This window comes from Kitasatospora sp. NPDC042419, from assembly GCF_056437345.1.
The window spans coordinates 57,314-285,971 of record NZ_JBWKAW010000005.1 but is presented as its reverse complement, the minus strand read 5'-3'; the positions used below and the strand labels follow the sequence as shown (position 1 = coordinate 285,971).

The following is a 228,658-nucleotide window of genomic DNA, read 5'->3' as shown; positions in this document are numbered from 1 at the left end:
AGGCCCGCTACACCGTGTACGACAGCCTGCTGTCCGAGTACGCGGCCATGGGCTTCGAGTACGGCTACTCGCTGACCCGCCCGAACTCGCTGGTCATGTGGGAGGCGCAGTTCGGCGACTTCGTCAACGGCGCGCAGACCATGGTGGACGAGTACATCGCCTCCGCCGAGCAGAAGTGGGGCCAGCACTCGGGCGTCACCCTGCTGCTGCCGCACGGCTACGAGGGCCAGGGCCCGGACCACTCGTCCGCCCGCCCGGAGCGCTTCCTCCAGCTGTGCGCGCAGAACAACATGACGGTCGCCATGCCGACCCTGCCGTCGAACTACTTCCACCTGCTCCGCTGGCAGGCGCACAACCCGCACCACAAGCCGCTGGTCGTCTTCACCCCGAAGTCGATGCTGCGTCTGAAGGCCGCGGCGAGCGCCACCGAGGAGTTCCTGTCCGGCTCGTTCCGCCCGGTCATCGGTGACACCACCGTCGACCCGGCGAACGTCCGCAAGGTGGTCATCACCGCCGGCAAGTTCTACTACGACGTCGAGGCGGCCCGCACCGAGCGCGGCGTCACCGACACGGCGATCGTCCGGGTCGAGCGGCTCTACCCGCTGCCGGTGGCCGAGCTCCAGGAGGAGCTGGCCAAGTACGGCGAGGACGTCCAGTTCGTCTGGGCCCAGGAGGAGCCGGCAAACCAGGGTGCCTGGCCGTTCATCGCGATGAACCTGGTCGACCACCTCCAGGTCGTCGTCGGCCGCAGCGCCAACGGCGCCCGCCTGCGCCGCGTCGCCCGCACGGCCTCCTCGGCCCCCGCGGTCGGCTCGGCCAAGCGCCACGCCGCCGAGCAGCAGGCGCTGCTGGAGGAGATCTTCACCATCTGACCCCCGCGGTCGGGCTCCGGCGGTTCACCGGCCCCCCGCGCACCCCTGGTCCCCAGGGGTGCGCGGGGGGCCGGCGCCGTATCACGGAGGCGTGTGCGAAGGTCCCAGCTCTGCAACCAAAGCGGTACCGACCTGCGGGGAAGTCTGACGGGTCGGTAGGTTAGGCCTCGCCAGACCGCCGTCGGGGCACCCTTCAACGTGCCCGGGGCGCGGTCGGACGACCTCACCGCTCTCCCAGGGGGATCTACCGCATGACCGCCGACACGCCAAGGGACGCCGCCGACACGCCGCTCCCGCCGGTCTTCCAGCCGCTGCACCCGGACGACCCGAGGGAGGTCGGCGGCTACCGGCTGTTCGCCCGGCTCGGGGCCGGCGGCATGGGCCGGGTCTACCTCTCGTACACGCCCGGCGGCCGGCCGGTGGCGCTCAAGGTGGTCCGCCCGGAGTTCGCCGAGGACGGCGAATTCCGCCGCCGCTTCGCGCAGGAGGTCTCCAACGCCCAGCGGATCCACGGGCTCTACACCGCGCAGGTGATCGACTCCGGCGGCCTGGACAGCGACGCCCCCTGGCTGGTCACCGCGTACGTCCCCGGCCCCTCGCTCCAGCAGGTCGTGCGCGAGAACGGCGCGCTGCCGGTCCGCACCGTGCTGCTGCTGATGGGCGGCATCGCCGAGGCCCTCCAGGCGATCCACAGCGTCGAGGTGGTCCACCGCGACCTCAAGCCGGCCAACGTGCTGGTGGCCGGCGACGGCCCGCGGGTGATCGACTTCGGCATCGCCCGGGCCGCCGACGCCACCGCGCTCACCGGCACCGGCTACCGGATCGGCTCGCCCGCCTTCATGTCCCCCGAGCAGGCCCAGGGCCGCCCGGTCACCCCGGCCACCGACGTGTTCGCGCTCGGCGCGCTGGCCGCGTACGTGGCCGCCGGGACGGCCCCCTTCGGCGACGGCCCGGACACCGCCGTGCTCTACCGGGTGGTGCACGAGCAGCCCGACCTGGACGCCGTCCCGGCCGGCCTGCGCGAGCTGATCCTGCGCTGCCTGGCCAAGTCCCCCGAGGACCGGCCCCGGCCCGCCGAGATCATCGACATCGCCCGCAACCACCCGGCGGTCGGCGGCCAGCTGCGGTTCTCCGACGACTGGCTGCCCCGGCAGGTCAACACCGAGATCACCCGCCGCTCCGACCTCCCGAAGACGCCGCCCACCCCGCTGCCGGCCGCCCCCACCCTCCCGCCGTCCCCGGCCGGGCCGCCGACCGCCCCGCCGCAGCCGGCCACCGGACCGACCCAGCCGGCCTTCGGCCCGCCCTCCGGCTACGGCCCGACCCAGCCGGCCACCCCGCCGCCCGCGTTCGGCCCGACCCAGCCCGCCCCCGGCTACGGCCCCACCCAGCCGGGCACCCCGCCGCCCGGCTTCGTCCCGCCCGCGCTCGGCGCGTACGGCGCCGCTCAGCCGCCCACCGAGGCGCCCACCGGCCCGGTGCTCTCCGCCCCGCCGACCGTGCAGCTGCGCCAGGAGCCGCCGTCCTACGACACCCCGCCGCCCGGCCCGGTGGTGACCGACACCGCGGTGGCCGCGCCCGAGCCGAAGCGCAAGGGCGGCGTCTCCTGGAAGGTCCTGCTGACCGTCGCCCTGGTGATGGCGATCGGCGGCACCGCGGGCGGCGTCGTGCTGATGGACAAGATGAAGAAGGACGACGACAAGGCGACCACCGCGCAGAGCGGCCCGGGGGCGGCCCAGCCCGCCGCCGCGCCGCCGTCCACCCCGGCGGACACGACGCCGTCCGCCGCGGCCGGCGGCACGTCCCCGAAGGCCACGCCGAGCCCGTCCGCGTCCTCCTCGCCGGTCAGCGCCGCACCCCTGCCCGCCTCCTCCAGCGCCGCCGGGGTCACCGCACCGGCCCGGCCGACCGGCTACCAGGCGGTGATCGAGAAGAAGCCGCTCTCGATCCCGGCCGCCGAGTACTCCAGCGACGCCTACCGGATCGACCTGACCACGGGCAACGTGGTGCCGCGCGGCTCCGACCTGAAGTGGGGGCTCGGCCTGACCCGGGAGTCCACCTCCAGCGGCAGCCGGGCCGACTCCTTCACCAGCGCCGGCGACAGCAAGTCGGACTTCGCGGTGATCACCGAGGCGACCGTCACCCCCGAGCAGTGCGCCGTGGCGATCGACTCCCGCCCGGACACCGACCTGACCTTCAACCGGGTCACCCCGGGCCGGCTGCTCTGCATCCGCGACCGCGTCACCCGCAACATCGCCATCGCCGCGGTCGAGGTCGCGGACGCCACCACCGGTGCGGCCAAGGTGAACCTGTCCACCTGGCGCGCCAGCTGACCGGACTATCCTGACCAGGTCGAACCCCCATCGGACCGGAGCGAACCGTGTACTTCACCGACCGCGGCATCGAGGAGCTGGAGAGCCGGCGCGGCGACGAGGAGGTCACCTTCGAGTGGCTGGCCGAGCGCCTGCGCGAGTTCGTCGACCTCAACCCGGACTTCGAGATCCCGGTCGAGCGGCTGGCCACCTGGCTGGCCAGGCTCGACGACGAGGACGACGACTGACCCGGTAGGCCGCCGCCGCGGGCCACGGCACGGAGGGCCCGGAGAGCACCCGCTCTCCGGGCCCTCCGCGTCGTCCGGCGGCGGTCCCGTAGGGGACGGCTCGGGGTGGGCTCCGGGTCCGCTCCGGGTCGGGGGCGGGGCGGATTCCCTTGACTTCGCCGTCACGCGACATATCGTCTTCGAGTAGGGAACGCGATACATCGCGACTCATCAACGGGAGGCGGCAGACATGAGCCAGTGGACGATCGAGGGACCCGAGACGATCACCGTCGAGGAAGCGGTCCGGACCCTCCAGGTGCGGACCGTCGACGGCACGGTCAACGTGGTCGCCGCCGACGGCCCGGCCCGCCTGGAGGTCACCGAGCTGAAGGGCGAGCCGCTGCACGTCACCCTGGTGGACGGCGTGCTCACCGTCACCTACAAGGACCTCAGCAGCTGGAACGAGTTCGGCGACGTCCTCAAGTCGGTCGACTCGGTGAAGGGCTTCTTCTCCTCGTTCAAGCACAAGCGGACCGCCGCGGTCACCGTGACCGTGCCCGCCGGCACCGAGGTCAAGGTCGGCACCGTGTCGGCCGCGACGACGGTCTCCGGCTTCACCGAGCACGTCTCGGCGCAGACCGCCAGCGCCGACGTCACCCTGGTCGGCCTGGCCGGCCGCACCGAGGTCAACACCGTCACCGGCGACGTCGACGCCCAGTCGGTGTCCGGCCAGCTCAAGCTGAAGACCGTCTCCGGCCAGCTCACCGTGGTCGCCGGCACCGCCGAGAAGGTCTCGGTCAACGCCGTGACCGGCGCGGTCACCCTGGACCTCGCCGCCGCCACCCCGACCGAGATCAGGGTCGCCACGGTCAGCGGCCCGGTCGGCGTCCGGCTGCCGTCGCTCGCCGACACCAAGGTCGAGGCCGGCACCACCAGCGGCGACCTCTCCTCCACCTTCGAGCAGCTCAAGGTCGGCGGCTCCTGGGGCACCAAGCGGCTCTCCGGCCAGCTCGGCGACGGCAAGGGCAGCCTCTCGGTCACCACCGTCTCCGGCTCCGTGACCGTGCTGCACCGGCCCGACGCCGAGGAGGACGCCCAGGTGGTGGTCCGGGAGCTGCCGGCCGCCGACCTCACCAAGGGCCCCGACCTCGGCAAGGAGGCCTGAGATGACCCCCGTCTTCGGCCACGGCCGGCTCCGCCTCTACCTGCTGAAGCTACTGGACGAGGCCCCGCGGCACGGCTACGAGGTGATCCGCCTGCTGGAGGAGCGGTTCCAGGGCCTGTACGCGCCCTCGGCCGGCACCGTCTACCCGCGGCTGGCCAAGCTGGAGCAGGAGGGCCTGGTCGCCCACAGCACCGAGGGCGGCCGCAAGGTCTACCGGCTCACCGACGCCGGCCGGGCCGAGCTGGAGGCCCGGCAGGGCGAGCTGGACGACCTGGAGCTGGAGATCCACGACTCGGTCACCCAGCTCGCCGGGGCGATCCGCGAGGACGTCCGGGACAGCGCCAAGGACCTGCGCGAGGAGCTGTGGGGCGCGGCGAAGCAGGCCCGGCGGCCCGCCTCCGGCGCGCCGGACGCGGACGGGAACGGGGGCACCACCGGGGACGGCAGCCCGTGGTCCGGGCCCTGGAGCGACAAGGAGGCCTGGCAGCGCGCCAAGGACGAGTTCACCGAGTTCAAGCGGCAGGCCCGCGAGCAGGCCAAGCGGGCCAAGGAGCAGGAGAAGGCCGCCAAGGCCAAGGCCAAGGCCGCCGAGGAGGAGGCCCGCCGGCTGCGCGAGCAGTCCCGGGCCGCCCGCACGGCCGCGCAGCAGGAGGCGCTGCGGATCAAGCGCCGGATCGAGGAGCAGGTCCGCGACCACGCCGCGCACGGCGACTGGCAGACCGGGCTGACCGAGGGGCTGGCCGAGCTGACCAAGGGCCTGGCCGGGCTCGCCGAGGCCACCGGCTGGGGCTTCCCCACCGAGGACCGGGGCGACGAGCGGACCGGGAGCGCCTCCGACCGCCCGGCCGAGAAGGCCACCGTCACCCGGATCGACCTCGACGAGGACGAGCCGGCCGGTGCGGCCCCGGCCGACCTGCCCGGGTGGGCGGACACCGACCCGGCGGGCGACCCGGCCCGGGAGCTGGAGCGGCTGCTCGACCGGTTCCGCGACCAGGTCCGTGACGCGGCCCGGGACGGCGGCGTGAGCCCCGAGCGGCTGGCCGAGGCCCGTACGGTGCTGGGCGCCGCCGGCGAGCGGCTGAAGCGCCTGCTGGGCTGAGCCCCGGCGATACCGGGTCCGGCACTCCCCCGGGAGTGCCGGACCGGCGCGTTCACGGGGTCAGGACGATCTTCCCGAAGACGTCGCCCTCGGCGAGCCGGGCGAAGCCGTCGCGGGCCCCGGCCAGCGGCAGCACGGTGTCGATCACCGGACGGACGCCGGTGGTGGCGCAGAACGAGAGCAGACCGGCCAGCTCGTCCTTGTCGCCCATGGTGGAGCCCACCACCTTCAGCTCCAGGAAGAAGATCCGGTTCAGCTCGGCGGCGGCCGGGTTGGGGCCGGAGGTGGCACCGGAGATGACGATCGTGCCGCCGGGGCGGAGCGACTTCACCGAGTGCGACCACGTCGCCGCGCCGACCGTCTCCATCACCGCGTCCACCCGCTCGGGCAGCCGGGCCCCGCTGGGGAACGCCGCGTCGGCGCCGAGCTCCACGACCCGGGCGAGCTTGGCCTCGTCCCGGCCGGTGACCCAGACCCGCAGCCCGGCGGCCTTGCCGAGGACCACCAGCGCGGTGGACACACCGCCGCCGGCGCCCTGCACCAGGACGGTGTCGCCCGGCCGCACCCCGGCGTTGGTGAACAGCATCCGGTAGGCCGTCAGCCAGGCGGTGGGCAGGCAGGCGGCCTGCTCGAAGGAGAGCCCGGCGGGCTTGGGCAGCAGGTTCCAGGTGGGCACGGCCACCTGCCGGGCGAAGGTGCCCTGGTAGCGCTCGGTCAGGATCGAGCGCGGCTCGTCCGGCCCGACACCGTGACCGGACTGGCCGATGACGGAGTGGACGACCACCTCGTTGCCGTGCTCGTCGATCCCGGCGGCGTCGCAGCCGAGGATCATCGGCAGCTTCCCGGCGGGCAGGCCGACCCCGCGCAACGACCAGAGGTCGTGGTGGTTGAGGCTGGCGGCCTTGACCGTGACCACGCTCCACCCGGGACGGGCCTGCGGTTCGGGGCGCTCGCCCAGCTCCAGCCCGCCGAGCGGGTCGTCTGCGTCGATTCGTGCGGCGTAGGCAGCAAACATGATCCGGACGATAGCGGCGGGCGCCCGGGGCCGGAACCGCGCGTACGTGTGACGCGCGTCCCGGGAGGGGGAGCGCCGCCGGCGAAGGGCGGCGCTCCCCCGGCGCGCGTCAGCGGCGGGCGACGCCCTCCGCACGGGCGGCCTCGGCCACGGCCTTGCTGACCGCCGGGGCGACCCGCTCGTCGAACGGCGAGGGGATCACCTTCTGCGGCGTCAGCTCGTCGGCCACCACACCGGCCAGCGCCTTGGCGGCGGCCAGCTTCATGCCCTCGGTGATCCGGGTCGCCCGGACCTGCAGGGCGCCGGCGAAGATGCCGGGGAAGGCCAGCACGTTGTTGATCTGGTTCGGGAAGTCGCTGCGCCCGGTGGCCACCACGGCCGCGTACTTGTGCGCGACCTCGGGGTGGATCTCGGGGTTCGGGTTGGCCATGGCGAAGACGAACGCGCCCTCGGCCATCGTCGCGACGACCTCCTCCGGCACGGTGCCGCCGGAGACGCCGATGAAGACGTCGGCGCCGTCCAGGGCGTCGGCCAGCGAGCCCTTGAGGCCGGCCCGGTTGCTCAGCGCGGCGATCTCCGCCTTGACGTCGGTGAGGTCCCCGCGGCCCTCGTACACCACGCCCTTGCGGTCGCAGACCGCCACGTCGCCGATGCCGGCGGCCAGCAGCATCTTGGCGATGGCGATGCCCGCCGCACCGGCGCCGGAGATGACGGCCCGCAGCGAGCCGATCTCCCGGCCCGTCACCTTGGCCGCGTTCCAGAGCGCGGCGGTGGTGACGATGGCGGTGCCGTGCTGGTCGTCGTGGAAGACCGGGATGTCCAGGGCCTCCTGGAGCCGGCGCTCGATCTCGAAGCAGCGCGGGGCGGAGATGTCCTCCAGGTTGACCCCGCCGAAGGACGGCGCCAGCCGGACCACGGTCTCGACGATCTCGTCCACGTCGGTGCAGGCGAGCGCGATCGGGACGGCGTCCACGCCGCCGAACTGCTTGAAGAGGATCGCCTTGCCCTCCATGACCGGCAGGGAGGCCTCGGGGCCGATGTCGCCGAGGCCGAGCACGGCGGTGCCGTCGGTGACCACGGCCACCGTGTTGGCCTTCCAGGTGTAGTCGTTCACCAGCTCGGGCTGCTCGGCGATGGCCGTGCAGACGCGGGCGACACCGGGGGTGTAGGCGAGGGACAGATCGTCCGCGTCGCGCACCGGGACGGTCGCCCGGACCTCCATCTTGCCGCCGCGGTGGAGCGCGAACACGGCGTCGACCGGATCGTCGGTGTCCTGGGTAGTGCTGTGGATGATCTCCGCTGCCACGATGACCTCTTCGTCATTGATCGAGCGAGGGCACGCGACCGACGGAGCGGACGGCCCGGCCGGGCTCGACGTCCGGTCAGCGGTGACCGGTAACCGGTGTCCGGGGACGCCGGGACGCCCCCGGGGAAGGCCGGGTCGGGGCGCCGCCGTCGGACGAGCGCCCTCGGATGAGGGTTTTATTCGAGTTGTCTGCGTTGGGTCTGCGTTGTGTTTCCGGGCCGAGCGTAGGTCGGACGACGGCATCGCACCCATGCCTTTTCGTCCAAGTCACATGCTTGTCATACGCCTCACGGCCACCTGGGGCACCAGGCGTCGCGAGCACCGGGCCCCGGCGGCGGCAATGGCGAACGAGCACGCACACCCGCAGGAGTGAACGCAGACACGGAGGGGAGGCCGGTGCCTCGGATACGGAGTCGACGTCATGGACTTCCGTTCCTGCGCACCCCGAGCCGGTTGCGGCTCGGCGGTCTGGTTCGAGCGTCGGGGGTCACCCGGTACCGAATTCTGACACACCCGCCCACGGGCCCGGCAGAGCGGGATGGGAGGATCCCTCATCCCGCCATCTCGCGTACACCTCCGCGACGCTGCGGTGCCACTCCACCCCTCCCACAGGAGCACCTCCATGCATCACCGCCCCCACCCCCGACGACGGGCCGCCGCCGCACTCGCGCTGGCCACCGCCGGAGCCCTGCTGCTGAGCGGCTGCGGCGGCGGCGGCGAGCAGGCCTCCGGGGACCCGCTCCAGGAGATCCGCGGGAAGATCCCGAAGGCCCAGCAGACGGCCAAGGTGCTCCGGATCGGCATGGACGTGAACTACCCGCCGGTGCAGTTCCGCGGCACCGACGGCAAGCCGGACGGCCTCGACCCGGACATCGCCGCGGCCCTCGGCCGGATCCTCGACCTGCGGATCGAGTACGTCGACACCCCGTTCGACAAGCTGATACCGGACCTGCACAAGAAGCAGTTCGACGTGGTGATGTCCGCGCTGAGCGACATCCGCCAGCGCCGGGAGGGCGTGGACGACGCCGGCAAGCCGTCCGGGCCGGGCGTGGACTTCGTGGACTACTTCATCGCCGGCACCTCGCTGGTCGTACCGAAGGGCAACCCGAAGGGCGTCCACACCCTGGACGACCTGTGCGGCCGGACGGTCGCGGTGCAGCAGGGCACCACCCAGGACGAGATCGTCACCCGGCAGGTGACCGCCTGCACCCGGGCCGGCAAGCCGCTCACCGTGCACAAGTTCGACACCGACGCCAAGGCGCTGGCCGAGGTCGCCTCGGGCGCCGCGCAGGCCGGCCTGAACGACTTCCCGGTGGCCGCCTACGCGGCGAAGACCACCGACGGCGGCAACCGCTTCGAGGTGACCGGTTCGCAGTCCCGGTCCAACCCGTACGGGATCGCGCTGCGCAAGGAGGACACCGAGCTGCGGGACGTCCTGGCCAAGGCGGTCGACCAGCTGATCCGCAGCGGCGAGTACGACAAGATCCTCGCCAAGTGGAACGTCTCCGCGGGCGCGGCCCAGAACGCGGTGGTCAACGGCGGCATCTGAGCGGGGACGGGGAGCACGGGGCCCCGCGTCCGGGCGGGCGCGGGGCAGGCACGGGGCGCGGGGCAGGCGCGGGGCGGGCACGGGGCGGGCGCAATTCGGGCGAGCGCGCGGGCGGGCCTCCGGGCGGACCGCAGGGTGGTCTGCATACTTATACGCAGGGTGACAGGGACACGGTATCCGTCCGAATAGCGGACAGCGCGCCCCCTCGTTATCCGATTTTGATCTGAATAAGGACCACCCGACCGTCATCAGATGGCAGGATTCCCCCCATCTCGGATCGAGCCGGCCACTGGTCGAGGCGGTTCGGTCAAACGCCCACCTCGGCGGACGGTGGCGGAGAGCAGTACCTCGTACCACCCTGCGCAGTCACACTGCCCCACCCGTACAGCGCCGTACGGCCTGCTGCACCGGTGTGCCGCTCCCCCGCGGCGCGCTCCGCCCGACCTCTCCCTCAGGAGGAGATCTCCCCCATGATCGTCCGTACCCAGCGCACCCGTCTCCTCGCCGGCGCGGCCGTGCTCGCGTCCGCGTCGCTCGTGCTGACCGCCTGCGGCAGCAGCAAGGAGGAGAGCAGCGGCGCGCCGAATGCCTCCGCAACCGTCAACGAGGTGAAGGCCGACGAGAAGCTGGCGGCGCTCGTGCCCGCCGACCTCAAGTCGTCCGGCAAGATCGTGGTCGGTACGGACGCCTCCTACGCGCCGAACGAGTTCAAGGACGACAGCGGCAAGATCGTCGGCCTGGACGTCGACCTGGCCAACGCCGTCGCCGCCAGGCTCGGCCTCAAGGCGGACGTCCAGGACTCGCAGTTCACCGCGATCATCCCCGGCATCCAGTCGAACAAGTTCCAGCTCGGCATGTCGTCCCTCACGGACAACAAGGAGCGCGAGCAGACCGTCGACCTGGTCACCTACTTCAACGCCGGCAGCGCGATCGCGGTGAAGAAGGGCAACCCGGACAAGATCAACGCCGACGACCTCTGCGGCAAGAAGATCGCCGTCCAGACCGGCACCACCCAGGCGCAGGAGATCACCGACACCCGCACCCCCGCCTGCGTCAAGGCCGGCAAGCCGGGCGTCGTCAACGACGGCGACAAGTTCGACCTGCAGACCGACGTCACCAACGCGGTGGTCTCCGGCCGCGACCAGGCGATGATGGCCGACTCCCCGGTCGTCGACTACGCGATCAAGCAGTCCGGCGGCCAGCTGGAGAAGCTCGGCGCCACCTACGACGCGGCCCCCTACGGCATCGCCCTCGCCAAGGGCTCCGCGCTCGCCCCGGCGGTCCAGGGCGCCGTCCAGTCGCTGATCGACGACGGCACCTACAAGCAGATCCTCTCCAAGTGGGGCGTCGAGGCCGGTGCCATCGACAAGTCCACGCTCAACGGCGCCGTCAGCTGACCCTCCGCCGGATTCCTCTCTCCCCCGAGGCCACACCGTGAACTCTCTGGACAAGGGGCACGCGGAGAAGGGACGGCCTGAGACCATCAAGGCCGTCCCGGTCCGCCACCCCGGACGCTGGGCGGGCGCCGTCGTCATCGCCGTCCTCGGCGCGATGCTGCTGAGCGCCCTCTTCACCAACCCCGCTTTCAAGTGGGACATCGTCGGGAAGTACCTCTTCCACGACAGCATCGTGCACGGCATGCTCGTCACGCTGGAGCTGACCGCGCTCGCCATGATCATGGGTGTGGTCGGCGGCATCATCCTCGCGGTGATGCGGCTCTCCCGGAACCCGCTGCTCTCCGGCACCGCCTGGATCTACATCTGGGTCTTCCGCGGCACCCCGGTGCTGGTGCAGCTGGTGTTCTGGAACTTCCTCGGCCTGATCTGGGCCAAGCTCTCGATCGGCGTGCCGTGGGGACCGGAGTTCTGGTCCGAGTCCACCAACGTGCTGATCCCGACCTTCGTCGCCGCGCTGCTGGGCCTCGGCCTGAACGAGGCCGCCTACATGGCGGAGATCGTCCGCGGCGGCATCCAGTCGGTGGACGAGGGCCAGGCCGAGGCGTCGCACGCGCTCGGCATGAGCCAGTTCAAGACCATGCGGCGGGTCATCCTGCCGCAGGCCATGCGGGTGATCATCCCGCCGACCGGCAACGAGACCATCTCGATGCTGAAGACCACCTCGCTGGTCTCCGTGATCTCCCTGGAGGAGATCTTCCGCGCCGGTCAGATCATCTACTCTCGGAATTACCAGAACATTCCGATCCTGATCGTGGTCAGCCTCTGGTACCTCGCTTTCACCTCGGTGCTGACCATCGGCCAGTACTACATCGAGCGGCACTACGCCCGCGGCTCCAACCGGACCCTCCCGCCCACCCCGCTGCAGCGACTGCGGGGCCTGTTCGCCGGGAAGCGCACCCCGAAGACCCAGCACGACGTGGTCCCGGGGATCGAGGGAGGTGGTCACGTATGACCGATCTGACCAAGCCGACCGTCGACGCCCCCCAGGGCGGCCCGATGGTCCGCGCCGAGAACGTCCACAAGTCCTACGGCGCCGTGCACGTCCTCAAGGGCATCGACCTGGAGGTCAAGCAGGGCGAGGTGTTCTGCCTGATCGGCCCCTCCGGCTCCGGCAAGTCGACCTTCCTGCGGTGCATCAACCACCTGGAGAAGATCAACGGCGGCCGGCTCTGGGTGGACGGCGACCTCGTCGGCTACCGCCAGAAGGGCGACAAGCTCTACGAGCTCAAGGACAGCGAGGTCGCGCTGAAGCGGCGCGACATCGGCATGGTCTTCCAGCGCTTCAACCTGTTCCCGCACATGACCGCCATAGAGAACATCATCGAGGCGCCGGTGCAGGTCAAGGGCGAGAGCAAGAGCTCCGCCCGGGAGCGCGGGATGGCCCTGCTGGAGCGGGTCGGCCTGGCCGACAAGGCGAAGAACTACCCGTCCCAGCTCTCCGGCGGCCAGCAGCAGCGGGTGGCGATCGCCCGGGCCCTGGCCATGAAGCCGAAGCTGATGCTCTTCGACGAGCCGACCTCGGCGCTCGACCCCGAGCTGGTCGGCGACGTCCTCGACGTCATGCGCGGCCTCGCCGAGGAGGGGATGACCATGGTGGTCGTCACCCACGAGATGGGCTTCGCCCGCGAGGTCGGCGACGCGCTGGTGTTCATGGACGGCGGCGTCGTCGTCGAGTCCGGCAACCCCCGCGAGGTCCTCACCGACCCGCAGCACGAGCGCACCCGCGCGTTCCTCTCCAAGGTGCTCTGACCCGAGCCCAGGTGCTCCGGTCCGAGGCGCGCTGAGCGCGCCCACCTCGGCGCCCGGCAGGCCGGTCCTGCCGGGCGCCGACGTTTTCCCCGATCGGGTAATAGGCTGGAAGCAGTCAGCCCGTTACCAACCCCTGGAAGGACCCCCGTGGAGCTCGCCTCGTACGCCGATCTGGCCGTCCGGCTGGTGAACACCGAGGAGCCCGAGCGCGGCACCGACGCGCTGACCTCGGTGGACGCGGTGCGCGGACTGTTCTCGGACTCCTCCCGGGCCCGCGACCTGGCCGACGAATCCGACCTGCCCCGGCTGCGGGCCGTCCGCACCCGGCTGCGCGGGGTCTTCGAGGCCGCCGCCGAGGGCGACGAGTTCCGCAGCGTCGACCTGCTGAACAGCCTGCTGATGGAGTTCCCGGTCAGCCCGCTGGTCTCCGGCCACGACTACCTCGACGCCGCCGGCCGGCCCCGCTGGCACCTGCACCTCGCCGACAACTCCCCGACCGCCACCGCGCACTTCAGCGCCGTCGCCTGCATGGGCCTGGCGGTCCACCTGACCGAGCTGGGCGCCGACCGGCTGGGCATCTGCCAGGCCGCGCCCTGCCGCAACGCCTACCTGGACACCTCGACCAACCGGTCCCGGCGGTACTGCTCGGACCGCTGCGCGACCCGCGCCAACGTCGCCGCCTACCGGGCCCGCAAGCGGCTGGAGGCCCAGGAGGCCGCCGCCACGGCAGCCGGACAGGGCTAGCCCGACACGCCCTAGGCGCGGGTCCCGCGGATCTCCTCCGGGCGGACCCAGACACCGCAGCGCCGGGCCAGGCCGGGGATCCGGGCCAGCGGGGCGGAGAGCAGCAGGCGCTCCAGCCGGCGGCCGGGGGCCAGCCAGGCCGGGCGCGGGCGCAGCCTCAGCAGCACCCGGCCGAGCACCAGCTCGTCCGGGACCGCGCCGTAGCTGCGGCTGTCGCTGTCGACCGGCCGGTTGTCCGAGAGCAGCCACCAGCCCTTGGGGCGCCGACCGTCGGCGCGCTTGACCACCAGCAGGTCCTGCTGGAACGGGTGGCGGAACACCACCACCGCCCCCGGCCGGATCCGCGCACCGTACCGGACCAGCAGCTGGTCCCCGTCGCGCAGCGTCGGCACCATCGAGTCGCCCGCCACGTCGATCAGTCCGAACGGGGCGCCACCCCCCGGGGTGCCGCCCTCCGGTTCCGCGCTCCGCGCCACGACTCCTCCTCCCGGCTCCCACCCGCGTCCTCGGCCCCCCAGTCTGCCGTACGGACCGTCACCCGCCGGTGTCCGGATTGGCACGGTTCCGGCTCCGCCTTTTGCCCTAGGCCCGCCGCCCGACCGCGAAACCCCGCGGGCGGCGGGGTAATCTCGGCCGCGGGAAGACGATCTAAGGAAGGACTCCCATGTTCTCTCGTCTGTTTGCACCGCGCGCCACCGCCCACGCCCACTGCGACCTGCCCTGCGGCGTGTACGACCCCGCCCAGGCCCGGATCGAGGCCGAGTCGGTGAAGGCCACCCAGGAGAAGTACCAGGCCAACGAGGACGCGCACTTCCGGGCCCGCGCCGTCATCATCAAGGAGCAGCGCGCCGAGGCCGTCAAGCACCACATCTCGGTGCTGTGGAGCGACTACTTCAAGGCCCCGCACTTCGAGAAGTACCCGCAGCTGCACCAGCTGATCAACGACACCCTGAAGGCCGCCTCGGCCGCCAAGGCGTCGACCGACCCGGCCACCGGCCAGGCGCTGCTCGACCTGATCGCCGAGGTCGACAAGATCTTCTGGGAGACCAAGCAGGGCTGATCCCCGCTCACTCCTCCTCGGCCGCCCCCGTCCGCACCGCCGGACGGGGGCGGCCGTGCGTTCTCCCGACGATCGCACCGGGTAAGGGTTGCCTGCCCTGAGCGCTTGTTATGCTGCCAGGGCGTCCCGAGGGGAAGCCGGTGCGAATCCGGCGCTGACCCGCAACGGTAAACGGCACCCCGCGCCGTGAGCCCGATCGCCCCGGGACGCCGACCTCCCAACAACTCGCCGTGGACTGCGAGGGGATGGCGCCCCGGCACACCCCCGCCCGGGCGTGCCGCCCCCGCGCCGCACCGGCCCGAGGCGAAGGCGCGCCCCTCTTGAGCACCACCGCCACCGCACCACCGGCGCCGGCCGGCGCCCCGCCCGGACCGCGCCGGATACCCACCGTGCCGCTGGCCGCCGGCCTGGCCGCGGCCCTGCTGTTCTCGCTGGTCTGCGCGGTCGCGCTGGGCTCCGCCGGACTCGACTGGTCCCGGGTGCTGCGGCTGCTCGGCGCCGGCCTGACCGGCGGTCGGCTGGAGGCCGACGAGGCCTCCGCCTACGCGATCGTCTGGGAGATCCGGCTGCCGCGCGCCGTCCTGGCCGCCGTCGTCGGCGCCGGACTGTCCGTCACCGGCGTCGCGGTGCAGGCGATGGTCCGCAACGCGCTGGCCGACCCCTTCGTGCTCGGCATCTCCTCCGGCGCCTCGGTCGGCGCCAACGCCGTGCTGATGCTGGGCGCCTTCGCCTCGCTCGGCGTCTGGGCGCTCTCCGTCTCCGCGTTCGGCGCGGCCCTGGTCGCCATGGTGCTGGTCTACCTGACGGCCCGTACCGCCTACGGGCTCACCCCGCTGCGGCTGGTGCTGACCGGCACCGCGATGTCCTACGGCTTCTCCGCCGTCACCGCGCTGATGGTGTTCGCCGCCGCCCGCGGCGAGGCCGCCCGCTCCGCCATGATGTGGCTGCTCGGCAGCCTCGGCGGGGCCACCTGGGGCTCGGTGCCGATCGCCGCCGTCACCGTCCTGGCCGGCCTGGCGTACCTGGTCTGCTCCGCCGGCCGGCTGGACGCGCTCGCCATGGGCGACGAGACGGCCGCCTCGCTCGGGGTCGACCCGGACCGGCTGCGGCGCGAACTGTTCGTGGTGACGGCCGCCGTCACCGGCACGGTGGTCGCGGTCAGCGGCGCGATCGGCTTCGTCGGGCTGATGGTCCCGCACGTGGTGCGGATGCTGGTCGGCGCCGGGCACCGCCGGGTGCTGCTGATCGCCCCGCTCACCGGGGCCCTGCTGCTGGTCTGGGTGGACGTCGTCTCCCGCACCCTGCTGGCGCCGGCCGAACTGCCGGTCGGGGTGGTCACCGCCGCCCTCGGGGTGCCCTGCTTCCTGCTGCTGATGCGCCGCCGCGGCTACTCCTTCGGAGGTGGCCGGTGAACACGGCCCGCACGACCGTCCCCGGCCTCACCGCGGCCCCCGCCCTGGACCTCGCCGTCGACGGCGTCTCGGTCGAACTGGCCGGCCTCCGGCTGGTCCACGACGTCACCCTGGACGCCGCCGCCGGGCAGGTGGTCGGCCTGGTCGGGCCGAACGGCAGCGGCAAGTCCACCCTGCTGCGCTGCGTCTACCGGGCGCTGCGGCCCGCCGCCGGGGCCGTCCGGCTGGGCGGCGAGGAGCTGCACGCGCTCACCGCCCGCGAGGCCGCCCGGCGGGTCGCCGCGCTGCCGCAGGAGCACTCCGCCGAGTTCGACTTCACCGTCGCCGAGGTGGTCGGCATGGGCCGGCTGCCGCACCGGCGCGGGCTCGCCGCCGGCCCCTCCGCCGGCGACGGCGAGCGGTGCGCCGCGGCGCTGCACCGGGTGGGCGCCGCGCACCTGGCCGAACGCGGCTTCCTGAGTCTGTCCGGCGGCGAGAAGCAGCGGGTGCTGATCGCCCGGGCGCTGGTCCAGGAGCCGAAGGTGCTGGTGCTCGACGAGCCCACCAACCACCTGGACATCGCCCACCAGCTGGAGGTGCTGGCGCTGGTCCGGGAGGCCGGGCCGACGGTGCTCACCGCGCTGCACGACCTCAACCTCGCGGCCGGCCACTGCGACCTGCTGTACGTGGTCGCGGCCGGGCGGATCGTCGCCTCCGGGCCGCCCGGCGAGGTGCTCGAACCCGGCCTGCTCGCCGAGGTGTTCGGGGTCCGCGCGACGCCCGTCCGGCACCCGGTGACCGGCGCCGTCCAGCTGCTCTTCGACCGACTCGCCAAGTGACCCCCGTTGATCCAGCAAGGAACCCCCATGCGCACCAAGGCCGTTGCCGCCGCCGCCCTGCTCGCCCTCGCGCTCACCGGCTGCGGGGCCGAGATCGCCCCGAGCGGTGACGGCGCCACCGCCTCCGCCCACTACCCGGTGACCGTCAGGAACTGCGGCACCGAGCTCACCTTCAAGCAGAAGCCGGCCCGGACGGTGACCAACGACGTCGGCATCACCGAGCTGATGCTGGCGCTCGGCCTGGAGGACCGGATGGCCGGCTACGTGATGCCCGACGACAAGGGCGACGTCGAGAAGGTCGCCTGGAAGGACGGCTACCAGCGGACCGCCTGGCTCTCCAAGAAGCAGATCACCAAGGAGATCGCGCTGGAGGCCAAGGCCGACCTGGTCTTCGCCGGCTGGCACTACGGCTTCGACGACGCGAGCGGCGTCACCCCGCAGGCGCTGGGCGACCTGGGCATCGCCTCGTACGTGCTCAGCGAGTCCTGCCGCAGCGGCAAGGGCCCGGAGCGCGGTGTGATGTCCCCGCTGGACGCGCTCTACACCGACCTCGCCAACCTGGGCGAGATCTTCGACGTCCGGGACCGGGCCGACAAGCTGATCGCCGACTTCAAGGGGCAGGTCGCCGCCGTACCGGAGCCGGCGTACCGGCCGGGCGTCTTCCTGTACGACAGCGGCGAGGACAAGCCGTACACCTCGGGGAAGTTCGCGGCGCCGGAGGAGATCATCGCCAAGGCCGGCGGACGGAACGTGACGGGCGACGTCGCCGACTCCTGGACCACGGTCGGCTGGGAGAGCGTGGTCCAGCGCGACCCCGAGGTGATCGTGATCAACAACTACGGCACCCCGGACGCCGAGAGCAAGCGGAAGTTCCTGAAGTCCTTCCCGCCGCTGGCCGGCGTCTCCGCGGTCCGCAACGACCGGATCTTCGTACTGGACTACGTCGACCTGGTCGAGAGCCCGCGCAACCCGGCCGCGATCACCGCCCTGGCGGCCTACCTGCGCACCGTGCCGGCCCGCTGAACCACCGCCCCGCCGGGCGGTTCCGCCGGGCGTACGCTCGAAACGTACGAGCCGACGGAACCGACCGGAGGAGCGAGGACATGACCGCCATGGCCGCACCGTCCGCCTTCGACACCGGGGCCCTGCGCGAGGGCATCGAGCACGCCGACCCGGCGGCCCTGCTGGCGCTCTACGCGGACGACGCCGAACTGCGCGTGGTCGACCGCAAGACCCAGCCCAGCCACCCCCTGGTGATGCACGGCCGGGACGAGATCGGCGCGCTGCTGGACGACCTCTACGGGCGGGAGACCACCCACCGGCTGGAACAGGTGGTGCTCCAGGACGACCGGCTCGCCTTCCTGGAGTCCTGCCGCTACCCGGACGGGGTCCGGGTGCTGGTCAGCTCGGTCGCGGGCCTGCGCGACGGGCGGATCGTCGACCAGACCTCGGTCCAGGCCTGGGACGAGGACGAACCGGCCCAGTAGGCTCGTGCCATGATCCGCACCGCCGTCGCCACCGACGTCCCGCTCATCCGCACCCTGGTCCGCGAGCTCGCCGAGTACGAGAAGGCCCCGGAGGAGGCCGTGGCCACCGAGGAGCAGCTGCACGACGCGCTGTTCGGCCCCGAGCCGGCGGTGTTCGGCCTGATCGCCGAGGACGACACCACCGGCGAGCCGGTCGGCTTCGCGGTCTGGTTCCTCAACTTCTCGACCTGGCGCGGCACCCACGGGATCTACCTGGAGGACCTCTACGTCCGCCCGGAGGCCCGCGGCGGCGGCCACGGCAAGGCGCTGCTGCTGGAGCTGGCGCGGACCGCCGTCGAGCGCGGCTACTCGCGGGTCGAGTGGTCCGTCCTGGACTGGAACCAGCCGTCGATCGACTTCTACAAGGCGCTCGGCGCGGTGCCGATGGACGACTGGACCGTCTACCGGCTCACCGGCGACGCGCTCGCCGCCGCCGGAACCCGCTGAAACCGGTCGGAACCCGGCGCTCGGAGTCGATCGCGGACGGCGCACAAGGCCGCCGTCCGACCACTGACACCCTGCGTCGCGATGCCTTACCATGAGTGACTCCCGCACCGGGTCAGGAAAGCGGTAACGTCTCGGGCGGACGCGCGGCGTCCGGCCACTCTTCGAGGGGTATGACCGGTACGTACCGCACCACCCCTCTGGACAGTTGGGGCGAAGCAGTTGAGCCAAGCAACAGACAGTGCCGCGGCCACCGGCCCGGAAGCACAGCGCGTCACCCAGGAGGTGAGGGTGTCCCAGATCGACGGCGAGCCCGGAGTGCAGGACTTCGTGGAGGTCCGGCTGCCCGCGGCGGGTGCCTACCTCTCGGTCCTGCGAACAGCCACGGCGGGCCTGGCGGCCCGGCTGGACTTCACGCTGGACGAGATCGAGGACCTGCGCATCGCGGTCGACGAGGCGTGCGCCATCCTGCTCCAGCAGGCCGTTCCCGGATCGGTCCTGTCCTGCGAGTTCCGGCTGGTCGGCGACTCCCTGAAGGTCATCGTCTCGGCGCCGACCACCGACGGCCGGGCCCCCGAGCGGGACACCTTCGCCTGGACGGTGCTCTCGGCACTGGCCGGCGAGGTGGAGTCCTCGGTCGCCGAGGACAACACCGTGTCGATCAGCCTGCACAAGAAGCGCGGCGGCCCCGCCGCCCACTAGAGCGGCCCCGAGCGATCGTGGCAGCAACCGAGCAAGGGCCGTCCGCCCGGCACCCCACCCGGGCCGGCGGACGGCTCCCGGTACCGCCCCCACCGGGCGGTACGACCATCGAGACGAACCGGGGCCGGTGGCCCCGGTGCTCCCGGAACGGAACGGGGGAATGGCCGTGAGTGATCTGGACCGTACCGGCCTCGCGACGGCGGGCCCTGCCGTACCGACCCAGGCGAGCGTGCCCGGCCTCGCCGCCAACGACGAAGCGCACCCGAAGGACGCCCACCGGATGAGCCAGCCGACCGAGCCGACGCCCGATCCGTCGCCCACGCCCGAGCCGCCGGCCGCGGACCTCCCGGACGAGGCGGCCGAGGCGGCCGACACGGCCGAGCAGGCCGCCGAGGCGCTGCGCGCCGCGGTGCCCGCCCAGGGCCCGCACCGCAGCGGCGCACCGGACCGCGAGGCGGCCCGGGCCCTGTTCGTCCGGCTGTCCGCGCTGCCCGACGGCTCCCCGGAGCGCGTCGAGCTGCGCAATCAGCTGGTGCGCATGCACATCCCGCTGGTCGAGCACCTCGCCCGGCGGTTCCGCAACCGCGGCGAGCCGCTGGACGACCTGACCCAGGTCGCCACCATCGGCCTGATCAAGTCGGTGGACCGCTTCGACCACGAGCGCGGGGTCGAGTTCTCCACCTACGCGACACCGACCATCGTCGGCGAGATCAAGCGGCACTTCCGCGACAAGGGCTGGGCGGTCCGGGTACCGCGCCGGCTCCAGGAGCTGCGGCTCTCGCTGACCACGGCGACCAGCGAACTCTCCCAGCGGCACGGCCGCTCCCCCACGGTGCACGAGCTCGCCGAGCACCTGGGGATCTCCGAGGAGGACGTGCTGGAGGGCCTGGAGTCCGCCAACGCGTACTCCACGCTCTCGCTGGACGTGCCGGACAGCGACGACGAGTCGCCGGCCGTCGCGGACACCCTGGGCGCCACCGACGAGGCACTGGAGGGCGTCGAGTACCGCGAGTCGCTCAAGCCGCTGCTGGCCCAACTGCCGCCCCGGGAGCAGAAGATCCTGGTGCTGCGGTTCTTCCGGAACATGACGCAGTCGCAGATCGCCGCCGAGGTGGGCATCTCCCAGATGCACGTCTCGCGGCTGCTCGCCCGGACGCTCGCCCAGCTGCGGGAGAAGCTGCTGGTCGAGGAGTAGGACCCGGGGTCCGGAAGAGCGGACCCAGGCGGCCGCCCCGGGGCGGCCGCGGACCGGCGGCCCCTGCGCTCAGCCCTCGTGCGGAGCGTAGAGGGCCGCCGTCGCCTTCGGGCTGAGCAGCGCGCCGATGCCGACCAGGCCCAGCGCGCCGACGGCCACCGCGACGGCGGCCATCGGGCCGCCGCTCTGCCACATGTAGTACGCCACCGGCAGGCAGATGGAGTTGGTCAGCACGGCCGGGCTGCGGCCCCAGCGGCGGCCCTTGAGCAGCGCCCGGGCGGCCAGCAGCGGCAGCACGCCGAGCAGCACGATCACCAGGCCGCCGAACTCGTTCAGGGCGAGCTGCTTCGACTCGCCGGACAGCGCGGCGACCATGTCCCAGACGCCGACGACGGCCAGCGCGGCGCCCTCCAGGGCGGTGATGGCGGCGCCCACGGTGAGGGCCGCCGGCCGGTCGGCGCCGGGCACGGGTACGGGTGCGGAGGATTCTGCGGTCACTCCAGCAGGGTAGCCGCCGACCGGTCCGTACCGACCCGTAGGCTGAGCACATGCGCGCTCTCCTGGTCGTCAATCCGAAAGCGACCACCACCAGTGGCCGCACCAGGGATGTCCTGATCCACGCCCTGCGCAGCGACCTCAAGCTGGAGGTGGCGCAGACCGAGTACCGCGGCCACGCGCGCGACCTGGCCCGCGGGGCGGTCGACGACGGCGCGGTCGACCTGGTGGTGGCGCTCGGCGGGGACGGCACCGTCAACGAGGTGGTCAACGGGCTGCTCGCGCACGGCCCGGGCGAGAAGGTCCCCCGGCTGGCCGTGGTGCCCGGTGGCTCGACCAACGTGTTCGCCCGCGCCCTGGGCCTGCCCAACGACCCGGTGGAGGCCACCGGCGCGCTGCTGAACGCCCTGGAGCACCGGCGGGAGCGCCCGATCGGGCTGGGCAAGGCGATGACCGAGGGCCTGCCCGACCGCTGGTTCACCTTCACCGCCGGACTCGGCTTCGACGCCGGTGTGGTCGGCCGGGTGGAGGAGCAGCGCCGGGCGGGGCGCAAGTCCACGCACGCGCTCTACGTCACCCAGGCGCTCCGGCACTTCGTCACCCAGCGTGAGCAGCGCAGATCGGGCCCGGTCACGCTGGAACTGGCGGGCCGCGCACCGGATCCGGGTCTGGCACTGGCGATAGTCAGCAACACCTCGCCGTGGACGTTCCTGGGCAACCGCCCGGTCTACCCCTCGCCGCTCGCCTCCTTCGACGCGGATCTCGACGTCTTCGGCATCACCCGGATGACGGCGTTCGGTACGGCTCGAACGGTCCGTCAGATCCTGCGGTCGCACGGGCCTTCGAGTGCCGACACCCCGCCACCCGGCCCTTCCGGGAAGCACGTCGTCTCCTATCACGACGTCCGGCACTTCACCTTGGTTTCAGAGGAACCGGCCCCATTCCAGGTGGACGGGGACCACCTTGGATCCAGGAGTCGCGTCAGTTTCACAGGCGTACGGCGGGCACTGCGTGTGATTGTGTGACCGGAAGGGGCCTTCGCCCTTCTTCTCGAACGCACAAGCCCCCTTCACTCCATAGAAGTACTGGCTGTGAGCTAGGCGACACCGAAGAATCAAAAATTCCTTCCTGAAGGGGGTTGTATCCGGGCCCGAGGTTTGCGAACCTCTACATGGCGATCGGGACACATCGCAGCGACGGCAACCGCAGAACCTGTTGGACGCCGACCGCGGAGTGTCCCTCGAACCGCCGAATCCCTCCCCAGCACAGACCACCCGGGCCCGGTGGGCCTTTGGTCTCTTTTGCTGTTGCGGGATTCGTGAAAGCGTTCACATTCACAAACACCATCGATGACGCCGACCGGGCAACCCCCGCCGGCAGGAGGAGTTGGACGACCATGGACTGGCGCCACCGCGCTGTCTGCCGCGAAGAGGACCCGGAGCTGTTCTTCCCGATCGGGAACACCGGTCCCGCTCTGCTGCAGATCGAGGAAGCCAAGGCCGTGTGCCGCCGCTGTCCGGTCATGGAGCAGTGCCTCCAGTGGGCCCTCGAGACCGGCCAGGACGCCGGCGTCTGGGGCGGTATGAGTGAGGACGAGCGCCGCGCGATGAAGCGCCGTGCCGCCCGCAACCGCGCCCGCACCGCCTGATCACACGCCGTAGTACCAGCAGTGACAGCAGGACCGATCAACACATGATCAAAGGCTTCCCTGCACCTCCTGGCGAAGCCTTCCGTACAAAGGACCTTGTTCGACGAGGTCCCGCGACACCGGCTCGCCCAGCCACTTGATACTGTTCACTTAGAGCAATATTGTGGAGCTGTGGCGCTCACCGTGTGCAACGCACCGGTGTGGTGTCGCACCACTCAGAGCCCCCGTTCCGGCCGACTCCCCCCGACGGCCGGAACGGGTTGAGAGGCCCTGTCGACCCACCCCCCCCGGTCGACAGGGCCTCGTTTCTGTTTCCCGGCAGTGTGAGGAAGCGTGCACCCGGCGCATTCGCCGACCGCACGCCCCTTTCACACCTCGGTGCGCCTTCTCAGCGGACCGGGATCTCCAGGACCACCTTGGTGCCCCCGTTCGGGCCGGCCACCATGTCGAAGGTGCCGCCCAGCTCACCGGTGGCCAGGGTCCGGACGATCTGCAGCCCGAGATTGCCCGCCTTCTGCGGGTCGAACCCCTCCGGCATGCCCCGGCCGTCGTCCTGCACGGTGATCAGCAGGTACTCCTCGGGGCGGGCCCCGCCGTTCCAGCTGTCCGACCAGCCCATGCCGGTGGCCGGCGCCCGCCCGCGCAGCGCGCTGACCTCCAGGTTGCCGGAGGCCGACGGGCCGAAGGCGTGCTCCAGCGCGTTCTGCAGCAGCTCGGTCAGCACCATCGCCAGCGGGGTCGCCACCTCGGCGGAGAGGATCCCGAAGCTGCCGCTGCGGCGGGTCGCCACCCGGCCGTCCTGGGAGAGCTCCATGACCATGGCCAGCACCCGGTCGGCGATCTCGTCGAAGGCCACCTGCTCGTCCAGCGCCTGGGAGAGCGTCTCGTGCACGATCGCGATCGAGCCGACCCGGCGGACCGCCTCGTCCAGCGCGGCGCGGCCGGCCTCCGACTCCATCCGGCGGGACTGCAGGCGCAGCAGCGCGGCGACGGTCTGCAGGTTGTTCTTCACCCGGTGGTGGATCTCCCGGATGGTCGCGTCCTTGGTCATCAGTTCGCGGTCGCGGCGGCGCAGTTCGGTGACGTCCCGGCAGAGCACCAGCGAGCCGGTCAGGGTGCCCTTGGGCTTGAGCGGGATCGCCCGCAGGGTCACCACCCCGCCCTGCACCTCCACCTCGGTCTGCCGGGGCGCCCAACCGCTCGCCAGCTTGACCAGCGCCTCGTGCACGGCGGCCCGGGAGGGCGGCACCAGCTCGGCGGTGGCGCGGCCCAGGTGGCTGCCGACCAGGTCGGTGGTGAGACCGAGCCGGTGGTAGGCGGAGAGCGCGTTGGGGCTGGCGTAGGTGACGATGCCGTCCGCGTCGAGGCGGATCAGGCCGTCGCCGACCCGCGGCGCGGCGTCCATGTCGGTCTGCTCGACCCCCGGGTAGGGGAAGGTGCCGGCCGCGATCATCTGGGCCAGATCGGAGGCGCTCTGCAGGTAGGTGAGCTCCAGCCGGCTGGGGGTGCGGACGGTCAGCAGGTTGGTGTTGCGGGCGATCACGCCGAGCACCTTGCCCTCGCGGCGCACCGGGATGGACTCGACCCGGACCGGCACCTCCTCGCGCCACTCCGGGTCGCCCTCGCGCACGATCCGGCCCTCGTCGAAGGCGGCGTCCAGCAGCGGGCGGCGGCCGCGCGGGACGAGGTGGCCGACCATGTCGTCCTGGTACGAGGTGGGGCCGGTGTTCGGCCGCATCTGGGCCACCGAGACGTACCGGATGCCGTCCCAGGTGGGGATCCACAGCACGAGGTCGGCGAAGGAGAGGTCGGAGAGCAGCTGCCACTCCGAGACCAGCATGTGGAGCCACTCCACATCGGCACCGGTCAGGGTGGTGTGGCGGCGGACGAGTTCGTTCAGCGAGGGCACATGGCGAGCGTAGCTCCAGGGGGCGCGGGCGGGCCCGGCGCACCCGCCCGGGCGCGCGCCCCCGCAGGTTGTCCAGACCAATTTTCGGGGAGCCCTGGACAACCCAGATTGGTCTAGTCCACAATGAAAGGGCACCAAGGAGAGGCCCACCGCGCAACTGCCCTGACCGCGCGAGGCCCCTCCTCGGTCGGACGCCGCCGAGCGAGGACCCCGCACAGTTCTCGACCGTCCACGGCGCCCGACGACAGCTCCGGGCTGCGGTGCCGCATGGGTTGAGGGTCCCGTGTCGGCGCCGTGGCCCGTAGTGCTTTCCGGGCCCGGGCGCCCGGCCCCGTCCCCTCCGCCGCGCCCCGTACGAAACGCCGAGCCCCCGTCCACAGGCTGTGGACGGGGGCTCGGCGTTTCGTACGGGTGCGGGCCGTCAGTGGGTCTCGGTGACCTTGGCGAGCGCGCGCGGGGCGTCCGGGTCCTGGCCGCGGGCGATGGTGACCTCGTAGGCCAGCAGCTGCAGCGGCAGGATCTCCAGGATCGGCTGGACCTCCTCGGGGACGCCGGCCGGCAGCGCGAAGCCGCCGGAGGCGGCCTCCACCTGCGCCTGCTGGCCGACCACGACCAGGTCCGCGCCGCGGCCGCGCAGGCGGTCCAGGACCGGCTGCAGGGCCTCGCCGCCCTTGCCGTCCGGCACGATCGCGATGACCGGCGAGACGTTGTCCACCATGGCCAGCGGGCCGTGCAGCAGGTCGGCGCCGGAGAACGGGGAGGCCGGGATGTAGGTGGTCTCCATGAGCTTCAGGGCCGCCTCGCGGGCGGTCGGGTAGCCGTAGCCGCGCGAGGTGATGACCAGGCGCTGGGCGAAGCGGTAGCGCTCCGCCAGGGCCTTGACCTCGCCCTGGCGGGCGAGCACGCCGGCGGCCAGCGACGGCAGCTCCTTGGCGGCCGCGCCGTCGCCGCCGCGCAGGCCCTCGATGAGCAGGTAGAGGGCCAGCAGCTCGGCGGTGTACGTCTTGGTCGCGGGCAGCGCCTTCTCCGGCCCGGCCAGCACGTCGATGTGGAACTCGGAGACCTCGGCCAGCGGCGAGCCGGCGTTGTTGGTGACCGCCAGGGTGATGGCGCCGGCCTCGCGGGCCGCCTTGGTGGAGGCGACCAGGTCCGGCGAGCCGCCCGACTGGCTGACGGTGATCACCAGCACGTCGGTCAGGTCGGGCTTGGCCCCGTACGCGGTGGTGGTCGACATGGAGGTCAGACCGGCCGGCTTGCCCAGCAGGATCTCGATCAGGTACTTCGCGTAGAGCGCCGCATTGTCCGAGGTCCCGCGCGCGGTGAGCAGGACGAAGCGCGGGTTGCGGGCGGCGATCTGGGACGCGATCTCGAAGATCTTGGGAGCGCCCTCGTCGAGGATGCGCTGCAGGACGGCCGGCTGCTCGGCCATCTCCGCCGCCATGATCCGGCCAGGGACGGTCTGCGTGTCGGACATCGTGGGTGTGCCTCCGATGAGTGGTTCAACCCCGCTGGGCGGGAATGCCCGGCGGGGACCTCTACGGCGGCGAGTCCGCACACTCGCTGCGGTGAATCTGCGGCAATCCTACGGGGGGCGTCCCCGCGGAGCACATTCGAGGACCGGCTCGGGCAGGTCCGCACCCCCCGGAGCGCCGGAGCCCCTCCCGGCGGTGCGGGGAGGGGCTCCGGCGGCCCGGGGGCGCGTCCTGGCTCCGGGGACGGCCGGGCGGGCGGTCCCGCCGGCTCAGCCGGCCTTGTTGATCAGCTGGTCGATGGCGGCGTCGGCCTCCTTGGCGGCCTGGTCCACCGACTTGCCCTTGAGGATGGCGGTCAGCATGTCCGGCAGGATCTTCTGCTTCTCGACCGCGCCCCAGCCGGGGGCCAGCGGGGTGAACCAGGCGTCCGGCACGGCGTTGGCCGCGGCGGCGGTGGCCGGCTTGTTCTTCAGCGGGTTCAGCTGGGTGAGGTTGTTCGGCAGGATGTCCTTGTCGGCGAGCGCCTGCTGGGACTTGGTGCTGGTGAACATCCGGACCCAGTCGGCGGCCAGCGCCGCCGTGGGCGACTTGGCGGTGACGGCGAGGGCCGAGCCGCCGATGAAGGTCGGCAGCGGCTTGCCGCCCGGGCCGGGCATGGTGGCCACCTTGACGGCGTCCTTGAGGCTCGGGTCGCCGGTGACCGGCGCGGTGACGCTGGAGGCCTCGTAGCCGTTGCCGTAGAAGGCCGCCGCGTGGCCGCGGGCCATCGACTCGAACTGGTTCTGCTCGTTCACCGCCAGGTCGCCCTTGTTGTACTTGCGCACCAGCTCGACGAAGTGGTTGATGCCCTGCTGGGACTTGGGGTCGCTCAGGGTGCCGTGCCAGTTGCCGGCGCTGTCGAAGCGGGCGATGGCGCCGCCGTACGCGGAGACGTAGCTCATCGCGGCGTACCAGTACGGGCCGGGCAGGTAGAGCGACGAGTAGGTGCGGTCGGCCTTGTTCTTGTCGGCGACCTTGTCCAGTGCCGCGCGCAGCTCGTCCTCGGTCTTCGGGAACTCGGCGTTGCCGGTGGCCTGCTGGAAGGCGGCCGAGTTGTAGATGGCGACCCGGGCGCCCGCGTAGTAGGGCACGCACCACAGCTTGTCCTGGTAGGTGCAGGTGTTGGCGAGCGCCTTGATCCAGGAGTCGGCGTTGTCGAAGGTGTTCCGCTCGACCGGGGCCAGCGCGCCGGAGAGCACGTACTTCATGGTCTCGGTGTTGCCGAGCTCCACGACGTCCGGTGCGGTGCCGTCGGCGAGCGCCTTGTCCAGCTTGGTGACCTTGTCGGCCCAACCCTGGTAGGCGAGCTTCAGGGTGACGTTGGGGTACTTGGCGGCGAAGTCGTCGTTGACCCGCTGGACGAGGTCCGGCCAGCTCTTCTGGGCGTCGTCCATCAGCCAGACGGTGACGGTGCCGGTCGCGGTCTTCGGGTCCGTCGAGGCGTTCTTGGCGTCGCTCGACGCCGAGCCGCCCGAGGAACACGCCGTCAGTCCGGCGGCGAGCGCCATGATTCCGGCCGTGGCCATGAGCCGACGCATCTTCACGCCATCCTCCGAGGGTGTTAGAGCCTGTGGCCGCCGGCAGCGTGGTGGCGCCCGCCGGGACGGTGTCCGGGATGGGGCGGCGAAGAGCTTCGGGGTGGGCCAATACCACATCCGGTGAAATTGAAATTCGAACCGGATGAACTGGAGCCTGGCCTAGACCACTGGCGGTGTCAACGCCAAATGGCCTGGCAGCCACCGCCGTTGCAGACCTGTTGTACCGCGTGGCGATCAGTTGCCCCTCCGTCACCCTAAGTAGAACTTAAGGGTGCCTTAAGGAGGATTTGAGGGAACACCGTCAGGTCGCGACTCCGCAGGTCAGCGACATGAAACGACAACGGGCCCGCCATGCGACATGCGCATGACGGGCCCGTTGGGCGAGTGCCTCCCGGCACCCTGTGTCACGGCCCGGCAGAGGGGTCCCCCCGGCCGGGGATCCGGCGGTTTCAGCCGACTGCCCCCGGCTGCCCGGTGAGCACCTCCACGGCCGCCAGGCCGCAGACGCGGGCGGCGCCGTGGGTGGCGATGTGCAGCGCGCCGACCGGCTCGGACTGCGGCAGGCCCATCTCGACCACCGCGGCGTCCGGCCGGGCCGCCACCAGGCGGGCCAGCGCGGCCGACATCCACTCGTGGCGGTGGACGTCCCGGACCACCAGCACCAGGCGGCGGCCCTCGGCGCCGGACAGCACCTCGGCCACCACCGCGTCCAGCGCCGCCGGCTCGGCGGCCTCCGGGCCGACCTCACGGGTCCGGGTGCCGGGGAAGCGGTCGGCCAGCATGCCGGCCACGCCCCACGGGGTGACGTCGCCGACCGCGATGTTCGGCTCGGCGGAGAACGAGGCCACGAACGGGCGCTCGGTCACCGGCAGCACCTCCCGGCCCGGCGCGCGGACCACGCGCAGCGCCCGGCGGGCCGCCCGCAGGCCGACCGCGAGGTCCGCCTCCGGCCGCTCGGCCTGGCCCGCGATCCGGCCCCAGCTGCCGAGCGCCCGCACCCGGGCGGCCGCGTCGGCGAGCCGCTCCTCGGCGAGCCGGCCGGACTGCACGCCCGCCACGATGGCGTCGCGCAGCATCAGCACGGTGGCCTCGTCGGCCAGCCCGCCGCCCACGCAGATCGCGTCCGCGCCGGCCGCCAGGGCCAGCACGGTGCCCTCGCCCATGCCGAAGGTGTCGGCGATGGCGCCCATCTCGATCGCGTCGCTGACGATCAGGCCCTGGTATCCCAGGCCGCCGTCCTCCGGGGCCGCGCGCAGCAGGTCGCGCAGCACCAGCGGGCTGAGCGTGGCGGGCAGCTTCGGGTCGAGCGCGGGGATCATGATGTGGGCCGTCATCACGGCCTTGGTCCCGGCGGCGATCGCGGCCTGGAACGGGATCAGGTCGCGGGCGCGCAGCACGTCCAGGTCGACGTCGATGACGGGCAGGCCGTGGTGCGAGTCGACGGCGGTGTCGCCGTGCCCCGGGAAGTGCTTGGAGCAGGCCGCGACACCGGCCGACTGCAGGCCCTCCACCCAGGCGGCGGTGTGCCGGGCGCACAGCTCCGGGTCGGCGCCGAACGAGCGGACGCCGATCACCGGGTTGCGCGGGTTGGAGTTGACGTCGGCGGTGGGCGCCCAGTTGTAGTTGACGCCGGCGGCGGCCAGGGCCCGGCCCAGCTCGCGGGCGACGTCCCGGGTCAGCGCCGGGTCGTCGATCGCGCCGAGCGCGAGGTTGCCCGGCCAGGACGAGCCGGAGCCCGCCTCCAGCCGGGTGACGTCGCCGGACTCCTCGTCGATGGCGATCAGCAGGTCGGGGTTCTCGGCCCGCAGCGCCCCGGTGAGGGCGGCGAGCTGGTCGAGGTCGGCCACGTTGCGGTCGAACAGCGCGACCGAGCCCAGGCCGGCCGCCAGGTGGCGGCGCAGCCACTCCGGCGGCTCGGTGCCGACGAAGCCGGGCTGGAGGACGGTCAGCGCGTCGCGGTGCAGCTGGTCGGAGGCCGGGAGGGTGGGAACGAGGATGCTCATGGCGGGATCAGCCCTTCACGGCGCCGTCGGTGAGGCCACCGACCGCCTTGCGCTGCAGGAAGACGAACAGGATCAGCACCGGCAGGGCGAACAGCGTCGAGGCGGCCATGGTGGCGCCCCAGTCGGTGCCGAAGTTGGTCTGGAACGAGGACAGCCACAGCGGCAGGGTCTGGCCCTCGGTCTTGTTGATGATCAGGACGAGGGGGAACTCGTTCCAGGCCGTGATGAAGCCGAACAGCGAGGTCGACATCAGGCCCGGCGCCAGCAGCGGGAAGATCACCTTGATGAAGGCCTGGGTGCGGGTGCAGCCGTCCACCATCGCCGACTCCTCCAGCTCCTTCGGCACCGCGGCGATGAAGCCGCGGAGCGTGAAGATGGTGAAGGGCAGCACCATCATCATGTAGAAGGCGGTGAGCGGGACGAGGCTGTTCAGCATCTCGTTGTCGCGGGAGATCAGGTAGACCGCGATGGTCATGACCTCCCAGGGCGCCATCTGGGCCGCCATCACGACCAGCACGAAGGCCTTGCGGCCGCGGAACTTCATCCGGGCGATGGCGAAGGACGCCAGGGTCGCGATCACCAGCGAGAGCACCACCGCGAGGATGGTGACGATGAAGCTGTTGGCCGTGTACGTCCAGAACTTCGGCGCGTTGACGGCGGTCTTGAAGTGTTCGAAGGTCGCGTCCAGCGGCAGGAACACCGGCGTCTTGCTGATGATGTCCTTCTCCGGCTTGAAGGCCGTGACGATCATCCAGTAGACGGGGAACACGAAGAAGACGAAGAGGGCGACCGCGATGACGTTCGGCCAGGTGCGTCCGATGAGCGAGCGCCTCACAGCTCGTCCTCCTGCTTGAGAATGATGCGGAAGTAGTAGGCCATCAGCACGCCCAGCATCAGGATGGTGAGCACGGCGATCGCGGAACCGGTGCCGTAGTGCTGGCGGCCGGAACCCTCCAGGAACGCGTGGATCGGCAGGGTGCGGGTGAGCCCGTCGGGACCGCCGGCCTTGATCGCGTAGATCTGGGTGAAGGCCTTGAAGATCCAGATGACCTCAAGGAAGGTCGTGGCCAGGAAGAACGGCTTGAGGTTGGGGAACATCACCGCGGTGAAGATCTTGACCGAGCCCGCGCCGTCCATCCGGGCGGCCTCGTAGAGCTCCTTCGGGATGGTCGTCAGCGCCGCGTACATGTTGAACGCCACGAACGGGATCGAGCCCCAGACCAGCAGGAGCAGGATCACGAAGAACGTCGAGTACTGGCTGCCGGTCCAGTTGTAGGTGGCCATCGAGTGCCAGCCCAGGGTGTCCAGGAGCCAGTTGACGACGCCGAACCGGGTGTCGAACAGCCAGGTGTAGACCGTGGTCGCGGCGACCACCGGCATGGCCCAGGCCAGCAGCAGGCCTATCGACAGCAGCAGCCGCATCTTCTTGCCGAGCCGGTTGAGCAGCAGGCCGACCAGCGAGCCGCCCACCATGATCAGGAAGACGTTCAGCGCGGTGAAGGCGACGCTACGGCCGGCGACCGCCCAGAACTGCGGGTCGGTCAGCTGCTCGGTGTAGTTCTCGAAGCCGTTCCACTCGGTCAGGTGCTGGACGAGCTGGCGCGCGTTCAGATTCTGGAACGAGACCAGGATGGTCTTCAGCAGCGGCCAGCCCAGTAGGGCCAGGGTGGCCACGGTGGCGGGCAGGAGCAACAGGTACGGCGCGAACCGGGAGCCGAGGCTCGGGCCGCCTGCCGGTCTGGCGCTCTTCTTCGGGGTGCCCTTGGCGCCGCCGCCCGCGGCGCTCGTCTCGATACCGGCCACAGCAGCCTTCCCTGTTTCCGGGGACTGTGTCTGCACCCGCTCCGAATGCACAGCCATCGTTCTCTCTTCCTGACAACCTGACCCACGACGGACAGGCGCCGCCCACCGGCCCCCCGCCGGGAGCCGGTGAGCGACGCCGCTCGACTGTTACTGCTTGGCGTTGAGACGCTTGGCGATCTCTTCGTCGGCCTTCTTGGCCGCCGCGGCGTAGTCGCCGGTCAGGGCGCCGGTCAGGAAGTCCTTGATCGGGTTCGGCTCGTTCTCGACGCTCGCCCAGTTCGGCGTGGTCGGGGTGATGCCACCGACGACGGCCGCGCTCTTCGCGGCGGTGGCGAAGTCACCGACCACCTTGTCGTTGAGCGAGTTCTTGTTCGGGATGAGGCCGGAAGCGGCGACCAGGCCCTCGTTCTTGTCGTTCAGCGCGACCTTGAGGAAGTCCTTGGCCATGTCGGAGTTCTTGCTGGCCTGCGCGATGGCCAGGTTCGAGCCGCCGAGGAACACGCCGGAGGGCTTGTCGGCGGTCTTGCCCGGGAGCGGGAAGAAGCCGATCTTGTCCTTCGGGATGGCCTTCTCGTCCGGGAGCTCCCAGCCGAGACCGATGATCGAGCCGACGTCACCCTTGCCGAAGACGTCCTTCTGCTGCGGCTTGGCCTCGTCCTTGTCCTTGGCGCCCGTGACGGACTTGCTCTGGATCGCCTTGTAGGTCTCGAAGGCCTTCTGCGCCTCGGGGGACGACAGGCCGCCGACCCACTTGTCGCCCTCCTTCTTCGCCAGCTTGCCACCCTCGGTGGTGAGCAGACCGAAGTAGACGTACCACTCCTGGCCCGGCATGTAGAGCGGGTCGGCGACGCCCGGGGTGGCCTTGAGCTTGTCCAGGGCGGCGTAGAACTCGTCCAGGGTCTTCGGGGTGGCGGTCAGGCCGGCCTTCGCCCAGAGGTCCTTGTTGTAGGCGACGACGCGGTTGGTGACGTACCACGGGGCGGCGTACTGCTTGCCGTCCAGGATCGCGGACTCGCTCTGGTTGGCGGCCCAGTCGGCACCGCCGATGGCGGCCTTGTCCTTGGTGATGTCCAGCAGGCCACCGGTGGCGGCGTAGCCGGCCGTCTGGGTGTTGCCGACCTCAAGGACGTCGACGGAGCCCTCGGAGAGGGCGGCGGTGACCTTGGGGCCGATGCCGGTCCACTCCTGGATCTGGAACTCGACCTTGGAGCCCGGGTAGGTGGTCTCGAACTCGGTCTTCACCGAGTCCTCCCAGCCCTTGGGGGCCGAGCCGGACATCAGCCACACCTTCAGCGTCTTGCCGCTGTAGTTCTTGCCGGCGGCGGAGGTCGCGGAACCGGTGCCGTTGTCCTTCGACTCGTCCTTCTTGCCGTCCGAGCCACAGGCCGCGAGACCGACGACCATGGCCGCGACGCCGACCGCCGCAATGAGCTGACGCTTCACGCCATCCTCCTGAGGGATGCCTGGGTTACCCCCGTCGGGTGGCTGCGGCGTACCCACACAATGCGGGAGGATTGGTGCCGCGGACCCCAGCGAACGGGTGGGGGGATTCATAGTGACCGGCCTAGTGGTGTAGACCAGATGCCTGGAGCTTGGCCTAGACCAATGGGCCTGTCAACGGCTGTTCGACCGATCAGGACCACCCGTTATCAAGCCGACACCGCACATCGTTCATCGCGTGATGAGGTATTCGTTCCGTAGCCATACATGCAACGATGTGAGTTGTTAATGATGCGGCGGGGCCCCCAAAAGCCCCGCGAGAAGCGGGAGACAGGTCCGATGAGCAGCGACGGGGGCAGCACGGCCCAGGTCAACGACCCCCAGGTGAAGAACCTCCCCGCGCAGGCCGGCGCCGACCCGACCGCCCGGGTGCCCAAGTACTACGGCCTCAAGCGCCACCTGCTGCAGCTCACCGAGACCCAGCCCGCCGGCACCCCGGTACCGCCGGAGCGGGCCCTGGCGGCGCAGTTCGACACCTCGCGGACCACCGTCCGGCAGGCGCTCCAGGAGCTGGTCGTCGAGGGGCGGCTGGAGCGCATCCAGGGCAAGGGCACCTTCGTGGCCAAGCCCAAGGTCGCCCAGGCCCTCCAGCTCACCTCCTACACGGAGGACATGCGCGCCCAGGGGCTGGAGCCCACCTCCCGGCTGATCGAGATCGGCTACATCACCGCCGACGACCGGCTGGCCCCGCTGCTGGACATCAAGCCCGGCGGCCGGGTGCTGCGGATCGAGCGCCTCCGGCTGGCCAACGGCGACCCGATGGCCATCGAGGTCGCCCACCTCTCCGCCAAGCGCTTCCCCGCGCTGCGGCGCAACCTGGCCAAGCACAACTCGCTGTACACGGCCCTGCGCGAGGTCTACGGCGTCACCGTGGCCGAGGCCGAGGAGACCATCGAGACCACCCTCGCCGACCCGCGCGAGGCCGGCCTGCTCGGCTCCGACCTCGGCCTGCCGATGCTCCAGCTCTCCCGGCACTCCTTCGACGCCGAGGGCGACCCGGTGGAGTGGGTCCGCTCGATCTACCGCGGCGACCGCTACAAGTTCATCACCCGCCTGAAGCGGCCGGAGCAGCCCGAGTAGCCGCACCACTCCCCCGTGCTTCCGGGCACCGGCGTGCACTCCCCGCACACGCCGGTGCCCGTTCCGTTTCCCGGCGCGCGGTGCGCCCGCCCGGCGCGCGCACCGCCGGGCGGGCGCGCGCGCCGTCCGGATGGCGGGAATCTGTGGTGAATCCGGTGACACGGATCACTCGATGCTCTAGATTCCGCATCCGTACTGACTGTCGATCACCACTGGTGCTGCTCGGCGGACTCACGGGGGGTGTGCGGCCCCTCGGGGTTGCGGCGCCGACGAGGTGAAACCCTCCGAAGCGGAGCCGAACCATGTCGCCAGACCTCGATACCGACCAACCTGTCATGCCCGAGCCAGACGGTCCCGCGGCCGTCCCGGCGGTCACCCCGGAACGGGTGCTGGCCGGACTCGCCCTGCTGGTGCCGATCGTCGCGATGCTCTGGGTGGGCTCGTACGACAAGCTCGACCCCGAGGCCGGCGGGGTGCCATTCTTCTACTGGTACCAGCTGCTCTGGGTGCCGGTCTCGGCCGTCTTCACGGTCGCGGCCTACCTGCTGATCAACCGGGACGAGAAGGCCCGCCGGGTCGCCCGGAAGGCGGGTGGCGCCCGATGAACGGGGTCAACGTTCCCGCGCTGACGGTCTTCGTCCTCTTCTTCGCGCTGGTCACCGTGATGGGCTTCCTCGCCTCCCGGTGGCGGCGCGCCGACGACGCGCTCCACCTCGACGAGTGGGGCCTCGGCGGGCGCAGCTTCGGGACCTGGATCACCTGGTTCCTGCTCGGCGGCGACCTCTACACCGCGTACACCTTCGTCGCCGTCCCGGCGGCCGTCTACGCCACCGGCGCGGCCGGCTTCTTCGCGGTGCCGTACACGATCATCGCCTACCCGCTGGTCTTCCTCTTCCTGCCCCGGCTCTGGTCGGTCTCCCGGGTCCACGGGTACGTCACCCCGGCCGACTTCGTGCGCGGGCGGTACGGCTCGAAGCCGCTGTCCCTGGTGGTCGCGCTCACCGGCATCCTGGCCACCATGCCGTACATCGCGCTCCAGCTGGTCGGCATCCAGGCGGTGCTGGACGTGCTGGGCGTCGGCGGCGGCGAGAACGCCAACTGGTTCGTCAAGGACCTGCCGCTGTTCATCGCCTTCGGCGTGCTGGCCGCGTACACCTACTCCTCCGGGCTGCGGGCCCCGGCGCTGATCGCCTTCGTCAAGGACACCCTGATCTACATCGTGATCATCGTCGCGGTGATCTACATCCCGATCCGGCTGGGCGGCTACGGGCACATCTTCGACGCCGTGGGCGAGAAGTTCAGCGCCCCCAAGGCGACCGGCTCGCTCACCGTGCCGGAGAACAAGCAGTGGACCTACGCCACGCTGGCGATCGGCTCGGCGATGGCGCTGTTCATGTACCCGCACTCGGTCACCGGCGTGCTGGCCTCCAAGTCGCGCAACACCGTCCGCCGGAACATGGCGATCATGCCCGCCTACTCGCTGATGCTGGGACTGCTCGCGCTGCTCGGGTTCATGGCGGTCGCGGCCGGGGTCGGCAAGGGCGACAAGAAGTTCAACACCCAGCTGTCGGTGCCGCAGCTGTTCGAGAACATGTTCCCGGACTGGTTCACCGGGGTCGCCTTCGCGGCGATCGGGATCGGCGCGCTCGTCCCGGCGGCCATCATGTCGATCGCGGCGGCCAACCTGTTCACCCGCAACGTCTACAAGGAGTACCTGAAGCCCGCCGCCACCCCCGCCGACGAGACCCGGGTGGCCAAGTTCGTCTCGCTGCTGGTGAAGGTCGGCGCCCTGGTCTTCGTGCTCGGCATGGACAAGCAGGCCGCGATCAACCTGCAGCTGCTCGGCGGCCTCTGGATCCTGCAGACCTTCGTCGCCATCGTCGGCGGCCTGTTCACCCGCTGGTTCCACCACTGGGCGCTGCTGGCCGGCTGGGCCGCCGGCATGGCCTACGGAACCTGGAAGGCGTACACCATCGCCAGCCCGGCCACCAAGCACTTCGGCGGGAACTCGGCGGAGATCCCCGGCATCGGCGAGATCGGCTACATCGGGCTCACCGCCTTCGTGCTCAACCTGGTGGTCTCGGTGGTCCTCACGCTGGCGCTGCGGGCCGCCAAGGCACCGGAGAGCCCGGACGAGACCCGGCCGGGCGACTACAGCGCCGAGAGCGGCGACGGCGAGCCGGAGAACGCGCCGGAGCCCGTGGCGGCGCACTGATACGCCCCGCGCGCGCCCTGTGATCGCGCCGTCTCCTCCGTCAACACTGGAGGGGCGGCGCGATCATATGTATGAACAGCCGTACCGGCAGGGCACCAACAGGGCAGCAACCAGACCGGACCGACACCCGGCCGGCAACTGATCGACCCACGGGGAGCAGCGGCGATGGCAGAACTCGGCACCACGCTCAACGGTCAACACGCCTCCACCCACACGCCCGACGCGACGGCCACCCGGCTGCCGTCCGTCCTGATCGCCACCCGCCACGGCGAGTCCACCGCCAACGTCGAGTTCCAGCTGGCCGAGGCCGCCGGCGCGCTCAGCGTGCCGATCGGCTGCCGGGACGCGGACATCCCGCTCTCCCTGCACGGCCAGCAGCAGGCCCACGCCCTCGGCCGCTGGTGGGCCGGCCTGCCCAGCGCCGACCGCCCGCGCAGCGTCTGGTGCTCGCCGTACGTGCGCACCGCCGAGACCGCCCGGATCGCGCTCGCCCAGGCCGCCGGGCTCGGCGCCGTCCCGGTCTCGCTCGCCGTCCGCTACGACGAGCGGCTGCGCGACCGCGAACTCGGCATCCTGGAGATGCTGCCCAAGGCCGCCATCGAGGCCAAGCACCCCGAGGAGGCGGCCCGGCGGCGGAAGATGGGCGAGCTGTACTACCGCCCGCCCGGCGGCGAGTCCTGGGCGGACGTGGCGCTGCGGGTGCGCAGCGTGCTGCGCGACGTCTGCGCGGAGGAGGCCGGCCGGCCCGTCCTGCTGGTCGCCCACGACTGCACCGTGCTGATGCTGCGGTACGCGCTGGACCGGCTCACCGAGGCGCAGCTGACCGCGCTGGAGCCGGTGCGGAACTGCTCCACCAGCCTCTGGCGGGCGGAGGGCGGGCGGCTGCGGCCCGGGCAGTGGAACGACACCGGGCACCTCGCCGACGGCCGGTGAGGCGGGCGGCACGGGCGGCACGGGCGGCACGGGCGGCGACACGGTGACCCGGCCGGTTCGGGCGGCCAGGCCGGTTCAGACGGCGGCGGGCTCGGGCTCGGCGAAGCAGCGGCGGTAGGCCAGCGGGGTGGTGCCCAGTCGGCGGCCGAAGTGGTGCCGCAGGGTGGCCGCGTTGCCGAAGCCGCAGCGGGCGGCGATCGCGTCCACCGGCTCGCTGGTCGACTCCAGCAGGCGCTGGGCGAGCAGCAGCCGCTGGCCGGTCAGCCAGCGGTGCGGGGTGGTGCCGGTCTCCTGCTGGAAGCGGCGGGCGAAGGTGCGCGGCGACATGTGGACCCGGGCCGCCAGCTGCTCCACGGTCGACTCCCGGTCCAGGTGGTGGCGCATCCAGTCGAGCAGCGGTGCGAGCGAGTCCCCGTCGTGCACCGGCATCGGCCGGTTCACGAACTGCGCCTGGCCGCCCTCCCGGTGCGGGGCCACCACCATCCGGCGGGCGATCCCGCGGGCCACCTCGGCGCCCTGCAGCCGGCGCACCAGGTGCAGGCAGGCGTCGATGCCGGCCGCCGTCCCGGCGGAGGTGATCACCGGGTCGTCGTCCACGTAGAGGACGTCCGGCTCGACCGTGGTCCGCGGGAAGCGCGCGGCCAGCTCCTCCGTGTACCGCCAGTGCGTGGTGGAGCGGCGGCCGTCCAGCAGGCCGGCGGCGCCGAGCACGAAGGCGCCGCTGCAGATCGAGAGCACCCGGGCGCCGCCGTCGAGGGACGCCCGGATCGCCTCCAGCAGCGGCTCCGGGTACTCGTGGCCGAGGGTGGTCGCGGTGACCACCACGAGGTCCGCCTCGGCGAGCCGCTCGGGGCCGTGCGGGACGTCGACGGTGAAGCCGGCGTGCGTGCGGTGCGGGCCCGGGCGGGCGCCGGCGATCGCGAAGTCGTACCGGGGCAGGCCCTCCTCGCTGCGGTCGAGCCCGAACACCTCGCAGGCGACACCGAGCTCGAAGGGGTGGACCTCTTCGAGGACCACGGCGACCACGTTCTTGAGCATGCCCCCAGGATAGGACGCCACTGGCAGTTTTTCGATGCATTAAGGCATTCCTGCCACTCGTGGGCGTTCGGCCGTGCGAGCAGAGTGGAGCCATGGATTCCGACACGATCGCCAGCGCACTCGCCCTGGTCGGGGCCGTCGGCGGATTCGGCCTGCTCGGTGCCCTGATCGGACGCGAGGTGGCGCAGCAGGATGCCACCGGACGCGACAACTGGCACCGCTCCGGCGGCTATCCCGTCGACCCCGCCCTGCCCGACCGGCTCTACGGCACCATGCCGGCCGCCTCCCTCCGCCCCTCCGCCGACCCCGCGACCGCACCCGCCGCCGCCGCTTCCGCCGCCACCACCACCGTCTCCGCCTCCTCCTCCGCCTCCGTCCCGGCGGAAGCCGCCGGTCCGTCCACGGCCGACCCCGCGACCCGGCGGCTCGCCCCGACAGCAGGTCCGGCACACTGACCGGATGGACATCGCCATCCGCCCGGCCCGCGCCGAGGACCTCGACGACGCCGGCCGCATCACCGTCGAGGCCTTCGTCGGCGACGGCCACACCTCGCCCGGGAGCGACTACGTCCACCTCCTGCGCGACGCCGCCCGCCGGGCCCGGGAGGCCGAACTCCTCGTCGCGGTCGACACGGCCGGAGGACGGGTCCTCGGCTGCGTGACCTTCGCGGTCGGCGGCACCGAGTGGGCCGACATCGCCACCCCCGAGGAGGGCGAGATCCGGATGCTCGCCACCTCGGCGGCCGCCCGCGGACGGGGCGTCGGCGAGGCCCTGGTCCGCGCCGCGCTCACCCGCAGCCGCGAGCTCGGCCTGGCCGGGATGGCGTTCTCCACCCGCCCGGAGATGACCACCGCCCACCGCATCTACCAGCGGGTCGGCTTCCGCCGCTCGCCCGAACGCGACTGGTCGCCCTACCCGGGCATCGACCTGATGGTGTACAGCCTGGCCTTCTGACGCCCGCTCCGCTCCCCCGGCCCGGTGGTCGACCGACGATCAACCGGGGTCTTTTGATATAAACCTCTGATCGAGACACGTCGTGGTAGCCCATCAATCGGGGGAGCAGCACCCATGAACGACGGGCCCAGCCTCGGCGCGCCCTCGGCGGCGAGCGGACCCACGCTCCAGGACATGCGCGAGGCCCGCGGCTTCCCCGCCCCCCGCAGCAGCCGGTACGCCGTACCGGCACCCCCGCCGGAGCCGCCCCGCCCCGTCCCCCCGTCCGTGCGCTTCCAGGCGGTGGACGGCCTGCGCGGCCTCGCCATCGCCTCCGTGCTGCTGTACCACACCAACTGGTTCCAGAACGGCCTGTTCGGCGTGGACGCGTTCTTCGTCCTCTCCGGCTTCCTGGTCACCCTGGTGCTGATCCGCGAGCTGGACCGCACCGACCGGATCGCCCTCGGCGTCTTCTACCGCCGCCGCGCCAAGCGGCTGCTCCCCGGCCTGCTCGCCACCGTCTTCCTGGTGGTCGCGCTCTCCGCCCTGGTCAGCCCGCTCAAGGACGTCAGGGAACTGCGCCCGCAGGCGCTGGCCGCGCTCGCCCAGGTCGCCAACTGGGCCCAGCTGGAGCGCGGTGACGCCTACTGGCAGCACTACGCCGGGATCGACCCGCTGGCCGCCATGTGGTCGCTCAGCATCACCGAGCAGTTCTACGTGGTCTGGCCGCTGCTCCTGCTGCTCATCCACGCGCTCTGCCGCCGCTCGCTCACCGCGACCGGGATCGCCACCGGCGTACTGTTCGCCGCCGCGGCCGCCGTGGCCCCGCTGATGTGGAACGGCGACAACGCCGACCGCCTCTACCTGGGCACCGAGACCCGCGCGGTCGGCTTCGCCGCCGGTGCCGCCGCCGCCTTCGTGGTGTACCTGCGGCTGCGCCGCAAGGCCGTGGACGGCGCCGAGGCCGGGCCGCGCACCCTGCGCCGGTTCCAGGCCCGGTCCGGGCCGGCCGGGACGGTGGTCCTCACCCTGATCGGCACCGCGACGCTCGGCGCCCTGGTCGCGGCCAGCCTCACCGTCCACGACTACAAGCAGCCGTGGCTCTACCAGGGCGGCCTGGCCGCGGTGGCCGCCCTCTCGGCCCTCCTGGTCGCCTCGCTCTGCCACGACCGGGGCCCGCTGGTCCGGCTGCTCTCCCTGCCGCCGCTCCGGCTCACCGGCACCATCTCGTACAGCCTCTACCTGCTGCACCTGCCGGTCTACTGGATGCTCCAGCGGTTCGTCGACGACATCTCGCCGCCGATGCTGCTGGCGGTCGGCGCGCCGCTCTCCTGGGGGTTGGCCTGGCTGCTGCACACCGCCACCGAGCGGGTCCGGGTGCTGCGCTGGCGGCCGTTCCCGACCATCCCGGTGCTGGCCGCCACCACGGCGGTCGCCACCGTCGGCGCCTGGTACCTGCCCTCCTGGGTCTCGTACGACATGCGCTCCGGCCCGGCGGACCGGCCGCTGGTGCTCGCGCTGGGCGACTCCTTCTCGCAGGACCTGGCCACCGGCCTGTACCGGCACGGCGACCGGTTCCGGGTGGTCGACGGCGGGATCAGCGGCTGCGGGGTGTTCGGCGCGGAGAAGGTGCGCGGGACCTCGCAGGAGGAGTTCGACACCACCGACGAGTGCCGCGACCGGGCCGGGCGCTGGGAGAAGGAGCTGGACCGGTCCAAGGCGCAGGCGGTCGTGCTGCACCTCGGCTGGGACGCCGCCGAGCAGTACCTGGACGGCACCTGGCTCAACCCGTGCGACGAGTACTACCGCACCCGGTACGGCACCCAGCTCGCCGAGGCGGTCGCCCTGATCCGGCAGCGGTCGGGCGACGCCCGGGTGCTGCTGATGAACGAGCGGGTCGAGAACGGCGCGATCAACAAGACCTGGGGCACCTGCTACAACCAGCAGGTCGCCGAGTTCGTACGGGGCTCGGCCGGCACCGTCCAGCTGCTCGACCTGAACGCCTTCTACTGCCCGGACGGCACCTGCCTCTGGAAGGACCGCGACGGCCACCTGGTCTCCCCCGCCGCCGACGGCGTGCACCTGACGCCGGCCGGCATGCGGGTGGTCACGCCGTGGCTGGAGCGGCAGATCGCGGACGCGCTGGCCGGGGTGCGGCCCGACGGGCCCGCGCCCGCGGCGCCCTCGGCCACCCCGGGCGGACAGCCGAGCCCGCCCGCCCAGGCGCCCGCCCAGACGCCGGCGGCCGCGGCGTCCACGCAGCCGGCCGCCACCGGCCAGCCCGCGCCGTCCGGCCGGGCCACCACCGGGAGCTCCCAGTCGCCGGCCGGGAAGCCGTCGACGGCGGCCGTCCCGTCGGCCAAGCCCCAGCCGTAGGGCGGGCCCGGGGGCGTTCCCCGGCCGTGGGGCGTTCCCCGGCCGTGGGGCGCCCCGTCGAGGCGTCCCGGGTCCGGACGGGAGCCCCGTCCGGGCGCCCTAGCGGGACGGGCTGCGGGTGGGCTGTGCGCCGCCGGACGCCGTCGGGACGCCCGGCGCCCGCGTGCCGCTCGCGGGCGGACCGGTCGGGGTGCTCTGGCCCGCCGGGGTGCTCGGCGCGGCCGTGGTGCTCGGCGCGGGGGTCTCCGGGGCCTGCTGGGCCTCCGGGACGGCCGCCGGCACCTCGTAGGTCTGCGCGAAGCAGTCCCGGATCGCCTTCTCCGAGGCGGGTCGCCCGGCGAAGTCCATCCGCGGGGTGTCCTCGGTGGTCGGCAGGGTCGGGTCGATGCCGAAGTACAGCGACCAGAAGTAGACCCCGGCCACCTTCCGCTCCCGGGCGACCTGGCACACCGCGGTGAACCAGGTCGCCTGCACGGCCTCGTTCACCTCGTGCTTGGTGTAGAAGTCCCCGGGCGTCTTGTACGCGCCCTTCTGCGCCGGGATGCCGACCTCGGTCAGCTTGGTGGTCGGCTGCACGCCCTTGCCGCGCTTGTCGAGCCAGGTGTGCCAGCTGGCCACCAGCTCCGCCGCGGAGGCGTCGTCCCCCGCCGACTTGGCGGGGAAGTAGGCGTCGACGCCGGTCTGGTCCACCGGCACCGGGACCGGGCCCTTGGACCAGTTGTCCCAGTTGGCGTCGTAGGCCAGCTTGCCGCGGAAGGTCTTCCTGGCCTGCTCGGCCAGGCCGGCCCAGTGCGGGTCGTTCTCCAGCGAGTTGAACTCGGTGCCGATGGTGAACTCGGCCGCCCCGTGGTCCTGGGCCGCCTTCAGGTACGGCGTCAGGAAGGCGGAGTAGCTGGCGAACCAGGCGTCCCGGTCGGTGGGGGCGATGTTGCCGCGCCAGTTCCCGGTGGTGGTGTACTTCAGCGCCTCCTCGTCCAGGAGCGGCCGGACGGTGGTGCGCAGGCCCGCCCGGTGCGCGGCGTCCAGCAGCAGGCCGAGCCGGTCCGGGCTGGGCGTGGTCGGCCGGGCCGCGACGGCGTTGGCCTTGGCACCCACCGTGTAGTACGGGAACGTCACCGAGAGCGCGTTGGCGTTGAGCCCGACCACGTAGTCCACGATGCGGTCGACCTTGCCCTGGACGAAGCTCTCCGGGTCGTTCGGGTCGTCCAGCCAGTACACCTGGACGCCCCACTCGGGGCTGCCCTCGGCCCACGGCCGGGCCACCCTGGGGCCGGTGTCGGCGGGCTCCTGCGGCGTGTCCTTGCCGAAGCCCCAGACCCGGCCCTGCTCCTCGGCGGCGCCGGCGAAGTGCACCTCGGTCGGCCGCCGGTGGTCGAACTTGACCGGGTGGTCGCCGAACAGGATCGGGACGCCCACGGTGATGCCGAGCACGGCGGTCGGCAGGATGAAGATGACGAAGCGTTTCATGGTTCTGGCAGCAGTCCCGTGTGATCCGTCAGGCCGGCTTGGCGATGACGACGAACTTGTTCTCCTCGCGGCGCAGGAACTTGATCAGCCCGCGCAGCCCGCCCCAGCCCTCCAGGAAGGAGAACAGCGGGATGGCCGCGACCACCGCGATCGGCTCCCACCACTTGCGCCGGTGGTTGGCCGAGGCGACCACGTTCAGCCGCAGGCCCTCCCAGTACGTCCAGATCACGTAGGCGAAGTTGATCGACCAGACCAGCACCACCGACTGGGTCACCGGCGAGGTGTTCATCGTCCCGGTGAACCAGGCGACCAGCAGCACCAGGCCGACGTGCTGCAGCGGGCCGAGCACCCAGCTCACCATGCCCATCCCGATGAACAGCCGGAACCGCAGCGGGATGGACTTGTTGAAGCAGAGCGCCACCAGGCCCCAGGCCCACCGCTCGCGCTGCTTGAGGAAGTCCTTGACCCCGGCCGGCGAGGCCCCGTAGCAGCGGCCGTTGAACCAGTCGCTGCGGCCCGGGTAGCGCAGGCAGAAGTTGAGCGCCATCTGGGCGTCCTCGACGATGGTCTTCGGGCCGAAGTCCCAGCCGATGGTGGCCTCCACCGAGGAGCGCACCAGCAGCAGCTCGCCGTGCACGCCGGCGATCGGGGTGCCGGTGCCGGTCATCGCGCGGAACCGGGCGATGTCGTCGGCCGGGCGGATCGCGTCGGCGAGCCAGGTGAAGGTGGAGACGGCGTTCTCCCGCGGGTACGTCAGGATGCCCTGCGCCATGTGCTTGGCGTCGTCCCCGGCCCGGCGCTGCCGGTTGATGAACTGGGCGACCGCGGCGGCGGTGTCCGGCCCGACGCCGGTGTCGTCGTCCATGTGCAGCACCCAGACGTCGTCCTCGGCCTCGCCCTCGTCGATCCGCAGCTCGTGCGAGTAGTGGTTGGCGCGGGCCTTGAACTTGGTGCCGTTCGGCGTCTCGTACCCCTTCGGGACGGTCACCACCCGGATCAGCGGGTGCCGGGCGGCCAGGTCGTCGATCTTCTCGGCGGCCGCGCAGCCCTCCTCGGTGAGGATGTCCACCCGCATCCACGGAAAGTAGACCGGCAGGTGCTCGACGTACGAGAGGACCGAGCGCTCCAGCGCCGGGTAGGTGTCGTGCCGGCCGATGGTCGGCACCAGCACGATCAGGTAGTCGTCGTCGACCGGCGCCGGCGGGGTCATCCGCCCGGCCTTGCGGATCCGGCGGCGCACCATCAGCACGCCCTGGAAACCGATCAGCACGCCGAACACCGGCATGCCCCAGAGGATCGTGATCACCCAGCCGAGCGGGGTCGGGTTGGGCACGTACGCCCAGATCGAGAAGCCGAAGATGACCAGGAAGGAGAGGTAGAACGGGACGACCCGGGGCTTCCACGACATCTGCCGGTCGGCGAGCCGAGCGGCCTCGCGGGACGTGGTCAGGACCGTCCGCACGGGTGCTGCTGAGGTCATGGTGAAAGGGATCCCTCGTCGTCTTCGGCTGTGCGTTCATCCGTCCGGCCCAACGGCCGGAGGCATCGAGCAGGCTACCCCGGGTAGGGCGGGGTGTCCTGGGGAGGCCGGACCTGACCGGGCGCCACCGGGCCGGGTGACACCGGGCCCGGCGTCACCGGCGGGGCCGGCCAGGGCTGCTGGGGGTACGGCTGGGGCTGCTGGGGCTGCGGCCAGCCGGTCTGGGTCGGCTGGTCGTGCGGGCCGGGCTGGGCCGGGGGCTGCGGCTGGGTCTGCGGGTGGGGCGCCTGCTGCGGGTGGGGCGCCTGCTGCGGTGCCCAGGCGGCCGGCGGCTGGGCGTACGGCGGCTGGGCCGGTCCGCCGAACGGTGCCTGCCCCGGGTACGCCTGCGCGGGGAACGGCGACTGCGCCGCCGCGGCCGCCCACGGAGCGGGCGCCGGCTCCCAGCGCGTCTCCGGCCGCCGCAGCGAGCGGACCAGCAGCAGCACCAGCGCCGCCGCCACCAGCACGCCGAGCCCGAAGGTCACCAGCTTCAGCCAGCCCTCGGTGGTCCCGGTGAACCAGCGGCGCTGCGGCTCGTCCAGCAGCGCGCCGCTCAGGCTGCGCACCCGGTTGTAGCCCTCGACCAGCGCCACACCGACCGCCACCCCGCGCGCCCAGAGCTGCCCGCGCAGCAGCAGGATGCCCGAGACCAGGTACAGCAGGCCGTAGTTGAGGCTGCCGGTCTCGGCGGCCACGGCGTCGCTGCCGTAGTAGAAGATGCCCTTGACGAAGGTGGCGGGGCCGGCCTGCCAGAAGCAGTTGTACGCCGCCCAGCCGAGCAGGACGGCGCCCCAGGCCACGGCTATGCCGCCGGCCGGGCGGTCCGGACGCGCCTGTGTCATCTCCCGTACCCCCGCCCGCCGGGTGTCCCCCGGCATCAGCCCGCTCGATTCCGGGCCACAGGATGCCACACGGGCAGACGGGCCGGAATTCCGGGCGTCCGGGGGCCTCCGACTTGTTACCGAACCCGGCGGCCGCCGCCCCGGCCCGGCGCCCGGCCGCGGCCCCGGAGCGCGGCTCCGGCCGGCGCCCGCCGCCGGCGTCACCGCACGTGCAGGCCGCCCCAGTCCACGTTCGCCCCGAACGCGGCCGAACCTCCGGTGAGCGCGAGGGCGTTGTCGTAGGTGGCCTTGACGTCGGCGTTGGAGTTGCGCGGCTGGTCCGGGGTCAGGTTGTCCGCCGTCAGCGACTGGCCCCAGACCGTCCAGATCGTCCACGGGGTCCGGCGCAGGGTGTCCGGCTGGCGGGCGTTGACCGGGACGGCGAAGGACTCGGCCAGGATCCGCGGCTTGCCGTACCCGGCCAGGCCGTCGTAGTAGCGCTTGGTCCACACCTCTCCGGTGCCGATCGGGCGCGCCGGGCTGCCGCTGTAGTCGTCCACCCCGACCACGTCCACGAACTGCGCGCCCGGGTAGTAGTCCCACGGGTCGACGCCGGGGGCGCCGTCCCAGGACACCGGGGTCCAGGCGAACAGCAGGTTGTGCAGGCCCCTGGTCTCCACCAGGTAGTGGTAGGTGATCCGCCAGAGCGCCTGGTAGTCGGCCGGCTTCCGGCCGGACCACCAGAAGCCGCGGGCGCAGTCGGCGGCGTTCATCTCGTGGTACGGGCGCAGCAGCACCGGCACGTCGTGCGCGGCGAGGTACTCCAGGTGGTCGGCGAGGAAGGACAGGTCGGTCAGCAGCGCCCGGTACTCGGGGGTGTCGCCGGTGCTGTCCACGACCCGGCCGAACCAGCCCGGGTCCCGGGCCGCGGGCGAGGACGAGCAGAGCACCCGGTCGAAGGACTTCACGTCCGAGCCCGGGTAGGGCTGGTGGAAGGACATCCCGACCAGGCCGGCCGGGGCGCCGCCGTTGTCGGGCAGCTCGGTGGTGGTGCCGTCGCAGTTGCGCTGGACGCCGGACGCGCCGTACGTGCCGTCCGCGGCGCGCGGGTGGCCGGACCATACGGCGGCCATCAGGTCCACCGCGTCGTCCGCGTACTGCCAGCCGACCGCGCAGGCCGGCCAGCGGCCCTCGGAGTAGGAGCGCGGGTTGCCGACGCCCCAGCCGCTCAGGCCGTAGCCGGGGCCGAGGTCGGTCTCGACGAAGCCGGGCAGCTTGCCGGTGATGTCGGCGGCCTTCTTGTAGTAGTAGCCGACCGGCTTGGTGCCGCGGTAGTCGCCGTACTCGGGGTTGTAGCGCTCGTTGTGCCCCTCGATGTGCTGGCCGATCACCGTGCCGCCGGATCCGCCGGACCGGGCCGCGCCCTCCAGGTCGGCGAGCAGCTGCTGGACGGCCCGGGCGTTCGGCGAGGCCTTCGGGTCCCGGGCCAGCAGGCCGCGGCCGACCTCCGGGGGCAGGGCGCGGCCCGCCCCGTTGAGGGTGAGCACGCTGCGCTCGGTCGGACCCGCGGGGCCGGGCGGCGGGGCGGAGCGGTCGTCCCGGCCGCCGAGGACCAGCACGCCGGTGGCGAGCACCGCGGCGGACGCGGCCAGCACGACCGGTTTGCCGCGCAGCGGGCGGGGCAGGGCCACGGGGCGCTCCTCCGGATGCCTGGGCCGGCCGGCCGCCCGGCAGCGGCGACCGGGCCGCCACGACCGGACACGCGTGCGACTGACAGCCCGCGAGCCTGCCACACTCCCCCGCGTCCCGGCGAACGGGCGCGCGGGGGACAGCCGGCCGGGCCGGCGGCGGGCGGGTCAGCCCGCCGGGACCGCCGGCGGGGCGGCGGGCGCCTTGGCCCGCTGCAGCAGCTGGTTCTTCACGTGCTCGCCGAAGCCGGCGGCGGCCGCGGTGGCGGCGGCGTCCGCGGTGTTGCCGCCCTTGGCGGAACCCTCGACGGTGAAGTAGGCGTAGCGGCCCAGGGTCGCCTTGCTGTTGGTGCAGCCCGGGGTGGCGCAGAAGACCGGCGCGCCCGGGGCGGCGGCGCCCTTGAGGTGGCCGACGTAGCTCTTCATCGCGGTCTCGGCCTGGATCTTGTGGTCGAAGACCGCGACGCCGACCGTCACCGCGCTGTCGCCGGCGACGTAGGTGGCCCGGAGCACCTGGCGGCAGCCCTGGTCACCGAGCACCCGGCCGAGCCCGCCGACCGTGGAGTTGCCGTCCCAGCAGGGCGAGTCGAGCGAGACCACGGTCCGGTTCCAGGTGACGCCGTTGACGCTCACGGTGAGCGCCGAGAACAGCGCCGCCGCGTCCTGCGGGGCAGGGTCGGTGGCGGCGTCCCAGAGCGGCTTCGACGGGTCCTCGGGGGTGGCGCTCGCGGTCGGAGTGGGCGTCGGGGTGGCGGTGGCCGTGGGGGACGGCTTGGCGGAGCCCGTCAGCGTCGGCGCCGGCTGCTGGGTGGCCCCGGTCGCGGTCGCGGTGGGCCCGGCGATCGGCTTCCCGTCCTCGTCCTTGCCCAGGAGGAGCAGGCCGCCGGCGACGGCGCCGCCGACCAGCAGGACGGCGACGGCCGCGCCGATGATCTTCAGTCGGGTCTTGCGCCGGCCGTCGGCCGCGTTGCGCTCGGCGAGGGCGGCCCAGTCCGGCTCGGTCGACTGCGGCTGCGGCGGGTGCTGCCAGTGGTGCGAGGGCACCGGCATCGGCTGCTGCTGGACGGGCTGGGGCTGGACGGGCTGGGGCTGCACCGGCTGGGGCTGCACCGGCTGGGGCTGCACCGGAGGCTGCGGCGCGGGCGGCTGCACCGGCGGCGGCACCTGGACCGACTGCGGCGGCTGCGGCAGCACGGGCACCGGCGGAACCACCGGCCGGACCGGCTGCGGCGCCGGCGGCCCGTACGAGGGCGGCGGCGGCCCGAACCCGCCCGGGGCCGGCGGCACGGCCTGGCCGCCGACGGGCGGCTGCCCCGGCGGCACCGGTCCGGGTCCACCCGGCTGCTGGTTCTGTACGCCCCCCGACCCGGCGGGAGGGGCCGGCTGTTCCCCCTGCGAAGCGGGCTGTCCAGACCACTCCCCGGGCACGCCCGTTCCGTCGCTCATGAGCCGAGATCGTAGGGCATGCCCCTGACCGGCGGCCGCCCCGGTAACCATTCCGTTTCCTAATCCGGACACGCCCGAGGGCCTCCGGAACCTCGGCCCGCGCCCCTTCCGGCCTCCCGCCCCGGTACCAGCCGTCATCGGGCCAACACGCCGCGCTGCACAACATGTGGTGTCGCATCGAGAGAGCACCACTAGATGTATGCTCGACCCTGCTGTCGACGCAGGGGAACCCGGTGCAAGTCCGGGACTGCCCCGCAGCGGTGAGCGGCCGTTCCCCAACGGGGGCCCGCGAGTCCGAGTACCTGCCGACGGTGTGCGAGCGCCTCCCCGCAGAGGCCCCAGCACGAGCACCACCTTCCGGGCCTCGCGGGCGGGCCGGGGACGACACGCCGCGCGACGCCACGGGCGTACCGCGCCGTCCTCCCCTGCCCCGAACGGCCCGGTACCCCGATCCACCGCCGCCGATCGCCGCCAGGAGAGAGCGCCTTGACCACCGCTGCCTCAGTCACCCTGCCCGCCCAGGGTTCCAGCTCCGCCCCCACCGACCCGACGGTCTCCGACCCGGGCGGCGCGCTCCTCCGACTGCTGACCGATCGCAGCGCCGACCTCCCCCAGGTGGACCCCGGCCACGTCGCCGCCGCCGCCCTGCGCGGCCGCCACGCCGGCTCGGACTTCGCCGAGCTGCGCGGGCTGGCCGTGGACGCCGCCGCGTCGATGATCGCCGAGGACCCGCAGTACTCGAAGCTGGCGGCCCGGCTGCTCGCTCTGGAGATCGTCGACGAGGCGGCGAGCCAGGGCGTGGTCTCCTTCGCCACCTCGATCACGGTCGGCCACGCCGAGGGCCTGATCGGCGACACCACCGCGGCCTTCGTCGCCAAGCACACCGACGCCCTGAACGCCCTGATCGACCCGGCCGGCGACGACCGCTTCGAGTACTTCGGCCTGCGCACCGTGCAGTCCCGCTACCTGCTGCGCCACCCGATCACCCGCAAGGTCGTCGAGACCCCGCAGCACTTCCTGCTCCGCGTCGCCTGTGGCCTGGCGGTCGGCGACAACGAGCAGTCGGTGCGCGAGGTGGCCGAGCTGTACCGCCTGATGAGCCGGCTGGAGTACCTGACCTCCTCGCCGACCCTCTTCAACTCCGGCACCCGGCACCCGCAGATGTCCAGCTGCTACCTGCTGGACTCCCCGCTGGACAACCTGGACTCGATCTACTCGCGGTACGCGCAGATCGCCCGGCTCTCCAAGCACGCCGGCGGCATCGGCCTCTCCTACTCGCGGATCCGCTCGCGCGGCTCGCTGATCCGGGGCACCAACGGCAAGTCGAACGGCATCGTCCCGTTCCTGCGCACCCTGGACTCCTCGGTCGCCGCCGTCAACCAGGGCGGCCGCCGCAAGGGCGCGGCCTGCGTCTACCTGGAGACCTGGCACGCGGACATCGAGGAGTTCCTGGAGCTGCGCGACAACACCGGTGAGGAGGCGCGCCGCACCCACAACCTGAACCTGGCGCACTGGATCCCGGACGAGTTCATGCGCCGGGTCAACGCCAACGCCGACTGGTCGCTGTTCTCCCCGGCCGACGTCCCCGAGCTGGTCGACCTGTGGGGCGCCGACTTCGACGAGGCCTACCTGAAGGCCGAGCTGGCCGGCAAGGCCGTCCGCACCATCCCCGCGCAGACCCTGTACGCCCGGATGATGCGCACCCTGGCGCAGACCGGCAACGGCTGGATGACCTTCAAGGACGCCTCCAACCGCGCCGCCAACCAGACCGCGCTGCCCGGCCGCACCGTCCACTCCTCCAACCTCTGCACCGAGATCCTGGAGGTCACGGACGACTCCGAGACCGCCGTCTGCAACCTCGGCTCGGTCAACCTCGGCGCCCACGTCGCCGCCGGCGCCACCGCCGCGGACCTGCTGAACGCGATGGACTGGGAGCGGCTGGACGCCACCGTCCGCACCGCCGTCACCTTCCTCGACCGCGTGGTGGACATCAACTTCTACCCGACCCCCGAGGCCGGCGCCTCCAACTCCCGCTGGCGCCCGGTCGGCCTCGGCGTGATGGGCCTGCAGGACGTCTTCTTCCAGCTGCGCCTGGACTTCGACTCCGCCGAGGCCAAGCAGCTCTCCACGCTGATCGCCGAGCGCATCATGCTCACCGCGTACGAGCGCTCCGCCGACCTGGCCGAGCAGCTCGGCCGCCACGAGGCGTACGCCGAGACCCGCGCCGCCCGCGGCGAGCTGCACATCGACCACTTCCCGAGCGCCGCGCCCGAGTGGGCCGCCCGCTGGGAGGCGCTGCGCTCCCGCATCGCCACCACCGGCCTGCGCAACTCGCTGCTGCTGGCGATCGCCCCGACCGCGACGATCGCCTCGATCGCCGGCGTGTACGAGTGCATCGAGCCGCAGGTCTCCAACCTCTTCAAGCGCGAGACCCTCTCCGGCGAGTTCCTCCAGGTCAACCCGTACCTGGTGCGCGAGCTCAAGGAGCTGGGCGTCTGGGACCAGCAGACCCGCGACGCGCTGCGCGACGCCAACGGCTCGGTCCAGGAGCTCGGCTGGCTGCCCGCCGAGGTCCGCTCGCTGTACCGCACCGCCTGGGAGCTGCCGCAGCGCGCGCTGATCGACCTGGCCGCGGCCCGCATGCCGTACATCGACCAGAGCCAGTCGCTGAACCTGTTCATGGCCGCGCCGACCATCGGCAAGCTCAGCTCGATGTACGCGTACGCCTGGAAGGTCGGTCTGAAGACCACCTACTACCTGCGTTCGCGCCCGGCGACCCGGATCGCGCAGGCCGCCTCGGGCACCGCCCGCGCCGCCGCCCCGGTGCCGGTGAACGCCCCGACCCTCACCCCGGAGGAAGAGGCCGCGCTGGCCTGCTCCCTGGAGAACCCCGAGTCCTGCGAGGCCTGCCAGTAATGTCCGACGACCAGAAGATGCTGCTCGACCCCGGCTTCGAGCTGACGCTGCGCCCGATGCGCTACCCGTCGTTCTACGACCGGTACCGGGACGCGATCAAGAACACCTGGACCGTCGAGGAGGTGGACCTCCACTCGGACGTCGCCGACCTGGCGAAGCTGAGCGAGGGCGAGCGCCACATGATCGGCCGCCTGGTCGCGTTCTTCGCGACCGGTGACTCGATCGTCGCCAACAACGTGGTGCTGAGCCTCTACAAGCACATCAACTCCCCGGAGGCGCGGCTCTACCTGAGCCGGCAGCTGTTCGAGGAGGCCGTGCACGTCCAGTTCTACCTGACGCTGCTCGACACCTACCTTCCGGACCCGGAGGACCGCAACGCGGCCTTCGCCGCGGTGGAGAACATCCCCTCCATCCACCAGAAGGCCCAGTTCTGCTTCAAGTACATGAACGCGGTCGACCACATCGACTCGCTGCAGACGAAGGAGGACAGGCGGGCGTTCCTGCTCAACCTGATCTGCTTCGCCGCGTGCGTCGAGGGCCTGTTCTTCTACGGCGCCTTCGCCTACGTGTACTGGTTCCGCAGCCGCGGCCTGCTGCACGGCCTGGCCACCGGCACCAACTGGGTGTTCCGCGACGAGTCCATGCACATGGACTTCGCGTTCTCGGTGGTGGACACCGTGCGCGAGGAGGAGCCCGACCTCTTCGACGAGGAGATGGCGAAGCAGGTGACGGAGATGCTGGAGGAGGCCGTCGAGGCCGAGCTCCAGTTCGCCCAGGACCTGTGCGGTGACGGCCTGCCCGGCATGAACACCGCCTCGATGCGCGAGTACCTCCAGGCCGTGGCCGACCAGCGGCTCGCCCGCCTCGGCATGCCGATCCGGTACGGCTCGACCAACCCGTTCGGGTTCATGGAGCTGCAGAACGTCCAGGAGCTGACCAACTTCTTCGAGCGGCGCGTATCGGCCTACCAGGTCGCCGTCGAGGGCTCGGTCGCCTTCGACGACGACTTCTAGGAGCAGGACGAACGGAGGTGCCCCGCACGGCTGTGGCCGTGCGGGGCACCTCCGTCTGTTCAGGCGCCCGGGAACTCCCCGCCCTTGACCCCGGCGAGGAACGAGGACCAGGCATCCGCCGCGAACAGCAGCGCCGGCCCGTCCGGGTCCTTCGAGTCGCGGACTGCCATTCCACCCAGCACCAACTGGCCGGTCTCCACGCACTCGTTCGCCTGAGCGCTGTAGCTGCTCTTGTGCCAACCAGCTCCGGCGATCACGGCGGGAACGACCTCCGCTACCTCAACGCAGTCGCTCTGAGCACCCGAGTAAGACGACTTGTGCCACCCGAGTCCAGCTGCGGAGGCAGACAACAGGAACATACTCGCCATTTCTAGACCTTGTCCTTTGCGCGCTCAATGAGTGCGACCGATTCGGTGCGCGGCAGCGATTCCGCCAAGGCACGGCGGAACAGGTTGGTGTACTTGAACACTTCCTCCGGCTCCTCGATGTAGAGCGTGCTGAGGAGACTGTCGACGTAGACCACGTCCGTCTCCGTCGCTTCGGGAAAGCTCAGGATCGCGACAGGCCCGAAGAGTGCGGCATGAACATCAGATTCCTCCGGTAGGACCTGGATGTTGATGTTCGGCTGATCGGCACTCGCCACCAGGAAGTCAAGCTGTTCCCGCATGACCGACTGGCCTCCGATCCGGTGCTTCAGCACGGATTCCGAGAGGACGACCCACATCCGGAGCGGAGCCTCTCGTGCCAGCACCGCGCGCCGCTCCTGACGAACCTTCGTGAGCCGCTCGACCTGCTCCGGAGTCGCGTCCTCTATCTGGGCACGGACCACCGCGCGCGTGTAGTCCTCCGTCTGCAGCAGCCCCGGCACCAGAAACGTCTGGATGCTGTACATGTCCGACGCATCGGATTCCAGCGCGATGAAGTCCGCATAGAGCGGCGACAGGGTGTCCGAGTACCGATCCCACCATCCGCGCAGACGCCCCTCGCGCGACAGGGCCTCCAACCGACTTCGAGTGGCCGGCTCCGCCACCCCGTAGAGGTCGAGCAGCAGCCGAAGATCCACCAGTCGAATGCCTGACTGCGCAGCCTCGATTCGACTGATCTTGCTCTCGGCGCAAGCAAGATGCCGCGCTGACTGGGCGATCGTCAGATCCGCTTCTGCTCGCATCTCCTTGAGCGTTCGGGCCAGCCGCCGCTGCCGAACTGTCGGATTCCGGTTCACGGGCATCGTCGCGACCTCCCCACTTCTGTGATCTGCCAGTCTGCCCTCCCTCGCCACTCGACAACAATCTTTGATCACTTCCAAAGTGGGGACTTGCACTTTGGAAGTTCCCAGGAGCATGCTACTCAACGTAGTCCGCTGATTGACACGTTGTGATCACGGCGGGCTGTTCACCGGGCATCCCCATGCCTGCTTCAGCTGCTGTCACCCAGACCGACCAGAGGTGGCCCCGCCATGCCTGAAACCGTCTCCCCCAGCCCCACCGAGCGGACCTGCTGGCTGCCCCGGCACCGCACGTCCCCCCGGACCGCCCGCCAGGAGCTCCGTTCCTTCCTCCTCCCCCTCCCCTCCGGCGAACTCCTCCTCACCACCGGGGAGTTGCTGGTCAGCGAGCTCGTCACCAATGCCGTCCAGCACGCCCGCACCCCGCGCGACCGGCTGATCCTCGTCCGCTTCCGCCTCTCCCCGGACAACACCCTCCGGATCGAGGTGCACGACGCCGACAGTGAGAAGCCCGCCCTCCGTACCGCCTCGGACCGCGACGAGGCGGGCCGAGGAATGCTCCTCGTCCACGAGTTGGCCACTCAGTGGGGCTGCTGCCCCCGCGTCGGCGGCGTCGGCAAGTTCGTCTGGTGCCACGTCTCTCCCGACGCGGCCGCCGCGTGAGCGCCGTCCGGGCCGGGATCTCGGGAGTCATGCTGCCCGTCGACTTCCCGAGCCTCGACCACGCACTGCCCGTCCTCTGGGAGCGCGTCCGCGCACTCCCCGTCCGCGAGGCCCACCGGGACTTCATCCGCCCCTGCATCGGCCCCGGCAACGGCGGCGGCGTCGCCCGCTGCCTCGCCCGGGGTGGCCACTGGAGCACGACCCTCTACGTCGGCGACATGGCCGCCTGGACCGCCCACCCCACCACCATCACCACCCACCGGCCCTGAACTCCCCCGCCCCGCCCGGCGCCCCCGCCGGGCGGGGCAGCCGGGCGGGGGCCGCACGCCACCCGTCCGGATGAACTCCCGGGCCACACCACGACCAGACGTACACCCACGACCACCGCCCCGAGTACGGTCCGGCCACGACCGACCGAAAGGGGACGCACCATGACCGGGGTCCTGGACTACGAGAGCGCCGACATCGTCCGGCTGATGAGCATGGCCGAGGACGACTGGACCGAACAGGAGCTCAAGGACGCGCTCCAGCGGGCCATCATGCTGGAACTCTCCACCATCCCGCCCTACGCCACCGCGCTCTGGTCGATCACGAACCGGGACGACGGCGAGCCGGTGTTCCACGGCGTCAAGGAGATCATCTTCGACGAGATGTCCCACTTCGGGCTGGTCTGCAACATGCTCACCAGCATCGGCGGCACCGTCGTCCTGACCGACCCGCTCACCGTCCCCAAGTACCCCGGTGAGCTGCCCGGCGGCGTCAACCCCGGGCTGGAGGTCTTCCTCAGCGGGCTGAGCCGCGAGTCGGCCGCCCTGTTCGCCGAGATCGAGAAGCCCGAGAAGCCGCTCGCCTTCGCCCTCGACGGCAACACCATCGGCGCCTTCTACACGCGGATCGCCAACGTCTTCCCCAAGTTCGCCGGCCTGATCGGGAACCGCAACCAGGTCACCTTCCCGCTCACGAGCCACGGCAGCGGCAACAACGTCGTCCCGATGACCAGCCTCGACGCGATCCTCAAGGCCATCGAGATCATCAAGGCCCAGGGCGAGGGCACCGAGGCCTCCCCCGAGAACCCCTTCCCCGGCAAGCCCGGCGAGCTCGCCCACTACTACGTCTTCATGGAGATCGCCAAGGGCCGCAAGTTCGTCCGCGACCCGAACACGGGGAAGTTCGACTTCACCGGCCCCGAGGTGCCGCTGCCCGACACCGCCCCGGTCGGCCGGGTCCCCCGCGGCGGCTGGGCCGACGACCCCGGCAACGCGCCCGACCAGGCCACCGCCGTTCTCCTGCACGAGTTCAACCAGCGCTACAGCGACATGCTGCGCGCCCTCGAACACGCCTGGAGCGTCCCCAGCGGCCAGGGCAGCAGCTCGATCGGCACGGCGATCGGCCGGATGAGCGCCATGCGCGAGTCCGCGATCGGGATCAGCGCGATCAAGCTCCCCGCCGACCCCCGCTTCACCTACGGCCCGGAGTGGCTCTTCGTCACCGACTGACCCGGCGGGCCACCGGGCAAGCCGAGCCCGCCGCGAACGCCGCCGCCCCGTACGGAACTCCCGTACGGGGCGGCGGCGTTCCGCCGGGCGCCGGGCGGCTCAGCCCTTGACCGCGCCGGCGGTCAGGCCCTGGGCGAGGTAGCGCTGAAGGAACTGGTAGACCACGATCACCGGCAGCGAGGTGACCAGGGCCCCGGCCGCGAAGAGGCCGTAGTTCTGGTCCTGCTGGCCGGAGATGATCCCGTAGAGGCCGACCGCCACCGTCTTGGACTCGTTGGAGGTCAGGAAGATGCCGGCCAGGATGACGTCGTTGAGCGCGGTGGTCAGCGACAGGATCGCGATCACCACCAGCATCGGCGCGGCCAGCGGCAGGATCAGCCGGAAGAAGATCTGCGCGTGCCCGGCGCCGTCCACCTTGGCCGCCTCGTCGATCTCCCGCGGGATGGTGTCCAGGTAGCCCTTCATCAGCCAGGTGTTCACGCCCATCGCCCCGCCGAGGTAGACCAGGACCAGCCCCCAGGGGGTGTCCAGGCCGATCGCCGGCAGCACGTCGCCGATCTCGGCGAACAGCAGGTAGAGCGAGACGACCGCGAGGAACTGCGGGAACATCTGCGCCAGCAGGACGGTGATCAGCCCCACCCGCCGCCCCCGGAAGCGGAACCGGGAGAAGGCGTACGCCGAGCAGACCCCGAGCAGCACGTTGAGCACCGCGAAGCCTCCGCAGACCAGCGCCGTGTTGGCCAGCCAGCGGGCGAACGGGTACTGCTCGTCGGTGAACAGCGCGGTGAAGTTGGCGAACGAGGCGTGCTCGGGCACCAGCGTGGAGGACTGCAGGGTGCCCAGCGGGTTGAGCGCGGCGGAGAGCACGAACAGCAGCGGGAAGAGCGCGAAGCAGACGGCGAGGACGGCGACCAGGTGCCGCCAGCCGAACCGGCGCAGCCATCGGGCGGTGGTGGTCATGCGTTCAGCTCCTCAAGGGCCCGGGTGCGGCGGAAGCCGACCAGGGTGATCAGCCCGACCAGCAGGAAGATGAAGATCGACAGGGCGGCGGCGAAGCCGTACTGGGCGCCCTGGCCGCCGAAGGCCACCCGGTAGGTGTAGCTGATCAGGATGTCGGTGGCGCCGGCCGTACCGCCCGCGCCGTCGAACGGCCCTCCTCCGGTGAGCAGTTGGACGGCGTTGAAGTTGTTGAAGTTGAAGGCGAAGGAGGAGATCAGCACCGGCGCGGCGGCCACCAGCAGCAGCGGGAAGGTGACCGCACGGAACGCCGTCCACGGCCCGGCGCCGTCGATCCGGGCGGACTCGTTCAGCTCGGCCGGCATGGACTGCAGTACCCCGGTGCAGATCAGCAGCATGTTGGGGAAGCCCAGCCAGAGACTGGTCAGGACGACGGCGAAGCGCGCGCTCCAGGTGTCGCCGAGCCAGTCGATCCGGGTGTGCAGCAGCTGGTTGAGCAGCCCGAAGTCCCGGTTGTACATGCTCTGCCAGATCAGGATGCCGATGAAGGCGGGCATCGCGTACGGCAGGAGCAGCAGCGAGCGGTAGACCCGCTGCCCGCGCAGCCGGGGGTGGTGCAGGGTGAAGGCGAGGCCCAGGCCGAGCGCGAAGGAGGCGCCGGTGGAGAGCGCGGCGAAGCCGAAGGTCCAGGCGAGCACTCCGAGGAAGGGGCCGCGGATGGCCGGGCTGGTCAGGACGGCGGTGAAGTTGGCGAAGCCGATGGTCCGGTGCCAGCCGGTGGGCAGGGTCCGGCCCGAGCCGTCGGTGGCGGTGAACCGGCCGTCCGCGGGCCGGTAGACGGTGCCGGTGCGGGTGTCGGTCAGGGTGTCGGCCCTGCCGTCGTACGTCAGCACGGGCCGGGCGGTGGTGGCCGAGGAGAGGCCCTGGCTGACCACGAAGCCGCCGTCCACCGGGACCCGCAGCTCCTTCAGCTCCCGGGCGCGGCCGTTGACCTGGCCGAAGGTGAGGATCCGCAGGCCCGGCGCGGCGCTCACCCGGCCGTCGGGCGCGGTCACCGTCCCGGCCGGGGCGGGGGCCAGGCCGCGGGCGGTGCCGGCCTCGGTCCGGCCGGTCGCCGGATCGGTGAGCAGCAGGACGAGCGGGCCGCCGTCCGGGCCGGCCGCCGGGTCGGCGGCGACGGTCAGCGTGTACGAGGCACCGCCGGGGACGGGCTCGGCGGAGCTGTCGACCAGGGTGCGGACGGCCTGCTCCTTGCTGAGCAGGTGTCCGTCGCCGTAGTCGGTGAAGGAGACCGCGACGATGTGGAGCACGGGGTAGACCACGAAGGCCAGGAAGAGCACGGTGGCCGGCAGCAGGTACTTGGCGGCGAGCCGGCGCGGCGACAGGTAGATCCAGAAGGTCGCGCCGGTCGCCGCGGCGAGGACGCCGAGCGCCGCCCAGTGCCCGGCCTGGTGGAGCTTGGGCGCGGCGAAGAGGGCGAGCGCCGCGACGCCGGACAGCAGGGCGATCTTCACCAGCTGCGCGGTCAGGGCGCCGGCCCGGCGGGGCGGGCGCCCCGGGGCCCCGGCGGGGGCGGGGGCGGCCGGGCGCCGGCTGTCCTGAAGGGTGGGGGTGTTCATGGGTGGGTCCCTGGTCCGGAGGGCGCCCGTCGGGTGGTGACCGTCCGGGTGCGGAGGCGTGGTACCGGCTGGGGTGTCCGGGTGTCAGTGCGCGGTGCCGAGGGCGGTGCGGATGGCCTCGCCGGCCCGGCGCATCGTCTCGGCGGGGTCGGCGCCGGCCACGATGTTGGCCTCGGCCTGGCCGAGCGGTCCCCAGATCGCGTTCATCGCGGGGATGGTCGGCAGTGGCTGCCCGGCCGCGCCGGCGGCCGCGAAGGCGCCGATGTCCGGGTCGCTCGCGGAGACCTTGGCCAGCGCCGAGGCGAGCGCGGGCGGTTCCGGGGAGGCCTGGTAGAGCGCCAGCTGCCCCTCCTCCGAGCCGACCGCGCGCAGCAGGAACTCCTGGGCCAGCGGCTGGTTCTTCGCCTTGGCGGAGAGGTAGAAGGCCTGCACCCCGATGAACGGGCGGGCCTGCCCCTTGCCCGCCCAGCCGGGCACCGGGGAGATCGCGTACGGCAGGCCGGCCTGCTTGACCTGCCCGAGCGCCCACGGCCCGGCCACCAGGAACGGCGTCCTGCGGCCGGTGAACAGCGAGATGGCGTTGGTGTCCACCGAGCGGTTGAACAGGCCGGCGCCCTTCTCCCCGTACTGCTTGAGCAGTTCGCCGGCCGCGATCGAGCCGGGGCCGCCGACGCCGAGGTCGGCGGTGTCGGGGCTGCCGTCCGGCTTGCTGCCGAACAGGTAGCCGCCGGCCGAGGTGAACAGCGGGTGCAGGGCGTACGCGTTGCCCTGCTGGCCGATCGGCAGCGCCAGCGGCACCTCGGCCTTCCCGGCCCGGACGGCGCCCTGGGCGGTGCCGGCCAGTTCCTCGAAGGTCGCGGGCGCGGCCGGGGACAGCTCGGTGTTGCGGAACAGCACCAGGTTCTCGGTCGCGTACGGCACCCCGTACTGCTGGCCGTCGTGGGCGACGGCGCCCAGCGCGGCCGGCTGGAACAGCGCCTTCTGCTGCGCGGTCAGCGGCACGGGGGCGACCACGCCGTTCTGCACCAGGTTGCCGAGCCAGTCGGAGGCGCCGACCACCAGGTCCGGCCCCTTGCCGGCGTTGGTCGCCGACACGTACGCCTGCTGGGTGTTGACGGACTGCGGGGCGACGGTGACCTTGACGCCGTGCTCCCGGCCGAAGCTGTCGGCGAGCGGCTGGAGGGCGGCGGCCTGCTGGGTCTGCGCCCAGATCACCAGGTCGCCCCCGTCGGCGGGGATCGGCGGGGCGGTCATCGGGCCGTCCGCGGCGGCGGTGCCGGCGGCGGGCGCGGGGCCGGCACCGGGGGAGGTGCCGCCGCAGGCCGTGACCAGCAGGGCGAGCAGGCCGAGGGCGGCGGTTCTGCGGTGGCGGATGATCCGGTGGCGCATGGTCCGAGACTCCTTCGTCCGGGAGGGGTGCGGGCGGGTGCTGCGGGTGCGGGCGGGCGGTGCGGGTGCTGCGGGCGGTGCGGGTGCTGGGGGGGGGACGGGTGCTGCGGGCGGGCGGGGTGCTGGGGGGCTTCGCCCGAGGCGGGACGGGGCGGGGGACGGGTCAGATGCCGTCCGCCGGCCGGTGCCAGCGGTCGACGGTGAGGTCGAGCCGGGTGTCCCGGTCGACCCGCAGCGGGTGGAGCACCCGCCGGCCGTCGGCGTCGACGGCGTCCAGGCCCCAGCCGCGCGAGACGCCGCCGTCGAAGCCGGTGCCGCGCGGGACGGCGATCCGGCCGCGGAACCGGCCGGGCCCGGCCGGGGCGCAGGGCAGCGGGCCGTACATCACCGGGGCGTCGTCGGGGGTGCCGGGCGGGACGGTCACGGTCACCTCCAGGACCGGTCGGGCCGGCAGCTCCGGGACGACCGCGACCTCGGTGTGCGCGGCCAGCCCGTGGGCCCGGACGGTGACCGCCGTCCGCCCGGCGGCCAGCGGGTGCAGCCCGCCGTGCGGCGACACCGCCGCCACCCCGGGGTCCTCGACCCGGTAGCCGGCCTCCAGCGCGGTGTACCGGACGCCGTCGGCGCGGACCGCGACCGGGTTGACGGCGCTCCAGGTCTCACCGGGCGCGAGCAGGATCTCCGGCTCGACGGTGAGCGAGCGCACCGGCGAGGGCGCGCCGAACAGGTGCAGCAGCGCGTGCCGGGCGCGCGGGCGCCAGGCGTTCTCGTGGTGCGGCGCCGCCGGGTCCTCGTAGTAGAGCAGGTCGGCGCCCGAGGTGTAGCCGGCCTCGTCGAGCAGCGCGGCGGCCAGCTCGCGGGCGGGCCGGGCCATGATCAGCCCCTCCCGGCCGCCGATGTCCAGCCAGAGCCGCCGCGGCCCGCGCCGCCGGTAGCGCTCGTGCACCACCCGCTCGCCGAGGTCGGCCGGGTCGACGTGGGTGAGGAACGGGGAGAGGACGGCGGCCAGGCCGAAGACCTCGGGCCGGCGGAAGGCGATGTGGTACGTGACCAGGCCGCCCATCGAGGAGCCCATCAGCGCGGTGTGCTCCGGCCCGGTCCTGGTCCGGTAGCGGGCGTCGACGAACGGCTTGACCTCGTCGGCCAGGAAGGCCTCGTAGCGGTGGCCGCGGAGCGGGGTGCCGGGGGTGCGCCAGTACTCGGCGACGTGCGAGTACTCGGTGCCGCGGTCGGCGCCCGCGTTGGGCACCGCGACCGCGATCAGCTCGGGGACCAGCCCCTCCGCGTACAGCGCCTCCAGCGTCCGGTCCACCGCCCAGGTGGGCTGCTGTCCCCGGTCGAAGACCTGCTGGCCGTCGTGCAGGTAGAGCACCGGGTAGTCGGCGTCCGGGTGGTCGTCGTAACCGGGCGGCAGGTGGACCAGCAGGTCCCGTTCGTTGCCGAGCGATTCGGAGCGGAAGCCGGGTATCCGCTCGATCCGGCCCCGGCGCACGGCGGTCGCGCTCACCGGGCCACCGACCAGACGTGCACGGCCGGGCCCTCGGCGGGCAGGTCGCGGCCGGGGACCAGCTGCGGCCCGCCGAGCAGGTGGGTGGCGTGCCACTCGCCGGCCACCGGCGGGTGGTCGGCACGGCTGATCTGCACCAGGATCCGCTCCCGCTCGTCCTCCCGCTCGAACAGCAGGACGTCGCGCTCGGCGAGCAGCCAGCGCAGCCCGCCGCCGGTGAGCGCGCTGTGGCTGCGGCGCAGCCGGACCAGCTCGCGGTAGGTGCGGTAGGTGTGCTGGTCCCACGCGGACTCGTCCCAGGGGAAGGGCTTGCGGCCCTCCTCCAGGCCCTCGCCCAGGACGCCGACCTCGTCGCCGGAGAACACCATCGGAATGCCGGGCAGGGTGAACAGCAGGGCCGCACCGAGCAGTTGGCGCTCCGGTCCGGCGAAGCTGCGGAACCGGGCGGTGTCGTGCGAGTCCAGCAGGGTCAGGTTGTGGACGCGGCTGCGCCAGGGCAGCGCGGCGCCGAACGCCGTCATGGTGGCCCGCAGCCGGGCGCCGTCGTAGTCGGGGATCGGGCCGGGGACGGCCCAGAAGTCCTTCTGGTCGTGCCGCTCGGCGAGCCAGGACCAGACCGGCCGGGTGAAGCCCGCGTAGCTCATGGTGCCCTGCCAGCCGTCGCCCGACAGGGCGAGCGAGGCGTCGTGCTGGTGCTCGGCGAGCAGGACGGCGTCCGGAGCGGCGGCCCGGACGGTGGCCGCGGTGGTGGTGGCGACCAGCCGGTTGAGTTCGACGTCGCCGCGGCGGCCCGCCATCTGCGCCACGTCGACCCGCCAGCCGTCCAGGTCGAACGGTGCGCCGAGGTACTTGGCGATCACCGAGTCGGGCCCCTCGTAGAGGCGGCGGCGCAGTTCGGCCGAGCGGTGGTCGAAGGTCGGCAGGGTGCGGACGCCGAGGAAGGTCGCGTAGTCGTCCGGCCCGCCGTCGCCGAAGAAGTAGAAGCCCGCCTCCGGGCTCGCCGGGTCGGCCTGCGCGGTGCGGAACCACTCGTGCTCGCTGCCGGAGTGGTTGAGGGTGATGTCGCCGATCACCTTCATGCCGCGCCGGTGCGCCTCGGTGGTGAGGGCGATCAGCGCCTCGTCGCCGCCGAGCGCCGGGTCGACCCGGTCGAAGGAGACGGCGTCGTAGCGGTGGTTGGAGCGGCCCTCGAAGAACGGGGTCAGGTAGATCGCGGTGGCGCCGAGCCGCTGGATGTGGTCGATCTTCCGCACCACGCCCCAGAGGTCGCCGCCGTACATCTGCTGGAGGGCCTCGGCGTCGCCGGTGCGCAGCGGGGTGTCCCAGTCGGCCGGGCGGGCCCAGGCGGCGAGCGGGGAGTCGCCGGAGCGGTGGTAGCGGTCCGGGAAGACCTGGTACACCACGGCGCCGGCGGCCCAGGCGGGCGGGGCGGGGTGGGTGGTGAGGCGGAAGTCGGTGGCGTCGGGCAGGTCGTGGTCGTGCAGGCCGGCGGCGGTGAGCCAGCGTCCGCCGTCCGGGGTGTGCAGCCAGAACCGGTAGTTCATCTCCGGGTTGACCATCTCCAGCGCGGCCCGCCACCAGGTGGCGTCGGCGTCGGCGCGGTCGATCACGGCGGCCGTGAAGTGCGGCTCGCCGTCCGGGACGGAGCGCAGGAAGACCCGCTCGACGTCGTGCCCGGCCGGCACCCGGACCAGCAGGTCGACGCTCTGCCCGAGGTGCGGGGCGAGGTCGCCGACGTACCGCGCGGACCCGTCGTGGTGCGGCTGGTGGCGGGCGGCGAGGCGGTGGCTGGCCGTGTCCATGGGGCTCCTCGGGGCGGGTGGACAGGTTAACGGATGCCGGCATTCCGCTTTCCGGGGCCGACGAGGGAACCGTAACGGGCGTGAAACTGTTGCGCAATACGTTGCTAAGATCGTTTCATGCAGTTCCAGGGCCTGCCGCGCCAGGCTTTGTAAGATGCAGGCCAGACCAGACCGGAGGACCAATTGAGCGGCCCGTCACTGCGCGACATCGCCGCCCGGGCGGGCGTCAGCGCCGCCTCGGTGAGCAGGGTGATCAACGACCGGCCGGGCGTCTCCGACGACACCAAGCTGAAGGTCGCCGAGGCCATGCGGGAGCTCGGCTGGCAGCCCGACCAGGGCTACGACCCGCACCAGGGCGCACTGATCGGCATCGTCGTCCCCGAACTCGACAACCCGGTCTTCCCGCTGCTCGCCTCCGCGATCGAGGTGCAGCTCGCCAAGCACGGCCTGACCGCCGTGGTCGGCACCTCCACCCGCCAGGGCACCGCCGAACTCGGCTACATCGACGTCCTGCTCCGCAAGGGCGTCTCGGGGCTGGTCCTGGTCTCCGGCCGGCACGCCAACCCGCACGCCGACCACGGCTTCTACCGGCTGCTGCACGAACGCGGCATCCCGATGGTGCTAGTCAGCGGCCGGGTCGAAGGCCTCGCCGTCCCCACCGTCGCCACCGACGAGGCGCTCGGCGCCCGGACCGCCGTCGCCCACCTGCGCGAACTCGGCCACCGCCGGATCGGCCTGGCCGGCGGCCAGGGCTACCTGCGCCCCTCGCTCAACCGCCTGGACGGCTACCGGCGCGCGATGCGCGAGCTGCTCGGCGAGGAACCCCCCGCCGACTGGTACGCCGAGTCCGCCTACTCGATCGCCGGCGGCGCGGCCGCCGCCCGCCAGCTCCTCGACGCGGACGTCACCGCGGTGATCGCCGGCAGCGACCTGATGGCCCTCGGCGTGGTCCAGGCCGCCCGCGAGGCCGGCCTCACCGTCCCCGGCGACCTCTCGGTGATCGGCTACGACGACTGCTACCTCGCCGCCCACAGCAACCCGCCGCTCACCACCGTCCGCCAGCCGATCGAGGAGATGGGCGCGGCCGTCGCCGACGCCCTCTGGCGCCAGCTGGAGGGCCACGGCGGCCGGGCCCGGGACTACCTGTTCACCCCCGTCCTGGTCGCCCGCGACTCCACCGCCCGACTGCGCGGCTGACGCCCCGGCCCCGGCGCCGACCCGCGCGGGCGCACCCGGACACGACGAGGGGCCGGGGAGCACCCGCTCCCCGGCCCCTCGTCAACTCCCGGACGGCGTCAGCCGTTCGACACCGTCGCGTACCGCGGCGTGCCCTCGGCCATCTGCCGCAGCGCGTCCTTGCGGTCCCGCTTGGACAGCTTGTCGATGTACAGGAAGCCGTACAGGTGGTCGGTCTCGTGCTGGAGGCAGCGGGCGAAGAACCCGGTGCCCTCGACCCGGACCGGGTTGCCGTCCTTGTCCTGGCCGGTCACCGCCGCGTAGTCCGGGCGGGGCAGCTCGGCGTAGGCCGTCGGCACCGACAGGCAGCCCTCGTTGCCGTCGTCCAGCACCCGCCGGCGGTCCGCCGGGTACTCCTCCAGCACCGGGTTCACCACGTGGCCGATGTGCCGCACGCCCTCGTCGTCCGGGCAGTCGTAGACGAAGACCTTGAGGTCGACGCCGATCTGGTTGGCGGCCAGGCCCACGCCCTCCGCCGCGTACATCGACTGGAACATGTCGTCGATCAGACCGGACAGCTCGCCGTCGAAGGCGGTCACGTCCTTCACCTCGCGGTGCAGCACCGGGTTGCCGAAGACGGTGATCGGACGCGCGGTGCCCTTGGAGAGGTCCGGCTCCTCGCCGACCACCTTCACCGGCTGGTCCCCGCCCTGCTCGGGCTCGTGGTCGTGGTCGTGCTGGTGGTCGTGCTGCTCCGCCATCGCTGCTTTCCGCTTCCGCTTCCGTCGACTGCCGTGCCCCTGGACTGTCAGGCCGTACCGGTCAAGGGTAAGCGGCCCGGTCAGCAGACTTCTTCGAGATCCCGATATGCCCGGCTCGCCGGGGCCGCAGCCGCCCAGCGGTCCAGCAGAGTCCGCACCAGATGGGCCGGTGCCGCGATCCCGCACTCGCGCTCGACCAGCCAGGACATCCCGCCCGCGCCCTGGCTGAGATGGCTCAGGTGGCCCGGGTGCGCGGCGTCCCCGTCGTCGTGCGGATCGTGGTGGGCGGTGTGCCCGTCGTCCGAGGCCATCCGGCTCTCCGAACACGCACGACAGAGCAGCCGCACCGAGGACGTCCAGTCCTCCGCCGCGTAACCGGCGTCCGCGACCAGCCGCTCCAGGGCGTCCCGGTCCGCCGCCGTCGCCGCCTGCAGCAGCACCACGTACGTCGGCACCGGGGACGGCGCCCACAGCTCGATCTCGTCGAACACCGGGAAGGCGACCCCGTCGGTGACCCGCTCCCCGTGCGGCGCACCGTCGTGCAGCACCACCTCGCCCCAGCGCCGGCCGGAGGACGGCAGCGGGATCGACAGCACCTCGATCCGGGCCGGGTCCAGCCGCCGGCCCCACACCACCTCGGACTCGCCGTCCGGGGAGAGCCGCACCGGTGTCGTCCCCAGGTCCAGGCTGACCGGCCCGTCCGGCTGCCCGCCCGGGCCGCCGGGCAGCCGCAGCCCGTACGCCTGCCAGGCCCGCCGGGCCAGCGGCCAGTCCTGCAGCGCGGTCGCCGTGATCCCCAGGTTCCACCAGTCGGGGGCGCCCTGCTCGCGGTCGAGCAGCGCCACGGCCCGCAGGCCGGCCGACCGCGCCTGCTCCCAGTCGCGGCGGAACTTGTGCAGCAGTGCGAGGTTGAACCACGAGTCCGACAGCCACGGCTCCAGGTCGGCCGCCATCACCAGCAGCGCGCCGGCGTCCTCGTAGCGGCCGTCACCGATCAGCGTGAAAGCCCGGTCGGTCGTCTGCCGCCAGGTGGCGGACGGCCGGTGTCGTGCCCGGTGGAAGATCCTCACGTTCGTCCCTGCCGTCGTCGTCCGCTCAAGTCCCGTGTCCGCTCCCGCGTCCCGGGCCCGGTGCCCCGGGTCGGTGTTCCACGCTACGACCGCATCCAACCACGCCCACCGCCGCCCGCGCTTCCCACCGCCGCGGTTGCCCGTCTCCGGCCCCCACCCCCCAGCCTGCCCGCCCCACCCCGCCGACTCAACCCCGGACGGCACGGGAGCACCGCGACCGCGGCTACCCGCGCACCCGGACCAGCGCGTCGACCACCCGGGCGTCGTACACCCGCCCGCGCCCCAGCCGGAGCACCTCCAGCACCTCCAGCCGGCCCACCGCCTCGCCCACCCCGCGCCCCCGCGCCGCCGTCAGCAGGTCGTCGTGCGCGTTCGCCACCCGGATGATCCGCGCCGCCAGCGGCACCGTCCGGCCGCCGCCGTCCGGCCCGGGCCACGGGTCGGCCAGCCGGGCGACCTGCTCGGCGACCTGCCGGGGCACCCCGGTCCGCCGGATCACCTCGCTGCCGAGCCGGGCGATCCGCTGCTGCTCCTCGTCCGGCAGCAGCGCCGTCGCCCCGCCGGGCACGGGCTCGACCAGCGACAACTGGCCGACGTCGTGCATCAGCGCCGCGTACTCCAGCAGCGCCAGCTCCCGGGTGCCCAGGCCCAGCTCACGGCCGAGCGCGCAGGCGGTGTCGGCGACCCGGCGGGCGTGCCCGGGCGGGGTGTAGCCGGCCACCTCGGTGGCCTTCGCCAGGCTGGCGATGGTCTGCCCGGTGGTGGCCCGGACGGCCGCCGCCCGCCGGAACGACACCTGCGCGAGCAGCAGCGGCGCGCAGAACAGCGGCAGCGCCCAGAGCCCCACCTCACCCGCGGCGAGGCTGACCAGCATGCCGGTGGCGACGATCGCCGAGCCGATCCCGAACAGCGAGCGCAGCTCGTCCTCCAGCGCGGCCGGGAACCGCAGCCCGGTCCGGGCCCGGCGCAGCAGCGCCGCCAGGGTGGCGTCGCAGAGCGCGGCGAGCGCGGCGACGGCCGTGAGGAACGCCCCGTAGGCCGGGCCGTCCGCGGAGTACCGGTCGACCACGCCGCTGTTGTAGAGCGGCTGGAAGACCACGGCCGCGAAGGCGGCGCCGAGCAGTCGCCGCGCCGCGCCGTCCCACCGGGCCCGGTCCCCCCAGGGCGGGCGCCGGTGCCGGTGCCGCCGGGCGCCGCGCGGGCCCGGCGCCACCGCCCGCAGTGCGGCGGGCAGCAGGGCGAGCAGCAGGCCGGTCCCCGTCACCGCCACCACCTGGAGCGCCCCGTGCGCGGTCGGCAGCCCGCGCAGCGGCCCGAGCAGCGCGTAGGCGAGCGCCCCGGCGGCCCCGATCGGCGCCTGCTCGCGGTCGCCCGGAAGGGTGATCCGGACGCACTCGCCGAGCGCGATCAGCGCGGTGAAGGCCAGGGCCACCCCGGGCTCCGCCACCCCGCGGACCGCCACCGCGCCGAATGCGGCGGCCAGCAGTGCGAGCGCCCCGGCGTGCACCACGCGCACCAGGCCCGCGCTCCGCGTCCGCGCGCCCGGAGCCTTCCCCCGGTCGGCCCCCGCGGTCACGACGGCCCGGCCGTCGGCACGGTGCCGCCCTGGGCGGGGACCCCGCGCGGGGCCGCCCGGGCCGGCTCGGGAACGCCGAGCGGGATGTCCGGCACCGCGCGGATGCAGTCGGCGGGCGGCGGCAGCACCGGCTGCCAGTCGTGCACGGCCAGCGCGGAGACCAGCGCCCGCACCATCACCGGGTCGAACTGGCTGCCCGAGCAGCGCTCCAGCTCCGCCACCGCCTCGGTGACCGGCCGCCCGCGCCGGTAGGAGCGGGTGGAGGTCATCGAGTCGAAGGCGTCCGCGACCGAGATGATCCGGGCGAACTCCGGGATCTGCTCGCCGGCCAGCCCGCTCGGGTAGCCCCGCCCGTCCATCCGCTCGTGGTGGTGCAGGATCCCGGAGTGCGCCTCGCCGAGGAAGGCGATCCCGCGCACCAGCTCGTACCCGTGCACCGGGTGCACCTCGACGGCCCGCCGCTCGGCGTCGCTGAGGGGACCGTTTCTGCGCAGCAGCTCGGTGGCGACGCCCAGCTTGCCGACGTCGTGCAGGATGCCCGCGTACCGCAGGGTGCGCAGCCGCTCGGACTCCATGCCGAGCTGACCGGCGATCAGGACCGCGGCCTTGCCGACCCGTTCGCTGTGCCCCCGGGTGTAGGCGTCCTTGATCTCCACCGCCTGCACCAGCGCCCGGACGGTGGCCTGGTGGGCGTCGCGCTCCCGGTGCCCCTGGGCGAACACCCAGGCGGAGATGGTCAGCGGCAGCAGGGCCAGCAGCGCCGCGAACGCGCCGTACGGGCCCTGCCAGAGCACGGCGACCATCAGCCCGCCGGCCGCGTGCACCACCACCGGGAGCCCGACCGCGGCGGCCGGCCCGCGCAGCAGCACGGTCGGCCGGCGGCCCTCCGCCAGCATCAGCATGCCGCCCACCAGCACCCCGTTGACCAGGCAGAACGCGCCGAGCGCGGCGAACCCGGGGAGCAGCGCGGCCGGGAAGCGGGAGCCGAGCAGCAGCTGCGGGCCGGCCAGCAGGTGGAAGGCCGCCGAGGCGGCGAAGGCCGACAGCGCGAGCTGGGAGCCGTTCCACAGCTGCCGCCGCCGGCAGACCGGTTCGGCGGCCCCGACCAGTGCGGCCGGCGCCGCCACCAGCGCGGCGGCGGCCGGCGGCAGCATCAGCACCCCGGCGAACAGCACCGGGAAGAAGGCGTTGACGCTGGGGCGGGCCGGCGCCCGGACCGGCAGCGGGGGGCGGCGCAGCACCAGCCGGACCAGCCGCAGGCACGGCGTGGGCAGCCCCTGCGCGAGCGACTCCCAGCACCCGTGCAGGAAGGCCAGCAGCCCGACCTTGGGCCAGTCCACCGGCGCGCCGAGCCAGTGCGGCGGACGCAGCGGGCCCGGCACGGGCAGCAGCGGCAGCAGACAGCAGAGCGCCGCCACCGGAACGGCCACGAGGTAGCGCGTGGCGCCCTCCGGCAGGTCCGCGTCTCCACTGTCGGTAGCGATCTCGACCTCCCCGCCGTCCTGGCCCGCTCGGCGCCCAGCACGCCGGGCCAACCGGCGGTGAGTGCCCGTCAGGAGGATAGGGCGCCGTTCCGCTGTGGGGACGCATGATCGCGGAATGCCGCAGCTGGCACACCACCAACTCACTCGAACGAGTGACGGCGCAAACGAGCAGAAAGGGAGCGGCCCCGGAAGCACACGCTTCCGGGGCCGCTCCGCGCACGCCGTTCGGCGCACAGGTCACTCCGTGCCCGCCGGTACCGGCGGGTCTCCGCTCACTCCGCCGGGGCCCCCGCCTCGACCGGGGCGCCGGAACGGGCCGACGGCTCGTCCGCCGCCGCCTCCCCGGCCGGTCCGGCCGTCTCGGCGTGCACCTCGATCGTGGTCTCGACGGCGACCACCACCGTCTCGCCCGAGCGCTGCCCGGCCCGGATCGAGTCGATCCTGGCCAGCACCTTGCCGCGCAGATCGGCCGGGGTGTCGTCGCAGCCGCAGGATCGCTTGATCAGCGCCTTGATCGCCTGCTCAAGCCCGTACTGCTTCAGGCACGGCGAGCACTCGTCGAAGTGCTCGCGCAGCTTGGCGCAGTCGCCCTCGGCCATCTCGTTGTCGAGGAATTCGTAGAGGTGGTCGAGGACCTCGCCACACTCGGTGTCGTGCGGATCTCCGCAGCTCATGAACCCGAGCCCTTCGCTTCCTGCCCTGCCCCGCTGCCGGCCGGGACCAGCCCGCGCTCACGGGCGTAGTCCTCCAGCATGCCGCGCAGCTGGCGGCGGCCGCGGTGCAGCCGGGACATCACCGTACCGATGGGAGTACCCATGATGTCCGCGATCTCCTTGTACGCAAAGCCCTCTACGTCCGCGAGATAGACGGCGATGCGGAACTCCTCCGGGATGGCCTGGAGGGCGTCCTTGACGTCACTGTCCGGGAGGTGGTCCAGGGCCTGGGTCTCCGCCGACCGCAGACCGGTCGACATGTGCGACTCCGCCCGGGCCAGCTGCCAGTCCTCGATCTCCTCGGCGGCGGTGCGCTGGGGCTCCCGCTGCTTCTTGCGGTACGAGTTGATGAACGTGTTGGTGAGGATGCGGTACAGCCAGGCCTTGAGGTTGGTGCCCTCACGGAACTGGTGGAAGGACGCGTACGCCTTGGCGAACGCCTCCTGGAGCAGGTCCTCCGCGTCGGCCGGGTTGCGGGTCATCCGCAGCGCCGCCGAGTACATCGGATCCAGGTAGCCCAGGGCGTCGCGCTCGAAGCGCTGCCGCCGGGCCTCCTCGCTCTCCTCCGCCGACACCCGGAAGGTGTCCTCGCCGATCGCCTCGGCCAGCTCCTCACCGGTGAGCGCCGCACCCGTGGGCAGGCCCTCCTCCGGGCCCCCGCCCGGCTCGGCCTCGTGCTCGGTCCCGACGACCGGACCCACCTCCTCGGCATGACGGACACGGCCCACGGCGGGCCGCCCCGAAATGGAGGATATCGGGCTGACGGGCTTCTCGCCCGCGGCAATCCAGTCCGACCACGAGGGTGCGAACGCCGCCGCGGCCTCGCGCTCGTCCGGCCGCTCGGGGCACGCGATCGAACCCATCTGCCCTGCCTTCCATCGGGACTCAAGCTGACGAGGGTGTCAACCACTGGAATCACTCCCGCATTCCCGCCCCCCGCCCGCAGTTCGCTCGAACGGGTGAACAGACAGCGACAGCCCGCACACGGAGCCCCGGGAACGCCCCTCAGAGCAGCCGCAGCACCCAGTCCCCGACCGCCGACGTGATCAGCTCCAGCACCTCCTCCTGGCCCACCGGCGCCCGCTTCGGCACCTCGAACCCGTGGTTGCCGTACTCCAGCGCCACCAGCTCGTGCGTCCCCGGCAGCTCCGGGAACTCCGCCGGCCCGCCGAACGGATCCGCCCCGCCCTGCACCACCAGCGTCGGCAGGCCGGACCCCAGCAGCTCCTCCGCCCGGCTCTTCTCCGGCCGGCCCGGAGGGTGCAGCGGGAACGCCAGCGCCACCACCCCGGCCGCCCCGGCCGCCGCGCCCGTCCGGCACGCCACCCGGGCCCCGGCGCTGCGCCCGCCCACCACCAGCGGCAGCCCCGCCCCGGCCAGCCGCTCCGCCACCGGCGTCCACCCCGCGTCCAGCGTCCGCGGCGCGGGGGCGAGCCGCTTCCCGGCCACCCGCCAGGGCTGCTCGACCAGCGCCACCGAGATCCCCCGCGCCGGCAGCGCCCCGGCCAGCGCCACCAGGTCCCGCGCCTCGATCCCGCCGCCGGCGCCGTGCCCCAGCGCCAGCACCGCCCGGGGCGCGGCCGCCGGGTGCAGGGTGATCCGGGCGTCCCCGGCGGTGGTGGGGACGAGTTCCGTCGTCACGGCTTCCTGGGTCACGGCGGCTCCGGTGCGGTGGGCGGGAGAAGAACGGGAGAGAACGGGAGGAGGGGAAGGGGAGGAGGGGAAGGGGAGGAGGGGAACAGGGAGGGGTCAGAAGAGCGTGGTCTCGTACTCGACCTCGGTGTACGGCTCGGTCAGCCCGGGCTCGTCGTTGCGGATGCTGCCGACCGCCGGCGACACCGGGGTGGCCCGCAGCGCCCCCGGCGGCGGGGGTATCAGCAGCCGCCGCAGCTCGTCCGGGTCGCTCAGCCCCGGGTCCAGCCACTCGTCGAACGACCCCGGGTCGAGGAAGAGCGGCATCCGCTCGTGGATCGGCGCCAGCAGCTCCTCCGCCTCGGTGGTCACGATGGTGAAGGTCACCAGCCAGCCCTCCGGGTGGTCCGACGGCACCGCCCGGTTGCGCCAGAACTCGTACAGCCCGGCCAGCGCCAGCGGCGCACCGTCCACCCGGGAGACGAAGAACGGCTTCTTCCTCGCCTTGCCCCGCTCGGCCGGCACCGTCTGCCACTCGTAGTAGCCGTCCACCGGCAGGATGCACCGGCGCGAGGCGAAGGCCTGCCGGTACGACGGCTTCTCGTGCACCGTGTCCGACCGGGCGTTGATCATCTTCACCGCCGTCTCCGGCGACTTCGCCCACTGCGGCACCAGCCCCCAGCGCAGCACCCGCAGCTGCCGCACCGGCGCCGCCGCCCCCTTCGGCACCCGCTCCAGCACCACGAAGGCGCTCTGGGTGGGCGCGACGTTCCAGCTCGGGGCCAGCGTCTCCGCCGGATCCCACTGCCGGACGCCGAACAGCTCGACGATGTCCTCGGGCCTGGTGCTCGAAGCGAAGCGACCGCACATGGCGTCAGCTTGCCACGACCGCGACCGCCGCCGGGATTCTCACCCCCTCCTCACCCCCGCCGGAGAACCACCCGCCCCTGCCCCGCCGTCCCCCCGCATGGCAGGCTGCCACCCCGGGACGGCCGAACCGAGGCGGAGGAGACCCATGGACACCAGGACCATCGAGGAGCTGTGGACCGCCGTCACCGGCACCCAGCCCGCCCCGCCCGGCTGGCTCGCCCTCGCCACCGGCGCCGCCGCCCTGCTCGCCGTCCTCGCCCGCCCGGTCTGGCGGATAGCCCGCAACGCGGTCACCATCGCGCACGAGGGCGGCCACGGCCTCGCCGCCGTCGCCACCGACCGCAGGCTGGCCGGCATCCGGCTGCACTCCGACACCTCCGGCCTCACCCTGTCCTACGGACGCCCCACCGGCCCCGGCATGGTCCTCACCGCCGCCGCCGGCTACACCGCCCCCGCCCTGCTCGGCCTCGGCTGCGCCGCCCTGCTCGCCGCCGACCGGATCACCCTGCTGCTCTGGCTCGCCATCGCCCTGCTGCTCGCCCTGCTGGTGCGCATCCGCAACGCCTTCGGCTTCCTGAGCGTCCTGCTCACCGGCGGCGCGGTCTTCCTGGTCTCCTGGTTCGGCTCCCCCGAGGTCCAGGCCGGCTTCGCCTACCTCGCCAGCTGGTTCCTGCTGTTCGGCGCCGTCCGCCCGGTCCTCGAACTCCAGCACCAGCGCCGCCGCGGCCAGGCCCTGGACTCCGACGCCGACCAGCTGGCCCGCCTCACCGGCATCCCCGGCCTCGCCTGGATCGCGCTCTTCCTGGTCACCGCCCTCGCCACCCTCGCCCTCGGCGCCGCCTGGCTGCTGCGCCCCCTCTGACCCCCCGAGCCCCGAGCCACCGGTCCCGAACCCACCCCGGCCCCCACAGCACCCGCCCGCTCCGTCAACCCCAGCCCCGCACCGAACCGCACGGCACCCGCCCGCTCCGTCAAGCTCAGCCACGCACCCAACCCCACAGCACACGCCCACCCCGTCAACCCCAGCCACGCACCCAACCCGCCCCGAGCCGAAGGGCCGCGCCGGTGCCGAAAGGAAGGAGCGAGGAGGCCGCGAGGAACGAGCGGCATTGGAGCGACGACCGTCGGCACCGGATCAAGCGGCCCGGAGGCGAGCGGGCGAGGACACAGAGGCGAGCGGGCGAAAGTACAGTTCCGGTACGGCCCCTAAACTTGCCCCATGACCGAGACCCTGTGGCCCGCCCCCGTCGCGACCAGCCCCGTTGACGCCACCGTCACCATCCCCGGCTCCAAGTCGGTCACCAACCGGGCCCTGGTGCTGGCGGCACTGGCCGACGAGCCCGGCTGGGTTCGCCGTCCGCTGCGCAGCCGCGACTCCCAGCTGATGGCCGACGGCCTGCGCGCGCTCGGCGTCGGCATCGAGGAGCAGGTCAACAACGACTCCGGCGGCACCGGCGGTGGCGAGGCCTGGCGGGTCATCCCCGCGCCCGCCCTGCTCGGCCCCGCCTCCGTCGACGTGGGCAACGCCGGCACGGTCATGCGCTTCCTGCCGCCGCTGGCCGTCCTCGCGGAGGGTCCGGTCCACTTCGACGGGGACCCGCGCAGCCACGAGCGCCCCCAGCACGGCGTGATCAACGCCCTGCGCGCGCTCGGCGCCCGGATCGACGACGGCGGCCGCGGCGCCTTCCCGCTCACCGTGCACGGCACCGGCGCGCTGGAGGGCGGCCCGGTCGAGCTCGACGCCTCGTCCTCCTCGCAGTTCGTCTCCGCCCTGCTGCTCTCCGGTGCCCGCTACAACCAGGGCGTCGAGGTCCGGCACGTCGGCGGTCCGGTCCCGTCGCTGCCGCACATCCGGATGACCGTCGAGATGCTCCGGCTGGCCGGCGTGCAGGTCGACGCCCCGGAGGACGGCGGCGAGAAGGACGTCTGGCGGGTCACTCCCGGCGCCCTGATCGGCCGCGACATGGTCGTCGAGCCCGATCTGTCCAACGCCGCGCCGTTCTTCGCCGCCGCCCTGGTCACCGGCGGCCGGGTCACCGTCCGCGACTGGCCCCGGCACACCACCCAGCCGGGCGACCAGCTGCGCGACATCTACACCCGGATGGGCGGCAGCTGCGAGTTCACCGACGAGGGCCTCCAGTTCACGGGTACCGGCCGGATCCACGGCATCGAGGCCGACCTGCACGACGTCGGCGAGCTCACCCCGGTGATCGCCGCCGTGGCCGCCCTCGCCGACTCCGAGTCGCACCTCTACGGCATCGCCCACCTGCGCCTGCACGAGACCGACCGGCTGGCCGCGCTCGCCAAGGAGATCAACGACCTCGGCGGCGACGTCAGCGAGACCGAGGACGGCCTGCGGATCCGCCCGCGCAAGCTGGGCGGCGGCGTCTTCCACACGTACGAGGACCACCGGCTGGCCACCGCCGCCGCGGTGATCGGCCTGGCCGTGCCCGGCGTCCAGGTGGAGAACGTGGCCACCACCGCCAAGACCCTGCCGGACTTCCCCGCGATGTGGGACGAGCTGCTCACCGGAGCAGTGGCGGGCGGCTGAGCAGGAGACTGAGGACATGCGCCGCTACGGCAAGGACGCCGACGAGGACGACATCCGCAACCGCCCCGGTCGGAAGGGCTCGCGGCCGCGGACCCGGATCCGGCCCAAGCACGAGGACGCGGCCGAGGCGATGGTGCTCACCGTCGACCGCGGCCGGCTGACCTGCCTGATCGATCCGGGCACCAAGCAGGAACGCGAGATCGTCGCCATGAAGGCCCGTGAGCTGGGCCGCAAGGGCGTCGTCGTCGGCGACAACGTCTCGCTGGTCGGCGACCTCTCCGGGGACGCCGACACCCTGGCCCGGATCGTCCGGGTCGAGGAGCGCAGCTCGGTCCTGCGGCGCACCGCGGACGACGACGACCCGTACGAGCGGATCGTCGTCGCCAACGCCGAGCAGCTCGCCATCGTCACCGCCCTGGCCGACCCGGAGCCCCGGCCCCGGCTGATCGACCGCTGCCTGGTCGCCGCCTACGACGCGGGGATGGAGCCGCTGCTCGTCCTCACCAAGGCCGACCTCGCGCCGGCCGAGCCCCTGCTGGCCGCCTACGCCCCGCTCGGCATCCAGTACGTGGTGACCCGGCGGGACGAGCTGGCCACCACCGGGGCCGAGGCCGTCCGGGAGCGTCTGCGCGGTCTGCGCACGGTGTTCATCGGCCACTCCGGCGTCGGGAAGACCACCCTGGTCAACGCCCTGGTCCCGCTGCACCAGCGGAGCACCGGGCGGGTCAACGCGGTCACCGGCCGGGGCCGGCACACCACCGTCTCGGCCCTCGCGCTGCGACTGCCGCCGCCGCCCGGTGCCAAGCCGGGCTCGAAGAAGGCGCTAGACACCGGCTGGGTGATCGACACCCCCGGTTTCCGTTCCTTCGGCCTCTCGCACATCGACCCGTCCCGGGTCATCCTCGCCTTCCCCGACCTGGAGCCCGGCACCGCGGAGTGCCCGCGCGCGTGCAGCCACGACGAGCCGGACTGCGCGCTGGACGCCTGGGTCGCGGACGGCCACGCCGAGCAGGCCAGGCTCTACTCGCTGCGCCGTCTGCTGGCCAGCAAGGAGGCCCGCGAGGACGAGTGACGGCCCGCGGAGGGACCGCGGGGCCCGTGAAGTCCGGTGTTTTCGCGCGTTCGAGGTGTCGGAGCGCCGTCGCCTGGTGATCATAGGAAAGTCGGGCCGGATCACGGTCCGGTCCGCCGATCGACAGGGAGAGCACGCGATGGCATGGGCCCTGGTGATCCTGGCCGGCCTCCTGGAGACCGGCTTCGCGATCAACCTCAAGCTCAGCGAAGGCTTCACCAAGCTCTGGCCCACCATCAGCTTCTGCGTCTTCGCCCTCGGCAGCTTCGGCCTGCTCACCCTCTCCCTGAAGACCCTCCCCGTCGGCCCCGCGTACGCGGTGTGGACCGGCATCGGCGCGGCCGGCACCGCGATCTACGGCATGGTCTTCCTGGACGAGACCACCTCGGTGCTCAAACTGGTCTCCATCTCCCTGGTGATCGCCGGAGTCATCGGCCTCCAGCTCAGCGGCTCCGCGCACTGAGTCGTCGCCCGCTCGCCTCCGGGCCGCTTTGACCCGGCGCCGACGGTCGGCGCTCCCTCGCGCTCTCCCTTTCGGCACCGGCGCGGCCCTTCGGCTCGGGGCGTGTTCGGTGCATGGCCGGGGTCGGCGGGGCGGGCGTGTGACCGACCGGCTCCGGCGGGCGGGCGCCCCGTCCGCTGCCCGGTCAGCGAGCCCGACTGTCCCGATCGGGGTGGGCTCGCTAGGGTTTCGGGCATGGCCGACTACCACGACGACCTCCGACTCGCCCACGTCCTCGCCGACTCGGCCGACTCGGTCACCCTGGAGCGCTTCCGCGCACTCGACCTGCGGGTCGAGACCAAGCCCGACCTCACCCCCGTCAGCGACGCCGACAAGGCCGCCGAGGAGCTGGTGCGCAGCGTCCTCCAGCGGGCCCGTCCGCGCGACGCGGTGCTGGGCGAGGAGTTCGGCCTCCAGGGCTCGGGCCCGCGCCGCTGGGTGATCGACCCGATCGACGGCACCAAGAACTACATCCGCGGCGTACCGGTCTGGGCCACCCTGATCGCGCTGCTGGAGGACGGCCCGGACGGCGTCGAGCGGCCGGTCGTCGGCATCGTCTCGGCCCCCGCGCTGAACCGCCGCTGGTGGGCCGCCAAGGACCTCGGCGCGTTCGCAGGCCGCAGTCTGGCCAAGGCGAGCCGGATCAAGGTCTCCGGCGTCTCGCGGATGGAGGACGCCTCCTTCTCCTACTCCTCGCTCTCCGGCTGGGAGGAGCGCGGCCGCCTCGACCCGTTCCTCGACCTCACCCGGGCCTGCTGGCGGACCCGCGCGTACGGCGACTTCTGGTCGTACATGATGGTCGCCGAGGGCGCGGTGGACATCGCGGCGGAGCCGGAGCTGTCCCTGTGGGACATGGCCGCCAACTGCATCATCGTCGAGGAGGCCGGCGGCCGCTTCACCGGTCTGGACGGCGTCCCCGGTCCGGGCGGCGCCGACGCGGTCGCCTCCAACGGCCTGTTGCACGAGGAGACCCTGCGCCGGCTGAGCGTGTGATCCCCGGCTGCCCCGACATGGGTGCGGGCCCGTTCCGACCGGTGCTCCGGTCGGAACGGGCCCGCTGCTCATCGGGGACGCGGGGGCGTCACTTCTGCTTGCGCAGCTCCCGCACCGCGGCCTCCAGGCGCTGACCGTAGTCGGCGTCGGCCTTGCGGAAGTTCTCGATCGCCCGCTCGACGATGTCGTCGCGGTCGGCCGAGACCTTGGCGATGAAGCCGGACAGGTTGGCGATCAGCCGCTGCTTCTCGTCCTCGCCGAACAGCCGGTACAGGTTGCCCGCCTGCACGAAGTCGTTGTCCTCGGCGTGCGAGGGCGCCTCGGAGGTGCCGGTGGCCCCGCTGACGGGGGTCGGCGCCCAGAGCGGGCGGCCGGTCTGCACGGGGCCGCCGAAGCTGTTCGGCTCGTAGTTCTTCCGGCGGCCGTGGCGGCCGTCGTACAGGTAGCCGTCGCGGCTGTTGTTGCGCGCCTCGGTGGCGTGCGGGCGGTTGACCGGCAGGTGGTCGGCGTTGACGCCGACGCGGTAGCGGTGGGCGTCCGCGTAGGCGAAGAGGCGGCCCTGCAGCATCTTGTCGGGGGACGGGCCGATGCCGGGCACGAAGTGCGACGGCGAGAAGATCGACTGCTCGACCTCGGCGAAGATGTTGTCGGGGTTGCGGTTGAGCTCCAGCTTGCCGAACTCGACCAGCGGGTAGTCGGCGTGCGGCCAGACCTTGGTCAGGTCGAAGGGGTTGAAGCGGTAGTTCGCCGCGTCGGCCGCCGGCATGATCTGGACGCTGACCGTCCAGCTCGGGAACTCGCCGCGCTCGATGGCCTCGCGCAGGTCGCGCTGGTGGCTGTCCGGGTCCTCGCCCGCGAGCTTCGCCGCCTCCTCGGACGTCAGGTTCCTGATGCCCTGGTCGGTCTTGAAGTGGTACTTGACCCAGAAGTACTCGCCGGCCTCGTTCTGCCACTGGTAGGTGTGCGAGCCGAAGCCGTCCAGGTGCCGGTAGGAGGCCGGGATGCCGCGGTCGCCGAACAGCCAGGTCACCTGGTGGGTGGCCTCGGGCGACAGGCCCCAGAAGTCCCAGACGTTGTCCGCCTCCTGCGAGCCGGTGTACGGGTCGCGCTTCTGGGTGTGGATGAAGTCCGGGAACTTGGTGGCGTCCTTGATGAAGAACACCGGGGTGTTGTTGCCGACGAGGTCGTAGTTGCCCTCCTCGGTGTAGAACTTCAGCGCGAAGCCGCGCGGGTCGCGCACGGCGTCGGCGGAGCCGAGGTTGCCCGCCACGGTGGAGAACCGCAGGAAGGTCTCGGTCTGCTTGCCGACCTCGGAGAGGAACGCGGCCCGGGTGTAGCCGGTCACGTCGGCGGTCACCGTGAAGGTGCCGTAGGCGGCCGCGCCGCGGGCGTGCACCACGCGCTCCGGGATGCGCTCCCGGTTGAAGTGCGCGAGCTTCTCGAACAGCTGCTGGTCCTGGATCAGCGCCGGACCGCCGACACCGGCGGTCTCGGTGTTCTGGTTGTCGGCGACGGGGGCACCCGCCTCCGTGGTGAGGGTGGGGCGCAGCTCGTCCTGGGTAGTCATAAGAGGGTGCCTCCGCGTGATCCGGTCGTTATGACTCGATCCTAACTTGGACTTTGTCCAAGTCAAGACTGGAACCAGTCCAGGAGGTCACTTACCCTGTACCCATGAGTGACCTGCTGGAACGGCTTCGCGGACGTGGATGGCGGCTGACCTCGCAGCGCCGGGTCGTGGCCGAGGTCCTCGACGGAGAACACGTGCACCTCACCGCCGACGAGGTGCACGCCCGCGCCGTGGAGCGGCTGCCCGAGATAAGCCGGGCGACCGTCTACAACACGCTGGGCGAACTCGTCTGCCTCGGCGAGGTGTTGGAGGTCGCCACCGACGGCCGCGCCAAGCGCTACGACCCCAACGCCCACCACGCCCACCAGCACCTGGTCTGCTCCGGCTGCGGAGCGATCCGCGACGTCCACCCGCTGGGCGACCCGCTGGCCGCGCTGCCCGCCTCCGAGCGGTTCGGCTTCAGCGTCTCCGGCGCCGAGATCACCTACCGCGGCCTCTGCCCGGACTGTACGAACGGGCCGTGACCGGACGGGCGCGCCACCGCGTGCCCCGCCGCACGCCCCCGGCCGTCCACTCCCCCGGCCGCACTCTCCCCCCGTCGAACGCGCCCCGCCCTGCTACGCGCTCAGCTCCGCGTGCAGCGCACCCAGCAGCCGGCCCGCCCGCTCGGCCACCTCCGCCGGACCGTAGCCCGCCGCCCGCCGGCACCAGTTCTCCGCCTGCACCGGCTCCCCCCGGCGCAGCGCCAGCAGCGCGAGCCGCAGCGCCGCCCGCCCGTGCCCGGCGTCCGCCGCCCGGGTGTACCAGAGCATCGCCTCGGCCTCGCTGTCCTGCCGGGCCAGCAGCAGCCCCAGGTTGAACGCGGCGCTGCGGCTGCCCGCCTCGGCAGCCCGCCGGTACCAGCTCTCGGCGATCTCCAGGGCACCACGCTCGGCCGCCCGCACGCCCATCCGCACCTGCGCCCGCCGGTGCCCGGCGTCCGCCGCCACCGCGTACCAGTGCTCGGCCTCCGCGTCCGCGTCCCCGCGCCGGTCCAGCACCGACGCCAGCCGGAACGCGCCCTCCGCCGACCCGCCCGCCGCGGCCTGCCGGTAGCGCTCCAGCGCGCCCGCCAGGTTGCCGCGCTGCTCCTGCACCACGGCCAGCTGCAGCGCCGCCTCGCCGTGCCCCTCCGCGGCGGCGCGCGCGTACCACTCCTGCGCGTGCTGCTGCTCGCCCCGCCCTGCGTGCAGGACGCCCAGGTTGAACGCGCCGTCCACGCTGCCCGCCTCGGCGGCCTTGGAGAACCACGGCTCGGCGCCCGACTCGTCGCCGCGCTGGAGCAGCACCACGGCCAGCGCGTTGCAGGCCTCCCGGTGCCCGGCGTACGCGGCCCGGCGGTACCACTGCTCGGCCTGCTGGTCGCGGCCCGCCCCGGCGCACAGCAGCCCCAGGTTGAACGCGCCGTTCTGGTCCCCGGCCTCCAGCGCGCTGCGGTACCAGCGCTCCGCCTCGGCGGCCTCGCCGCGCGAGGCGTGCAGCGCGCCCAGCGCGTTCGCGGCGTTGCCGTCCCCCGCCTCGGCCGCCTCCTGCCACCAGTCGGCGGCCGCGCCGAGCTCCCCGGAGTCGCGCAGCAGGAAGCCCAGCGCGCACGCGGCCCGCGGCTCGCCGTTCTGCGCCGACTGCCGGTACCAGCGGGCGGCCTCCTCCAGCAGCGGCTGGTCCCCGCCGGCCCGCTCCTCCAGCAGCACGCCGAGGCGCAGTGCCGCCCGGGCGTGGCTGCGGGCGGCCGCGATCCGGTACCAGGCCTCCGCGGTCTCCTTGTCCCCCGCCGCCTCCCGCATCCGGGCCAGCCGGTAGGCGGCCTCCCGGTGCCCGGCGTCGGCGGACACCTTGAACCACCGCTCGGCGCGCACGTCGCGCCGGTGCTCCATCAGGTCGCCCAGCGCGTAGGCGCCCAGCGGGTGGCCGTGGTCGGCGGCGAAGTGCAGCCAGTACTCGGCCGCCTCCTCCTCGCCCTGGTCGCGCAGTTGCAGGCCGAGCGCGTGCGCGGCCGGTGCGCTCCCGGCCACCGCCGCCTGCCGCCACCACTGGGCCGCCTCGGCCCGGTGGCCCTGCTGGTGCAGCAGCACGCCCAGGTTGTTGGCGGCCGCGCGCAGCCCGGCGGCGGCGGCGCCGCGCAGGTACGGCTCGGCGTCCTCCAGGTCGCCGCGGCGCAGCAGCAGGGTGCCGAGGCGGCTGGCGGCGTCGGGGTCGCCGTCGTCGGCGGCCTGCCGGTGCCGGGCCTCCAGCGCGGCCTGCTCGCGGGCGGCCAGCGCGGTCTCGAAGCTCGCGGAGTCGAAGCCGGCCCGTTCGGCGGCGTCCTCCCCCTGGCCGTCCTGCTCGGTGTGCGCCCCGTACGGGCCGATCTCGGCGGTGAACCGGCTGGTGGGGACGTGCACCAGGCTGTCCGGGCCGTAGCCGGCCGTCGGCCGGCGCTCCGTCAGGCCGCTGGTGCGCTGGGCGGGCAGGGCGCCCGGGTTCCGCTCGGGGCTCTCCGCCCAGGCCTCGGTGTCCGCCTCGGTGGTCGCCGGTCCCGCTCCTGTCCCGTTCTTGCCGATCAGCCTCATGCCGACTCCCGCTCCCCCAGAGTGTCGCGGCATCCTTCCCCGGCCGTGGGCCGGGGGGACAGTCCCCCGGTCTTCGACCGGAGGCACCCCCATGGGGCGCGTCGGATCGGACGGCCGGTCAGCAGCCGTGCAACGTCCCCCATCTGTCCCATCGTCGCATCACTCGCAACCCGCGTACACCTGCCCCGGTCGATTTCGGCGGGGCGGACCCGAAGCCGACGAGATTGCTTCGGCGCTTTGTCGATTTCCCGACACTTGCGCCCCGCAAACCCCGCTGCCGTCGTCCTTGGCGACGCTCGATGGTACCGGAGCACCCCCGGCCGCCCGGCCGGAAAAACGCCAGAGGCCCGGAGGACGAATCCTCCGGGCCTCTTCGCTACTGAGTAGCGGGGACAGGATTTGAACCTGCGACCTCTGGGTTATGAGCCCAGCGAGCTACCGAGCTGCTCCACCCCGCGTCGGTAGCCAAACCATAGCACGGTCGCGGGGTGGGACAGAAATCGGTTGCCGCAGCTCAGGGGCCGGTGCTCGGCGCCGGCGCCGGGGTGGCCCCCGGTGAGCCCGACGGGACGGGCGTCCCCGACGGAGCCGCCGACGGAGTCGCCGGAGACGGCCCCGCCGATCCGGTCGCGGGCGCGAGGCCGGCCTTCTGCAGGGCCGCGGACAAGGCCTTGGCCGCCTCGCTCTGCGCCTTCTGGGCCTGCCCGAGGGCCACCCAGTCGCCGGACTTGGCGGCGCTCTCGACGTCGGTCTGCGCCTTCAGCACGTCCGTCATCGCCTTCTGCAGCTCCGGCGTGACCGTGCTCCCCGGCGCAGGCGTCGTCGGATTCGTCGGCGTCGTCGGGTTGGTGGGCGTCGTCGGAGTCGTCGGAGTCGTCGGCGCGGTGGGTGCGGTCGGCGTGGTCGCCGGAGCCGCGCCCGCGAACACCTTCCGCAGCGCCTCCTCCAGCGTGTTCTCGAACGCCACGTTGTCGTTGCCGTAGACCGCCAGCACCTTCTGCAGCGTCGGGTACTTGGCGCCGCGGCCGCGGACGTACACCGGCTCGACGTTCAGCAGGCCGCCGCCGACGGGCAGCGTCAGCAGGTTGCCGTACTCCAGCTCCGAGTCACCGCCGCTCTTCAGCAGGGTGATCTGCTGCGCCACCTCCTGCCGCGAGTTGAACTGCGACTGCACCAGGTTGGGGCCGAGGGTCTTGGAGTCGCCCGGCACCTTGAGGATCCGGAGCTTGCCGTAGTCCGGTCCCGGGTCGGCGCTGACGGCCATGAACGCCGCCAGGTTGTCCCGGCCGCGCGGCACGAAGGTGGTCGTCAGCGAGAAGCTCGCCGACGTGACCGCCGGGTCCGGCATCCGCACCGTCAGGTAGTACGGCGGCTGGAACTGCTTGGTGTCGCTGGTCGGGTCCACCGGGACCTGCCAGATGTCGCCGCCGTTGAAGAACGAGTCGGCGTCCGTCACGTGGTACTGGCCCAGCAGGTCGCGCTGCACCTTGAACATGTCCTGCGGGTAGCGCAGGTGCGGCATCAGCGTGCCCGGGATCTCCGCCTTGGCCTTCACGGTGTCCGGGAACGCCTTCATCCAGGTCTTCAGCACCGGGTCGTTCTCGTCCCACTGGTACAGCGTCACCTCGCCGGTGTACGCGTCAACGGTGGCCTTGACGGAGTTCCGGATGTAGTTGACCTGGTTGGCGACGGTCAGCAGCTCACCGCGCTGGTTGGTCAGCGAGTCCTTGGTGGCCGTGCCCAGCGTCGTCTTCGACGAGAAGGGGTAGCCGTCCGAGGTGGTGTAGCCGTCCAGCACCCAGACCACCCGGCCGTTCTCCACCACCGGGTACGGGTCGGCGTCGATCGACAGCCACGGCGCGACCTTCTCCACCCGCTCCTTGGGCGTCCGGTCGTAGATCACCTTGGCGCCGTCGGTGATCGCCCCCGCGTACAGGATCTGCGGCTCGGCGAACTTCACCGCGTACGCGGCCCGGGTCAGCGGGTTGTTCAGCGAGACGCCGCTGCCGCCGGTGTACTTGTACTGCTTGTTCTCACCGGAGTCGGTGGTGTAGTCGATCTCCTGGTTGGAACCGCCCACGATCGAGTACGTGGAGGTCTTCTCGCCGTAGTAGATCCGCTGCTGGTAGTCGCCCAGCGAACCCGTCGCCGGCAGGCCGGACTCGGTGAAGACCGGCTGGCCCTTGTCGTTGACCTGGTTGCCCTTGGCCACCACCGCGCCGTAGCCGTGGGTGTACTTGAAGTGGTCGTTGATCCAGTTCCGCTGCACGCCGTTGAGGTCCAGCTCGCGCAGGCCGATCACGGTGTCCTGGGCGCCCGCGTCCTTGCCGTACCGGTCCACGTCCAGGGTCTGCGGGAACGCGTAGTACGACCGCTGCTGCTCGATCGACTGGAAGGTCGGCGAGACGACGTTCGGGTCGATCAGCCGGATGTCCGAGATGGTCTGCGCGTCCGGCTTCAGCGCCTCGGCGTCGGTCGTGCCCTTCGGGGTGTACGGGATCGTCTGGCTGTCCGCGATCCCGTACGCCTGGCGCGTCGCGTCGATGTTCTTCTGGATGTACGGCGTCTCCTTGGCCTGCTCGTTCGGCTTGACCTGGAACTGCTGCACGATCGCCGGGTACACCCCGCCGATCAGCACCGCCGACAGCACCATCAGGCCCAGCCCGATCAGGGCCGGCGCCCAGGTGCGCCGCACCGGGGTCAGGAAGAACAGCACCGCGCAGATGATCGCGACGAAGAACAGGATCGTCTTCGCCGGCAGGAACGCGTTGGCGTCCACATACCGCAGGCCGGTCCAGCCGGAGACCTCCCGGTAGGCGCCGGTCTTCACCGCCAGCGCGTACCGGTCCAGCCAGTACGCCACCGCCTTCAGCAGCACGAACACGCCCAGCAGCACCGCCAGGTGCCCCTGCGCGCCGACGCTCGCCCGCCGGCCCGGACCCTGCAGCCGCAGCCCGCCGTACAGGTAGTGCACCAGCACCGAGGTGAGCAGCGAGACGATCACCGCGCTGAACGCGAAGCCCAGCAGGAACTCGTAGAACGGCAGGTCGAACGCGTAGAACGAGACGTCCATGCCGAACTGCGGGTCCTTGACGCCGAACGACGTCCCGTTGGTCCACAGCAGCCACGTCCGCCACTGGCCCGAGGCCGCGGCACCCGCCACCAGCCCGATCACCAGCGAGATCCCGATCAGCGCCCAGCGCTTGAACGGCGCCAGGCCCGAGCGGTACCGGTCCAGGCTCTGCTGCTCGACCGACATCGCCGACAGCGGCGGCCGGAGCCGGTGCGCCAGCCAGACGTTGAAGCCGACGACCACCGCCATCAGCAGGCCGAATACCGCGAACAGGCCGATCTTCGTCCACAGCTGGGTGGTGAACACCGAGGAGTAGTGGACCGACTTGAACCAGAGCCAGTCCGTCCAGAACCCGGCGAACATGACGAACAGCAGGAAGAGGACCGCGAGCACTCCCAGGGTCAGCAGGAGCACCCGCGCCCGCCGGGAGGGCGGGCCTACTCTGCGCCGGAACCCCGGCCCTGAGCGTTCCGGCATCTGGAATACCACGGTGGCACCTCAGTTGTGTCGTCTGGAGTCGGTCGGTCTTCAGTGCAACTTAACCAGGCTTTAGCCGAGTTCCCACCGTTAGCAGACGGTTACGAGCACCGCCGCCCGCCGCTCCCCCTCCGGCGCGGCCCCCGCGGTGCCCCGGAGGACCGCCGCACTGCTCCCGGCCGGCTCCAGGGCGGCTCCCGGCCGACTGCCGGCCGGGCTCTGCCGCGCGCCTCCCCGGGGTCCCGCCCGGCACCCCCGCGGTCCGCTCCGGCCCCGTCCGGCACCGCGCGGCGCCGCCGGGCCCGCCCGGCGTGTGAGGATTGAGGCATGTCCGATGGATCCAATCTCCCCGACGACGTCTCCACGCTCCCGGCCGCCACCCCGCTGACCCGGGCGGCCCTGGAGATCGACGAGTACGCCGCCACCCTCGGCTGGGACCTCCCGGCCCGGCTGTTCGCCCTGGTGGACAGCGCCGCCCTGCGCAAGGCCGATCCCCGCATCGCCAAGCAGCTCGGCCTCGCCGACACCGAGGAGGCCGGCCTCACCCCGGTCGAGCAGGACGAGCTGCCGGCCGGCATGGAGCTGGACAAGTTCCTCGGCACCATCGCCTGGCCCGACGCCGTCGCCGGCTGCGCCCTGGTGGTCGAGCGGCTGATGCTGCCGCCCGGCTCCGAGCAGTCCCGCCCGCGCAACGCCAGCGACGCCCAGCTCGCCGAGTGGGTGGCCAACCACCCCAAGCGCGAGGAGGTGCGGATCACCGCCGCCGTGCTGCGCAACGGGAAGCGGGAGGTCGCGCTGCGGCTGCGCTCCAAGGACGTCGCTCGTGAGGTGCTGACCGGCCCCGACCTGGTGCCGGGCCTGACCGAAGCCCTGCTGGCGACCTTCGCGTAGCGGGGCGGCCACCCGGCCGCTCCACGGACCGGCCGGCCCCGCCGGCCGGTCCCGCCGGCTAGGAGGCGCAGGACGGCAGCGCGGAGGTCTGTCCGGAGCGGATCTGCTCCAGCGACTTCAGCGCGCCGTCCAGCGTCTCGGCCTTGACCAGGGTCAGCCCGTCCGGGGTGTGCTTGCCGGCCTCGGCGCAGTTGGCGGCCGGCGTGAGGAAGAACTCGGCGCCGGCGTCGCGCGCGGCGATCAGCTTCATCGATATGCCGCCGATCGGCCCGACCGCGCCGTCGTCGTCGATGGTGCCGGTGCCGGCCACGAACCTGCCGTCGGTGAGGTCGCCGGGCGTCAGCTTGTCGATGATGCCGAGCGAGAACATCAGGCCGGCGCTGGGCCCGCCGACGTCCTGCAGCCCGATGTCGATGCGGAACGGGTAGGTGTGCTTCAGGCCCGGGCGGATGCCGACCATCGCGGAGCCGGTGTCGGGCGACTTCACGGTCGGGACGGTGATGTCGGTGCGCACCCCCGGCTCGCCGGAGCCCTCCTTGACCCGCGGCACGACGGTGAAGACCACCTGCTCGCCGGGCTGGTGCCTGGTGACCGCCTTGGCGACCGCCTCCGCGTCGCCCACCGGGGTGCCGTCGACGGCGACGATCTGGTCGCCGGCGTGCAGCCGGCCCTCGGCCGGGGCACCGGCGGTGACCGCCTGGACGATCAGCTCGCTGCCCATCGGGATGCCGAGCTGCTTGAGCGCGGCGGTGCGGGCGTGGTCCTCGGAGAGCGCGAACTCCTCGGCGTTCTGCTGCTTGGCCTCGGCGTCGGTCTGCCCCTTCGGGTAGACGTTGTCGTGCGGCACCACCAGCACGTCGTCCCGCAGCCAGCCGACCACCGCGTTGACCAGGCTGGGCTCGTACTTGGCCCCGGTGACCTGGACGGTGGTCATGTTGAGGTGGCCGCTCGCCGGGAACGACTCGTGGCCGGTGATGGTGATCACCGGCGTGCCCGTCTTCTCCTGCACCCCGAGCGTGTTGTACGTCGGCCCCGGGCTCATCTCGGTGTACGGCACCTTCATCAGCACCGAGGCACAGAGCAGCGCTATGAGCAACAGGGTGGCGGCGAGCATCGTCGCAGAGCGGCGTGGCATGCCTCGACAGTACGGGACGCGACCGACGGTACGCCCGGCGGGCTACCGGCCCGGGCGCTCGCCCTGACCGGTGCCCGTCGTCGTGCGTTCCATCGCGGCCATGAACCGCTTGTGTTCGGCCAGCGAGGCCGGGTCCCCCGTCGCCCTGGGGGCCCGCTGGGCCCACCCCGCCCACACGGCCGCGAGCAGTGCGGCGACTACCGGAATGATCAACCAGGCGAGCGCAGCCATCTCAGTACTCCCAGCTCGTCGTGTCTATGAGCAGATTAACCACTCCGGCGGACAACGTTGACGGCGCCTTCCGGGTTACGGCACGGCCGATCGGCTCACTGCCAGGGAGTATTCGGCGCACAGGCCCACACCCGTTCGAGTGAGGGCTCGGCGCGCCTGCGCGTCGGCGGGGGCCGGTCAGCAGTTCCCGGCGCCGACCCACTCCTCCTCGCCGTCGGCGAAGACCTGGTGCTTCCAGATCGGCACCTCGTGCTTGAGGTCGTCGATCAGCCGGCGGGCGGCGGCGAACGCCTCGCCGCGGTGGGCGCAGGAGACCGCGACGATCACCGCCTTGTCGGTGATCCCCAGCCGGCCGATCCGGTGCACCGCGGCGAGCGCCCGGACCGGGAAGTCGGCGACGACCTTCTCGGCGATCCGGCGCATCTCCTGCTCGGCCGTGGGGTGGCAGCTGTACTCCAGCGCGGAGACCGACTTGCCGCCGTCGTGGTCGCGGACCGTCCCGACGAAGACGGTCGTCCCGCCGGCCGCGTCGTCGCCCACCGCGTCGTAGACCTCGTCGAGCGAGAGCGGGGTGTCGCGGATCGCGAGCAGGCGGATCGGGTCGTGGTTCTCGGACATGACCCCATGTTCCCCCATCCCCGGCGGTCCGGGGCAAGAGGCTTCCGCATCACGATTGCAGAATTTCGCATCGTGAGAACGATCGGGGCGGGGTCGCCCTCCCGCCCGGGGTCGGGACCGGGACGCAGGAGGACCGGGAAGGCGCCGCGGCCGGAGGGCCGCAGCCCTCAGAAGCGGCGCCGCTTCCGCGCCCGCCGCACCAGCGCCGCCGTACCCACCAGCGCCACCGTCGCCCCCGCCGCGCCCAGGCTGGTCGCGGCCTCCTTGCCGCCCAGCCGCCGCCCGGCCACCGCGTGCTTCCCCGCCACCTGTGCCAGCAGCTCCGCCAGCACCTCCTCGTTGGTGTACCGCGGCCGCCAGCCCGCCTCGTGCAGCCGGCTGCCGGACACCACCCACGGGTACATCGTGTAGGCCAGGTCCCCCGCCGGTGCCGGCGTCAGCCCCAGCCGGTGCAGCCGCGCCGCCGTCCCCAGCGCGAGCGAGGCCGGCAGCTCCATCCGCCGGATCCCCGACAGCCGCTCCACGTCCTCCTGCTCCAGCCAGCCGTCGCAGCCGACCGTCACCTCGCCCTCGACCAGGCCCAGCGCCGCGTACTCCAGCGCCACCGCCAGGTCGTCCACGTGGCAGAACTGCCAGCAGGGCCGCGAACCCGCCACCACCAGCAGCCGCGGCGCCTCGAAGTGCCGGGTCAGCACCGTGTCGACCCCGGGGCCCACCACCACCGCCGGCCGCAGCACGGTCACCTGCAGCCCCGGGTGCGCCCGCGGCGCCCGGCGGGCCAGCCGCTCGATCTCCAGCAGGTCCCCGACCAGCGAGGCCTCCTCGGTCGCCCGCAGCTCGGAGTCCTCCGCCAGCGGCACCTCGTTGTCGGCCAGCGCGCCGTAGACCATCGCCGAGGTGCAGAGCACCACCCGGTGCACCCCGGCGGCCGCGGCCGCCGTCAGCACCGTCTGCGCGCCCCGCACGTTGTAGGCGCTGCGCGCCCGCGGGTCGGACTCCATGCCCAGGTCCATCGCCAGGTGGACCACCACGTCCACCCCGGCCAGCCGCTCGGCCACCGCCGGGTCCCGCACGTCCAGGACCCGCCACTGGACGCCGGGCACCTCGCCGCGCCGGTCGTCCACCGCGAGCACCTTCTTCACGCCCGGCGAGGCCACCAGCCGGGCCGCGACCCGCTCGCCGAGCACGCCGGCGGCACCCGTGACCGCCACGGTCAGGGGTCTTCCGTCATAGGCTGGAGGCGGCGACGCCGTGATGTCCGGGGCGTCCTCTCCTCCGGTCAGCCCAGAGCGAACGTCCGAAGGCGGGGAACTCACCGGCCATCCTCCACGGTTAGCTTATGTGCGTACGTACGTGTGTCACGTACGTCCATCCTGCCCGAGGCGGAGGCCCGGCGGTGCACCCGGCGCGGACCAGCCGCGCGGGAGCCGCCCACCGGCCGGGAGTCCCCCCACTCCGCCGACCGCCCCGGGCACGCAGATTTCACCGCCACCACCCGTATGACGGCCGACCGGATCGAGGACCCCGTGAGCGACCTTCCCTTCGGATTCGGCGTTCCGCCCGAGGAGCCCGAAGACGGCAAGGCCAAGCCCGGCGACGAGCAGAAGAAGGACCAGGGCAGCGGCGAGCAGAGCGGCCCGCAGCCCTTCGGCTTCGGCGCCGGCAACCCGCTCGGCGCCCTCTTCGGCATGGGCGGCCTGCCCGGTGCGCCGGGCGGGCCCGGCACCCCCGGCGCGGGCGACAACCCCTTCGCCGCCATGTTCGGCGGCCTCAACCCCAACGACCTCGGCGCCGCCTTCCAGCAGCTCGGCCAGATGCTCTCGTTCGAGGGCGGCCCGGTCAACTGGGAGCTGGCCAAGGACATCGCCCGGCAGACCGTCGTCGCCGAACCCGCCGAGGGCAAGAGCAAGGACCGCTCGGTCAGCGCCGCCGAGCAGGCCGCCGTCGCCGAGGCCGTCCGCCTCGCCGACCTCTGGCTCGACGGCTCCACCGAGTTCCCCTCCGGCGCCGGCACCGCCGTCGCCTGGAGCCGCGCCGAGTGGATCGAGGCCACCCTCCCGGTCTGGAAGGACCTCGTCGACCCGGTCGCCGAGCGCGTCGGCAACGCCATGGGCGGCGTCCTGCCCGAGGAGATGCAGGCCATGGCCGGCCCGCTGATGGGCATGATGCGCTCCATGGGCGGCGCCATGTTCGGCACCCAGATCGGCCAGGCGCTCGGCGCGCTCGCCGGCGAGGTCGTCGGCTCCACCGACGTCGGCCTGCCGCTCGCCCCCGCCGGCAAGGCCGCGCTGCTGCCGCAGAACGTCGCCGAGTTCGGCGAGGGCCTCAACGTGCCCGCCGAGGAGGTCCGGCTCTACCTCGCCCTGCGCGAGGCCGCCCACCAGCGGCTCTTCGCCCACGTGCCGTGGCTCCGCGCCCACCTGCTCGGCGCCGTCGAGGCCTACGCCCGCGGCATCAAGGTCGACACCTCCCGGATGGAGGAGCTGGTCGGCCAGCTCGACCCGAGCAACCCCGAAGCCCTCCAGGACGCGCTCGCCGGCGGCCTGCTCCAGCCCGAGGACACCCCCGAGCAGAAGGCCGCGCTCGCCCGCCTGGAGACCGCGCTCGCGCTGGTCGAGGGCTGGGTCGACGCCGTCGTGCACGCCGCCGCCGAACCCCACCTGCCACAGGCGGGCGCCCTGCGCGAGACCGTCCGCCGCCGCCGCGCGGCCGGCGGGCCCGCCGAGCAGACCTTCGCCACCCTGGTCGGCCTCGAACTGCGCCCGCGCCGGCTGCGCGACGCCGCCCGGCTCTGGGCGCTGCTCGCCGACGCCCGCGGCATCGAGGGCCGCGACGACCTCTGGCAGCACCCCGACATGCTGCCCACCGCCGCCGACCTCGACGACCCGGACGCCTTCGTGCACCGGGACACCGCCGGCAGCCTCGAAGGCGGCATCGACTTCGACGCGATCGACAAGCTCCTCGGCGAGGCCGCCGCGGGCGGCGGGACCGGGACGTCCGGTCCGAAGCCCGACCTGACGAAGAAGGACGACGAGGACGGAAAGGACGAGCCCGGCGCATGACGCTCACCGAGACGGGCACCGGCGGAACGGGCACCGACGGCGCCCCCGGGGGCGCCGGTGCGGGCGCCCTGCACGCGGACGCCGTCCGCACGCTGGACGCCTGGCGCCCCGCCGACCCGGACCAGGAGCAGCTGCGGCGCGACTACCTGCGGCACCTCGCCGACCAGCCCGAGGGCCTGTTCCGCTCCTGCCTGCCCGCCCACATCACGGCCAGCGCGGCGGTCGTCGACCCGGCCGCCGGGCGGGTGCTGCTCACCCTGCACCCCAAGGTCGGCCTCTGGCTGCAGATGGGGGGCCACTGCGAGCCCGGCGACCGTGACCTCGCCGCGGCCGCGCTGCGCGAGGCCACCGAGGAGTCCGGCATCCCCGACCTCTCGCTGCTGGCCCTCGACGGCGCGCCCGTCCCGGTCAAGCTCGACCGGCACCAGGTGCGCTGCACCGGCAAGGACCGGCCCGAGAACACCCACCTCGACGTCCAGTACGTCGCGGTGGCGCCGCCCGGCTCGCAGGCGCTGATCAGCGAGGAGTCCCTCGACCTGCGCTGGTTCGACTTCGACCGGCTGCCCGAGCTCACCGACCATTCGGTGCGCGACCTCGTCGCCCGGGCCCGGAAGCTGACCGGCTGAGGCCGAGCGGCCGAAGCGGGCGGCCGGGAGCCGACCGGCTGAAGTGTTCGGGGGCGTCCGGACCAGGAAGGGGCGCGGGCCTTTGTGGCCCGCGCCCCTTTTCCGTACCCGCGTCGCTCCGCCCCCGCCCCGGGGGGCCGCAGGGCCCGGTCCGCTGAGGGCTGACCGCCGTTCCACCGACCGGACTCCCCCGGCCGAACTCCACCGGCCGGCGCTCCACCGACCGGCCCCCGGCCGGACCCCGCCTGCCGCCTCAGCCGCAGGAGCCGGTCGGCCCGGAGTCGGGCTGGCCCGCGTGCCGGGCCCCCGGAATGTGCGGCAGCCGGGCCGCCGACACCACGCCCTCCAGGTAGCCGCGGGCCCGCTCCGTCCTCGGGTACGCCTCCAGCAGCGCCCAGAAGGCCGGCCCGTGGTCCGGCACCAGCAGGTGTGCCAGCTCGTGCAGCAGCACGTAGTCGACGACGTACTCCGGCATGCCCTGAAGGCGGTGCGAGAGCCGGATCGTCCGCTCACTGGGGGTGCACGAACCCCAGCGCGAGTTCTGGTTGGTCACCCAGCGGACCTGGGCAGGCTCGGCCCGGTCGTCCAGGTACTCGGCCGAGAGCTCACGGGCCCTGGCCACCAGCGCATCGTCGCCGAGCACCCGGCGGCTCTCCTGGGCGGCGAGCTTGTCCAGCATCTGCGCGACCCAGCGCTGCTCCTCGGCGTGCGACATCCGCGCCGGGATCAGCACGACGGTGCGGTCGCCCTCCCGGTAGGCGGAGACCGTCCGGCTGCGCCGGGCGCTGCGCCGCACCTCCACCCGGGAACGGTCGAACGGCTCCGACCGCGCGGCCCCCGGTTGCTGCTCCGGACGCCCGCGCGTGCTCGGCGCCGCCACCTGCGACCCGGACGCTGCACGGGCACGCCGAGGCGACGCCGAGGGATGGGAGTCCCGTTCGGCTGCCATGGCACACGACGTTACCCGGTAGGGCAGACAGAAGTCCGCTGCCATGGCCGAAATGTTTCGTGGAGCGATCGGGAACGAAAGGCCGACGGAGGGTGTCCGGAATCCGACCTCGCGCGGGACGTCAAGTTATCCACAGGGTGTGCGAACGGATCATCTGATCATGCACACGTGTCTGTGGATAACGCGGCGCACACCACCGCCCCGATCGGGCATGCTGCCGCCGACCGTCCGGAACCGATCGGAAGGAAGACCGCCGTGCGCCCCGCCCTCAAGCCCGCCCTCTCCCGCAGCTGGCGGGACTCGGACACCCTGCAGTTCGGCACCGTCTCCCGGCACGCCGGCGTGCTCGCCCACGCCGACCAGGCCCTCTGCGACTTCCTCGGACTCGTCGACGGGACGCGCGACCGCCCCGCCCTGCTGGCCGAGGGCGAGCGGACCGGCTTCGGGCGCGCCCCGGCCGACACCGTGCTCGACCTGCTGGAGGAGGCCGGGGTGCTCGACGACGCCGAAGCGGCCGACCGGGCCCTCGCCCGCTTCCCGCAGCCGCACCGCGAACTGCTCGGCCCCGACCTCGCCTCGCTCTCCCTGATCCATTCGAGCCCCGGCGCCGCACCGGCCGTCCTGGCCCACCGGGTCGACCAGGCGGTGGAGGTGCGCGGCGCGGGCCGCGTCGGGGCGGCACTCGCGGCCGTGCTCGCGGCGGGCGGCACGGGAGCCGTCAGCGTGGTGGACTCCGGCCGGGTCACCCCCGGGGACTGCTCGCCCGCGGGCCTGCCGCCGAGGGAGGTCGGGCGGCTGCGGACCACCGCCGCCCGCGAAGCGGTCGACCGGGCCTCGGCCCGGCCGCCGGCCCAGCGCAGCCGACGGCCGAGACCGGGGCTGCCCGACCTGGTGGTGCTGGCGCCCCGGGACGGCAGCGGGGCGTTCGCCGGCGGCACGCCCCAGGCCCGCGAGCTGCTCCGGGCCGGGGTCCCGCACCTGTACGTCGGGGTGGTGGAGGAGTTCGGGGTGGTCGGTCCGCTGGTCGTGCCGGGTGCGTCGGCCTGCGGCCACTGCCTGGTGCTGACCCGGGAGGACGAGGACGCGGCCTGGCCCCGCATCCTCGCCCAGCTCGCCGACGACGGGCCCGGGCGGGCCCCGGCACCGGCCTGCGACACCGCCCTCGCGACCGCGGTCGCCGGACTCGCGGCGCTGCACGTCCAGGTGTTCCTGGACGGCGGCCGGCCGCCGAGCGTCGACGGCTGGTGCGAGGTCTCCGCCGTCGACGGCATGCCGCGCCGTCTGCGGCTCAAGGGCCACCCGGACTGCGGGTGCCTCTGGCGGCCGACCCCACCGAACTGAGCCCGCGAAGCGCCCGCTCCCGGCACCCGACGACGGGTCACGGACGCGAGGGAGAAGGGTGCTCAAGGGGCGTGGGTGGCGGGTGGGTGGGACGGGGCGGGGGCTGGTCCCGAACCGGGGAACGGCCGCTCCGAACCCCCCGTCCCCCACCCGCCCCCTGCGCTACTGTGACGTCGGCCACCCGGCCGACAGCCGGACGACGGCCCCTCCCACCGATCGCAACGCTCGTGCACGACCTCACCGAAAGGTCCCGGCATGATCACTCGCAGATCGCTCCTCGGCGGCGCCGGCGCGCTGGCCCTCCCGCTGGCCGCGGCCACCGCCCTCCCGGCCGCCGCCACCGCACCCGACGCCCGGCGGCGGCGCTGGTCCCGGCTGGCGGCCCGGTTGCACGGCACCCTCGTCCGCCCCGGCGACCCGGCCTACGGCACCGCCAAGCAGATCGGCCAGGCCCGCTTCGACGCCGTCGAACCGGCCGCCGTCGCCTACTGCGCCGACGAGGCCGACGTCTCGCTCTGCCTCCGCTACGCGCAGGACCACGACCTCCCGATCGCCGTCCGCGCCGGCGGCCACAGCGGCGGCGGATACTCCACCGGCACCGGCCTGGTGATCGACGTCTCCCGCCTCGACTCGGCCGCCGTCACCCCCGACGGCAGGGCGACCTTCGGCGGCGGCACCCAGCTGGTCGACGTGACCAACGCCGTCGCCCCGCGCGGCCTCGCGGTCTCCGGGGGGTTCTGTCCCACCGTCTCCCTGGGCGGCTTCCTGCAGGGCGGCGGGATCGGCCTGCTCACCCGGCACGTCGGCATCTCCAGCGACAAGGTGACCTCCGCCCGGGTGGTGCTGGCCGACGGCCGGACGGTCACCGCCTCGCCCGACGAGCACGACGACCTGTACTGGGCACTGCGCGGCGGCGGTGGCGGCAACTTCGGCGTCGTCACCTCCTACACGGTGCAGCCCGTCCCGCTGACCACGCTGACCCTCGCCAACCTCACCTGGACCTTCGACCACGCGGTCGACCTGCTCGACGCCTGGGCGCACTGGCTGCCCGACGCCCCGCGGACCCTGGGCGGCGGGGCCGTGGTCGGCCTGCCACCCTTCCCCGGCGCGTCCCCGTTCGTCTCGGTGCTGATCGGCTCGGTCGGCACCGAGGCCGAGCTGTCGGCGGAGATCGGGCGGCTGGTCTCGCTGGTCGGCGCCGTCCCGGCCACGCGGAACAGCTTCACCGCGCCCTACCTCTCGGTCATGATGGGCCTCTACGGCTGCGGTTCCCACACCCGGGACCAGTGCCACCGGGCGGGCACCGGTCCGGCCGCCGTGCTGGCCCGGCCGACCGCCGCGGTGGACCGGGGCCGGCTGTTCGACGGCCCGCCGCCGCGGGCGCTCTGGGACGCCGCGGTCGGCCGCATCGACGGCGACCGGCAGACCGGCCACCAGCGGATGGTCCAGCTGAGCGCACTGGGCGGCGCGGCCAACGACCCGGCGCGGACCGCCACCGCGTACGTCCACCGCGGGGCGCAGTTCAACGCGAGCTTCGGCGCGGTCATCGCCACCGGCCCGGTGGACCAGGCCGCCGTCGCGGCCGCGCGCAGCTGGGCGGACGGCGGGTTCGCGCTGCTCGACCCGCACTCCAGCGGCGAGAGCTACCAGAACTTCATCGACCCGGGGCTGCCGGACTGGCAGCGCGCCTACTACGGGGAGAACTATCCGCGGCTGGTCGGGGTCAAGCACCGGTACGACCCGCACCGCCTGTTCTCCTTTCCCCAGGCCATCGGCACCCGCCCGAGGCCGGGCGCCCAGGGCTGAGGCACCGCCGGGGCCGGGGGCGGACGGCGGGAGCCCCCCGGTCCCGGGCGGGGTGCGCAATCCGGCCGGGGCCGGGGCGGCGAGCGGGCACAATGGCGTATGACAGCCGGCCTCCGCTGCGGGGGCCGGGGGCGTGTCGATTGGAGGCCCGGGTGAGCGATCTTCCGCGCAAGGCAATGACCCGCACGGCAAGACTCGCCGCCCTGCCGTTGGGGATAGCCGGCCGGGCCACCCTCGGGCTGGGGAAGCGGATCGGCGGCCGGTCGGCCGAGGTGGTGACGGCCGAGCTGCAACAGGCCACCGCCGACCAGCTGTTCAAGGTCCTGGGGGAACTCAAGGGCGGGGCGATGAAGTTCGGGCAGGTGCTGTCCGTCTTCGAGGCCGCACTGCCCGAGGAGGTCGCCGGCCCGTACCGGGCGGCGCTGACCAAGCTGCAGGACGCCGCGCCGCCGATGCCGGCCGCCACCGTGCACACGGCGCTGGAGCAGCGGCTGGGCGCGCACTGGCGGGAGCTGTTCCGGGAGTTCGACGACCGGCCGGCGGCGGCCGCGTCGATCGGACAGGTGCACCGGGCGGTCTGGCACGACGGCCGCGCGGTGGCGGTCAAGGTGCAGTACCCGGGGGCGGGGGACGCGCTGCTGGCGGACCTCTCGCAGCTGAGCCGGGTGGCCTGGCTGCTGGGCCCGCTGATTCCGGGTCTGGACATCAAGCCGCTGATCACCGAACTGCGCGAGCGGGTCGCCGAGGAGCTGGACTACGAGCTGGAGGCGCAGGCCCAGCAGCGCCACGCCGAGGAGTTCGCGGGCGACCCGGAGATCGTGGTGCCGGGCGTGGTGGCGCAGGCCGACCAGGTGCTGGTGTCGGAGTGGATGGACGGCACACCGCTCTCCGAGGTGATCGCCAACGGGACCCAGGAGGAGCGGGACCGGGCGGGCCGGTTGCTGGCACGGTTCCTGTTCGCCGGTCCGTCGCGGACGGGGCTGCTGCACGCCGATCCGCACCCGGGCAACTTCCGGCTGCTGAAGGACGACGGCCCGGTGGAGGGCTGGCGGCTGGGGGTGCTGGACTTCGGGACGGTCGACCGGCTGCCCGGCGGGTTGCCGGCGCCGATCGGGGCGTCGTTGCGGATGGCCCTGGCCGGGGACGCGGCGGGTGTGCTGGCGATGCTGCGGGAGGAGGGCTTCGTGAAGCCCTCGATCGAGCTGGACCCGGACGCGGTGCTGGACTACCTGCTGCCGATCATCGAGCCCGCGGCGGTGGACTCGTTCCACTTCACCCGGGCGTGGATGCGGGCGCAGGCGGCGCGGATCGCCGATCCCCGGTCGCCGGCGTACAACCTGGGCAAGCAGTTGAACCTGCCGCCGTCCTACCTGCTGATCCACCGGGTGACGCTGAGCACGATCGGGGTGCTCTGCCAGCTGGGGGCGAAGGCGCCGTTCCGGGCGGAGATGCTGGAGTGGCTGCCGGAGTTCGCGGAGGAGCGGCCGGCCCCGCCGAAGCGGCGGGGGCCGGCGAAGAAGGACTGAACCGCGTCGCAGGACGCCGGGTCGCGCGGAGGGCGCGGGCAACGGGTGAGAACCCGGGGGCCCGTGCCCTCCGCGCGACAACGGCCGCAGGCCGCTCCCCGGATTCGGGGGGCGGCCTGCGGCACGACGGGGGTCCGGTGGTGACCGGGGTGGTGCGGGCGGTGCGACGTCGTCGCGGGCGCCTACATCAGGGCGACGGCGAGGGCCTTGCGGGCCCGCAGCGAGGCGCGTTCGGCCTTCTGCTTGAGCCGGTGGGCCCGGGCGACCCGGACGACGAGTCGTTGGTGCTCCGCCTCCTGGAGGCGCTCTTGCATATGCGCACGAGCCAGGGATTCGTGGAGAAGTTGCATTTCGAGGGTCCTGTTCTGGATCTGACGTTCGGTGGTCTGCTCTGCGCGGACGGTGGGATCGATGGCGGCGGCGGTCATGTGGTGGTCCTGCTCGTGGTGCGTTGTCGGGAAGGGGTGGACGCGGGCCGTGTCGGCCTTGGCTGCGGCTATGCGTACGGAGCGGCGGAGGATGCTGTCCAGCGGGGGCTGCTCTCCCCGGCGAACGGCCTCGGCTCCGGACGCGGGGTTCACGCCGCGACCTCGGTCTTGCGCGGGCGGCCACGCGGCCGCTTGCGGGCCACGACGACACCCTGGACGAAGAGCTCGCCGCCCCAGACGCCCCAGGGCTCGCGGCGCTCCAGGGCGCCGGCGAGACAGGCCTCCTTGACGGGGCAGGTGCCGCAGAGGGACTTCGCGTACTCGACGTCGGCGGGCGTCTCGGCGAAGAAGACCTCGGGGTCGAAGGCGCGGCACGGAACGGGGAGGCCGAGCTCCTCGGCCTGGTCGATCGAGGTGATCTGCATGGGGGAAACCTCCGGGGGGTCGGCCTGGTCGGCCTTGATCTGGCTTGTCGGCGGTACGGACGGGGTGGGCGGCGTGATGACCGTGGACACTGTGGGCGTCTTCCTCGTCTTCTCAGTGGGTCCGGCTCAGCTGACTGGTGGGGCTGGGCCGGAGGCCCCGGAGGGCCTGGGTGGTCTTGCGTACCGGACAAAACAGAAGGGCCGCGGATCCCGGTGTGACGGGTTCCGCGGCCCTGGAGGTGCCGACCTGAGACTGGCTCAGGTTCGTTCTCTCCAGGGTTCAGGGCCGCGGAAGGCCTGCATCCGGATGGCCGTGGCGCCGATAAAGGCGGCCATGGCCTGCTTGATCTGCTGCTCGTTCTGCTTCTGGGCGTTTCCGGCACCGATGACCTGCGCATAGCCGCCATGCTCGGCGACGGCTACGGCTGCCTTCGGTGCCTGGGTCGGTCGCTCATCACGCAGGGAGCGCGACGTGTCGACCGACGCCCAGTCACGGGACAGACCGCTCTCGACACTGGTGCCGTCGAGGTCGCCGCCCTTGATGCCGGTGCTGCCGAGGTCAGTGTGGCCAAGACCACTGACAGCGAGGGCGGGGGTGGCGGGAACGACGGAGACACCGCTGGTGTCGAGGCCCAGACCGGTTCCGCACAGCTCAGCGAGGGCCCGCAGGCGGGCAGCACGCAGCGAGGCGGCGTCGACGGTCTGGCCAGTCATTTTGGTGATCATGATGGTTCCCACGTCATTCGCCTCCTCTCGGCGTCTCGCGGAGCCTGGTCTCCCGGGCTCCGAACTGTTCGGATGTCTGTCTCGGTGAAGCTGGTCGAGCGTGGAGCTGGTCAAGCTGTTCAAGCTGGTGGGTGCAGGGGAGTGTGGCACAGGCGTCACCCCGTGCGACCGCGTCCCCTTGACCGCTCCGGCAGGCTATTGCGCTCCCGGTATGGCGCGCAAACTATTTTTCCGGCGAGTTTCCCGACGGTCTCCTCGGCGCCTCGCGACGCCGGCTGTGATCGCCCCGGACCGGCTCAGGCCGGTTCGTCCGACCGGCCGTCCTCGACGTCCCCCGGATCCTCCTCGGGCTCCTCCCCCGCACACAACGAGAGCACGGCGGCCCCGTATTTGTCCAGCTTCATGGCACCGACCCCGGAGATGACGGCCAGCTCCTGGCGGGTGCCGGGGACGTCCTCGGCGATGGCCATCAGGGTGGCGTCGGTGAAGACGACGTAGGCCGGGGCGCCCTGCTTGCGGGCCTGGGCGGCCCGCCACTCGCGCAGCCGCTCGTAGAGCGCCTCGTCCATCGTGGACGGGCAGCTCTCGCAGCGGCGGAGCTTGCGCTCGACGGCCTCGGTGAGGGCCCGGTCGCAGACCCGGCACTTGACCGGTCCGCGGGCCCGGCGGGCGGCGGAGCGCTCGCCCGGCTCGACGCCGCCGCGCCCGCCGCGCCCGGCGGAGCGGGTGCCGGGGGCGCTGGAGCCGGGGCGCAGGCCGTCGAGGAAGCGGCTGGGCTTGCGGGAGGCCCGGCCCCCCGGGGAGCGGGAGAGCGCCCAGGAGAGGGAGAGGTGCTTGCGGGCCCGGGTGACGCCGACGTAGAGGAGGCGGCGCTCCTCCTCGATCTGCTCGTCGGTCTTGGCGTAGATGATCGGCAGGGTGCCCTCGGTGAGGCCGACGAGGAAGACGGCGTCCCATTCGAGGCCCTTGGCGGCGTGCAGGGAGGCCAGCGTGACGCCCTCGACGGCGGGGGCGTGCTGGGCGGCGGCGCGGGCGTCGAGCTCGGCGACGTAGGCGGCGAGGTCGGCGGCCAGGCCCTCGGCGGTCCGGGTGCGCTCGAACTCCTCGGCGAGGCGGACCAGCGCCGCGAGGGACTCCCAGCGGTCGCGGACGGCCCCGGAGCCGGCCGGCGGCTCGGCGGTGAAGCCGCGGGTGGCGAGGACGGCGCGGACCTGGCCGGCGAGGTCGGGGGCGTCGTCGGTGAGCGGGTCGGAGCCGGCCCGGGCGGCGCCGCGCAGCAGGACGCCGGCGTCGCGGACCTCGGGCCGTTCGAAGAACCGCTCGGCGCCCTTGAGCTGGTAGGGGACGCCGAGGTCGGCGAGGGCCTGCTCGTAGACCTCGGACTGGCCGTTGGTGCGGAACAGGACGGCGACCTCGCTGGCGCGGACGCCGGCGGCGAGGAGGTCCTTGATCCGGCGGGCTGTGGTCTCCGCCTCGGTCGGCTCGTCCTCGTACTCGGTGTAGACGGGCTCGGGGCCGGCCTCGCGCTGGGAGACGAGTTCGAGGCGGTGCCGGGCGGCCTCGCCGCGGGCCTGGGCGAGCAGCCCGTTGGCGAGGTGGACGACCTGCGGGGTGGAGCGGTAGTCGCGGACCAGCTTGACGACCGTCGCCTCGGGGTGGCGGGTGCGGAAGTTGAGCAGGTAGTCCGGGGTGGCGCCGGTGAAGGAGTAGATGGTCTGGCTGGCGTCGCCGACGACGCAGAGGCTGGCGCCGCCGCCCGGGCCGGTCCACTGGTCGAGGAGGCGCTGCTGGAGCGGGGAGACGTCCTGGTACTCGTCGACGGTGAAGTGCCGGTACTGGGACCGGACCTGGTCGGCGATGTCGGGGCGGTCCTCCAGGATGGCGGCGGTGAGCAGCAGGACGTCCTCGAAGTCGATGACGCCGCGGCGGGTCTTGGCCTCCTCGTAGACGCGGTAGACCTGGGCGGTCTCGGCCGGGTCGCGGGGGGCGTCGCGGCCGGACTTCTGGACGGCGGCGGGGTAGTCGTCGGGGCCGATCTGGGTGACCTTGGCCCATTCGACCTCGGCGGTGAGGTCGCGCAGTTCGGTGCGCTGGACGCGCAGGCCGCAGCGGCTCGCGGCCTCGGCGACCAGCTGGACCTTGCGCTCCAGCAGCTGCGGGACCGGTCCGCCGACGGCGCGCGGCCAGAAGTACTGGAGCTGGCGGAGGGCGGCGGCGTGGAAGGTGCGGGCCTGGACGCCGTCGGCGCCGAGCTGGCGCAGGCGGCCGCGCATCTCGCCGGCGGCGCGGGCGGTGAAGGTGACCGCGAGGACCTGCTGGGGCTGGTAGACGCCGCTGCGCACGCCGTAGGCGATGCGGTGGGTGATGGCCCGGGTCTTGCCGGTGCCGGCTCCGGCGAGGACGCAGACGGGCCCGTGCAGGGCGGTGGCGACGGCCCGCTGTTCGGGGTCGAGCCCGGCGAGGACCGCGTCGGGACCGGTGGCGTCGGGGTGGCCGGACCGGTCACTGCCGTGGTCGTCGAACGGGATGCCGCTCAAGAGGTCTTCCTGCATGCGTTCCATCCTCTCAGTCCGCTCGGACAACCGTGGCGGGGTTGTCCACAGGGGCGGTGTGATCGCAGGATGATCGCCGCGCGGGCCGGCGGGTTGTCGCACTCGGGGGCGCGTTCGGTCCGTCGCGCGCCAGGGGTGCGCCTCCCTACGACCTCGCGGAACCGCGCGGGACCGCCGGTCGGGGCGCGGAATGACCGCCGTGCGGCGGACGTTCTCCCCCTGGAACCGTACGCCCCCTCTCTCTTTCGAAGGAGTCCCCTCGATGTCCGGCAGCGTGACGATGTACAGCACGACCTGGTGCGGCTACTGCAACCGGCTCAAGAGCCAGCTGGACCGTGAAGGCATCGGCTACACCGAGATCAACATCGAGGAGGACCCGGCGTCGGCGTCCTTCGTCGAGTCGGTGAACAACGGCAACCAGACCGTCCCGACGGTGCTCGTGCAGCCGGCGGGCGGCGGCGAGCGGGTCGTGATGACCAACCCGAGCCTGATCCAGGTGAAGAAGGCCCTGGCCGCCTGAGGACCGCACGGCCCGGGTGCGCGCGCTACGGCGCGTCCGCCCGGGCCGGGTCGACGGGGGCGGCCGGTGCGGGCAGCGAGGCGCGGGCGGCGAGGTCGCCGACGCCGTAGACCAGCCGGCTGCGGTCGGCCGAGTAGCGGGTCTCGATGACCCGGACCGGTCCGCGCCGGTCGTAGGTGACCCGGGTCTGGACCACCAGCGGCACGCCCGGGCCGCCCTGGAACCACTGGGCCTCCTCGGGGCCGGGCATCCGGGCGATCAGGTGGTCGACGGCGCCGATCTCGGTGCGGCCGAGGGCGGCGAGCACCGCCTCGTCGCCGCCGTCGATCTGGTCGGGCTCCATCAGCGGGGTGCCGGCGGCGAGTCCGGCCCGGTAGTGGCTCTCCTCGATGGAGTACGGCTCGCGGTCCAGCAGGCGCAGCTGGCGGCGGACCACGATGGCCTCGCCGGGGCGCAGGCCGAGCCGCTCGGCGATGTCGATCCGGGCCCGGACGATCATCATCTCGAAGTCGACGGTGAGCTCCCGCCCGGCGTCGGCGGCCTCGCCGCGGTAGACGGCGCTGGGGACGGCGAGGCAGTCACGCGGGCCGTCCTCGGCCGCGAAGGACCCGAGGACCCCGGCGGACCCGGCGGACCCCGGAGCCCCGGAGGCCCCGGCGGAGCCGGACCCCGGCCCGGGGATGCCTGGTCCGCCCGCGGCGGCGGACGGGCCGCCCCCGCCCTGGAGGCCGCCGCCGCGGACGTCGCGGCCGGGGGCGGGCCCGTAGGCGCGGTGGTCGAGGACGGGATGTTCGCGCAGGTAGGTCCCCTTGCCCTGGAGCCGGACCAGGCGGCCTTCGTTGACCAGCACGTCGACGGCCAGCCGGACGGTGTTGCGGGCCACCCCGTACTGGCGCTCCAGTTCGCTCTCGACCGGGAGGGCGGCCTCGGTGGTGAACTCGCCCTCGGCGATCCGGCGGCGCAGGTCCGCGGCGAGGCGCTGGTATTTGGGGGATTGGGCGGTGCCCCGTGGGATTGTCACCCGAGTGAATGTAGCGAGCGCGGCGACGGGCTTTCAGGCGTTTACGGCAAAGTCGCCCGGTATCGGTGACGGCGGCCGCCGCTCGCGCGGGTGCCGTACTGGACAGGGCCGCTCCGATTACGAACATCGTGGGGAGACGGGTTCGGAAAGAAAATTGGGGGCGCACGGAGCCAGTCCGCGCGCCCCCAATATCGAGAACGCTTCAATCCGCCGGAATTACCAGCGGGCCGCCGACGGCAGCGGCTCCCCGTACCAGAGTTCGACCAGGTGCCGGGCGATCGAGATCCCCGACGGCGGCAGGATCTCCCCCGCCGCCATCCCGGCCCGCAGCTCCTCCCGGGAGAACCAGCGCGCCTCGGCCAGCTCCTCGCCGTCCACGGTGATCGCGGTGCCCTCCGGGTCCGCCTTGCCCATGAAGCCGAGCATCAGGCTGGACGGGAACGGCCACGGCTGGCTGGCCACGTAGGAGACCTCGGCGACCCGCACCCCGGCCTCCTCGTGCACCTCGCGGACCACCGCCTGCTCGATCGACTCCCCCGGCTCGACGAAGCCGGCCAGGGTCGACCAGCGGCCCTCGGGCCAGAGCGCCTGACGGCCGAGCAGGCAGCGGTCCTCCTCGTCGGTGATCATCATGATCACCGCCGGGTCGGTGCGCGGGTAGTGCTCGGCCGCGCAGGAGGTGCACCGCCGCACGTGCCCGGCCCCGGCCTTCTCGGTCGGGTGGCCGCAGCGCGAGCAGAAGCTGTGCAGCCGGTGCCAGTGCTCCAGTGCGACGGCGTGCACCAGCAGCCCGGCGTCCCGGTCGGAGAGCAGCGCACCGACCTCGCGCAGCCCGGCCGGGCGGGCGTCGCCGTCCAGCCGGCCCGGCAGGCTCTCGCCGGCCAGCGCGAAGTAGGAGACGCCCTCCTCGTCGGTGCCGAGGAAGTACCGGTCGCCGGTCTGCGGCGCCTCGAAGGAGGGCATCAGGACCAGCTCGGTCCCCTGGCCGCTGTCCACCACGAAGGCCTCGCCGCCGGCGATCGGCAGTACCTTGGTGCTCGGGTGGCTCCAGGCGGCCGCCAGCCAGGGCTCGTCGAACCGGTGCTGGGCCGCCCGGTCCACCCCGGCCCGGGCCAGCGCCAGGTGCAGCGGGCGTTCGGTCTCAGGCACGGTGCTCAACTGTTCCATCCCCACGTGATGAGTCTTCCGGACGGTTCGGGTTCACTCGCTCGTGCTGCCCGGCCGCCAGCTCTCGGCCAGGTCGGCCCAGAGGTAGGCGGCCGTCTCCACGCCCTTGGCCAGCAGGTCCAGCTCGACCTTCTCGTCGACCGAGTGCCAGCCGTCCGAGGGCACCGAGATGCCGAGGAACAGCACCGGCGCGCCGAGCACGTCCTGGAGGTCCGCGGCCGGGCCGGACCCGCCCTCGCGGGTGAAGAGGATCTTCTGCTCGAAGGCCCGCCCCATCGCCCGGACGGTGGACTGCAGCGCCGGGTGGTCGAGCGGGGTCAGGCACGGCCGGGTCGCGCCCGGGAAGACCAGCTCGTAGCGGATGCCCTCCGGCACCCGGTCGGCCACCCAGGACCGGACGGCCTCGCGGACCTTCTCCACCTCCTGTCCGGCGACCAGCCGGAAGGAGAGCTTGAGGTGCGCCGAGGAGGGCACGATGGTCTTGCCGCCGGGGCCGGTGTAGCCGCCCCAGATGCCGTTGACCTCGGCGGTCGGGCGGGCCCAGATCCGCTCCAGGGTGGAGTAGCCGGCCTCGCCGGTGGTGCCGTACGACTTGGCGACCTTCAGCCACTGCGCCTCGTCGAAGGGCAGCTCGGCGAAGAGCTCGCGCTCACGCTCGGTCAGCTCGATCACGCCGTCGTAGAAGCCGGGGACGGCGACCCGGCGGTCGGCGTCGTGCAGGCCGGCGGCCAGCTCGGCGGCGACGGCGGCCGGGTTGGGCACGGCCCCGCCGAACGAGCCGGAGTGGATGTCGGTGTCCGGCCCGTACAGGTCGATCTGGGCGTCGGCCAGACCGCGCATGCCGGTGCAGACGGTCGGCGTGGTCTCGGACCACATCCCGGTGTCCGAGATGATCACCACGTCGGCGGCGAGCCGGTCGGCCTCGCGCCGGACCAGGCCGGCGAAGTTCGGCGAGCCGGACTCCTCCTCGCCCTCGACCAGCAGCTTGAGGTTGACGGCCGGCGCGGTGCGGCCGGTGGCGGCCAGGTGGGCCCGCACCCCCAGCGTGTGGAAGAAGACCTGGCCCTTGTCGTCGGCGGCGCCGCGGGCGAACAGCTGCTTCCCGACCACCGTCGGCTCGAACGGCTCGGTCGCCCAGCCGTCCTCCTTCGCCGCCGGCTGCACGTCGTGGTGCCCGTAGACCAGCACGGTCGGGGCGGACGGGTCCCCGGACGGCCACTCGGCGAAGACCGCCGGAAGGCCGTCCGTCTCCCACACCTCGGCCACCGGGAAGCCGGTGTCGCGCAGCTTCGCGGCCAGCCACTCGGCGGAGCGGCGCACGTCGTCGGCCCGGCCGGGATCGGCGGAGACCGAGGGGATGCGGAGCCAGTCGGCGAGGTCCGCGAGGAAGGCGGCCTGGTGCTGGTCGATGAAGGAGCGGACGACGCTGTCCGGGGTTCTCGTCATACGGACGACTTTAGTTCGCCCGTGCGGGTCGGACAGGCCCCGATCCCGGCCGGTGGACACCGGAAGGCCTGTAACGTCCGTCACCCCCGGCCGCACGGAGACGGCGGCCGGGGGTGACGGGGGCGGGGCGGGGTGCCCGGGAGACGTCCCGGGCGGGGCACCCGGACACGGGTGCCGTCCGGGCGGGGAGCTCAGCCGGAGCGGCGCAGCAGCGAGATCCGCGAGCGGGTGAGCAGCGCGGCCAGCCCCACCGCGAGCAGCGGCAGCACCACCACGGTTCCCACGACGTTGAGCCAGGGGAACACCACGATGCCCTTGGCAGCCTCCTCCTGCAGGCTCATCCCCGGGTAGGCCATCGAGGCCGCCTCGACCTTGCGCAGCGCCACCGCGGGCACGATCCCGGCGGCGGCCCCGAGCAGGGCGCCCATCGCGGCGATGACCCCGCACTGGAAGCCGGAGAGGGTGCGCCGGATCCGGGGTGCCGCGCCGACCGCCGCGAGGGTGGTCAGGTCGCGCTGGGAGTCGGCGGCCGCGAGGCCGGTGGCGATGCCCGCGGCGCCGAGGGCGACCAGGCCCGCGAAGCCGGTGAGCCCGAGGCTGACCAGGTCGCCCTCCGAGCGGTAGCCGCGTTCGACCTCGAAGTCGGTGCCGTCGGACAGCTTGGCGAGGGCGCCGCGGGCCTTCTGCTCGGCCCGGTCGGTCGGGGCGGCCTCGGGCAGCCAGACCGAGCCGGAGTCGCTGGTGGTGAGGCCGAGCCGGGCGGCGGTCTCGGAGGTGAGCACGACGTCACCGCCGGCCTGGACCGGCACCGCGACGTGGACGGCCTCGACGGTGACCGGGTGGACGACCGGCTCCGTGTCGGGGGTGGGCGGGTGGTTCGGGTCGTCCGGCTCGGTGAGTTCGAGCGTGATCTTCCCGTCCTTGATGTAGCGCTGGTCGAAGACCACCGCCTTGCCCGCGGCGAGCGCCTGCGCGCCGGCCGGGTCGGTGGAGCCGTAGAGGTTGTGCAGCAGGTTGGCGTCGCCCGCCTGGACCCCGCCGAAGACGCTGCCGTGCGAGATCGTCGCCTGCCTGCAGCGCGGGTCCTCGCGCAGCAGCCGCTCGGTCTCGCCCTCGATCATGACGGACCGCCGGCCCCAGACCGGGCAGCGCAGCTCCTCGGGCAGGACGACGGCGACGTGGCCGCAGGCGCCGCCGCGCACCATGCAGTCGCCCTTGTAGTTGACGCGCCCGACGTCGGCGCGCTTGCCGAGGGCGGGGATGTTGTCCTGGACGGCGCCGCGCAGCCGCGGCAGCATCGAACCGTCGGCGGCGGCGCCCCAGCCGCTGGCCACGATGACCGCGTTGGCGGGGCCGGAGGCGGTGTACTCGCGACGGTGCTGCTCGTCGCTGCTGGCCACGTAGACGCCGACGGCCACGGACCCGGCGACGGCGGCCATCACGGCGGCGACGGCGGGCGCGGTGCGGCCGCGGTGGCGGACGGAGTCGCGCAGCGCGAGGCGGGGGCCGAGCGGCAGCCAGCGGCCGATCCGCCCGAAGAGGCCGACCAGGTAGGGAGTGAGGGCGACCATGCCGAGTTCGGCGACGACCGAGCCACCGAGGACGGCCATCGAGCGGCTGCCGAAGCCCCCGGTCGCGCCGAACAGGGCGAGGGCGGAGCCGGCGCCGAGCATCGTCAGGCCGAGCAGGGCGAGCTTGCGGCTCGGCGGCTTGAGGCTGTCCCGGCCGGTGAGCGCGGCCACGACGTCCTGGCGGGAGGCCTGGACGGCGGGGACGACGGCGGCCAGCAGGCCGGTGACCAGGCCGATCAGCAGGATGCCGGCCAGGTCGAGCGGCTGCAGGTCGAAGTGCCCGAACCGCTTTCCGGCGGAGCCCTCGGCGTAGCCCCGCAGCAGGGCGACCAGGCCGATGCCCGCGGCGAGGCCGACGGCCGCGCCGGTGAGGCCGAGGACGACGCCGCCGCCGAGGACGACGGCGCGGACGTTGGCGCGGTCACCGCCGCCGGCGGCGAGCAGGCCGAGCTGCCGCCGGGAGCGCCGGGCCCCGACGGCGAAGGCGGGGCCCGCGAGGAGCACGATCTCCAGCAGGGCCATGCCTACGACGGTCGCCAGGATGACGACGGAGGTCTTGTCGAAGAACGGGGTCGCGCCGCCGCCCTGGCTGTCCTGGTAGGCGTAGAACGGCACGTCGGCGCGGGCCGGCGGGTCGAGCAGGACCGCGCGGGAGCTGACCGTGAAGCCGTACTTGTTGAACTCCAGGACCTTGGGCCAGTCGACGGCGGTCCCGGCGGGGAGCTTGACCAGCCAGCGGTCCTCGCCGTCGGACGAGGGGCCGCGCCCGCCGCGGGACTGCTCGGCGCCGGGCAGCTTGGCGAGCGGGGTGATCAGGGCGCCGGGCCGGCCGATGACGGTGGAGGCGCGCAGGTCGCCGGGGTACTCGGCGACGCCGGTGATGGTGAAGGGGGTGGCTTCGAGGCCGCGCGGGGAGGTGTGCCCGCCGAGGCTCAGGCCGGAGCGGTCGAGGAAGTCCCGGGTGACGGCGACCTCGTGGTCGGCGCTCGGGGCCCGGCCCTCGACGACGTCGACCCGGCCGCGCCAGACCGGGTCGGCGAGGTCGGCCTCGACGATCCGGACGTTGGTGAGGCCCTCGCGGGTGCTGGCGGCGGTGTAGGGGCCCTGGCGCACCGGGACGAGGGTGGCGCCGGACGGCAGGAGCTGCCTCACGAGTTCGGCGGGCTCGGTGTCGAGGCTGCGCCGCTGCTCGGGGGTGTAGCTGGGCTGCTCGCCCGGCTTCTTGGCGTCGTCGGGGCTCTCGATGTGGAAGTCGTTCTCCGGGTCCGGCGCCTGGAGGACGAGGGAGCCGCGTTCGAGCATGCGGATCTCGGCCGCGGACTGGCCCATGGTGCGGACGACCTTCTCGCCCGGGTCGAGTTCGGCGCTGCGGAAGACCACGTCGGCGCCGGCGACGCCGAGGACGGGAAGGGCGACCATGGCGACGACGAGGGCGCTGCGGCCCTTGGCGCGCAGGGCGTCACGGCGGGCGATGCGCAGGGCGACCCGCCAGGCGCTGAGCTTCACCGCTCCACCGGGCCCTTCGCGTTCGCCGCGGCGGCGACGAGGAGGCTTCCGGCGTCCTGGCTGACGCTCTCGTCGACCATGCGGCCGTCGCGGAGGAAGACGACGCGGTCGGCCCAGGCGGCGTGCCGGGGCTCGTGGGTGACCATCATGGCGGCGGCGCCGGCGTCGCAGCGGGCGCGCAGGACCGCGAGGACCGACTCGCCGGTGGTGGAGTCGAGGGCGCCGGTGGGTTCGTCGGCGAGGACGAGGCGGCGGTCGCCGATGAGGGCGCGGGCGATGGCGACGCGCTGCTGCTGGCCGCCGGACATGTCGTCGGGGAAGCGGTCGGCGAGCTCGGGGATGCCGAGCTCCTCCAGGGCGGTGAGGGCCTCGCGGCGGGCGGCGCGGCCGGAGAGGCCGTCGAGTTCGCGCGGGAGGGAGATGTTCTCGGCGGCGGTGAGCGCCGGTATCAGGTTGTAGTCCTGGAAGACGTAGCCGACGGAGCGGCGGCGGACCTCGGCGAGGCGCTTGCGGTCGAGTCCGCCGAGGGCGACGCCCTCGACGAGGACCTGGCCGGTGCTGGGGGTGTCCAGGCCGCCCGCGAGGGTCAGCAGGGTGGACTTGCCGGACCCGGAGGGGCCCATGACGGCGACGAACTCGCCGGGGTGCACCTTGAGGTCGACGCCGCGCAGCGCCTGGACCTCGGCGGCTCCCTGCCCGTGGACGCGGGTGACGTTGTCCAGGTGCAGGACCGCGTTGCGGCCGTTCCCGGTCGGATCGGTGTGGGACACACTTCCCCCTGCTGTGAAGGGGCCCGCCGCTCGCGTGGTGCGGCGGACCGGTGGTTCGTGGGTCCGTACGGTGTGGTCGGGTCCGTACGGGGTGGGCCGCCGGGGCGGCTCAGGTCCTGGTGCGACGGCGTCCGAGCCGGGAGGCCGGGGGCGCGGGCTCGTTCTGCCGGTTCTCGGCGGCGCGGGCCTGTTCGACCTCGGCGCGCCGGGCGAGCCGGGTCTCGCAGTGGTCGAGCCAGCGGACCTCGGCCTCGGTCTGGAAGATGAGCTGTTCGAGGACGAGCAGCCAGGCGAGGTCGGCCCCGCCGGCGTCGTGCCCGGCGGCCTCGGTGCCCGCGAGGGCGCGGGCCTTGAGCCGGGTGTAGTCCTGGAGCGCCTTGATGCTGTGCCGGCGCTGGCCCTGGACGACGGCGGGCACGTCGACGCCCGGGACGGTGACGGCCATCGCGAGCTTGATGGCGAGTTCGTCGCGCGGCGGGTTGGTGCGCGGCACCGGGCTGTCGAACCAGGTCCGCAGTTCGGCCCGGCCGGCGTCGGTGACGGCGTAGAACTGGTGTCCCTCGTCGTCCTCCCCCGCGGGGACGACCAGCCCGTCGCGCTCCAGGCGGGCGAGGGTGGTGTAGACCTGGCCGACGTTGAGCGGCCAGGTGGCGCCGGTGCGCGCCTCGAACTCGGTTCGCAGCTGGTAGCCGTAACGCGGGCCCTGGTCGAGCAGGGCGAGCAGGCCGTGACGGATGGACATACCGAGTATGTATACCGGGTATGCTCGACGGGTCAAGCCGGACGGGTCGGGGCCGCGGCCGCGCACCGGCCCCCGGCGAGCGGGTACCGTCGTGCGGTGTGAGCCAGTTGCGCATCGCCACCTTCAATCTGCTGCACGGTCAGCCGCTCGCCCCGGACGGCGCCCCCCGCCCCTACCCGGCCGACCCCGGCGGGCCGCTCGCGGAGGCCGTGGCCGCGCTGGACGCCGACGTGCTGGCGCTCCAGGAGGTGGACCGCCACCAGGCCCGCTCCGGCGGCACCGACCAGGCCGCCGTCGCCGCCAAGGCGATGGGCGCGGCCGACTGGCGGTTCGCCGCCGCCCTGCACGGCCGGCCGGCGCCGGTGGCCGGCTGGGTGCCCGACCTCTCGGCGCCCCCCGGGATCCGGGTGTACGGGCCGGGCGAGGTCGGCGACGACGCCCCGCCCTCGTACGGCACGGCGCTGCTGACCCGGCTGCCGGTGCTGCACTGGCGGGCCCGCAGGTTCGCGCCGGCGCCGTTCGGGCTGCCGCTCCGGGTCGCCGGGAGGCGTGGGCTCACGCCCGTCCCGGACGAGCCGCGGGCCGCGCTGGCCGCGGTGCTGGAGGGCGGGCGCGGACCGTTCACCGTGGTGGCGGCGCACCTGTCGTTCGTGCCGGGCTGGAACATGGCGCAGCTCGCCGGGATCCGGCGCTGGATCGCCGACCTGCCGCAGCCCTACCTGGTGCTGGGCGACTTCAACCTGATCGGCGCGGTGCCGCGCACGGTCCTCGGTTCGGCGGCCGCGCTGGACCGCACCGCCCCCCGGGAGAAGGTCCGCGAACTGCGGGCGGCCCGGCGGGCCCGGCCGCAGTTCACCGACGCCCGCCGGCGCCGGGTGCGCGAGCCGCGGCCCCGGCTGCAGGGCTGGTACGACCTCGCCCGCACGCCCACCTACCCGTCGCACCGGCCGGCGGTGCAGTTCGACCACGTGCTGGCGATCGGCGTGCCGCGCGCCGCCGTCGGCCCGGCCGCCGCCCCGAGCACCGGGGTGTCGGACCACCGGCCGCTGGTGGTGGAGGCCTCGCTCTGACCGACCGGCCGCCTGACCACCTGACCCGGTCCGGGCAGGCGGTCAGGCGGTCAGGCCGGCGGGCAGCAGGGGCCGGGGCCCGTCACTGCCGGGAGAACTGGCCGTTCTGGTGCGGGACGTGCGGGACGGGTGCGGCCGGGTCGGGGCGGTCCGCGACCGGCGGCGGGTCGTACTGCAGCAGCAGCATCGCCGCGTCGTCGCCGAGTTGGCGGCCGACGTGGCGGACGACGTCCTCGTGCAGGCGCCGCAGCACGTCGACCGGGCGGCCCTCGGCGCAGACCGGGAGCCGTTCGGCGAGCGGGTAGAAGACACCCGCCCGGTCGCGGGCCTCGATGACGCCGTCGGTGAACAGCAGCACCCGGTCGTCCCGGCGCAGCGGCACGCGGTGCACCGGCGGCCGGACGTCGGCCGGGTCGAGGACGCCGAGCGGGGGCACCGTCTCGGCGAGTTCGAGCGGCCGCACGGGCTCGGTGCCGCGCAGCAGCAGCGGGGCGGGGTGGCCGCAGTTGACGATCTCGGCGGTGCCGTCGGACCGGACGCCGATCAGGACGAGGGTGACGAACTCCTCCTCCACGCCCGGGTGGTCGTTCTCGTGCAGGGCGCGGTCGAGGCTGACGGCGAGCCAGCCGGCCACCCGGTCGAGCGCGGCCTCCTGGTGGGCGGCCTCGCGGAAGGCGCCGAGCACGGCCGCGGCGGTCTCCACGGCGCCGAGCCCCTTGCCGCGGACGTCGCCGACCACCGCCCGGACGCCGTGCCGGGTGTTGACGACCTCGTAGAGGTCACCGCCGATCCTGGCGTGGGCGGCGGCGGCCTCGTAGTGGACGGCGGCCTTGACGGTGCCGACCCGTTCGGGGACGGGCCGCAGCAGGACCCGGCGGGCGATCGAGGCGACCAGTTGGGCGTCGGCGAGCAGGCGCTCCTGGCGCAGCCGCAGGGTGGCGCTGACCCAGCCGATCGCGGCGACCAGGACGATGGCGAAGACGGTGGCGCTGTGCACGGACTCGCCGAGCACGTCGTTGTGGAAGGCCATCAGGAAGGCGGCGGCCTCGGTGCAGGCGCCGATGGCCAGCGGGTACCAGGTGCGCCGGCTGACCACGGCGGCCAGTGCCGGGACGGCGGTGAGCGCCGGTTCGACGGTGACCGCGGCGTCGGTGAAGTAGTCGAGGACGACGACCAGCGCCATGCCGATGAACGGCAGCGTGAGTGCCGTCCTCGGCCAGGTGCCGGTCGCGCCGGGTGCGGTTCCCGGGGTCGGTCCGGCGAACCGTTCTCTGATCCATCCGGTCGCGCTCAACTTCGGTCTCTCCAGCAGAAGACGCCGGTGCCCGAGGGGCACCTGCGGTGATGACTGAGGGTTAGGGAATGCGGGCCTCGCTGGCGGCCGGAGTACGGGGGTTGACCGGTTACCGACCCCACAATAGGCGCGAAACGTGCACTACGCACAGGTTTCGCCCGATGCCGTGATGACTTGAATGCTCTCCGTGACTCATTCTTCACTGTTCCCGATCAGGAGCCGTTCCAACTCTTTTCGGTCGGGAAGTCCTGCGGGTTGTTCGATCCGGCCGCTGCGGACGTACAGGAACGAGGCCGTGACCTGCTCCAGGGGGACGCCCGCCTGTTCGGCCCAGGCGAGCCGGTAGACGGCGAGTTGGAGCGGATCGGCGGTCTCCTCGCGGTGCGTCTTCCAGTCCACCACTTCGTAGCGTGACGCGCCGCCGAATTCTGACCCGCCGTCACCTTCCCGGTAGACCGCGTCGATCCGGCCGCGCACCACCCGGCCCGCCAGCACCAGGTGGAACGGCGTCTCGACCCGGTACGGCTCCCGGTCCGCGTACGGCGTGCGCAGGAACGCCTCCTTGAGCCGCTCCAGGTCCTGCTCGTCCTCGATGCCGTCGTCGTCGGCGCCGGGCAGCGCACCCGGCCCGATCAGCATCAGCGGCTCGATCCTGGACTGCACCCAGGCGTGGAAGCGGGTGCCGCGGCGGGCTGCGGGCTGCGGCGGGCGCGGCATCGGCCGGGCCAGGTCGCGGGCGAAGCCGTCCGGGTCGGCGGCCAGGCGCAGCAGCTGGGTGGCGGACAGCGAGGCGGGCAGCGGGACCTCCCGCACGCCGCGCCGGGAGCGCTCCAACTCCCCCGTCAGCGCGTTCAGGTCGCGGTCCCAGGACTCGACCAGCCGGCGGTCCTCGGGGGCCATCGGCCCGGGTTCCGGGGCGGGCTGCCCGGCGAGGCGGCGGTGCACCACCTCGGCGACCCGGCGGCGGGCGTGCTGGGCGGCCGGGTCGAGCGGCAGCGGCCAGGGGCGTTCGACGGGCGCGGCCAGCGCCGGGTTCTCGGCGCCCTTGGCCGGCGGCTCGGTCCAGTGCTCGATCTCGCCGTTGCCGGGCTCCTCGCAGTGGGCGCGCAGCTGCTCCAGGAAGGCGGACGGGCCGCGCGCCGTCTTCTGGCTCGGTCCCCACCAGTGGCCGGAGGCGAGCAGCAGGCCGCGGGGCCGGGTGAAGGCGACGTAGCCGAGGCGCAGTTCCTCGGTGCCGGAGTGCTCGGCGAGCGCCGCCTTGAAGGCGGCCATCGACTTGCCGTTCCAGCCGTCGCGCACGTCGGGCAGGGTGGCGCCGTCGCCGCGCAGGGCGTGCGGCAGGACGCGCTTGGTGCTGGTCCAGCGCTCGCGCGCGTTCGAGGACGGGAACGCGCCCCTGACCAGGCCGGGGACGGCGACGACGTCCCACTCCAGGCCCTTCGACTTGTGCGCGGTGAGCACCTTGACGGTGTCCTCGCCGCCGGGCAGGCCGGCGTCCAGCCCGCGGTCGTGCTCCTGGGCGGCGCGCAGGAAGCCGAGGAAGGCGGCCAGGCCCGGGTCGCCGTCGAGGTCGGCGAAGGAGGCGGCGACGTCCAGGAAGGCGTGCAGGGTCTCCCGGCGGCGGGCGGCCAGCGCCTGCGGGGAGGCGGCGAGTTCGACCTCCAGACCGGTCGCGGCGAGGACCCGGTGCAGCACGTCCATCAGCGGCTCGGCCAGCGAGCGGCGCAGTTCGCGCAGCTCCCGGGCGAGCCGGGCGAAGCGCACCCGGGCCTCGGCGGAGAACGGCAGTTCGTCGGGCTGCTCGCGGTCGAGGAAGGTCTCCAGGGCGTCGGCGAGCGAGACCACCTCGGTGGGGTCGGTCTCGGCGACCGCGGCGGCGAGCGGTTCGACGCCGTCGGGCCGGGCGGTGCGGACCAGATCGGCGGCGCGCCGGCCGAGCATGGCGAGGTCGCGCGGGCCGATCCGCCAGCGCGGGCCGATCAGCAGCCGAACCAGGGCGGCGTTGGCGGTCGGGTCCTGGAGCACCTCGCAGACCGCGACCAGGTCCGCGACCTCGGGCAGGTGGAGCAGCCCGCCGAGGCCGACCACCTCGACCGGCACGTCGCGGGCGACCAGCGCGGCGTGGATGTCGGGGAAGGCCGCGCCGCCGCGGCAGAGCACGGCGATCCGGCCGGGCGCGGTGCCGGTGCGCACCAGGTGGGCGACCGAGTCGGCCAGCCAGTCGATCTCCTCGGCGTGGGTGGGCAGCAGCGCGGCCCGGACGAAGCCGTCCTGCTCGGCGCCGGGGGCGGGGCGCAACGCCTCGACGCCCTCGTGCATCTCGCGCAGCGGCGCGGCCAGCCGGTTGGCGAAGGCGAGCAGCCGGCCGCCGCTGCGGCGGTTCTCGCTGAGCGCGTACCGGTCGGCCGGGGCGCCGTCGGCCCGCGGGAAGTGGTGGGGGAACTCGTCCAGGTTGGCGACGGAGGCGCCGCGCCAGCCGTAGATGGCCTGGCATGGGTCGCCGACGGCGGTGACCGGGTGCCCGGACGGCTGCCCGTCCGGGCCGGCGCCGAAGAGGCCGGCCAGCATCAGCCGCTGGGCGACCGAGGTGTCCTGGTACTCGTCGAGCAGGACGACCCGGTACTGGCCGCGCAGCAGGGCGCCGACCTCGGGGCGCTGCTGGGCGAGCCGGGCGGCGGCGGCGATCTGGTCGCCGAAGTCCATCAGGCCGGCGGCGGTCTTGCGGCGCCGGTAGTCCTCGACCAGGCGGAGCAGCTCCAGGCGGGCCCGGGCGGTGGCGGGGACGGCCCGCAGGTCGTCGTTGGTGAGCCTGGCGGTGGCGAGGGTGTCGAGGAGCTCCTCGTCGTGGGCGCGCAGGGTGTCCGGGTCGACGAGGTGCTCGGCGAGTTCGCCGTCCAGTGCGGTGAGGTCGGCGACCAGGTTGGCGAAGGTGCCGGTGAGGGCCGGGAAGGGGCCGCGGGCGGTGCGCAGCACCTTGGCGGCGAGCTGGAACCGGGTGGCGTCGGCGAGCAGCCGGACGTCGGGCTCGATGCCGATCCGCAGGCCGTGCTCCTTGAGGAGGCGGCCGGCGAAGGCGTGGTAGGTGGAGATCTCGGGCTCGCCGAGCGCCTCCTCGGCGAGACCGGCGGCGCTCCCCCAGCCCTCGGCCGGGGCTGTCCCCAACCCGCACTGGCGCAGGGCGGTGCGGACGCGTTCGGCGAGTTCGCCGGCGGCCTTGTTGGTGAAGGTGAGGCCGAGCACCTCCTCGGGGCGGACGGCGCCGGAGCCGACCAGCCAGACGACCCGGGCGGCCATCACGGTGGTCTTGCCGGAGCCCGCGCCGGCGACGATGACGGCCGGCCGGAGGGGGGCGCCGATGGCCGCCATCTGCTCCCGGTTGAAGGGGATGCCCAGCAGCTCCTTGAGCTGGTCGGGGTGGCTGAGCACGGCGGTCACCCCGTAACGGTAACGGGGGGTACGGACAGGTCGGGCCGTACGGGAGGGCTCCTGTGGCGACCCTCACTGCCGCGCCGTCCGCCGGCGCTCGGCGGCCCGGGCCCCGCGGACCGGACCCGGCCGACCGGACCCCGCGGATCGGACCCGGCCGGCCCGGCGCCCGCCGACCGAACCCCGCCGACCGGACCCCGCGGACCGGACCCGGCCGGCCCGGCGCCCGGGACGCGCCCCGCGCCCGGCCTACTCCACGACCTGGGCGCCGTCGCGCTGGGCGGAGCAGCTGCGGCGGAAGGAGCAGCGGTCGCAGCCGGTGCCGGTCTGCGGGACGAACCGCTCGGCGAGGATCCGCCCGGCGGCGTCGGCGAGCAGGTTCTCGATCCACGGCTCGCCCTCGGGCGGCTCCTGCCGCTGCACCTTGGGCGCGTCCGGCACGGCCTTGTCGGGCTTGCGCAGCTGGACCAGCTCGGCGCCGCCCGTCTCCGGGGCCGAGCCGTCGAAGCCGGGCAGCTCGTTGAGCGCGCCGGCCCGGACGGCGAGCTGGTAGACGGCGAGCTGCTTGTGCTCGGGCAGCGACTTGTCGGTGGGCAGTTCCTTGCCGGTCTTGAAGTCCACCACGTAGGCGCGCCCGGCCTCGTCCTTCTCGACCCGGTCCATCGAACCGCGGATCCGCACCCGGACCCCGCCGGCGTCGAGGGTGACGTCGAAGCCGTGCTCGGTGGCGACGACGTCGCGGCCGCGGCCCATCACGTGCCAGGTGAGGAAGCGCTCCAGGGCGGCCCGGGCCTCGGTCTTCTCCTGCTGGGACTTCCACGGGGCGTCGAAGGCCAGCGCGTCCCACACGGTGTCGAGGCGCTCCATCAGGACGGCGAGGTCGGCGGGGGTGCGGCCGGAGCCGACCTCGTCGGCGAGGGCGTGCACGACGTTGCCGAAGCCCTGCGCGGCGGAGGAGGTGCCGCGCGCCTTGACCTCCTTGTCCAGGAACCACTGCAGCGAGCAGTTCTCCAGCTGCTCCAGGCCGCTGCCGGAGAGCCGGATCGGGAGGTCGGCGTCGCGCAGCGGGTCGGGGGCGGCGGTGGCGTCGTCCAGGCCCCACCAGGCGTCGGGCCGGGCGGCGGGGACGAGCGGCCGGTCCTCCTCGTCGGTGGCGAGGGCGAGGGTGGCGAGCCGTTCGGCGGCGGCCCTGCGCAGCTCGGGCGAGCGGGCCGGGTCGACGGTGACCGCGCGCAGCTCGGCGACCAGCGCGGGGACGGAGAGCGGGCGGCGCGGGCGGTGGGTGACGTCCTCGACGGTGACCGGCGGGGTACGGCGGACGACCCGGCCGGTCCTGGGGTCGACGTCCTCGCGGTAGAGCTCGCGCAGGAACCGGGACGGCTGGTCGCCGTCGTCGGCGGGTGCCTTGACGGCGGTGACGACCAGCCGCTCCTTGGCCCGGGTGGCGGCGACGTAGAAGAGCCGGCGCTCCTCGGCGAGCAGGGCGGCCGGGGTGAGCGGTTCGGCGAGGCCGTCGCGGCCGATCCGGTCGGCCTCCAGGAGCGAGCCGCGGCGGCGCAGGTCGGGCCAGAGGCCGTCCTGGACACCGGCGACGACGACGAGCCGCCACTCCAGGCCCTTGGCCCGGTGGGCGGTCATCAGGCGCACCGCCTCGGGGCGGACGGCCCGCACGGTGAGGGTGTCGGCGGCGATGTCCTGGGCCTCCAGCTCGGCGAGCAGGTCGAGGGCGCCGCGGTGGCCGGTGACCTGCTCCTCGGCGCGGGCGGCGGTCTCGAACAGGGCGCAGAGCGCGTCGAGGTCGCGGTCGGCGTTGCGGCCGGCGGCGCCGCCGCGCAGGGCGGCCCGCTCCAGGCGTTCGCGCCAGCGCCGGGAGCCGTCCCACAGCTCCCAGAGGGCCTCCTCGGCGGTGCAGCCGCCGGCGAGGCGCTCGCGGACCTTGCGCAGCAGCGTGCCGAGGTCGTGGGCGCGGCGGGCGTAGGGGGCGTCGAGGACGACGAGCTGCTCGGGTTCGGCGAGGGCCTCGCGGATCAGCTCGCCGGCCGGGCGCGGCACGGCGGCGGGACGGGCCTGGGCGGGCACGGCGGCGGCCGGGGCGCCGGCTCCGGCGACGGTCTCCGCTCCGGCCTCCGCTCCGGTCCCGGCGTCGGCTCCGGTCGCGGCGTCGGCGTCGGCCCCGGCGGCCTCGGCGCGCCGGGCCTCGGCGCGCAGCGCGGCCCGCTCCTCCTCGCGCAGGGCGCGGCCGAGCCGGCGCAGGTCGGCGCCGTCGAGGCCGCCGAGCGGGCCGGTGAGCAGGGTGTGCGCGAGGTCGGTGGTCAGCGGGTCGGGCGCGTCGGGGGCGTGCCGGTCCCGGACGGCCTGCTCGGCGCAGACCCGCAGGGCGAGCAGCAGCTGGGCGACGGCCGGCTCCTCGCGCAGGGGCAGGTCGTCGCCGTCGATCTCCAGCGGGACGCCGGCCGCGCCGAGCGCCCGCCGGACCCCGGGGATGGACCGGGCCCCGGCCCGGACCAGGACGGCCATCTCGCCCCACGGCACGCCGTCCTCCAGGTGGGCGCGGCGCAGCAGGTCGGCGACGGAGTCCAGTTCGGTGCCGGGGGTGGGGTAGGTGTAGACCTCGACCCGGCCGCCCTCGCGGGAGGGCAGCAGGGCGCGGTGCTGGGCGAGCTTGTCGGCGGGCAGCCGGCCCATCGGCATCCGGCGGGTGAGCTCGCGGGCGGCGGCGAGCAGGACGGCGCCGGAGCGGCGGGAGACCCGCAGGACCTTGACGTCGGCGGGGCGGCCGTCGGCGTGCCGGAAGGTCTGCGGGAACTCCAGGATGCCGTTGATGTCGGCGCCGCGGAACGCGTAGATGGACTGGTCGGGGTCGCCGACGGCGATCAGTTCGCGCCCGTCGCCGGCCAGCCGGCACAGCAGCCGGACCTGGGCGGGGTCGGTGTCCTGGTACTCGTCGACGAAGACCGCGTCGTACCGGTCCCGCAGCCGCTGCTCGACCTCGGGGCGCTCGGCGAGCAGCACGGCGCGGTGGACGAGCTCCGCGTAGTCGAGGACCCCCCGCAGGTCGAGGACGTCGAGGTACTCGGCGAGGAAGTGGGCGGCGGCGGCCCAGTCGGGGCGCTGGACGCCCTCGGCGAACCGGGCCAGCTCGGCCTCGCCGAGGCCCAGCTCACGGCTGCGGGCGAGGACGGCGCGGACCTCGTCGGCGAAGCCGCGGGTGGTGAGGCAGGCCCGCAGGTCGAGCGGCCAGCCGATCCGCGACCTGCCGAGCCGGGCGTCCTCGGCCCCGCCGGCGAGCAGTTCGCGGACCATGACGTCCTGCTCGGGGCCGGAGAGCAGGCGCAGCGGCTCGGCGTAGTCGGCCGGGTCCTGGTGGGCGCGGAGCAGGGCGTAGCAGAAGGAGTGGAAGGTGGTCGCCTGCGGGGCGGCGGCCCCGGCGCCGGCCGCGGTGACGCCGAGCCGGCCGGCCATCCGGTCGCGCAGTTCCATCGCCGCCTTGCGGCTGAAGGTGAGGACGAGGATCCGGTCGGGGTCGGTGCCGCGCTCGATGCGCCGCGCGACGGCCTCGACCAGGGTGGTGGTCTTGCCCGTCCCCGGTCCCGCGAGCACCAGCAGCGGGCCGCCCGTGTGCTCCGCCACGGCGCGCTGGTACTCGTCGAGCACGGGCGGGGCGGGCGGCACGAGGGGGCTGCGCACCAGACGGTAGGGGGAGCTCACGGACGTCCTGGGGGTCGTGCTTCGGGCAACGGCGGGCGGGCCCGCCGAGGGGCCCGCCGTATCGAGCCTACGATCCTGCCCCGTCATTCCCGTCCGCGCACGGGTTTCGCGCCGGTTCGTCGGCGTCGGTTTCGGCATCGCCGTCGTCGTCGCCGTCGCCGTCGCCGTCGCCGTCGCCGTCGGCCGATGTTCGCCGACGTTCGCCGTCGGAGGACCGGACCGCCCCCGCACGCGCCCGCCCCGCGGCTACTCCCCGGACGGCTCGCCGTCCCAGCGGGCCCGCTTGAGGTCGACCCGGGGCGGGTCGGCGAGCTCGCGCAGCGGGGTGCCCTCCTCGGCGTAGTGGGAGAGGGCGCGGTGCTCGTGGCCGGGGAGGAAGCGGCCGTCGGCGCGGATCACCCGCCACCAGGGCACGGCGCCGCCGTACAGGGCCAGCACCCGGCCGACCTGGCGCGGACCGCCCTGGCCGAGGTACTCGGCGATGTCGCCGTAGGTCATCACCCTGCCGGGTGGAATCCGCTCGGCCAGGTCGAGCACCAGTTCGGCGAAGGGCGGCAGCTCGCCGCGGTCACCGTCGTCGTGGGCGTCCGTCACCTGCGGCATTCTTCCGCATCCGGCCGGACGCGGGGGCCTGTGCGAACGATCCGCCGCGCCCGATCCGGCCCCTGTCCAGCGCGGGGCGCCGCGGCATGCCACCATCTTCGGGGCGGTGAGTGGTGATACGAGGACAAGACCAGATGACCGGGACGGCTGACGTGGGTGTGGACGAGGGCTCCGACGAGTCCTCCGGCGCCGTGCCCGCAGGTCCCGGCGGTGTGCCCGTCACCGAGCCGTCGCCGGAAGTCTCCCTGATCAAGGACCGGACGATCAAGACCCCTCAGCCGACCGGCCCCGGGACGGGGGCGCCCGCCACCCTCCCGGCCCAGCCGCCCGCACCCGCCGCCGAGCCGCCCACCGCGACCGGCCCGGACGGGCCCGCGCCGGACGAGCCCGCACCGAACAGCCACGGGACGAACGGCCACGCGACGGACGGCCCCGTGCTGAACGGCCACGCCCCGGGTCGACCCGACCCGGAGCGGCCCGACCCGGACGGCTACGACCCGCTGGACGACGCACCGCACCTGGACGTCGACGAGCCGCTGCTCGCCGCCCGCGCGCACCGCCCCTCCGACCTGATCCGCTTCCTGGCCGGCGTGCTCGGCCTGATCGCGGTCTTCGTGCTGGCCGGCGTCGCGACCTCGACCACCACCGGCATCGAACTGGACATCGCGTCCAACGCGCCCCGCTTCTCCCCGGTCCTCGCCACCATCACCGGCCTGGTCTCCAGCGTCGCCGTCCTGGCCGTGCCGCTCGCCTTCGCGGTCGAACGGCTGATCAAGCGCGACGGCCTGCGGGTCGCCGACGGCGTCCTCGCCTCGGTGCTCGCCTACGGCGTCTCCCTGGGCATCGACTGGTGGGTCGCCGAGGGCGCCTCCGACCACATCCGGGACGCCCTCACCCGCCTCCCGCTGGACTCCAACGGCACCCTGACCGACCCGGTGCACGGCTACCTCGCCCCGGTGATCGCCTACATGACGGCGGTCGGCATGTCGAGCCGCCCGCGCTGGCGGGTCGCCCTCTGGGTGGTGGTGATCTTCAGCGGGATCACCGAGCTGCTCGGCGGCTACACCACCCCGCTCTCCCTGCTGCTCACCGTGCTGATCGGCTGGTCCGTCGCCTACGGCACCCTGTACGCGATCGGCTCGCCGAACATCCGGCCCACCGGCCAGCACCTGATGATCGGCCTGCGCAAGGTCGGCTTCACCCCGGCCAGCGCCCACCGCGCGCCGGACGCCCCCGGCGGCACCCGCCGCTACCTCGTCGCCCAGCAGAGCGGCCCGCCGCTGGACGTCCACATCGTCGACCGCGAACAGCAGGCCTCCGGCTTCTTCTACCGGGCCTGGCGGCGGCTGCGGCTGCGCTCGGTGGCCGTCCGGCGCAGCCCCCAGTCACTGCGCCAGGCACTGGAGCAGGAGGCGCTGATCGCCTACGCGGCCGCCGCCTCGGGCGCCCGCGCCCCGCAGCTGGTCGCCACCTCCGAGCTGGGCCCGGACGCCGCGATCCTGGTCTACGAGAACGTCGAGGGCCGCACCCTGGACGACCTCGCCGACGAAGAGATCACCGACCAGGTGATGGCCTCACTGTGGGAGTCGGTCGCCGCCCTGCACGAGCGCCGGATCGCCCACCGGCGGCTCACCGGCGAGTCGCTGCTGGTGACCGACGGGAAGACGGCCTGCCTGGTCAACCTCTCCGGCGGGGACATCGCCGCCACCGACCTGACGCTGCGCATCGACGTCGCCCAGTTGCTCACCACCTTCGCCCTGCGGATCGGGCCCGAGCGGACGGTCGCCACGGCCAACGCGGTGCTCGGCGCCGACCGGGTCGCCCAGGCGCTGCCGCTGCTCCAGCCGGTCGGGATGAGCCGCTCCACCCGCGTCGACCTCAAGCGGCTCAGCAAGGAGCGGAAGGCCGCCGCCCAGGCCAGGGCGCTGGAGCAGGTCGCCGCCGGGGAGCGCACCCAGCAGCAGGCCGAGGAGGACATCGCGCTGGCCGGCGAGGACCTGCTCAGCCGGATCCGCGGCCAGATCCTGCAGATCGCCCCCGAGGCGCCGATGGAGCCGGCCAAGCTGGAGCGGCTCAAGCCGAAGAGCCTGATCATGGTGATCGCGCTCACCTTCGCCGCCTACCTCGCGCTGACCACCATCAAGCCGGCCCAGCTCAAGCTCTCCCAGATGGACTGGGCCTGGGCGGCGGTGGCCCTCGCCGCGGCCGCCTTCTCCTACATCGCCGCGTCGATGAGCCTGACCGGTTTCGTCCCCGAGAAGCTGCCGTTCCGCCGCACGGTGGCCGCCCAGCTCGCCGGGTCCTTCGTCAAGCTGGTCGCGCCCGCCGCGATCGGCGGCATCGCGCTGAACACCCGCTACCTGCAGAAGGCGGGCATCCGCTCCGGCCAGGCGGTCGCCTCGGTCGGCGCCTCCCAGCTGGCGGGCCTGACCGGGCACCTGCTGCTGCTGTTCAGCTTCGGCCTGATCACCGGCAGCCAGACCAACGGGGACCTCTCCGCGTCCCGCGCGGTGATCATCGGCGTGCTGACCGCCGCCGTGCTGGCCCTGGTGGTCGCGGCGGTCGCCCCGCTGCGGCGGTTCGTGCTGAACCGGCTGCGCTCGCTGTTCTTCGGCGTGGTGCCCCGGATGCTCGACCTGATGCAGACGCCGAGCAAGCTGGTCACCGGCTTCGGCGGCATCCTGCTGCTGACGCTCTCCTTCACCGCCTGCCTGGACGCCTCGGTGCAGGCCTTCGGCGGGTCGATCTCGTTCTCCGCGGTCGCGGTGGTCTTCCTGACCGCCAACGCGGCCGGCTCCGCGATCCCCACCCCCGGCGGCATCGGCCCGGTCGAGGTCGCGCTGATCGGTGCGCTCACCGTCGCCGACGTGCCGCCCACCGTCGCCACCCCGGCGGTCTTCCTCTACCGGGCGCTCACCTTCTGGCTGCCGGTGCTGCCCGGCTGGATCTCCTACAACGTGCTCCAGCGCAAGGGAGCGCTGTAGCCGGAGCGGGGCGCGTGCGGCACCGGGTACGCGAAAGGGCCCGCCGGAGCGGGCCCTTCCACCGGTCCGGTCAGTACACCGGCTTGTGCGGCTCGATCTGGTTCACCCAGCCCAGCACGCCGCCGCCCAGGTGGACGGCGTTGGCGAAGCCGGCCGACTTCACCACGGCCAGCACCTCGGCCGAGCGGACGCCCGACTTGCAGTGCAGCACGATCTTCCGGTCCTGCGGCAGCTGCTCCAGCGCGTTGCCCATCAGGAACTCGTTCTTCGGGATCAGCACGGCACCGGGGATGCTGACGATCTCGTACTCGCCGGGCTCGCGGACGTCGATCAGGTAGATGTCCTCCTGGTCGTCCTGCCACTGCTTGAGCTGCTTCGAGGTGATCGTCGAACCGGCGGCGGCCTCCTGGGCCTCCTCCGACACGACGCCGCAGAAGGCCTCGTAGTCGATCAGCTCGGTGACGGTCGGGTTCTCGCCGCAGACCGCGCAGTTCGGGTCCTTGCGGACCTTCACCTGGCGGTAGTTCATCTCCAGGGCGTCGTAGATCATCAGCCGGCCGACCAGCGGGTCGCCGACCCCGGCCAGCAGCTTGATCGCCTCGGTGACCTGGATCGAGCCGATCGACGCGCAGAGCACGCCCAGCACGCCGCCCTCGGCGCAGGACGGGACCATGCCCGGCGGCGGGGCCTCCGGGTAGAGGCAGCGGTAGCAGGGGCCGTGCTCGGCCCAGAACACGCTCGCCTGGCCGTCGAAGCGGTAGATCGAACCCCACACGTACGGCTTGCCGAGCAGCACCGCGGCGTCGTTCACCAGGTAGCGGGTGGCGAAGTTGTCGGTGCCGTCCACGATCAGGTCGTAGCCGGAGAAGATCTCCAGGACGTTGGAGTTGTCGAGGCGCTCCTCGTGGAGGATCACGTCGACGTAGGGGTTGATCTCCTTGACGGAGTCCCGTGCCGACTCGCCCTTGGAGCGGCCGATGTCCGACTGGCCGTGGATGATCTGACGCTGCAGGTTCGACTCGTCGACCACGTCGAACTCGACGATGCCGAGCGTGCCGACGCCGGCCGCCGCCAGGTACATCAGGGCGGGCGAGCCCAGGCCGCCGGCGCCGACGCACAGCACCTTGGCGTTCTTCAGCCGCTTCTGCCCGGCCATGCCCACGTCGGGGATGATCAGGTGGCGGGAGTACCTGCGGACCTCGTCAACGGTGATCTCGTCGGCCGGCTCGACCAGGGGTGGCAGCGACACGGGGACTCCGAAAGTCGTCAGTTCAGGTGGCCAGGGCCAACCTCTTGTGGCTTGTTGCTCCGCCACCGAGGTGGCTCTGCTACGCCAACAGTGTCATGCCGGTCCGGTATTCCGAGACAGCCCGTCCGATGGGCGAGACGCCCGGCGTCGGATGGTGGGACCACGGACCGCACCGCCGGGACGCCGGGAAACCCGGTCCGCCCGGGAGGCGACACGCCGACGGCGGCGGGCCGTTGGCACCTCCCGGACGGGCCGGCGGCGGGCCGCCCCGCGGGGCGGACGCGGGTCAGACCCGGCAGGCCGTCTCCAGCCAGACGTCGCCCAGGGACTCCTCCAGCGGCACCTGTGTCCGCCAGCCGAGACGGTCCCGCGCCGTCCGCACGTCCGCCTGCCGCCACGGCACCGGCTCGCCCGCCGGCCCCCTCCCCTCGGCCTGCCGCGGCTCCGCCGGACGGTGGCCCGGCAGGTGGTGCCCGACCACGTGCCCGGGCAGGTGGTCCGCCTGCCCGCCGGTCTGCGCGGGCAGCAGGACCTGCCGGTTCTCCTCCACGATCGACCCCTCGAAGCCGGACGCCCGGACCAGCAGCTGGGCCGCCTCCCGGGCCCGGACGGCGTGCCCGCTGCCGATGTTGATCACCCCCGTGGCCGCCGACACCGCCGCCGCCTGGATCGCCCGCGCGACGTCCCGGACGTCCACGAAATCCCGGTACCCGGACAGGTCCGGCATCCGCACCTGGGACTCCTCCCGCTCCAGCGCCCGCCGCAGCCCCTCGGCCAGCCGCCCGAACAGCGAGGCGGTCGGCGCCCCCGGCCCGACCACGTCGAACACCCGCAGCACCGCCGCGTCCAGCCCGGAGGCCAGCACCAGCTCCGTCCCGGCCAGCTTCGACACCCCGTACGGACCGACCGGGCGCGGCTCGGCGCCCTCCGACACCGGCACCCCGCCCGGCACCGGCCCGTACTCGGCCGCCGAGCCGACGTGCACCAGCCGGGCCGGCTCCCGGCTGCGCCGGATCGCCTCGCAGACGGTGGCCACGGCCAGCGTGTTGGCCCGGATCAGCGTGCGCGAGCTGCCGTAGGTGGCACCCGCGCAGTTGATCACCACCTGTGGCGCGACCGCGTCCAGGAACCGGGCCAGCGCGCCCGGGCTGCCGGTGGTCAGGTCGAAGCGGATGTCGGCGGAGTCACGCCGGCCGAGCACCGTCACCTGCAACTCCGGGTCCACGAGCAGACGGTCGGTGACCCGACGGCCGATGAAGCCGTCGGCGCCCAGCAGCAGCACCCTCATCGGGGGCGTCCTTCCACGAAGCCAGACCGGGTACGGCCTGGCGGGTCCGAGTGAACAACGGGAGATCGAAACGGAACGGGGCAACGAGCGGAACGAACGGTCGCCCCGGCGGGCGGCGCGGACCGACAGCCGGAGGGCGGACCGATGCGCACGGCGACCGCCCGCCCGGCCCGGCCCGGCGGTCAGCGGTGCGCATCGGGACGGCCGAGCACCGGCCACGCGTACGCCAGCAGGGCCAGCGCGACGGCACCGCCGCCCAGCGGACCGGCCACCGGCGGCGGCACCGCCGGCGCCGCCGCCCCGGCCAGCGCGCCGAACGCGGCGGCCGCGGGCCGGCCGCAGCGCGCCAGCAGCGCGGGCAGCACCAGCAGCAGGCCCAGCAGCCCCTGCGCCGCCCACTGCCCCGGGCCGGCGCGCTCCACCGCCAGGTGCAGCAGGCCGCCGCCGTGCCCCGGCCCCGGGCGCGGCGCGACGGCGGTCAGCACGGCGAGCGCGGCGAAGGTCAGCACGGCCAGCACCGCCAAGTGCAGCGCCACCGCCACCGGAAGTACCGGCCGCATCCGGGCCCGGAACTCGGCCAGCGTCGCCGCCGTCCCCAGGTGGCCCCGGCCGACGTGCCGGAACCAGCGGGCGGCCCACTCCGCCGACCCGGCCGACAGCGCCGCCGCCAGCACCAGGGCCGCCGTCACCCGCCGGTCCTCCGGTCCGCCGGCCGCCACCGCCAGCGGGCCCAGCAGCAGCCCGGCCACCCCGGCCCCCTGGACCCCCGGCCACCACCACCGCCGCCACCCGCCCGGGGCCGCCGCCCGGCGCGTGCCGCCCGGGACCGGCCCCAACTCCTCCTCGGGCCCGCCTGCCGGGCACTCGTGGTCCACGGGTCCGCCCGGACCGGCCGGACCGGGCCGCACGGGCCGGAGCACCGCCGGCCACCCGTCCGGACCGGCCGGACCGGACGCGCCAGACGCGCCGGACGCGGCCGGGACGAGCGCCAGCGGTACGGCCGCCGCCAGCAGGACGGGCCGCCCGGCGCCGAGCCCGGCGGCCGCCGCGCACGGGAGCGCGGCCAGCACCGCCGTGCGGAGCGCCACGCCGCAGCGCCGCTGCCAGCTCTCGCCGGGCACCGCCGCCACCGCCCCGCCCGGGCGGCGCGGCACCCGGGCGTACAGCTCCTCGGCGAGCGAGAACAGGTCGGCGTGCCGGCACCGGGCGGCCGCCGCCGGGCCGAGCCCGGCCTCCTCCAGACCCGCGGCGATCTCCAGCGGGTCGACGGCCCGCTCGCACAGCTCCCGGTGCTCCGCCATCACCTCCCGGACCGGGTCCCCGGAGAGCCCCGGAAGCCCGGTGGCCCCGGGGACGCCGCCCGCACCGGCCGCGCCCGGCGGGCGGGCTCCCCCGGCCACCCCTGCGGCAGCGTCCACACCGCCCGCCATCAGACCGCCTCCGCGAGCGCGGCGGACCGGTCGGACGCCCCGTCCGCACCCTCGGCGCCCGCACCCGCCCCCGCCTCCTCGGCCCGCGGCCCGACGGCGGACCCCGGCCCGGAAGCTCCCGACCCGGCTGCCCCTGCCCCGACCGCCCCTGCCCCGACTGCTCCGGGCCCCTCAGCCCCCGCCCCGGCGGCCGCACCGCTGCCCGCGGCACCGCCGCCCGCCTCCGCGCCGCGCCCCCGCTCGGTGAGCCAGTACTCGGCGGGCCGGGCGAACGGACGCGGCCGGGGACCGCCCGGTGCGCCGGCCGCCCCGGCGGCGGCCGGGTAGGCCGGCCACTGCGAGACCAGCTCCAGGTAGATCTCCCGGAAGGCCCCGGTCACCGGCTCGACGGCGAAGCGTTCCTGCGCCCGCAGGCGGCCGGCCAGACCGAGCCGGGCCCGGCGCTCCTCGTCCCGCAGCAGGGCCAGGCAGGCACCGGCCAGCGCCCGCGGGTCACGCGGCGGGACGAGCAGCCCGGTCGGCCCGACCACCTCCCGGGTCACGCCGACGTCGGTCGCCACCACGGCCCGCCCGCTGAGCATCGCGTCGGCCAGCAGCCGGGGGCCGCGCCGGGAGAGCGCGGAGAAGAGGACCACGGAGCCCTCCGCCCAGGCCAGGGCCGTGGACCGGGGGCGGCCGGCGAACCGGACCGCCCCGGCCACCCCGAGCCGTTCGGCGACCGCCGCACAGTGCGCCCGGTAGCCGGGGGCGGCTTCCTCGCCGTGGAGGACCAGCCGCGCCTGCGGCAGTTCGGCCCGGACCAGGGCGAAGGCGTGCAGCGCCGGTTCCGGGTCCCGCCCCGGCTCCAGGGCCCCGGCCCAGACCAGGGTCGGGGCCTGCGGCTCCGGGCCCGCGGCGGGCCGGTCCACCGCCGGGGTGCCCTCGTACACGACGCGGATGCGCGCCGGATCGGCCCCGCAGCGCTGCTGCCACTGCTGGTCGTGGGCGCTGCCGGGGGTCAGGACGGCGGCCTGCCGGTAGGTCTCCTCGGTGAGCGCCCGGAAGAAGGCGAGCAGCAGCGCCCGGACCGGCCGGAGGTACGGCGTCTCCCGGTAGCCGAGGTACTGCTCGCGCAGGTGCAGGCCGTGCTCGGTGACCACGAACGGCACCCCGTGCAGCTGCTTGGCGACCAGCGCGGGCAGGGCGGCGGGCCCGCCGCCGACCACGTGGCAGAGGTCGGCGGCGCCGAGCCCGCCGGGCCCGCTGCCGTACCAGGGGGCGGAGAGCGGCCGCAGGCACTGTTCGAGCAGGTCCGCACCGACCAGGACGTCGCGGACCAGCGGCTGCCCGGCGGAGGTGTCGGCGCCGGGCGAGCGCCAGACCCGCTCCAGGGTGCGCCGGGCCTGGGCGGAGACCAGGAAGGCCGGCAGCCCGCCGTCCTCGCGGGCGAGTCCGGCCAGCCGGTACAGGGCGGTGCCGAAGGCGGGCCGCTCGCCCGGCCGCAGCAGCGCCCCGACGAGCTGTTCGTACGCCCGGGCGTACTGGCGTCCGCGCAGGGCGCCGGGCGCGCGGTCGGCCGGGCGCCGGCCCCGGAGGGCGAACCCGTGCACCGCGGACCGCCGGCCGTCCGGGTCTCCGTCGCCGGTGCCCGGTCCGGCGTCCCCGCCCAGCACGTACCACTCGAAGTCGTGCTCGCGCAGGCCGTCCACCAGCCGGTCGCACCAGCCGTCGGCGCCACGCCGGGCATGTGGACGCACACCCTCGGTGAGCAGGGCAACGCGCACGGGAGACCTCCAGAGCAGAGCGGATCGACGGATTGCTGAGCGGCTCGATCGGCGCCCGGCCGCCCCCGCGTCCGACGCGGGGGCGGCCCGGGGCGGAGGAGCCGGCCCGCCGGGGGCATCGCGGCCCGGACCGGCGGCCGTCCCCCGGCCGCCGGTATCCCTCGGCGGCCGCCCTCCGGGTTCTCCGGCGGCCGCGTCCCCCCACACCTGTTCGGTCCGACAGCAGAAAGGTAGGACCGGCCTACGGCAATCCATCGGTCACATGCCTGGTTGCCACCTGAACGAGTGAACCGGAGTGACCACTTCCCGATCAGGGCGTTAACGGCGTCCGATCAAGGGGTATCCGTCGTGCCCCACACGACCCGTGCCCGGGTCAGCCGGCCCGCGCCAGCAGCTCCCGCACCGCCCGGGCCACCTCGCCGGGGTGCTCCATCATCGAGACGTGCCCGGAGTCCGGCAGGACCAGCAGCCGGGAGTCCGCGAAGGCCGTGCAGGCCCGGCGCGCCGAGCGGTACGAGACCAGCTTGTCGCGCAGCCCGTACACGAGCAGCACCGGCGCCTTCACCTGCGCGGCCTGCCGCCAGAGCGCCTGGTCGCCGCGCTCGGTGTAGGCGGAGACGATCCCGCGCACCGACCCGACCAGCGCCGGCACCGCGTACGGCAGCTCCTGCCGCCGCCGGTACTCGGCCACCGCCTCCGCCCGGACGGCCGGGGACAGGGCGTCCGGGTCCCCGTAGACCAGCCGCAGCACGTCACCGGCGGCCTCCTCGGGACCGCGCCCGTCGGCCCGCAGCCGGCGCAGCAGCCCGGGGACGCCGGGCACCGCGAGCAGCCCGGTCGGCCAGGCGGTGCGCTGCGGCGGGAGTTCGGGCAGGGCCGGCGAGATCAGGGTGAGGCTGCGGACGAGGTCCGGGCGCAGGGCGGCGAGCCGGACGGTGACGGCGCCGCCGAGCGAGTTGCCGAAGAGGTGGACCGGGCCGCGGCCGGACGCCTCCAGGTAGCCGATGACCGCGCGGACGTGCCCGGAGAGGGAGAGGTCGCCGTCCCGGGGCGGGGCGGAGTCACCGAAGCCGGGGAGGTCCACGGCCTCGCCGTCGACCAGGTCGGTGAGCCGGCCCAGGAGCGCCGTCCAGTTGGCGGCCGAGCCGCCGAGGCCGTGCACGAAGAGCGCCGGCGCCCGGCCGTCGGGCGCGGCCGGGGCGGGGTCGAGCCGGTGCACCGCCACGACAGCGCCGGGGACCTCCACGGTGCGCGACGGCGCCGGGGCGGCCGTCTCCGGTCGTACCTGCTGCTCAGCGCTGCTCATGGTGGACGATGGTAGTGAGCCGGTGCCGCCGCGTCCTGCGCACGGGCCGCGCCCGGAATGGTCGTCCCTGCCCTTGTCACACCACTGCCGGTGGCCGTGGTCAGCGCCGTATTGTGGGCTCCTGACAAGGGGGCTGGCCGCTTTTCTCACGCCTGCCAAGCGCGAAGGCGGTTACCCGAAAGTAGAATCGGTCATCTTGCCAACCCCGTACGACCCGTGAAATGAGGAGCGCCGTGACGGCCATCCAGGAGGCGCAGGAGCGCCCGCGCGGTGCCCGCCTGCCGCGAAGCGCCCGCCGTGAACAACTGCTCGGTGCCGCCCAGGAGGTGTTCGTCGCGCAGGGTTACCACGCGGCCGCCATGGACGACATCGCCGACCGCGCCGGGGTGAGCAAGCCGGTGCTCTACCAGCACTTCCCCGGGAAGCTGGACCTCTACCTGGCGCTGCTGGACAAGCACTGCGACGCCCTGGTCGATTCGACCCGCGAGGCGCTGGAGACGACCACCGACAACAAGCTGCGGGTGGCCGCGACGATGGAGGCGTACTTCAACTACGTCTCCAGCGAGTCCGGTGCCTTCCGGCTGGTCTTCGAGTCCGACCTGACCAACGAGCCGGCCGTGCGCGAGCGCGTCGAGCGGGCCGCGGAGGCCAGCGCGACGCTGGTCAGCAAGGTCATCCAGGAGGACACCGACCTCCCGGAGTCGGAGTCCAAGCTGCTCGCGGCCGGGGTCTGCGGCCTGGCCCAGATCACCGCGCGGTACTGGCTCTCCCAGGGACTGGAGATCCCGCGCGACGAGGCGGTCCGGCTGGTCGCCAGCCTGGCGTGGCGCGGCCTGAAGGGCTTCCCGATGCACCCGAACCTCGATTCCCCGGAGGCCCCCGCCCCCGGGCGGTGATCACCGGACCTTCGCCTCGGCACCGATCCGGTGCTCTATGGTGAAGCCGTACGGCGCGGTCGCCGCGAACGCTTGTCCCAGGCGGTCCGGTGCCCGCGCGTGGATGGCTGCAACCCCGGAGGGACGGAAGCCGTGGAGGTCAAGATCGGCGTGCAGAACGCGCCGCGCGAGATCGTCATCGAGAGCTCGCAGACTGCCGATGAGGTCGAGAGTGCGGTCGCCAAGGCGCTGGAGGGCACCTCGAAGCTCTTCACGCTGACCGACGAGCACGGCCGCCGCGTCATCGTCCCGGCCGAGCGCCTGGCGTACGTGGAGATCGGCGAGCAGGCCGCCCGCAAGGTCGGTTTCGGCACGCTCTGAGCTGTCCTGCGGTGCCCCGTCCCCTCGCCGAGGGGGCGGGGCACCGTCGCGTGTACGGCCGGGGGGAGCGGGGTACGGCGAGAGTGCGGCCGGCCGCGTGGCCGCACACTCGCGCCCCGGGGAGGCACCCTTGCTGGTCGAGACGCTCGCCTTCGTCCTCGTCGGCCTGTTCGTCGGCGCCACCGCGCTGCTGTCGCTGCCCGCGTACTTCCCCTCCGGGTGGGGGCTGACGATGGGGACGGCGCTGGTCTCCGCGCTGCTGGCCGGGGTGATCGCGCACTTCACGCTGGACGGCGAGTACCCGGCGGCCGGCATCGCGGTCTCGGCGGTCGCCTCGGCCCTGCTCACCTCGGTACTGGCGCGGCCCGACCTCGCCGCCGGCCGGCAGCCGGCCCACCGGCACCGCCCGCACCGGACGGGCTCCCACCGGCGGCACCGGCACGCCTGAGCCGCCCGGCCCCGGGGAGGCCGGGGTCCGGAGAAGGCCGGGGCCCCGGGGAGGCCGCGGCCCGACCGGCTAGGAGGCGAGGCCGAGCGCGGCCATCCGCCGGGTGTGCGCCTCGGTGATCCGGTTGAACATCTTGCCGACCTCGACCAGGTCGAAGCCCTGCACGCTGACGCCGCCGACCAGCAGGTTGGAGAGCGCGTCCCGCTCGGCGACCACCCGCTGGGCCTGGCTGAGCGCCTCGCCCATCAGCCGGCGGCCCCAGAGCGCCAGCCGGCCGCCGGCCCGCGGGTCGGCCTCGATGGCCTGGCGGACCTTGTCGACGGCGAACTGGGCGTGGCCGGTGTCCGACATGACGCCGAGGACCAGGTCACGGGTGTCGTCGTCCAGCCGGACGGCCACCTCGCGGTAGAAGTCGGTCGCGATCGCGTCGCCGACGTACGCCTTGACCAGGCCCTCCAGCCAGTCCGAGGGCGCGGTCATCCGGTGGAACAGCTCCAGCGGCTCGACGAAGGGCCGCATCGCCTCCTGCGGGTCCGCGCCGACCTCGGCCAGCCGGTCGTGCAGCCGCTGGTAGTGCTGGAACTCGGCGGAGGCCATCCGGGCCAGCGCCGCCTTGTCGGCCAGGTCGGGCGCCAGCTTGGCGTCCTCGGCGAGCCGCTCGAAGGCGCTCAGCTCGCCGTACGCGAGGGCGCCGAGCAGGTCCAGCACGGCCGCCCGGTAGCCGGGGTCGGCCGAGCAGCTCGCCCAGTCCCCGATCGAGCCGTCCGCCACGTCCTGCGTCTCACCACGGTTCTCCATGACCCGCCACCTTAGTCCCGATCCGTCCCGGGTCGCTCCCCGCACACGCCCGGCCCATCCGCTCCGCCCGGCCCCGGCGGGGCCCCGCGGGCGGCCGGGTCGGACCGCTCCGACCTGCGATGTCGTCCGCGTCACGTGTTCGAGTCGTCGGGTGACTGTATGGTGGTACGGAGGCCCGTCGTGCTCGCACGGTGTCACCGCCGTCTCGGTGTGCCGGGCAAGCCCGCTCCGAAGCGGCACCGTCCGTCAGGACGTGTCCGTACCGGAAGCCGGGACCTCAACGTACGCGGATGCCCGGTCGGAGAGCCGATCGGCTCCGACCAGGGCTTGGACTTCAAGCCTTGGCACCGCATCAGTGGCCGAGCGAGGGCCGCCGAGACCGCGCCATCCCGGCGCAGGTCCCGCGCAGGTCCCTCACGGGAATCCTCCCCGACGCCGCCGGCGACGCGCCCCACTGGGCCGCGCGCACCGGCCGGCCGCAGGGACCGGCGCGGTTGTGCGTCCGCGCAGCTGTATCCGGGGCCGAACAGGCCCTGCACAGCCGCGCGGCTGCCCGCCCGCCGCTCGCTCTCGGCCCCTCCACACGGAAGAGGCAGCACCCTGTCCACCACCGCTGAACCCGCAAAGACCACCTTCCGGGACCTGGGGATCCTCCCGGAGACCGCCGAGGCCCTCGAGTCCGTCGGCATCGTCCACCCCTTCCCCATCCAGGAGATGACCCTGCCGGTCGCGCTGACCGGCCACGACGTCATCGGCCAGGCCAAGACCGGCACCGGCAAGACGCTCGGCTTCGGCCTGCCGCTGATCGAGCGCGTCGTCGTGCGGGCCGACATCGACGCCGGCCGCGCCGACGAGGACCAGCTCACCGACGCGCCGCAGGCACTGATCGTCGTCCCGACCCGCGAGCTCTGCACCCAGGTCACCAACGACCTGCAGACCGCCGGCAAGGTCCGCGACGTCCGCGTGCTCGCCGTCTACGGCGGCCGGGCCTACGAGCCGCAGGTCGAGGCGCTGAAGAAGGGCGTCGACATCGTCGTCGGCACCCCGGGCCGCCTGCTCGACCTGGCCGGCCAGAAGAAGCTGAACCTCTCCAAGGTCCGCGCGCTGGTCCTGGACGAGGCCGACGAGATGCTCGACCTCGGCTTCCTGCCGGACGTCGAGAAGATCATCACCATGCTGCCGGCCAAGCGGCAGACCCTGCTGTTCTCGGCCACCATGCCGGGCCAGGTCATCAGCCTCGCCCGCCGGTACATGAGCCAGCCGACCCACATCCGGGCCACCGCTCCGGACGACACCGGCAGCACCGTCGCCAACACCGAGCAGCACATCTTCCGTGCGCACTCGCTCGACAAGGTCGAGATGGTCTCGCGCATCCTGCAGGCCGACGGCCGCGGGCTGGCGATGATCTTCTGCCGGACCAAGCGGACCGCCGCCGACGTCGCCGACCAGCTGACCCAGCGCGGCTTCGCGGCCGGCGCCGTCCACGGCGACCTCGGCCAGGGCGCCCGCGAGCAGGCCCTGCGGGCGTTCCGCAACGGCAAGGTCGACGTGCTGGTCTGCACCGACGTCGCGGCCCGCGGCATCGACGTCGAGGGCGTCACGCACGTGATCAACTACCAGTGCCCCGAGGACGAGAAGACCTACCTGCACCGGATCGGCCGCACCGGCCGGGCCGGCGCCTCGGGCACCGCCGTCACGCTGGTCGACTGGGACGACATCCCGCGCTGGCAGCTGATCAACAAGGCGCTCGACCTGAAGTTCAACGAGCCGGAGGAGACCTACTCCACCTCGCCGCACCTGTTCGAGCTGCTGAAGATCGCCAAGGGCACCACCGGTGTGCTGCCGCGCTCGGAGCGGACCCGGGCCGGGCTCGGCGCGGAGGAGGTCGAGGACCTCGGCGAGACCGGCGGGCGCGGTTCGCGCTCGGCCGGTGCCGCCCGGGGCCGCGGCGGACGGGCGGGCGGCCCCGGCCGGTCCGGCCCCGCCGAGACCGTCGCCACCGAGGAGAAGCCGGCCCGCAAGACCCGCGAGCGCCGCCGCACCCGCCGCGGCAGCGCGGTCGACGAGGCCGTCGAGGGCACCGCCACCGACGCCGCCGTCGCCGAGGCCACCGTGCCGGGGACCCCGGCCGTCGAGGGCGCCGAGGGCGATTCCGCGGCCCCGCGCCGCCGCCGTCGCCGCTCGCGCGGTGCGGCGTCCGGCGAGGACGCCACCGCCGCCGTGGCGGAGGCTCCGGCCGCCGTCGCCGAGGCCGCCGTCGCGGCTCCGGCCGCCGAGCCGGTCGCCGAGGAGAAGCCGAAGCGCACCCGCACCCGGGCCAAGAAGGTCGCGGCGCCCGCCGAGACCGCCCCGGCGGAGGCCGCCGAGGCCGCCCCCGAGGCCGCCCCCGAGGCCGCTGGCGAGGCCGCCGGCGAGGCTCCGGCCCCGCGTCGGCGCACCCGCACCCGCCGCCCGGCGGCCGCCCCCGAGGCGACCCCGGAGAGCTGACCCGCCCTGTCCGAAGGGGGCGGCCGGAACCTTCCGGCCGCCCCCTTCGGCATCGGCACACCCGGCACCACCGGGCGGACGACGGCTCGACGGCTCAGCGGACCGACGGACCGACGGACCGACAGACCAACGGCAGACCCTAGGCTCGGAGCCGTCCGCCCCGGTGCGGCCCCGCCGCCCAGGTCCCCAGGAGGTCCCGTCCATGAGCACGCCGCCGTTCCTCACCCTCCCGCCCTGCGCACGTGCACTGCGGGTGGCGACGGCACGCGGCGGGTTCGCCGCGCTGCGGGCGGAGCCGGCGGGGGCGGTGCGCGGGTCCGCGCTGCTGGTGCCCGGGTTCACCGGCAGCAAGGAGGACTTCATCGCGCTGCTGGAGCCGCTGGCGGCGGCGGGCTACCGGGTGACGGCGGTCGACCAGCGCGGGCAGTACGAGACCGGCGGCCCGGACGACCCCGCCGCCTACGCGGTGGCCGCGCTGGGCGCCGACGTGCGGGCCCTCACCGACGCGCTGCTGGCCGAGGCCCGCGCGGCCGACGGCGGAGCCGGACGGCTGCACCTGCTCGGCCACTCCTTCGGCGGCCAGGTGGTCCGGGAGGCCGTCCTGGCCTCCTCGGCCGGGGCGGCGGCCCTCGCCGGGACCGCCGTTCCGCCGCCGTGGGCGACGCTGACGCTGATGTCCACCGGGCCGGGCCCGATCGACCCCGGCGAGGCGGAGCGGACCAAGCTGCTGGTCGACGTGCTGCCGACGATGTCCCTGGAGGAGATCTGGCAGGTGATGCGGCAGATGGAGGAGGGCAGCGGCGACCGCGCCCGCCGCCCCGCCCCCGAGGTGGCCGCGTTCCTGCACCGCCGCTGGCTGGCCAACGTGCCGCAGTCGCTGATCACCACCGGCGGCCACCTGGTCGCCGCGCCGGACCGGGCGGACGAACTCGCCGCGGTGGTGGCCGCCGGGCTGCCCGCCCTGGTCCTCTCCGGGGTGCGGGACTACGCGTGGCCGGTGCCGGAGCAGACCGCGATGGCCGCCCGGCTGGGCGCGCTCCGGGTGGTGGTCGAGGACGCCGGCCACTCCCCCAACGCCGAGCAGCCGGCCGCCACCGCCGCCGCCCTGGCCTCCTTCTGGGCCTGACCGCCTCCGCTCCTCCCGACACCCCGCCGGCAGCGCCGACCGGGGCCCCGCCGTAGGGCCTCTCCGGGGGCCCTGGTAAAAGGCATGGCGACAAAATTCGTTAGTTGCGGTAATATTTGATTTGGTCCTGGAAGCATCGTCGACAGTGACGTCGGCGTGCCATCGACGCGCATCATCCGAAACCAGGACTTCACGGACGGGCAACGGCCCGGTAGCAGCGCCACCGCAGAGTGGTTCGCGAGGGACCGGACGCCCTTGGCAAGCAGGGGGGAGCCCTCTTTGCCGCAACGGTCGGTCGACCGTTCGACCCGACAGACCCCGAAAGGGCTGATACCGACTCAGCCACGCGCGCCCCGCCCGACGGGGCCAGGAAAGGAGACGCCCATGCGCTTCGAGATCCTCCGACTGGACGACATCCACGGCACCGCCACCGACCGCCTGATCGCCGACGCCGAGACCGTCCGCGAGCTCGTCCAGGCCGCCGCCCGCACCGGCGAACGCCTGCTCATCCGTCCGTGCCCGGCCGTCTGACCGGCCTCCGCGGCGTCTCCGGCAGAGAGCCCTCACCCGCCGCCGACGAGCCGGGACCGTCCGACCCGGACGTTCCGATACCGCACTGACGCCCCGTCACCGCACCAGCGAGGACGGGGCGTCAGTGCGTCCGGGACCGACCGGTGCCGCACACCGGCCCGCGCCGCGGACGTTTGCCGCCGCCCCGCGCTGGACAATTCCCCAACGGGATCCGCCCGCACCGCGCCCACCCCGCGCCGGACGGGCGTCCGCCACCGACAGGTGCCGCCGGACCGCCCTCCGTACGGGTGATCGTCCTTGACGCGGCGGTCCGGAGGGAGGAGCGTTGTCGGCTATGAGGGGCGAGCCAAGCTGCCCGAGGTGCGCCGGTCGGGTCCGCGCCCCCGGTCTGTTCTCAGACACCTGGCAGTGCGACCGGCACGGCGCCGTGCATCCGATGCAACCGGTGCTGCCCCCGAGCGTGGAGGCGCTCGGCGTCGCCGTCGCCCGGTCCCAGGTCCCCGTCTGGCTCCCCTGGCCGCTCCCGGTCGGCTGGCTGTACACCGGCATCGCGCACGTCGGTGACGACGTCTCGGGGGCCCGCGCCACCGCCGTCGCCTGCGCCGGGCCGGCGCCGCTCGGCGGGTTCGGCGAACTGGTGCTGGTCGCCGAGGAGCTGGGCGTAGGCCTCGGCGCCCGCTACGCCGGGCTCCCCGGGCCGGACCCGGGCGAGTCGGTCTCCCTCTACAAGCCGGCGGACGCCAAGCTGCTTGCCGCCGGGCGGCCCACCCCGATGTTCCACGTCCCGGACGCACCGGCCGACCGCGCGGTCTTCGTCGGCGAGGCCCGCGGCCTCTGGCTCTGGGCGGTGGCCTGGCCGGAGCAGTCGGCGCTGGTGATGTACGACGAGCTGGTGCTGACCGACCTCAGGGAGGCCGGTGCGGAGCTGGACCTGCTGCCCTGCGGGGCGGTCTCCCCCCGGCTGCTCGGCTGACGCCGGACGGCCTGTGGCCCGACACCCGGGCGCACTATCCTGGGCCGCACTCAGCCGACGACCCAGGGAGCACCGCCCGTGCGCATCGACCTGCACGCCCACAGCAACGCCTCCGACGGCACGGACAGCCCGGCCGAACTGGTCGCGGCGGCGGTCGCGGCCGGACTGGACGTCGTGGCACTGACCGACCACGACACGGTGGCGGGCCACACCGAGGCGGCCGAGGCGGTGCACGCGCTGCCCGCCGGCACCCGGCTGACGCTCGTCCCCGGTGCCGAGCTCTCCTGCCGGGTGGACGACATCTCGATGCACCTGCTGGCCTACCTGTTCGACCCCGCCGAGCCGGACTTCGCGGCCGAGCGCGAACTGGTGCGCACCGACCGGTTCCGGCGCGGCCGGGCGATCGTCGAGCGCTGCCGCGAGCTGGGCGCGGACATCAGCTGGGAGCAGGTGCAGCGGATCGCGGGAAGCGGCTCGGTGGGCCGGCCGCACATCGCCAGCGCACTGGTCGAGGCGGGCATGGTGGCGGAGGTCTCGGACGCGTTCACCGCGGACTGGCTGGCCAACGGCGGGCGGGCGGACGTCCCCAAGCACGAGACCGACCCGGTGACGGCGGTCCGGCTGGTCCGGGCGGCCGGCGGGGTGCCGGTGTTCGCCCACCCGGGGGCGGTGAAGCGCGGGCGGACCGTCTCCGACCAGGTCATCGCCGACCTCGCGGCCGCCGGGCTGGCCGGGCTGGAGGTCGACCACATCGACCACGACGAGCCGGCCCGGGACCGGCTGCGCGGACTGGCGGCCGAGTTGGGGCTGCTGACCACCGGGTCCAGCGACTACCACGGCGCCCGCAAGACGGTCCGGCTCGGAGCGCACACCACCGATCCCGCCGCCTACGAGGCGCTGGTGGACCAGGCGACCGGCGCGAAGCCCATCGGCGGCTGAGCACCCGGCGCCCCTCGCGCCGGTGTGCGGGGGCGGCCGACGTGGTGCGGCCGCCCCCGCACGCCCCATGACGGGGCCTCAGTCCAGCGGGACGCCCCGGCGGTCCGGGTCGCGCAGGTCGGTGCCGTGCTGGAGCCAGCGCTCCTGCAGCGCCGTCGCGCCGTGCACCCGCTTCCAGCCGGCCTCGTTGGGGGTCATCGGCAGCAGCGGCAGGAAGCGGACCGGGTCGGCGGGCTCGTCCAGCTCCAGGTCCTCGACCAGACCGCCGGGTTCGGCGGCCAGCACCGAGGTGAACGGCGCGCCGTCCCAGAGCGGGGAGCCGAGGTCCAGCGAGCCGCCGGGGGCCACCACCAGCCCCTCGACCTGCGGCGTCGCGGCGAAGGTGGCCAGCGTGCGGAGCACGCTGTCGCGCCCGCCACGGACCGTCAGAACCAGTTCGGCGCGCGGGCCGCGGACCTGGTCGGCGACCATGGCGGTCGGATCGGCCATCGGTGCGGCGGCCATCCCGAGCGTGGCGTAGCGGACCATGCCCTCGGGGTCGGGGCCGAAGCGCAGCACCTCGATCCGGTCGGCGCCCAGGAAGGTGACGGCGGCGCGGCCGCTCGGCTCGCCGAAGCTGGTGAGCAGCCGGGCCTCGACGGCCGCCAGCACCTCCTCGCGGGAGAGGCCGGTGCCGCCGGGGGCCGGAGAGGCACCGCCGGAGGCCGGGGAGCCACCGCCGGAGGCCGGGGACGGGTCACCGGAGGCCGGGGAGGGATCGCCGAAGAGCGGGAAGTCGTGCGCCATGCCGGTGAGCGTAACCCGGGCGCCCCGCGCCGTAGGCACGGCCGCCATGCGAACACCGGAGCGGCGAGGGCCGGTCAGATGTTAGTGTGAGCGACTGGCTACCGGGGATCCTTTCCTCCGGGGCAGCGGCGCGAAGGAGGTGGTTGCGGTGGATACCAGCCGACCATGCAGTACCGGCAGCTCTACCCGGCCCGGACGCCTTCCCCGTACCCCTCGCCACGCGGGCTGAAACAGCGGGCCTGAGAAACCTCGGCAGCAGCTGGACCAGTCGCCCCGCACCGACGGCACGGCGGTTTCCGGTCCGGCCGGGAGAGCACCCTCACCGACGTCCGGTCGTTCCGTCTCGCGTGCCCCAGCAAGGCCGAGGACCGACCGCAGGCGCCGGATTCCATCGGTGTTCCTCTGCCGTCGCACCACGGCCACCCGTCACCGCGCCGCCGTGCGGCGGCTCCTGCCCAAGGGAGCCTGCCATGTCGATGATCAACAGCCTGCGCGCAGCCGTCCGCACCAACCGCCGTCGCTCGGCGTCGGCGCTGTTCGACACGATCCACCCGGGCCAGAGCCCTTCCGCGGTGGTGGACTGCGCGGTCTACCAGGACGGCAAGCGCCTGGGCGAGAGCTGCAGCCCGCGCGAGGCGGCCCGGCTGGTCAAGGCCTCGAAGCAACTGCCCGACGGCTCCGGGTCGTTCAGCTGGATCGGACTGCACGAGCCGACCGAGGCGGAGTTCGAGGGGATCGCGCAGCGGTTCGGGCTGCACCCGCTGGCGGTCGAGGACGCGGTGCACGCGCACCAGCGGCCGAAGGTCGAACGATACGACGACGTACTGTTCGCCGTCTTCAAGACGATCCGGTACGTCGACCACGACCAGCTCACGCCGACCAGCGAGGTGGTCGAGACCGGCGAGCTGATGGTGTTCGCCGGGCGGGACTTCGTGATCACCGTCCGGCACGGCGGACACAGCTCGCTGAAGGCGCTGCGGCACCGGCTGGAGGCCGACGCGGACGGCACCGGGCTGCTCGGCAAGGGCCCGTCGGCGGTGCTGCACGCGATCGCCGACCAGGTGGTGGACAACTACCTGCTGGTCGCCGACCGGCTGCAGACCGACGTGGACGAGATCGAGTTCGACGTCTTCTCCAACCGGGGCGGCCGGGGCACCGACGTCGGCCGGGTCTACCAGCTCAAGCGCGAAGTGCTGGAGTTCAAGCGGGCGGTGGCGCCGCTGCTGCGGCCGATGCAGCAGCTCTCGGAGCCGCTGCAGCGGCTGGTCGACCCGGAGATCCAGAAGTACTTCCGGGACGTCGCCGACCACCTGGCCCGGGTCACCGAGCAGGTGCACGGCTTCGACGAGCTGCTGAACTCGCTGCTCCAGGCCAATCTGGCGCAGGTCTCGGTGGCGCAGAACGAGGACATGCGCAAGATCACCGCCTGGGCGGCGATCTTCGCCGTGCCGACCATGATCACCGGCGTGTACGGCATGAACTTCGACTACATGCCGGAGCTGCACCACCGGTACGGCTACCCGATGGTGCTCGGCAGCGTGGTGCTGATCTGCGTCGGGATGTACCGCGGCTTCCGCCGCAACGGCTGGCTGTAGGCGCCGCGCCACGGCCGGCCGCGGGGCGGCGCCCGCGGCCGACGGCCCCGACCGGAAGCCGCTACCGGCGACCGGCCCGGGCGACCAGCACCAGGCCGAGCAGGATCAGCACCACCGCCGGGTAGGCGGCCACCGGGGGCCACTGGCCGAGCCAGAGCGCGGCGATCAGCGCGGCACCCGGGGTCTCCAGCAGCACCGCGGTGGAGGTGACCGAGGGGCCGAGCGTGCGCACCACCCGGTTGCTCAGCGAGTGGCCCAGCAGCTGGGCGGTGACCATCAGCAGCACGATCTGCCACCAGGCCCCGGCCGGCCAGCCGGACAGCGGCGTCCCGGCGGCCAGGCAGACCGCCAGCAGGACCACGGCGGTGGTGGTGTAGCAGACCAGCGTGTACGCGGTGGTGCTGACGGTCCGGCGGACCTCGGCGCCGAGCAGCACGTACCCGGCGGCGGCCAGGCCCGCGCCGAGCGCGAGCGCGTCGCCGGCCAGGGCGCGCGGCGAGAGCGACAGGTCGACCCCGGTCAGCACCAGGACGCCGGCGAACGCCACCGCCATCCCGAGCCAGACCATCCGCGGCGCCCGCACCCCGAGCAGCCGCATCAGCAGGATGGTCCAGAGCGGGGTGGTGGTGACCAGCGCGGTCGCCGAGGCGACCGAGGTCATCCGCAGGCTGGGCATCCAGAGCGCGAAGTGGACGGCGAGCAGGGCGCCGGCCGCGACGGCCAGCAGCAGCGCCCGCCGGGAGATGCCGCGCAGCTCGGCCCGGTGGCGCAGCAGCGCGTAGGGGCCGAGCACGCCGACCGACATGACGTTGCGCCAGAGGGCGATCGCCAGGGCGGGCGCGGCCGTGGCGCTGATCAGCGGCGCGGACAGCGAGATGCCCGTGACGGAGACGGCGAGCAGCAGCAGGTCGAACCTGGGGAGCGGCTGCGAACGGGCCCCGGCGGGCCCGGCGGTGACGGGCCCGCCGGTGACGGGCCCGCCGGTGACGGGGACGTCGGGGACGGCGGGGGCGGCGGCGGTCTCTGGCGGGACGGCGGGCACGGCGCTCCTCTGCTTCGGAGTGAGGGGTGCGGGGCTGGCGGCTCCTACCGTAAGGCCCGTGCGGCGGTGACGGAACTGTCGCCCGAACCGCGAGACATCGCCCGGACGGCTCAGGCCGTACGCTGTGCGCCATGGACCGTACGCCTGCCGCAGCCGCGACCGCCGACGACTTCCTCGACCGGGCCCTGCTGGAGGAGGCCGCGAAGAAGTCCGGCCTGCTCTGGGTCCGGGCGGACGGCCAGGAGCACGGCCGGGCGGTCTGGCACGCCTGGCACGACGGCGCGGTCGTGGTCGTCGGCGACGGCGGCGAGCAGCCGCTGCACGGACTGACCGGCGGAGCGGGCGCGGTGGTGACCGTCCGGAGCAAGGACAAGGGCGGCCGGCTGACCGGCTGGCCGGCCCGGGTCGTCGAGCTCGCACCGGGGAGCGAGGCCTGGCTGGGCGCCGTCGAGGAGCTCAAGGGCAAGCGGCTGAACGCGCCCGACACCGACACCATCGCCGACCGCTGGGCCCGCGAGTGCCGGGTGCTCCGGCTGGAGCCGGCCGGCACGGCGGGCGGCGAACTCACCGAGTACCCGGGCGCGATGCCGGACGCCTCGCACGCCGCCGCCCCGATGCCCACCCCGGCCACCACCCGGCGGCCGATCCCGGCCGGCCTGCCGAAGCTGCTGTTCAAGCGCCGCAAGGGCTGAGCCCGGCCGCGCGCCCCGTACCGCCGACCGTCCCGCGCTCCGACCGCGGGCGCGGTACCCGACACCCCTCCCGACACCCCTCCCGCCGCCGCCCCGGCACCACCCAGGCGCCCGATTCGCCCCGGTTTCCACCGAGCCCGGGCACCGGTCCACGAGTAGCCTTGGCCGCGGGGCGTGCCCGTGCACCCGTGCGCCCGACCGGGCGTCGAGCGAGGCGAGGGAGTCCATGGCAGGGGCAGGCAGCCGGGTCTTCATCTCGCACCTCTCCGGCGTCGCCGTCTTCGACCCGATCGGCGACCAGGTCGGCCGGGTCCGGGACGTGGTGGTCACGCTCCGCCTCGGCGGCCGCCCGCCCCGGGTGCTCGGCCTGGTCGTCGAGGTGATCGGCCGCCGCCGGATCTTCCTCCCCATGACCAGGGTGACCAGCCTCGAATCCGGCCAGGTGCTGACCACCGGCGTGATCAACATGCGCCGCTTCGAACAGCGCCCGTCCGAGACCCTCGTCCTCGGCGAACTGCTGGACCGCACCGTCACCTGGAGCAAGACCGAGCAGGACGTCACCGTCCTGGACGTCGCGATGGTGCAGACCCGGCTGCGCGAGTGGGAGATCAGCAAGGTCTTCGTCCAGGTCGGCCGGCCCGGCCGGCTTCGCAAGTCCAAGGGCGAGACGCTCACCCTGGACTGGAAGGACGTCACCGGCTTCGCCCTCGCCGAGGAGAACCAGGGCGCCGCCAACCTGCTCGCCACCTTCGACCAGCTGCGCCCCGCCGACCTCGCCAACGTCATGCACCACCTCTCCGCCAAGCGCCGCGCCGAGGTCGCCGCCGCGCTCGACGACGAACGGCTCGCCGACGTCCTGGAGGAGCTGCCCGAGGACGACCAGGTCGAGATCATCGGCAAGCTCAAGGACGAACGGGCCGCCGACGTCCTGGAGGCGATGGACCCGGACGACGCCGCCGACCTGCTCTCCGAACTGCCCGGCGACGAGGCCGAGCGGCTGCTCCAGCTGATGGAACCGGAGGAGGCCGAACCGGTCCGCCGCCTGCTCACCTACGAGGAGAACACCGCCGGCGGCCTGATGACCACCGAGCCGATCGTGCTGGAACCCGACGCCACCGTCGCCGAGGCGCTGGCCCGCGTGCGGGTCTCCGACAACAAGCCCGCACTGGCCGCACAGGTCTTCGTCTGCCGCCCGCCCAACGAGACGCCGACCGGCAAGTACCTGGGCACCGTGCACTTCCAGCGGCTGCTGCGCGAACCCCCGTACACCCTGGTCGGCTCGCTGGTGGACGACGACCTCGACCCGCTGCCGCCGGACACCCCGCTGACCCTGATCACCAGCTACCTGGCGACCTACAACATGGTCGCCGCCCCCGTGGTCGACGAGGCCGACCACCTGGTCGGCGCCGTCACCGTCGACGACGTCCTCGACCACCTGCTGCCCGAGGACTGGCGCGAGGCCGCCCCGCACGGGCCGGCCGACGAGAGAGAGGTGACCGGTGGACGCTGACCGCAAGGGCCGCCGGGACGACACCCCCCGCCAGCGCCTCCAGGGCGAACTGCGCCAGCTGCGCGAACTGCGCGCCCGCGAACGCGGCCGCACCCAGCGCGCCGAACCCCCGGCCCCCGGCGGCGGCCGCAGCCGGCTCGACCAGCCGCGCACCACCCGCCCCGGCCTGATCACCCTGCCGACGTACGATCCGGAGGCCTTCGGCAAGCTCTCCGAGCGGATCGCACGCTTCCTCGGCACCGGCCGGTTCATCGTCTGGATGACGATCGTGGTGGTCGTCTGGGTGGGCTGGAACACCGTCCTGCCGGACCAGGTGCACTTCGACGACTACCCGTTCATCTTCCTCACCCTGATGCTCTCGCTCCAGGCCTCGTACGCGGCGCCGCTGATCCTGCTCGCACAGAACCGCCAGGACGACCGGGACCGCGTCAACATGGAGCAGGACCGCGCCCGGAGCGACCGCAACATCGCCGACACCGAGTACCTCACCCGCGAGGTGGCCGCCCTGCGCCAGGGCCTCGGCGAGGTCGCCACCCGCGACTTCCTCCGCTCCGAACTCCAGTCCCTGCTCAAGGAGATCGACGAGCGCCGGGAGGCCTCCGAGGTGCTGTGACCCTCGGCACCGCTACCGACGGGTCAACCGACACACCCGGCGCCGTACCATCGAGACATGGCCAACGAGACAGAGGTCGCGGCCGGCGTCACGGAAGAGTCCGTACGCCAGGCGCTCGCGACCGTCAACGACCCGGAGATCAACCGCCCGATCACCGAGATCGGCATGGTGAAATCGGTCGGGATCGACGAGGGCGGCGCCGTGCGCGTCGCGGTCTACCTGACCGTCTCCGGCTGTCCGATGCGCGACACCATCACCGCCCGGGTCCGCGAGGCCGTCGGCAGGGTCCCCGGCGTGACCGGCGTCGAGGTCGAGCTCGACGTGATGAGCGACGAGCAGCGCAAGGAGCTCTCCCAGCTGCTGCGCGGCGGCGCCCCCGAGCGGGAGATCCCGTTCGCCAAGCCCGGCACCCTGACCCGGGTCTACGCGGTCGCCTCCGGCAAGGGCGGCGTCGGCAAGTCCTCGGTCACCGTCAACCTCGCGGCCGCGATGGCCGCGGACGGCCTGAAGGTCGCCGTGGTCGACGCCGACATCTACGGCCACAGCGTGCCGCGCATGCTGGGCGTCGAGGGCCGGCCCACCCAGGTCCAGGACATGATCATGCCGCCGCAGGCGAACGGCGTGAAGGTCATCTCGATCGGCATGTTCACCCCGGGCAACGCCCCGGTGGTCTGGCGCGGCCCGATGCTGCACCGCGCGCTCCAGCAGTTCCTGGCCGACGTGTACTGGGGCGACCTGGACGTCCTGCTGCTGGACCTGCCGCCCGGCACCGGCGACATCGCCATCTCGGTGGCCCAGCTGGTCCCCAACGCGGAGATCCTGATCGTCACCACCCCGCAGATGGCCGCCGCCGAGGTGGCCGAGCGGGCCGGCACCATCGCGGTGCAGACCCACCAGAAGATCGTCGGCGTGATCGAGAACATGTCCGGCATGCCCTGCCCGCACTGCGACGAGATGATCGACGTGTTCGGCACCGGCGGCGGCCAGACCGTGGCCGACGCGCTCACCCGCACCGTCGGCGCCACCGTCCCGGTGCTCGGCTCGATCCCGATCGACGTCCGGCTGCGCGAGGGCGGCGACGACGGCCGCCCGGTCGTCCTGGCCGCCCCCGACTCCCCGGCCGCCGCCGCCCTGCGCGCCGTCGCCGGCAAGCTCGGCGGCCGCCAGCGCGGCCTCTCCGGCCTCTCCCTCGGCCTCACCCCGAAGAACAAGTTCTGACGCGTCGCCAGGGGCCGTGAGGCCGTGGAAGGGGCCCGCCGGTATCCGGCGGGCCCCTTCGTGCGCACCGCGGGCTACGGGCGGGTGTAGGCGGTCAGGTCGGGGACGGTGGCGAAGCCGGCGCCGTAGGCGCTGACGCCGCGGCCGTAGGCGCCCAGCAGGACGCCGGGGGCCTCGCCGGCCAGGACCCAGCCGTACTCGGACTCGCGGTAGCGGAACGGCTGCGGCAGGCCGTTGACCGGGAGGCTGAGGGTGGACCAGCCGGGGCCGGCCAGGTCGTCGGCGAGGTCCCAGGCGAGCCCGGACTGCTGGTCCAGCCAGTCCTGGCGCCGCGCCCGGTCCAGCTGGCCCGGCCAGGTCGCGGCGAGCAGGCCGGAGCCGGCCAGCCACGCGGCGGAGGAGGCGGAGGTCGCCTCCAGGGTGCCGGTGTTGTCGGCGCTGCGCCGGCTGTCCCGGCGGGCCACGGTGACGACCACGGCGAACTTCCGCACGTCCCGCGGCTCGTACTGGCGGGCCGGCTCCTCGCCGTGCCCCAGGCTGCCGTAGTCGACGCTGCCCCTGGCCCCCGCGCGCGGGCCGGCGGCACCGAAGCCGCCGGGCTGCAGGTAGCGGCGGCCGGTCCAGCCGTCGTCCAGGCCGTACCAGGGGAAGTCCGCGGACAGGTACGGCACCAGCGGGTCCGCCGGACCGGCCTGCCCGCCGACCACCGGTCCGCCGGCCGTGGCCGTTCCCACCGCCTGACTCGTCGTGTCCATCCCCGGGCCTCCTCAACCGCACGTGTCCTGCCGTGGCGCGCTCCCATCGTGGCGTACCGCGGCGTCCCCGCCGACCGTCTTCGGTCCGGAAGGGACCGGAAAGTGACAGACGGCACAGCGGGAACAATCAGCACAATAGCGGCGCACACGCCGCCGCCCCGCTCAGCCGTGCGGCCGGGCGGGGCGGTGGTTCCGTCGGGCGGGCGAGTCACCCTGCCCCGAGCCGAAGGGCCGCGCCGGCGCCGACTGTCGGCACCGGGTCGAGCGGCCCGGAGGCGAGCGGGCGAGTCACAGCTCAGGTGGCGTCCGGGTCGAACGGGGGGCGCTCGCCGGGCTGCAGCGGGGTGCCGGCGGAGGCGGCCACCGGGGCCGCGACCGAGGACTTGTCCACCGAGACGGTGCCGACCCGGCCGTGGCCGTTCACGGCGGCGGCGGGCTTGTCGTCCAGCACCGAGCGGATGTCGAGGCTGTCCCGCATGTCCTTGAGGCCCAGCGGGTCCTCCTCGCCGCCCATGAGCTGCTTGCGGACGAAGGTCTTCGGGTTGAGGTCCTCGAACTCGAAGTCCTTGAACTCCGGGCCGAGCTCGCTGCGGATGTCCTCCTTCGCGGTGTCGGCGAAGGAACGGATCTTCCGGATGAAGCCCATGGTGTCCTGGATCAGCTTCGGCAGCTTGTCCGGACCGAAGATCACGATGGCCATGATGGCCAGGGTCAGGACCTCCAGTGTGCCCACGTCGCTGAACACCAAAGCTCCCTAAGCTCGCGATCGGACAACGTCCCTCACAGCGTAATGGCCATCGGCGGGTTCACGACCCCCCGTGTGATGAAGCCGTGGTGAAGACCCGCCGATGACCGTGGCCGCAGGGGCCGCCGTGGTCTACCTGTTCTCGTGGTGCAGGCCCGCGACCCCGGAGCTCGGGGTCCGGTCCGGCACCTCGTGCGGTGTGTGGGCGTCCCGGGTGACCGCCACCGGGCGGACCGGGAAGTCGACCGGCACCTGGGCGTTCATCGGGACCAGTCCGCCGCCGCGGCCGTTGCCGCCGGCCGGGCTGATCGTGGTGCCGTGCTGCTCCTCGCCCGGGCCGGCGAACCCGCCGACCCCGCCGAGCGTCACCGCGGCGACCGAGAAGGCGCCGGCGGCGGCGAAGACGAAGCGGCGTCCGCGCGGCGGCGCCTGCCGCACCACCGGGGCCGCCGCGGCCAGCGGCTGCGGGCCGACCGGGGCCACCGGGCGGGCGGTCCGCCGGCCCATCAGCGGGCGCAGCACCGAGCCGCCGCGGCCGAACGCCCGCGGGTCGACCCCGGGCAGTGGCGCGTCGGCGCCCAGCGCGCCCGCTCCGAAGGAGGCTCCGGCGCCCCGGCCGAACGAGCCGCCGTCCAGCCGGCTGCCGCCGAGCGTCCCGGCGGCCGGCACGCCGCCGCCGGGCAGGTCGTCGTCGTCCCGGCCCGGACGGTCGGCCGGGGGCCGCTCGTCCTCCGGGAGCGCCCCGACGGCCATCAGCCGGGCCATCAGCGAGGAGGACGGGCCGGGGGTGCCGGTACGGGTGAGCAGGTGCTTGACGGCGCGGCCCTCGTCGGCCTCGGCGAGGCACTGCGGACAGGTGGCGAGGTGGGCCTGGACTCGGTCGCGCGAGTCGTGGCCGAGTTCACCGTCGACGAAGGCGGAGAGCCGCTCCCCGAGGTGGTGCTCCTCCGCGGCCGGCTCGACCGGGCGGACGGCGACGGCGCGCAGTGCGGGTTCGCCCGGCGCGGCGGCCCGGCCCCGTTCCGGCTGGGCTTCCCCGGCCGGGTCGGTCCCGTCGTGGCCGCGCCGCCCCAGGGCGGCCCAGCCGCTCCGGCGGGCCGCGGCCCGTCCGGGCACGTCGGAGGAGTGGCCCGGCCCTGACCGGCCGGTTGCGCTCACGATCGCCTCCGCCCGCGACCGCCCGGCCCGGCGGGGGCCTCGCCCACCGCGGCGCCGACCGGCACCGGCTCCTCGGCGCCGCCGCCGCGGCGCTCGCGGCCGGGGGCCGCACCGGGCGCGCGGTGCTTGAGCGCGGCGCGCAGGTGCGAGCGTCCGCGGTGGATGCGGCTGCGGACGGTGCCGAGCTTCACGCCGAGCGTCGCGGCGATCTCCTCGTAGGAGAGGCCCTCGATGTCGCAGAGCACCACGGCGGCACGGAACTCGGGCGCCAGGGTGTCCAGCGCGTGCTGGACGTCGGCGTCGAAGTGGGTGTCGCTGAAGTGCTGGGCCGGGCTGGGCTCGCGGGAGGCCAGCCGCTCGGCCGCGTCCTCGCCGAGCGCGTCGAAGCGGATGCGCTGGCGGCGGCGGACCATGTCCAGGAACAGGTTGGTGGTGATCCGGTGCAGCCAGCCCTCGAACGTGCCGGGGGTGTACGTGGACAGCGACCGGAACACCCGGACGAAGACCTCCTGGGTGAGGTCCTCGGCGTCGTGCTGGTTGCCCGTCAGTCGGTAGGCCAGGCGGTAGACGCGGGCACTGTGGGCCTCGACGATCTCCTCCCAGCTGGGCGGAGTCCAGGTCTGCGCGTCAGGGCCCTCGGCGAAGGTCGCGAGGGCGGGGGCCTCGGCGGGACCGGCGGCCGGCGTCTCGGGCGCGGCGGCCGGCTGGTCCAGGGTGGAGTGCGCAGGCTGGTTCATCACGGGCTTCGGCGTACGGGCCGACGCGGTGCCGCGGGAGTGCCGCCGCACAGGAACGTCGCCCTCGGCCACACCTCCTCGGTCGGCTCTTCTGCCCAGCAGGGCCACCACCATATCCACCTCACCCGTCAAGCCCGGATAAAAGTGCCCGCGGCCGTCAAGCCGGAGAACTGGCCCGGGAGCGTCCCTTTCCCCGGGTCCCTGCCTCACCAACGGCCCGCCGCCGTACGCGGTTCCCGCCCGGCCAGTAATCTGTGGCAGGAAATATCGACATCCGCTCGGCGCCGGGCCGCCACCCGGGGCTCCGAAAGAGGCAGCCATCAGCGAGTTCGGGCCCGCGCGTGCGGCTCTCGCGGACACCTACGTCGGCGAGGACGCGGTGCTGACCTACGCCCGGGCACAGTCCGCGCGGACCGGAATCAGGGCGATCGGGCCCAGCGGCGGCGCCTGCCTGCGGCTGCTGGCGGCCGCGCTGGACGCCAAGGCGGTGGCCGAGATCGGCACCGGGACGGGCGTCTCCGGGGTCTACCTGCTGCGCGGGATGCGGCCCGACGGGGTGCTCACCACCGTCGACTCCGAGCCGGTCCGCCAGCAGTTGGCGCGGGAGGCCTACCAGGCGGCCGGTTTCGCGGCCAACCGGTCGCGGTTCATACCGGGCCGGGCGCTGGAGGTGCTGCCGCGGCTCGCCGACGGCCAGTACGACCTGGTGTTCTGCGACGGGGACCCGGCGGAGTCGCAGGAGTACCTGGCGGAGTCGCTGCGGCTGCTGCGGCCGGGCGGGATGGTCTGCTTCGAGGGCGTCTTCCAGGAGGGCCGACTGGCCGAGCCCGAGCAGCAGGACCCGCAGACCCGCTCGGTCCGCGACCTGGTGCGGGACGTCCGGGAGAGCGACAAGCTGCTGCCGGCGCTGCTGCCGGTCTCGGACGGGCTGCTCTGCGCCGTCAAACGCTGAGGGCCGTCTGCGGGGTCCGCCCGGCCGTGCGGCGGGCGGGGTCCGGCGGCCGTGCGGCGGGGCCTCCTGGGCCCCGCGGAGGCCCGGGAACCACAGAGCCCGGGCCGACGCGATCGTCGTACCCGGGCTCGGCGGCACATCTCCAGGAGATGGCGAGCACCTGCTGCGGTCAGCCGCAGGCCTTCTTCAGGGCCTCGCCGAGGGCGTCGGCCTCGTCAGGCGTGAGCTCCACCACGAGGCGTCCGCCGCCTTCGAGCGGAACGCGCATGATGATGCCCCGCCCCTCTTTGGTGACTTCGAGCGGGCCGTCACCCGTCCGCGGCTTCATGGCCGCCATGCTCGTTCCCCTTCCTGCAACGCTCAGCTACGCACCGGCAGTCCGTCCACCGCCGGTATCGAACGCATTGATCGGAAGCCATTATCCCGCATGCCACGGCCTGATGACCAACATCACTCTCGGTGCAACCTCGGCCGGACCGTCCCCAACCGTCGCATTTCCCGCCATAAGCCCCGGCGCGGCGGTGGTCCGTACGCCACCGGAAGGTGCGATACCTCACACTCCCCAGCCGGCCCCGGGCTCCGGCATCCTGGCACACGACGACCACCGTGCGATCACCGTGCGACGAGCAAGGGAGCCCTCGCCCATGTCCGATTCCGTGCTGTACGAACTGGACGGCGGCCTGGCCGTCGTCACCATCAACCGGCCGGAGGCCATGAACGCGCTGGACGTGGCCACCAAGGTAGCGCTGCGTGACATCGTGACCGCCGCCGCCGAGGACCCGGCGGTGCGGGCCGTCCTGCTGACCGGCGCGGGCGACCGGGCGTTCTGCGTCGGCCAGGACCTCAAGGAGCACCTGGGCATGCTCAAGCGGGCCGAGGAGACCGGCGAGGGCGCGCTGAAGACGGTCGCGGAGCACTACAACCCGCTGCTGCGGGCGCTGGCGGGGATGCGCAAGCCGACGGTCGCCGCGGTCGGCGGGGTGGCGGCCGGCGCGGGCGCCTCGCTGGCCTTCGCCTGCGACTTCCGGATCGTCTCCGAGACGGCCGGCTTCAACACCGCCTTCGCCGGGATCGCGCTGACCGCCGACTCGGGGGCGTCCTGGACGCTGCCCCGCCTGGTCGGGCACGCCAAGGCGACCGAGCTGCTGATGCTGCCGCGCACCGTGAAGGCGGCCGAGGCGATGGAGCTGGGCCTGGCCACCAAGGTGGTGCCGGCCGCGGAACTGGCCGCCACCGCCCGGGTGTTCGCCCGGGAGCTGGCCGAGGGCCCGACCGTGGCGTACGGCGCGATCAAGGAGTCGCTGGCGTACGGCGCCTCGCACTCGCTGAGCGAGCTGCTCGACAAGGAGGACGAGCTGCAGACGCTGGCGGGCGAGAGCGAGGACCACCGGATCGCGGTCCGCGCCTTCATCGCCAAGGAGAAGCCGGGGTACCTGGGGCGCTGAACGGCGCGCGTGCCTACGCCGCGGGCCGTGCCCCGTCGAGGGCGGTCCGGACGTGGCAGTCGGCGAGGTGGTCGTCGACCAGTCCGCAGGCCTGCATCAGCGCGTACGCGGTGGTCGGGCCGACGAACCGGAAGCCCGCCTTCTTCAGCGCCTTGGCCAGGGCGGTCGACTCGGGCGTGACGGCCGGCACCTCGTCCATCGAACGGGGGGCCGGCCGGTCCGGGTCGCCGGCGAACTGCCAGATCAGCGCGTCCAGCCCGCCGTCGAGGTCGCGGGCGACCCTGGCGTTGGCGATCGAGGCCTCGATCTTGGCCCGGTTGCGGATGATCCCGGTGTCGCCGAGCAGCCGCTCGACGTCGGTCCCGTCGAACTCGGCGACCCTGGCGATCTCGAAGCCCGCGAAGGCGGACCGGAACCCCTCGCGGCGGCGCAGGATGGTGATCCAGGAGAGCCCGGACTGGAAGGCCTCCAGGCAGACCCGCTCGAACAGGGCGTCGTCGCCGCGCACCGGGCGGCCCCACTCGGTGTCGTGGTAGGTCCGGTAGTCGTCCGCCGAGTCGCCCCAGGCGCAGCGGCGCAGGCCGTCCGGGCCGAGGACGGCGCCGCCGGCCGTGACGCCCGCGTCAGCGCCGGTGCCGGTGTCGGTGTCGGTGCCCGTCCCGGCTCCGGCCCCCGGGTCGGCGCTCACCGGCCGTCCGCCGGCCTGGCGTCCTCGGGGCCCGCCGGGGCCTTGGTGAGGGCGACGGCGGGCTCGACGACCTTGGCGAACTCCTCCAGGCCGGGCAGCGGCTCGGCACCCACCTCGGGGCCGTCGGAGACCTCCACCGCGCCGCGCACGGCGGCCAGCGCCTCCAGTTCGGCGATCCGCGCGTCGCGGTGGGCGAGTTCGGCACCCAGCCGGTCGAGCACGTCGTCCACCTCGTCCATCCGGTAGCCGCGGACGGCCATCGGCAGCCGGATCGCGTCGACGTCCTCCTGGCCGAGCGGGCGGTCCTGCGGCAGCCGGGCGGCGATCCGGTCGTGCACCGCCTCCGGCAGCGAGCCGCCCCCGCCCAGCGCCACCAGCGCGGCGCCGCCGACCACCACGGCCATCGCCACCACGATCACCCAGAACACGAGCGGTCCTCCCGATTTTCCGGCCGGCCCCGACAGGAGTGGGATCATGGTCCCGATGGGCCGGGGGGCCATCATCGCACTCGCAGCAGCTGTGGAGGAGACATCGGTGGCACTGCGCCTGGGACCACGGGAATTCGGCGACGACGAGCTGGTGATCATGGCGATCGTCAACCGGACTCCTGACTCGTTCTTCGACAAGGGCGCCACGTTCGCCGACGAGGCCGCGTTCGCCGCGGCCGACCGTGCGGTGGCCGAGGGGGCCGCGATCCTGGACATCGGCGGGGTGAAGGCGGGGCCCGGCGACGAGGTCACCGTCGAGGAGGAACTCCGGCGCACCGTGCCGTTCGTGGCGGAGCTGCGCAAGCGCCACCCGGAGGCCGTGATCAGCGTCGACACCTGGCGGCACGAGGTCGGCGAGGCGGTCTGCGAGGTCGGCGCGGACCTGCTGAACGACGCCTGGGGCGGGGTGGACCCGCGGCTGGCCGAGGTGGCCGCCCGGTACGACGCCGGGCTGGTCTGCACCCACGCCGGCGGCGCGGAGCCGCGGACCCGGCCGCACCGGGCCGGCTACGCGGACGTGATGGCGGACATCCTGCGGGTGACCGTCGGGCTGGCCGAGCGGGCGGTGGAGCTGGGCGTGCGACGGGACGCGGTGATCATCGACCCGGGGCACGACTTCGGCAAGAACACCCGGCACTCGCTGGAGGCGACCCGGCGGCTGCCGGAGATGACCGCGACCGGGTTCCCGGTGCTGGTCTCGCTCTCCAACAAGGACTTCGTCGGCGAGACCCTGGACCTGCCGGTGGACCAGCGGCTGCTCGGCACGCTGGCCACCACGGCGGTCTCCGCGTGGCTGGGCGCCCGGGTGTACCGGGTGCACCAGGTCGCGGAGACCCGGCAGGTGCTGGACATGGTGGCCTCGATCCGCGGCACCCGTCCCCCGGCGGTCGCCCGCCGGGGGCTGGCCTGAGGGAGCGCTCGTCCCGAGGGCGCTCGGCTCGCGCTCGCACGGGCGGGCGCCCTCGGTCCTCTCCCTAGATCCCGTTCATCGGCCGGCGGGCTTCGGCGAGGATCTTCATGACCTCGTCGATGTCGTCGGTGATGTGGAAGAGCTCCAGGTCGTGCGGGGCCGCCTTGCCCTGCGCGACCAGGGTGTTCTTCAACCAGTCGGCCAGCCCGCCCCAGTACTCGCTGCCGAAGAGGACCACCGGGAAGCGGGTGACCTTCTTCGTCTGCACCAGGGTGAGCGCCTCGAACAGCTCGTCCAGCGTGCCGAGTCCGCCGGGCAGCACGACGAACCCCTGCGCGTACTTCACGAACATCGTCTTGCGGACGAAGAAGTAGCGGAAGTTCAGCCCGAGGTCGACGAACTCGTTGAGCCCCTGCTCGAAGGGCAGCTCGATGCCGAGCCCGACGCTGAGCCCGCCGGCGTCCGAGGCGCCCCGGTTGGCCGCCTCCATCGCGCCCGGCCCGCCCCCGGTGATCACCGCGTAGCCGGCCTCGGCCAGCGCCCGGCCGATCGCCACGCCCGCCGCGTACTCGGGCGAGTCGACCGGGGTCCGGGCGGAGCCGAAGACGCTGATCGCGGGCGGGAGTTCGGCCAGGGCGCCGAAGCCCTCGACGAACTCCGAGGTGATCCGCAGGACCCGCCAGGGGTCGGTGTGCAGCCAGTCCGTCGGGCCGGTGGTGTCCAGCAGGCGCTGGTCCGTCGTGCTCTCGCCGACCTGGTCCCGGCGCACCAGCACCGGGCCCTTCTGCTTCTCGGGCCACGCCTTCTTCGGGTGCGGCTCGCCCACCTGCTCAGGACCGTGTCCGTAGTGCTTTTCGTCTCCAGTGCCTGTCATGACGAAACCCTACGCCCGCCGATCCCCGTTTCAAGGCAACGGTGGAAGGTCGGTTGGGCAACCGGAAGGTGGCGTTCGACCGTTGATCTGCTTGTCGCCTCAGCTGGTCAGCCAGGCGCGCAGCCGCTCCTCGGTCTCGGCGATGGCGCTGAGCGAGCAGTGCTCGTCCCGCTTGTGCGCCATGTTCGGGTCGCCGGGGCCGTAGTTGACCGCCGGGACGCCCAGCGCGCTGAACCGCGCGACGTCGGTCCAGCCGAACTTGGCGCGGGCCGTCCCGCCGGTCGCGGCGAGGAAGGCCTGGGCGGCCGGCTGGTTCAGACCGGGCAGCGCGCCCGGGGCGAAGTCGGTGACGGTGACGTCGAAACCGTCGAAGACCTCGCGCACGTGCTTCTCGGCGTCGGCCTCGTCGCGGTCCGGGGCGAAGCGGAAGTTGACCGTCACCACGCACTCGTCGGGGATCACGTTCCCGGCCACACCGCCGTCGATCCGCACCGCGTTGAGGCCCTCGCGGTACTCCAGTCCGTCGATGTCCACCCGGCGCGGCTCGTACGCCGCGAGCCGGCCGAGCACCTCGGCGGCGTGGTGGATCGCGTTGTCGCCGAGCCAGCTGCGGGCCGAGTGGGCACGCACGCCGGTGAGCCGGACCTGTGCGCGCAGGGTGCCCTGGCAGCCGCCCTCGACGGCGGCCCCGCTGGGCTCCATCAGCACCGCGAAGTCGGCGGCGAGCCAGTCGGGGTGGGCCTGGGCGAGGTGGCCGAGGCCGTTGCGGTGGGCCTCCACCTCCTCGCAGTCGTAGAACACGAAGGTGAGGTCCCGGTTGGGCTCCCGCAGGGTGGCGGCGAGCCGGAGCTGGACGGCGACGCCGGACTTCATGTCGGAGGTGCCGCAGCCGTAGAGCAGGTCGCCCTCGACGTAGGAGGGCACGTTGTCGGCGATCGGCACGGTGTCCAGGTGCCCGGCGAGCAGCACGCGTTCGGCGCGGCCGAGGCCGGTGCGGGCCACCACGTTGTTGCCGTACCGGTCGACGGTCAGGTGCGGGTGGACGCGCAGGGCGGCCTCCACGGCATCGGCGAGTGCCTGCTCGTCGCCGCTGACGGAGGGGAAGTCCACCAGTTGGGCGGTCAGCGCGCCGCCGTCGAGGGTGAGGTCCAGGGACGTCTTCGGGCTGCTCATGGTCGCCCAGCCTAGTCCGCCGACCGGTGCCGCCACGGCCCCGCCGTAGCGGTGCTGTGACACCGTCGCCCGCAACCGACGGTCACCGCACACCCGTCCGAGTGGGTACGGTGTCGGTTCGGAAGCTCGGTGGAGAGGGGCGGCGGTGGCCAGGAGAAGGAGCGGCGGTCGGGGCGACGGCGCGGCGCCCCGGGGGCGCCGCGGGCTGCGGGCGGTGCTGATCGGCCTGCTGGCGCTGGCCGTGGTGGCGGTCGGCCTGTTCTGGCTGCGCGACCAGAAGCTGCTGACCCCCGAGGGCTGCACCGTGAAGACCCCGGCGGGAGAGGGCGAACTGGAGGTCCCGCAGGCGGCCAACGCGGCGACGATCGCCGCCGTCGCGCACGCCCGCGCCCTGCCGGACCGGGCGGTGACCATCTCGCTGGCCACCGCGATGCAGGAGTCCAAGATCCGCAACCTGACCGGCGGCGACCGGGACTCGGTCGGCCTGTTCCAGCAGCGTCCCTCGCAGGGCTGGGGCACCGTGCAGCAGATCATGGACCCGGTCTACGCGACCAACAAGTTCCTCGACGGCCTGGTGAAGGTGCCCGGCTACACCCGGCTGCCGCTGACCGACGCGGCCCAGCAGGTGCAGAAGAGCGGCTACCCGCAGGCCTACGCCAAGCACGAGACCAAGGCCACCCTGCTGGCCTCCGCGCTGACCGGCCGTGAGGCGGCCTCGCTGAACTGCGTGGTGCACGACTTCGCCGCCCCCGACGAGGACGCGGAGAGCGCCGCCCCGGCGGCCGCCGCCTCCCCCGGCGCCACGGCCCCGGCCGCCGCCGGGACGGACCGGACCCAGGTGCTGAGCGACCGGGTCCGCCGCGAGTTCGGCCGCACGGTGACCCCGGCCGCCGGCTACTCGTCCACCGTCAAGGGCGCCGAGAACGCCGTCTCGCTGACCCCGGACCCGACCGCCTCCACCGACGCCGGGCCGAACGCCGAGCGGCAGAACGGCTGGGCGGTGGCGCACTGGGCGGTGACCCAGGCCCAGAAGCTGGGCATCGAGACCGTCGCGTACGACGGGAAGGTCTGGCGGAAGTCGAAGTCCGAGGACGGCTGGAAGCCGCAGCCGACCGGGACCTCGACCAAGCTGGTACTGGTCTCGCTGGCACCCCCCGCGAAGAGCTGAGCCCGCGCCGCGCCGGGTCGTCCGGGTGACCGGGCGGCCCGGCGCGGCGGCGTTTCCGGACGGCTGAACCCGCCCGGACCGGGCGGCTGACGCACTGGTGTCCGGGTTGCCGCCGGACGAGTGATTCCCGTCAACGCAGGTGGACGCGGGGCTTTCGCGGACGGGCCGGGCGCAGAACCGTCACTCCCCTTGCCCCGCCGTCTCCGCAGGGCTCCGGTCCGACCTCCGGACCGGGCCCGAGCGCGGTCCTACCATCCGATGGTCGGCGCGACGCTTTCCTTGCACCGACCGAAACCTTCTGGCTTCTCAAGCGGTAACAACGTCGTCCGCCCGGCGGACGAGACGGACACCAGACCCCTTCGAGGAGCCCCATGTCTCACCCCCTCACGCGCCGGATCGCCCAGGCCGCGCTGCTCGTGGCGGCCGGCGCGACCCCGCTGGTCGCAGCCGGCTCCGCGTCCGCCGCCGACGCGCTGCTGCCCAAGAGCGACCTGGCCGCGCCGCTGGGCCAGCTGACCAACACCGACACGGGTTCCACCCTCCAGCACACCACCCACGAGCTGGGCCAGGCGGCCGGGAACACCGGCGCCGCCACCGTCGCCGCGGGCGTCCCCGCCACCGCCGACGCCACCGGCAACATCGTCGCGCAGCAGCTCCCCGAGGCCAACGAGAAGGCCAGCTCGCTGACGGCCCCGGTCGACCAGACCGCCGCCGTCACCGGCCAGCTCTCCGGCGTCACCCCGAAGGTCGCCAAGGCCCTGGCCGGCAAGCTCGGCGAGGCCGTCACCGGCCACGGCGCCGCCCCGCGCAGCGCCGGCGCCGGCGCCAACCCGGTCGGCGGGCTCTCCCAGGCCGGCGCCGTCACCCAGGCCGTCCCCGGCGCCTCGGGCCTCACCAGCGCCGTCCCCAGCACCAGCACCGTCACCGACGCGCTCCCGCTCGGCGCCGTCACCCGCGCCCTCCCCGGCGGCCTCCCGGCCGACCTGCCGGGCGCCGACGTGCTCGGCCTGGCCGAGCACGGCTCCGCCAACCGCCTGGGCGGCGCCGACCTCGGCCCGAACAGCCCGCTGAACGGCCTGACCGGTCTCACCGGCCCGATCGGCAGCCTGCTCGGCGGCGTCAACGGCGGCTCGCTCGGCGGCCTGCCGATCGGCTGACCCCCGCCCGCCGCACGCGCGAGGGGCCGGCGTCCGATCGGGACGCCGGCCCCTCGCGCGGTCCGTACGACGGCGGTCCCTACGACGGCGGTCCGTACGACGGCCTCGCACGGACCGCGCCGACTACCCGGCGGCCGCCGCGTTCAGCCGCTCCACGGCCGCGGCGACCCGCTCGTCGGTCGCGGTGAAGGCGACCCGGACGAACCGCCCGCCGGCCGGCCCGTAGAAGTCGCCCGGCGCGACCAGGATGCCCAGCGCGGCCAGTTCGGCCACCGTCTCCCAGCACGGCCGGTCCTGGGTCGCCCACAGGTACAGGCTCGCCTCCGAGTGCTCGACCCGGAACCCGTACGCCTCCAGCGCCGCCCGCAGCGCCGCGCGCCGGGCCGCGTACCGCTCCCGCTGCTCGGCCACGTGCGCGTCGTCCGACAGCGCCGCGGCCGTCGCCGCCTGGACCGGCGCCGGCACGATCATGCCGCCGTGCTTGCGCACCTCCAGCAGCTCCCCGACCACCACCGGGTCGCCCGCCACGAAGGAGGCGCGGTAGCCGGCCAGGTTGGAGCGCTTGGACAGCGAGTGGACGGCCAGCAGGCCCTCGTGCTGCCGGCCGTCGTCGGCGGCCCCGCAGACGTCCGGGTGCAGGACGGAGGCCGGGTCGGCCTCCCAGCCCAGCTCCAGGTAGCACTCGTCGCTGACCAGCAGCGCCCGGTGCTCCCGCGCCCACGCGACCGTGCGGCGCAGCTCCTCCTTGCCGAGCACCCGACCGGTCGGGTTGGACGGCGAGTTGACCCAGATCAGGCGGACCCGCGAACCGTCCAGCTCGTCCACCGAGTCGTACTCCACCGGCTCGGCGCCGCAGAGCCGGGCGCCCACCTCGTACGTCGGGTAGGCCAGCCGCGGGTAGGCGACCTGGTCGCCGGGGCCGAGGCCGAGCTGGGTCGGCAGCCAGGCCACCAGCTCCTTGGAGCCGACGGTCGGCAGCACGGCCTGCGGGCCGATCTCGGCGCCGACCCGGCGGTGCAGCCAGCCGGCGATCGCCTCGCGGAGCTCCACCGGGCCCCAGACGGTCGGGTAGCCGGGGGTGTCGGTGGCGGCGGCGAGCGCCTTCTGCACCACCTCGGGCACCGGGTCGACCGGCGTCCCCACCGAGAAGTCGCAGAGCCCGCCGGGGTGGGCGAGGGCGGTCTTCTTGTACGGCTCCAGCTTGTCCCAGGGGAAGACCGGCAGGAGGTCCGAAACGCGGCGCGCCGCTCCCGGGTGGCCCGGGAACGGCGCGTGCGTGCTGTTCTTGGTAGTCACAGCTCAGTTGCCACCGATCGGTCAGTGCTCGGCGTTCTGCGGCGGCAGAGCGGCGATGAACGGGTGGTCGCGCTCGATCAGACCGAGCTTGGACGCACCACCGGGCGAACCGAGGTCGTCGAAGAACTCGACGTTCGCCTTGTAGTAGTCCTTCCACTCCTCCGGCGTGTCGTCCTCGTAGAAGATCGCCTCGACCGGGCAGACCGGCTCACAAGCGCCACAGTCGACACACTCATCCGGGTGGATGTAGAGCGATCGCTCGCCCTCGTAGATGCAGTCAACCGGGCACTCTTCGATGCACGCCTTGTCCTTGACGTCGACACAAGGCTGCGCGATGACGTAGGTCACGCTGTCGTTCCTCCTCGGAAGGGCACGTCGGCCCATTCTGTTTTCTCGCGTGCGCGGGTGAGCGCGGCGTCGTCGATGCCCGCCCCTAGTATCGCGGGTCGGAGACCGCAAATGCACAGGAGGTGCCCAGATGGCCGCCGAAGGGCCGGTTCAGGACCGTCCGGAAGTCCGGATGGACCGTACGGACGTGGGCCGACGGGTCTCCGTCCGGCGTGTCTCGGGCTTCGTGGACGACCGGCCCGAGTTCCGCGATGTGATCGGCGTGCTCGCATCCTGGGACGACCGGGGGCTGACCGTCGTCCCGCGGAGCGGCGATCCGGTCTCCTTCGACGAACGGCTGCTCGTCGCGGGCAAGGTCGTGCCGCTCTTCCCGGCCCGCCGTGCCCCGCTGCCGGCCACCGCTCCGGTCGAACTCCAGCGGATCGCCGCACGCGGCTGGCCCGCCGTCGAGCAGGAGCCGCTCGGTGCGTGGACGCTCCGGGCGTCGGCCGGGTTCACCCGGCGGGCCAACTCCGTCCAGGCGCTCGGCGACCCCGGGCTCCCGCTCGACGAGGCGCTCGCGGCCGTCCGCGCCTGGTACGCGGCGCGCGGGCTGCCCGCCTGGGTCGAGGTGTCCACGCCCGGCTCGCCGGAGCGGCTGCGCGCCGAGCTGGACCGGCTGGGCGCGGCGTACTCGCCGACCCTGGTGCGGGTCGTGCCGCTGGCCGGGCTCGCCCGGGCGGGCGCCCCCGCGGCCGTCGGGCGGGTGCGGCTGTCCCGGACGGCCGGGCCGCAGTGGCTGTCGCTGTACCGGCGGGCCGGCGGCGACCCGACGGTGGAGGAGGCGGCCCTGCGGGTGATCCACGGCGGGCCGTCGGTCTGGTTCGCGAGCGTGCCCGGGGCCGAGGGCCGGCCGCCGCTGGCGATCGGGCGCTGCGTCGTCGACGGTGCCTGGGCCTGCTTCGGCGCGGTCGAGGTCGCCGCCCACGCGCGGCGGGCCGGACTGGCCACCGCGCTGATGGCGGTGCTCGCCGCCCGGGCCGCCGAGGAGGGCGCCACCGGCGGGTACCTGCAGGTCGAGGCGGAGAACGACGGCGCCGTCGCGCTCTATGACGGACTCGGCTTCACGACCAGTCACACTTACCACTACGCGCGCCTCCCCCAGGGGTAGCGCCCACGCGTGACCCGCCTGATTGTCCGCCCGTCCCCAGAAAGCCGCCGCAGCCACTGTGACCGAGCAGAGCAGAGCACGCTTCCGGACCGAGGCCCGGGCCGAGCACCCCGATCCGGTGCTGCTCTGCCTGCTCGCGGCCGCCGAGCACACCCGCGCCCCCGACCCGGACGACCCGGACGACCTGCCGGGTCCGCCCGCCCTCGCGGCCCTGCTCGCCGCCTGCGAGGCCGCGCTCGAACGGCACGCGGCCGCGGTCCGGCTCGCCGTCGCCGAACGGGCCCCGGCGGGGCCGGAGGAGACCGCGGCCCTGCTGGCCGCCGTCCTCGGCGGCCGGGAGCGGTTCCACGGACGGAAGTCCGACTACCGGCGGCTGGAGTCCTCGCTGCTGCCCGACGTGCTGCGGCGCCGCCGCGGGCTGCCGATCATGCTCGCGCTGGTCTGGATGGCCGTCGGCCGGCGGGCCGGGCTCGCCGTGCACGGGATCGCCCTGCCCGGCCACTTCATCGTCGCGGTCGGCGGCCCCGCCGGCGGCGAGGACTACGTGCTGGCCGACCCGTTCCACGGCGGCCGGCTGCTCGACCTGCCGGACGCGGCGGAACTGGTCCGCGCCACCGGGCACGAGTTCACCGCCGAACTGCTCACCCCCGCGCCGCCGCTGGACATCGTGCTGCGGGTGCTCGGCAACATCCGGGTCTGGGCCGCCGACCGCCCCGAACACGCCCGCACCCAGCTCTGGGCCACCGAACTCGCCCTGCTCCTCCCCCGCCACCCCGCCCAGCTCCGGCTGGAACGGGCGGAGCTGCTGGTCCGCACCGGCGACTTCCTGGGCGGGGCCGAGGAGATGGACGAGTACGCCGAGATCCTGGACGCCTTCGACCCGGACACGGCCGCCAAGGTCCGCCAGGACGCCCGGGCGGCCCGGCACAGGCTGAACTGAGCGGCCGGGCGGGCCGGAGGCGTCGGCCGCAGGCGTCCTACAGCCAGCCCTTCTCGCGGGCGATCCGGACCGCCTCGGTGCGGTTGCGGGCCTCGGTCTTCTGGATCGCCATCGACAGGTAGTTGCGCACCGTCCCCTCGGAGAGGTGCAGCCGCTTCGCGATCTCCGCGTTCACCGCGCCGTCCGCCGCGGCCGCCAGCACGTCCCGCTCGCGGGCCGTCAGCGGGTTGGCCCCCTCGGCGAGCGCGGCGGCGGCCAGCACCGGGTCGATCACCCGCTCGCCGCGCAGCACCCGGCGGATCGCCTCGGCCAGTTCGGCCGCCGGCGCGTCCTTCACCAGGAACGCGTCCGCGCCCGACTCCATCGCCCGCCGCAGGTAGCCGGGCCGGCCGAAGGTCGTCGCGATGACCACCTTCGTCTGCGGCCGCCGCTCGCGCAGCAGCGCCGCCGCCTCGATGCCGGTCATCCCCGGCATCTCGATGTCCAGCACGGCCACCTGGACGTCGTGCGCGACCGCCGCGTCCACCACCTCGTCGCCGCGCCCCACCTGGGCGACGACGTCGATGTCCCCCTCCAGTCCGAGCAGCGCCGCCAGCGCCTCCCGGACCATCCCCTGGTCCTCCGCCAGCAGCACCCGGACGGAGGGGCCGCCGCTCTGAATGTCAGTCATACCGCCCGACCCTACGGCGTTGCCGCGACCGCTCCGGGGCGGTGGCCCGCGGCCCCGCGCCCGCCGGTTCACCGGGGCCGGTCGGCGGGCGCCGGCCGGGCGGGGGCCGCGGGCCGGCAGCCCGGCAGGGCGGGCACCGGGCCGTCGAGCGGCCCGTACGAGAAGGAGCCGACCGTGCACGCCCCCGCGTCCGGTCCCCCGGCCTCGGTGAGGGCGGCGCAGGGGATCAGCGCGACGAGCAGGACGACGAGCACCAGCACGGCAGGCTTCGACATGCCCGTCATGCTGCCCGCCGCCCCGGCCACCGGCGCCGCAGCCGGGGCGGCGGCACCGAGAGTTCCGCCGCCCGCAGCAACCGCCCCGGGGCTCCGGGGGCAGGGGCCCTACGGTGAGGCCGGGACGGCGGCCGTCCGCAGCGGCACCAGCGCCCGCAGGCGGAACCCCTTCCCGCGCGCGCCCGGCCCGGTCTCCAGCCGCCCGCCGACCAGCGCCAGCCGCTCGTCCAGCCCGGACAGCCCGTTCCCCGGCACGGACTTGCCCGGCCCGGCCCCGTCGTCGGCGATCTCCAGTACGGCGTACCGCTCGCCGTCGCCCTCCCACAGCTCGTCCGCGGTCACCCTGCAGACGGTGGCGCCCTCGCCGTGCCGGACCACGTTGGTGACCGCCTCGCGCAGCGCCCAGGCCAGCGCCCCGGCCTCCTCGGCGGCCAGCCCCGGCCAGGCGTCGGCGAGTTCGGGCGCCGCCTCCAGGGCGACCTGCGCGGCCGCCAGCGCGGTGCGGGCGGCCGCCAGCTCGACCGGCAGGGTCGGCCGGCGGAACCCGGTCACCGCCTCCCGGACGTCGACCAGCGACTGCCGGGCGACCTTCTCGATGTCGGCGACCTGCGCCCGCGCCGCCTCGTCCTTCCCGGCGTCCATGAACCGGCCGGCCAGCTCGCTCTTCAGGGTGATCAGCGAGAGCGAGTGCCCGAGCAGGTCGTGCAGGTCGCGGGCGAGCCTCAGCCGCTCCTCGGAGGCGGCGAGGTGGGCGACGGCGGCCCGGGCCTCGCGCAGCTCGCGCATGGTGGCGACCAGCCGCTGCAGTCCGGTCATCGCGGCGCCGGCGAGGAAGGAGGTCAGCGCGACGGTCGGGATGTCGCCCGCCGCGACCCCGGCGGCCACGCCGACCAGGACGGCGAGCCCGGCCGTGCCGCCGACCACGCCGAGCGCGAACCGCGCGGGGGCGATGATCGCGACGGCCACCGAGGCGTAGGTGAACAGCGTCAGGAAGGCGGTGCCGAGGCCGAAGGTGGTGGCGATCGCGATCACCACCAGCGCGCCGACCAGGGCCTGGCAGGCCCGCGGCCGCATCCCCGCCATCGAGCGGAAGACCACCAGGCTGATGTACCCGGCCACGTACGCGGCCAGCGCCAGCCAGCCGGCCACCGTCGCGGCGGCCGAGTGTCCGCCCGCCAGCAGGTCGCGCACCGGGTAGGCCAGGTAGATCATCCAGAGCAGCATCCAGCAGACCTTGACCAGCATCTGCCGCCTGGTCTCCACCGTCGCGCCCGGGATGTTGCGGAAGGTGCGCGCCGTGCCCGCCTCCGGCGGGCCGTCGGAGCGGTGGGCGTGGCGCGGGTCCGGCATGGGCGCCATCATGCCTGCCGGGTGTCCCGCCGGTACAACGCGGCGGCGGCCGCGACGAACAGCACCAGGAAGCCGCCCAGCCCGGCCACCGCCGCGAGGTCGAGACCGTGCCCGGGCTCGGTGAAGGTGGCCAGCCGGTTGTACAGGTACACCGGGTTGAAGCGGGCGAACGCCTCCAGCGAGCCGGTCACCGGGAACCAGGTGCCGCCGAACAGCGCCATCGCCATGTAGGCGATCATCACGATGGTCTGCACCGAGTCCGGCGCCGCCGCGTACCCGAGCGCCACGCCGAGCGCCGCGAAGACGAAGCTGCCCAGCCAGAGCGCCAGCGCCAGGCCGGCCCAGTCCGCCGCCGCCAGCCGCACGCCCTGGCTCGCGCCGACCGCGAAGACCACCAGGATCGCGGGCAGCGTGGTCACCGCGCTCGCCGCGATCTTGGCGACCGTGTACGCCCGGCCGGGCAGCGCGGTGAGCCGCAGCTGCCGCACCCAGCCGGTCCTGCGCTCCAGCGCGATCCGCTGCGCGCCGCCGGTCAGCACGCCGCCGACGGCGCCGAAGGTGGCCATCGACACCATGAAGTAGGTCTTCACCGGCAGGCCGCCGGCGAGCTTCCCGGTGTCGTAGGCGTTGATGAAGAAGAAGTACATCAGCGCCGGGTAGAGGACGGTGAACAGCAGGTACTTGCGGTTCCGCAGGGTGCGGACGATCTCCAGCAGGATCAGGGTGGTCATCGCACGGTCTCCTTCGCGCCGGTCGGGTACACGCCGTTCGCGTTCACGCCGTTCGCGTTCGCGCCGGTCCGGTCCGCGCCGGTCGGGGCGTCCTCGTGGTCCTGCTCGCCGGTGATGGTCAGGAAGGCCTGCTCCAGGCCCAGCCCGGTGACCTCCAGGCCGCGCGGGTGGAGGCCCGCCCGGTAGAGGCAGGCGACGTCGGCGTCCGCGTCGGCGGTCCGGATCCGCACCGTCCGCACCCCGGGGACGCGGGCGGAGACGTCCAGCGCCAGCACTCCGGGCAGCCTGCGCAGCACCGCCTCGTCGAACGGGCCGTCCGCGTCGTCCAGTTCGAAGGTGATCCGGCGGGCGCCGGCCCGGGCCTTGATCTCGGCGGACGTGCCGTCGGCGATCAGCCGGCCGCGGTGCAGGACGAGGACCCGGTCGGCGATCGAGTCCGCCTCCTCCAGGTAGTGGGTGGCGAAGAGCACCGTGCGGCCGGCGTCGGCCTGTGCCCGCATGCTCGCCCAGAAGGACTGCCGGACCGAGACGTCCATGCCGGTGGTGGGCTCGTCGAGGACGATCAGGTCGTTGGCGCCGGCGATGGCGAGCGCGAAGCGGACCCGCTGCTCCTGGCCGCCGGAGAGCCTGTCGACCCGGCGCTCGGCCAGTTCCCCGATCCCGGCGTCGGTCAGCACCTCGCCGACGGCCCGGCCGCGGGGGTGCACGTCACAGGCCAGCCTGACCAGCTCGCGCACCTTGACGTCGGCCATCAGCCCGCCGCTCTGCAGCATCGCGCCGACCCGGCCGGCCGCGATCGCGGCGCGCGGCGTGCCGCCGAACAGCGTCACGGTGCCGTGGTCGGGTTCGCGCAGGCCGAGCAGCAGGTCGAGGCTGCTGGACTTGCCGGCGCCGTTCGGGCCGAGCAGGGCCACCGTCTCGCCCGGCCGCAGGACGAGGTCGAGGCCGTCCACGGCCCGCACCCGTCCGTAACTCTTGCTGACGCCCCGGAAGGCCGCCACCTCCGTGTCCATCGTCCCCGTCCTCTCCCCTGGTGGTGTCGTTCGCACCACCTCAGAGTCCCGCGCGGCCGGGGTGCGGCGGCAGTGGCCGCCGTCGTGCCTTCGGCATGACATCCGTCATGCCGGAGGCCGGTACCCGTGTCACGGGTACCGGCCTCCGAAGCCGCAGGTCAGGGCGGTTCTCCGGCCGTTGTCGGAGGCGGCGGCTAGCGTTCTCCCGCAACGGCCGGACAGATCGACCCCTGCGGGCACACGCGGCCGAGGGGGAGCGGTATGGGCATGCCCCGGCACCGCTCGTCCGCGGGCCCGGGTTCCCTGGTCCGACCCCGCTCCCCCTCACCCCGCGCGCCTCCGGGGCTCAGATCCCGAGCGACTTCTTCACGAAGTCGACCTGGAGCAGCAGCAGGTTCTCCGCGACCTCCTCCTGCGGCGTCATGTGGGTGACGCCCGACAGCGGGAGCACCACGTGCGGCCGGCCGGCCGCGAGCAGCGCCGAGGAGAGCCGCAGGGTGTGCGCGGCCACCACGTTGTCGTCGGCCAGGCCGTGGATGATCATCAGCGGCCGCTCCAGCCCGGCCGCGTAGCCGGTCAGCGAGTTGGCCGCGTACACCTCGGGCCGCTCGGCGGGGTGGCCGAGGTAGCGCTCGGTGTAGTGGGTGTCGTACAGCTCCCAGTCGGTGACCGGGGCGCCCGCCACCGCCACGTGGAAGACGTCCGGCCGGCGCAGCACGGCGAGGGCGGAGAGGTAGCCGCCGTACGACCAGCCGCGGACGGCGACCCGGCCGAGGTCGAGCGGGAACTCCCCGGCGAGCGCCTGGAGCGCCTCGACCTGGTCGTCCAGGGTGGCGCCGGCGAAGTCGAAGGCGATCGACTTCTCCCACGCCGGTCCGCGCCCGGGGGTGCCGCGCCCGTCGGCGACGACCACCGCGAAGCCCTGGTCGGCGAACCACTGCGAGTTGAGGTGCGGGTTGTGCGCCTGGACGACGCGCTGGCCGTGCGGGCCGCCGTACGGGTCCATCAGGACCGGCAGCAGGCCGTCCCGCTCGCGGTCGTAGCCGGTCGGCAGGAAGACCGCGGCGGGGATGCGGCGCTCACCGGCGAAGCGGAAGACCGGGCGGGCGGTGATCACCGGGGTCTCGGCGTAGGAGGCGATGGTGGCGATGTCGTCCACCACCACGCCCTCCGGCAGGTCCCGGGCGACCTGCACCAGCGTGCCGGGCAGGTCCGGTTCGGCGGTGGCCCGCACGGTGATGCCGGCCGCGTGCACGGCGGTGGTGACGGAGGTGAACGGCCGTCCGTTGGCGGCCTCCCAGGAGAGCCGCTTGCCGTCGTGGCTGATCCGGCCGGCGGCGATCCAGCCGGGCTCCGGGTCGGTCTCGTCGGCGCCGCCGGAGGCGGTGAAGAACACCTCGTCGGCGGTGACCGCGAGCACCGACCGCAGGTGCAGGTCGGTCCCGGTGACGGCCTGGTCGCCGACCACCAGCGTCCGCGCCCCCGACTCGTCGGAGATCCGGACCAGCTTGCCGTCCGGCGTCCAGGCGGGCACGCCCTGGAAGAGCTCCAGCCAGACGTCGTCCCGCTCCTCGTGCAGCAGCTCGGTGGCGCCGGTGGTGACATCCACGCCGAGGATCCGCTGGCTGCGCTGGTCGCGGGCCTGGACGAGCAGCAGCGGCACGCCGCCCTGCGACCAGTGCACCCTGGCCAGGTACGGGAAGGCGGCGCGGTCCCAGACCACCTCGGTGCGGGTGCCGTCCAGGTCGAGCACCCAGAGGCCGACCTCGGCGTCGGCGGTGCCGGCGGCCGGGTAGGCGACCTCGGCGGGCTCGCGGTCGGGGTTGGCCGGGTCGGCGATCCACCAGCGCCGCACCGGGGTGTCGTCGGCCCGCTCGACCAGCAGCCGGTCGCCGTCCGGGGACCACCAGTAGCCGCGGTCCCGGCCCATCTCCTCCTGGGCGATGAACTCGGCCTGACCCCAGGTCACGTTGGGGCCGTCGGGCCGGACGAGGGCGCGGTCGGCCGTCCCGTCGGTGCGGGTGAGCCGCAGCTCCCCGGCGGTGTTGGCGTACGCGACGTGGGTGCCGTCCGGGGAGGGGCGCGGGTCGAGCAGCGGGCCCTCGGCCGGCAGCTCGGCCGTGCTGCCGTCGACGAGGTCCGCGGTGAAGAGGCGGCCGGAGAGGGCGAAGGCGGCGAGCCGGCCGGTGCCGTCCAGGGCGTAGCCGACGATGCCGGCCGAGCCCTCGCGGCTGCGCTCGCGACGGGCCTTCTCGGCCGGGGAGAGGTCCTCCTCGCCGCCGCCGAGCAGGGCGGCCGGGTCGGCGGCGATCCGCTCCTCGCCGGTGGCCGTGTCGAGGCTCCAGAGCAGGTTGGCGCGGTCGCTGCCGGACCGCGAGCGCAGGAAGACGACCCGGGAGCCGTCGGGTGCGACGGAGAACGACCGGGGCGCGCCGACGGTGTAGCGCAGGGTGCGCGCGTACTGCCTCGGGAAGGTGTCCGCTGGGGTATGGGTGGTCATGACACCTGACCCTACGACCTGGGGGTGCCGCCGTCCGGCTGCCGGTGATCACTCGTTCGGAGCATCGGGCGCACATGCGCCCGGAAGGGGCCCGCACCCCCTCCGACCGGCCCATGCGCCCCAGTGGTGCCCCTGTGCCCCGGGGCGTGCGGACTCACCGACCGTAATGATCCCCTCACCCATCGGGTATGACTGGTCCAGCGAGTGATCGTCGGGCCCCGTCCCGGCCCCGGTCACCCGACCGCAAGTCCCGCACGGTCCCGACCGCCGCCCTCCCCCGGGGGCGGCGCACCCGAGAAGGGGTGTGAGCCGCCATGGCTTTGTCCATCTCCGCAGCCATGCTGATGCTGGTCATCGTGGTGGTGCTGATCCGCCGCTCCGGCCTGAAGCTCGCGCACGCCATCGTCTGCGCGCTGCTCGGCTTCTACCTGGCGTCCAGCTCCATCGCCCCCTCGATCAGCCAGGTCACCAGCAACCTCGCCGGGATGATCAACGGCCTGAAGCTCTGACCCCGGGCGGCCGGTCGTTAGGCTGCTCCCATGACCGTGACTGCCGGCCGCCGCCTGCTCCTGGTGCACGCCCATCCCGACGACGAGTCGATCGGCAACGGCGCCACGATGGCCAGGTACGCCGCCGAGGGCGCCCGCGTCACCCTGGTGACCTGCACCCTCGGCGAGGGCGGCGAGGTGATCCCGCCGGAGCTGGCCCACCTGACGGCCGATCGGGAGGACACCCTCGGCGCGTACCGGATCGGCGAGCTGACCGAGGCCATGGGCGCGCTGGGGGTCACCGACTTCCGCTTCCTGGGCGGCCCGGGGCGCTACCGCGACTCCGGGATGATGGGCGTGCCCGACAACGACGTGCCCGGCTGCTTCTGGCGGGCCGACGTGGACGAGGCGGCCGGGTGGCTGGTCGCGGTGGTCCGCGAGGTGCGCCCGCAGGTCCTGGTCACCTACGACGAGGACGGCGGCTACGGGCACCCGGACCACGTCCAGGCGCACCGGGTCGCGATGCGCGCGTACGAGCTGGCCGCCGACGGCGCCTACCGGCCCGAGCTGGGCGCGCCCTGGCGGATCGCCAAGGTGTACTGGAACCGGATGCCCCGCTCGGTGATCGAGCAGGGCCTCGCCGAGGCCGCCGCCCGGGCGCCGTTCCCGGGCGTGGCGAAGCCCGCCGACGTCCCCGGGGTGGTCGCCGACGAGGTGGTCACCACCGTGCTGGACGGCGCCGCGTACGCGGGTCGCAAGGCCGCCGCGATGGCCGCGCACGCCACCCAGATCACCGTGGACGGCGCCTTCTTCGCGCTCTCCAACGACCTCGGCCAGCCGCTGGTCGCGACCGAGTACTACCAGCTGGTACGCGGCCAGGCCGGTCCGCGGCTGCCGGAGGACGACCTCTTCGCCGGCCTCGACGAGGCCGCTCACGCGCTCCCCCAGGAGGATGCCCGATGACCGCGCCCGCCGACGCCCGGCCGCAGCGCCGCTCGATCCCGGCGGCCGTCCTCGGCACCCGGGAGGAGCGGCTGAAGGAGTCCCAGCCCCCGCGTATCGCCCGGATCGCGGCCTATGTCCTGTTCTTCCCGCTGGGCATCGCCGTCTCGGTGTGCGGAGCGTTTGTGCAGGCCTTGTGGCCGCCCGTGGGGGTCCTGTTGGCGCTGGCCGCCACCGCCGCGACCTTCTACGGCGGCCTGCGGGTGACCGGGACCCGGCTCGGCGCGGCGGTGCCGGCGGCCGGCTGGTTCCTCGCCCTGCTGCTGCTGATGGTGCCCCGGCCGGAGGGCGACAATGTGCTCTGGACCAATGCCACGTCGCTCGCCTGGCTGTTCGTCGGCTCGATCCTGGGCGTGATCTGCGCCACCCTGCCGACCCGGACCAGCTGGTTCCCCGGAGTGCCCGGCCCGCCGCGCTGACCGGCCCACCGGGCCGCGTACGGTGGGCCGGTACGACGAGCAGTCAGGACCACCCGGCCGTACTCTCATACCGGAGGAACCGGACGTATCGGGTTCTATCCGAACCGGTTCACCGCTCAGTTCTTCCCAGTATGGTGGTGCCGCAGAACGCCGTACCCGACGCCGCCCGCCAGGCCCGGCGCCGACGACCGCGGTCGCGCCGCACGGCCCGGCCCGCGAACCCGGAGCAGAGCAGCATTGAGCAGCCGCGAATCTGAGAACGCCCACCCGACGCCTCGGCGCACGGGCCCGGACGCCTACCCGTCGGGCACCCCGCCCTACGGCACACCGGGTTTCCCCGGCGGCGACCGCGCGGGTGCCGGCGGGGCCGACGGCTCGGCTCCGGAGGGCGACGACGAGAGCCCGAAGACCGAGACCACCCTCACCACCCGCGTCCGGATCAACATCCCCGGCTCGCGCCCGATCCCGCCGGTGGTGGTCCGCAGCGCCGTCAAGAACGAGGACGGCCCGGGCGAGGACGCCCCGGCGCCCGCGCCCGCCGAGCCCGCCGGCCCCCGGCACCGCTCCGCCGCGCCCTCCTCCCCGGTGCTCGGCGTGATGGACGGTGCCGCCCGCACCGCGACCCCGCCGAACCTGCCGCCGGAGTGGCAGATCCCGCCGGCCACCTCCGAGGCCGAGTCGACCGGCGCGTGGTTCCGGCCGCGGCAGAAGAAGGCCGGCGACGCCCCGGCTCCGGCTCCGGTCGGCGCCCCGGGCGCGGCGGCCGCCGCCCCGGCCGCCCCCGCGCCCACTCCCGCGCCCGCCGCCGACGCCGGTCCACGGCGCAACGGCGCCCAGCCGAACGGCAGCCGGCCGAACGCCGGCCGCCCCGGTGCGGCCCGCCCGAACGGCCGCCCGGTGCCCTCCCAGGCCCAGGCCCCGGCCCCGGCCCCGCGCCCGACCGGTACGCCCGCCTCGCCGTTCGGCGCCGGGCCTGAGCTCCCGGCCGAGGAGGCCGGTGTCTACGCGGACGCCCCGGCCGACCCGTTCGCCCACGGCCCCGCCGACCCGTTCGCCCCCGGGCCCGGCGCCGCCGGCCGTGCTCCGCAGGGCTCCGGCCGCCCGCTGCCCGGCCGGCCCGGCGCGGCGAACCCCGAGGACACCTCGGTCGACGGCTTCGCGCCGATCCGCGACGACGCCCCGCCCACCGCCATACCCGGCGCGCCCGGCGGCGCCGGCGCCCCGAACGGCGCCCCGCAGCCCGGCCTGTTCGCCTCCGCCCCGGCCGGCGCCGACCCGTTCGCCGCCCAGCGCCCGCCGGCCGCCGGCCCGAACGGCGCACCGGCCCCCGCCGGCCTCTTCCCCGGCGCCCCCCTCCGCCAGGGCGAGCCCGGCGCCCCCTTCGACGCCGCGCCGGCCGACCCCTTCGGCGCCGCCGCACCCGGCCTGCCGCCGCACGGCGGCCCGGACGCCGGTGCACCCGCCCCCGGCCCGGCCCCGGTTCCCGCACCGCAGCCGGCCGCCCCCAAGCCCGCCACCGCCTCCGCTCCCGCCAAGCGGAAGCCGAGCGCGGCCAAGAAGCTGGTCAAGCTCGGCACCTACGCCGTCGTCGGCGTGCTCTTCCTCGGCGCCGCCGCGTACGGCACCGGCCTGATGCTGAACCAGTCCGACATCCCCAAGGGCACCGTCGTCCTCGGTACCGACATCGGCGGCAGCAACCGCGACCAGGCCATCCACCAGCTCGACGAGACCGTCGGCAAGGCCGGCCGGCAGCCGGTCAAGCTGAAGGTCGGCGACCAGACGCTGGACCTCGACCCGACGGCCGCCGGGCTGAGCTTCGACACCACGGCCACCGTCGACCAGCTCACCCAGCACTCCTACAACCCGGTCGACGTCCTCAAGTCGCTCAAGGGCGACGAGAAGGCCGTCCCGCCGGAGGTCAAGGTGGACCGGGCCAAGCTCAAGGCCGCCCTGGACGCCCTGGCCACCGGCTCCGGCCAGGGCCTGCAGGAGGGCTACGTCAAGTTCGGCGAGACCGGCGAGGTCATCGTGGTGCCCGGCAAGGCCGGCCAGGCCGTCGACTCCGCCTCCGCGGTCGAACTGGTCGACGCGGCCTACCGCGACCGCGCCGCCGGCCGGTCCGAGCAGCCCGTCGCGCTGTCCGTGACGGCCGCCCAGCCGAAGAACTCCCCGCAGGCGCTGCAGGGCGCCGCTGACACCCTCGGCAAGTCCGTGGTCAACGGCAACATCCGGATCCAGGCCGGTGCCAAGAAGTGGGAGTTCGGCCCGAAGGCCGCCTCCAAGACGCTGACCCTGGTGCCGGACGCCAACGGCAAGATCGTGCCCAAGTGGGACCTCGACGCCCTCAACGGCCAGCTGGGCGGCGTCTTCGACAAGATCAAGATGAAGAAGAACGGCCAGCTGGTCCCGATCACCCCGCAGGACGTCGCCGAGGCGATCACCTCGGTGCTGGACAAGACCGGCGAGAAGGACCGCACCGTCAAGTTCACCGTCTGACCGCGAACCAGGTCGAGGGGCGGGTCCGGATCCGGGCCCGCCCCTCGACATCCCGCCCCCGGGTCAGCAAGATGTGACGCCGCACCATCCGCCGCATCCGCCCCGGGAGAACCACCATGGGCCGCCACCTGCCCCGCCGTACGGCCCTGCTCGCCGGCCTCACCGCCGTCTCGCTCTCGCTGACGCTCTGTTCGTGCGCCTCCGGGTCCGGCGGCGCACGGGCCGTGCCGAGCTCGGTCGAGACGCCCAAGCTCACCGCCGTCGACATCAATCCGCACGACCGCGCCGAGCTCCGCCAGGGCGGCACCCTGCACGTCGCGGTGGCCCAGTACTCCAGCCAGTGGTCGCCGATCCAGAGCGACGGCAGCGAGTCCTCCACCATCGCGGTCACCAAACCGCTGCTGCCGACCTTCTTCCGCTCCGACGCGGCCGGCACCCAGACCCCCAACCCGGCCTACCTCCAGGACGCGCGCACCGAGCAGCGGGACGGCCGCCAGGTCGTCGTCTGGACGCTCAACCCCAAGGCCCGCTGGTCCGACGGCGCTCCGATCACCTGGCGGGACATCGAGGCCAACTGGCGTGCGCTGAACGGCCGGGACCAGGCCTACAGGACGGCCAGCAGCACCGGCTTCGAGCTGGTCTCCGCCGTCGAGCGCGGCAAGGACGACTACCAGGCCGTGATGACCTTCGAGCGGCCGTTCTCCGAGTGGCAGTCCATGTTCAACGGCGCCGCCAACGCCCCGCTGCTCCCGGCGAGCCGGATCGCCACGCCCGACCTGTTCAACACCGCCTACCTGGAGGCGATCCCGGTCACCGCGGGCCCGTTCAAGGTGGAGAAGCTGGACCGGGCGGCGCAGACCGTCACCCTGGTCGCCGACCCCGCGTGGTGGGGCGAGAAGCCGCTGCTGGACCGGATCGTCTTCCACGCGATGCTCCCCAACACGATGGCCGCCGCCTTCGCCAAGGGTGAGATCGACTTCTTCAACAACGGCCCCGACGTGGCCGGTTACCAGCTGATCCGGAGCACCCAGGGCGCCGCGGTCCGGCGGGCCGGCGGGCCCGACTTCCGGCAGTTCACGCTCAACGGGAAGAGCCCCGCGCTCACCGACCCGTCGGTCCGCCAGGCCGTGTTCCAGGCGATCAACCGGGACACCATCACCCGCACCGACCTCGCCGGCCTCGACTGGCCCACCGTCATCCTCAACAACCACCTGCTGGTGGCCAACCAGAACGCCTACCGGGACAACTCGCTCGGCCTCAGCCGGTACGACCCGGCCGAGGCGGTCCGCAAGCTCGACGCGGCCGGCTGGAAGCTCGACGGCGACGTCCGCCGCAAGGACGGCAGGGAGCTCAACCTGCGGATGGTCATCCCGGCCGGCGTCACCCAGGCCCAGAACGAGGCCGCGGTCGCCACCAGGATGCTCAAGGACGTCGGCGTCAAGGTCACCACCGTGACCGCCAACGCCAACGAGTTCTTCGACAAGTACGTCAACCGGCGGGACTTCGACATCGCCGCCTACTCGCTGCTCGGCACGCCGTTCCCGGCCAGCGGCAACCGGGCCAACTTCGTCCAGAACGGCGGCACCAACCACTCCCAGGCCGGGAGCCCGGCGGTCGACGCCGCACTCGACCGGGCCGCCGCCGCGGGCGACGCGGCCACCGCCTTCGAGGCGATCAACCAGGCCGACGGGGAGCTGTGGAAGGTGGCCGGCGTGCTGCCGCTCTACCAGCGCCCGCAGCTGTACGGCGCCCGCGCCAACCTGGCCAACATCGGCGCCCAGGGCCTCTCCGACATCGTCTGGGAGAACGTCGGCTTCGAGAAGCAGTGACGGCACCGGGCGGGCCGCCCCGGCCCGCCCGGGCCCGCCGGGCACGCGGACGGGCCCCGGAGTCCGCGCGACTCCGGGGCCCGTCCGCCGCGGGGCTCAGCCCGCGCCGATCACGTCCCGCACCTCCGCGAAGTGGCAGGCCGACTCGTGCGCGGCCGGCCCGGCCAGCACCGCGGGCACCGCGAGCAGCGGGACCTCGGTGGAGCAGCGCTCCTCCGCCTTCCAGCAGCGGGTGCGGAAGCGGCAGCCGGACGGCGGGTTGGCCGGCGACGGGATGTCGCCGCTGAGCAGGATCCGCTCCCGGTGCTCGCGCCCGGTCGGGTCGGGCACCGGGACGGCCGACAGCAGCGCCTGCGTGTACGGGTGCGTCGGGTGCGAGTAGATCTGCTCCTCCGTCCCGATCTCGACCATCTTGCCGAGGTACATCACGCCGACGCGGTCGGAGATGTGCCGGACGATCGAGAGGTCGTGCGCGATGAACATGTACGAGAGCTCGAACTCGTCCTGCAGCTGCTCCAGCAGGTTGATCACCTGCGCCTGGACGGAGACGTCCAGGGCCGAGACGGGCTCGTCGCAGATGATGACCTCCGGCTTGAGCGCGAGGCCGCGGGCGATGCCGATGCGCTGGCGCTGACCGCCGGAGAACTGGTGCGGATACCGGTTGATGTACTCCGGGTTCAGGCCGACGACGTCCAGCAGGTCCTGGACCGCCTTGCGGCGGTCGCCCTTCGGCGCCACCTCGGGATGGATCTCGAACGGCTCCCCGATGATGTCGCCGACCGTCATGCGCGGGTTCAGCGAGGTGTACGGGTCCTGGAACACCATCTGGATGTTCCGCCGCACCGCCTTCAGGCCCGCGCCGGACAGCCGGGAGATCTCCTCGCCCTTGAACAGGACCTGGCCGGAGGTGGCCCGCTCCAGGTTCATCAGCACCTTGGCCAGCGTCGACTTGCCGCAGCCGGACTCCCCGACGATGCCGAGGGTCTCGCCCTTGGCCAGCCGGAAGGAGACGCCGTCCACGGCCCGTACCGCGCCGACCTGCTTCTTGAAGACGATGCCCTGGGTCAGCGGGTAGTGCTTGACCAGGTCCTTGACCTCCAGGATCGGCTCAGCCATGGAGGGTCTCCTTCCAGAAGTGGCAGGCGCTGCGGCGGCCCGGAAGGTCGGCCCCCTCGGCGTCCAGTACCGGTACCAGTCGCGGGAGTTCGGTACCGCAGACGTCCTGCGCCCGGTCGCAGCGCGGGTTGAAGGCACAGCCGTCCGGGATCCGCAGCAGGCTCGGCGGCAGGCCCTGGATGGCGTAGAGGTTCTGGCCCTTCTGGTCCAGGCGCGGGATCGAGTTGAGCAGGCCCTTGGTGTACGGGTGCGCCGGGCGGGCGTACAGCTCGTGCACCGGCGCCGTCTCGACGATCCGGCCCGCGTACATCACGGCGATCTTGTCCGCGACGTCGGCGACCACACCGAGGTCGTGGGTGATCAGGATCAGACCCATGTTGAACTCGGCCTGCAGCTCCGCGAGCAGGTCCATCACCTGGGCCTGGACGGTGACGTCCAGGGCGGTGGTGGGCTCGTCCGCGATGATCAGGTCCGGCTCCAGGGCCAGCGCCATCGCGATCATGATGCGCTGGCGCATGCCGCCCGAGAACTGGTGCGGGTAGTCGCCGACCCGCTCCTTGGCCGCGGGGATGCGCACCCGCTCCATCAGCTCGATCGCCTTCTCCTTGGCCTCCTTGCGCGAGGCCCCCTGGTGCACCCGGAACATCTCGCCGAGCTGGTAGCCGACGCTCAGCACCGGGTTCAGCGAGGAGAGCGCGTCCTGGAAGATCATCGCGATCTTCCGGCCGCGCACCGCCCGCCGGGCCTTGGGGCTCATGGCGAGCAGGTTCTCGCCCCGGAACCGGATCGAGCCGGCGGTGATCTTCCCCGGCGGCATGTCCAGGATGCCCATGATCGCCTGGGCGGTCACCGACTTGCCCGAACCGGACTCGCCGAGCACCGCCAGCGTCTCCCCCGCCGCCACCGAGTAGCTCACGCCGTTGACGGCCTTGGCGACGCCGTCCCGGGTGTGGAACTCGATGTGCAGGTCCTCGACCTCCAGCAGCGGGGTGCCGGGCACCAGGTTCTCCCGGCCGCCGCCGAGCACTTCCACCGCGTTCCGGCGCGCCGCGCCGTCCTTCGCCGTCGGCTTGGTCAGATCAGTCATGGTCCGCGGCCCTCCTCAGCGCAGCTTCGGGTCGAGGGCGTCGCGCACCGCGTCGCCGAGCATGATGAACGCGAGCACGGTGACGCTCAGCACGGCTGCCGGGAAGAGCAGCACGTGCGGGGCGTTCAGGAAGCGGCTCTGAGCGTCACTGATCATCAGGCCCCAGGAGATCGCCGGGGACTGGATGCCGATGCCGAGGTAGGAGAGCGCGGCCTCGGCGCCGATGTAGACGCCCAGGTTGATGGTCGAGACGACGATCACCGGCGCGACCGCGTTCGGCAGGATGTGTCGGCTGACGATCCGCCCGGTGCCCGCGCCCAGGGCCCGGGCGGCCACCACGTAGTCGTTGTGCTTGTTGGCGAGCACCGCCGAGCGCATCAGCCGGTAGATCTGCGGCCAGCCGAGCACGGCCATCACCGCGGAGACCGTCCAGGCGTTGCCCTTGCCCCAGGTGGACATGATCAGCATGCCGCCGAGCAGCAGCGGGATGGCGAAGAAGATCTCGGTGACCCGGGAGAGCACGCTGTCCCAGAAGCCGCCGATCCAGCCGGCCCAGAGGCCGAGCATGCCGCCGACGGCGACCACCAGCGTGGTGGTGACCAGGCCGACGATGATCGAGTTGCGGGCGCCCCAGACCGTCCGGGTGTAGATGTCGCAGCCCTGGACGTCGAAGCCGAACCAGTGATCGGCACTGGGGCGCTTCAGCGAGTCGGCCAGGTTGCAGAAGCCGCCCGCGCGCGGGTCCCCGTCGGTGAACAGCCCCGGGGCGACCGCCAGGACCACCATGAACAGCACGAGGAACCCGCCGATCAGGAACAGCGGGTTGCGGCGCAGGTCGTACCACGCGTCGGTCCAGAGGCTGGCGACCCGCTCCGCGCCGTCCTTGCCCTTCTCGCCGGCCCCCTTGCCGTCCGGGCCCTTCTTGTCGAGCGACGCCTTGGCGAGCGGCGCGGCCTCGGCCGCCGGCCCGCTCGCGGCTGTCCCGGCAGCGGGCTGCCCGGGGATCGCCACCGTCGCGTCCTCGCTCTTCGTCGGCTCACTCATAGCGGATCCTCGGGTCCAGGACGGCGTACAGCAGGTCGACCACCAGGTTGGCGAACAGGTAGACCAGCACCAGGGCGCTCACGATGCCCACGACGATGGTCCGTTCCCGCAGGTAGACGGACTGGAAGAGCTGGTGTCCGACGCCGGGGATGTTGAAGATGCCCTCGGTGATCACAGCGCCGCCCATCAGCCCGCCGAGGTCCATGCCGAGGAAGGTGACGATCGGGATCAGCGCGTTGCGCAGCCCGTGCCGGACCACCACCCGCAGCGGGCTGAGCCCCTTGGCGACCGCCGTGCGCACGTAGTCGGCCCGCATGACCTCGATCAGGCTGGTCCGGGTGAGCCGGGCGACGTACGCCAGCGAGGTCGAGGCGAGCACGTAGGCGGGCAGCAGGTAGGACCGGAAGCCGGCCTCCTCGTTGAAGGAGACCGGGAAGAAGTCGATGCCCAGATCGGTGTTGAGCTTCACCCCGAGGAGCAGTTGGAGCACGAAGCCGATCACGAAGACCGGGATCGAGATGACCATCAGGGTGGAGATCAGCACCACGTTGTCGATGAACCGGCCGCGCCGCAGGGCGGCGATCACGCCTGCGGTGATGCCCACCACCATCTCGATCACGATCGCGGTGAGCGCAAGGTTGATGGTGTACGGGAAGGCCGTCTTCATCACGTCCACGACCTGGTTGCCGCGGTAGTCCTCGCCGAAGTCGCCCTGGAAGAGGCCGACCAGGTAGTTCCAGTACTGGATGAAGAACGGGTCGTCGAGGTTGTACCGGTCCCGCAGGACCGCCACGACGGCCGGGTCCTGTCGCTTCTCACCGGCCAGTGCCGTGATGGGATCCCCAGGCAGCAGGAAGACCAGTGCGTAGATAAGGAACGTCGCGCCGAGGATCACAGGTATGGCCTGGATGATCCGGCGGACCACATAGCGGCCCATGCGGTCTCCTCGTGGTCGGGGCACGCCTCAGCCGGGCGGCGCGGGGGTTTCCCGCGCCGCCCGCCTCGGCGTGCCGGTCAGCTGGGGGACGGTCAGGCCAGTTCGACGTTGGCCAGGTCCATCTGCCCCTGGGCGTTGACGTTCACGTTCTTGACGCCCTTGGTGTAGGCCGCAGAGGACATGTAGGTGTACACCGGGATGTACGGCAGGTCCTTGATGAGGATGTCGTCGGCGGCCTGGTAGAGCTTGATGCTCTCGGCGTCGTCCCTGGCCGCGTCGGCCTTGGCCAGTGCGGCCTCGAACTCCTCGTTGACGTAGCCGCCGTAGTTGGACCCGTTCTCGATGGCGATCTTGGAGAAGATCGGGCGCAGGTAGTTCTCGATCGACGGGTAGTCCATCGACCAGGCCATGCGGAAGGCCCCGGAGTACTTCTTCTCGCCCAGCGCGGTGAGGATGGCGCCGAACTTCTCGAACGGCTTGAAGGTGACCTCGATGCCGAGGTTCTTCTTCAGCTGGTTGCCGACGGCCTCGATCCACTCCTTGTGGCCGCCGTCGGCGTTGTACCCGATCTCGATCGTGTTGCCGGGCAGGCCGCCGGCCTGGGTGTAGAGCTCCTTGGCCTTCGCCGGGTTGTACGTGGCGACCTCGCCGAGCGCACCCTGGCGGTATCCCGGAATGATCGGGTTGATGAAGTCGTCGGCCGGCTTGCGGGTGCCCGAGAAAATCGTCTTGGTGATCGCCTCGCGGTCGATCGCCATGGAGATCGCCTTGCGCAGGCCCGGGTTCTGGAACGCCGGGTTCGTGGCGATCGGGAATCCGATGTAGCCGACGCCGGATTCCGGCTTGTAGATGTAGCGGTCACCGAACTCCTGGGCGACCGTCGCCATCGCCGAGATCGGCAGCTTGTCGGTGATCTGGATGTTGTTCGCGCGCAGGTCGTTGTACGCGGTTTCCAGCTTGTCGTAAATCTTGAAGGTGACGGAATCCAGCTTGGCCTTGCCGTCCGACGCCGGGAAGTTCTCGTAGCGCTTGACCTTGATCTGCTTGTTGTGCTCCCACTTCCCCTCGATCTGGAAGGCGCCGTTGCCGATCGGCGCGTCCTCGAAGGCCTTGGTGTCGGTGAAGAAGGCCTTCGGGAGCGGGAAGAAGGCGTTGTAGCCGAGCATGGTCTTGAACTGCGAGAACGGCGCCTTGAGGGTCACCGTGAAGGTCTTGTCGTCGACGACCTTGAGGCCCTTGAGCTTGTCCGTGGTGGGCGTCTTGTCCTTGCCCGGCGCGAGCTCCTCGGACCCGAGGATCTTGTCGAAGAACGGCAGGGCCTCCTGCGCGTTGGCCTGGTTCGCCCCGTAGTTCCAGGCGTCGACGAAGGACTGGGCGGTGACCTTCTCGCCGTTGTGGAAGGTGTAGCCGTCCTTGAGCTTGATCGTCCAGAGGGTGGCGTCCGTGGTCTCGATCGCCTCGGCGACCCGCAGCTTCGGCGAGTTGTCCTTGATGTCGTAGTCGACCAGGCCGGCGAAGAGCGCGTTGAGGACCTCGGAGCCCTCGGACTCCGCGGTGTTCTGCGGCACCAGGCCGTGCTGCGGCTCACCCAGCTCGACGCTGATCGAGCCGCCCTTCTTGCCCGCGCCGGCGTCCCCGTCCGAGGACTTCTTGCCGCTGCTGGTGGTGCAGGCCGAGACCGCGAGCGCGGTGCACGCCGCCAGCGCGGTCCAACGCATCGTCTTGGTGAGCCTCATTCAACTGCTCCTCGATTTAGGGGCTTACGAACGAACGGCGCCTCGCCAGTCGGTGTGCCGGGCATGGCGAAGGTCGACATCTCAGGGCCGATCCGCACAGGTGGCGAGGTGACCACTGATACGCGCAGAGCAACTATCGATCACCTGACCCCTTCGGTGGAATCGCCGTCACATCTCTTTTCAATTACATGCTCAGACCAACCCGTGACAATACTCGGCAAATTCCTCCATATCGCGCTCGGAGCCGTCAATTCCACTTTCCGAATAACGAACAAATGGCACCGGTATTTGACGCATTACGAAGCGTAATGATCATTCCCGGGCGCCCCGGACGGCGTCCGCCGGGGAATTGCCGCAGGTCGGCGGCCCACAACGCGAGAGCGCGCCCTCCGAACGGAGGACGCGCTCTGTGAGTGGGGCGTACGCCCGGTGTCAAACGGTTTCCGGGCCGCTCCCGGGCTCTCCCCCGGGCCCGTTCCCGGACTCCCCCTCCGGCGCCCGCTCCCCCGGCCCGCGCTCACCCGCGAAGTGGCACGCCGAGTCGTGCGCCGCGAGGCCGTCCAGCCAGGCGGGAGCGGTCAGCAGCGGGACCTCCACCGCGCACCTCTCCTGCGCCTTCCAGCAGCGGGTGCGGAAGCGGCAGCCGGACGGCGGGTTCGCCGGCGAGGGCACGTCCCCCGTCAGCACGATCCGGTCCCGCGTCTGGCGCGCCGTCGGGTCGGGCACCGGGACGGCGGACAGCAGCGCCTGGGTGTACGGGTGGGTCGCGTGCTCGTAGATCTCCCGGTCGCTGCCGATCTCGACCATCCTGCCGAGGTACATCACGCCGACGCGGTCGGAGATGTGCCGGACGATCGAGAGGTCGTGCGCGATGAACATGTACGAGAGGTTGAACTCCCCCTGGAGCTGCTCCAGCAGGTTGATCACCTGCGCCTGGACGGAGACGTCCAGGGCCGAGACGGGCTCGTCGCAGATGATGATCTCCGGCTTGAGCGCGAGGCCGCGGGCGATGCCGATGCGCTGGCGCTGGCCGCCGGAGAACTGGTGCGGGTACCGGTTGATGTACTCCGGGTTGAGACCCACCACGTCCAGCAGGTCCTGGACCGCCTTGCGGCGGTCGCCCTTCGGCGCCACCTCGGGGTGGATCTCGAACGGCTCCCCGATGATGTCGCCGACCGTCATGCGCGGGTTCAGCGAGGTGTACGGGTCCTGGAACACCATCTGGATGTTCCGCCGCACCGCCTTGAGACCCGCGCCGGACAGCCGGGAGATCTCCTCGCCCTTGTAGCGCACCGATCCACCTGTGGCCGGCTCCAGGTTCATCAGCACCTTGGCCAGTGTGGACTTGCCGCAGCCCGACTCCCCGACGATGCCCAGCGTCTCCCCCTGCATCAGGTCGAAGGAGACGCCGTCGACGGCCTTGACGGCGCCGACCTGCTTCTTGAACAGCACGCCCTTGGTCAGCGGGAAGTGCTTGACCAGGTCACGGACCTCCAGGATCGGCTCGCCGCGCGCCACCTCCTGGGCGAAGACGGCCTCCACCGGCACCTCGGCCGCCCCGAGCACCGGAGCCCCGGCCCCCGGAACCCCGGCTTCGGGAGTCCCGGCTCGGGGAGCTCCGGCCCCGGTAGCGCCGGCCCCCGAGGTGGCCCCGCCGGAGCTCGCCCCGCCCGCGCTCGTCCCGTCAGCGGTCATGGAGGGTCTCCTTCCAGAAGAAGCAGGCACTGCCCCGGCCGGCCAGCTCGATGCCGTCGTCCTCGGTCACCGGGAACAGCTCCGGCACCTGCCCCCGGCAGATGTCCTGCGCCCGCGGGCAGCGCGGGTTGAACGCGCAACCCGGCGGGATCCGGAGCAGGTTGGGCGGCAGGCCCTTGATCGCGTACAGCTCCTGGCCCTTCTGGTCCAGGCGCGGGATGGAGTCCAGGAGCCCCCTGGTGTACGGGTGCGCCGGGCGCGCGTACAGCTCGTGCACCGGCGCCGTCTCGACGATCCGGCCCGCGTACATCACGGCGATCTTGTCCGCGACGTCGGCGACCACACCGAGGTCGTGGGTGATCAGGATCAGGCCCATGTGGTACTCGGCCTGCAGTTCCGCGAGCAGGTCCATCACCTGGGCCTGGACGGTGACGTCCAGGGCCGTGGTGGGCTCGTCCGCGATGATCAGGTCCGGTTCCAGGGCCAGCGCCATCGCGATCATGATGCGCTGGCGCATGCCGCCCGAGAACTGGTGCGGGTAGTCGCCGACCCGGTCCTTCGCGGCCGGGATCCGCACCCGGTCCATCAGCTCGATCGCCTTCTCCTTGGCCTCCTTGCGCGAGACGCCGTGGTGGGCGCGGAACATCTCGCCGAGCTGGAAGCCCACGGTGAGCACCGGGTTGAGCGAGGAGAGCGCGTCCTGGAAGATCATCGCGATCTTCCGGCCGCGGATCTTCCGGCGCTCCTCCTTGCCCATGGCGAGCATGTCCTGTCCGCGGAACCGGATCTCACCGCGGGGGATGCGGGCCGGCGGCATGTCGAGGATGCCCATGATCGCCTGGGCGGTCACCGACTTGCCCGAACCGGACTCGCCGAGCACCGCCAGCGTCTCCCCCGCCCGCACGCTGTAGCTGACCCCGTTGACCGCCTTGGCCACCCCGTCCCGGGTGACGAACTCGACGTGCAGGTCGCGGACGTCGAGCAGCGGGCCCTCGTAGGGCTTCTCCCGTTCGGACCTGCCGGTTTCGACTGCTGTGGTCACGATGCGTCCCCTCGCTCAGCGCAGCTTCGGGTCGAGGGCGTCGCGCACCGCGTCGCCCAGCATGATGAAGGCCAGCACGGTGATGGAGAGCGCCGCGGCCGGGAAGAACATCACGTACGGCGCGGTCCGGATCACCTTCTGGGCGGAGGAGATGTCGATTCCCCAGGAGATGGTCGGGTCCTGGAGGCCGATGCCGAGGAAGCTCAGCGTCGCCTCGGTGGCGATGTAGCCGCCGAGGGCGATGGTGGCCACCACGATCACCGGGGCGACCGCGTTCGGCAGGATGTGCCGGAACATCAGCCGCCCGGTACCGGCGCCGAGCGCCCGGCCGGCCACCACGTAGTCGGACTGCTTGACCGTCAGCACCGCGCCGCGCATGACGCGCGCGATCTGCGTCCAGCCGAGGAAGGCGAGCGCGATCACCACGCTCCACACCGTGCGGTGGGAGAAGGCGTTCAGCAGCACCAGCGCGCCGAGCAGCAGCGGAATGCCGAAGAAGACGTCGATGACCCGGGAGATCACGGCGTCCACGCCGCCGCCGAAGTAGCCGGCCACCATGCCGGCCAGCCCGCCGAGCACGGTCACCGCGGCGGTCACGCAGATGCCGACGGTGATCGAGGCCCGCGCGCCGTAGACCACCCGGGCGTAGATGGAACGGCCCTGGCCGTCGTAGCCGAACCAGCCGGCGCCGAAGAAGTCCGTCCAGTCCGGCCGCTTGAGGTAGTCGTTGACCAGGTCGGCCTTGCGCGGATCGGCGTCGGTGAACGCCCAGGGGAAGATCGCCATCACGATCAGCAGCACGATCAGCACCGCGGAGATCAGGAAGATCGGCCGCCGCCGGAGGTCCCGCCAGGCGTCGCCCCAGAGGCTGCGGGCCTCTTCCCGCTTGACCGGGTCGGGCTCGACCAGGGTCTCCTGCTCGACCGCCATGCCCTGCTCGCCGGCGTAGTCCAGGTGGTCCACCCCCGGCTTGGGATGCCGTTCGTACGAGCTCTCGTCGTGGATGTCAGGCATAGCGGATCCTCGGGTCCAGGACCGCGTAGAGCAGGTCGACGATGAGGGAGGCGACCAGGTAGACGATCACCAGGACGGTCACGATGCCGACGATGGTGGGCCCCTCCTTCTGGTTGATCGCCCGGTACAGGACGTTGCCGATGCCCTGCACGTTGAAGATCCCCTCGGTCACGATCGCGCCGCCCATCAGCGCACCCAGGTCGGTGCCGAGGAAGGTGACCACCGGGATGAGCGAGTTGCGGAGCAGGTGCCGGGTGATGATGGTCCGCCGGGGCAGGCCCTTGGCGACCGCCGTGCGCATGTAGTCGGCCCGCAGGTTCTCGCCGATCGAGGTCCGGGTGAGCCGGGCGACGAACGCGAGTGAGAGCGAGCCCAGCACGATGGCCGGGAGGATCAGCTGCGAGAGGTCCGTGGAGTCCTGCACCGTCGGGGTGACCCAGCCCAGGTTGGTCGCGAAGACCGTCTGGGCGATGTACGCCAGTACGAAGACCGGGATCGAGATCACCAGCAGGGTGAGGACCAGCACCAGGGTGTCCTGGATGCTGCCGCGCTTGAGTCCGGAGAGCACGCCCAGGCAGAGCCCGAAGATCATCTCGAAGAGGAACGCCATCAGGGCCATCCGGATCGTGACCGGGAAGGCGTCCGCCATGATCTCGCTGACCGGCCGGCCGGTGAAGCTGGTGCCGAAGTCCCCCTGGAAGAGGTTCCCCATGTAGTGCAGGTACTGCTTCCAGAGCGGCTGGTCCAGGTAGTACTTGTGCTTGAGGTTGGCCACCACGGCGGGGTCGGCGGCCTTGTCCCCGAACAGCGCCGCGACCGGGTCGCCCGGCAGCGTGTAGACCATCAGGAAGATCAGCAGCGTGGTGCCGAAGAACACCGGGATCATCTGCAGCACCCGTCGCAGCACATAACTGCCCATCCGAGCCTCCTTCCTAGCTATCTGACCGAGTGCCCGGGCCCCGCCCTCCGTGCGGGGAGGGCGGGGCCGGCGCTGGGGGGCTGATCAGCCCTTGACCTCGACCTGGGTCCAGGCGGGGTTGCCGAAGGAGTCGAACGTGACGTTCTGCACCTTGGTGGAGTAGCCGGAGTTGGTGCGGTAGTACCAGAGCGGGACGGCCGGCATGTCGTTCGCCAGCACGGCCTCGGCCTGCTGGTAGCCGGTCACCGTGTCGGCCACGCTGGCGGCCTGGTCGGCCTGGTTGGCGAGCTGGTCGAACTGCGGGCTGCTGTAGCCGAAGTCGTTGGACGAGGCGCCGGTGCGGTAGACGTCGGCGAGGAAGTTGGCGTTCAGCGGGTAGTCCTGCACCCAGCCGGTGCGGAACGCGCCGTTGATCTGGTGCCCGGTGATGGCCGCCCGGGCCGTCTTGAAGTCGGGCTTCGGGTCGCCCACGCAGTCCACACCGGTGCTCTGCCGGATCGAGTTGCAGACCGCGTCGACCCACTCCTTGTGGCCGCCGTCCGCGTTGTAGGTGATCGTCAGCTTGTTGCCGGGGACGCCGCCGCCCTCGGCGATCAGCTGCTTGGCCTTGGCCGGATCGAAGTTGCAGTTGTCACCGCACTGGCCCTCCTTGTAGCCCTCGACGCCCTCGGCGACCCAGGCCGAGGCCGCCTTGCGGGAGCCCTGGAGCACCGTCTTGGTGATGGTGTCGCGGTCGATCGCCATCGACAGGCCCTGGCGGACCTTGGCCTTCTCCGGCGGGGCCCAGTCGGGCTGGTACAGGGTGAAGCCGATGTTCTGGATGGCGCCCTGCGGGGCGTCGATCGCGCGGTCGCCGAGGTCGCTCTTGTAGGTGGCCAGCGCCGACGGGGGCACCTGGTCGATCACGTCCAGGTTGTTGGACAGGAGATCGGCGTAGGCGGCCTCGGAGGTGCTGTAGATCTTGAAGACGATGCCGCCGTTCGCCGGCTTGTCGACGCCCTGGTAGTTCGGGTAGGCCTTGGTGACCACCTGCTGGTTGTGGTCCCAGCTGACGAACTGGTACGCGCCGTTGCCGACCGGCTTCTGGCCGTACCCGGCCGGGTCGTTGAAGAAGGCGTCCGGCAGCGGGGAGAAGGCGATGTAGCCCAGCTTGTACTCGAAGTAGGAGACCTTGCTGTTCAGCTTCACGGTGAAGTGCAGGTCGTCCACGACGGTCAGCCCGGACATCTTGTTCGTGGTCGGCTGGCCGCTCGCCGGGTGGACGTCCTGGTAGCCCTCGATGTCGGAGAACCAGGAGCCGTTGATCTGGTTGTTGGTCGTGGTCGCGGCCCAGTTCCAGGCGTCCACGAAGTTCTTGGCGTGGACCGGGGTCCCGTCGTGGAAGGTCCAGCCGTCCTTCAGCGTCACGTTGAAGGTCTGGGCGTCGCTGGTCTGGATCGTGTCCGCGACCTGCATCCGGAGCTTGGCGTTGCTCGGGTCGTAGTCCACCAGCCCCTTGAACAGGTTCTGCAGGATGCGCCCACCACCCGTCTCGTTGGCGTTCGCCGGCTGGAGCGGGTTCTGCGGCTCGGTGCTCTGGTAGCTGAAGGTCTTGCTGGCGTCCGACGAACCGTCGCTTCCGCCGTCGCTTCCGCTGCTGCACCCGCTGGCCACCAGGGCCACGGACGTCGCTGCGGCGAGGACCCATCGAGCACGGGTGGCTGCGGGCATGGAGGTCCCTCCTCAAGGTGTGTGACGCATCACACCCCATGAGAAGCGCGCCCGCGCGGCGGCGCGAGTCGGGTACCCCCGGACGGGTGCAGGGGAGGGCCGGGGGGTTGACGGAACGCCGGAAGGGCCCGCGGCGCGAGGCCGCGGGCCCTTCCGGGCGGAGTGAACCGGGATCAGGCGGCGGCCGTCTCCCGGACCTCGGCGAAGTGGCACGCCGACTGGTGCTTGGCCGCGCCGGTCAGCACCTCGGGCACCGCGAGCAGCGGGACCTCGGTCGAGCAGCGCTCCTCCGCCTTCCAGCAGCGGGTGCGGAAGCGGCAGCCGGACGGCGGGTTGGCCGGCGAGGGGATGTCACCGGTCAGGATGATCCGGTCGCGGGACTCGCGCGCCGTCGGGTCCGGCACCGGCACCGCGGAGAGCAGCGCCTGGGTGTACGGGTGCGTGGCGTTCTCGTAGATCTCCTCGTCGCTGCCGATCTCGACCATCTTGCCGAGGTACATCACGCCGACGCGGTCGGAGATGTGCCGGACGATGGAGAGGTCGTGCGCGATGAACATGTAGGAGAGCTCGAACTCGTCCTGCAGCTGCTCCAGCAGGTTGATCACCTGCGCCTGGACGGAGACGTCCAGGGCCGAGACGGGCTCGTCGCAGATGATGATCTCCGGCTTGAGCGCGAGGCCGCGGGCGATGCCGATGCGCTGGCGCTGGCCGCCGGAGAACTGGTGCGGGTACCGGTTGATGTACTCCGGGTTCAGGCCGACGACGTCCAGCAGGTCCTGGACCGCCTTGCGGCGGTCGCCCTTCGGCGCCACCTCGGGGTGGATCTCGAACGGCTCCCCGATGATGTCGCCGACCGTCATGCGCGGGTTCAGCGAGGTGTACGGGTCCTGGAACACCATCTGGATGTTCCGGCGGACGGCCTTGAGGCCCGCGCCGGACAGCTTGGAGATGTCCTCGCCCTTGAACAGGACCTGGCCGGAGGTGGCCCGCTCCAGGTTCATCAGGACCTTGGCCAGCGTGGACTTGCCGCAGCCGGACTCGCCGACGATGCCGAGGGTCTCGCCCCTCGCCAGGTCGAAGGAGACGCCGTCGACGGCCTTGACGGCGCCGACCTGCTTCTTGAAGAGGATGCCCTGGGTCAGCGGGTAGTGCTTGACCAGGTCCTTGACCTCCAGGATGGGCTCAGCCATGGAGGGTCTCCTTCCAGAGGTGGCACGCGCTGCGGCGGCCGGTGAGCTCCTTGCCGTCCTTGTCGGTCACCTGGTGCAGCTTCGGGATCTCCGTGCGGCACAGGTCGGTGGCGACGTCACAGCGGGGGTTGAACGCGCAGCCGGCCGGGACCTTCAGCAGGTTCGGGGGCAGGCCCTTGATCGCGTACAGCTCCTGGCCCTTCTGGTCCAGGCGCGGGATGGAGCGGAGCAGGCCCTTGGTGTACGGGTGCGCCGGGTTGGCGTACAGCTCGTGCACCGGCGCCGTCTCGACGATCCGGCCCGCGTACATCACGGCGATCTTGTCCGCGACGTCGGCGACCACGCCGAGGTCGTGGGTGATCAGGATCAGGCCCATGTTGTACTCGGCCTGCAGCTCGGCGAGCAGGTCCATCACCTGGGCCTGGACGGTGACGTCCAGGGCGGTGGTGGGCTCGTCCGCGATGATCAGGTCGGGCTCCATGGAGAGCGCCATCGCGATCATGATGCGCTGGCGCATGCCGCCCGAGAACTGGTGCGGGTAGTCGCCGACGCGCTGGCGGGCGGCGGGGATGCGCACCCGCTCCATCAGCTCGATCGCCTTCTCCCGGGCCTCCTTCTTGGAGGCGCCGCGGTGCACCCGGAACATCTCGCCGAGCTGGGCGCCGACGGTCATCACCGGGTTCAGCGAGGAGAGCGCGTCCTGGAAGATCATCGCGATCTTCTGGCCGCGGATCTGCCGGCGGTCCTCCTCCTTCATCGCGAGCATGTCCTGCCCGCGGAAGAGGATCTGGCCCTGGCTGATCTTGCCGGGCGGCATGTCGAGGATGCCCATGATGGTCTGGGCGGTCACCGACTTGCCGGAGCCGGACTCGCCGAGCACCGCAAGGGTCTCGCCGGCGGCCACGGAGTAGTTGACGCCGTTCACGGCCTTGGCGACGCCGTCCCGGGTGTGGAACTCCACGTGGAGGTCCTTGACCTCCAGCAGCGGGGTGCCAACCTCCAGGCGGCCGGTCTTCTGGTTCTTCTCGATCACGGTGGTCATCGGGTCGTCACCTCTTCTCTCAGCGGAGCTTCGGGTCGAGGGCGTCGCGCACCGCGTCGCCGAGCATGATGAAGGCCAGGACAGTGACGCTCAGCACCGCGGAGGGGAAGAGCAGCACGTGCGGCGCGTCGAGGAAGCGGACCGACGCGTCGCTGATCATCAGGCCCCAGGAGATCTCCGGCGGCTGGACGCCGATGCCGAGGTAGGACAGGGCCGCCTCGGCGCCGATGTAGACACCCAGGCTGATCGCGGAGACGACGATGACCGGCGCGATGGCGTTCGGCACGATGTGCCGGAAGGTGATCCGGCCGGAGCCGGCGCCGAGGGCGCGGGCCGCCATCACGTAGTCGTTGTTCTTGTTCGACAGCACCGAGGCGCGCATGATGCGGAAGATCTGCGGCCAGCCGAGCACGGTCATCACGACCGAGACCGTCCAGGCGTTGCCCTTGCCGAGCATCGACATGATCAGCATGCCGCCGAGCAGCAGCGGGATCGAGAAGAAGATCTCGGTGAAGCGCGAGAGGATGCTGTCGATGATCCCGCCCTTCCAGCCGGCCAGCAGGCCGAGGAGCGCGCCCACCAGGGTGACCATGGTGGTGGTCAGGACCCCGACGATGATCGAGTTGCGGGCACCCCACACCGTGCGGGTGTAGATGTCGCAGCCCTGGACGTCGAAGCCGAACCAGTGCTCGGCACTGGGCCGCTTCAGCGAGTCGGCCAGGTCGCAGGCCCCGGAGTCGAACGGGCTGCCGTCCGTGAACAACTGCGGCACGGCGGCCAGCAGGAGCAGGAACGACACCAGCACGGCACCGATGATGAAGACCGGGTTGCGGCGCAGGTCGCGCATCGCGTCCGACCAGAGGCTGGCGACGCGCTCCGGCTTCTGCTTCTTCTCCGGCGAGGACTTCGGGGTGTTGTCCTCGGAGGGGGCCTCGGCGCCCTTGGTGATGGTCTCACTCATAGCGGATCCTCGGGTCGAGCACGGCGTACAGCAGGTCCACGAGCAGGGTGGTGACGAGGTAGATCATCACCAGCAGCGTGACGACGCCGACGATGATCGTGCCCTGCTTCTGGTACACGGCCTGGGCGAGCAGACCGCCGATGCCGTGGATGTTGAAGATCTTCTCGGTGATGACCGCGCCGCCCATCAGACCGCCGAGGTCGGCACCGAGGAAGGTGACGATCGGGATCAGCGCGTTGCGCAGGGCGTGCCGGCCGATCACCCGACGGCGCTTCAGGCCCTTGGCGACCGCGGTGCGGACGTAGTCCGCGCGCATGGTCTCCATCAGGCTGGTGCGGGTCAGTCGGGCCACGTAGGCCAGCGAGGTCGAGGCGAGCACGAAGGCCGGCAGCAGGTACGCGCGCAGGCCGTCTTCCTCGTTGAAGGAGACCGAGAAGATCTCGATGCCGTAGTCGTTCTTGAGCTTGACGCCGAGCACGAGCTGGAGCACGAAGCCGGTGACGAAGACCGGGATCGAGATCACGAACAGCGTGCTGATGAGGACCAGCTGGTCCAGGAACTTGCCCTTGCGCAGGGCCGCCATGACGCCCGCCAGCACACCGATGATCGCCTCGATGACGAATGCCACGATGGCGAGGTTCACGGTGAACGGGAACGCCTCGCTGATCATGTCGCTCACCGAACGACCGGTCAGACTCTCACCCAGGTCGCCCTGGAAGACGCCGGTGATGTAGTTCCAGTACTGGAGCAGGAACGGGTCGTTCAGGTGGTACTTCTGGCGGATCATCTCCGCCACGAGCGGATCGGCCTTCTTCTCGCCGGCCAGCGCCTGCACCGGGTCACCGGGCAGGCTGAAGCACAGCCAGTAGATCAGGAACGTCGCACCGATCAGGACAGGGATTGCCTGTATAAGTCGGCGGATGACATAGCGGCCCATCAGACCTCCATACTTTCGGACAAGGAAGGGAGGCGGGAGGACCCGGACTGTAGTCCGGTCCGCCCGCCCCCGTTCGTCTGATTAACCGGATCAGCCGGCGAGCTCGACCTCGTCCAGGTTCATGCGACCCTGGGCGTCGGTGTCGAAGTTCTTGATCTTCTTGCTGTACGCGGCGGAGGACATGTAGGTGTACACCGGGATGTACGGCAGCTCCTGGACGAGGATGTCATCGGCCTGCTGGTACAGCTTCTGACCCTCCTCCGGGGTCTTCGCCTGGTCGGCCTGGTCCAGCAGGGTCTCGAACTGCTCGTTGACGTAGCCGCCGTAGTTCGAGCCGTTCTCGATCGCGACCTTCGAGAAGATCGGACGGAGGTAGTTCTCGATCGACGGGTAGTCCATCGACCAGGCCATGCGGAAGCCGCCGGAGTACTGCTTGTCGCCCAGCGCGTCCAGGATCTTGCCGAACTTCTCGAACGGCTTGAGGGTGACCTCGACGCCCAGGTTCTTCTTCAGCTGGTTGGCGACGGCCTCGATCCACTCCTTGTGGCCGCCGTCGGCGTTGTAGCCGAGCTCCAGGGTGTTGTTCGGGACACCGCCGGCCGTGTCGAAGAGCGACTTGGCCTTGGCCGGGTCGTACTTCGCCGCGTCGCCCATGGCGCCCTTGCGGTAACCCGGGATCAGCGGGTTGATGAAGTCGTCGGCCGGGACGCGGGTGCCCGAGAAGATCGTCTTGGTGATCGCCTCGCGGTCGATCGCCATCGAGATCGCCTTGCGGATCTCCGGCTTGCCGTAGGTGGCCGGGTTGGTGGCGATCGGGAAGCCGATGTAGCCGACGCCGGACTCCGGCTTGTAGATGTAGCGGTCGCCGAACTCGCCCTTGACCGTGCCCATGGCCGAGATCGGGAGCTTGTCGGTGGCCTGGATGTTGTCGGCGCGCAGGTCGTTGTACGCCGTCTCCAGCTTGTCGTAGATCTTGAAGGTGACGCCCTGCAGCTTCGCCTTGCCGTCAGCGGCCGGGAAGTTGTCGTAGCGCTTGACCTTGATCTGCTGGTTGTGCTCCCACTTGCCGTCCATCTGGAACGGGCCGTTGCCGATGGGGGCCTCTTCGAAGGTCTTCTTGTCAGCGAAGAAGGCCTTCGGCAGCGGGTAGAACGCGTTGTAGCCCAGCATGGTCTTGAACTGGGAGAACGGCGCGGTCAGGGCGACGGTGAAGGTCTTGTCGTCGACGACCGTCAGGCCCTTGAGCTTGTCGGTGGCCGGCTTCTTGTCCTTGCCCGGGGCCAGGTCGGCGGAGCCGTCGATCTTGGCGAAGAACGGGAGGCCCTCGGCCGCGTTGTCCTGGTTGGCACCCCAGTTCCAGGCGTCGACGAAGGACTGGGCGGTCACCTTCTCACCGTTGTGGAAGGTGTAGCCGTCCTTCAGCTTGATCGTCCAGAGCTTGCTGTCGGGGGACTCGATCGACTCCGCGACGCGCAGCTTCGGCTCGTTGGTCTTGTTGTCGTACTCGACCAGGCCGGCGAAGAGGGCGTTCAGGACCTCGGCACCCTCGGACTCCGCGGTGTTCTGCGGAATCAGGCCGTGCTGCGGCTCACCGAGCTGAACAGCGATCGTGCCGCCGCCCGAGGCAGCCTTGTCGCTGCTCTTCGAGCTGGTGCTGCAAGCGGTCGCCGCAAGGGCGATCGCGGTCGCCGCGACGAGCCACTTGGTCTGGGTTGCACCACGCATGGGGGGATGCCTCCTGAATTCGACTTTCCAACGAGGAGAGCACCGCGGGCGGTGGACACCGGGCCGCCGTGCCGTCCGCGCTCGTGGTTTCGGCGCGCACCCCTGCGCGTTAACCCTTGACCCGAGCCTGACTGCACCCACTATGTGTCACGGACGGACACGAAAGTGACCAATGCCGATCTCAATTAGGTCACATGAACGGTCGGTAAGTTTCGAAAATCGGACATAAGAGACATACTCAGACAGGCATTAAACGGACAGTCGTCATGAATGACGGACTGTCACGTTCGCTCAGCGGACACCTTGCCGTGGTAAGCGCTATTCCGTTTATACGCGCGTCGACAGCGTGGAGTGATTGAAAAAGTTCGCCCCCCTCTCCATCGGAAAGGGGGGCGACGGTTTCCGGCCAAAGCACGGCCGGAGGGCTCAGAAGGCGGTGATCAGACCTTCTTGGCGCGCGAGGCGGTACGGCCACGGTCCTTCTGGTCCAGCACGACCTTACGGATGCGAACAGTCTCCGGGGTCACCTCGATGCACTCGTCCTCGCGGCAGAACTCCAGCGACTGCTCCAGCGAGAGCTTCCGCGGCGGGACGATCGACTCGGCGACGTCGGCGTTCGACGACCGCATGTTGGTGAGCTTCTTCTCCTTGGTGATGTTGACGTCCATGTCGTCGGCGCGCGAGTTCTCGCCGACGATCATGCCCTCGTACACCTCGGTGCCCGGGTCGCAGAAGAGCACGCCGCGCTCCTGCAGGTTGGTCATCGCGAACGCGGTGACCACACCGGCCCGGTCGGCCACCAGCGAACCGTTGTTGCGGGTCGTCAGGGTGCCGAACCACGGCTCGTGGCCCTCGTGGATCGAGTGCGCGATGCCGGTGCCGCGGGTGTTGGTGAGGAACTCGGTCCGGAAGCCGATCAGGCCGCGGGACGGCACCACGAACTCCATCCGGACCCAGCCCGAACCGTGGTTGGACATGTTGTCCATCCGGCCCTTGCGGATGCCCATGAGCTGGGTGACGGCACCCATGTGCTCCTCGGGGACGTCCACGGTGAGGCGCTCGACCGGCTCGTGCGTCTTGCCGTTGACCTCCTTGGTGACCACCTGCGGCTTGCCGACGGTCAGCTCGAAGCCCTCGCGGCGCATGGTCTCGATCAGGATGGCCAGCGCCAGCTCACCGCGGCCCTGCACCTCCCAGGCGTCCGGGCGCTCGGTGTCCAGGACGCGCAGCGAGACGTTACCGATCAGCTCGCGGTCCAGGCGGTCCTTCACCTGGCGGGCGGTGACCTTGCGGTCGACCCGGCCGCTGGACTTGGCGTCCGCGCCCTTGCCGCTGCCGCCACGGCCGACCAGCGGCGAGGTGTTGGTGCCGATGGTCATCGAGATGGCCGGCTCGTCCACCGTGATCAGCGGCAGCGCGATCGGGTTCTCCGGGTCGGCCAGGGTCTCGCCGATCATGATCTCGGAGATGCCGGCGACGGCACAGATGTCGCCCGGGCCGGCCACCTCGGCCGGCTTGCGGGTGAGCGCCTCGGTCATCAGCAGCTCGGAGATGCGGACGTTCGAGATGGTGCCGTCGCGCTTGATCCAGGCCACGGTCTGGCCCTTGCGCAGCTCGCCCTGCTCGACGCGGAGCAGCGCGATGCGGCCGAGGAAGTTGTCGGCGTCGAGGTTGGTGACGTGGGCCTGGAGCGGCGCGTCCTCCTCGAACGTCGGGGCCGGGACGTGCTCCAGGATGGTGGAGAAGAACGGCTCCAGGCTGTCGCTGTCGGCGGGAACGGAACCGTTCTCCGGCTTGGTCAGCGAGGCGACGCCGTCACGGGCACAGGCGTAGACGATCGGGAACTCGATCTGGTCCTCGTCCGCGTCCAGGTCGAGGAACAGGTCGTAGGTCTCGTTGATGACCTCGTCGATCCGGGCGTCCGGACGGTCGGTCTTGTTGATGCACAGGATGACGGGCAGGCGCGCGGTGAGCGCCTTGCGGAGCACGAAGCGGGTCTGCGGGAGCGGACCCTCGGAGGCGTCGACGAGGAGGACGACCGCGTCCACCATCGACAGACCGCGCTCGACCTCGCCACCGAAGTCGGCGTGGCCCGGGGTGTCGATGATGTTGATGGTGATCGGAGCGCCACCATCCTTCGGGTGGTACTTGACGGCGGTGTTCTTCGCGAGAATGGTGATGCCCTTCTCGCGCTCCAGGTCGTTGGAGTCCATCATCCGGTCGTCCAGCTGCTGGTGCGCGGCGAAGGCGCCGGCCTGCTTGAGCATGGCGTCGACCAGGGTGGTCTTGCCGTGGTCGACGTGGGCGACGATGGCGACGTTACGGATGTCGTTGCGCGTGGGCATGCCTAGCAGATTCTCCCGGAATCGTGGGTTTCGGCGCCCGGCTGCGTGACGCGCACTTGCGACCCATGTTGGTCGCCGCCGCCCGTTCCGCCTGCTACTACCGGTCCACCCGCCGGGCAGGACATGCCACGGCTTCCTCCTATCGTACGGGGAACCGCCCAGCTCGGCCGAAACGGGCAGCTCGGGCGGGATCAAGATCACAGGCCGTTCACCCCTCCGCTACCCCCGCGCCCACCCCACGTCCTGCAGGCGCGGCGGGCCGAAGCCCCAGACGCCCGCACCCGCGAGGCCCGTGCGGACGGCCGTCAGTTCGGGGCGCTGGAACAGCGGCACCGAATGGCCCAGCTGCCAGATCCGGACGTCCGCCTCCTGGAGGAGGGCCGCGCGGGCGGCGGGGTCCACTTCGGCTGCGGCACGGTCGAAGAGCCGGTCGATCTCCTCGGTGCCCGCCCGGGCGTAGTTGACGCCGGTCCGGAGCTCCCCGTCGGGGCCGGGGCGGGGCTTGGCGTAGACGGCGCGCTGCTCGGCGGCCGGGCCGGGGCCGGCCGGCCAGGAGAAGAGGGCGAGGTCGTAGTCGCCGACGGCCAGGTGCTCGCGGACGAAGGTGTCGGTCGGCGCCTCCGTCACCCGGACCGCGATCCCGGCCGCGCGGAGGTCCGCCACCACCGCGTCCGCGGTGCCCCGGGCGGTGGCGGAGCCGGCCGGGGCCAGCAGGGTCAGGACGAGCTCCCGGCCGCCCCGGGCCCGGGTGCCGCCGCCGGCGGGGGCCTTCCAGCCCGCCGCGTCCAGCATCCGCCCGGCGTCGGCGGTGCCGAGCGCGTCGGCGTTGTCCCGGTAGCCGTCCTGGTCGCCGGTGAGCAGGTGGTGGCCGAGCGGCACGGCGGGCAGGCCGAGCGGCGTGAGCGCGGCCTCGGCGGCGTGCCGGCGGTCGACGGCGCGGGCCACCGCGCGGCGCAGGACCGGGTCGCCGAGGGGCTCGCGGGCCGCGTTGAGGGTGAGCTGGGTGAGCGCGGCGCCGGGGGCGCGGTGCAGGGTGATGCCGGGCAGGCTCTGCGCCCGCTGGAGCTCCTGGGCGGCCCCGCCGCCCGCCGCCCCTCCGGCGCCCGCGCCCGCGTGGTCGACGGCGGCCGTCAGCGGGGCGACGTCCAGCCGGTTCTGTTCCAGTTCCCGGGCCCGCCGCTCGGCCGGGGTGGCGAGGAAGTCGATCCGGTCGGCCTTGGCCGGCTCGCCCCACCAGTACGGGTTGCGGACGAGGACGGCCCGTCCGCCGGCCGGGTCGTAGCCGGAGACCAGGAACGGCCCGGCGGTCGGGTGGGCGGCGCCGCCGGGCAGCGGGCGGTCGAAGGCCGCGGCGGTCGCCGTCTCGGCGGCCGGGTAGAGCGGGCCGAACAGGGCGCGCCACTCGCCGTAGGGCTGCCGGAAGGTGACCTTGACCTCCTGCGGGCCGGCGCCCCGGACGATCGAGTCGATCGCGCCGTACCCGGCCGGGCGGGCGGCGGTGTAGGCGGGGTCGAGGCCGGAGAGCGCCGCCCGCTGGGCGATGAAGTCGGCGGCGGAGAGCGGGGTGCCGTCGCTCCAGACGGCGCGCGGGTTGAGGCGGTAGGTGACCACCTGCGGCAGCTGCCCGGGCGGGGTGCACTCGGCGGCGGCCAGGTAGTCGGGGTCGGCCTCCCAGCCGCCGTGCGCGCCGGGCCGGAACAGCGAGGGGTAGAGGGCCCGGGCGAGCAGCGCGGAGTCGGCGGTGGCGGCGGGCTGGTAGACGTTCAGGGTGGCGGGGACGGCGTCCACCGCCCAGCGCAGGGTCCCGCCGTCCCGCACGGTGGAGCGGTCGACCGGGAGGACGTCCCCGGTGACGGCGGCGGGGGCGGCCGGCGCGGGCTGCGCGGGTCCGGGTGCCGGGGCGGTGCCGGCCGGGGCCGGGCCGCCGGAGCAGCCGGCGGAGGCGGCGGAGGCGGCGAGGGCGAGCAGCAGCGCGGCGGCTGCGGCGGGGAGGCGGACGCGCATGGCGGCCATGGAACGCCGCCGCTCCCGGCCGGGCTGCGCCGACACGGCGGCCGCCGGGGGACTGCACTCGGTCGGCCGAGCCGCCGCCCGCGCCGTGCGTACGGCTGCGACGGGCCGGGGCCGGGGACGGACCGGGACTGGCCGGACCGCGACCCTCCTACAGCCCCAGCTCGAACCAGACGATCTTGCCCTTCGGCGTCCGCCGGCTGCCCCAGCGTTCGGCGAGCAGGCTGACCAGCTGGAGCCCGCGCCCGCCCTCGTCCGTCTCCTGGGCGCGCCGCTGCCGGGGCTGGGCGTAGCCGTCGTCCCAGACCTCGCAGACCATGGTCCGGTCGCGCAGCAGGCGGAGCCGGATCTCGCCCCGGCCGTGCCGCAGCGCGTTGGTGACCAGCTCGCTGACCAGCAGCTCGGTGGTGTCGACCAGCTCGTCGAGGCCGCGGGCCAGCAGCCAGCTGCAGGCGAGTTCACGGGCCTTGGCGACGGAGGTCGGCTCGGGCGGCAGGAACCAGTTGCCGACGGCGTCCTCGGGGAAGGCGTGCACCTTGGCCATCAGCAGGGCGATGTCGTCCTCGCCGTGGTGCGGGTTGAGTTCGCCGAGGACGTGGTCGCAGAGGTCCTCCAGGCCCTTGCCCTCGGCGGAGAGCGCGACCCGGAAGGCGCGCAGCCCCTCGTCGAGCTGGTGCTTGCGGCTCTCCACCAGGCCGTCGGTGTAGAGGCCGAGCACGGCGCCGTCCGGGAGGGTCAGCTCGACCTCCTCGAAGGGCTCGCCGCCGACGCCGAGCGGCAGGCCGGGCGGGACGTCCAGCATCCGGGCCGGCTCGCCGGGGCCGAGCAGGACGGGCGGCAGGTGGCCGGCGTTGGCGAAGGTGCAGCGCCGGGTGACGGCGTCGTACACCGCGTACACGCAGGTGGCCAGGTAGACCTCGCGGGCCTCCTCGTCGGCGGTCGAGGTGAGCCGCCCGTACGGGGTGGGCACGGAGGCCGGCGCGGTGTCGTCGCCGAGGCCGCGGGCGATCTCGTCGAGGGCGGTGAGCACCTCGGCGGGGTCGAGGTCGAGCATGGCCAGGGTGCGGACGGCGGTGCGCAGCTGGCCCATCGCGACGGCGGCCCGCAGACCGCGTCCCATCACGTCGCCGATGACCAGGGCGGTGCGGTTGCCGGGCAGCGGGATGACGTCGAACCAGTCGCCGCCGACCTCGGTGTTGTTGTTGCTGGGCAGGTAGCGGCAGGCGATCTCCAGGCCGCTGGCGGCCGGGTTGCCCGGGGGCAGCAGGCTGCGCTGGAGGATCAGCGCGCGCTCGTGCTCCCGGCGGTAGAGCCGGGCGTTGTCGATGCAGACCGCGGCGCGGGCGACGAGCTCCTCGGCGATGGCGACGTCGCGGGCGTCGAACGGCTCGCTGCCGATCGCGCGGGAGAGCTGGACGAGGCCGAGCACCTGGTCGCGGGCGACCAGCGGGACGATCAGGGTGGAGCGCAGCAGCGGGTCGGGCCCGGGCTCGGGGACGACGCTGCGGCCGGTGCGCAGGGCCCGGGCGTGCGGGGAGCGCCGCGGGTAGCAGAGGGTGCCGCCGGCCTCGGCGATCGGCAGGCCGGTGACCGAGCCGAGCACCGAGGAGGCGCCGCCGACCACGCTGGAGACGGCGACCCGGCGCAGCTCGCCGCTGCCGTCGGTGAGCACGCCGTCGCCGTACCGGCCGGCGCTCGGGACGGTCTCGCCGGAGAGCAGCGCAGTGTAGAGGTCGACGGTGGCGAGGTCGCAGAACGGCGGGACGACGACGTCCAGCAGTTCCTTGGCGGTGGTCTCCAGGTCGAGGGTGGAGCCGATGTGGGCGCTGGCCTCGTTGAGCAGGGCGAGGTTGCGGCGGACTCCGTCGGCCTCGCGCTCGGCGACGTGCCGGCTGGTGACGTCGGAGACCTGCCCGGCCACGCCGGTCGGCTGGCCGGCCGCGCCGTTGAGGCGGTAGAGCGAGACGGCCCAGAGCCGGTTGCCCTCACGGGTCGGCACGGTGGAGTGGAAGCGCAGGTCGAAGACGGGTTCGCCGCTGGCGAGGACCTTGCGCAGGGCGGCGGTCAGCCGGTCGGCCTCGGAGCCGGGGAAGAGGTCGTGCGGGGTGAGGCCCTCCAGGTCGGTGGGGGCGAGGCCCATCCCGGAGGCGAAGGCGTCGTTGACGCGCTGGAGCCGGAGCCGGTCGTCGAAGAGGATGAAACCGGTCGGGGTCTGGCCGAACACCGCCTCGGAGGCGGCGAGGTCGGTCTCGATCCGGCGCAGCCGGCCGAGGTCGACCGCGAGGCAGGTGGCGCCGGCGGTGGGCAGCGCGCTGTCGGGCATCAGGTAGAGCTCGGCGAGTCCCTCGCCGCCGTGCGCGTCGCGGTACGGGGTGGTGCCGACCCACTCCTCGCCGGCCAGCGTGCGTTCCAGCCGGGCCCGGCCGCGCTGCCAGAGCTCGCGCGGGACGAAGGTGGTGACCGGGTCGGCGCCGACCGCCTCGGCGGCGGGGACGCCGAAGAACTCGGCGGCGCGCTCGCTCCACTGGCTGATCCGGCCGTCGGGGCCGATCGCGAAGGTGGCGACCCGGATGTAGTCGTAGATCGATCCCGGGTCCCCGGCGCCCCAGTGGTGGTCCTCGGCCACCGGGCGGGCGGCACGGTCGGCGGCCGGGGCCGCCGCGCGCGCGGCCACGAGGGGCACGGCGGGGGCCTGCACGTGTTGGGCACCGGCCTGCCCGGGTACAGCGGCATGACCGCTGCTGCTCGGCGCGTTACGCGCCGGGGTGCTGTTCAACGGACCGACCCCTCCAAACCCGCGACCGTCCGGATGTCGAGAAGACCGAGTATTCATCATCGAGGGGTACGTTCACACGCCCTCAACATCACAACATCAGATCGGGCGAAGGTTTTTGTCCTACCGCCCGCGCAACCACAATGCCACGCTCGCGCCCCCTGCCGGAGCGCGCGCTCCCCCCGGCCGCCTCCCGGCATATGCAGCACCGTTCTCCTCGCGGTCCACTCGCCCGTCCGTCGGGCCTACTCGGCTGCCGACTCGTGGGGCTCACTACCCGGCAGCGCCTGCTCGAACCAGACGACCTTGCCCATGCCCTCGGCCCGGGCCCCCCAGCGCAGCGCCAGCCGGCGGACCAGCTCCAGGCCCCGGCCGCCCTCGTCCGCCTCCGCCGCGTGCCGCTCGCGCGGCGGGTCGGGCAGCGGGTCGGAGATCTCCACCAGCAGGGTCTCGCCGAGCGTCAGCCGCACCCCGATCGGTGCGCTCGCGTACCGGACGGCGTTCGTGACCAGCTCGCTGACCAGCAGCTCGGCGGTGTCGGTCAGCTCCTCGACCCCCCACTCGACCAGCGTCGCGCGGACCAGCCGACGGGCCCGGGAGACGGCGGTCGGCTCGGCGGGCAGCGTCCAGCCGGCCGTCGGGGTGCCGGCCTGCCCGTGGCCCAGCCGGGCCAGCAGCAGCGCGACGTCGTCCGGCTCGCGGCCCTGCTCCATGGTGTCCAGCACCGCCTCGCAGGCGGCCTGGATCGACGCGTACGGCGCCTCCAGCACGGTGAGCAGCCGGCCCAGGCCCACGTCCAGGTCCTTGTCCCGGGACTCCACCAGGCCGTCCGTGCAGAGCGCCAGCAGGCTCCCCTCCGGGATCTTCAGCTCGACCGCCTCGAACGGGACGCCGCCGACCCCGAGCGGGGCCCCGGACGGCAGCTCCAGGATCCGCCCGACACCGCCGAGCAGTGGGCCGCCGGTCCGGGTCGGCTCGTCGGCGCCCTCCCCCGGCACGATCAGCACGGGCGGGATGTGGCCGGCCTTGGAGACGGTCAGGGTGGCGGTCGCCGGGTCGAACACCGCGTACACGCAGGTGGCCAGCAGCGCCTCGTCCGGCCCCTGGGCGAGGTCGTCGGCCAGCTCGTGGACGTGCCGCAGCAGCACGTCCGGCGGGAGGTCCAGGGCGGCCAGCACGCGGACGGCGGTGCGCAGCCGCCCCATCGTCGCGGCGGCCCGCAGCCCGTGGCCCATCACGTCGCCGACCACCAGCGCGGTGCGGTCGCCGGGCAGCGGGATGACGTCGAACCAGTCGCCGCCGACCTCGGTGCCGCTGCTGCCCGGCACGTACCGGTAGGCGACCTCGACGCCGGTCGGCTGCGGGACCTGCTGCGGCAGCAGGGTGCGCTGCAGGGTCAGGGCGGCGGTGCGCTCCCGGGCGTAGAGCCGGGCGTTGTCCAGCGAGGAGCCGGCCCGGTCGGCGAGCTCGACGGTGAACGCCAGGTCGTCCCGGTCGAAGCCCTCCCGGTAGCCGGCCCGGCTGACCAGCAGCAGGCCGATCACGATGCCCCGGGCGCGCAGCGGCACCACCAGCATCGAGTGCACGCCCAGGTCGTGCGCCGCCTGCATCTTCGGATCGCCCGGGTAGGTGACGTCGCTCAGCTGGTCGGCGCCGGAGAGCAGCTCGGGGACGCCGGTGCGCAGCACCCGGCCGCAGGCGGAGTCCTCGGCGAAGGTGATCCGGGCACCGCGCCGGAGCATCACCTCCACCTCGGGGCCGTCCTGGACGGAGGCGGTGCCCAGCTGGAGCAGCGAGGTGCGCCGGTCGTGGCCGTGCCGTGGCAGGTCGTCGCCGTGCGCGACGGCCTGCAGCAGGATCACCGCGGCGTGGTCGGTCAGCCGGGGGACGACCGCGCCGGCCAGCTCCTGCGCGATCCGCGAGGCGTCCAGCAGGTCGCCGACCCGGGAGCCGAACTCGTTGAGCAGCGAGAGCCGGCGCCTGGCGTGCTCGACCTTCGCCACCGCCCGGTAGCGCTCGGTCACGTCCATGACGGTGCCGGAGATGCCGAGCACCCGGCCGGCCCGGTCGGTCATCCGGCTGTACGAGATCGAGCGGTAGCCGGAGCGCGCGGTGATCGGCGAGGCGAGGGTGACGTCGATGACAGGCTCGCCGGTGGCCAGCACCTGGCGCTGGATCGCGGTGATCTCGTCGGCCGCCCGCTCCGGCAGGGTCTCGCCGGTGGTGCGGCCGACGTGGTCCTCCGACACGACGCCGTTCATGTCGGCGAGGGTCTGGTTGACGGCGGTGTAGCGCAGGTCGGTGTCGAGGATCGCGATGCCCAGCGGGGACTGCTCGAACAGCGCGTCCCGGACGGCGAGGTCGTGCTCCACCGCCCGGACGGCGGCCGCCTCGGCCAGGTTGACCTGCAGGAACGGGGTGCCGTCGCCGTCGACGAGCAGCGAGATCCGGGCGTCGACGAGCACCGGCTCGCCCTCCCGGTCGCGCAGCTCGGCCAGGCCGGACCAGCGGCCGTTGCGCAGCGTGTCCTGGATCGCGGCCCGGATCCGGACCACCTGGTCGGCGTCCGGGATCAGCTCGTCGATGCGGCGGCCGACCAGCAGCTCGTTCGGCCAGCCGAGCAGTTCCTCGGCGGCCGGGCTCCAGAGCACCACGCGGCCCGCGGTGTCCAGGATCGCGATGGCCACCTTGACCACGTCGAAGAGGGTGCCCTCGGGGTGGCCGGCGGTGCCGGTGCCCGGGCCTGCCGCGGGGCCCGGACCGGGACCGGGGCGCGGGCCGGACTCCGCCCGGGGGCCGCCCCCTCGGGCGCCCGCCGCGGCCCCTGCCTGGGTGCTCCGCGGCCCGCCGGGGAACGGCCGGCCGGGCCTGCTGCGGACGCCGCCCGGCGGCGGCGCGTCGGGCACCACCAGGGACGGCGCGGGCTGTGCCGGCACCGGACCCTCGGGCGCGCCGCCCTCGCCGCGGCGGCGGCCCGCCGGCGGCTGCGCGGCCCGGTTCTCGCCGCGGTTCCCGCCGCGGTCCTCGGCACGGCTCGCGCCACGGCGCAGCCGAGCCCGGGCGGCGGCGCTCCCCCCGGCGCCCGCCCGTCGCGCTCCCCCGCCACCGTTATCGGTATTCGACACCGACGGGGCCTCCGGCTCTGGTCGGGATCGGCGTCGCCGGCTGGGGGCGGCTCACCGATGGTGACGAATAGTGCCGAAAAGTGACATACCCAGCAGAACCAAGGCTATCCCGGCCAGCGCGTCGGCTTTTCCGATTGCCCGACCCGCCGCCCCACGCGTCGCGCGGTCGCCCCGCCCCCGCCCGGGCCGGATCCGCCCGCGGGAGGGGCGCGCCGGGGACCGTCGGGCACCGCCGGACACCGCCGGGCGGCATCGGGGACCGCCCGGACTCAGGGCCGGGGCCGGGGCCGGGCCTGCGGCGGCCGCGGCGGGGACCGGAGCTCAGGACACGCGGGGCCGGGGCACGCGGGGCAGGGCACGCGGGGTCAGGAGGCCAGGAGGCGGGCGACGTCCGGGAGCACGGCACGGTCGTGGTCGAGCCAGTCGACGTCGGACAGCTCGGCCGGTCCGAGCCAGCGGAGTTCGTCGTGGTCCTCCAGCGGGCGCGGGTCCCCGGAGAGCAGCTCGGCGGCCCAGAGCCGCAGTTCCAGGCCCGGCCGGACCAGCCACGAGCCGGGCAGCCGGGTGAGCGCCCGGGCCCGTACGCCCAGCTCCTCCATCAGCTCGCGCTCCAGCGCCTGGGGTTCGGTCTCGCCGGGCTCGGCCTTGCCCCCGGGGAACTCCCAGCGGCCGGCCACCTCGGCGGGCGCGCTCCGCCGGGCGGCGAGCACCCGCCCCCCGTGGATCAGCGCGCCGCCGACGACGATCCGGTTCTCTGCCGCGCCGCCCGCGGCCGGCTGGTCGATGGCCTTGTCCATGGCCGTCGACCCTAGCGCGTCCCGCGGGTTTGCCCGGGCCGCGCTACTCGTCCGGCCCCCGCGTCCGCGACGCCCCGGCGGGCTCGGCCTCGACCCAGTACAGCTGCTTGTGGCCGCGCGCCTCGAACTCGGCCGCCAGCCGCTCGGCCGCCTCCCGCTCCACGCCGCCGACGACCAGGAAGCGGTTGCCGTTGTCGTCCTGCCGCATCACCCGAAAGGTGTCCATGGCCGTCAGCCTAGGGGCGTGCCGGGTGGAGCCGGGTGGGACCGGATGGGGCAGGTCGGGCGGGGCCCCGGGTGCGCGGGCGGCACGGCGGCGTAGGGGCGTGCCTTCCGCCGGGGGCCGGGGCGCGTCACAGCACGGCGCGCGCCCGGGGCCCGCCGGGCGGCCGGCCCCGGCCCGCGTGGGGGTCGGGTCGGGGCCGGCCTGCTCGGGACGCTACGCCCGGTTCGCTACCGCCAGGTACGGACGCGGTTAACGGCCGGTAAGGAAGTTACCTCCCGGTAGGAATCGGCTCCACCCGGCTGCCCGCCGCGGCCCGCCCCACCCGGCCCCGGACCGTCAGACCTGGTACTTGGCGATGTGCTCGCCCGTCTGCAGGCCCAGTTCGCGCCGGATCTCCGGCGTCCTCTTGTCGGTCTTCGCGATCAGCGCCTCGGCCCGACCCACCTCGCGCTGCAGCACGACGTCGTCGACGGACCTGGCGGCCGCGTCCCAGATGTTGGCGGCCTCCAGCTGGTTCGCGGCCAGCTCGGCCGTCATCGGCTTGACGCCCGCCGGCCAGACCACCGTGGGGCTGACGACGTCCGCGGCCTCCTTGCGGGAGGCGGCGGCCATCTGCTGGGCCCACGCGCGGAACGCGGCCGCCTGGACGTAGACCTCGGCGTCCGGCCGCTTGGCGTACGCCCTCTCGAAGTCGCGGGCGGCCGCCAGGTAGCCGATCTGGGCCGGATTCAGGCTGCCCCGGTCGGTGCGGACGGTGCCCAGGTGCTCGGCGGCGGTGTCCTCGAAGAGGCAGACGACGTCGTGGTAGCCCGCCGACCAGTTCTCCCGGCCCGGGTAGAACTGGGTCTCGACCATCCCCTCGGGCACCGCCCAGAAGTCGAGGGCGTACGCGTCGCGGACCGGCTCGCAGAGCCCGACGGCGCGCTCGCGCACCGCGATCTCGCCCGGGTAGTCGGAGCCCAGGGCGCCGGGCATCGGGACGATGCCGGCCACCTCGGCGTGGTGCGGGGCCGAGCAGCGCACCTTGGACACCCAGTAGACGACGTCCACGTTGTCGTCGTCGTCCGCCCCCTGGCCGCCCCTCACCTGGTTGAAGCAGTCACCGGTCTGCAGGGTGTCCCACGAGACCGCGCCGGACGGCCGCGCCGGCATGCGGCTCTCGGCCTCGGACTGGATGCCGGTCACGAAGACCCCGATGAACGCGACCAGGGTGACGATCACCCCGAACACGCCGAAGACCAGGCCGGTGACCGCCATGCCCCGGCCGCGCTGGTTGCGCTTCGGGATCTGGACCAGCGCGACGATCGCGAAGACGAGGGCGAGCGGCCAGAGGCAGAACAGGCTGGTGACCAGGGCGGCGACGGAGAAGCCGTTGGTGCCCGTGGGGGCCTGCGGGTAGGCGAACCCGGGCTGGAACCCGGACTGCGCACCGGGCGTGACGGCCGCCCAGCCGGAGGCCGGCGGGGCGGCGTGGGGCGGCGCACCCGCGCCGGGGGCGCCCGGGGCGGACGCGGGGGCGACACCGTCCGGGGCGGCCCACGGGTCGGCGGGAGCCGCCGCGGGAGCAGCAGCGGCGGCGGGGGGAGCGGCGGGAGCCATACCGGCCGGGGCGGCGGGAGCGGCGGGGGCGGCCCACGGGTCGGCCGGGGCCTCCTCGGCCGCCGGCCGGGCCGCGGCCTCGGGTGCCGGCTCGGGCGCGGGTGCAGGCGCGGGCGCCGACTCGGGCTCGGTCGCGGGTGCAGGCGCGGCTGCGGTGCCCGACCCGGCCGTGGGCGGAGCCGCCGGCTCGGCCGAAGGTGCGGTCGCCGGCTCGGCGACCGGCTCCGCCCCGGGCCCGGCCGTAGGCCCGGCCACCGGCTTGATCAGCTCAACCCGCAGGTCCGCGGGCCGCGGAACGTCGTCGGGCTCGGGCTTGGACACGTACGACTCCCCCGGCCCGCAGGTCACGGGCCCTACTCGGCAGTTCGGCTGGAACGGCCCACGGGCGGATCGCCGCGATCAGGGGATCGCCGCGGTCACGGCAGTCCGTGGGAACAGGCGCGCGACTCTACCCGATCTTGAGAAACACTCATGCGCCTTTCCCCGCCCGCCGCCCGCCACCCCACGACCCGCCGCGCGGCCGGGGTCACCCCCTGGCCAGCACCTCGCCGTGCAGCATCGCGAACCAGCCGTCGCCCGCGGCCGCCCACTCCCGCCACCCGGCCGCGATCCGCTCCAGCTCGGCCTGCTCCGCGTACCCCTCGGCCGCCGCGGTCCGCCCGATTCCCGAGTCCACGATCCGGTCGGCCCACAGCCCGCCCCACCACTCGCGCTGCTCGGGCGTCGCGTACGTCCAGCTGCTCGACGTGGCGGTGACGTCGGCGAACCCCGCCTCCCGGGCCCAGGACAGCAGCCTCCGCCCGGCGTCCGGCTCGCCGCCGTTGGCCCGGGCGATCCTCCGGTACAGGTCCAGCCAGCGGTCCAGCTCGGGCGACTCCGGGTACCAGGTCATGGTCGCGTAGTCGACGTCCCGGGCCGCGACCACGCCACCGTCGGCGGCGACCCTGCGCATCTCCCGCAGCGCGCCCACCGGGTCGGCGACGTGCTGCAGCACCTGGTGGGCGTGGACCACGTCGAACCCGCCGTCCGCGTACGGCAGTCGGTGCACGTCGGCGACCTCGAAGACGACGTTCCCCAGGCCGCGCTCCGCGACGTGCCGGGCGGCCGCCTCCAGTACCTCGGCGGAGGTGTCCACGGCCACCACCCGGCCGCCGGGACCGACCAGTTCGGCCAGCTCCGCGGTGATCGTGCCGGGGCCGCAGCCGATGTCCAGCACGGCCTGCCCGGGCCGCAGTTCGGGCTGCAGGTAGGCGGCGGAATTGGCCACGCCCCGGGAGCGGTGCGAGCGCAGCACGGACTCCTGGTGGCCGTGGGTGTAGACGGCGGGCTTCGGTGCGGTCATGGTGACGTCCCCTTCGGGTGCGGTCGGCTCCTCGTCGCCCCCGACGCTACTCCTCGTCCCGTATGACGAGAAGGATCGTCTCATCTGTCGAACGTTTCGCGGCCGCACGAAGGCCCCCGTCCGCGCGCGGCGGACGGGGGCCGATCGGGCCGTGCCAAGGGTCAGTTGACGGTGAACCAGGTGGTCCGGGACTTCTTCCACTCCGGGTGGGTGAGGTCCTTGGCCTCGGTGCCGTCGCCGTAGAGGTCGGCCGAGCCGTCGTCCGTGATCAGCTGCGCCCGGGCGCCGGGCGCGGTGAGGTCCGGGACGTCCACCACGGACTCCCAGCCGCCCGCGTCGGTGGTGGGCAGGTCGAGCAGCTTGACCGGCTGCGAAGCGGGCTGCCCGTCCCAGCGGTAGAGCGCGTACGGGTCCGAGTTGTCGTCCGCCGCCCAGGATCCGGCCACGATCAGGTACTGGCCGAGCGCGTTGCGCCGCAGGTCGCGGACGGAGAGCCCGCCGAGGTTCAGCTCGATCGGCTCACCGAACGTCGCGTGCACCGAACCGCCCGGCAGCGACGCGAAGTTGGTGACCGGCACGATCAGCGCCCGGCCGCCGGTGACCGCCGGGGCGAGCGGCGCGCGGAAGCCCACGTACGCGGTGGTGGTGCTGCCCGGCGCGAACTCCAGCCCCTCCACGTTGAATCCGTCGATCTGCTTGGGCACCTCGCCGGACGCCGCGCCCGCCGCGAAGCCGTAACGGTCGCCGTGCGCGCGGTCCCAGGCGATCAGGTCGGCGCGCAGGCCCTTGTACGAACCGGCGAGCGCCAGCTGGGTGGTGGCGCCCGAGCCGGTGACGGTGGTGGCGAACACGGTGTGCCGGTCCGCCTTGATCTCGCCGTCCTTGTTGTTGCCGAGCGAGCCGGTCCAGTAGACCGTGTTGCCGACCCGGGTGGCGCCCTCGATGTCGATCTCCTTGGAGACGCCGAGCGCCGAACCGAAGTCCCAGGTGCGGACCGGCGCCCCGGAGGCGTTGCGGTCGTACAGCCGCAGCACGTTGGACTCGTCGTCGGCCACCACGACGTACCCGCCGCCCGCGTCCACCGCCGCCGAGGCGTCGCTGGAGCCGGTCAGGTACCGGCTGGCGGCCGAGAACTGCACCGCCGGCGAGGCCGCGTAGTGCAGCGTCTTCGACGCGGTCTTGCCGCCCAGCCCGGTGACCTTCACGGTGAGGTCGGTGTAGCCGACGCCCTGCGCGGCGACCGCGAGGGTGCGGGCGGAGCCGGTGCCGGTGACGGTGACGTCGCCGGTCCGGGCCACGGAGGCGCGGGTGCTGGTGGTGGCGGCCACGGTCAGCGCCGACGCCGAGGCGCCGCTCTGGGCCACCGTGACGGTGACGGTCGGGTCACCGGTGGCGCCGACCGCGCCGGACAGGTAGCCGGCGGAGAGCGTGATCGTCGGGGTGCCGTAGGACGCGGCGGAGACGGGTCCGGCGGGCAGCGCCAGCAGCGGCAGCGCGGCCGCCGCGACGGCGAGCGGCAGCAGGCGACGGGACGGGCGGGTGGGACGCGGACGGGACACGGTGACAGCCCTTCGACGTGGGGCGGTGCGAGGTCCGGACCAGGGTGGGGCCCCTCGGCGAACGCCGCCCCGACAGCAGCGGGCCACCGGGCGAACACCGTCCCTCGCGCGGACCCGGCCGCCCGCCGGGCCGTACCGTGGACGGGCACCCGACAGAACGGTCCCACGATGCCCGCCCCCCGCCCCTTCGTCCTGCTGAGCGCCGCGATGTCGCTCGACGGACACCTCGACGACGCCTCGCCCGATCGGCTGCTGCTCTCCAACCCGGCCGACTTCGACCGGGTCGACGCGGAGCGCGCCGCCTGCGACGCGATCCTGGTCGGCGGCAACACCCTGCGGGCGGACAACCCCCGGCTGCTGGTCAACGACCCCGACCGGCGGGCCGCCCGGCGCGCGGCAGGCCGGCCGGAGCACCCGCTGAAGGTGACGCTCAGCGCGAGCGGCCGGCTGGACCGGTCGCTGCGGTTCTGGCACACCGGCGGCGCGCGGCTCGCCTACACAACGGACGCGGGCGCCGCCGTCCTGCGTCCGGCCCTGGACGGGCTGGCCGAGGTGGTGACGCTCGGCGCGGCGGTGGAGCTGGGCGCGGTGCTCGACGACCTCGGCGCACGCGGAGTGCGCCGGCTGATGGTCGAGGGCGGCAGCGGGGTGCACACCCAGTTCCTGGCCCAGGGCCTGGCCGACGAGCTCCAGTTGGCGGTCGCGCCGCTGCTGGTCGGCGACGCCGGTGCGCCGCGGTTCGTCGGGCCGGCCGCCTTCCCCGGCGGGCCGGGCCACCGGATGCGGCTGCTGGAGGCCCGTACGGTGGGCGACGTCGTCCTGCTCAGGTACGCCCCGAAGGAGCCCAGCCCGTGACCGACCCGCGCCCGTCGACCGACCCGCGCCCGTCCGCCGACCTCGCCTTCCTCCGCCGGGCGGTCGAGCTCTCCCGCCGCTGCCCGCCCTCCGCCACCGCGTTCTCGGTCGGCGCGGTGGTCGTCGGCGCCGACGGCACGGTGCTCGCCGAGGGCTGGAGCCGCGAGACGGACCCGCACGACCACGCCGAGGAGGCGGCGCTCGCCAAGCTCCCGCCCGGCGACCCCCGGCTCCGCGGCGCGACCGTCTACAGCTCGCTGGAGCCCTGCGGGCAGCGCGCCTCCCGGCCCTCGCCGTGCGCCCGGCTGCTGATCGCGGCGGGCGTCCCGCGGGTGGTGGTGGCCTGGCGCGAGCCGGCCACCTTCGTCGCCGACACCCAGGGTGCCGCGCTGCTGGAGGCGGCCGGCATCGAGGTGGTGGAGCTGACCGAGCTGGCCGAGGAGGCCCGCGCGGTCAATGCGCACCTGCTGGGCTGATCTTTTGTATCCTGGTTGAACAATAGGCTCGGATTTCCCGACCCTGAACGATCTGCCCCGCGAGGAGCCGCTCCATGCCCGCCTCCCCCGTCTCCTTCACCACCCGCGCCCTCCTGCTCGACATGGACGGCACCCTGGTCAACTCCGACGCCGTGGTCGAGCGCTGCTGGCGGCGCTGGGCCGACGCACAGGGCATCGACCCGGCCGAGGTGCTGGCCGTCGCCCACGGCCGCCAGGGCCACGCCACCATGGCGGCCCTGCTGCCCGACCGCCCGGTGGAGCTCAACCTCGCCGACAACGCCCGGATGCTCGCCGAGGAGAAGGCCGACACCGACGGCGTCGTCGCGGTCCCCGGCGCCGCCGCCTTCCTCGCCGCCCTGGCCGACCTCCCGCACGCCCTGGTCACCTCGGCCGACGAGCCCCTCGCCCGGGTCCGGATGGCCGCCGCCGGCCTCCCGCTCCCGGCCGTCCTGGTCACCGCCGAATCGGTCGGCGCCAGCAAGCCCGACCCGGAGGGCTTCCTCAAGGGCGCCGCCGCCCTCGGCTACGCCCCCGCCGACTGCCTCGCCTTCGAGGACTCCGGGGCCGGCATCGCGGCCGCCCTGGCCGCGGGCATCCCCGTCATCGGCATCGGCCCGCGCGCCGCCGCCCACGGCCCCGCCGCCCACGCGGCCACCCTGGAGGCCGTCACCGTCACCCCGGGGCCCGACGGCACGATCACCGTCACCGTCGCCTGACGCCGGAGCGGGGGGCAGAACGGGACGGGGCGGGGCCGGCGCCCGTCGGCACCGGCCCCGCCCCCGTCGGCCGCTCGGGTCACCCCGGCAGGCCCGGCCGCCCCGGCGGCCCGATCGCTCCGGCCGCTCAGCAGCGGGCCCGGTCGGCCAGCCAGCCCGCCATCGCACGGACGCCGAACCCGATGGCCCGCTCGTCCGGGACGAAGGTCTCGTAGTGCGGGTAGCTCGTCTCGATCCCCGCCCCGGGGGTGCGGACCCCGAGGAAGGTGTAGGTGCCCGGGATCCGCTCCAGGAACAGCGCGTAGTCCTCCCCGTTGAACGGGAAGGCCCCGTGGTTCACCGTCACCCCGCGCCGGCCGAGGACGCGCCGCAGGTGGCGGGCCAGCGCCTCGGTTTCGTCCTCCGGGCAGACCAGGGCCGGGAACGGGTCCCTCGGGAACGTGACCGCCGCCCCCGGGTACGCCTGCACCAGCCGGCGCAGCTCCTCCCGGATCCCGGCGTTCCGCTCCGGCGGCCAGCACCGGAACTTCGCCTCGACCACGACCCGGCCCTCGGCGTCCGGCTGCTTCCCGAGCCTGGCCCCGGTCACCAGGAACCGGGTCAGCGGCCCGTTCGGGGTCTGCACGTCCGCGACCATCTTCTCCAGGTCCGCGGGCAGCCGCGGCAGCGCCACCGTGGAGAGCGCGTTGATCTCGCCCACCAGCCGGGCAGCGGCCCCGGCGGCGTCCGGGCCGCCCACGGCGACCACCAGCGAGTCCTGGCCCGGCAGCCCGGTGCCCGGAGTGACGGCGAACTGCCCCACCGGGTACGGCCCGGTGTGCAGTGCGTGGATCTCCTCGGCGCCGGTCCTCTCCAGCCAGCCCTCCTGGATCATCGCCCGGGCGCCCGCCAGGCCCTCCTCGCCGGGCTGGAAGAAGAAGGCCACCGAACCGCTCAACCGGTGCCGCAGCTGCGCCAGCACCTCGGCGACACCGACCCCCACCGTGGTGTGGATGTCGTGGCCGCAGGCGTGCCCCGCCGGGCGGCCGTCCTTCTGCGGCATGATCCCCGGACCCGGCACCGCGTCCATGTCGGCCCGGAAGGCCACCGTCCGCCCGGGGCGCGCGCCCCGCAGCACGGCGACCACGCCGGTGGCGGGGCGCTCCGTCCCGTCGGCGGCCGGGATCCGGCCGACCCCGGTGGTCACTTCGAGACCCGCCGCCCGCAGCCGCGCCGCGACCACCCCGGCGGTGTACGTCTCCGCCCCGGTGACCTCCGGGTGCAGGTTCAGGTCACGCCGCAGCGCGACCAGCCCCCGGTCGAGCCGCGCGGCGACGGCGTCCACCGCCGCCTGGTCGATCGGGTTCCGCCGGCCCGCCGGCTCCGCCTCCGCCGCGGTGCCGGTCGCCAGCACCGCCCCCACCCCGGCGGCCGCCCCGCCGAGCAGCGTACGGCGCCTCAACGCGGGCCCGTCCGAGTACGTCATGTCTCCCCCAGGTGATCATCATGAACCTGATCACCAGTCAACCAGCCGCCCCCGCAGCCCCACCAGTCCTTTCCGGCCCCGCCAGCCCCATCAGTCCCATCAGCCCCCGGAAACCACGACCGCCCGGCCACCGCGCGAACACGGCAGCCGGGCGGTCCCGGTCACGACAGGGGCGTCAGACGTTGAAGCGGAACTCCACGACGTCGCCGTCCTGCATGATGTATTCCTTGCCCTCGATGCGGGCCTTGCCCTTGGAGCGGGCCTCGGCGATGGAGCCGGTCTCGACCAGGTCGGCGAAGGAGATGATCTCCGCCTTGATGAAGCCCTTCTGGAAGTCGGTGTGGATCACACCGGCCGCCTCGGGGGCGGTGGCGCCCTTCTTGATGGTCCAGGCGCGGGCTTCCTTGGGACCGGCGGTGAGGTAGGTCTGCAGGCCGAGGGTGTCGAAGCCGACCCGGGCGAGGGTGGCCAGGCCGGGCTCCTCCTGGCCCATGGACTGGAGGAGCTCCAGGGCCTCGGCGTCGTCCAGCTCGATCAGCTCGGACTCGATCTTGGCGTTGAGGAAGATGGCCTCGGCCGGGGCGACCAGCTCGCGCTGGGCGTTCTTGAAGTCCTCGTCGGCCAGCTCGTCCTCGTCGACGTTGAAGACGTAGAGGAAGGGCTTGGCGGTCAGCAGGTGCAGGTCGCGGATCGGGGCGGTGTCGAAGCCGGCCTCGAAGAGGGTCTTGCCGGTCTCCAGGATCGCCTGGGCGGCCTCGGCGGCGGCCAGGACGGGGGCGGTCTCCTTCTTGAGGCGCGCCTCCTTCTGGAGCCGGGGCAGGACCTTCTCGACGGTCTGGAGGTCGGCCAGGATCAGCTCGGTGTGGATGGTCTCGATGTCGTCCTTGGGCGACACCTTGCCGTCCACGTGCACGACGTCCGGGTCGGTGAAGGCGCGCACGACCTGGCAGATCGCGTCGGACTCGCGGATGTTCGCGAGGAACTTGTTGCCCAGGCCCTCGCCCTCGCTGGCGCCGCGGACGATGCCCGCGATGTCGACGAAGTCGACGGTGGCCGGGAGGATGCGCTGCGAGCCGAAGATCTCGGCGAGCTTGGTCAGCCGCTCGTCCGGGACGCCGACGACGCCGACGTTCGGCTCGATGGTGGCGAACGGGTAGTTGGCCGCCAGCACGTCGTTCTTGGTCAGGGCGTTGAACAGGGTCGACTTGCCGACGTTCGGCAGGCCGACGATTCCGATCGTGAGCGACATGAAGCGCAGTCCCGTGGGCTTGGAGGAGTTGGGCCGGCCCCGGACGGGCCGATCCCCCAGTCTACGGGCAGCCGGTCAGGCCTCCACCGCCGCCGGCAGGGGCTCCAGGAACTCCAGACGGTTGCCGAGCCGGTCACTGGAGTGGAAGCGTCGGTGGCCGGGGAGGTTGTCGTCCCAGACGACCTCGTGCCCGTGTTCGGCCAGCCGGGCGGCGAGCGCGTCCAGGTCGTTCACCTGGATGCCCGGGTGCCCCTTGCGGGAGGGCCTGAACTCCGGCACCACCCCCAGGTGCACCTCCACACCGCCGCCGCGGAACCAGCAGCCGCCGCGCGCCGCGAGCACCGGCGGCTTGGTCAGCTCCGCCATGCCGAGCACGCCGTGCCAGAACGCGCGGCACTCGTCCTCCGCCCCCGCGGGGATGTCGAGCTGCACGTGGTGGAGCCGTTCGAAGCCGAAACCGCTGGTCATGGATCCCCCGATGAAGTTGAGCGACGATCACATCAGTACTCCGTCCGGAGACACGGATCAAGGCCCGGTGACCCATTACACAGTGTGGCGATGATCGGACCGTACGTTGGGTGGGTGGAGCAGAGCATCCGTACCCAGCCGCCAGGGCCCAGACGCCGACCGCCGAACGGCGCGGCCGGGGCCGCCGTCCCCGGGCCCGGACGGGCCCCCGAGCCCGCCGAGGAGCCGGACGGGAGGCCCGCCGGGAAGGGCGGGGGAAGGCCGACGGGGAAGGGCGCGGGGAAGGCCGCCCCCTCCTCCCGGCTACGCCCCGTGGCCGGCACGCCGGAGCGTGCGCGGATCACCGCCCCGCGGATCACCGGCCGGCTCTACGGACGGCGGCGGACCGGACGGCCGACCCGGCTGACGGCGGTCGGCACCGGGGTGGCCGCGCTGGTGGCGACGGTCGCGGTGGCCGCCCTGGACCGGCTGGCCTTCGGCGGCCTCGGCGTCCTGTTCGGCATCGGCTACCTGGTGGTCTGCTTCCAGCTGGCCGTCCGGGTCCGGTTCGCCGACCTGCTGGCCGCACCGATCAGCGGGCCGATCGCCTTCGCCGTCGCGCTGCTGCTGTTCGGCCCGGTCACCTCGTCCGGGGTGACCGCCCAGGTGGTGGCGCTGGCCACCAACCTGGCCACCCGGGCCGGCTGGCTGTTCACCGGCACCGGCCTGGCCGCCGTGATCGTGCTGGCCCGGTTCGTCGCCCAGCACCGGATCCACCGCGCGCGCTGAGGAGTGGGAAGCCGCTCCCACCGGCTTCCCACTCCTCAGCCCGCCCGGCCCGGCGCGAACGCGGTCCCTCGGGTGCAGCCCCAGGCCCCTCCGGTACGAACGGCCGGCCCCTCCGGTGCGGCCCTCGGCCCCTCCGGTGCGGACGGTCAGGCGGAGGCCCGGGCCGCCGCCATGGCCGCGCCGACGATCCCGGCGTCGTTGCGCAGCTCCGCCGGGACGACCCGGGCCTCGCGCCCGCGCAGCAGCGGCAGGAACTTCTCGTGCTTGCGGCTCACCCCGCCGCCGATCACGATCAGCTGCGGCGAGAACAGCATCTCCACCAGGTCCAGGTACTCGTCGACCCGCCCGGCCCACTGCTCCCAGTTCAGCCCGTGCCGCTCCTTGGCCGCCGAGGAGGCGCGCCGCTCGGCGTCCTTGCCGCGCATCTCCAGGTGGCCGAGCTCGGTGTTGGGCACCAGGGTGCCGTCCACGAAGAGGGCGCTGCCGATGCCGGTGCCGAAGGTCAGGACCAGCACCACGCCCTCCTGCGCACGTCCGGCGCCGTGCGCCGTCTCGGCGAGGCCGGCCGCGTCGGCGTCGTTGAGCACCACGGCGGGCAGGTCGAGCGCCTCGCGGAAGAGCCCGGCGGCGTCCACGCCGATCCAGCCCTTGTCGACGTTGGCGGCGGTCCTGGTCTGGCCGTTGACCACCACGCCGGGGAAGGTCAGACCGACCGGCCCCTGGTGGTCGAAGTGTCTGACCACCTCGCGGACGGCGGCGACCACCGCCTCGGGGGCCGAGGGCTGCGGGGTGAGGACCTTGTGCCGCTCCTGGGCGAGCACCCCCCGGCCGAGGTCGACCGGGGCCCCCTTGATGCCCGACCCGCCGATGTCCACACCGAATACCGCCGTCATGACGACTGCCCTCCGCCGAAGTTGTCCACAGGCCTGTGCATGGCTGTGCACGGCTGGCACAAAACTACGAGAGCCCCACCCGCCCCGCACAGCAAGGACCCGGCACCCGTACGGGGGTGCCGGGTCCTGGTGCCGGTCCTAGGGCGTGTCTTGGGGAGTGCGTGCCCAGGCGTCGCGGACCCGGGCTGATCCACAAGACACGCCCTAGCGGAGTGCCCGGGAGGGTCAGAGCTTGCCCGCGGCCTCGGCGCGCAGGTCGCGGCGGAGCTCCTTGGGCAGCGAGAAGGTGAGGTGCTCCTCGGCGGTCTTGACGGTGGAGACGTCGTCGTAGCCGCGCGCGGCCAGGAACTCCAGGACGCCCTCGACCAGGATCTCCGGCACCGAGGCGCCGCTGGTCAGGCCGACCGTGGTGACGCCGTCCAGCCAGGACTCCTGGATCTCCTCGGCGAAGTCCACCAGGTGGGCGGCCTTGGCGCCGTACTCCAGGCCGACCTCGACCAGGCGGACGGAGTTGGAGGAGTTCTTGGAGCCGACCACGATCAGCAGGTCGGTCTCGGGCGCCATCTGCTTGACGGCGACCTGGCGGTTCTGGGTGGCGTAGCAGATGTCGTCGCTGGGCGGGCTGACCAGCAGCGGGAAGCGCTGCTTCAGCTCGCCGACGGTGGCCATGGTCTCGTCCACCGAGAGCGTGGTCTGGGAGAGCCAGACGACCTTGGACTCGTCCCGGACCCGCACGTTGGCCACGTCCTCCGCGCCGTCCACCAGGTGGATCCGGTCGGGGGCCTCGCCCATCGTGCCGACGACCTCCTCGTGGCCCTCGTGGCCCACCAGCAGGATGTCGTAGCCCTCGTCGGCGAAGCGCACGGCCTCCTTGTGCACCTTGGTGACCAGGGGGCAGGTGGCGTCGACGGTGGCGAGCTTGCCGGCGCGGGCCTCGTCGTGGACCGAGGGGGCGACGCCGTGCGCCGAGAACACCACGATCGAGCCCTCGGGCACCTCCTCCGTCTCGTCGACGAAGATCGCGCCCTTCTTCTCCAGGGTCTGCACCACGTACTTGTTGTGGACGATCTGCTTGCGCACGTAGATGGGTGCCCCGTACTGCTCCAGGGCCTTCTCCACGGCGATCACGGCACGGTCGACGCCCGCGCAGTAGCCCCGGGGAGCGGCGAGCAGGACACGGCGCTGCGCGGTGTTGGAGGACATGGCTCCATCGTACGGGCGGCGGCGTGCCGCGCCGACGTGAGTCGCGTTCCGGCCGGAATCGGCCACGAGTGCTCAAATGTGGAAACTATGAGCGACCGAGTCGAATCCGGCGGGCTGCGGCGCAGCCTGGGCGTCCGCGACCTGATGGTGTACGGGCTGCTGTTCATCGCCCCGATGGCCCCGGTCGGCGTGTTCGGGGTGCTGGACGCCAAGAGCGGCGGCGCGGTCGCCGCGGTCTACCTGGTGGCGACCGTCGCGATGGGTTTCACCGCGTTCTCGTACGCCCAGATGGTGCGGGCGGTGCCGCAGACCGGTTCGGTGTTCGCGTACGCGCGGGCCGGGCTGGGCGAGGGGCCGGGGTTCATCGCCGGGTGGATGGCGATGCTCGACTACCTGCTGATCCCGGCGGTCGCGTACCTCTTCTCCGGCATCGCGCTGCACTCGCTGGTCCCGGAGGTGTCCCGCTGGGTGTGGACGGCGCTGGCGGTGGTGGTGACCACCGCGCTCAACCTGGCGGGGGTGCGGACGGCGGCGACGGTCGGCTTCGCGGTGCTGGCCGCGGAGATCGCGGTGCTGGCGGTCTTCGTGGTCTCGGCCGTGGTGGTGCTGGTCCGGGACGGCGCGCAGCGCGGCTGGGCGACGCCGTTCACGGCGGTCGGCGACTTCTCGGCGTCCGCCGTGCTCTCGGCGGTCTCGGTGGCCGTCCTCTCCTACCTGGGGTTCGACGCGATCGCGACCTTCGTGGAGGAGGCGGTCGGCGCCTCGGCGGCGGTGGCCAGGGCGGTGCTCTGGTGCCTGGTGGTGTCCGGGGTGCTGTTCGTGACGCAGACCTACCTGGCGGCGCTGCTGGAGCCGCTCACCCCGCAGCAGCTGGCGGCCGACCCGGCGGCCCAGGGCCCGGCGTTCTACGACACGGTGGAGAGCGGGGTCGGGCACTGGCTGCACCTGCTGGTCGCGGCGAGCAAGGCGATCGGCGCGGCCTTCGCCGCACTGGCCGGGCAGGCCGCGGCCGCCCGGCTGGTCTACGCGATGGGCCGGGGCGGGCGGCTGCCGCGCTTCCTGGCCGTCGTCGACCCGAAGTCGGCGGTGCCGCGGCGGGCGCTGCTGGTGGCGGCGGCGATCACGCTGGCGGCGGCGGTCTGGGCGGCCGACCGGGACGACGGGCTGGACCAGCTGACCTCGGTGGTGGACATCGGCGCGCTCACCGCCTTCGCCCTGTTGCACGCCTCGGTGGTGGGCTGGTACGCGGTGAAGCACCGCTCGCGGGACTGGCTGCGGCACGTGGTGGTGCCGGTGCTGGGCGTGGCCGTGATCGGCGCGGTGGTGTACGAGGCTTCGGGGACCGCGCAGGTGGTGGGGCTGGTCTGGCTGGCGGTGGGGTTCATGGTCCTCGTCGTCCAGGGCGCCTCCGGCGCGGGGATCCGCCACTGAGCGCGCGGGGGCGCGCTGTCGGCGGACGCCGCTAGCCTCGTACGCATGGCCAATCCCAGCTCCCCCGAAGCGCCGCTCCCGGTCGGCAAGGTCTCCGCGCTGATCGGGGGCTGGGTCGACCGGCTCGGCGCGGTCTGGGTGGAGGGGCAGATCACCCAGCTCAGCCGCCGGCCCGGTGCGGGCGTGGTGTTCCTGACGCTGCGCGACCCGCAGGCGGACGTCTCGCTGACGGTGACGTGCTTCCGCTCCGTCTTCGACCAGGTCGCGGACGCCGTGCAGGAGGGCTCGCGGGTGGTCGTGCACGCCAAGCCGGAGTGGTACGCGGCACGCGGCCAGCTCTCGCTGCGGGCGGCGGAGATCCGGCTGGTCGGGCTCGGCGAGCTGCTGGCCCGGCTTGAGCAGCTGAAGCGGCGGCTGGCCGGCGAGGGCCTGTTCGCGGCGGACCGGAAGAGGCCGCTGCCGTTCCTGCCGCAGTGCGTCGGGCTGGTCACCGGCCGGGGCTCGGCGGCCGAGCGGGACGTCCTGGAGAACGCCCGGCGGCGCTGGCCGGCCGTCCGCTTCGAGGTCCGCAACGTGCCGGTGCAGGGCGTCAGCGCGGTGGAGCGGGTGAGCGCGGCGGTGCGCGAGCTGGACGAGCACCCCGAGGTGGACGTGATCATCGTGGCCCGTGGCGGCGGCAGCGTGGAGGACCTGCTGCCGTTCTCGGACGAGGGCCTGGTCCGGCTGGTCGCCGCCGCCCGCACGCCCGTGGTGAGCGCGATCGGGCACGAGCCGGACCAGCCGCTGCTGGACTTCGTCGCCGACCTGCGCGCCTCCACTCCGACCGATGCCGCCAAACGGGTGGTCCCCGACGTCGGCGAGGAGCTGGCCAGGATCCGGCAGCTGCGCGACCGGGCCCGGCGGCACGTGGTCGGCCGGGTGGACCGGGAGCAGCACGGACTGGACGGCGTGCGCAGTCGCCCGGTGCTGGCCGCGCCGCACCGGATGCTGGACGGCCGCGGCCAGGAGGTGGCCGGCCTGCTGGAGCGGGCCCGGCGGACCCTCGGGCACCGGCTCGACCACGCCCAGAGCGACCTCGGGCACACCCTGGCCCGGGTGGTCGCGCTCTCGCCGGCGGCCACCCTGGAGCGCGGCTACGCGGTGCTGCAGCGCGGCGACGGCACGGTGGTGACGGATCCGGCGCAGGTCGCGGCGGGCGAGGGGCTGCACGCGCGGGTCGCGGGCGGCGGCTTCGACGTGACGGCGGCGGGCGGCACCGGGGAGTAGCCGCGGGCCGGGGCGGCCCCGGCCGGGGAGCGGCGGCGGGCCCGGAGGCCCCGGCGGACGGGGCCGGGCGCCGGGAGTCCGTTCTGTCGGTCCGGGCCCCTACGCTGGCTCCCATGGCAGATCAGGAGCAGGACGCGACGACGTCTCCGGCCGCGGCGCCCACCGCGGACGACGCGCTGGGGTACGAGCACGCGCGGGACGCGCTGCTGGAGGTGGTCCGGCAGCTGGAGAACGGCGGCACCTCGCTGGAGGAGTCGCTGGCGCTGTGGGAGCGCGGCGAGCAGCTGGCGAAGGTCTGCCAGCGCTGGCTGGACGGTGCCCGGGCCCGGCTGGACGCCGCGCTGGCCGCGGAGGACGGCGGACCGGAGGGGGCGGCGCCCGGGGAGTGACGCACGTCACCCCCGAGCGGGGGAACAGTTGAAACTTCACCCATGTTGGGACCGTGTGATCGGCGAGAGCCGCTCACGCGAGACGAACCCCGTTCCTTCCTCCCCATGAGGTGCAGAAGCATGACCACCGACGCCCTGGTTCTCGACGCCGCCGCCCAGGACCTGCTGTTCCGCGAGGCCCGCACCGCCAACGCCTTCACCGACGAGCCGGTCTCCGACGAGCAGATCCAGGCCATCTACGAGCTGGTCAAGTTCGGCCCGACCGCACTGAACCAGCAGCCGCTGCGCGTCGTCCTGGTCCGCTCCACCGAGGGCCGCGAGCGTCTGGTCCAGCACCTGTCGGACGGCAACAAGGCCAAGACCGCCGCCGCGCCGCTGACCGCCATCCTGGCCGTGGACAACGAGTTCCACGAGGAGCTGCCGACCCTCTTCCCGCACTTCCCGCAGGCCAAGGACGCCTTCTTCGCCGAGCGCCCGGTCCGCGAGGCCTCCGCCCAGATGAACGGCGCCCTGCAGGCCGGCTACTTCATCGTCGGCGTCCGCGCCGCCGGCCTGGCCGCCGGCCCGATGACCGGCTACGACGCCGAGGGCATCAACAAGGAGTTCTTCGCCGACGGCGAGCACTCGGTGCTGGCCGTGGTGAACATCGGCAAGCCGGGCGAGAACGCCTGGTACCCGCGCTCCCCGCGCCTCTCCTACGAGCAGGTCGTCACCACCGTCTGAGCCTGACGGAGACGTCCGCGCCCGGCGCGGACGACAGCCGGCACGGACGACGACCGGCGCAGACGACGAGAAGGGCCCCGCACACCACTGCGGGGCCCTTCTCGTCGTTCGGGGGCGGGTCCTGCGGCGGCCCCGCCCCGGGGAGGACTACTTGAGCGCCCGCGCCAGCTCGGCCAGCTCCTCGTAGGAGGCGGTCCCGGTGAGGACCGTGGTGCCGCCGCCCTCCTGGACGGTCAGCGCGCGGGACTTGCTGCCCTGCAGCCGCTCCCACGTCCGGCCGGCCACCTCCGAGGCGCCGTCCGGCTTGCCGCCGGCCACCGCCGAGGCGAGCACGTCGTCGCGCGGGGCGTCACTCTGCTCCACCGCCGCGTACTGGCCGGAGGGGGTGACGAACCCCAGGTGCCAGGCGTTGCCCTTGCCGCCGCCGAGCGACGCCGGGTTGTACGACACCGAGGTGGCCCGCCACTGCGCGGGCAGGCCCTCCGGGGCGAGCAGCGGGTACGGCGCGGCACGCTTCGCCGAGGCCGCGGCCACCTTGTACTCGACCGTCCGCACCCCGTCGCCGTCCGCGTCGTGCGGAAGGAACAGGTACCCGACCCAGACCACGACGCCGACCGCCAGCATCGACAGGACCATGTCCCGTACGGTCTGCCGGCCCCTCATGCCCTTGCTCTCTCCTGCCACCCCCACATGGTGACTCATCGCCCCCTCGGCGCCACCACCCGGGGTGTCCGCGTCAGGGTGATCCGGGGCCGGAACCTGCCGCTTCCGCCGGCCCGTGGGGACCCGCGCCACAGACAGTCATCTCGTGGGCAGATACGATCGCAACACCCTCACCACGGCGTTCGACCAGGCAGTAGTCGGGCGCTCACTGGCCGTCGCGTACAGAGAGGTAACGACGATGACCACGCAGTACCCGCACAACCTTCCCAGCGCCCTAGAGGTGGCGCCGGAGGCTCCCGACCGGAACCTCGCCCTCGAACTCGTCCGGGTCACCGAGGCCGCCGCGCTCGCCGCCGGCCGCTGGGTCGGCCGTGGCGACAAGAACGGCGCCGACGGCGCCGCCGTCAAGGCCATGCGCACCCTCGTCTCCACCGTCTCGATGAACGGCGTCGTCGTCATCGGCGAGGGGGAGAAGGACGAGGCCCCGATGCTCTACAACGGCGAGCGGGTCGGCGACGGCACCGGCGCCGAGTGCGACGTCGCGGTGGACCCGGTCGACGGGACCACCCTCACCGCGAAGGGCATGAACAACGCGGTCGCCGTGCTGGCCGTCGCCGACCGCGGCACCATGTTCGACCCGAGCGCCGTCTTCTACATGGACAAGCTCGTCACCGGGCCGGAGGCCGCCGACTTCGTCGACATCACCGCCCCGACCGCCGTCAACATCCGCCGGGTCGCCAAGGCCAAGGGCATCGCCGTCGAGGACGTCACCGTCGTCGTCCTCGACCGCCCGCGCCACCAGGGCCTGATCGGGGAGATCCGCGAAGCGGGCGCCCGGATCAAGTACATCTCCGACGGAGACGTCGCCGGCGCCATCATGGCCGCCCGCGAGGGCACCGGCGTCGACCTGCTGATGGGCGTCGGCGGCACCCCCGAGGGCATCATCGCGGCCTGCGCGATGAAGTGCATGGGCGGCGTGATCCAGGGCCGCCTGTGGCCCAAGGACGACGCCGAGCGGCAGAAGGCCATCGACGCCGGCCACGACCTCGACCGCGTGCTCACCACCGACGACCTGGTCAGCGGCGAGAACGTGTTCTTCGTCGCCACCGGCATCACCGACGGCGAGCTGCTGCGCGGCGTGCACTACCGCCAGGAGACCGCCACCACCAGCTCGCTGGTGATGCGCTCCAAGAGCGGCACCATCCGGGAGGTCCACGCCACCCACAAGCTGTCCAAGCTGCGGGCCTACAGCGCGATCGACTTCGACCGCGCCAACTGAGCCTCCCGGCCCGCGCGCACGCCGGCACCCGGCACGGCGCGGAACGGCGCGACGCCGCACCGCACGGGGCGGCACGGCGGAACACGGACACGACACGACAGGCCCGCGGCCTCGGCGAAATCCCCCTTCGCCGAGGCCGCGGGCGTCCGCGGACTCAACCGGGCGTCATCCCGCGATCCGGCGGCGCGGAACCGGCACCCGGGCCGTCTCGCACAGCTCGACGTCCCGGCGGCGGCGGCGCGCCAGCACCACCCGCCGCTCGGCCGCCGTCAGGCCGCCCCACACCCCGTACGGCTCCGGCTGCGCCAGCGCGTGCTCCCGGCACTCCAGCAGCACCGGGCAGCGGGCACAGACCTGCTTCGCCTGCTCCTCGCGCGACAGCCGGGCGGCCGTCGGCTCCTTGGACGGCGCGAAGAACAGGCCCACCTCGTCCCGCCGGCAGGCCGCGGCGGTGTGCCACGGGTTGTCCTCGCCCGCCGGCTGCGGGGCCGGACGCCGCTCCAGCAGCTGCGCCGCGACCACCGGAGAGGCGGCGGCGGACGGCGGCGTGGCCGACGACGGGGCGGCGGGCGAGGTGGTGCGGGACTCGATCGGATGCAGCACGGCCGTACTCCTGACGAGGCTCTCGGACACGGGGAAGCTCGCTCCCCTGCCGGCTGCGGGCCCCCGTTCCTCACACCCCCCGGGCCGGCCTCAGGCCGCCTCCGGTACGCAGCCGTACAAGAAGCGATGTGCCAGAGGAACTACCCCACGGCACCGCGATTCATGCACACTGCACGCAATCGACTACAGCCTGCACCCGAAGCAACGGCGAGTGCCCGGCCGGGAGTTGACCCCGACCGGGCACGGAGGGCACGGTGCGTGCGCGAATCAGTCGGCGCCGAGCTGCTTGCGCACCCAGTCCTTGAGCTTCTTGCCCTTGCGCGGCTTCGCCTCGCAGCCGCCGAACACCGCGACGCCCTTGACCCGCACCACCGGCGCGTACGGGTCGGCGGCGGTCTGCTCCTTGACGTCGAAGCCCCCGAAGATGCCGACGCCGCTGCCGTGCAGGCTGACGTTCTCCGGCACCTTGATCTCCACCCCGCCGAAGATCGCCACCACCTCGATCACCACCTCGGGCGACTCGAAGACGGCGTCGGTCAGGTCGATCTCCACCCCGCCGAAGACCGCCACCGCCCGCAGGTGCGCGCCCACCCGCCAGCGGCCCTTGCGGGACGATCCGCCGAAGACCGCCAGCATCGTCGGCGCCTCCGTACGGGCCGGCAGCCGCACCGGACCGCCCTGGCCCGGGCCGGCACCGGCGCCGGCGGCCGGGGAACCGAGCGGCGGCTTCTCGAAGGAGACCTCGCGGTGCACCGGGAGGTCCCGGGTCAGCGGCGCGAGTTCGCCGAGCGTCTTGGCGGAGTAGGCCGCCTCGATCCGCTCGGCGTGCTCCTCGACGTCCAGCCGCCCCTCGGCGTAGGCGTCGCGCAGCAGCTCCGCCACCCGTTCGCGGTCGGCGTCCGAGGCCCGCATCTCGGCCTCCGCCACCGGAGCGTGGGCGGTCCGGGCGGGCGGCCTCGCCTCCGGCTTGGTCATCGGTATCGGCGACTGCCCCCTCGGCGCGGGCGACGCCCCCTGGTCGTCGTTCTGATCGTCCATCGACGGCGAGTTGTCCACGGGGCAAGCCTAGCCACCGGGGCAAGCCTCGTACGCACGTACGGGTGACGCCGGTCACGCAGGCTTACCTGTCCGCATGCGTCGTTCCGGAGGGTCCTACCCTTGAGGGTGCTTTCGCCCTCCAGGGTGCTTCGCCGACGCAGCCGGAACACTGGATACCTAAGGACCGCCCCCATGGCTCCCACGCCAGACTTCGAGTACAGCGACCTGCTCCCCCTGGGCGCTGACCCGACCCCCTACCGCAAGCTCACCTCCGAGGGTGTCTCCACCTTCGAGGCCGGCGGGCGGACCTTCCTCCAGGTCGAGCCCGAGGCCCTGCGGCTGCTCACCGCCGAGGCGATGCACGACATCTCGCACTACCTGCGCCCGGCCCACCTCGCCCAGCTGCGCCGCATCCTGGACGACCCGGAGGCCAGCCCCAACGACCGCTTCGTCGCGCTGGACCTGCTGAAGAACGTCAACATCTCGGCCGGCGGCATCCTGCCCATGTGCCAGGACACCGGCACCGCCATCGTCATGGGCAAGCGCGGCCAGAACGTCCTGACCTCCGGCGGCGACGAGGCAGCCATCGCGCGCGGCGTGTACGACGCCTACACCAAGCTCAACCTGCGCTACTCCCAGATGGCCCCGGTCACCATGTGGGACGAGAAGAACACCGGCAACAACCTGCCGGCCCAGATCGAGCTGTACGCGACCGACGGCGGCGCCTACAAGTTCCTCTTCATGGCCAAGGGCGGCGGCTCGGCCAACAAGTCGTACCTGTACCAGGAGACCAAGGCGATCCTGAACGAGGCGAGCATGCTCTCGTTCCTGGAGCAGAAGATCCGCTCGCTGGGCACCGCCGCCTGCCCGCCCTACCACCTGGCGATCGTGATCGGCGGCACCAGCGCCGAGTTCGCGCTGAAGACCGCCAAGTACGCCTCCGCGCACTACCTCGACCACCTGCCGACCGAGGGCGACGCGAAGACCGGGCACGGCTTCCGGGACCTGGAGCTGGAGGCCAAGGTCACCGAGCTGACCCAGAAGATCGGCATCGGCGCCCAGTTCGGCGGCAAGTACTTCTGCCACGACGTGCGCGTCGTCCGCCTGCCGCGCCACGGCGCCTCGCTGCCCGTCGCGATGGCCGTCTCCTGCTCGGCCGACCGCCAGGCGCTCGGCAAGATCACCGCCGAGGGCGTCTTCCTGGAGCAGCTGGAGACCGACCCGGCCAAGTACCTGCCGGACACCACCGACGAACACCTCGACGACGACGTGGTCCGCATCGACCTCGACCAGCCGATGTCCTCGATCCGCGCCGAGCTGTCCAAGTACCCGGTGAAGACCCGGCTCTCGCTCACCGGCACGCTCGTCGTCGCCCGCGACATCGCGCACGCCAAGATCAAGGAGCGCCTGGACGCCGGCGAGGGCATGCCCAAGTACCTCCAGGACCACCCGGTGTACTACGCCGGCCCGGCCAAGACCCCCGAGGGCTTCGCCTCCGGCTCGTTCGGCCCGACGACGGCCGGCCGGATGGACTCCTACGTCGACCAGTTCCAGGCCGCCGGCGGCTCGATGGTCATGCTGGCCAAGGGCAACCGCTCCAAGCAGGTCACCGACGCCTGCGCCCAGCACGGCGGCTTCTACCTCGGCTCCATCGGCGGCCCGGCCGCCCGCCTCGCCCAGGACTGCATCAAGAAGGTCGAGGTCCTGGAGTACGCCGAGCTCGGCATGGAGGCCGTCTGGCGCATCGAGGTCGAGGACTTCCCGGCGTTCATCGTGGTGGACGACAAGGGCAACGACTTCTTCCGCGAGACCACCGAGGGCCCGCTGATCACCAGCCTGCGGGTCCGCTCCAAGGAGTAGCCGGTACGCGGGCGCCCGACGCCCCGACACCCCGACGCCCGCCCTGGTCGCACCCCGCGACCGGGGCGGTGCGGTGCGGCGGGCTCACGCGTCGAAGTCGTACTCCAGGACGTAGGAGGCGGCGTCGAGGATCATCTCGTTCAGCTCGACGACCTGGCCCTCGTCCGCGAAGGCCGTCCGGCAGATGAGGATCACCGGGGTGCCCGCCGACAGCTCCAGCCGCGCGGTCTCCTCCCCGGTCGGCATCCGGGAGCGGACCTCCTCGCGGAAGTGCACGGGCTTGGCGCCGATCTCCGCCAGGCGCGCGTACGTCCCGCCCGGGCCGGTGTCCTCCCGGGTGATCGCCGTCCCCGCGACCAGGACCGCCGGCAGGTACGACGTCGACAGCAGGACCGGTTTGCCGTCCAGCACGAACCGCCGGTGCCGCACGCACATCGGCGCGCCCGGATCGACGCCCAGCACCCGCGCCACGTGGTCCGGCGCCCCCTGCTCGGTGACCGAGACCTGGTCGACGACCAGCGTCCGCCGGTCGATGTCCGCCGACCATATCGACCGGCCCGACCCCCACTGCCCCTGGGCGAGCCGCTGGATCCCGCGCCGCCGCAGCGGCCGGAAGTCCCGGACGAACACCCCCGCGCCCCTGCGCGCCTCCACGATGCCCTCGCTCTGCAGGACGCCGAGCGCCTGACGGGCGGTCATCCGGGCCACGCCGTACGCGTCCATGAGGTCGTTCTCGCCGGGCAGCCGGTCGCCGGCGCGGTACTCGCCGGCGTCGATGGCCGCCTTCAGCGTGTCGGCGATCCGTTGGTACTTGGGCTGCTTGTCGCCACTGCTGCCGGCCATCGCCTGCTCCCTCGTCCTCGCCAGAAAATCGTAGGCGCGTCCGCGGCCTCCGGTCAGCCGATCGGACCGGCCAGGCCGTTGACATCTCTAGAGATATTAGCTTCTCTAGAGATGCTGGGTAGTCGCCGAGCAGAGCCGAACCGAGCCAAGCCACGACAGCGACCAGGGCAGGCCACCACCGTCGCCACGCCCGCACCAGAGCAAGGAGCACTGCGGTGAGCACCCGTAAGCGCAACGCCGCGGCCTACCGACCGCGTGTGGGTGAACTCGTCCTCGACACCAGGACCGGACGCACCGGCATCTACATGGACACCATCGGCGGGGAGCACTACCTCCGCCCCCCGGACGGCGGCTGCGAGTGGACGGCCGACCCCGGGCACATCGGCCCGGCCGGCGGCGGGGCCGCCGGGTTCCCCGGGATCCCCGGGATCCCCGGACCGGCCGGACACGAGCGGCACGGCGGCGCGGAACCCGGCGGAACCGGCCCTGCCGCCCGGGGCCGGATCGGCCGGCAGGCGGAACGAACCGGGAGGCCCGAGAACGAGATCAGGCCACGGGGCACCGGCGGACACGCCCCCGGGGCCGACTGCGGCCGCCCTCCGGAGCAGCGGACGGGGCCGGGCGCCTCGGCGGCCGCCGAGGCGGGCCGGTGAGGCGGGCCGGGACGACGAGTGCCCCGCCCCGGTCCTGCGGGGCGGGGCACTCGGGTGCTGGTTGGGCTACGGGTGACCGGCGATGATCCCGGCGGAGGCGCCGGTGGCCGTCACGAGGTAGCCGGTGGTCACCACGATCGCCGAGACGGCGACGACCGCGAGGCGACGGAGTCCGTTCACAGGTTCCCCCCTGGTGAGCGGCTGGGGTGCGGAGGCGTCCGCGCTTACGGGTGGCTGGAGATGATGCCCTGCGGCTCGCGGTCCGTGGTGCCCGGCTCGCCGTCGGCCGGAACGGCGCGCTCCACCACGTAGTCGGCCTCGTCGCCGAAGAGGTCGTCCTCCAGGTCAGCCTTCTGCGCGGCGCTCGGCTCGGTGTACTCGGCCGGGTCCGGGGTCGCGGTGACCGCGCCCTCGACGACCGCGCCCGCCTCGACGGCGGCGGCCTCCTCGGCCGGCGCCGTCGGCGCCGGGGTCTCGCTCTGGTTCGTGGCCATGGGCGGCCGCCTTTCGGTCATCAAATGTCTTCTGCCCCACCGGCTTGGCGCGGGCCCGCGGTCAGTATCGTAGGGTTGATTAAATGTCCGATAAACATCGTGCGGCTTACCGTGCCGTCCGGCAGAGTCGGCCCTCCGCCTAAGCTGAAG

General features: G+C 73.4%; 195 protein-coding genes, 1 tRNA gene, 2 pseudogenes and 2 riboswitches (1 of these 200 only partly in view). Of the genes and pseudogenes, 83 read left to right on the top strand and 115 right to left on the bottom strand.

The features are described 5' to 3' along the window. From AC067J_RS13405 to AC067J_RS13385, 5 genes are all read left to right on the top strand, one after another. Positions 1–872, top strand: partial view of a multifunctional oxoglutarate decarboxylase/oxoglutarate dehydrogenase thiamine pyrophosphate-binding subunit/dihydrolipoyllysine-residue succinyltransferase subunit gene (locus AC067J_RS13405; protein WP_478298618.1) — the 3' portion only. The gene continues 2,875 nt to the left of window position 1, outside the view; only the last 872 of its 3,747 coding nucleotides appear in the window; the start codon falls outside the window, past its left edge; its stop codon occupies positions 870–872. A gap of 251 nt (positions 873–1,123) precedes the next feature. Continuing rightward, the gene (locus AC067J_RS13400; RefSeq protein ID WP_478298616.1) at positions 1,124–3,205 is read left to right on the top strand and encodes a serine/threonine-protein kinase; all 2,082 of its coding nucleotides are present in this window, start codon (positions 1,124–1,126) and stop codon (positions 3,203–3,205) included. A gap of 47 nt (positions 3,206–3,252) precedes the next feature. Continuing rightward, complete coding sequence (locus tag AC067J_RS13395; RefSeq protein ID WP_313765509.1) at positions 3,253–3,432, top strand: DUF6104 family protein; 180 nt, start codon at positions 3,253–3,255, stop codon at positions 3,430–3,432. Between the two features lie 229 nt (positions 3,433–3,661). After that, positions 3,662–4,576, top strand: coding sequence for a DUF4097 family beta strand repeat-containing protein (locus tag AC067J_RS13390; RefSeq protein WP_478298615.1), 915 nt, complete (start codon positions 3,662–3,664; stop codon positions 4,574–4,576). A 1-nt stretch (position 4,577) separates the two neighbouring features. Further along, positions 4,578–5,675, top strand: a complete 1,098-nt coding sequence (locus tag AC067J_RS13385) for a PadR family transcriptional regulator (RefSeq protein ID WP_478298613.1) — start codon at positions 4,578–4,580, stop codon at positions 5,673–5,675. A gap of 52 nt (positions 5,676–5,727) precedes the next feature. Here the strand turns inward: AC067J_RS13385 and AC067J_RS13380 are convergent, their stop codons facing one another. After that, a complete protein-coding gene (locus AC067J_RS13380) occupies positions 5,728–6,690 on the bottom strand; it encodes a zinc-binding dehydrogenase (protein ID WP_478298611.1) in 963 nt (320 codons plus the stop codon). Positions 6,691–6,799: 109 nt separating this feature from the next. Further along, the gene (locus AC067J_RS13375) at positions 6,800–7,996 is read right to left on the bottom strand and encodes an NAD(P)-dependent malic enzyme (RefSeq protein ID WP_478298609.1); all 1,197 of its coding nucleotides are present in this window, start codon (positions 7,994–7,996) and stop codon (positions 6,800–6,802) included. Positions 7,997–8,618: 622 nt separating this feature from the next. Between AC067J_RS13375 and AC067J_RS13370 the strand changes: the two genes are divergently transcribed. The 5 genes from AC067J_RS13370 (at position 8,619) to AC067J_RS13350 (ending at position 13,495) form a co-directional block, all read left to right on the top strand. Next, the gene (locus tag AC067J_RS13370) at positions 8,619–9,545 is read left to right on the top strand and encodes an ABC transporter substrate-binding protein (RefSeq protein ID WP_478298608.1); all 927 of its coding nucleotides are present in this window, start codon (positions 8,619–8,621) and stop codon (positions 9,543–9,545) included. Positions 9,546–10,015: 470 nt separating this feature from the next. Further along, positions 10,016–10,942 (top strand): ABC transporter substrate-binding protein, encoded by a 927-nt coding sequence (locus AC067J_RS13365; protein WP_478298606.1) that lies wholly within the window; start codon positions 10,016–10,018, stop codon positions 10,940–10,942. Positions 10,943–10,979: 37 nt separating this feature from the next. Further along, complete coding sequence (locus AC067J_RS13360; protein ID WP_478298604.1) at positions 10,980–11,954, top strand: amino acid ABC transporter permease; 975 nt, start codon at positions 10,980–10,982, stop codon at positions 11,952–11,954. After that, complete coding sequence (locus AC067J_RS13355; protein ID WP_478298602.1) at positions 11,951–12,751, top strand: amino acid ABC transporter ATP-binding protein; 801 nt, start codon at positions 11,951–11,953, stop codon at positions 12,749–12,751. Before AC067J_RS13360 ends, AC067J_RS13355 begins: the two co-directional genes overlap by 4 nt. Before the next feature lie 147 nt (positions 12,752–12,898). Beyond that, positions 12,899–13,495 (top strand): CGNR zinc finger domain-containing protein, encoded by a 597-nt coding sequence (locus AC067J_RS13350; protein ID WP_478298600.1) that lies wholly within the window; start codon positions 12,899–12,901, stop codon positions 13,493–13,495. 11 nt (positions 13,496–13,506) lie between these two features. Here AC067J_RS13350 and sodX read toward each other — a convergent pair whose 3' ends face one another. After that, positions 13,507–13,890, bottom strand: coding sequence for a nickel-type superoxide dismutase maturation protease (sodX, locus tag AC067J_RS13345; protein WP_478298964.1), 384 nt, complete (start codon positions 13,888–13,890; stop codon positions 13,507–13,509). Positions 13,891–14,159: 269 nt separating this feature from the next. Between sodX and sodN the strand changes: the two genes are divergently transcribed. The 8 genes from sodN (at position 14,160) to AC067J_RS13305 (ending at position 20,652) form a co-directional block, all read left to right on the top strand. Then, positions 14,160–14,555 (top strand): superoxide dismutase, Ni, encoded by a 396-nt coding sequence (sodN, locus tag AC067J_RS13340; RefSeq protein WP_030392857.1) that lies wholly within the window; start codon positions 14,160–14,162, stop codon positions 14,553–14,555. A 131-nt stretch (positions 14,556–14,686) separates the two neighbouring features. Continuing rightward, a riboswitch (cobalamin riboswitch) is annotated at positions 14,687–14,749 on the top strand. A gap of 126 nt (positions 14,750–14,875) precedes the next feature. Next, positions 14,876–15,967 (top strand): FecCD family ABC transporter permease, encoded by a 1,092-nt coding sequence (locus AC067J_RS13335; protein ID WP_478298598.1) that lies wholly within the window; start codon positions 14,876–14,878, stop codon positions 15,965–15,967. A gap of 44 nt (positions 15,968–16,011) precedes the next feature. Next, positions 16,012–16,785: an ABC transporter ATP-binding protein gene (locus AC067J_RS13330; protein ID WP_478298962.1), complete on the top strand. Its 774-nt coding sequence runs from the start codon at positions 16,012–16,014 to the stop codon at positions 16,783–16,785. Between the two features lie 27 nt (positions 16,786–16,812). Further along, a complete protein-coding gene (locus AC067J_RS13325) occupies positions 16,813–17,808 on the top strand; it encodes an ABC transporter substrate-binding protein (protein WP_478298596.1) in 996 nt (331 codons plus the stop codon). A gap of 80 nt (positions 17,809–17,888) precedes the next feature. Next, a complete protein-coding gene (locus AC067J_RS13320) occupies positions 17,889–18,272 on the top strand; it encodes a nuclear transport factor 2 family protein (RefSeq protein WP_478298594.1) in 384 nt (127 codons plus the stop codon). Between the two features lie 9 nt (positions 18,273–18,281). After that, complete coding sequence (locus AC067J_RS13315; protein ID WP_478298592.1) at positions 18,282–18,758, top strand: N-acetyltransferase family protein; 477 nt, start codon at positions 18,282–18,284, stop codon at positions 18,756–18,758. 288 nt (positions 18,759–19,046) lie between these two features. Then, positions 19,047–19,457, top strand: a complete 411-nt coding sequence (locus AC067J_RS13310; protein ID WP_478298590.1) for an ATP-binding protein — start codon at positions 19,047–19,049, stop codon at positions 19,455–19,457. 166 nt (positions 19,458–19,623) lie between these two features. Beyond that, the gene (locus tag AC067J_RS13305) at positions 19,624–20,652 is read left to right on the top strand and encodes an RNA polymerase sigma factor SigF (RefSeq protein ID WP_478298588.1); all 1,029 of its coding nucleotides are present in this window, start codon (positions 19,624–19,626) and stop codon (positions 20,650–20,652) included. Positions 20,653–20,721: 69 nt separating this feature from the next. Here the strand turns inward: AC067J_RS13305 and AC067J_RS13300 are convergent, their stop codons facing one another. Continuing rightward, positions 20,722–21,150: a hypothetical protein gene (locus AC067J_RS13300; RefSeq protein ID WP_478298586.1), complete on the bottom strand. Its 429-nt coding sequence runs from the start codon at positions 21,148–21,150 to the stop codon at positions 20,722–20,724. A gap of 50 nt (positions 21,151–21,200) precedes the next feature. On the opposite strand from AC067J_RS13300, the gene AC067J_RS13295 reads away from it, so the two are divergent. Both AC067J_RS13295 and AC067J_RS13290 read left to right on the top strand, forming a co-directional pair. Then, positions 21,201–22,172 (top strand): diacylglycerol/lipid kinase family protein, encoded by a 972-nt coding sequence (locus tag AC067J_RS13295; protein ID WP_478298584.1) that lies wholly within the window; start codon positions 21,201–21,203, stop codon positions 22,170–22,172. A 371-nt stretch (positions 22,173–22,543) separates the two neighbouring features. Continuing rightward, the gene (locus AC067J_RS13290; RefSeq protein ID WP_014138019.1) at positions 22,544–22,795 is read left to right on the top strand and encodes a WhiB family transcriptional regulator; all 252 of its coding nucleotides are present in this window, start codon (positions 22,544–22,546) and stop codon (positions 22,793–22,795) included. 388 nt (positions 22,796–23,183) lie between these two features. Here the strand turns inward: AC067J_RS13290 and AC067J_RS13285 are convergent, their stop codons facing one another. From AC067J_RS13285 to AC067J_RS13255, 7 genes are all read right to left on the bottom strand, one after another. Beyond that, positions 23,184–24,704 carry a sensor histidine kinase gene (locus AC067J_RS13285; RefSeq protein ID WP_478298582.1) on the bottom strand — a complete coding sequence of 507 codons (1,521 nt, stop codon included), beginning with the start codon at positions 24,702–24,704 and terminating at the stop codon, positions 23,184–23,186. 421 nt (positions 24,705–25,125) lie between these two features. Then, on the bottom strand, positions 25,126–26,178 hold the full coding sequence (locus AC067J_RS13280; RefSeq protein WP_327680558.1) for an SIS domain-containing protein: 1,053 nt from the start codon (positions 26,176–26,178) through the stop codon (positions 25,126–25,128). Positions 26,179–26,445: 267 nt separating this feature from the next. Continuing rightward, positions 26,446–27,741, bottom strand: a complete 1,296-nt coding sequence (locus AC067J_RS13275) for an extracellular solute-binding protein (protein WP_478298580.1) — start codon at positions 27,739–27,741, stop codon at positions 26,446–26,448. 461 nt (positions 27,742–28,202) lie between these two features. Beyond that, the gene (locus AC067J_RS13270) at positions 28,203–29,756 is read right to left on the bottom strand and encodes a glycoside hydrolase family 3 protein (protein ID WP_478298578.1); all 1,554 of its coding nucleotides are present in this window, start codon (positions 29,754–29,756) and stop codon (positions 28,203–28,205) included. A gap of 7 nt (positions 29,757–29,763) precedes the next feature. Then, entirely contained in the window at positions 29,764–30,591 is an 828-nt protein-coding gene (locus AC067J_RS13265; protein WP_478298576.1) for a carbohydrate ABC transporter permease, read from the bottom strand. Continuing rightward, positions 30,588–31,616, bottom strand: coding sequence for a carbohydrate ABC transporter permease (locus AC067J_RS13260; RefSeq protein WP_478298574.1), 1,029 nt, complete (start codon positions 31,614–31,616; stop codon positions 30,588–30,590). The genes AC067J_RS13265 and AC067J_RS13260 overlap by 4 nt, the downstream gene beginning before the upstream one ends. Before the next feature lie 90 nt (positions 31,617–31,706). Then, the gene (locus AC067J_RS13255; RefSeq protein ID WP_478298572.1) at positions 31,707–33,002 is read right to left on the bottom strand and encodes an extracellular solute-binding protein; all 1,296 of its coding nucleotides are present in this window, start codon (positions 33,000–33,002) and stop codon (positions 31,707–31,709) included. A 336-nt stretch (positions 33,003–33,338) separates the two neighbouring features. Between AC067J_RS13255 and AC067J_RS13250 the strand changes: the two genes are divergently transcribed. From AC067J_RS13250 to AC067J_RS13235, 4 genes are all read left to right on the top strand, one after another. After that, complete coding sequence (locus AC067J_RS13250; protein WP_478298570.1) at positions 33,339–34,139, top strand: GntR family transcriptional regulator; 801 nt, start codon at positions 33,339–33,341, stop codon at positions 34,137–34,139. Between the two features lie 335 nt (positions 34,140–34,474). Further along, a complete protein-coding gene (locus AC067J_RS13245) occupies positions 34,475–34,744 on the top strand; it encodes a DUF3311 domain-containing protein (RefSeq protein WP_478298568.1) in 270 nt (89 codons plus the stop codon). Continuing rightward, positions 34,741–36,354: a monocarboxylate uptake permease MctP gene (mctP, locus tag AC067J_RS13240; protein ID WP_478298566.1), complete on the top strand. Its 1,614-nt coding sequence runs from the start codon at positions 34,741–34,743 to the stop codon at positions 36,352–36,354. Before AC067J_RS13245 ends, mctP begins: the two co-directional genes overlap by 4 nt. Before the next feature lie 165 nt (positions 36,355–36,519). Then, on the top strand, positions 36,520–37,287 hold the full coding sequence (locus tag AC067J_RS13235; RefSeq protein ID WP_478298564.1) for a histidine phosphatase family protein: 768 nt from the start codon (positions 36,520–36,522) through the stop codon (positions 37,285–37,287). A 75-nt stretch (positions 37,288–37,362) separates the two neighbouring features. Here the strand turns inward: AC067J_RS13235 and AC067J_RS13230 are convergent, their stop codons facing one another. Next, positions 37,363–38,325, bottom strand: a complete 963-nt coding sequence (locus tag AC067J_RS13230; RefSeq protein WP_478298562.1) for a helix-turn-helix domain-containing protein — start codon at positions 38,323–38,325, stop codon at positions 37,363–37,365. Between the two features lie 92 nt (positions 38,326–38,417). On the opposite strand from AC067J_RS13230, the gene AC067J_RS13225 reads away from it, so the two are divergent. The 3 genes from AC067J_RS13225 (at position 38,418) to AC067J_RS13215 (ending at position 41,634) form a co-directional block, all read left to right on the top strand. After that, positions 38,418–38,780, top strand: a complete 363-nt coding sequence (locus AC067J_RS13225) for a hypothetical protein (RefSeq protein ID WP_478298560.1) — start codon at positions 38,418–38,420, stop codon at positions 38,778–38,780. Between the two features lie 4 nt (positions 38,781–38,784). Beyond that, positions 38,785–39,279 carry a GNAT family N-acetyltransferase gene (locus AC067J_RS13220; RefSeq protein ID WP_478298558.1) on the top strand — a complete coding sequence of 165 codons (495 nt, stop codon included), beginning with the start codon at positions 38,785–38,787 and terminating at the stop codon, positions 39,277–39,279. Between the two features lie 114 nt (positions 39,280–39,393). Beyond that, positions 39,394–41,634 carry an SGNH/GDSL hydrolase family protein gene (locus AC067J_RS13215; protein ID WP_478298556.1) on the top strand — a complete coding sequence of 747 codons (2,241 nt, stop codon included), beginning with the start codon at positions 39,394–39,396 and terminating at the stop codon, positions 41,632–41,634. A 99-nt stretch (positions 41,635–41,733) separates the two neighbouring features. Here the strand turns inward: AC067J_RS13215 and AC067J_RS13210 are convergent, their stop codons facing one another. The 5 genes from AC067J_RS13210 to AC067J_RS13190 all read right to left on the bottom strand — a co-directional run bounded on the left by AC067J_RS13210 (position 41,734) and on the right by AC067J_RS13190 (position 48,332). After that, positions 41,734–43,101, bottom strand: coding sequence for a glycoside hydrolase family 113 (locus tag AC067J_RS13210; protein ID WP_478298554.1), 1,368 nt, complete (start codon positions 43,099–43,101; stop codon positions 41,734–41,736). 28 nt (positions 43,102–43,129) lie between these two features. Further along, positions 43,130–44,581, bottom strand: a complete 1,452-nt coding sequence (locus AC067J_RS13205; RefSeq protein ID WP_478298552.1) for a glycosyltransferase family 2 protein — start codon at positions 44,579–44,581, stop codon at positions 43,130–43,132. 74 nt (positions 44,582–44,655) lie between these two features. Beyond that, the gene (locus tag AC067J_RS13200) at positions 44,656–45,465 is read right to left on the bottom strand and encodes a hypothetical protein (RefSeq protein WP_478298551.1); all 810 of its coding nucleotides are present in this window, start codon (positions 45,463–45,465) and stop codon (positions 44,656–44,658) included. A gap of 200 nt (positions 45,466–45,665) precedes the next feature. Further along, complete coding sequence (locus tag AC067J_RS13195) at positions 45,666–47,135, bottom strand: glycoside hydrolase family 26 protein (protein ID WP_478298549.1); 1,470 nt, start codon at positions 47,133–47,135, stop codon at positions 45,666–45,668. A gap of 165 nt (positions 47,136–47,300) precedes the next feature. After that, positions 47,301–48,332, bottom strand: a complete 1,032-nt coding sequence (locus AC067J_RS13190; RefSeq protein ID WP_478298547.1) for a flagellar basal body-associated FliL family protein — start codon at positions 48,330–48,332, stop codon at positions 47,301–47,303. A 428-nt stretch (positions 48,333–48,760) separates the two neighbouring features. Further along, positions 48,761–48,902: riboswitch (cobalamin riboswitch) on the top strand. Positions 48,903–49,088: 186 nt separating this feature from the next. Here AC067J_RS13190 and AC067J_RS13185 point away from each other — a divergent pair. After that, on the top strand, positions 49,089–51,494 hold the full coding sequence (locus AC067J_RS13185; RefSeq protein WP_478298960.1) for a ribonucleoside-diphosphate reductase subunit alpha: 2,406 nt from the start codon (positions 49,089–49,091) through the stop codon (positions 51,492–51,494). Beyond that, a complete protein-coding gene (locus AC067J_RS13180; protein WP_478298545.1) occupies positions 51,494–52,507 on the top strand; it encodes a ribonucleotide-diphosphate reductase subunit beta in 1,014 nt (337 codons plus the stop codon). The genes AC067J_RS13185 and AC067J_RS13180 overlap by 1 nt, the downstream gene beginning before the upstream one ends. A 59-nt stretch (positions 52,508–52,566) precedes the next feature. Here AC067J_RS13180 and AC067J_RS13175 read toward each other — a convergent pair whose 3' ends face one another. The 3 genes and pseudogenes from AC067J_RS13175 to AC067J_RS13165 form a co-directional block, all read right to left on the bottom strand. Beyond that, complete coding sequence (locus AC067J_RS13175) at positions 52,567–52,764, bottom strand: DUF397 domain-containing protein (protein ID WP_478298958.1); 198 nt, start codon at positions 52,762–52,764, stop codon at positions 52,567–52,569. Between the two features lie 9 nt (positions 52,765–52,773). After that, positions 52,774–52,866: pseudogene (locus AC067J_RS13170) on the bottom strand (DUF397 domain-containing protein); the annotation flags it as partial. A gap of 11 nt (positions 52,867–52,877) precedes the next feature. Further along, positions 52,878–53,735 carry a helix-turn-helix domain-containing protein gene (locus AC067J_RS13165; protein ID WP_478298544.1) on the bottom strand — a complete coding sequence of 286 codons (858 nt, stop codon included), beginning with the start codon at positions 53,733–53,735 and terminating at the stop codon, positions 52,878–52,880. Positions 53,736–53,963: 228 nt separating this feature from the next. On the opposite strand from AC067J_RS13165, the gene AC067J_RS13160 reads away from it, so the two are divergent. The 3 genes from AC067J_RS13160 to AC067J_RS13150 all read left to right on the top strand — a co-directional run bounded on the left by AC067J_RS13160 (position 53,964) and on the right by AC067J_RS13150 (position 55,891). Continuing rightward, a complete protein-coding gene (locus AC067J_RS13160) occupies positions 53,964–54,395 on the top strand; it encodes an ATP-binding protein (RefSeq protein ID WP_478298542.1) in 432 nt (143 codons plus the stop codon). Positions 54,396–54,424: 29 nt separating this feature from the next. Then, a complete protein-coding gene (locus AC067J_RS13155) occupies positions 54,425–54,664 on the top strand; it encodes a hypothetical protein (protein WP_478298540.1) in 240 nt (79 codons plus the stop codon). A gap of 162 nt (positions 54,665–54,826) precedes the next feature. Beyond that, on the top strand, positions 54,827–55,891 hold the full coding sequence (locus AC067J_RS13150) for a ferritin-like domain-containing protein (protein WP_478298539.1): 1,065 nt from the start codon (positions 54,827–54,829) through the stop codon (positions 55,889–55,891). Between the two features lie 99 nt (positions 55,892–55,990). On the opposite strand, the gene AC067J_RS13145 is transcribed toward AC067J_RS13150, so the two are convergent. From AC067J_RS13145 to AC067J_RS13125, 5 genes are all read right to left on the bottom strand, one after another. Next, positions 55,991–56,851 (bottom strand): sugar ABC transporter permease, encoded by an 861-nt coding sequence (locus AC067J_RS13145; protein WP_478298537.1) that lies wholly within the window; start codon positions 56,849–56,851, stop codon positions 55,991–55,993. Then, positions 56,848–58,467: an ABC transporter permease subunit gene (locus tag AC067J_RS13140; protein ID WP_478298535.1), complete on the bottom strand. Its 1,620-nt coding sequence runs from the start codon at positions 58,465–58,467 to the stop codon at positions 56,848–56,850. The genes AC067J_RS13145 and AC067J_RS13140 overlap by 4 nt, the downstream gene beginning before the upstream one ends. Positions 58,468–58,551: 84 nt before the next feature. Then, on the bottom strand, positions 58,552–59,856 hold the full coding sequence (locus AC067J_RS13135; protein ID WP_478298533.1) for a sugar ABC transporter substrate-binding protein: 1,305 nt from the start codon (positions 59,854–59,856) through the stop codon (positions 58,552–58,554). 163 nt (positions 59,857–60,019) lie between these two features. Further along, positions 60,020–61,363 carry an alpha/beta hydrolase gene (locus AC067J_RS13130; RefSeq protein ID WP_478298531.1) on the bottom strand — a complete coding sequence of 448 codons (1,344 nt, stop codon included), beginning with the start codon at positions 61,361–61,363 and terminating at the stop codon, positions 60,020–60,022. Then, positions 61,360–63,165: a glycoside hydrolase family 13 protein gene (locus AC067J_RS13125; RefSeq protein WP_478298529.1), complete on the bottom strand. Its 1,806-nt coding sequence runs from the start codon at positions 63,163–63,165 to the stop codon at positions 61,360–61,362. The genes AC067J_RS13130 and AC067J_RS13125 overlap by 4 nt, the downstream gene beginning before the upstream one ends. A 183-nt stretch (positions 63,166–63,348) precedes the next feature. On the opposite strand from AC067J_RS13125, the gene AC067J_RS13120 reads away from it, so the two are divergent. After that, on the top strand, positions 63,349–64,362 hold the full coding sequence (locus tag AC067J_RS13120; RefSeq protein WP_478298527.1) for a LacI family DNA-binding transcriptional regulator: 1,014 nt from the start codon (positions 63,349–63,351) through the stop codon (positions 64,360–64,362). A 98-nt stretch (positions 64,363–64,460) separates the two neighbouring features. On the opposite strand, the gene def is transcribed toward AC067J_RS13120, so the two are convergent. From def to AC067J_RS13080, 8 genes are all read right to left on the bottom strand, one after another. After that, positions 64,461–65,102 carry a peptide deformylase gene (def, locus tag AC067J_RS13115; protein WP_478298525.1) on the bottom strand — a complete coding sequence of 214 codons (642 nt, stop codon included), beginning with the start codon at positions 65,100–65,102 and terminating at the stop codon, positions 64,461–64,463. Positions 65,103–65,182: 80 nt separating this feature from the next. Further along, positions 65,183–66,172 carry a tetratricopeptide repeat protein gene (locus AC067J_RS13110; protein WP_478298523.1) on the bottom strand — a complete coding sequence of 330 codons (990 nt, stop codon included), beginning with the start codon at positions 66,170–66,172 and terminating at the stop codon, positions 65,183–65,185. Between the two features lie 223 nt (positions 66,173–66,395). Then, on the bottom strand, positions 66,396–67,688 hold the full coding sequence (locus tag AC067J_RS13105; RefSeq protein WP_478298521.1) for an HD-GYP domain-containing protein: 1,293 nt from the start codon (positions 67,686–67,688) through the stop codon (positions 66,396–66,398). Positions 67,689–67,744: 56 nt separating this feature from the next. Further along, positions 67,745–69,178: an HD-GYP domain-containing protein gene (locus tag AC067J_RS13100; protein ID WP_478298956.1), complete on the bottom strand. Its 1,434-nt coding sequence runs from the start codon at positions 69,176–69,178 to the stop codon at positions 67,745–67,747. A 326-nt stretch (positions 69,179–69,504) separates the two neighbouring features. Then, positions 69,505–69,906: a mycothiol system anti-sigma-R factor gene (gene rsrA, locus AC067J_RS13095; RefSeq protein WP_478298519.1), complete on the bottom strand. Its 402-nt coding sequence runs from the start codon at positions 69,904–69,906 to the stop codon at positions 69,505–69,507. Further along, positions 69,903–70,646 carry a sigma-70 family RNA polymerase sigma factor gene (locus tag AC067J_RS13090; RefSeq protein WP_478298954.1) on the bottom strand — a complete coding sequence of 248 codons (744 nt, stop codon included), beginning with the start codon at positions 70,644–70,646 and terminating at the stop codon, positions 69,903–69,905. The genes rsrA and AC067J_RS13090 overlap by 4 nt, the downstream gene beginning before the upstream one ends. A gap of 304 nt (positions 70,647–70,950) precedes the next feature. Then, positions 70,951–71,601 (bottom strand): alpha/beta hydrolase family protein, encoded by a 651-nt coding sequence (locus tag AC067J_RS13085; protein WP_478298517.1) that lies wholly within the window; start codon positions 71,599–71,601, stop codon positions 70,951–70,953. 93 nt (positions 71,602–71,694) lie between these two features. Continuing rightward, complete coding sequence (locus AC067J_RS13080) at positions 71,695–72,447, bottom strand: SOS response-associated peptidase (RefSeq protein WP_478298515.1); 753 nt, start codon at positions 72,445–72,447, stop codon at positions 71,695–71,697. A gap of 145 nt (positions 72,448–72,592) precedes the next feature. Between AC067J_RS13080 and AC067J_RS13075 the strand changes: the two genes are divergently transcribed. The 5 genes from AC067J_RS13075 (at position 72,593) to hisN (ending at position 77,565) form a co-directional block, all read left to right on the top strand. Then, positions 72,593–73,309 carry a M50 family metallopeptidase gene (locus AC067J_RS13075; RefSeq protein ID WP_478298513.1) on the top strand — a complete coding sequence of 239 codons (717 nt, stop codon included), beginning with the start codon at positions 72,593–72,595 and terminating at the stop codon, positions 73,307–73,309. A gap of 357 nt (positions 73,310–73,666) precedes the next feature. Beyond that, positions 73,667–74,998: a 3-phosphoshikimate 1-carboxyvinyltransferase gene (gene aroA, locus AC067J_RS13070; protein WP_478298511.1), complete on the top strand. Its 1,332-nt coding sequence runs from the start codon at positions 73,667–73,669 to the stop codon at positions 74,996–74,998. A 16-nt stretch (positions 74,999–75,014) separates the two neighbouring features. Further along, on the top strand, positions 75,015–76,070 hold the full coding sequence (rsgA, locus tag AC067J_RS13065) for a ribosome small subunit-dependent GTPase A (protein ID WP_478298510.1): 1,056 nt from the start codon (positions 75,015–75,017) through the stop codon (positions 76,068–76,070). A 139-nt stretch (positions 76,071–76,209) separates the two neighbouring features. Beyond that, on the top strand, positions 76,210–76,533 hold the full coding sequence (locus AC067J_RS13060) for a DMT family transporter (protein ID WP_478298508.1): 324 nt from the start codon (positions 76,210–76,212) through the stop codon (positions 76,531–76,533). A 234-nt stretch (positions 76,534–76,767) separates the two neighbouring features. Beyond that, on the top strand, positions 76,768–77,565 hold the full coding sequence (hisN, locus tag AC067J_RS13055) for a histidinol-phosphatase (protein ID WP_478298506.1): 798 nt from the start codon (positions 76,768–76,770) through the stop codon (positions 77,563–77,565). Between the two features lie 88 nt (positions 77,566–77,653). Here the strand turns inward: hisN and AC067J_RS13050 are convergent, their stop codons facing one another. Continuing rightward, positions 77,654–79,132 carry a catalase gene (locus AC067J_RS13050; RefSeq protein ID WP_478298504.1) on the bottom strand — a complete coding sequence of 493 codons (1,479 nt, stop codon included), beginning with the start codon at positions 79,130–79,132 and terminating at the stop codon, positions 77,654–77,656. A 104-nt stretch (positions 79,133–79,236) separates the two neighbouring features. Here AC067J_RS13050 and AC067J_RS13045 point away from each other — a divergent pair, with 104 nt between their 5' ends. Further along, positions 79,237–79,656 carry a Fur family transcriptional regulator gene (locus AC067J_RS13045; protein WP_478298502.1) on the top strand — a complete coding sequence of 140 codons (420 nt, stop codon included), beginning with the start codon at positions 79,237–79,239 and terminating at the stop codon, positions 79,654–79,656. Positions 79,657–79,749: 93 nt separating this feature from the next. Here AC067J_RS13045 and AC067J_RS13040 read toward each other — a convergent pair whose 3' ends face one another. From AC067J_RS13040 to AC067J_RS13030, 3 genes are all read right to left on the bottom strand, one after another. Beyond that, on the bottom strand, positions 79,750–81,720 hold the full coding sequence (locus tag AC067J_RS13040; RefSeq protein WP_478298500.1) for a tetratricopeptide repeat protein: 1,971 nt from the start codon (positions 81,718–81,720) through the stop codon (positions 79,750–79,752). Positions 81,721–82,104: 384 nt separating this feature from the next. Further along, a tRNA-Met gene (locus AC067J_RS13035) sits at positions 82,105–82,178 on the bottom strand. Positions 82,179–82,234: 56 nt separating this feature from the next. Then, positions 82,235–85,270, bottom strand: coding sequence for a UPF0182 family membrane protein (locus AC067J_RS13030; protein ID WP_478298952.1), 3,036 nt, complete (start codon positions 85,268–85,270; stop codon positions 82,235–82,237). 327 nt (positions 85,271–85,597) lie between these two features. On the opposite strand from AC067J_RS13030, the gene AC067J_RS13025 reads away from it, so the two are divergent. Beyond that, the gene (locus tag AC067J_RS13025; protein WP_478298498.1) at positions 85,598–86,161 is read left to right on the top strand and encodes a PPA1309 family protein; all 564 of its coding nucleotides are present in this window, start codon (positions 85,598–85,600) and stop codon (positions 86,159–86,161) included. Positions 86,162–86,219: 58 nt separating this feature from the next. On the opposite strand, the gene AC067J_RS13020 is transcribed toward AC067J_RS13025, so the two are convergent. The 4 genes from AC067J_RS13020 to AC067J_RS13005 form a co-directional block, all read right to left on the bottom strand. Then, the gene (locus AC067J_RS13020) at positions 86,220–87,296 is read right to left on the bottom strand and encodes a YlbL family protein (protein ID WP_478298496.1); all 1,077 of its coding nucleotides are present in this window, start codon (positions 87,294–87,296) and stop codon (positions 86,220–86,222) included. Between the two features lie 42 nt (positions 87,297–87,338). Further along, positions 87,339–87,509, bottom strand: a complete 171-nt coding sequence (locus AC067J_RS13015) for a hypothetical protein (RefSeq protein WP_478298494.1) — start codon at positions 87,507–87,509, stop codon at positions 87,339–87,341. Between the two features lie 195 nt (positions 87,510–87,704). Continuing rightward, positions 87,705–88,145 (bottom strand): molybdenum cofactor biosynthesis protein MoaE, encoded by a 441-nt coding sequence (locus AC067J_RS13010; protein WP_478298492.1) that lies wholly within the window; start codon positions 88,143–88,145, stop codon positions 87,705–87,707. A 167-nt stretch (positions 88,146–88,312) separates the two neighbouring features. Then, positions 88,313–89,461, bottom strand: coding sequence for an NAD-dependent epimerase/dehydratase family protein (locus tag AC067J_RS13005; protein ID WP_478298490.1), 1,149 nt, complete (start codon positions 89,459–89,461; stop codon positions 88,313–88,315). Positions 89,462–89,671: 210 nt separating this feature from the next. Between AC067J_RS13005 and AC067J_RS13000 the strand changes: the two genes are divergently transcribed. Both AC067J_RS13000 and AC067J_RS12995 read left to right on the top strand, forming a co-directional pair. Then, positions 89,672–91,207 carry a zinc-dependent metalloprotease gene (locus AC067J_RS13000; RefSeq protein WP_478298489.1) on the top strand — a complete coding sequence of 512 codons (1,536 nt, stop codon included), beginning with the start codon at positions 89,672–89,674 and terminating at the stop codon, positions 91,205–91,207. Further along, a complete protein-coding gene (locus AC067J_RS12995; RefSeq protein WP_478298487.1) occupies positions 91,204–91,833 on the top strand; it encodes an NUDIX hydrolase in 630 nt (209 codons plus the stop codon). Before AC067J_RS13000 ends, AC067J_RS12995 begins: the two co-directional genes overlap by 4 nt. Positions 91,834–92,086: 253 nt before the next feature. Here AC067J_RS12995 and AC067J_RS12990 read toward each other — a convergent pair whose 3' ends face one another. Continuing rightward, on the bottom strand, positions 92,087–92,782 hold the full coding sequence (locus AC067J_RS12990; protein WP_478298485.1) for a M48 metallopeptidase family protein: 696 nt from the start codon (positions 92,780–92,782) through the stop codon (positions 92,087–92,089). A 255-nt stretch (positions 92,783–93,037) separates the two neighbouring features. On the opposite strand from AC067J_RS12990, the gene AC067J_RS12985 reads away from it, so the two are divergent. From AC067J_RS12985 to AC067J_RS12975, 3 genes are all read left to right on the top strand, one after another. Further along, a complete protein-coding gene (locus tag AC067J_RS12985) occupies positions 93,038–94,123 on the top strand; it encodes a ThiF family adenylyltransferase (RefSeq protein WP_478298483.1) in 1,086 nt (361 codons plus the stop codon). Positions 94,124–94,378: 255 nt separating this feature from the next. Further along, complete coding sequence (locus tag AC067J_RS12980; protein ID WP_478298481.1) at positions 94,379–95,929, top strand: FAD-binding oxidoreductase; 1,551 nt, start codon at positions 94,379–94,381, stop codon at positions 95,927–95,929. A gap of 152 nt (positions 95,930–96,081) precedes the next feature. Then, complete coding sequence (locus AC067J_RS12975; protein ID WP_478298479.1) at positions 96,082–97,455, top strand: ABC1 kinase family protein; 1,374 nt, start codon at positions 96,082–96,084, stop codon at positions 97,453–97,455. Between the two features lie 182 nt (positions 97,456–97,637). On the opposite strand, the gene AC067J_RS12970 is transcribed toward AC067J_RS12975, so the two are convergent. The 4 genes from AC067J_RS12970 to AC067J_RS12955 form a co-directional block, all read right to left on the bottom strand. Beyond that, positions 97,638–97,883: a hypothetical protein gene (locus AC067J_RS12970; RefSeq protein ID WP_478298950.1), complete on the bottom strand. Its 246-nt coding sequence runs from the start codon at positions 97,881–97,883 to the stop codon at positions 97,638–97,640. A 149-nt stretch (positions 97,884–98,032) separates the two neighbouring features. Further along, entirely contained in the window at positions 98,033–98,347 is a 315-nt protein-coding gene (locus AC067J_RS12965; RefSeq protein ID WP_478298948.1) for a WhiB family transcriptional regulator, read from the bottom strand. A gap of 219 nt (positions 98,348–98,566) precedes the next feature. Next, complete coding sequence (locus AC067J_RS12960) at positions 98,567–99,046, bottom strand: hypothetical protein (protein ID WP_478298478.1); 480 nt, start codon at positions 99,044–99,046, stop codon at positions 98,567–98,569. 284 nt (positions 99,047–99,330) lie between these two features. After that, complete coding sequence (locus AC067J_RS12955) at positions 99,331–101,595, bottom strand: ATP-dependent DNA helicase UvrD2 (protein WP_478298476.1); 2,265 nt, start codon at positions 101,593–101,595, stop codon at positions 99,331–99,333. A 253-nt stretch (positions 101,596–101,848) separates the two neighbouring features. Here AC067J_RS12955 and AC067J_RS12950 point away from each other — a divergent pair, with 253 nt between their 5' ends. After that, positions 101,849–102,106: a mycoredoxin gene (locus AC067J_RS12950; protein ID WP_478298474.1), complete on the top strand. Its 258-nt coding sequence runs from the start codon at positions 101,849–101,851 to the stop codon at positions 102,104–102,106. 25 nt (positions 102,107–102,131) lie between these two features. Here the strand turns inward: AC067J_RS12950 and AC067J_RS12945 are convergent, their stop codons facing one another. The 6 genes from AC067J_RS12945 to AC067J_RS12920 form a co-directional block, all read right to left on the bottom strand. Next, complete coding sequence (locus AC067J_RS12945; RefSeq protein ID WP_478298472.1) at positions 102,132–103,127, bottom strand: GntR family transcriptional regulator; 996 nt, start codon at positions 103,125–103,127, stop codon at positions 102,132–102,134. 216 nt (positions 103,128–103,343) lie between these two features. Continuing rightward, positions 103,344–104,294 (bottom strand): NAD(+) diphosphatase, encoded by a 951-nt coding sequence (gene nudC, locus AC067J_RS12940; RefSeq protein WP_478298470.1) that lies wholly within the window; start codon positions 104,292–104,294, stop codon positions 103,344–103,346. 33 nt (positions 104,295–104,327) lie between these two features. Continuing rightward, the gene (locus AC067J_RS12935; RefSeq protein WP_478298468.1) at positions 104,328–105,740 is read right to left on the bottom strand and encodes a dipeptidase; all 1,413 of its coding nucleotides are present in this window, start codon (positions 105,738–105,740) and stop codon (positions 104,328–104,330) included. 191 nt (positions 105,741–105,931) lie between these two features. After that, positions 105,932–108,817: an FtsX-like permease family protein gene (locus AC067J_RS12930; protein WP_478298467.1), complete on the bottom strand. Its 2,886-nt coding sequence runs from the start codon at positions 108,815–108,817 to the stop codon at positions 105,932–105,934. Next, complete coding sequence (locus AC067J_RS12925; protein WP_478298465.1) at positions 108,814–109,587, bottom strand: ABC transporter ATP-binding protein; 774 nt, start codon at positions 109,585–109,587, stop codon at positions 108,814–108,816. The genes AC067J_RS12930 and AC067J_RS12925 overlap by 4 nt, the downstream gene beginning before the upstream one ends. Positions 109,588–109,696: 109 nt before the next feature. Beyond that, positions 109,697–110,329 carry a PadR family transcriptional regulator gene (locus AC067J_RS12920; RefSeq protein WP_478298463.1) on the bottom strand — a complete coding sequence of 211 codons (633 nt, stop codon included), beginning with the start codon at positions 110,327–110,329 and terminating at the stop codon, positions 109,697–109,699. Positions 110,330–110,427: 98 nt separating this feature from the next. Here AC067J_RS12920 and AC067J_RS12915 point away from each other — a divergent pair, with 98 nt between their 5' ends. Then, positions 110,428–111,399 carry an endonuclease/exonuclease/phosphatase family protein gene (locus tag AC067J_RS12915; RefSeq protein WP_478298461.1) on the top strand — a complete coding sequence of 324 codons (972 nt, stop codon included), beginning with the start codon at positions 110,428–110,430 and terminating at the stop codon, positions 111,397–111,399. Positions 111,400–111,481: 82 nt separating this feature from the next. Here AC067J_RS12915 and AC067J_RS12910 read toward each other — a convergent pair whose 3' ends face one another. From AC067J_RS12910 to AC067J_RS12895, 4 genes are all read right to left on the bottom strand, one after another. After that, a complete protein-coding gene (locus tag AC067J_RS12910; RefSeq protein WP_478298459.1) occupies positions 111,482–112,693 on the bottom strand; it encodes a PP2C family protein-serine/threonine phosphatase in 1,212 nt (403 codons plus the stop codon). Between the two features lie 192 nt (positions 112,694–112,885). Next, positions 112,886–116,128, bottom strand: coding sequence for a UvrD-helicase domain-containing protein (locus AC067J_RS12905; RefSeq protein ID WP_478298457.1), 3,243 nt, complete (start codon positions 116,126–116,128; stop codon positions 112,886–112,888). A 240-nt stretch (positions 116,129–116,368) separates the two neighbouring features. Beyond that, positions 116,369–119,827: an ATP-dependent helicase gene (locus tag AC067J_RS12900; protein WP_478298455.1), complete on the bottom strand. Its 3,459-nt coding sequence runs from the start codon at positions 119,825–119,827 to the stop codon at positions 116,369–116,371. Positions 119,828–120,073: 246 nt separating this feature from the next. After that, positions 120,074–120,430 carry an MGMT family protein gene (locus AC067J_RS12895; RefSeq protein ID WP_478298453.1) on the bottom strand — a complete coding sequence of 119 codons (357 nt, stop codon included), beginning with the start codon at positions 120,428–120,430 and terminating at the stop codon, positions 120,074–120,076. Between the two features lie 134 nt (positions 120,431–120,564). Between AC067J_RS12895 and AC067J_RS12890 the strand changes: the two genes are divergently transcribed. Next, positions 120,565–123,414: a flippase-like domain-containing protein gene (locus tag AC067J_RS12890; protein ID WP_478298451.1), complete on the top strand. Its 2,850-nt coding sequence runs from the start codon at positions 120,565–120,567 to the stop codon at positions 123,412–123,414. 70 nt (positions 123,415–123,484) lie between these two features. Here the strand turns inward: AC067J_RS12890 and moeZ are convergent, their stop codons facing one another. From moeZ to AC067J_RS12865, 5 genes are all read right to left on the bottom strand, one after another. Continuing rightward, positions 123,485–124,663 carry an adenylyltransferase/sulfurtransferase MoeZ gene (gene moeZ / locus AC067J_RS12885; RefSeq protein WP_327680444.1) on the bottom strand — a complete coding sequence of 393 codons (1,179 nt, stop codon included), beginning with the start codon at positions 124,661–124,663 and terminating at the stop codon, positions 123,485–123,487. A 286-nt stretch (positions 124,664–124,949) separates the two neighbouring features. Beyond that, a complete protein-coding gene (locus tag AC067J_RS12880; protein ID WP_478298449.1) occupies positions 124,950–125,951 on the bottom strand; it encodes an NAD-dependent epimerase/dehydratase family protein in 1,002 nt (333 codons plus the stop codon). Between the two features lie 182 nt (positions 125,952–126,133). Further along, positions 126,134–127,369: a hypothetical protein gene (locus AC067J_RS12875; protein ID WP_478298447.1), complete on the bottom strand. Its 1,236-nt coding sequence runs from the start codon at positions 127,367–127,369 to the stop codon at positions 126,134–126,136. 11 nt (positions 127,370–127,380) lie between these two features. Then, entirely contained in the window at positions 127,381–129,144 is a 1,764-nt protein-coding gene (locus tag AC067J_RS12870) for a DUF3492 domain-containing protein (protein WP_478298445.1), read from the bottom strand. A gap of 373 nt (positions 129,145–129,517) precedes the next feature. Then, positions 129,518–130,450 (bottom strand): alpha/beta fold hydrolase, encoded by a 933-nt coding sequence (locus tag AC067J_RS12865; protein ID WP_478298443.1) that lies wholly within the window; start codon positions 130,448–130,450, stop codon positions 129,518–129,520. A 233-nt stretch (positions 130,451–130,683) separates the two neighbouring features. Between AC067J_RS12865 and AC067J_RS12860 the strand changes: the two genes are divergently transcribed. The 3 genes from AC067J_RS12860 (at position 130,684) to AC067J_RS12850 (ending at position 132,154) form a co-directional block, all read left to right on the top strand. Further along, complete coding sequence (locus AC067J_RS12860) at positions 130,684–131,346, top strand: TetR/AcrR family transcriptional regulator (protein WP_478298441.1); 663 nt, start codon at positions 130,684–130,686, stop codon at positions 131,344–131,346. Between the two features lie 132 nt (positions 131,347–131,478). Next, positions 131,479–131,706: a DUF3107 domain-containing protein gene (locus AC067J_RS12855; RefSeq protein WP_478298439.1), complete on the top strand. Its 228-nt coding sequence runs from the start codon at positions 131,479–131,481 to the stop codon at positions 131,704–131,706. Positions 131,707–131,836: 130 nt separating this feature from the next. Continuing rightward, the gene (locus tag AC067J_RS12850; RefSeq protein WP_478298437.1) at positions 131,837–132,154 is read left to right on the top strand and encodes a hypothetical protein; all 318 of its coding nucleotides are present in this window, start codon (positions 131,837–131,839) and stop codon (positions 132,152–132,154) included. Positions 132,155–132,223: 69 nt separating this feature from the next. On the opposite strand, the gene AC067J_RS12845 is transcribed toward AC067J_RS12850, so the two are convergent. Continuing rightward, positions 132,224–132,952 carry a ferritin-like fold-containing protein gene (locus AC067J_RS12845; RefSeq protein ID WP_478298435.1) on the bottom strand — a complete coding sequence of 243 codons (729 nt, stop codon included), beginning with the start codon at positions 132,950–132,952 and terminating at the stop codon, positions 132,224–132,226. A 549-nt stretch (positions 132,953–133,501) separates the two neighbouring features. On the opposite strand from AC067J_RS12845, the gene AC067J_RS12840 reads away from it, so the two are divergent. The 5 genes from AC067J_RS12840 to AC067J_RS12820 all read left to right on the top strand — a co-directional run bounded on the left by AC067J_RS12840 (position 133,502) and on the right by AC067J_RS12820 (position 139,008). Continuing rightward, positions 133,502–135,439: a DEAD/DEAH box helicase gene (locus AC067J_RS12840; protein WP_478298946.1), complete on the top strand. Its 1,938-nt coding sequence runs from the start codon at positions 133,502–133,504 to the stop codon at positions 135,437–135,439. A 202-nt stretch (positions 135,440–135,641) separates the two neighbouring features. Then, entirely contained in the window at positions 135,642–136,565 is a 924-nt protein-coding gene (locus tag AC067J_RS12835) for an alpha/beta fold hydrolase (protein WP_478298433.1), read from the top strand. Between the two features lie 384 nt (positions 136,566–136,949). Beyond that, on the top strand, positions 136,950–137,096 hold the full coding sequence (locus AC067J_RS12830; protein WP_478298431.1) for a hypothetical protein: 147 nt from the start codon (positions 136,950–136,952) through the stop codon (positions 137,094–137,096). 334 nt (positions 137,097–137,430) lie between these two features. Beyond that, positions 137,431–138,069, top strand: a complete 639-nt coding sequence (locus AC067J_RS12825; protein WP_478298429.1) for a DUF6758 family protein — start codon at positions 137,431–137,433, stop codon at positions 138,067–138,069. Positions 138,070–138,147: 78 nt separating this feature from the next. Beyond that, positions 138,148–139,008, top strand: coding sequence for a PHP domain-containing protein (locus tag AC067J_RS12820; protein WP_478298427.1), 861 nt, complete (start codon positions 138,148–138,150; stop codon positions 139,006–139,008). A gap of 78 nt (positions 139,009–139,086) precedes the next feature. On the opposite strand, the gene AC067J_RS12815 is transcribed toward AC067J_RS12820, so the two are convergent. Then, positions 139,087–139,794 (bottom strand): suppressor of fused domain protein, encoded by a 708-nt coding sequence (locus AC067J_RS12815; protein WP_478298425.1) that lies wholly within the window; start codon positions 139,792–139,794, stop codon positions 139,087–139,089. 470 nt (positions 139,795–140,264) lie between these two features. Here AC067J_RS12815 and corA point away from each other — a divergent pair, with 470 nt between their 5' ends. Beyond that, positions 140,265–141,389 carry a magnesium/cobalt transporter CorA gene (gene corA / locus AC067J_RS12810; RefSeq protein WP_478298424.1) on the top strand — a complete coding sequence of 375 codons (1,125 nt, stop codon included), beginning with the start codon at positions 140,265–140,267 and terminating at the stop codon, positions 141,387–141,389. Between the two features lie 61 nt (positions 141,390–141,450). Here the strand turns inward: corA and AC067J_RS12805 are convergent, their stop codons facing one another. Beyond that, on the bottom strand, positions 141,451–142,431 hold the full coding sequence (locus AC067J_RS12805) for a DMT family transporter (protein WP_478298422.1): 981 nt from the start codon (positions 142,429–142,431) through the stop codon (positions 141,451–141,453). Between the two features lie 131 nt (positions 142,432–142,562). On the opposite strand from AC067J_RS12805, the gene AC067J_RS12800 reads away from it, so the two are divergent. From AC067J_RS12800 to AC067J_RS12785, 4 genes are all read left to right on the top strand, one after another. Further along, positions 142,563–143,123: a hypothetical protein gene (locus tag AC067J_RS12800; protein WP_478298420.1), complete on the top strand. Its 561-nt coding sequence runs from the start codon at positions 142,563–142,565 to the stop codon at positions 143,121–143,123. A gap of 226 nt (positions 143,124–143,349) precedes the next feature. Next, the gene (locus AC067J_RS12795) at positions 143,350–144,633 is read left to right on the top strand and encodes a magnesium transporter MgtE N-terminal domain-containing protein (RefSeq protein WP_478298418.1); all 1,284 of its coding nucleotides are present in this window, start codon (positions 143,350–143,352) and stop codon (positions 144,631–144,633) included. A gap of 67 nt (positions 144,634–144,700) precedes the next feature. Further along, positions 144,701–145,246, top strand: coding sequence for a DUF1003 domain-containing protein (locus AC067J_RS12790; protein WP_478298944.1), 546 nt, complete (start codon positions 144,701–144,703; stop codon positions 145,244–145,246). Positions 145,247–145,303: 57 nt separating this feature from the next. Then, positions 145,304–146,464 carry an Mrp/NBP35 family ATP-binding protein gene (locus AC067J_RS12785; protein ID WP_478298416.1) on the top strand — a complete coding sequence of 387 codons (1,161 nt, stop codon included), beginning with the start codon at positions 145,304–145,306 and terminating at the stop codon, positions 146,462–146,464. 74 nt (positions 146,465–146,538) lie between these two features. Here the strand turns inward: AC067J_RS12785 and AC067J_RS12780 are convergent, their stop codons facing one another. The 4 genes from AC067J_RS12780 to sigE form a co-directional block, all read right to left on the bottom strand. Next, the gene (locus AC067J_RS12780) at positions 146,539–147,219 is read right to left on the bottom strand and encodes a hypothetical protein (protein ID WP_478298414.1); all 681 of its coding nucleotides are present in this window, start codon (positions 147,217–147,219) and stop codon (positions 146,539–146,541) included. A gap of 295 nt (positions 147,220–147,514) precedes the next feature. Beyond that, the gene (locus AC067J_RS12775) at positions 147,515–147,964 is read right to left on the bottom strand and encodes a sec-independent translocase (RefSeq protein ID WP_478298412.1); all 450 of its coding nucleotides are present in this window, start codon (positions 147,962–147,964) and stop codon (positions 147,515–147,517) included. Between the two features lie 132 nt (positions 147,965–148,096). Further along, the gene (locus tag AC067J_RS12770; RefSeq protein ID WP_478298410.1) at positions 148,097–149,122 is read right to left on the bottom strand and encodes a zf-HC2 domain-containing protein; all 1,026 of its coding nucleotides are present in this window, start codon (positions 149,120–149,122) and stop codon (positions 148,097–148,099) included. Continuing rightward, the gene (gene sigE / locus AC067J_RS12765) at positions 149,119–149,973 is read right to left on the bottom strand and encodes an RNA polymerase sigma factor SigE (RefSeq protein WP_478298408.1); all 855 of its coding nucleotides are present in this window, start codon (positions 149,971–149,973) and stop codon (positions 149,119–149,121) included. Before sigE ends, AC067J_RS12770 begins: the two co-directional genes overlap by 4 nt. A gap of 268 nt (positions 149,974–150,241) precedes the next feature. Here sigE and AC067J_RS12760 point away from each other — a divergent pair, with 268 nt between their 5' ends. After that, complete coding sequence (locus AC067J_RS12760) at positions 150,242–150,811, top strand: O-methyltransferase (protein WP_478298942.1); 570 nt, start codon at positions 150,242–150,244, stop codon at positions 150,809–150,811. Between the two features lie 169 nt (positions 150,812–150,980). Here AC067J_RS12760 and AC067J_RS12755 read toward each other — a convergent pair whose 3' ends face one another. Beyond that, entirely contained in the window at positions 150,981–151,148 is a 168-nt protein-coding gene (locus AC067J_RS12755) for a DUF3117 domain-containing protein (RefSeq protein ID WP_014137929.1), read from the bottom strand. 307 nt (positions 151,149–151,455) lie between these two features. On the opposite strand from AC067J_RS12755, the gene AC067J_RS12750 reads away from it, so the two are divergent. Beyond that, complete coding sequence (locus AC067J_RS12750) at positions 151,456–152,256, top strand: enoyl-CoA hydratase-related protein (protein ID WP_478298404.1); 801 nt, start codon at positions 151,456–151,458, stop codon at positions 152,254–152,256. Positions 152,257–152,269: 13 nt separating this feature from the next. Here the strand turns inward: AC067J_RS12750 and AC067J_RS12745 are convergent, their stop codons facing one another. Both AC067J_RS12745 and AC067J_RS12740 read right to left on the bottom strand, forming a co-directional pair. Further along, the gene (locus tag AC067J_RS12745; protein ID WP_478298940.1) at positions 152,270–152,836 is read right to left on the bottom strand and encodes a DNA-3-methyladenine glycosylase I; all 567 of its coding nucleotides are present in this window, start codon (positions 152,834–152,836) and stop codon (positions 152,270–152,272) included. A gap of 104 nt (positions 152,837–152,940) precedes the next feature. Then, positions 152,941–153,372 carry a DivIVA domain-containing protein gene (locus AC067J_RS12740; RefSeq protein WP_478298402.1) on the bottom strand — a complete coding sequence of 144 codons (432 nt, stop codon included), beginning with the start codon at positions 153,370–153,372 and terminating at the stop codon, positions 152,941–152,943. 55 nt (positions 153,373–153,427) lie between these two features. Here AC067J_RS12740 and folP point away from each other — a divergent pair, with 55 nt between their 5' ends. Beyond that, positions 153,428–154,342 carry a dihydropteroate synthase gene (gene folP / locus AC067J_RS12735; RefSeq protein WP_478298938.1) on the top strand — a complete coding sequence of 305 codons (915 nt, stop codon included), beginning with the start codon at positions 153,428–153,430 and terminating at the stop codon, positions 154,340–154,342. Between the two features lie 64 nt (positions 154,343–154,406). Here folP and AC067J_RS12730 read toward each other — a convergent pair whose 3' ends face one another. Together AC067J_RS12730 and dapE are read right to left on the bottom strand one after the other, a co-directional pair. Next, the gene (locus tag AC067J_RS12730; protein ID WP_478298400.1) at positions 154,407–155,216 is read right to left on the bottom strand and encodes an LOG family protein; all 810 of its coding nucleotides are present in this window, start codon (positions 155,214–155,216) and stop codon (positions 154,407–154,409) included. A 99-nt stretch (positions 155,217–155,315) separates the two neighbouring features. Further along, positions 155,316–156,389 (bottom strand): succinyl-diaminopimelate desuccinylase, encoded by a 1,074-nt coding sequence (gene dapE / locus AC067J_RS12725; RefSeq protein WP_478298398.1) that lies wholly within the window; start codon positions 156,387–156,389, stop codon positions 155,316–155,318. A gap of 145 nt (positions 156,390–156,534) precedes the next feature. Between dapE and AC067J_RS12720 the strand changes: the two genes are divergently transcribed. Beyond that, positions 156,535–157,557, top strand: a complete 1,023-nt coding sequence (locus tag AC067J_RS12720; protein WP_478298396.1) for a VldE C-terminal domain-containing protein — start codon at positions 156,535–156,537, stop codon at positions 157,555–157,557. A 371-nt stretch (positions 157,558–157,928) separates the two neighbouring features. Further along, positions 157,929–158,714 (top strand): hypothetical protein, encoded by a 786-nt coding sequence (locus tag AC067J_RS12715; protein WP_478298394.1) that lies wholly within the window; start codon positions 157,929–157,931, stop codon positions 158,712–158,714. A gap of 123 nt (positions 158,715–158,837) precedes the next feature. On the opposite strand, the gene dapC is transcribed toward AC067J_RS12715, so the two are convergent. Together dapC and fdxA are read right to left on the bottom strand one after the other, a co-directional pair. Continuing rightward, entirely contained in the window at positions 158,838–160,010 is a 1,173-nt protein-coding gene (gene dapC / locus AC067J_RS12710) for a succinyldiaminopimelate transaminase (protein ID WP_478298393.1), read from the bottom strand. 21 nt (positions 160,011–160,031) lie between these two features. Next, complete coding sequence (fdxA, locus tag AC067J_RS12705) at positions 160,032–160,358, bottom strand: ferredoxin (protein WP_030459925.1); 327 nt, start codon at positions 160,356–160,358, stop codon at positions 160,032–160,034. Between the two features lie 130 nt (positions 160,359–160,488). Between fdxA and AC067J_RS12700 the strand changes: the two genes are divergently transcribed. After that, a complete protein-coding gene (locus AC067J_RS12700) occupies positions 160,489–161,508 on the top strand; it encodes a GNAT family N-acetyltransferase (RefSeq protein ID WP_478298390.1) in 1,020 nt (339 codons plus the stop codon). A gap of 58 nt (positions 161,509–161,566) precedes the next feature. Continuing rightward, on the top strand, positions 161,567–162,448 hold the full coding sequence (locus tag AC067J_RS12695; RefSeq protein ID WP_478298388.1) for a transglutaminase family protein: 882 nt from the start codon (positions 161,567–161,569) through the stop codon (positions 162,446–162,448). Positions 162,449–162,485: 37 nt separating this feature from the next. Here the strand turns inward: AC067J_RS12695 and AC067J_RS12690 are convergent, their stop codons facing one another. From AC067J_RS12690 to AC067J_RS12665, 6 genes are all read right to left on the bottom strand, one after another. Then, positions 162,486–163,118: a response regulator gene (locus tag AC067J_RS12690; protein WP_478298387.1), complete on the bottom strand. Its 633-nt coding sequence runs from the start codon at positions 163,116–163,118 to the stop codon at positions 162,486–162,488. 68 nt (positions 163,119–163,186) lie between these two features. Continuing rightward, positions 163,187–163,393, bottom strand: coding sequence for a hypothetical protein (locus AC067J_RS12685; protein WP_478298385.1), 207 nt, complete (start codon positions 163,391–163,393; stop codon positions 163,187–163,189). A 108-nt stretch (positions 163,394–163,501) separates the two neighbouring features. Continuing rightward, positions 163,502–164,743 carry a sensor histidine kinase gene (locus tag AC067J_RS12680; protein ID WP_478298383.1) on the bottom strand — a complete coding sequence of 414 codons (1,242 nt, stop codon included), beginning with the start codon at positions 164,741–164,743 and terminating at the stop codon, positions 163,502–163,504. A gap of 8 nt (positions 164,744–164,751) precedes the next feature. Further along, the gene (locus AC067J_RS12675; RefSeq protein WP_478298381.1) at positions 164,752–165,474 is read right to left on the bottom strand and encodes an ABC transporter permease; all 723 of its coding nucleotides are present in this window, start codon (positions 165,472–165,474) and stop codon (positions 164,752–164,754) included. After that, complete coding sequence (locus tag AC067J_RS12670; RefSeq protein WP_478298380.1) at positions 165,471–166,487, bottom strand: ABC transporter ATP-binding protein; 1,017 nt, start codon at positions 166,485–166,487, stop codon at positions 165,471–165,473. Before AC067J_RS12670 ends, AC067J_RS12675 begins: the two co-directional genes overlap by 4 nt. A 346-nt stretch (positions 166,488–166,833) precedes the next feature. Continuing rightward, on the bottom strand, positions 166,834–168,987 hold the full coding sequence (locus AC067J_RS12665; RefSeq protein ID WP_478298378.1) for a S9 family peptidase: 2,154 nt from the start codon (positions 168,985–168,987) through the stop codon (positions 166,834–166,836). A 314-nt stretch (positions 168,988–169,301) separates the two neighbouring features. Between AC067J_RS12665 and AC067J_RS12660 the strand changes: the two genes are divergently transcribed. The 5 genes from AC067J_RS12660 to AC067J_RS12640 all read left to right on the top strand — a co-directional run bounded on the left by AC067J_RS12660 (position 169,302) and on the right by AC067J_RS12640 (position 175,221). Further along, positions 169,302–169,496 (top strand): DUF2304 family protein, encoded by a 195-nt coding sequence (locus AC067J_RS12660; protein WP_030307746.1) that lies wholly within the window; start codon positions 169,302–169,304, stop codon positions 169,494–169,496. Positions 169,497–169,526: 30 nt separating this feature from the next. Then, the gene (mshB, locus tag AC067J_RS12655) at positions 169,527–170,438 is read left to right on the top strand and encodes an N-acetyl-1-D-myo-inositol-2-amino-2-deoxy-alpha-D-glucopyranoside deacetylase (RefSeq protein WP_478298375.1); all 912 of its coding nucleotides are present in this window, start codon (positions 169,527–169,529) and stop codon (positions 170,436–170,438) included. Continuing rightward, positions 170,435–170,896 (top strand): DUF6113 family protein, encoded by a 462-nt coding sequence (locus AC067J_RS12650; RefSeq protein WP_478298373.1) that lies wholly within the window; start codon positions 170,435–170,437, stop codon positions 170,894–170,896. The genes mshB and AC067J_RS12650 overlap by 4 nt, the downstream gene beginning before the upstream one ends. 237 nt (positions 170,897–171,133) lie before the next feature. Continuing rightward, positions 171,134–173,392: a peptidoglycan binding domain-containing protein gene (locus AC067J_RS12645; RefSeq protein ID WP_478298371.1), complete on the top strand. Its 2,259-nt coding sequence runs from the start codon at positions 171,134–171,136 to the stop codon at positions 173,390–173,392. 116 nt (positions 173,393–173,508) lie between these two features. Continuing rightward, on the top strand, positions 173,509–175,221 hold the full coding sequence (locus AC067J_RS12640; protein WP_478298369.1) for an ABC transporter family substrate-binding protein: 1,713 nt from the start codon (positions 173,509–173,511) through the stop codon (positions 175,219–175,221). A gap of 96 nt (positions 175,222–175,317) precedes the next feature. On the opposite strand, the gene AC067J_RS12635 is transcribed toward AC067J_RS12640, so the two are convergent. The 24 genes from AC067J_RS12635 to AC067J_RS12520 form a co-directional block, all read right to left on the bottom strand. After that, on the bottom strand, positions 175,318–176,337 hold the full coding sequence (locus AC067J_RS12635; RefSeq protein ID WP_478298367.1) for an ABC transporter ATP-binding protein: 1,020 nt from the start codon (positions 176,335–176,337) through the stop codon (positions 175,318–175,320). After that, positions 176,330–177,424, bottom strand: coding sequence for an ABC transporter ATP-binding protein (locus tag AC067J_RS12630; protein WP_478298365.1), 1,095 nt, complete (start codon positions 177,422–177,424; stop codon positions 176,330–176,332). Before AC067J_RS12630 ends, AC067J_RS12635 begins: the two co-directional genes overlap by 8 nt. Positions 177,425–177,439: 15 nt before the next feature. Continuing rightward, positions 177,440–178,468, bottom strand: coding sequence for an ABC transporter permease (locus tag AC067J_RS12625; RefSeq protein ID WP_478298363.1), 1,029 nt, complete (start codon positions 178,466–178,468; stop codon positions 177,440–177,442). After that, on the bottom strand, positions 178,461–179,405 hold the full coding sequence (locus tag AC067J_RS12620) for an ABC transporter permease (RefSeq protein WP_478298361.1): 945 nt from the start codon (positions 179,403–179,405) through the stop codon (positions 178,461–178,463). Before AC067J_RS12620 ends, AC067J_RS12625 begins: the two co-directional genes overlap by 8 nt. 92 nt (positions 179,406–179,497) lie before the next feature. Next, positions 179,498–181,141, bottom strand: a complete 1,644-nt coding sequence (locus tag AC067J_RS12615) for a peptide ABC transporter substrate-binding protein (protein ID WP_478298360.1) — start codon at positions 181,139–181,141, stop codon at positions 179,498–179,500. A 432-nt stretch (positions 181,142–181,573) separates the two neighbouring features. Beyond that, complete coding sequence (locus AC067J_RS12610; protein ID WP_478298358.1) at positions 181,574–182,836, bottom strand: ABC transporter ATP-binding protein; 1,263 nt, start codon at positions 182,834–182,836, stop codon at positions 181,574–181,576. Next, a complete protein-coding gene (locus AC067J_RS12605; protein WP_478298356.1) occupies positions 182,826–183,878 on the bottom strand; it encodes an ABC transporter ATP-binding protein in 1,053 nt (350 codons plus the stop codon). Before AC067J_RS12605 ends, AC067J_RS12610 begins: the two co-directional genes overlap by 11 nt. A 15-nt stretch (positions 183,879–183,893) precedes the next feature. Further along, entirely contained in the window at positions 183,894–184,808 is a 915-nt protein-coding gene (locus AC067J_RS12600; RefSeq protein ID WP_478298936.1) for an ABC transporter permease, read from the bottom strand. 76 nt (positions 184,809–184,884) lie between these two features. Beyond that, positions 184,885–185,811: an ABC transporter permease gene (locus tag AC067J_RS12595; protein ID WP_478298354.1), complete on the bottom strand. Its 927-nt coding sequence runs from the start codon at positions 185,809–185,811 to the stop codon at positions 184,885–184,887. Between the two features lie 84 nt (positions 185,812–185,895). Next, positions 185,896–187,521 (bottom strand): peptide ABC transporter substrate-binding protein, encoded by a 1,626-nt coding sequence (locus AC067J_RS12590; protein WP_478298352.1) that lies wholly within the window; start codon positions 187,519–187,521, stop codon positions 185,896–185,898. A 173-nt stretch (positions 187,522–187,694) separates the two neighbouring features. Then, entirely contained in the window at positions 187,695–188,711 is a 1,017-nt protein-coding gene (locus tag AC067J_RS12585; RefSeq protein WP_478298350.1) for an ABC transporter ATP-binding protein, read from the bottom strand. Then, entirely contained in the window at positions 188,704–189,753 is a 1,050-nt protein-coding gene (locus tag AC067J_RS12580) for an ABC transporter ATP-binding protein (RefSeq protein WP_478298348.1), read from the bottom strand. Before AC067J_RS12580 ends, AC067J_RS12585 begins: the two co-directional genes overlap by 8 nt. Before the next feature lie 19 nt (positions 189,754–189,772). After that, on the bottom strand, positions 189,773–190,714 hold the full coding sequence (locus AC067J_RS12575; protein WP_478298346.1) for an ABC transporter permease: 942 nt from the start codon (positions 190,712–190,714) through the stop codon (positions 189,773–189,775). After that, on the bottom strand, positions 190,707–191,651 hold the full coding sequence (locus AC067J_RS12570; protein ID WP_478298344.1) for an ABC transporter permease: 945 nt from the start codon (positions 191,649–191,651) through the stop codon (positions 190,707–190,709). Before AC067J_RS12570 ends, AC067J_RS12575 begins: the two co-directional genes overlap by 8 nt. 90 nt (positions 191,652–191,741) lie before the next feature. Beyond that, positions 191,742–193,376, bottom strand: coding sequence for a peptide ABC transporter substrate-binding protein (locus AC067J_RS12565; protein WP_478298343.1), 1,635 nt, complete (start codon positions 193,374–193,376; stop codon positions 191,742–191,744). Between the two features lie 440 nt (positions 193,377–193,816). Continuing rightward, complete coding sequence (typA, locus tag AC067J_RS12560; protein WP_478298342.1) at positions 193,817–195,721, bottom strand: translational GTPase TypA; 1,905 nt, start codon at positions 195,719–195,721, stop codon at positions 193,817–193,819. Between the two features lie 219 nt (positions 195,722–195,940). Continuing rightward, complete coding sequence (locus AC067J_RS12555) at positions 195,941–197,725, bottom strand: ABC transporter family substrate-binding protein (protein ID WP_478298340.1); 1,785 nt, start codon at positions 197,723–197,725, stop codon at positions 195,941–195,943. A 157-nt stretch (positions 197,726–197,882) separates the two neighbouring features. Then, positions 197,883–200,564, bottom strand: a complete 2,682-nt coding sequence (locus tag AC067J_RS12550) for a SpoIIE family protein phosphatase (RefSeq protein WP_478298337.1) — start codon at positions 200,562–200,564, stop codon at positions 197,883–197,885. Between the two features lie 185 nt (positions 200,565–200,749). Next, positions 200,750–203,200 carry a SpoIIE family protein phosphatase gene (locus tag AC067J_RS12545; RefSeq protein ID WP_478298335.1) on the bottom strand — a complete coding sequence of 817 codons (2,451 nt, stop codon included), beginning with the start codon at positions 203,198–203,200 and terminating at the stop codon, positions 200,750–200,752. 794 nt (positions 203,201–203,994) lie between these two features. Further along, positions 203,995–204,426, bottom strand: a complete 432-nt coding sequence (locus AC067J_RS12540) for a (deoxy)nucleoside triphosphate pyrophosphohydrolase (protein ID WP_478298333.1) — start codon at positions 204,424–204,426, stop codon at positions 203,995–203,997. 43 nt (positions 204,427–204,469) lie between these two features. Then, positions 204,470–204,652: an SPOR domain-containing protein gene (locus AC067J_RS12535; RefSeq protein ID WP_478298331.1), complete on the bottom strand. Its 183-nt coding sequence runs from the start codon at positions 204,650–204,652 to the stop codon at positions 204,470–204,472. 336 nt (positions 204,653–204,988) lie between these two features. Continuing rightward, positions 204,989–206,572, bottom strand: a complete 1,584-nt coding sequence (locus tag AC067J_RS12530) for a DUF4190 domain-containing protein (protein ID WP_478298329.1) — start codon at positions 206,570–206,572, stop codon at positions 204,989–204,991. A gap of 205 nt (positions 206,573–206,777) precedes the next feature. After that, positions 206,778–207,593, bottom strand: coding sequence for a methyltransferase domain-containing protein (locus AC067J_RS12525; protein WP_478298327.1), 816 nt, complete (start codon positions 207,591–207,593; stop codon positions 206,778–206,780). Between the two features lie 161 nt (positions 207,594–207,754). After that, on the bottom strand, positions 207,755–209,152 hold the full coding sequence (locus tag AC067J_RS12520) for a hypothetical protein (RefSeq protein WP_478298325.1): 1,398 nt from the start codon (positions 209,150–209,152) through the stop codon (positions 207,755–207,757). A 168-nt stretch (positions 209,153–209,320) separates the two neighbouring features. On the opposite strand from AC067J_RS12520, the pseudogene AC067J_RS12515 reads away from it, so the two are divergent. Both AC067J_RS12515 and AC067J_RS12510 read left to right on the top strand, forming a co-directional pair. Then, positions 209,321–210,483, top strand: a pseudogene (locus AC067J_RS12515) (dihydrofolate reductase family protein). Between the two features lie 74 nt (positions 210,484–210,557). Beyond that, the gene (locus tag AC067J_RS12510) at positions 210,558–211,220 is read left to right on the top strand and encodes an HAD-IA family hydrolase (RefSeq protein ID WP_478298324.1); all 663 of its coding nucleotides are present in this window, start codon (positions 210,558–210,560) and stop codon (positions 211,218–211,220) included. Positions 211,221–211,347: 127 nt separating this feature from the next. Here AC067J_RS12510 and AC067J_RS12505 read toward each other — a convergent pair whose 3' ends face one another. The 3 genes from AC067J_RS12505 to AC067J_RS12495 form a co-directional block, all read right to left on the bottom strand. Further along, entirely contained in the window at positions 211,348–212,685 is a 1,338-nt protein-coding gene (locus tag AC067J_RS12505) for a M20 metallopeptidase family protein (protein WP_478298322.1), read from the bottom strand. A gap of 175 nt (positions 212,686–212,860) precedes the next feature. Further along, complete coding sequence (gene ychF, locus AC067J_RS12500) at positions 212,861–213,934, bottom strand: redox-regulated ATPase YchF (RefSeq protein WP_478298320.1); 1,074 nt, start codon at positions 213,932–213,934, stop codon at positions 212,861–212,863. A 75-nt stretch (positions 213,935–214,009) separates the two neighbouring features. After that, a complete protein-coding gene (locus tag AC067J_RS12495; protein ID WP_478298318.1) occupies positions 214,010–214,402 on the bottom strand; it encodes a VOC family protein in 393 nt (130 codons plus the stop codon). Between the two features lie 312 nt (positions 214,403–214,714). Between AC067J_RS12495 and AC067J_RS12490 the strand changes: the two genes are divergently transcribed. Then, positions 214,715–215,170, top strand: coding sequence for a DUF6542 domain-containing protein (locus tag AC067J_RS12490; RefSeq protein ID WP_478298316.1), 456 nt, complete (start codon positions 214,715–214,717; stop codon positions 215,168–215,170). A gap of 146 nt (positions 215,171–215,316) precedes the next feature. Here the strand turns inward: AC067J_RS12490 and ppgK are convergent, their stop codons facing one another. Both ppgK and AC067J_RS12480 read right to left on the bottom strand, forming a co-directional pair. Continuing rightward, the gene (gene ppgK, locus AC067J_RS12485; protein ID WP_478298315.1) at positions 215,317–216,063 is read right to left on the bottom strand and encodes a polyphosphate--glucose phosphotransferase; all 747 of its coding nucleotides are present in this window, start codon (positions 216,061–216,063) and stop codon (positions 215,317–215,319) included. Positions 216,064–216,288: 225 nt separating this feature from the next. Beyond that, positions 216,289–217,266 (bottom strand): 4-hydroxy-3-methylbut-2-enyl diphosphate reductase, encoded by a 978-nt coding sequence (locus tag AC067J_RS12480; protein ID WP_478298313.1) that lies wholly within the window; start codon positions 217,264–217,266, stop codon positions 216,289–216,291. Between the two features lie 87 nt (positions 217,267–217,353). Between AC067J_RS12480 and AC067J_RS12475 the strand changes: the two genes are divergently transcribed. From AC067J_RS12475 to AC067J_RS12460, 4 genes are all read left to right on the top strand, one after another. Further along, positions 217,354–218,697, top strand: a complete 1,344-nt coding sequence (locus AC067J_RS12475) for an APC family permease (protein WP_478298311.1) — start codon at positions 217,354–217,356, stop codon at positions 218,695–218,697. Between the two features lie 45 nt (positions 218,698–218,742). Next, on the top strand, positions 218,743–219,963 hold the full coding sequence (gene xseA / locus AC067J_RS12470) for an exodeoxyribonuclease VII large subunit (protein ID WP_478298309.1): 1,221 nt from the start codon (positions 218,743–218,745) through the stop codon (positions 219,961–219,963). Between the two features lie 113 nt (positions 219,964–220,076). Beyond that, positions 220,077–220,352 carry an exodeoxyribonuclease VII small subunit gene (locus AC067J_RS12465; protein WP_478298308.1) on the top strand — a complete coding sequence of 92 codons (276 nt, stop codon included), beginning with the start codon at positions 220,077–220,079 and terminating at the stop codon, positions 220,350–220,352. Positions 220,353–220,472: 120 nt separating this feature from the next. Beyond that, the gene (locus AC067J_RS12460; RefSeq protein WP_478298306.1) at positions 220,473–221,075 is read left to right on the top strand and encodes a malonic semialdehyde reductase; all 603 of its coding nucleotides are present in this window, start codon (positions 220,473–220,475) and stop codon (positions 221,073–221,075) included. A 147-nt stretch (positions 221,076–221,222) separates the two neighbouring features. On the opposite strand, the gene AC067J_RS12455 is transcribed toward AC067J_RS12460, so the two are convergent. Then, positions 221,223–221,759: a DUF4245 domain-containing protein gene (locus tag AC067J_RS12455; protein WP_478298305.1), complete on the bottom strand. Its 537-nt coding sequence runs from the start codon at positions 221,757–221,759 to the stop codon at positions 221,223–221,225. Between the two features lie 217 nt (positions 221,760–221,976). On the opposite strand from AC067J_RS12455, the gene glpX reads away from it, so the two are divergent. Further along, positions 221,977–223,017: a class II fructose-bisphosphatase gene (glpX, locus tag AC067J_RS12450; protein WP_478298303.1), complete on the top strand. Its 1,041-nt coding sequence runs from the start codon at positions 221,977–221,979 to the stop codon at positions 223,015–223,017. Positions 223,018–223,182: 165 nt separating this feature from the next. Here glpX and AC067J_RS12445 read toward each other — a convergent pair whose 3' ends face one another. Together AC067J_RS12445 and AC067J_RS12440 are read right to left on the bottom strand one after the other, a co-directional pair. Beyond that, complete coding sequence (locus AC067J_RS12445; RefSeq protein ID WP_478298934.1) at positions 223,183–223,539, bottom strand: WhiB family transcriptional regulator; 357 nt, start codon at positions 223,537–223,539, stop codon at positions 223,183–223,185. Between the two features lie 348 nt (positions 223,540–223,887). Then, positions 223,888–224,595 (bottom strand): DUF1707 SHOCT-like domain-containing protein, encoded by a 708-nt coding sequence (locus tag AC067J_RS12440; RefSeq protein WP_478298933.1) that lies wholly within the window; start codon positions 224,593–224,595, stop codon positions 223,888–223,890. Positions 224,596–224,850: 255 nt separating this feature from the next. Between AC067J_RS12440 and AC067J_RS12435 the strand changes: the two genes are divergently transcribed. Beyond that, positions 224,851–226,518 carry a fumarate hydratase gene (locus tag AC067J_RS12435; protein ID WP_478298301.1) on the top strand — a complete coding sequence of 556 codons (1,668 nt, stop codon included), beginning with the start codon at positions 224,851–224,853 and terminating at the stop codon, positions 226,516–226,518. Positions 226,519–226,602: 84 nt separating this feature from the next. Here the strand turns inward: AC067J_RS12435 and AC067J_RS12430 are convergent, their stop codons facing one another. After that, on the bottom strand, positions 226,603–227,361 hold the full coding sequence (locus AC067J_RS12430) for a GntR family transcriptional regulator (protein WP_478298299.1): 759 nt from the start codon (positions 227,359–227,361) through the stop codon (positions 226,603–226,605). A gap of 215 nt (positions 227,362–227,576) precedes the next feature. Here AC067J_RS12430 and AC067J_RS12425 point away from each other — a divergent pair, with 215 nt between their 5' ends. Continuing rightward, the gene (locus tag AC067J_RS12425) at positions 227,577–228,014 is read left to right on the top strand and encodes a hypothetical protein (RefSeq protein WP_478298297.1); all 438 of its coding nucleotides are present in this window, start codon (positions 227,577–227,579) and stop codon (positions 228,012–228,014) included. Positions 228,015–228,238: 224 nt separating this feature from the next. Here AC067J_RS12425 and AC067J_RS12420 read toward each other — a convergent pair whose 3' ends face one another. Then, positions 228,239–228,508, bottom strand: coding sequence for a hypothetical protein (locus AC067J_RS12420; protein WP_478298295.1), 270 nt, complete (start codon positions 228,506–228,508; stop codon positions 228,239–228,241). Positions 228,509–228,658 lie beyond the last annotated feature (150 nt).

What these genes read in the sequence shown, in the direction of transcription:
- AC067J_RS13400 (WP_478298616.1), top strand. Translation starts at nt 1,124, where the DNA reads ATGACCGCCGACACGCCAAGGGACGCCGCCGACACGCCGCTCCCGCCG.
- AC067J_RS13390 (WP_478298615.1), top strand. Translation starts at nt 3,662, where the DNA reads ATGAGCCAGTGGACGATCGAGGGACCCGAGACGATCACCGTCGAGGAA.
- AC067J_RS13385 (WP_478298613.1), top strand. Translation starts at nt 4,578, where the DNA reads ATGACCCCCGTCTTCGGCCACGGCCGGCTCCGCCTCTACCTGCTGAAG.
- AC067J_RS13380 (WP_478298611.1), bottom strand. Translation starts at nt 6,690, where the DNA reads ATGTTTGCTGCCTACGCCGCACGAATCGACGCAGACGACCCGCTCGGC.
- AC067J_RS13370 (WP_478298608.1), top strand. Translation starts at nt 8,619, where the DNA reads ATGCATCACCGCCCCCACCCCCGACGACGGGCCGCCGCCGCACTCGCG.
- AC067J_RS13365 (WP_478298606.1), top strand. Translation starts at nt 10,016, where the DNA reads ATGATCGTCCGTACCCAGCGCACCCGTCTCCTCGCCGGCGCGGCCGTG.
- AC067J_RS13355 (WP_478298602.1), top strand. Translation starts at nt 11,951, where the DNA reads ATGACCGATCTGACCAAGCCGACCGTCGACGCCCCCCAGGGCGGCCCG.
- sodX (WP_478298964.1), bottom strand. Translation starts at nt 13,890, where the DNA reads ATGGTGCCGACGCTGCGCGACGGGGACCAGCTGCTGGTCCGGTACGGT.
- sodN (WP_030392857.1), top strand. Translation starts at nt 14,160, where the DNA reads ATGTTCTCTCGTCTGTTTGCACCGCGCGCCACCGCCCACGCCCACTGC.
- AC067J_RS13325 (WP_478298596.1), top strand. Translation starts at nt 16,813, where the DNA reads ATGCGCACCAAGGCCGTTGCCGCCGCCGCCCTGCTCGCCCTCGCGCTC.
- AC067J_RS13320 (WP_478298594.1), top strand. Translation starts at nt 17,889, where the DNA reads ATGACCGCCATGGCCGCACCGTCCGCCTTCGACACCGGGGCCCTGCGC.
- AC067J_RS13315 (WP_478298592.1), top strand. Translation starts at nt 18,282, where the DNA reads ATGATCCGCACCGCCGTCGCCACCGACGTCCCGCTCATCCGCACCCTG.
- AC067J_RS13295 (WP_478298584.1), top strand. Translation starts at nt 21,201, where the DNA reads ATGCGCGCTCTCCTGGTCGTCAATCCGAAAGCGACCACCACCAGTGGC.
- AC067J_RS13290 (WP_014138019.1), top strand. Translation starts at nt 22,544, where the DNA reads ATGGACTGGCGCCACCGCGCTGTCTGCCGCGAAGAGGACCCGGAGCTG.
- AC067J_RS13280 (WP_327680558.1), bottom strand. Translation starts at nt 26,178, where the DNA reads ATGTCCGACACGCAGACCGTCCCTGGCCGGATCATGGCGGCGGAGATG.
- AC067J_RS13275 (WP_478298580.1), bottom strand. Translation starts at nt 27,741, where the DNA reads ATGGCCACGGCCGGAATCATGGCGCTCGCCGCCGGACTGACGGCGTGT.
- AC067J_RS13270 (WP_478298578.1), bottom strand. Translation starts at nt 29,756, where the DNA reads ATGAGCATCCTCGTTCCCACCCTCCCGGCCTCCGACCAGCTGCACCGC.
- AC067J_RS13260 (WP_478298574.1), bottom strand. Translation starts at nt 31,616, where the DNA reads ATGGCTGTGCATTCGGAGCGGGTGCAGACACAGTCCCCGGAAACAGGG.
- AC067J_RS13250 (WP_478298570.1), top strand. Translation starts at nt 33,339, where the DNA reads ATGAGCAGCGACGGGGGCAGCACGGCCCAGGTCAACGACCCCCAGGTG.
- AC067J_RS13245 (WP_478298568.1), top strand. Translation starts at nt 34,475, where the DNA reads ATGCCCGAGCCAGACGGTCCCGCGGCCGTCCCGGCGGTCACCCCGGAA.
- mctP (WP_478298566.1), top strand. Translation starts at nt 34,741, where the DNA reads ATGAACGGGGTCAACGTTCCCGCGCTGACGGTCTTCGTCCTCTTCTTC.
- AC067J_RS13235 (WP_478298564.1), top strand. Translation starts at nt 36,520, where the DNA reads ATGGCAGAACTCGGCACCACGCTCAACGGTCAACACGCCTCCACCCAC.
- AC067J_RS13230 (WP_478298562.1), bottom strand. Translation starts at nt 38,325, where the DNA reads ATGCTCAAGAACGTGGTCGCCGTGGTCCTCGAAGAGGTCCACCCCTTC.
- AC067J_RS13225 (WP_478298560.1), top strand. Translation starts at nt 38,418, where the DNA reads ATGGATTCCGACACGATCGCCAGCGCACTCGCCCTGGTCGGGGCCGTC.
- AC067J_RS13220 (WP_478298558.1), top strand. Translation starts at nt 38,785, where the DNA reads ATGGACATCGCCATCCGCCCGGCCCGCGCCGAGGACCTCGACGACGCC.
- AC067J_RS13215 (WP_478298556.1), top strand. Translation starts at nt 39,394, where the DNA reads ATGAACGACGGGCCCAGCCTCGGCGCGCCCTCGGCGGCGAGCGGACCC.
- AC067J_RS13210 (WP_478298554.1), bottom strand. Translation starts at nt 43,101, where the DNA reads ATGAAACGCTTCGTCATCTTCATCCTGCCGACCGCCGTGCTCGGCATC.
- AC067J_RS13205 (WP_478298552.1), bottom strand. Translation starts at nt 44,581, where the DNA reads ATGACCTCAGCAGCACCCGTGCGGACGGTCCTGACCACGTCCCGCGAG.
- AC067J_RS13200 (WP_478298551.1), bottom strand. Translation starts at nt 45,465, where the DNA reads ATGACACAGGCGCGTCCGGACCGCCCGGCCGGCGGCATAGCCGTGGCC.
- AC067J_RS13180 (WP_478298545.1), top strand. Translation starts at nt 51,494, where the DNA reads ATGTCCGACGACCAGAAGATGCTGCTCGACCCCGGCTTCGAGCTGACG.
- AC067J_RS13165 (WP_478298544.1), bottom strand. Translation starts at nt 53,735, where the DNA reads ATGCCCGTGAACCGGAATCCGACAGTTCGGCAGCGGCGGCTGGCCCGA.
- AC067J_RS13160 (WP_478298542.1), top strand. Translation starts at nt 53,964, where the DNA reads ATGCCTGAAACCGTCTCCCCCAGCCCCACCGAGCGGACCTGCTGGCTG.
- AC067J_RS13155 (WP_478298540.1), top strand. Translation starts at nt 54,425, where the DNA reads ATGCTGCCCGTCGACTTCCCGAGCCTCGACCACGCACTGCCCGTCCTC.
- AC067J_RS13150 (WP_478298539.1), top strand. Translation starts at nt 54,827, where the DNA reads ATGACCGGGGTCCTGGACTACGAGAGCGCCGACATCGTCCGGCTGATG.
- AC067J_RS13145 (WP_478298537.1), bottom strand. Translation starts at nt 56,851, where the DNA reads ATGACCACCACCGCCCGATGGCTGCGCCGGTTCGGCTGGCGGCACCTG.
- AC067J_RS13140 (WP_478298535.1), bottom strand. Translation starts at nt 58,467, where the DNA reads ATGAACACCCCCACCCTTCAGGACAGCCGGCGCCCGGCCGCCCCCGCC.
- AC067J_RS13135 (WP_478298533.1), bottom strand. Translation starts at nt 59,856, where the DNA reads ATGCGCCACCGGATCATCCGCCACCGCAGAACCGCCGCCCTCGGCCTG.
- AC067J_RS13125 (WP_478298529.1), bottom strand. Translation starts at nt 63,165, where the DNA reads ATGGACACGGCCAGCCACCGCCTCGCCGCCCGCCACCAGCCGCACCAC.
- def (WP_478298525.1), bottom strand. Translation starts at nt 65,102, where the DNA reads ATGGCGGAGCAGCACGACCACCAGCACGACCACGACCACGAGCCCGAG.
- rsrA (WP_478298519.1), bottom strand. Translation starts at nt 69,906, where the DNA reads ATGAGCTGCGGAGATCCGCACGACACCGAGTGTGGCGAGGTCCTCGAC.
- AC067J_RS13080 (WP_478298515.1), bottom strand. Translation starts at nt 72,447, where the DNA reads ATGTGCGGTCGCTTCGCTTCGAGCACCAGGCCCGAGGACATCGTCGAG.
- AC067J_RS13075 (WP_478298513.1), top strand. Translation starts at nt 72,593, where the DNA reads ATGGACACCAGGACCATCGAGGAGCTGTGGACCGCCGTCACCGGCACC.
- aroA (WP_478298511.1), top strand. Translation starts at nt 73,667, where the DNA reads ATGACCGAGACCCTGTGGCCCGCCCCCGTCGCGACCAGCCCCGTTGAC.
- rsgA (WP_478298510.1), top strand. Translation starts at nt 75,015, where the DNA reads ATGCGCCGCTACGGCAAGGACGCCGACGAGGACGACATCCGCAACCGC.
- AC067J_RS13060 (WP_478298508.1), top strand. Translation starts at nt 76,210, where the DNA reads ATGGCATGGGCCCTGGTGATCCTGGCCGGCCTCCTGGAGACCGGCTTC.
- hisN (WP_478298506.1), top strand. Translation starts at nt 76,768, where the DNA reads ATGGCCGACTACCACGACGACCTCCGACTCGCCCACGTCCTCGCCGAC.
- AC067J_RS13050 (WP_478298504.1), bottom strand. Translation starts at nt 79,132, where the DNA reads ATGACTACCCAGGACGAGCTGCGCCCCACCCTCACCACGGAGGCGGGT.
- AC067J_RS13045 (WP_478298502.1), top strand. Translation starts at nt 79,237, where the DNA reads ATGAGTGACCTGCTGGAACGGCTTCGCGGACGTGGATGGCGGCTGACC.
- AC067J_RS13040 (WP_478298500.1), bottom strand. Translation starts at nt 81,720, where the DNA reads ATGAGGCTGATCGGCAAGAACGGGACAGGAGCGGGACCGGCGACCACC.
- AC067J_RS13030 (WP_478298952.1), bottom strand. Translation starts at nt 85,270, where the DNA reads ATGCCGGAACGCTCAGGGCCGGGGTTCCGGCGCAGAGTAGGCCCGCCC.
- AC067J_RS13025 (WP_478298498.1), top strand. Translation starts at nt 85,598, where the DNA reads ATGTCCGATGGATCCAATCTCCCCGACGACGTCTCCACGCTCCCGGCC.
- AC067J_RS13020 (WP_478298496.1), bottom strand. Translation starts at nt 87,296, where the DNA reads ATGCCACGCCGCTCTGCGACGATGCTCGCCGCCACCCTGTTGCTCATA.
- AC067J_RS13010 (WP_478298492.1), bottom strand. Translation starts at nt 88,145, where the DNA reads ATGTCCGAGAACCACGACCCGATCCGCCTGCTCGCGATCCGCGACACC.
- AC067J_RS12995 (WP_478298487.1), top strand. Translation starts at nt 91,204, where the DNA reads ATGACGCTCACCGAGACGGGCACCGGCGGAACGGGCACCGACGGCGCC.
- AC067J_RS12990 (WP_478298485.1), bottom strand. Translation starts at nt 92,782, where the DNA reads ATGGCAGCCGAACGGGACTCCCATCCCTCGGCGTCGCCTCGGCGTGCC.
- AC067J_RS12980 (WP_478298481.1), top strand. Translation starts at nt 94,379, where the DNA reads ATGATCACTCGCAGATCGCTCCTCGGCGGCGCCGGCGCGCTGGCCCTC.
- AC067J_RS12970 (WP_478298950.1), bottom strand. Translation starts at nt 97,883, where the DNA reads ATGACCGCCGCCGCCATCGATCCCACCGTCCGCGCAGAGCAGACCACC.
- AC067J_RS12955 (WP_478298476.1), bottom strand. Translation starts at nt 101,595, where the DNA reads ATGGAACGCATGCAGGAAGACCTCTTGAGCGGCATCCCGTTCGACGAC.
- AC067J_RS12950 (WP_478298474.1), top strand. Translation starts at nt 101,849, where the DNA reads ATGTCCGGCAGCGTGACGATGTACAGCACGACCTGGTGCGGCTACTGC.
- nudC (WP_478298470.1), bottom strand. Translation starts at nt 104,294, where the DNA reads ATGGAACAGTTGAGCACCGTGCCTGAGACCGAACGCCCGCTGCACCTG.
- AC067J_RS12935 (WP_478298468.1), bottom strand. Translation starts at nt 105,740, where the DNA reads ATGACGAGAACCCCGGACAGCGTCGTCCGCTCCTTCATCGACCAGCAC.
- AC067J_RS12920 (WP_478298463.1), bottom strand. Translation starts at nt 110,329, where the DNA reads ATGTCCATCCGTCACGGCCTGCTCGCCCTGCTCGACCAGGGCCCGCGT.
- AC067J_RS12895 (WP_478298453.1), bottom strand. Translation starts at nt 120,430, where the DNA reads ATGCCGCAGGTGACGGACGCCCACGACGACGGTGACCGCGGCGAGCTG.
- AC067J_RS12890 (WP_478298451.1), top strand. Translation starts at nt 120,565, where the DNA reads ATGACCGGGACGGCTGACGTGGGTGTGGACGAGGGCTCCGACGAGTCC.
- AC067J_RS12880 (WP_478298449.1), bottom strand. Translation starts at nt 125,951, where the DNA reads ATGAGGGTGCTGCTGCTGGGCGCCGACGGCTTCATCGGCCGTCGGGTC.
- AC067J_RS12865 (WP_478298443.1), bottom strand. Translation starts at nt 130,450, where the DNA reads ATGAGCAGCGCTGAGCAGCAGGTACGACCGGAGACGGCCGCCCCGGCG.
- AC067J_RS12845 (WP_478298435.1), bottom strand. Translation starts at nt 132,952, where the DNA reads ATGGAGAACCGTGGTGAGACGCAGGACGTGGCGGACGGCTCGATCGGG.
- AC067J_RS12835 (WP_478298433.1), top strand. Translation starts at nt 135,642, where the DNA reads ATGAGCACGCCGCCGTTCCTCACCCTCCCGCCCTGCGCACGTGCACTG.
- AC067J_RS12830 (WP_478298431.1), top strand. Translation starts at nt 136,950, where the DNA reads ATGCGCTTCGAGATCCTCCGACTGGACGACATCCACGGCACCGCCACC.
- AC067J_RS12825 (WP_478298429.1), top strand. Translation starts at nt 137,431, where the DNA reads ATGAGGGGCGAGCCAAGCTGCCCGAGGTGCGCCGGTCGGGTCCGCGCC.
- AC067J_RS12815 (WP_478298425.1), bottom strand. Translation starts at nt 139,794, where the DNA reads ATGGCGCACGACTTCCCGCTCTTCGGCGATCCCTCCCCGGCCTCCGGT.
- corA (WP_478298424.1), top strand. Translation starts at nt 140,265, where the DNA reads ATGTCGATGATCAACAGCCTGCGCGCAGCCGTCCGCACCAACCGCCGT.
- AC067J_RS12800 (WP_478298420.1), top strand. Translation starts at nt 142,563, where the DNA reads ATGGACCGTACGCCTGCCGCAGCCGCGACCGCCGACGACTTCCTCGAC.
- AC067J_RS12795 (WP_478298418.1), top strand. Translation starts at nt 143,350, where the DNA reads ATGGCAGGGGCAGGCAGCCGGGTCTTCATCTCGCACCTCTCCGGCGTC.
- AC067J_RS12785 (WP_478298416.1), top strand. Translation starts at nt 145,304, where the DNA reads ATGGCCAACGAGACAGAGGTCGCGGCCGGCGTCACGGAAGAGTCCGTA.
- AC067J_RS12780 (WP_478298414.1), bottom strand. Translation starts at nt 147,219, where the DNA reads ATGGACACGACGAGTCAGGCGGTGGGAACGGCCACGGCCGGCGGACCG.
- sigE (WP_478298408.1), bottom strand. Translation starts at nt 149,973, where the DNA reads ATGGTGGTGGCCCTGCTGGGCAGAAGAGCCGACCGAGGAGGTGTGGCC.
- AC067J_RS12755 (WP_014137929.1), bottom strand. Translation starts at nt 151,148, where the DNA reads ATGGCGGCCATGAAGCCGCGGACGGGTGACGGCCCGCTCGAAGTCACC.
- AC067J_RS12750 (WP_478298404.1), top strand. Translation starts at nt 151,456, where the DNA reads ATGTCCGATTCCGTGCTGTACGAACTGGACGGCGGCCTGGCCGTCGTC.
- folP (WP_478298938.1), top strand. Translation starts at nt 153,428, where the DNA reads ATGGGCCGGGGGGCCATCATCGCACTCGCAGCAGCTGTGGAGGAGACA.
- AC067J_RS12730 (WP_478298400.1), bottom strand. Translation starts at nt 155,216, where the DNA reads ATGACAGGCACTGGAGACGAAAAGCACTACGGACACGGTCCTGAGCAG.
- dapE (WP_478298398.1), bottom strand. Translation starts at nt 156,389, where the DNA reads ATGAGCAGCCCGAAGACGTCCCTGGACCTCACCCTCGACGGCGGCGCG.
- AC067J_RS12715 (WP_478298394.1), top strand. Translation starts at nt 157,929, where the DNA reads ATGTCTCACCCCCTCACGCGCCGGATCGCCCAGGCCGCGCTGCTCGTG.
- AC067J_RS12700 (WP_478298390.1), top strand. Translation starts at nt 160,489, where the DNA reads ATGGCCGCCGAAGGGCCGGTTCAGGACCGTCCGGAAGTCCGGATGGAC.
- AC067J_RS12690 (WP_478298387.1), bottom strand. Translation starts at nt 163,118, where the DNA reads ATGACTGACATTCAGAGCGGCGGCCCCTCCGTCCGGGTGCTGCTGGCG.
- AC067J_RS12685 (WP_478298385.1), bottom strand. Translation starts at nt 163,393, where the DNA reads ATGTCGAAGCCTGCCGTGCTGGTGCTCGTCGTCCTGCTCGTCGCGCTG.
- AC067J_RS12680 (WP_478298383.1), bottom strand. Translation starts at nt 164,743, where the DNA reads ATGCCGGACCCGCGCCACGCCCACCGCTCCGACGGCCCGCCGGAGGCG.
- AC067J_RS12675 (WP_478298381.1), bottom strand. Translation starts at nt 165,474, where the DNA reads ATGACCACCCTGATCCTGCTGGAGATCGTCCGCACCCTGCGGAACCGC.
- AC067J_RS12670 (WP_478298380.1), bottom strand. Translation starts at nt 166,487, where the DNA reads ATGGACACGGAGGTGGCGGCCTTCCGGGGCGTCAGCAAGAGTTACGGA.
- AC067J_RS12665 (WP_478298378.1), bottom strand. Translation starts at nt 168,987, where the DNA reads ATGACCACCCATACCCCAGCGGACACCTTCCCGAGGCAGTACGCGCGC.
- AC067J_RS12660 (WP_030307746.1), top strand. Translation starts at nt 169,302, where the DNA reads ATGGCTTTGTCCATCTCCGCAGCCATGCTGATGCTGGTCATCGTGGTG.
- mshB (WP_478298375.1), top strand. Translation starts at nt 169,527, where the DNA reads ATGACCGTGACTGCCGGCCGCCGCCTGCTCCTGGTGCACGCCCATCCC.
- AC067J_RS12650 (WP_478298373.1), top strand. Translation starts at nt 170,435, where the DNA reads ATGACCGCGCCCGCCGACGCCCGGCCGCAGCGCCGCTCGATCCCGGCG.
- AC067J_RS12640 (WP_478298369.1), top strand. Translation starts at nt 173,509, where the DNA reads ATGGGCCGCCACCTGCCCCGCCGTACGGCCCTGCTCGCCGGCCTCACC.
- AC067J_RS12635 (WP_478298367.1), bottom strand. Translation starts at nt 176,337, where the DNA reads ATGGCTGAGCCGATCCTGGAGGTCAAGGACCTGGTCAAGCACTACCCG.
- AC067J_RS12630 (WP_478298365.1), bottom strand. Translation starts at nt 177,424, where the DNA reads ATGACTGATCTGACCAAGCCGACGGCGAAGGACGGCGCGGCGCGCCGG.
- AC067J_RS12625 (WP_478298363.1), bottom strand. Translation starts at nt 178,468, where the DNA reads ATGAGTGAGCCGACGAAGAGCGAGGACGCGACGGTGGCGATCCCCGGG.
- AC067J_RS12620 (WP_478298361.1), bottom strand. Translation starts at nt 179,405, where the DNA reads ATGGGCCGCTATGTGGTCCGCCGGATCATCCAGGCCATACCTGTGATC.
- AC067J_RS12615 (WP_478298360.1), bottom strand. Translation starts at nt 181,141, where the DNA reads ATGAGGCTCACCAAGACGATGCGTTGGACCGCGCTGGCGGCGTGCACC.
- AC067J_RS12610 (WP_478298358.1), bottom strand. Translation starts at nt 182,836, where the DNA reads ATGACCGCTGACGGGACGAGCGCGGGCGGGGCGAGCTCCGGCGGGGCC.
- AC067J_RS12600 (WP_478298936.1), bottom strand. Translation starts at nt 184,808, where the DNA reads ATGGCGGTCGAGCAGGAGACCCTGGTCGAGCCCGACCCGGTCAAGCGG.
- AC067J_RS12595 (WP_478298354.1), bottom strand. Translation starts at nt 185,811, where the DNA reads ATGGGCAGTTATGTGCTGCGACGGGTGCTGCAGATGATCCCGGTGTTC.
- AC067J_RS12590 (WP_478298352.1), bottom strand. Translation starts at nt 187,521, where the DNA reads ATGCCCGCAGCCACCCGTGCTCGATGGGTCCTCGCCGCAGCGACGTCC.
- AC067J_RS12585 (WP_478298350.1), bottom strand. Translation starts at nt 188,711, where the DNA reads ATGGCTGAGCCCATCCTGGAGGTCAAGGACCTGGTCAAGCACTACCCG.
- AC067J_RS12580 (WP_478298348.1), bottom strand. Translation starts at nt 189,753, where the DNA reads ATGACCACCGTGATCGAGAAGAACCAGAAGACCGGCCGCCTGGAGGTT.
- AC067J_RS12575 (WP_478298346.1), bottom strand. Translation starts at nt 190,714, where the DNA reads ATGAGTGAGACCATCACCAAGGGCGCCGAGGCCCCCTCCGAGGACAAC.
- AC067J_RS12570 (WP_478298344.1), bottom strand. Translation starts at nt 191,651, where the DNA reads ATGGGCCGCTATGTCATCCGCCGACTTATACAGGCAATCCCTGTCCTG.
- AC067J_RS12565 (WP_478298343.1), bottom strand. Translation starts at nt 193,376, where the DNA reads ATGCGTGGTGCAACCCAGACCAAGTGGCTCGTCGCGGCGACCGCGATC.
- typA (WP_478298342.1), bottom strand. Translation starts at nt 195,721, where the DNA reads ATGCCCACGCGCAACGACATCCGTAACGTCGCCATCGTCGCCCACGTC.
- AC067J_RS12555 (WP_478298340.1), bottom strand. Translation starts at nt 197,725, where the DNA reads ATGCGCGTCCGCCTCCCCGCCGCAGCCGCCGCGCTGCTGCTCGCCCTC.
- AC067J_RS12550 (WP_478298337.1), bottom strand. Translation starts at nt 200,564, where the DNA reads ATGAATACTCGGTCTTCTCGACATCCGGACGGTCGCGGGTTTGGAGGG.
- AC067J_RS12540 (WP_478298333.1), bottom strand. Translation starts at nt 204,426, where the DNA reads ATGGACAAGGCCATCGACCAGCCGGCCGCGGGCGGCGCGGCAGAGAAC.
- AC067J_RS12535 (WP_478298331.1), bottom strand. Translation starts at nt 204,652, where the DNA reads ATGGACACCTTTCGGGTGATGCGGCAGGACGACAACGGCAACCGCTTC.
- AC067J_RS12525 (WP_478298327.1), bottom strand. Translation starts at nt 207,593, where the DNA reads ATGACCGCACCGAAGCCCGCCGTCTACACCCACGGCCACCAGGAGTCC.
- AC067J_RS12510 (WP_478298324.1), top strand. Translation starts at nt 210,558, where the DNA reads ATGCCCGCCTCCCCCGTCTCCTTCACCACCCGCGCCCTCCTGCTCGAC.
- AC067J_RS12505 (WP_478298322.1), bottom strand. Translation starts at nt 212,685, where the DNA reads ATGACGTACTCGGACGGGCCCGCGTTGAGGCGCCGTACGCTGCTCGGC.
- ychF (WP_478298320.1), bottom strand. Translation starts at nt 213,934, where the DNA reads ATGTCGCTCACGATCGGAATCGTCGGCCTGCCGAACGTCGGCAAGTCG.
- AC067J_RS12495 (WP_478298318.1), bottom strand. Translation starts at nt 214,402, where the DNA reads ATGACCAGCGGTTTCGGCTTCGAACGGCTCCACCACGTGCAGCTCGAC.
- ppgK (WP_478298315.1), bottom strand. Translation starts at nt 216,063, where the DNA reads ATGACGGCGGTATTCGGTGTGGACATCGGCGGGTCGGGCATCAAGGGG.
- AC067J_RS12480 (WP_478298313.1), bottom strand. Translation starts at nt 217,266, where the DNA reads ATGTCCTCCAACACCGCGCAGCGCCGTGTCCTGCTCGCCGCTCCCCGG.
- AC067J_RS12475 (WP_478298311.1), top strand. Translation starts at nt 217,354, where the DNA reads ATGAGCGACCGAGTCGAATCCGGCGGGCTGCGGCGCAGCCTGGGCGTC.
- xseA (WP_478298309.1), top strand. Translation starts at nt 218,743, where the DNA reads ATGGCCAATCCCAGCTCCCCCGAAGCGCCGCTCCCGGTCGGCAAGGTC.
- AC067J_RS12465 (WP_478298308.1), top strand. Translation starts at nt 220,077, where the DNA reads ATGGCAGATCAGGAGCAGGACGCGACGACGTCTCCGGCCGCGGCGCCC.
- AC067J_RS12460 (WP_478298306.1), top strand. Translation starts at nt 220,473, where the DNA reads ATGACCACCGACGCCCTGGTTCTCGACGCCGCCGCCCAGGACCTGCTG.
- glpX (WP_478298303.1), top strand. Translation starts at nt 221,977, where the DNA reads ATGACCACGCAGTACCCGCACAACCTTCCCAGCGCCCTAGAGGTGGCG.
- AC067J_RS12440 (WP_478298933.1), bottom strand. Translation starts at nt 224,595, where the DNA reads ATGACCAAGCCGGAGGCGAGGCCGCCCGCCCGGACCGCCCACGCTCCG.
- AC067J_RS12435 (WP_478298301.1), top strand. Translation starts at nt 224,851, where the DNA reads ATGGCTCCCACGCCAGACTTCGAGTACAGCGACCTGCTCCCCCTGGGC.
- AC067J_RS12430 (WP_478298299.1), bottom strand. Translation starts at nt 227,361, where the DNA reads ATGGCCGGCAGCAGTGGCGACAAGCAGCCCAAGTACCAACGGATCGCC.
- AC067J_RS12420 (WP_478298295.1), bottom strand. Translation starts at nt 228,508, where the DNA reads ATGGCCACGAACCAGAGCGAGACCCCGGCGCCGACGGCGCCGGCCGAG.